Source organism: Pseudoxanthomonas sp. F11, assembly GCF_037046485.1.
Classification (GTDB): Bacteria; Pseudomonadota; Gammaproteobacteria; order Xanthomonadales; family Xanthomonadaceae; genus Pseudoxanthomonas_A.
Window position 1 is genome coordinate 112423 of record NZ_JBANLZ010000004.1, and the last position, 227422, is coordinate 339844.

211 protein-coding genes, 9 tRNA genes and 1 pseudogene (1 of these 221 cut by a window edge) are annotated in these 227422 nt (G+C 67.6%); 138 read left to right on the forward strand and 83 right to left on the reverse strand.

Going from position 1 to position 227422, the window contains the following annotated elements:
- Positions 1-21: 21 nt before the first annotated feature.
- Positions 22-639, forward strand: a complete 618-nt coding sequence (locus V8246_RS13335; RefSeq protein ID WP_336189635.1) for a response regulator transcription factor — start codon at positions 22-24, stop codon at positions 637-639.
- A gap of 159 nt (positions 640-798) precedes the next feature.
- On the opposite strand, the gene V8246_RS13340 is transcribed toward V8246_RS13335, so the two are convergent.
- Positions 799-873 (reverse strand) — tRNA-Glu (locus V8246_RS13340).
- Between the two features lie 85 nt (positions 874-958).
- Between V8246_RS13340 and pcnB the strand changes: the two genes are divergently transcribed.
- The 6 genes from pcnB to pgi all read left to right on the forward strand — a co-directional run bounded on the left by pcnB (position 959) and on the right by pgi (position 6492).
- Positions 959-2305: a polynucleotide adenylyltransferase PcnB gene (gene pcnB / locus V8246_RS13345; protein ID WP_336189866.1), complete on the forward strand. Its 1347-nt coding sequence runs from the start codon at positions 959-961 to the stop codon at positions 2303-2305.
- Complete coding sequence (gene folK, locus V8246_RS13350) at positions 2302-2793, forward strand: 2-amino-4-hydroxy-6-hydroxymethyldihydropteridine diphosphokinase (protein WP_336189636.1); 492 nt, start codon at positions 2302-2304, stop codon at positions 2791-2793. The genes pcnB and folK overlap by 4 nt, the downstream gene beginning before the upstream one ends.
- Before the next feature lie 17 nt (positions 2794-2810).
- Positions 2811-3623, forward strand: a complete 813-nt coding sequence (gene panB, locus V8246_RS13355) for a 3-methyl-2-oxobutanoate hydroxymethyltransferase (RefSeq protein ID WP_336189637.1) — start codon at positions 2811-2813, stop codon at positions 3621-3623.
- A 36-nt stretch (positions 3624-3659) separates the two neighbouring features.
- Positions 3660-4502: a pantoate--beta-alanine ligase gene (panC, locus tag V8246_RS13360; RefSeq protein ID WP_336189638.1), complete on the forward strand. Its 843-nt coding sequence runs from the start codon at positions 3660-3662 to the stop codon at positions 4500-4502.
- Positions 4503-4598: 96 nt separating this feature from the next.
- The gene (gene panD / locus V8246_RS13365) at positions 4599-4979 is read left to right on the forward strand and encodes an aspartate 1-decarboxylase (RefSeq protein ID WP_093299685.1); all 381 of its coding nucleotides are present in this window, start codon (positions 4599-4601) and stop codon (positions 4977-4979) included.
- A 1-nt stretch (position 4980) separates the two neighbouring features.
- Positions 4981-6492 carry a glucose-6-phosphate isomerase gene (gene pgi, locus V8246_RS13370; RefSeq protein ID WP_336189639.1) on the forward strand — a complete coding sequence of 504 codons (1512 nt, stop codon included), beginning with the start codon at positions 4981-4983 and terminating at the stop codon, positions 6490-6492.
- A 186-nt stretch (positions 6493-6678) separates the two neighbouring features.
- On the opposite strand, the gene queG is transcribed toward pgi, so the two are convergent.
- Positions 6679-7758, reverse strand: coding sequence for a tRNA epoxyqueuosine(34) reductase QueG (gene queG, locus V8246_RS13375; protein ID WP_336189640.1), 1080 nt, complete (start codon positions 7756-7758; stop codon positions 6679-6681).
- A 67-nt stretch (positions 7759-7825) separates the two neighbouring features.
- On the opposite strand from queG, the gene V8246_RS13380 reads away from it, so the two are divergent.
- The 6 genes from V8246_RS13380 (at position 7826) to V8246_RS13405 (ending at position 15229) form a co-directional block, all read left to right on the forward strand.
- Positions 7826-9298, forward strand: a complete 1473-nt coding sequence (locus V8246_RS13380; protein ID WP_336189641.1) for an NAD(P)H-hydrate dehydratase — start codon at positions 7826-7828, stop codon at positions 9296-9298.
- Between the two features lie 48 nt (positions 9299-9346).
- Positions 9347-9829 (forward strand): tRNA (adenosine(37)-N6)-threonylcarbamoyltransferase complex ATPase subunit type 1 TsaE, encoded by a 483-nt coding sequence (tsaE, locus tag V8246_RS13385; protein WP_336189642.1) that lies wholly within the window; start codon positions 9347-9349, stop codon positions 9827-9829.
- Between the two features lie 99 nt (positions 9830-9928).
- A complete protein-coding gene (locus tag V8246_RS13390) occupies positions 9929-11473 on the forward strand; it encodes an N-acetylmuramoyl-L-alanine amidase (protein WP_336189867.1) in 1545 nt (514 codons plus the stop codon).
- 64 nt (positions 11474-11537) lie between these two features.
- The gene (gene mutL, locus V8246_RS13395) at positions 11538-13343 is read left to right on the forward strand and encodes a DNA mismatch repair endonuclease MutL (RefSeq protein ID WP_336189643.1); all 1806 of its coding nucleotides are present in this window, start codon (positions 11538-11540) and stop codon (positions 13341-13343) included.
- 7 nt (positions 13344-13350) lie between these two features.
- On the forward strand, positions 13351-14283 hold the full coding sequence (locus V8246_RS13400) for a DUF1684 domain-containing protein (RefSeq protein WP_336189868.1): 933 nt from the start codon (positions 13351-13353) through the stop codon (positions 14281-14283).
- 10 nt (positions 14284-14293) lie between these two features.
- A complete protein-coding gene (locus V8246_RS13405; RefSeq protein ID WP_187573012.1) occupies positions 14294-15229 on the forward strand; it encodes a TraB/GumN family protein in 936 nt (311 codons plus the stop codon).
- A 7-nt stretch (positions 15230-15236) separates the two neighbouring features.
- On the opposite strand, the gene rnfB is transcribed toward V8246_RS13405, so the two are convergent.
- The 6 genes from rnfB to V8246_RS13435 all read right to left on the reverse strand — a co-directional run bounded on the left by rnfB (position 15237) and on the right by V8246_RS13435 (position 27227).
- On the reverse strand, positions 15237-15650 hold the full coding sequence (gene rnfB, locus V8246_RS13410) for an Rnf electron transport complex subunit RnfB (RefSeq protein WP_187573011.1): 414 nt from the start codon (positions 15648-15650) through the stop codon (positions 15237-15239).
- A 22-nt stretch (positions 15651-15672) separates the two neighbouring features.
- A complete protein-coding gene (gene metG, locus V8246_RS13415) occupies positions 15673-17736 on the reverse strand; it encodes a methionine--tRNA ligase (RefSeq protein ID WP_336189644.1) in 2064 nt (687 codons plus the stop codon).
- 119 nt (positions 17737-17855) lie between these two features.
- Entirely contained in the window at positions 17856-18296 is a 441-nt protein-coding gene (locus tag V8246_RS13420) for a DUF2147 domain-containing protein (RefSeq protein WP_162108567.1), read from the reverse strand.
- Positions 18297-18466: 170 nt separating this feature from the next.
- Complete coding sequence (locus V8246_RS13425) at positions 18467-21457, reverse strand: TonB-dependent receptor (protein WP_336189645.1); 2991 nt, start codon at positions 21455-21457, stop codon at positions 18467-18469.
- 647 nt (positions 21458-22104) lie between these two features.
- A complete protein-coding gene (locus tag V8246_RS13430) occupies positions 22105-25011 on the reverse strand; it encodes a TonB-dependent receptor (RefSeq protein WP_336189646.1) in 2907 nt (968 codons plus the stop codon).
- A gap of 236 nt (positions 25012-25247) precedes the next feature.
- Positions 25248-27227: a prolyl oligopeptidase family serine peptidase gene (locus tag V8246_RS13435; RefSeq protein ID WP_336189869.1), complete on the reverse strand. Its 1980-nt coding sequence runs from the start codon at positions 27225-27227 to the stop codon at positions 25248-25250.
- Positions 27228-27511: 284 nt separating this feature from the next.
- On the opposite strand from V8246_RS13435, the gene apbC reads away from it, so the two are divergent.
- Both apbC and dcd read left to right on the forward strand, forming a co-directional pair.
- Positions 27512-28351 carry an iron-sulfur cluster carrier protein ApbC gene (gene apbC, locus V8246_RS13440; protein WP_336189647.1) on the forward strand — a complete coding sequence of 280 codons (840 nt, stop codon included), beginning with the start codon at positions 27512-27514 and terminating at the stop codon, positions 28349-28351.
- Between the two features lie 97 nt (positions 28352-28448).
- The gene (gene dcd / locus V8246_RS13445) at positions 28449-29021 is read left to right on the forward strand and encodes a dCTP deaminase (RefSeq protein ID WP_336189648.1); all 573 of its coding nucleotides are present in this window, start codon (positions 28449-28451) and stop codon (positions 29019-29021) included.
- 12 nt (positions 29022-29033) lie between these two features.
- Here the strand turns inward: dcd and V8246_RS13450 are convergent, their stop codons facing one another.
- Both V8246_RS13450 and V8246_RS13455 read right to left on the reverse strand, forming a co-directional pair.
- A complete protein-coding gene (locus V8246_RS13450; protein ID WP_336189649.1) occupies positions 29034-29441 on the reverse strand; it encodes an HIT family protein in 408 nt (135 codons plus the stop codon).
- The gene (locus V8246_RS13455; protein WP_336189650.1) at positions 29438-30097 is read right to left on the reverse strand and encodes a dienelactone hydrolase family protein; all 660 of its coding nucleotides are present in this window, start codon (positions 30095-30097) and stop codon (positions 29438-29440) included. The genes V8246_RS13450 and V8246_RS13455 overlap by 4 nt, the downstream gene beginning before the upstream one ends.
- 145 nt (positions 30098-30242) lie before the next feature.
- On the opposite strand from V8246_RS13455, the gene rimO reads away from it, so the two are divergent.
- Both rimO and V8246_RS13465 read left to right on the forward strand, forming a co-directional pair.
- Positions 30243-31604 (forward strand): 30S ribosomal protein S12 methylthiotransferase RimO, encoded by a 1362-nt coding sequence (gene rimO / locus V8246_RS13460; RefSeq protein WP_336189652.1) that lies wholly within the window; start codon positions 30243-30245, stop codon positions 31602-31604.
- Positions 31601-32428, forward strand: coding sequence for a DUF3025 domain-containing protein (locus V8246_RS13465; RefSeq protein WP_336189653.1), 828 nt, complete (start codon positions 31601-31603; stop codon positions 32426-32428). Before rimO ends, V8246_RS13465 begins: the two co-directional genes overlap by 4 nt.
- Positions 32429-32431: 3 nt before the next feature.
- On the opposite strand, the gene greB is transcribed toward V8246_RS13465, so the two are convergent.
- The 3 genes from greB to V8246_RS13480 are packed head-to-tail and all read right to left on the reverse strand — an operon-like array spanning position 32432 to position 34844.
- Positions 32432-32935, reverse strand: a complete 504-nt coding sequence (gene greB, locus V8246_RS13470) for a transcription elongation factor GreB (RefSeq protein WP_336189654.1) — start codon at positions 32933-32935, stop codon at positions 32432-32434.
- A 1-nt stretch (position 32936) separates the two neighbouring features.
- Positions 32937-33335, reverse strand: coding sequence for a copper resistance protein NlpE N-terminal domain-containing protein (locus tag V8246_RS13475; RefSeq protein WP_336189656.1), 399 nt, complete (start codon positions 33333-33335; stop codon positions 32937-32939).
- A 6-nt stretch (positions 33336-33341) separates the two neighbouring features.
- A complete protein-coding gene (locus V8246_RS13480) occupies positions 33342-34844 on the reverse strand; it encodes a helicase HerA-like domain-containing protein (RefSeq protein WP_336189658.1) in 1503 nt (500 codons plus the stop codon).
- Positions 34845-34979: 135 nt separating this feature from the next.
- Here V8246_RS13480 and V8246_RS13485 point away from each other — a divergent pair, with 135 nt between their 5' ends.
- Both V8246_RS13485 and V8246_RS13490 read left to right on the forward strand, forming a co-directional pair.
- Positions 34980-36560, forward strand: coding sequence for a transglycosylase SLT domain-containing protein (locus tag V8246_RS13485; protein WP_336189660.1), 1581 nt, complete (start codon positions 34980-34982; stop codon positions 36558-36560).
- Between the two features lie 5 nt (positions 36561-36565).
- The gene (locus tag V8246_RS13490) at positions 36566-37261 is read left to right on the forward strand and encodes a lysoplasmalogenase (RefSeq protein WP_336189661.1); all 696 of its coding nucleotides are present in this window, start codon (positions 36566-36568) and stop codon (positions 37259-37261) included.
- Here V8246_RS13490 and asd read toward each other — a convergent pair.
- Positions 37231-38079 carry an archaetidylserine decarboxylase gene (gene asd / locus V8246_RS13495; protein WP_336189662.1) on the reverse strand — a complete coding sequence of 283 codons (849 nt, stop codon included), beginning with the start codon at positions 38077-38079 and terminating at the stop codon, positions 37231-37233. The two genes, V8246_RS13490 and asd, sit on opposite strands and share 31 nt — an antisense overlap.
- A complete protein-coding gene (locus V8246_RS13500) occupies positions 38076-38729 on the reverse strand; it encodes an SCO family protein (protein ID WP_312769359.1) in 654 nt (217 codons plus the stop codon). The genes asd and V8246_RS13500 overlap by 4 nt, the downstream gene beginning before the upstream one ends.
- A 136-nt stretch (positions 38730-38865) precedes the next feature.
- Between V8246_RS13500 and prmB the strand changes: the two genes are divergently transcribed.
- The 9 genes from prmB (at position 38866) to V8246_RS13545 (ending at position 47920) form a co-directional block, all read left to right on the forward strand.
- Positions 38866-39795: a 50S ribosomal protein L3 N(5)-glutamine methyltransferase gene (prmB, locus tag V8246_RS13505; protein WP_336189663.1), complete on the forward strand. Its 930-nt coding sequence runs from the start codon at positions 38866-38868 to the stop codon at positions 39793-39795.
- A 140-nt stretch (positions 39796-39935) separates the two neighbouring features.
- On the forward strand, positions 39936-41039 hold the full coding sequence (gene aroC, locus V8246_RS13510) for a chorismate synthase (RefSeq protein ID WP_271249523.1): 1104 nt from the start codon (positions 39936-39938) through the stop codon (positions 41037-41039).
- Positions 41032-42072 (forward strand): D-glycerate dehydrogenase, encoded by a 1041-nt coding sequence (locus V8246_RS13515; RefSeq protein ID WP_336189666.1) that lies wholly within the window; start codon positions 41032-41034, stop codon positions 42070-42072. The genes aroC and V8246_RS13515 overlap by 8 nt, the downstream gene beginning before the upstream one ends.
- A 75-nt stretch (positions 42073-42147) precedes the next feature.
- On the forward strand, positions 42148-43173 hold the full coding sequence (locus V8246_RS13520; protein ID WP_336189667.1) for an aspartate-semialdehyde dehydrogenase: 1026 nt from the start codon (positions 42148-42150) through the stop codon (positions 43171-43173).
- Between the two features lie 133 nt (positions 43174-43306).
- Positions 43307-44044 (forward strand): hypothetical protein, encoded by a 738-nt coding sequence (locus V8246_RS13525; RefSeq protein ID WP_336189668.1) that lies wholly within the window; start codon positions 43307-43309, stop codon positions 44042-44044.
- 8 nt (positions 44045-44052) lie between these two features.
- Positions 44053-44622 carry a hypothetical protein gene (locus V8246_RS13530; protein ID WP_336189670.1) on the forward strand — a complete coding sequence of 190 codons (570 nt, stop codon included), beginning with the start codon at positions 44053-44055 and terminating at the stop codon, positions 44620-44622.
- Between the two features lie 105 nt (positions 44623-44727).
- Positions 44728-46443, forward strand: coding sequence for a FimV/HubP family polar landmark protein (locus V8246_RS13535; RefSeq protein WP_336189671.1), 1716 nt, complete (start codon positions 44728-44730; stop codon positions 46441-46443).
- 18 nt (positions 46444-46461) lie between these two features.
- The gene (gene truA / locus V8246_RS13540) at positions 46462-47265 is read left to right on the forward strand and encodes a tRNA pseudouridine(38-40) synthase TruA (protein ID WP_336189672.1); all 804 of its coding nucleotides are present in this window, start codon (positions 46462-46464) and stop codon (positions 47263-47265) included.
- A gap of 22 nt (positions 47266-47287) precedes the next feature.
- Positions 47288-47920, forward strand: a complete 633-nt coding sequence (locus V8246_RS13545; RefSeq protein ID WP_336189673.1) for a phosphoribosylanthranilate isomerase — start codon at positions 47288-47290, stop codon at positions 47918-47920.
- Here V8246_RS13545 and V8246_RS13550 read toward each other — a convergent pair.
- Positions 47917-48807, reverse strand: coding sequence for a LysR family transcriptional regulator (locus tag V8246_RS13550; RefSeq protein ID WP_336189674.1), 891 nt, complete (start codon positions 48805-48807; stop codon positions 47917-47919). The genes V8246_RS13545 and V8246_RS13550 overlap by 4 nt on opposite strands.
- A gap of 95 nt (positions 48808-48902) precedes the next feature.
- Here V8246_RS13550 and trpB point away from each other — a divergent pair, with 95 nt between their 5' ends.
- From trpB to V8246_RS13575, 5 genes are all read left to right on the forward strand, one after another.
- Positions 48903-50114, forward strand: a complete 1212-nt coding sequence (gene trpB / locus V8246_RS13555; RefSeq protein ID WP_336189675.1) for a tryptophan synthase subunit beta — start codon at positions 48903-48905, stop codon at positions 50112-50114.
- Positions 50115-50256: 142 nt separating this feature from the next.
- Positions 50257-51054: a tryptophan synthase subunit alpha gene (gene trpA / locus V8246_RS13560; RefSeq protein WP_336189676.1), complete on the forward strand. Its 798-nt coding sequence runs from the start codon at positions 50257-50259 to the stop codon at positions 51052-51054.
- A gap of 87 nt (positions 51055-51141) precedes the next feature.
- Positions 51142-52035, forward strand: coding sequence for an acetyl-CoA carboxylase, carboxyltransferase subunit beta (gene accD / locus V8246_RS13565; protein WP_162108542.1), 894 nt, complete (start codon positions 51142-51144; stop codon positions 52033-52035).
- Entirely contained in the window at positions 52032-53381 is a 1350-nt protein-coding gene (gene glmM, locus V8246_RS13570) for a phosphoglucosamine mutase (protein WP_336189677.1), read from the forward strand. The genes accD and glmM overlap by 4 nt, the downstream gene beginning before the upstream one ends.
- 74 nt (positions 53382-53455) lie before the next feature.
- Entirely contained in the window at positions 53456-54394 is a 939-nt protein-coding gene (locus V8246_RS13575) for a 2-oxoglutarate and iron-dependent oxygenase domain-containing protein (protein WP_336189679.1), read from the forward strand.
- 115 nt (positions 54395-54509) lie between these two features.
- Here the strand turns inward: V8246_RS13575 and V8246_RS13580 are convergent, their stop codons facing one another.
- The gene (locus tag V8246_RS13580) at positions 54510-55319 is read right to left on the reverse strand and encodes an SDR family NAD(P)-dependent oxidoreductase (RefSeq protein WP_336189680.1); all 810 of its coding nucleotides are present in this window, start codon (positions 55317-55319) and stop codon (positions 54510-54512) included.
- Between the two features lie 107 nt (positions 55320-55426).
- Here V8246_RS13580 and tpiA point away from each other — a divergent pair, with 107 nt between their 5' ends.
- From tpiA to V8246_RS13715, 27 genes are all read left to right on the forward strand, one after another.
- Complete coding sequence (gene tpiA / locus V8246_RS13585) at positions 55427-56185, forward strand: triose-phosphate isomerase (protein ID WP_336189681.1); 759 nt, start codon at positions 55427-55429, stop codon at positions 56183-56185.
- Positions 56186-56243: 58 nt separating this feature from the next.
- Positions 56244-56690, forward strand: a complete 447-nt coding sequence (secG, locus tag V8246_RS13590) for a preprotein translocase subunit SecG (protein ID WP_187572980.1) — start codon at positions 56244-56246, stop codon at positions 56688-56690.
- Positions 56691-56737: 47 nt separating this feature from the next.
- Positions 56738-56822: transfer RNA gene (locus V8246_RS13595), tRNA-Leu, on the forward strand.
- Positions 56823-57131: 309 nt separating this feature from the next.
- Positions 57132-57488, forward strand: coding sequence for an NADH-quinone oxidoreductase subunit A (locus tag V8246_RS13600; protein WP_162108536.1), 357 nt, complete (start codon positions 57132-57134; stop codon positions 57486-57488).
- Positions 57479-58033 carry an NADH-quinone oxidoreductase subunit B gene (locus V8246_RS13605; RefSeq protein WP_162108535.1) on the forward strand — a complete coding sequence of 185 codons (555 nt, stop codon included), beginning with the start codon at positions 57479-57481 and terminating at the stop codon, positions 58031-58033. Before V8246_RS13600 ends, V8246_RS13605 begins: the two co-directional genes overlap by 10 nt.
- Positions 58034-58076: 43 nt before the next feature.
- On the forward strand, positions 58077-58802 hold the full coding sequence (locus V8246_RS13610) for an NADH-quinone oxidoreductase subunit C (RefSeq protein ID WP_336189682.1): 726 nt from the start codon (positions 58077-58079) through the stop codon (positions 58800-58802).
- The gene (locus V8246_RS13615) at positions 58799-60103 is read left to right on the forward strand and encodes an NADH-quinone oxidoreductase subunit D (protein ID WP_336189683.1); all 1305 of its coding nucleotides are present in this window, start codon (positions 58799-58801) and stop codon (positions 60101-60103) included. Before V8246_RS13610 ends, V8246_RS13615 begins: the two co-directional genes overlap by 4 nt.
- Complete coding sequence (gene nuoE / locus V8246_RS13620) at positions 60100-60627, forward strand: NADH-quinone oxidoreductase subunit NuoE (protein ID WP_162108532.1); 528 nt, start codon at positions 60100-60102, stop codon at positions 60625-60627. Before V8246_RS13615 ends, nuoE begins: the two co-directional genes overlap by 4 nt.
- A gap of 4 nt (positions 60628-60631) precedes the next feature.
- Positions 60632-61996 carry an NADH-quinone oxidoreductase subunit NuoF gene (gene nuoF / locus V8246_RS13625; RefSeq protein WP_187572978.1) on the forward strand — a complete coding sequence of 455 codons (1365 nt, stop codon included), beginning with the start codon at positions 60632-60634 and terminating at the stop codon, positions 61994-61996.
- Entirely contained in the window at positions 61993-64227 is a 2235-nt protein-coding gene (gene nuoG, locus V8246_RS13630) for an NADH-quinone oxidoreductase subunit NuoG (protein WP_336189684.1), read from the forward strand. The genes nuoF and nuoG overlap by 4 nt, the downstream gene beginning before the upstream one ends.
- Positions 64224-65315, forward strand: coding sequence for an NADH-quinone oxidoreductase subunit NuoH (gene nuoH, locus V8246_RS13635; protein ID WP_162108529.1), 1092 nt, complete (start codon positions 64224-64226; stop codon positions 65313-65315). The genes nuoG and nuoH overlap by 4 nt, the downstream gene beginning before the upstream one ends.
- A gap of 3 nt (positions 65316-65318) precedes the next feature.
- Positions 65319-65807 (forward strand): NADH-quinone oxidoreductase subunit NuoI, encoded by a 489-nt coding sequence (gene nuoI, locus V8246_RS13640; protein ID WP_162108528.1) that lies wholly within the window; start codon positions 65319-65321, stop codon positions 65805-65807.
- Positions 65808-65817: 10 nt separating this feature from the next.
- Positions 65818-66471: an NADH-quinone oxidoreductase subunit J gene (locus tag V8246_RS13645; protein WP_336189685.1), complete on the forward strand. Its 654-nt coding sequence runs from the start codon at positions 65818-65820 to the stop codon at positions 66469-66471.
- Positions 66468-66773, forward strand: a complete 306-nt coding sequence (nuoK, locus tag V8246_RS13650) for an NADH-quinone oxidoreductase subunit NuoK (protein ID WP_056881218.1) — start codon at positions 66468-66470, stop codon at positions 66771-66773. Before V8246_RS13645 ends, nuoK begins: the two co-directional genes overlap by 4 nt.
- 16 nt (positions 66774-66789) lie before the next feature.
- Positions 66790-69000, forward strand: a complete 2211-nt coding sequence (gene nuoL, locus V8246_RS13655; RefSeq protein WP_336189686.1) for an NADH-quinone oxidoreductase subunit L — start codon at positions 66790-66792, stop codon at positions 68998-69000.
- Positions 69001-69061: 61 nt separating this feature from the next.
- A complete protein-coding gene (locus V8246_RS13660) occupies positions 69062-70573 on the forward strand; it encodes an NADH-quinone oxidoreductase subunit M (protein ID WP_336189687.1) in 1512 nt (503 codons plus the stop codon).
- Between the two features lie 9 nt (positions 70574-70582).
- Entirely contained in the window at positions 70583-72046 is a 1464-nt protein-coding gene (gene nuoN, locus V8246_RS13665; protein WP_336189688.1) for an NADH-quinone oxidoreductase subunit NuoN, read from the forward strand.
- Between the two features lie 123 nt (positions 72047-72169).
- Positions 72170-72246 (forward strand) — tRNA-Met (locus tag V8246_RS13670).
- A 170-nt stretch (positions 72247-72416) separates the two neighbouring features.
- Positions 72417-73034, forward strand: coding sequence for a ribosome maturation factor RimP (rimP, locus tag V8246_RS13675; RefSeq protein WP_336189689.1), 618 nt, complete (start codon positions 72417-72419; stop codon positions 73032-73034).
- A gap of 3 nt (positions 73035-73037) precedes the next feature.
- Positions 73038-74549, forward strand: coding sequence for a transcription termination factor NusA (nusA, locus tag V8246_RS13680; protein WP_336189690.1), 1512 nt, complete (start codon positions 73038-73040; stop codon positions 74547-74549).
- Positions 74550-74691: 142 nt separating this feature from the next.
- Positions 74692-77337 carry a translation initiation factor IF-2 gene (gene infB / locus V8246_RS13685; RefSeq protein ID WP_336189691.1) on the forward strand — a complete coding sequence of 882 codons (2646 nt, stop codon included), beginning with the start codon at positions 74692-74694 and terminating at the stop codon, positions 77335-77337.
- A gap of 119 nt (positions 77338-77456) precedes the next feature.
- Positions 77457-77834 (forward strand): 30S ribosome-binding factor RbfA, encoded by a 378-nt coding sequence (rbfA, locus tag V8246_RS13690; RefSeq protein WP_336189692.1) that lies wholly within the window; start codon positions 77457-77459, stop codon positions 77832-77834.
- 201 nt (positions 77835-78035) lie between these two features.
- A complete protein-coding gene (gene truB / locus V8246_RS13695; RefSeq protein WP_336189693.1) occupies positions 78036-78986 on the forward strand; it encodes a tRNA pseudouridine(55) synthase TruB in 951 nt (316 codons plus the stop codon).
- Positions 78987-79139: 153 nt separating this feature from the next.
- On the forward strand, positions 79140-79400 hold the full coding sequence (gene rpsO, locus V8246_RS13700) for a 30S ribosomal protein S15 (protein ID WP_162108519.1): 261 nt from the start codon (positions 79140-79142) through the stop codon (positions 79398-79400).
- Positions 79401-79583: 183 nt separating this feature from the next.
- Positions 79584-81692 (forward strand): polyribonucleotide nucleotidyltransferase, encoded by a 2109-nt coding sequence (gene pnp, locus V8246_RS13705; RefSeq protein ID WP_336189694.1) that lies wholly within the window; start codon positions 79584-79586, stop codon positions 81690-81692.
- Between the two features lie 403 nt (positions 81693-82095).
- On the forward strand, positions 82096-83361 hold the full coding sequence (locus tag V8246_RS13710) for an MFS transporter (protein WP_336189695.1): 1266 nt from the start codon (positions 82096-82098) through the stop codon (positions 83359-83361).
- Between the two features lie 229 nt (positions 83362-83590).
- Complete coding sequence (locus V8246_RS13715; RefSeq protein WP_336189696.1) at positions 83591-84733, forward strand: NAD-dependent epimerase/dehydratase family protein; 1143 nt, start codon at positions 83591-83593, stop codon at positions 84731-84733.
- 6 nt (positions 84734-84739) lie between these two features.
- Here the strand turns inward: V8246_RS13715 and V8246_RS13720 are convergent, their stop codons facing one another.
- The 4 genes from V8246_RS13720 to V8246_RS13735 form a co-directional block, all read right to left on the reverse strand.
- Complete coding sequence (locus V8246_RS13720) at positions 84740-85768, reverse strand: hypothetical protein (protein WP_336189697.1); 1029 nt, start codon at positions 85766-85768, stop codon at positions 84740-84742.
- Positions 85769-85870: 102 nt separating this feature from the next.
- Positions 85871-87346 (reverse strand): DUF1501 domain-containing protein, encoded by a 1476-nt coding sequence (locus V8246_RS13725; RefSeq protein ID WP_336189698.1) that lies wholly within the window; start codon positions 87344-87346, stop codon positions 85871-85873.
- Positions 87347-87355: 9 nt separating this feature from the next.
- The gene (locus tag V8246_RS13730; RefSeq protein ID WP_336189699.1) at positions 87356-89254 is read right to left on the reverse strand and encodes a DUF1800 domain-containing protein; all 1899 of its coding nucleotides are present in this window, start codon (positions 89252-89254) and stop codon (positions 87356-87358) included.
- Between the two features lie 99 nt (positions 89255-89353).
- Complete coding sequence (locus V8246_RS13735; protein WP_187572968.1) at positions 89354-90757, reverse strand: GntP family permease; 1404 nt, start codon at positions 90755-90757, stop codon at positions 89354-89356.
- Between the two features lie 173 nt (positions 90758-90930).
- Between V8246_RS13735 and V8246_RS13740 the strand changes: the two genes are divergently transcribed.
- Positions 90931-93150, forward strand: coding sequence for a TonB-dependent receptor (locus V8246_RS13740; protein WP_253458954.1), 2220 nt, complete (start codon positions 90931-90933; stop codon positions 93148-93150).
- A gap of 82 nt (positions 93151-93232) precedes the next feature.
- Here V8246_RS13740 and V8246_RS13745 read toward each other — a convergent pair whose 3' ends face one another.
- Positions 93233-93577: a hypothetical protein gene (locus tag V8246_RS13745; RefSeq protein WP_185896515.1), complete on the reverse strand. Its 345-nt coding sequence runs from the start codon at positions 93575-93577 to the stop codon at positions 93233-93235.
- Between the two features lie 219 nt (positions 93578-93796).
- Between V8246_RS13745 and V8246_RS13750 the strand changes: the two genes are divergently transcribed.
- Together V8246_RS13750 and V8246_RS13755 are read left to right on the forward strand one after the other, a co-directional pair.
- Positions 93797-97123, forward strand: coding sequence for a PAS-domain containing protein (locus V8246_RS13750; protein ID WP_336189700.1), 3327 nt, complete (start codon positions 93797-93799; stop codon positions 97121-97123).
- Positions 97124-97291: 168 nt separating this feature from the next.
- Entirely contained in the window at positions 97292-97780 is a 489-nt protein-coding gene (locus V8246_RS13755) for an 8-oxo-dGTP diphosphatase (RefSeq protein ID WP_336189701.1), read from the forward strand.
- A 634-nt stretch (positions 97781-98414) separates the two neighbouring features.
- Here the strand turns inward: V8246_RS13755 and V8246_RS13760 are convergent.
- Both V8246_RS13760 and V8246_RS13765 read right to left on the reverse strand, forming a co-directional pair.
- A complete protein-coding gene (locus V8246_RS13760) occupies positions 98415-99077 on the reverse strand; it encodes a response regulator transcription factor (RefSeq protein WP_284448980.1) in 663 nt (220 codons plus the stop codon).
- Between the two features lie 79 nt (positions 99078-99156).
- Positions 99157-99924, reverse strand: a complete 768-nt coding sequence (locus V8246_RS13765) for a 3-hydroxybutyrate dehydrogenase (RefSeq protein ID WP_336189703.1) — start codon at positions 99922-99924, stop codon at positions 99157-99159.
- 143 nt (positions 99925-100067) lie between these two features.
- On the opposite strand from V8246_RS13765, the gene V8246_RS13770 reads away from it, so the two are divergent.
- From V8246_RS13770 to V8246_RS13800, 7 genes are all read left to right on the forward strand, one after another.
- The gene (locus tag V8246_RS13770) at positions 100068-101891 is read left to right on the forward strand and encodes a 3-hydroxybutyrate oligomer hydrolase family protein (protein ID WP_336189704.1); all 1824 of its coding nucleotides are present in this window, start codon (positions 100068-100070) and stop codon (positions 101889-101891) included.
- 197 nt (positions 101892-102088) lie between these two features.
- Positions 102089-102703, forward strand: a complete 615-nt coding sequence (locus V8246_RS13775) for a CDP-alcohol phosphatidyltransferase family protein (RefSeq protein WP_187572962.1) — start codon at positions 102089-102091, stop codon at positions 102701-102703.
- 70 nt (positions 102704-102773) lie between these two features.
- Positions 102774-104165, forward strand: coding sequence for a class III poly(R)-hydroxyalkanoic acid synthase subunit PhaE (gene phaE, locus V8246_RS13780; RefSeq protein WP_336189705.1), 1392 nt, complete (start codon positions 102774-102776; stop codon positions 104163-104165).
- Positions 104162-105232, forward strand: coding sequence for a class III poly(R)-hydroxyalkanoic acid synthase subunit PhaC (locus tag V8246_RS13785; protein WP_336189706.1), 1071 nt, complete (start codon positions 104162-104164; stop codon positions 105230-105232). Before phaE ends, V8246_RS13785 begins: the two co-directional genes overlap by 4 nt.
- 190 nt (positions 105233-105422) lie before the next feature.
- Complete coding sequence (locus V8246_RS13790; protein ID WP_336189707.1) at positions 105423-105800, forward strand: DUF5329 domain-containing protein; 378 nt, start codon at positions 105423-105425, stop codon at positions 105798-105800.
- Between the two features lie 42 nt (positions 105801-105842).
- On the forward strand, positions 105843-106046 hold the full coding sequence (locus V8246_RS13795) for a PspC domain-containing protein (protein ID WP_162108503.1): 204 nt from the start codon (positions 105843-105845) through the stop codon (positions 106044-106046).
- Between the two features lie 3 nt (positions 106047-106049).
- Entirely contained in the window at positions 106050-106505 is a 456-nt protein-coding gene (locus V8246_RS13800) for a hypothetical protein (protein ID WP_187572958.1), read from the forward strand.
- Between the two features lie 14 nt (positions 106506-106519).
- Here V8246_RS13800 and V8246_RS13805 read toward each other — a convergent pair.
- From V8246_RS13805 to V8246_RS13815, 3 genes and pseudogenes are all read right to left on the reverse strand, one after another.
- Positions 106520-106681 (reverse strand): annotated as a pseudogene (locus V8246_RS13805) (HupB); the annotation flags it as partial.
- Between the two features lie 99 nt (positions 106682-106780).
- Positions 106781-107995: an FAD-dependent oxidoreductase gene (locus tag V8246_RS13810; RefSeq protein ID WP_336189708.1), complete on the reverse strand. Its 1215-nt coding sequence runs from the start codon at positions 107993-107995 to the stop codon at positions 106781-106783.
- 74 nt (positions 107996-108069) lie between these two features.
- Positions 108070-108756: a TetR/AcrR family transcriptional regulator gene (locus V8246_RS13815; protein ID WP_336189709.1), complete on the reverse strand. Its 687-nt coding sequence runs from the start codon at positions 108754-108756 to the stop codon at positions 108070-108072.
- A gap of 171 nt (positions 108757-108927) precedes the next feature.
- On the opposite strand from V8246_RS13815, the gene V8246_RS13820 reads away from it, so the two are divergent.
- On the forward strand, positions 108928-110205 hold the full coding sequence (locus V8246_RS13820; RefSeq protein WP_336189710.1) for an amidohydrolase family protein: 1278 nt from the start codon (positions 108928-108930) through the stop codon (positions 110203-110205).
- Here the strand turns inward: V8246_RS13820 and V8246_RS13825 are convergent.
- Positions 110196-110600, reverse strand: coding sequence for a GFA family protein (locus tag V8246_RS13825; RefSeq protein ID WP_336189711.1), 405 nt, complete (start codon positions 110598-110600; stop codon positions 110196-110198). The genes V8246_RS13820 and V8246_RS13825 overlap by 10 nt on opposite strands.
- 95 nt (positions 110601-110695) lie before the next feature.
- On the opposite strand from V8246_RS13825, the gene V8246_RS13830 reads away from it, so the two are divergent.
- The 4 genes from V8246_RS13830 to V8246_RS13845 all read left to right on the forward strand — a co-directional run bounded on the left by V8246_RS13830 (position 110696) and on the right by V8246_RS13845 (position 113324).
- On the forward strand, positions 110696-111928 hold the full coding sequence (locus tag V8246_RS13830) for an HD-GYP domain-containing protein (RefSeq protein ID WP_336189712.1): 1233 nt from the start codon (positions 110696-110698) through the stop codon (positions 111926-111928).
- Between the two features lie 70 nt (positions 111929-111998).
- The gene (locus V8246_RS13835; protein ID WP_336189713.1) at positions 111999-112370 is read left to right on the forward strand and encodes a YciI family protein; all 372 of its coding nucleotides are present in this window, start codon (positions 111999-112001) and stop codon (positions 112368-112370) included.
- Positions 112371-112384: 14 nt separating this feature from the next.
- A complete protein-coding gene (locus V8246_RS13840) occupies positions 112385-112816 on the forward strand; it encodes a GFA family protein (RefSeq protein WP_185896500.1) in 432 nt (143 codons plus the stop codon).
- A gap of 76 nt (positions 112817-112892) precedes the next feature.
- Positions 112893-113324, forward strand: coding sequence for a nuclear transport factor 2 family protein (locus V8246_RS13845; RefSeq protein ID WP_336189714.1), 432 nt, complete (start codon positions 112893-112895; stop codon positions 113322-113324).
- Here V8246_RS13845 and V8246_RS13850 read toward each other — a convergent pair.
- The 6 genes from V8246_RS13850 to V8246_RS13875 all read right to left on the reverse strand — a co-directional run bounded on the left by V8246_RS13850 (position 113293) and on the right by V8246_RS13875 (position 116817).
- Positions 113293-113724 carry a hypothetical protein gene (locus V8246_RS13850; protein WP_336189715.1) on the reverse strand — a complete coding sequence of 144 codons (432 nt, stop codon included), beginning with the start codon at positions 113722-113724 and terminating at the stop codon, positions 113293-113295. The two genes, V8246_RS13845 and V8246_RS13850, sit on opposite strands and share 32 nt — an antisense overlap.
- 26 nt (positions 113725-113750) lie before the next feature.
- Positions 113751-114215: a hypothetical protein gene (locus V8246_RS13855; RefSeq protein WP_336189716.1), complete on the reverse strand. Its 465-nt coding sequence runs from the start codon at positions 114213-114215 to the stop codon at positions 113751-113753.
- Between the two features lie 23 nt (positions 114216-114238).
- Positions 114239-114811, reverse strand: coding sequence for a hypothetical protein (locus V8246_RS13860; protein ID WP_336189717.1), 573 nt, complete (start codon positions 114809-114811; stop codon positions 114239-114241).
- A gap of 98 nt (positions 114812-114909) precedes the next feature.
- Positions 114910-115416 (reverse strand): nuclear transport factor 2 family protein, encoded by a 507-nt coding sequence (locus V8246_RS13865; protein WP_336189718.1) that lies wholly within the window; start codon positions 115414-115416, stop codon positions 114910-114912.
- Positions 115413-115637, reverse strand: a complete 225-nt coding sequence (locus V8246_RS13870) for a hypothetical protein (protein ID WP_162108492.1) — start codon at positions 115635-115637, stop codon at positions 115413-115415. Before V8246_RS13870 ends, V8246_RS13865 begins: the two co-directional genes overlap by 4 nt.
- A gap of 145 nt (positions 115638-115782) precedes the next feature.
- The gene (locus V8246_RS13875) at positions 115783-116817 is read right to left on the reverse strand and encodes a nitronate monooxygenase (protein WP_336189720.1); all 1035 of its coding nucleotides are present in this window, start codon (positions 116815-116817) and stop codon (positions 115783-115785) included.
- On the opposite strand from V8246_RS13875, the gene V8246_RS13880 reads away from it, so the two are divergent.
- Positions 116816-117430, forward strand: coding sequence for a hypothetical protein (locus V8246_RS13880; protein ID WP_336189721.1), 615 nt, complete (start codon positions 116816-116818; stop codon positions 117428-117430). The genes V8246_RS13875 and V8246_RS13880 overlap by 2 nt on opposite strands.
- 74 nt (positions 117431-117504) lie before the next feature.
- Positions 117505-117843, forward strand: a complete 339-nt coding sequence (locus V8246_RS13885; protein ID WP_336189722.1) for a YciI family protein — start codon at positions 117505-117507, stop codon at positions 117841-117843.
- 128 nt (positions 117844-117971) lie between these two features.
- Here the strand turns inward: V8246_RS13885 and arr are convergent, their stop codons facing one another.
- Both arr and V8246_RS13895 read right to left on the reverse strand, forming a co-directional pair.
- Positions 117972-118373, reverse strand: a complete 402-nt coding sequence (gene arr / locus V8246_RS13890) for an NAD(+)--rifampin ADP-ribosyltransferase (protein WP_336189723.1) — start codon at positions 118371-118373, stop codon at positions 117972-117974.
- Between the two features lie 294 nt (positions 118374-118667).
- On the reverse strand, positions 118668-119114 hold the full coding sequence (locus tag V8246_RS13895; protein ID WP_336189724.1) for a fasciclin domain-containing protein: 447 nt from the start codon (positions 119112-119114) through the stop codon (positions 118668-118670).
- 314 nt (positions 119115-119428) lie between these two features.
- Between V8246_RS13895 and V8246_RS13900 the strand changes: the two genes are divergently transcribed.
- From V8246_RS13900 to V8246_RS13930, 7 genes are all read left to right on the forward strand, one after another.
- Positions 119429-119740 (forward strand): hypothetical protein, encoded by a 312-nt coding sequence (locus V8246_RS13900; protein ID WP_336189726.1) that lies wholly within the window; start codon positions 119429-119431, stop codon positions 119738-119740.
- Entirely contained in the window at positions 119737-119982 is a 246-nt protein-coding gene (locus V8246_RS13905; protein WP_336189727.1) for a hypothetical protein, read from the forward strand. The genes V8246_RS13900 and V8246_RS13905 overlap by 4 nt, the downstream gene beginning before the upstream one ends.
- A gap of 262 nt (positions 119983-120244) precedes the next feature.
- Positions 120245-120622 (forward strand): hypothetical protein, encoded by a 378-nt coding sequence (locus tag V8246_RS13910; RefSeq protein ID WP_336189728.1) that lies wholly within the window; start codon positions 120245-120247, stop codon positions 120620-120622.
- Between the two features lie 83 nt (positions 120623-120705).
- Positions 120706-120927: a hypothetical protein gene (locus V8246_RS13915; RefSeq protein ID WP_336189729.1), complete on the forward strand. Its 222-nt coding sequence runs from the start codon at positions 120706-120708 to the stop codon at positions 120925-120927.
- Positions 120928-121001: 74 nt separating this feature from the next.
- Positions 121002-121649 carry a DUF2026 family protein gene (locus V8246_RS13920; protein ID WP_336189730.1) on the forward strand — a complete coding sequence of 216 codons (648 nt, stop codon included), beginning with the start codon at positions 121002-121004 and terminating at the stop codon, positions 121647-121649.
- A gap of 3 nt (positions 121650-121652) precedes the next feature.
- Positions 121653-122576: a hypothetical protein gene (locus V8246_RS13925; protein ID WP_336189731.1), complete on the forward strand. Its 924-nt coding sequence runs from the start codon at positions 121653-121655 to the stop codon at positions 122574-122576.
- A 4-nt stretch (positions 122577-122580) separates the two neighbouring features.
- Positions 122581-123348 carry an abortive infection family protein gene (locus V8246_RS13930; protein ID WP_336189733.1) on the forward strand — a complete coding sequence of 256 codons (768 nt, stop codon included), beginning with the start codon at positions 122581-122583 and terminating at the stop codon, positions 123346-123348.
- A gap of 350 nt (positions 123349-123698) precedes the next feature.
- On the opposite strand, the gene V8246_RS13935 is transcribed toward V8246_RS13930, so the two are convergent.
- From V8246_RS13935 to V8246_RS13995, 13 genes are all read right to left on the reverse strand, one after another.
- Positions 123699-123784: transfer RNA gene (locus tag V8246_RS13935), tRNA-Leu, on the reverse strand.
- Between the two features lie 59 nt (positions 123785-123843).
- Positions 123844-124431 carry a cysteine dioxygenase family protein gene (locus V8246_RS13940; RefSeq protein ID WP_162108477.1) on the reverse strand — a complete coding sequence of 196 codons (588 nt, stop codon included), beginning with the start codon at positions 124429-124431 and terminating at the stop codon, positions 123844-123846.
- Between the two features lie 395 nt (positions 124432-124826).
- The gene (locus tag V8246_RS13945) at positions 124827-125939 is read right to left on the reverse strand and encodes a homoserine O-acetyltransferase (RefSeq protein ID WP_336189734.1); all 1113 of its coding nucleotides are present in this window, start codon (positions 125937-125939) and stop codon (positions 124827-124829) included.
- 205 nt (positions 125940-126144) lie between these two features.
- Positions 126145-127155, reverse strand: a complete 1011-nt coding sequence (locus V8246_RS13950; protein ID WP_336189735.1) for a tetratricopeptide repeat protein — start codon at positions 127153-127155, stop codon at positions 126145-126147.
- Positions 127155-127613, reverse strand: coding sequence for a cytochrome c-type biogenesis protein (locus V8246_RS13955; RefSeq protein WP_185896482.1), 459 nt, complete (start codon positions 127611-127613; stop codon positions 127155-127157). The genes V8246_RS13950 and V8246_RS13955 overlap by 1 nt, the downstream gene beginning before the upstream one ends.
- Positions 127610-128206, reverse strand: a complete 597-nt coding sequence (locus V8246_RS13960) for a DsbE family thiol:disulfide interchange protein (RefSeq protein ID WP_336189737.1) — start codon at positions 128204-128206, stop codon at positions 127610-127612. Before V8246_RS13960 ends, V8246_RS13955 begins: the two co-directional genes overlap by 4 nt.
- Positions 128203-130143 carry a heme lyase CcmF/NrfE family subunit gene (locus V8246_RS13965; RefSeq protein ID WP_336189738.1) on the reverse strand — a complete coding sequence of 647 codons (1941 nt, stop codon included), beginning with the start codon at positions 130141-130143 and terminating at the stop codon, positions 128203-128205. Before V8246_RS13965 ends, V8246_RS13960 begins: the two co-directional genes overlap by 4 nt.
- A gap of 285 nt (positions 130144-130428) precedes the next feature.
- Positions 130429-130893, reverse strand: coding sequence for a cytochrome c maturation protein CcmE (gene ccmE / locus V8246_RS13970; RefSeq protein ID WP_298153876.1), 465 nt, complete (start codon positions 130891-130893; stop codon positions 130429-130431).
- A 4-nt stretch (positions 130894-130897) separates the two neighbouring features.
- Positions 130898-131065 carry a heme exporter protein CcmD gene (gene ccmD, locus V8246_RS13975; RefSeq protein WP_162108470.1) on the reverse strand — a complete coding sequence of 56 codons (168 nt, stop codon included), beginning with the start codon at positions 131063-131065 and terminating at the stop codon, positions 130898-130900.
- Positions 131062-131820, reverse strand: a complete 759-nt coding sequence (ccmC, locus tag V8246_RS13980; RefSeq protein WP_336189740.1) for a heme ABC transporter permease CcmC — start codon at positions 131818-131820, stop codon at positions 131062-131064. Before ccmC ends, ccmD begins: the two co-directional genes overlap by 4 nt.
- A gap of 15 nt (positions 131821-131835) precedes the next feature.
- Complete coding sequence (gene ccmB, locus V8246_RS13985) at positions 131836-132522, reverse strand: heme exporter protein CcmB (RefSeq protein ID WP_162108468.1); 687 nt, start codon at positions 132520-132522, stop codon at positions 131836-131838.
- Positions 132519-133163 (reverse strand): heme ABC exporter ATP-binding protein CcmA, encoded by a 645-nt coding sequence (ccmA, locus tag V8246_RS13990; protein ID WP_336189741.1) that lies wholly within the window; start codon positions 133161-133163, stop codon positions 132519-132521. The genes ccmB and ccmA overlap by 4 nt, the downstream gene beginning before the upstream one ends.
- Before the next feature lie 121 nt (positions 133164-133284).
- Entirely contained in the window at positions 133285-133791 is a 507-nt protein-coding gene (locus V8246_RS13995; protein WP_336189742.1) for a DUF3293 domain-containing protein, read from the reverse strand.
- Positions 133792-133861: 70 nt separating this feature from the next.
- Between V8246_RS13995 and V8246_RS14000 the strand changes: the two genes are divergently transcribed.
- The gene (locus V8246_RS14000; RefSeq protein ID WP_336189743.1) at positions 133862-135013 is read left to right on the forward strand and encodes a pyridoxal phosphate-dependent aminotransferase; all 1152 of its coding nucleotides are present in this window, start codon (positions 133862-133864) and stop codon (positions 135011-135013) included.
- Between the two features lie 150 nt (positions 135014-135163).
- Positions 135164-135961 carry an amidohydrolase gene (locus V8246_RS14005; protein ID WP_336189745.1) on the forward strand — a complete coding sequence of 266 codons (798 nt, stop codon included), beginning with the start codon at positions 135164-135166 and terminating at the stop codon, positions 135959-135961.
- Between the two features lie 881 nt (positions 135962-136842).
- Here V8246_RS14005 and V8246_RS14010 read toward each other — a convergent pair.
- From V8246_RS14010 to V8246_RS14060, 11 genes are all read right to left on the reverse strand, one after another.
- Positions 136843-137289 (reverse strand): PaaI family thioesterase, encoded by a 447-nt coding sequence (locus tag V8246_RS14010; RefSeq protein WP_336189746.1) that lies wholly within the window; start codon positions 137287-137289, stop codon positions 136843-136845.
- Entirely contained in the window at positions 137286-137684 is a 399-nt protein-coding gene (locus V8246_RS14015; RefSeq protein WP_336189748.1) for a hypothetical protein, read from the reverse strand. The genes V8246_RS14010 and V8246_RS14015 overlap by 4 nt, the downstream gene beginning before the upstream one ends.
- The gene (locus V8246_RS14020; protein ID WP_336189749.1) at positions 137681-138886 is read right to left on the reverse strand and encodes a PQQ-dependent sugar dehydrogenase; all 1206 of its coding nucleotides are present in this window, start codon (positions 138884-138886) and stop codon (positions 137681-137683) included. Before V8246_RS14020 ends, V8246_RS14015 begins: the two co-directional genes overlap by 4 nt.
- A gap of 24 nt (positions 138887-138910) precedes the next feature.
- Positions 138911-140785 (reverse strand): ABC transporter ATP-binding protein, encoded by a 1875-nt coding sequence (locus tag V8246_RS14025; protein ID WP_336189750.1) that lies wholly within the window; start codon positions 140783-140785, stop codon positions 138911-138913.
- 87 nt (positions 140786-140872) lie between these two features.
- Positions 140873-141964 (reverse strand): efflux RND transporter periplasmic adaptor subunit, encoded by a 1092-nt coding sequence (locus V8246_RS14030; RefSeq protein WP_336189751.1) that lies wholly within the window; start codon positions 141962-141964, stop codon positions 140873-140875.
- Between the two features lie 20 nt (positions 141965-141984).
- Positions 141985-145077 (reverse strand): efflux RND transporter permease subunit, encoded by a 3093-nt coding sequence (locus tag V8246_RS14035; protein WP_336189752.1) that lies wholly within the window; start codon positions 145075-145077, stop codon positions 141985-141987.
- Between the two features lie 325 nt (positions 145078-145402).
- The gene (locus V8246_RS14040; RefSeq protein WP_336189753.1) at positions 145403-146239 is read right to left on the reverse strand and encodes a LytTR family DNA-binding domain-containing protein; all 837 of its coding nucleotides are present in this window, start codon (positions 146237-146239) and stop codon (positions 145403-145405) included.
- 3 nt (positions 146240-146242) lie between these two features.
- Positions 146243-147328: a histidine kinase gene (locus tag V8246_RS14045; protein ID WP_336189754.1), complete on the reverse strand. Its 1086-nt coding sequence runs from the start codon at positions 147326-147328 to the stop codon at positions 146243-146245.
- A 106-nt stretch (positions 147329-147434) separates the two neighbouring features.
- A complete protein-coding gene (locus V8246_RS14050) occupies positions 147435-148079 on the reverse strand; it encodes a trimeric intracellular cation channel family protein (RefSeq protein ID WP_336189755.1) in 645 nt (214 codons plus the stop codon).
- Positions 148080-148112: 33 nt separating this feature from the next.
- Positions 148113-148559, reverse strand: a complete 447-nt coding sequence (locus V8246_RS14055) for a carboxymuconolactone decarboxylase family protein (protein ID WP_336189756.1) — start codon at positions 148557-148559, stop codon at positions 148113-148115.
- Between the two features lie 37 nt (positions 148560-148596).
- Complete coding sequence (locus V8246_RS14060) at positions 148597-149484, reverse strand: RNA polymerase sigma-70 factor (protein ID WP_336189757.1); 888 nt, start codon at positions 149482-149484, stop codon at positions 148597-148599.
- A gap of 110 nt (positions 149485-149594) precedes the next feature.
- Between V8246_RS14060 and V8246_RS14065 the strand changes: the two genes are divergently transcribed.
- Positions 149595-151112, forward strand: coding sequence for a fumarate hydratase (locus V8246_RS14065; protein ID WP_336189758.1), 1518 nt, complete (start codon positions 149595-149597; stop codon positions 151110-151112).
- A 263-nt stretch (positions 151113-151375) separates the two neighbouring features.
- On the forward strand, positions 151376-152011 hold the full coding sequence (locus V8246_RS14070; RefSeq protein WP_336189759.1) for a glutathione S-transferase family protein: 636 nt from the start codon (positions 151376-151378) through the stop codon (positions 152009-152011).
- Between the two features lie 175 nt (positions 152012-152186).
- On the opposite strand, the gene V8246_RS14075 is transcribed toward V8246_RS14070, so the two are convergent.
- From V8246_RS14075 to V8246_RS14090, 4 genes are read right to left on the reverse strand one after another with little or no spacing between them, the layout of a single operon-like run.
- Positions 152187-153296: a sterol desaturase family protein gene (locus V8246_RS14075; protein WP_336189760.1), complete on the reverse strand. Its 1110-nt coding sequence runs from the start codon at positions 153294-153296 to the stop codon at positions 152187-152189.
- A gap of 47 nt (positions 153297-153343) precedes the next feature.
- Positions 153344-153763, reverse strand: a complete 420-nt coding sequence (gene arsC, locus V8246_RS14080; RefSeq protein WP_336189761.1) for an arsenate reductase (glutaredoxin) — start codon at positions 153761-153763, stop codon at positions 153344-153346.
- Entirely contained in the window at positions 153763-154947 is a 1185-nt protein-coding gene (locus V8246_RS14085; protein WP_336189763.1) for a phospholipase A, read from the reverse strand. Before V8246_RS14085 ends, arsC begins: the two co-directional genes overlap by 1 nt.
- Before the next feature lie 52 nt (positions 154948-154999).
- Positions 155000-155485, reverse strand: a complete 486-nt coding sequence (locus V8246_RS14090; protein ID WP_336189764.1) for a DUF456 domain-containing protein — start codon at positions 155483-155485, stop codon at positions 155000-155002.
- Positions 155486-155714: 229 nt separating this feature from the next.
- Between V8246_RS14090 and V8246_RS14095 the strand changes: the two genes are divergently transcribed.
- Positions 155715-155924 (forward strand): cold-shock protein, encoded by a 210-nt coding sequence (locus V8246_RS14095; protein WP_108765608.1) that lies wholly within the window; start codon positions 155715-155717, stop codon positions 155922-155924.
- An 86-nt stretch (positions 155925-156010) separates the two neighbouring features.
- On the opposite strand, the gene V8246_RS14100 is transcribed toward V8246_RS14095, so the two are convergent.
- Both V8246_RS14100 and V8246_RS14105 read right to left on the reverse strand, forming a co-directional pair.
- Complete coding sequence (locus V8246_RS14100; protein ID WP_336189765.1) at positions 156011-156484, reverse strand: glycine zipper 2TM domain-containing protein; 474 nt, start codon at positions 156482-156484, stop codon at positions 156011-156013.
- Positions 156485-156622: 138 nt separating this feature from the next.
- Positions 156623-157063 carry a cytochrome c gene (locus V8246_RS14105; RefSeq protein WP_336189767.1) on the reverse strand — a complete coding sequence of 147 codons (441 nt, stop codon included), beginning with the start codon at positions 157061-157063 and terminating at the stop codon, positions 156623-156625.
- Between the two features lie 76 nt (positions 157064-157139).
- Here V8246_RS14105 and V8246_RS14110 point away from each other — a divergent pair, with 76 nt between their 5' ends.
- On the forward strand, positions 157140-157955 hold the full coding sequence (locus tag V8246_RS14110) for a tRNA threonylcarbamoyladenosine dehydratase (protein WP_336189768.1): 816 nt from the start codon (positions 157140-157142) through the stop codon (positions 157953-157955).
- Here V8246_RS14110 and V8246_RS14115 read toward each other — a convergent pair.
- Both V8246_RS14115 and V8246_RS14120 read right to left on the reverse strand, forming a co-directional pair.
- The gene (locus tag V8246_RS14115) at positions 157936-158703 is read right to left on the reverse strand and encodes a TatD family hydrolase (protein ID WP_336189769.1); all 768 of its coding nucleotides are present in this window, start codon (positions 158701-158703) and stop codon (positions 157936-157938) included. The two genes, V8246_RS14110 and V8246_RS14115, sit on opposite strands and share 20 nt — an antisense overlap.
- A 4-nt stretch (positions 158704-158707) precedes the next feature.
- Entirely contained in the window at positions 158708-158932 is a 225-nt protein-coding gene (locus tag V8246_RS14120) for a DUF6116 family protein (RefSeq protein WP_185896455.1), read from the reverse strand.
- Positions 158933-159104: 172 nt separating this feature from the next.
- On the opposite strand from V8246_RS14120, the gene V8246_RS14125 reads away from it, so the two are divergent.
- The 7 genes from V8246_RS14125 to V8246_RS14155 all read left to right on the forward strand — a co-directional run bounded on the left by V8246_RS14125 (position 159105) and on the right by V8246_RS14155 (position 165848).
- Positions 159105-159920: a glycine zipper 2TM domain-containing protein gene (locus V8246_RS14125; protein WP_162109218.1), complete on the forward strand. Its 816-nt coding sequence runs from the start codon at positions 159105-159107 to the stop codon at positions 159918-159920.
- Positions 159921-160068: 148 nt separating this feature from the next.
- Positions 160069-161232: an acyl-CoA dehydrogenase family protein gene (locus tag V8246_RS14130; RefSeq protein ID WP_245124111.1), complete on the forward strand. Its 1164-nt coding sequence runs from the start codon at positions 160069-160071 to the stop codon at positions 161230-161232.
- A 92-nt stretch (positions 161233-161324) separates the two neighbouring features.
- Positions 161325-161876 carry a GNAT family N-acetyltransferase gene (locus V8246_RS14135; RefSeq protein ID WP_336189770.1) on the forward strand — a complete coding sequence of 184 codons (552 nt, stop codon included), beginning with the start codon at positions 161325-161327 and terminating at the stop codon, positions 161874-161876.
- Positions 161873-162358: a hypothetical protein gene (locus V8246_RS14140; protein WP_336189771.1), complete on the forward strand. Its 486-nt coding sequence runs from the start codon at positions 161873-161875 to the stop codon at positions 162356-162358. The genes V8246_RS14135 and V8246_RS14140 overlap by 4 nt, the downstream gene beginning before the upstream one ends.
- Positions 162348-162998 (forward strand): glutathione S-transferase family protein, encoded by a 651-nt coding sequence (locus tag V8246_RS14145; RefSeq protein WP_336189772.1) that lies wholly within the window; start codon positions 162348-162350, stop codon positions 162996-162998. Before V8246_RS14140 ends, V8246_RS14145 begins: the two co-directional genes overlap by 11 nt.
- Positions 162999-163011: 13 nt before the next feature.
- Positions 163012-165273 carry a thiamine pyrophosphate-dependent enzyme gene (locus V8246_RS14150; protein ID WP_336189774.1) on the forward strand — a complete coding sequence of 754 codons (2262 nt, stop codon included), beginning with the start codon at positions 163012-163014 and terminating at the stop codon, positions 165271-165273.
- Positions 165274-165302: 29 nt separating this feature from the next.
- Positions 165303-165848: an NADPH-dependent FMN reductase gene (locus V8246_RS14155; RefSeq protein WP_336189775.1), complete on the forward strand. Its 546-nt coding sequence runs from the start codon at positions 165303-165305 to the stop codon at positions 165846-165848.
- Positions 165849-165896: 48 nt separating this feature from the next.
- Here V8246_RS14155 and ubiM read toward each other — a convergent pair whose 3' ends face one another.
- Positions 165897-167126, reverse strand: coding sequence for a 5-demethoxyubiquinol-8 5-hydroxylase UbiM (gene ubiM / locus V8246_RS14160; protein WP_336189776.1), 1230 nt, complete (start codon positions 167124-167126; stop codon positions 165897-165899).
- Positions 167127-167216: 90 nt separating this feature from the next.
- Positions 167217-168080: a folate-binding protein gene (locus V8246_RS14165; protein WP_336189777.1), complete on the reverse strand. Its 864-nt coding sequence runs from the start codon at positions 168078-168080 to the stop codon at positions 167217-167219.
- Between the two features lie 39 nt (positions 168081-168119).
- Between V8246_RS14165 and V8246_RS14170 the strand changes: the two genes are divergently transcribed.
- From V8246_RS14170 to lolD, 10 genes are read left to right on the forward strand one after another with little or no spacing between them, the layout of a single operon-like run.
- Positions 168120-168305, forward strand: coding sequence for a DUF1674 domain-containing protein (locus V8246_RS14170; protein ID WP_162109210.1), 186 nt, complete (start codon positions 168120-168122; stop codon positions 168303-168305).
- A 59-nt stretch (positions 168306-168364) separates the two neighbouring features.
- Positions 168365-168757, forward strand: a complete 393-nt coding sequence (gene sdhC, locus V8246_RS14175; protein WP_187572910.1) for a succinate dehydrogenase, cytochrome b556 subunit — start codon at positions 168365-168367, stop codon at positions 168755-168757.
- A complete protein-coding gene (gene sdhD, locus V8246_RS14180) occupies positions 168754-169137 on the forward strand; it encodes a succinate dehydrogenase, hydrophobic membrane anchor protein (RefSeq protein WP_142124151.1) in 384 nt (127 codons plus the stop codon). The genes sdhC and sdhD overlap by 4 nt, the downstream gene beginning before the upstream one ends.
- A 5-nt stretch (positions 169138-169142) precedes the next feature.
- Entirely contained in the window at positions 169143-170933 is a 1791-nt protein-coding gene (sdhA, locus tag V8246_RS14185) for a succinate dehydrogenase flavoprotein subunit (protein WP_185896445.1), read from the forward strand.
- Between the two features lie 17 nt (positions 170934-170950).
- Positions 170951-171733, forward strand: a complete 783-nt coding sequence (locus tag V8246_RS14190) for a succinate dehydrogenase iron-sulfur subunit (protein WP_162109202.1) — start codon at positions 170951-170953, stop codon at positions 171731-171733.
- A gap of 4 nt (positions 171734-171737) precedes the next feature.
- Positions 171738-172169: an MAPEG family protein gene (locus V8246_RS14195; RefSeq protein ID WP_336189778.1), complete on the forward strand. Its 432-nt coding sequence runs from the start codon at positions 171738-171740 to the stop codon at positions 172167-172169.
- Complete coding sequence (locus V8246_RS14200; RefSeq protein WP_162109200.1) at positions 172166-172414, forward strand: succinate dehydrogenase assembly factor 2; 249 nt, start codon at positions 172166-172168, stop codon at positions 172412-172414. Before V8246_RS14195 ends, V8246_RS14200 begins: the two co-directional genes overlap by 4 nt.
- Positions 172365-172820: a hypothetical protein gene (locus tag V8246_RS14205; protein WP_336189779.1), complete on the forward strand. Its 456-nt coding sequence runs from the start codon at positions 172365-172367 to the stop codon at positions 172818-172820. Before V8246_RS14200 ends, V8246_RS14205 begins: the two co-directional genes overlap by 50 nt.
- A gap of 4 nt (positions 172821-172824) precedes the next feature.
- On the forward strand, positions 172825-174072 hold the full coding sequence (locus tag V8246_RS14210; RefSeq protein WP_284449509.1) for a lipoprotein-releasing ABC transporter permease subunit: 1248 nt from the start codon (positions 172825-172827) through the stop codon (positions 174070-174072).
- Entirely contained in the window at positions 174065-174772 is a 708-nt protein-coding gene (gene lolD / locus V8246_RS14215) for a lipoprotein-releasing ABC transporter ATP-binding protein LolD (protein ID WP_284449510.1), read from the forward strand. The genes V8246_RS14210 and lolD overlap by 8 nt, the downstream gene beginning before the upstream one ends.
- Positions 174773-174887: 115 nt before the next feature.
- On the opposite strand, the gene V8246_RS14220 is transcribed toward lolD, so the two are convergent.
- The 3 genes from V8246_RS14220 to V8246_RS14230 form a co-directional block, all read right to left on the reverse strand.
- Complete coding sequence (locus tag V8246_RS14220) at positions 174888-175265, reverse strand: hypothetical protein (protein ID WP_336189780.1); 378 nt, start codon at positions 175263-175265, stop codon at positions 174888-174890.
- Positions 175266-175832: 567 nt separating this feature from the next.
- Complete coding sequence (locus tag V8246_RS14225) at positions 175833-176678, reverse strand: IS3 family transposase (protein ID WP_336189870.1); 846 nt, start codon at positions 176676-176678, stop codon at positions 175833-175835.
- Complete coding sequence (locus V8246_RS14230) at positions 176636-176992, reverse strand: transposase (RefSeq protein ID WP_336189781.1); 357 nt, start codon at positions 176990-176992, stop codon at positions 176636-176638. The genes V8246_RS14225 and V8246_RS14230 overlap by 43 nt, the downstream gene beginning before the upstream one ends.
- A gap of 988 nt (positions 176993-177980) precedes the next feature.
- Here V8246_RS14230 and V8246_RS14235 point away from each other — a divergent pair.
- The 15 genes from V8246_RS14235 to V8246_RS14305 all read left to right on the forward strand — a co-directional run bounded on the left by V8246_RS14235 (position 177981) and on the right by V8246_RS14305 (position 191003).
- The gene (locus V8246_RS14235) at positions 177981-178988 is read left to right on the forward strand and encodes an integron integrase (RefSeq protein WP_336189871.1); all 1008 of its coding nucleotides are present in this window, start codon (positions 177981-177983) and stop codon (positions 178986-178988) included.
- Between the two features lies 1 nt (position 178989).
- Positions 178990-181386, forward strand: a complete 2397-nt coding sequence (locus V8246_RS14240) for a DNA internalization-related competence protein ComEC/Rec2 (RefSeq protein WP_336189782.1) — start codon at positions 178990-178992, stop codon at positions 181384-181386.
- A 2-nt stretch (positions 181387-181388) separates the two neighbouring features.
- Positions 181389-182054, forward strand: coding sequence for a MotA/TolQ/ExbB proton channel family protein (locus V8246_RS14245; RefSeq protein ID WP_336189783.1), 666 nt, complete (start codon positions 181389-181391; stop codon positions 182052-182054).
- A gap of 9 nt (positions 182055-182063) precedes the next feature.
- Positions 182064-182486, forward strand: a complete 423-nt coding sequence (locus V8246_RS14250) for a biopolymer transporter ExbD (RefSeq protein ID WP_187572897.1) — start codon at positions 182064-182066, stop codon at positions 182484-182486.
- Entirely contained in the window at positions 182483-184237 is a 1755-nt protein-coding gene (msbA, locus tag V8246_RS14255; RefSeq protein WP_336189784.1) for a lipid A export permease/ATP-binding protein MsbA, read from the forward strand. Before V8246_RS14250 ends, msbA begins: the two co-directional genes overlap by 4 nt.
- Positions 184234-185256: a tetraacyldisaccharide 4'-kinase gene (gene lpxK, locus V8246_RS14260; protein ID WP_336189785.1), complete on the forward strand. Its 1023-nt coding sequence runs from the start codon at positions 184234-184236 to the stop codon at positions 185254-185256. Before msbA ends, lpxK begins: the two co-directional genes overlap by 4 nt.
- A 27-nt stretch (positions 185257-185283) precedes the next feature.
- Positions 185284-186045, forward strand: coding sequence for a 3-deoxy-manno-octulosonate cytidylyltransferase (gene kdsB / locus V8246_RS14265; protein ID WP_336189786.1), 762 nt, complete (start codon positions 185284-185286; stop codon positions 186043-186045).
- The gene (locus tag V8246_RS14270; RefSeq protein WP_336189787.1) at positions 186042-186506 is read left to right on the forward strand and encodes a low molecular weight protein-tyrosine-phosphatase; all 465 of its coding nucleotides are present in this window, start codon (positions 186042-186044) and stop codon (positions 186504-186506) included. Before kdsB ends, V8246_RS14270 begins: the two co-directional genes overlap by 4 nt.
- A 31-nt stretch (positions 186507-186537) precedes the next feature.
- Complete coding sequence (locus V8246_RS14275; RefSeq protein WP_336189788.1) at positions 186538-187953, forward strand: hypothetical protein; 1416 nt, start codon at positions 186538-186540, stop codon at positions 187951-187953.
- Entirely contained in the window at positions 187950-189797 is a 1848-nt protein-coding gene (gene uvrC / locus V8246_RS14280; protein ID WP_336189789.1) for an excinuclease ABC subunit UvrC, read from the forward strand. Before V8246_RS14275 ends, uvrC begins: the two co-directional genes overlap by 4 nt.
- Positions 189798-189804: 7 nt before the next feature.
- Complete coding sequence (gene pgsA, locus V8246_RS14285) at positions 189805-190452, forward strand: CDP-diacylglycerol--glycerol-3-phosphate 3-phosphatidyltransferase (protein ID WP_336189790.1); 648 nt, start codon at positions 189805-189807, stop codon at positions 190450-190452.
- Positions 190443-190518 (forward strand) — tRNA-Gly (locus V8246_RS14290). Before pgsA ends, V8246_RS14290 begins: the two co-directional genes overlap by 10 nt.
- Before the next feature lie 105 nt (positions 190519-190623).
- Positions 190624-190697, forward strand: a tRNA-Cys gene (locus V8246_RS14295).
- Between the two features lie 30 nt (positions 190698-190727).
- A tRNA-Gly gene (locus V8246_RS14300) sits at positions 190728-190803 on the forward strand.
- 113 nt (positions 190804-190916) lie between these two features.
- Positions 190917-191003: transfer RNA gene (locus V8246_RS14305), tRNA-Leu, on the forward strand.
- Positions 191004-191017: 14 nt separating this feature from the next.
- Here the strand turns inward: V8246_RS14305 and V8246_RS14310 are convergent.
- Complete coding sequence (locus tag V8246_RS14310; protein ID WP_162109167.1) at positions 191018-191164, reverse strand: hypothetical protein; 147 nt, start codon at positions 191162-191164, stop codon at positions 191018-191020.
- Between the two features lie 155 nt (positions 191165-191319).
- Between V8246_RS14310 and V8246_RS14315 the strand changes: the two genes are divergently transcribed.
- The 5 genes from V8246_RS14315 (at position 191320) to pbpC (ending at position 203694) form a co-directional block, all read left to right on the forward strand.
- The gene (locus V8246_RS14315) at positions 191320-192942 is read left to right on the forward strand and encodes an FMN-binding glutamate synthase family protein (RefSeq protein ID WP_336189791.1); all 1623 of its coding nucleotides are present in this window, start codon (positions 191320-191322) and stop codon (positions 192940-192942) included.
- Positions 192943-193003: 61 nt separating this feature from the next.
- Positions 193004-193078 (forward strand) — tRNA-Val (locus tag V8246_RS14320).
- A 284-nt stretch (positions 193079-193362) separates the two neighbouring features.
- Positions 193363-196053, forward strand: coding sequence for a DNA gyrase subunit A (gyrA, locus tag V8246_RS14325; RefSeq protein ID WP_336189792.1), 2691 nt, complete (start codon positions 193363-193365; stop codon positions 196051-196053).
- A gap of 138 nt (positions 196054-196191) precedes the next feature.
- Positions 196192-201090, forward strand: a complete 4899-nt coding sequence (locus V8246_RS14330; RefSeq protein WP_336189793.1) for an alpha-2-macroglobulin — start codon at positions 196192-196194, stop codon at positions 201088-201090.
- Between the two features lie 231 nt (positions 201091-201321).
- Positions 201322-203694: a penicillin-binding protein 1C gene (gene pbpC / locus V8246_RS14335; protein ID WP_336189794.1), complete on the forward strand. Its 2373-nt coding sequence runs from the start codon at positions 201322-201324 to the stop codon at positions 203692-203694.
- Positions 203695-203816: 122 nt separating this feature from the next.
- Here the strand turns inward: pbpC and V8246_RS14340 are convergent, their stop codons facing one another.
- A complete protein-coding gene (locus V8246_RS14340) occupies positions 203817-204296 on the reverse strand; it encodes a peroxiredoxin (RefSeq protein WP_162109136.1) in 480 nt (159 codons plus the stop codon).
- A gap of 148 nt (positions 204297-204444) precedes the next feature.
- Here V8246_RS14340 and V8246_RS14345 point away from each other — a divergent pair, with 148 nt between their 5' ends.
- Together V8246_RS14345 and V8246_RS14350 are read left to right on the forward strand one after the other, a co-directional pair.
- On the forward strand, positions 204445-204888 hold the full coding sequence (locus V8246_RS14345; RefSeq protein WP_185896423.1) for an Hsp20/alpha crystallin family protein: 444 nt from the start codon (positions 204445-204447) through the stop codon (positions 204886-204888).
- Positions 204889-205021: 133 nt separating this feature from the next.
- A complete protein-coding gene (locus V8246_RS14350) occupies positions 205022-205909 on the forward strand; it encodes a DnaJ C-terminal domain-containing protein (protein WP_312771277.1) in 888 nt (295 codons plus the stop codon).
- A gap of 320 nt (positions 205910-206229) precedes the next feature.
- On the opposite strand, the gene V8246_RS14355 is transcribed toward V8246_RS14350, so the two are convergent.
- The gene (locus tag V8246_RS14355) at positions 206230-208416 is read right to left on the reverse strand and encodes a M3 family metallopeptidase (RefSeq protein ID WP_336189795.1); all 2187 of its coding nucleotides are present in this window, start codon (positions 208414-208416) and stop codon (positions 206230-206232) included.
- A gap of 140 nt (positions 208417-208556) precedes the next feature.
- On the opposite strand from V8246_RS14355, the gene V8246_RS14360 reads away from it, so the two are divergent.
- The 3 genes from V8246_RS14360 (at position 208557) to V8246_RS14370 (ending at position 211582) form a co-directional block, all read left to right on the forward strand.
- Entirely contained in the window at positions 208557-210590 is a 2034-nt protein-coding gene (locus V8246_RS14360; protein ID WP_336189796.1) for an amidohydrolase family protein, read from the forward strand.
- A gap of 105 nt (positions 210591-210695) precedes the next feature.
- Positions 210696-211178: a glutathione peroxidase gene (locus V8246_RS14365; protein WP_336189797.1), complete on the forward strand. Its 483-nt coding sequence runs from the start codon at positions 210696-210698 to the stop codon at positions 211176-211178.
- A complete protein-coding gene (locus tag V8246_RS14370; protein WP_336189798.1) occupies positions 211175-211582 on the forward strand; it encodes a hypothetical protein in 408 nt (135 codons plus the stop codon). The genes V8246_RS14365 and V8246_RS14370 overlap by 4 nt, the downstream gene beginning before the upstream one ends.
- Here the strand turns inward: V8246_RS14370 and V8246_RS14375 are convergent.
- The 7 genes from V8246_RS14375 to V8246_RS14405 form a co-directional block, all read right to left on the reverse strand.
- Positions 211567-212349, reverse strand: a complete 783-nt coding sequence (locus V8246_RS14375; protein WP_336189799.1) for an alpha/beta hydrolase — start codon at positions 212347-212349, stop codon at positions 211567-211569. The two genes, V8246_RS14370 and V8246_RS14375, sit on opposite strands and share 16 nt — an antisense overlap.
- A complete protein-coding gene (locus V8246_RS14380) occupies positions 212346-212882 on the reverse strand; it encodes a TlpA disulfide reductase family protein (protein WP_336189800.1) in 537 nt (178 codons plus the stop codon). Before V8246_RS14380 ends, V8246_RS14375 begins: the two co-directional genes overlap by 4 nt.
- A 90-nt stretch (positions 212883-212972) precedes the next feature.
- On the reverse strand, positions 212973-213752 hold the full coding sequence (locus V8246_RS14385) for a ferredoxin--NADP reductase (RefSeq protein ID WP_336189801.1): 780 nt from the start codon (positions 213750-213752) through the stop codon (positions 212973-212975).
- Between the two features lie 69 nt (positions 213753-213821).
- Entirely contained in the window at positions 213822-214934 is a 1113-nt protein-coding gene (locus V8246_RS14390) for an NAD(P)/FAD-dependent oxidoreductase (protein WP_336189802.1), read from the reverse strand.
- 138 nt (positions 214935-215072) lie between these two features.
- On the reverse strand, positions 215073-216719 hold the full coding sequence (locus tag V8246_RS14395) for a pseudouridine synthase (protein WP_336189803.1): 1647 nt from the start codon (positions 216717-216719) through the stop codon (positions 215073-215075).
- Positions 216716-217543 (reverse strand): SMC-Scp complex subunit ScpB, encoded by an 828-nt coding sequence (gene scpB, locus V8246_RS14400; RefSeq protein WP_336189804.1) that lies wholly within the window; start codon positions 217541-217543, stop codon positions 216716-216718. The genes V8246_RS14395 and scpB overlap by 4 nt, the downstream gene beginning before the upstream one ends.
- Before the next feature lie 46 nt (positions 217544-217589).
- Positions 217590-218495 carry a ScpA family protein gene (locus tag V8246_RS14405; RefSeq protein WP_336189805.1) on the reverse strand — a complete coding sequence of 302 codons (906 nt, stop codon included), beginning with the start codon at positions 218493-218495 and terminating at the stop codon, positions 217590-217592.
- Positions 218496-218871: 376 nt separating this feature from the next.
- Here V8246_RS14405 and V8246_RS14410 point away from each other — a divergent pair, with 376 nt between their 5' ends.
- The 6 genes from V8246_RS14410 to V8246_RS14435 all read left to right on the forward strand — a co-directional run.
- Positions 218872-219171: a YciI family protein gene (locus tag V8246_RS14410; RefSeq protein WP_162110633.1), complete on the forward strand. Its 300-nt coding sequence runs from the start codon at positions 218872-218874 to the stop codon at positions 219169-219171.
- Positions 219168-219434, forward strand: coding sequence for a BolA family protein (locus V8246_RS14415; protein ID WP_185896411.1), 267 nt, complete (start codon positions 219168-219170; stop codon positions 219432-219434). Before V8246_RS14410 ends, V8246_RS14415 begins: the two co-directional genes overlap by 4 nt.
- An 87-nt stretch (positions 219435-219521) precedes the next feature.
- Positions 219522-221786, forward strand: a complete 2265-nt coding sequence (gene bglX, locus V8246_RS14420; protein ID WP_336189806.1) for a beta-glucosidase BglX — start codon at positions 219522-219524, stop codon at positions 221784-221786.
- 184 nt (positions 221787-221970) lie between these two features.
- Entirely contained in the window at positions 221971-222999 is a 1029-nt protein-coding gene (locus tag V8246_RS14425; RefSeq protein WP_336189807.1) for a LacI family DNA-binding transcriptional regulator, read from the forward strand.
- Between the two features lie 96 nt (positions 223000-223095).
- Positions 223096-226116 (forward strand): TonB-dependent receptor, encoded by a 3021-nt coding sequence (locus V8246_RS14430; protein ID WP_336189808.1) that lies wholly within the window; start codon positions 223096-223098, stop codon positions 226114-226116.
- 102 nt (positions 226117-226218) lie between these two features.
- A protein-coding gene (locus tag V8246_RS14435) for a glucoamylase family protein (protein ID WP_336189872.1) crosses the window boundary here: on the forward strand, positions 226219-227422 show its 5' portion. It continues 422 nt past the right edge of the window; 1204 of the gene's 1626 nt are visible here — the first part of the coding sequence; the start codon lies at positions 226219-226221; its stop codon lies beyond the right edge, outside the window.

Sequence of the window (227422 nt, forward strand, 5' to 3'; positions counted from 1 at the left end):
CCGCGCCTCCTACCGCTTCCCATGCCGATCCGCATCCTGACCGTCGATGACCATCCCCTGCTGCGCGAAGGCATCGCGGCGGTGATCGAAGGCCAGCCGGACATGCAGCTGGTCGGCGAGGCCGCCAGCGGCCTGGAAGCCCTGCAGGTGTTCCGGGACTGCCGCCCCGATGTGACGCTGATGGACCTGCAGATGCCCGGCATGAACGGCGTCGAGGCCATCGGCGCCATCCATCGCGAGTTCCCGGAGGCCAGGGTGGTGGTGTTGACCACCTACCAGGGCGATGCGCAGGCGCTGCGCGCGTTCAAGGCCGGAGCGGCAGGCTACCTGCTCAAGAGCATGCTGCGCCGCGAGCTGGTGGACACCATCCGCAGCGTGCATGCCGGCCGGCGTCGCATGCCGCCGGAGATCGCGGCGGGCATCGCCGAACATGCTTCAGGGGACGCGCTGAGCCAGCGCGAGATCGAGGTACTGCGGCAGGTGGCCGACGGCAACGGCAACAAGCGCATCGCCCAGTTGCTCGGCATCTCCGAGGAGACGGTGAAGGCGCACATGAAGAATATCCTGTCCAAGTTGGACGCCAACGACCGCACCCACGCAGTGACGATCGCGGTCAGGCGCGGCATCTTCGATCTCTGAGGCGCGAGCGCCCAGCGGCCCGGGGCGCGCGATGGCGCAGGGGAAGGCGGCCGAAGCCGGGTCTGGCGGGGGGGGGCGCCAGAAAGACAAGACCCCGCCGTAGCGGGGTCTGGTTTCGATGCACGGGCTGCGGCTCTCAATCCGCGGCACCTGGCCGGATGGCGCTCCCTAGGGGACTCGAACCCCTGTTTTAGCCTTGAGAGGGCCACGTCCTAACCACTAGACGAAGGGAGCGTTTTTTGGTGAAACCGGCGTAGCGGATTAGTATATGCAACGGCCTGGCCCAGGGCAATCCGTCCGGGCCGCCGTGTGACCCCTTCTGCATGGAACCGCCGCTATTACGCCGTCCACCGCTCTGCGAACCATCCCGCGCGACCAGCACACCATCTCGCGCAAGGACATCAGCCCGAACGCGCTGCGCGTGCTCTACCGCCTGCGGGACGCCGGTTTCCAGGCCTATCTGGTCGGTGGCGCCGTGCGAGACCTGCTGGTCGGCGGCCACCCCAAGGATTTCGACGTGGCCACCGACGCCACCCCCGAGCAGGTACGCCAGCAGTTCCGCAACTGCCGCCTGATAGGGCGTCGCTTCCGTCTGGCGCATGTGGTGTTCGGGCGCGAGATCATCGAGGTCGCCACCTTCCGCGCCAACGTCGACGACGGCAGCGGCGACCGCGAGATGGACAACGGCCGGCTGGTGCGCGACAACGTCTACGGTACGGTGGAGGACGATGCGGTGCGCCGCGACTTCACCGTCAACGCGCTGTACTACGCCATCGACGATTTCTCCGTGCGCGACTACGTCGGCGGCTTCGAGGACACGATGGCGCGGCGGCTCAAGCTGATCGGCGACCCCGAGCAGCGCTATCGCGAGGATCCGGTGCGGATGCTGCGCGCCGTGCGGCTGGCCGCGAAGCTGGACTTCGAGATCGACGCCGATACTGCAGCACCGATCGCGCCGCTGGCGCCGCTGCTGGCCGAAGCCGCGCCGGCCCGCCTGTTCGAAGAGATCCTGAAACTGTTCCTGTCCGGGCACGGCGTGGCCAGCTTCGAAGGGCTTGAGCGCTTCGGTCTGCTGAAGGTGCTGTTCCCCGAGACGGCGGCGGCGCTGGCCTCCAACCGCAGTGGCGCATTGCGCCGGATGGTGCTGGCGGGGCTGGCCGGCACCGATCAGCGCGTGGCCAACGACGAGCCGGTGTCGCCTGCGTTCCTGTTCGCCCTGCTGCTTTGGCCGGCCTACTGCCGCGCGCTGATGGGCCTGCAGGCGCAGGGCGTGCACGCCGAGGAGGCGCAGCGCCGCGCGGCCGACCGCGTCACCCTTCATCAGTTGAACACGGTGGCGCTGCCGCGCCGCTTCTCGCTGCCGATGCAGGAGATCTGGCTGCTGCAGACCCGCTTCGGCAACCGCCAGCGCAAGCGCGTCATGCGCCTGCTGTCGCATCCGCGCTTCCGTGCCGCCTTCGACTTTCTGGTGCTGCGGCTCGCGGCTTCGCCCGAGCACGCCGAGGACGTGGCGTTCTGGCGCGAGGCGCAGACCCAGTCAGGCGAGGAACTGGCGGCCACGCTCGGCGTCGCCCCGGCAACCGATGCGATCGTCGACGAGGACGCGCCGCCTTCCAAGCGTCGCCGCCGCCGCCGTCGCCGCAGCACGGCCGCGTCGCCGGAATGACGCCCGCCATCCGGGCCGCCATTGGCCTGGGCGCCAATCTGGGCGATGCCGTCGGCACCTTGCGAGGGGCTGTGGAGGTGCTGGCCGCGCGCGATGGCGTGACGCTGCGCGCGGTGTCGCGCTTCTACCGCACGCCGGCGTGGGGCCGACAGGACCAGCCCGACTTTGTCAACGCCGTGGCGCTCGTGGACACGGTGCTCGCGCCGCGCGCGTTGCTGGACCTGCTGCTGGCGGTGGAAGCCGAGTTCGGCCGTCATCGCATCGCGGGCGAGCGCTGGGGCCCGCGTTCGCTGGACCTGGACCTGCTGCTGTACGCCGATGCGGTGATCGACATGCCCGGTCTGCGCGTGCCCCACCCGCACCTGCACGAACGCGCTTTCGCGCTGGTGCCGTTGCTGGACGTGTGGCCGGACGCCCGTATCCCGGGTTACGGCGATGCGCGGGATGCTGTGTCCGCGCTGGAAATGTCCAACATCCATCCGCTATGAGTGGATAATACGGCGCTATGAGCACGCACGCCGACAGCAAGCCCTGGACCGTCCCCGCACTCGCCGATGCCAAGCGCGAGGGCCGCAGGCTGGTGATGCTGACGGCATACGACAACAGTTTCGCCCGCGTGCTGGATGCCAACGGCGTGGACCTGGTGCTGATCGGCGATTCGCTGGGCATGGTGGTGCAGGGACACGATTCCACGCTGCCGGTGACGGTGGACGACATCGTCTACCACACGCGCGCCGTCGCCCGCGGCCTCAACCGTGCGCTGCTGGTGTCCGACCTGCCGTTCCAGTCCGACGCCACGCCCGAGCGGGCGCTGGACGCCGCCATCGCGTTGCTGCAGGCCGGTGCGGAGATGGTCAAGCTGGAAGGCGCAGGCCACAAGCTGGAGGTCATCCGCTTCCTGGCCGAGCGCGACATCCCGGTGTGCGCGCACCTGGGCCTGACCCCGCAGTCGGTGCTGAAATTCGGCGGTTACCGCGTGCAGGGCCGCGACCAGGCCGCGGCCGCGCGCCTGCGCGAAGAGGCCCGCGCGGTTGCGGAGGCAGGCGCGCAGCTGCTGGTGCTGGAATGCGTGCCGTCGTCGCTGGCGGCCGCCATCACCGCCGATCTCGCCATTCCCACCATCGGCATCGGTGCCGGTCCCGGCTGCGACGGGCAGGTGCTGGTGCTGCACGATTTCCTCGGCCTGGATACGGGCCACCGGCGCCCGAAGTTCGTCAAGGACTTCCTCGCCGAAGGGGGGTCCGTGGCGGGCGCGGTGCGCGCCTATGCCGATGCGGTGCGCAGCGGGGCCTTTCCCGACGACGCCCATTCCTACTGACCGCGCCGCGCGCGACCACACGCCACAGGGGCCACGATGATCGAGACCATCACCGAGCTGGAGGCGCTGCGTGCCCGCGTCAGGGAGTGGAAGCAGCAGGGCCTGCGGGTCGGTTTCGTGCCCACGATGGGCAACCTGCATGCCGGGCACTATTCGCTGGTGATGCTGGCGCGCCAGTACGCCGACCGCGTGGTGTCCAGCGTGTTCGTCAATCCGACCCAGTTCGGTCCCAACGAGGACTTCACCCGTTACCCGCGTACGCCGGAAGCGGACATGAGCGGGCTTGAAGGCGCCGGCTGCGATGTCCTGTGGCTGCCGACGGTGGAATCGATGTATCCGTTCGGGGTCGAACTGGCGGCCAATGTGCACGTGCCCGGCGTGAGCGGGGTGCTGGAAGGCGCGCATCGCCCCGGTCACTTCGACGGCGTGTGCACGGTGGTCAGCCGGCTGTTCAACCAGGTGCAGCCCGACGTGGCGGCCTTCGGCAAGAAGGACTACCAGCAGCTCGCGGTGATCCGGCAGCTGGTCACCGACCTGGCGTTCCCGGTGCAGATCCTGGCGGGCAGCATCGTGCGCGAGGCCGACGGACTGGCGATGAGTTCGCGCAACCAGTACCTGTCCGCCGACGAGCGTCCGCGTGCGGCCGAGATCCGCAAGGCGCTGGTCGCCATGCGCGACGGCCTGATCGCCGGTCTTTCGCGTGTGCAGGTGGAAGCCGACGCGGCACGGCGGCTCGCCGAGGTGGGGTTCGCGGTGGACTACACCGTGGTCCGTCGCCCCGACCTGAGCGAGCCGGTCGACGGCGAAGCCGGCGCGCGGGTCGCATTGATCGCCGCCAGGCTGGGGCGCACGCGGCTGATCGACAACCTGGAGTTCTGAAGGCGCCGGCGGCGGACGCGGTGTTGCACGGGCATGCGCGCCGCTCCAGGCGCAAGGGGCTAAACTTCGCCTCCCCCGATCCAGATTCCGCCCGCCATGCACCTCAGCCTGCTCAAGACCAAGATCCACCGCGCCACCGTCACCCATTCGGAGCTGAACTACGAAGGCTCCATCGCCATCGACGGCCTGCTGCTGGACGCCACCGGCATCCGCGAATTCGAACAGGTGCACATCTGGGACGTCACCAACGGTGCGCGCTTCTCCACCTATGCGATCCGCGCGGATGAGGGCAGCGGTATCGTTTCGCTCAACGGCGGCGCCGCGCGCCACGTGCAGGTGGGCGACCTGATCATCATCGCGGCGTTCGCGTCGATGAGCGAGCAGGAGGCCGACCAGTTCCAGCCCACGCTGGTGTACGTGGACGGCCAGAACCGCATCACCCACACCAACCGCAGCATCCCCAAGCAGGCCGCCTGACATGAGCCAGGGTTTCGACGCGCTGCAGTCCCACGCCTCGCGCCTGCGTGGCACCTCCTTGAGCGATCTGCTGGCGCGCGAGCCCGACCGCGGGGATGCGCACGCCGTACGCAGCGGACCCCTGTACTTCAACTTCGCGCGCCAGTCCTACGACGCGTCCGCGTGGCAGGCCCTGGTGGAGCATGCGCGGCAGGCGGATCTGTCCTCCGCTTTCCGCCGGCTGTTCGATGGTGAGAAGGTCAACGTCACCGAAGACCGTGCCGCACTGCATACCGCGCTGCGCGGGCGGCATTCCGACGCCGCCGTCGCGCGCGAGGCGCACGAAAGCGCGTTGCAGGTGCGGGGGCGGATGGCGGACCTGATCGCACAGCTCGAGGCGAGCGACATCACCGACATCGTGAGCGTCGGCATCGGCGGTTCCGACCTGGGGCCGCGGCTGGTGGCCGACGCGCTTCGCGATCCTCTGCCGGGACGCTTCCGGGTGCATTTCCTGTCCAACGTCGATGGCGCCGCCGCGCAGCGGACGCTGGCGCCGCTGGACCCCGCGCGTACCGCGGCGATCCTGATCTCGAAGACGTTCAGCACCCAGGAGACCCTGCTCAATGGCCGCATCCTGCGCGACTGGCTGGGTGGCAGCGAGCGGCTGTATGCCGTCAGCGCGAATCCCGAGCGCGCCGCCGCGGCCTTCGACATCGCCCCCGGGCGCGTGTTGCCGATGTGGGACTGGGTAGGCGGCCGCTATTCGCTGTGGTCCGCGGTCGGCCTGCCGATCGCGCTGGCGATCGGCTTCGACCGTTTCGAGCGTCTGTTGGCCGGTGCTTCGGTTTTCGATGCGCATGCCGTGAACACGCCGCTGGCCGACAACATTGCCGTGCGCCACGCGCTCACGGCGGTGTGGAACCGGAATGTGCTGGGCCATGCGGCGCAGGGTGTGATGACCTACGACCAGCGCCTTGCTCTGCTGCCGGCCTATCTGCAGCAGCTGGTCATGGAAAGCCTGGGCAAGTCGGTGAAGCTGGATGGCACCCCGGTCGGCGTCGATACCGTGCCGGTATGGTGGGGCGGGGCAGGCACGGATGTGCAGCACAGCTTTTTCCAGGCGCTGCATCAGGGTACTGGCATCGTGCCGCTGGATTTCGTGGGTACCGTCAGCAGCGACGCGCCGTATGGCGAAAACCACCAGGCCCTGCTGTCCAACCTGCTTGCCCAGAGCGAGGCGCTCGCGAACGGGCAGCGCAGCGACGATCCGCACCGCAGTTACGCTGGTGGCCGACCCAGCACGCTGATCCTGCTGGATGCGCTGACACCGGAAGCGCTGGGCGGCCTGATCGCGATGTACGAGCACAGCGTCTACGCGCAGTCCGTGCTGTGGGGCATCAACGCGTTCGACCAGTTCGGCGTGGAGCTCGGCAAGCAGCTGGCCAATGGCCTGCTGCCGGCGCTGAAGGGCCAAACCGAGGCGAAGGATCCGGTGACCCGGGCGCTGCTGGCCGAGATCGCCGCGCGCGGGTGAGTTGCCGCCTACCAACACTGCTTTCCTGTAGGAGCGACGTCAGTCGCGACAGGGGAGGTGAAGCGTCATTGGTCTCGCATCATGCGGATTGCTGTCCTGGTGGCCTGCGCGGGGTTTCTTGACGTTGACCCGCATGATGCGGGGTCTGCGTTGGTTCTGTCCGTGCGCTCGCGACTGACGTCGCTCCTACAGAGGTGGGTGCCTGCGCAGGGCCCAGGCCACATGCTCGCGCACGACGGCTGATGGATCGTCCCAGCGGCTCGCCAGCGCGGTGAGCACATCAGGCGTCGACGGCGCATTGCCCAGCGCGACGGCGATGTTGCGCAGCCAGCGTTCGTGACCGCTGCGACGGATCGCGGAGCCTTCGGTGCGGCGCAGGAATTCGTCCTCGTTCCACGCGAACAGCTGCGGCAGTGTGGCCACGTCCAGGTCGTTGCGTGCACGGAAGTCGGGTTCGTCGGTGCGCCTGGCGAACTTGTTCCAGGGACAGACCAGCTGGCAATCGTCGCAGCCGAAGATGCGGTTGCCGATGGCCGGCCGCAGGTCTTCCGGAATCGCGCCCTCGTGCTCGATGGTCAGATAGGAGATGCAGCGGCGCGCGTCCAGCCGGTACGGCGCGGTGATCGCCTGGGTGGGGCAGACCTCGATGCAGCGGGTACAGGTACCGCAATGCGCGGTGGCCGGTGCGTCTATCGGCAGCGGCAGGTCGACGTAGATCTCGCCCAGGAAGAACCACGAGCCGCCATCCTTGTCGATCAGGCAGGTGTGCTTGCCGATCCATCCCAGGCCCGCATTGCGCGCCAGCGCGCGTTCCAGCACCGGCGCCGAATCCACGAACACACGGTGTCCGAAGGCGCCGAACTCATCCTGTAATCGCCCGGCCAGCTTCTGTAGCCGGTTGCGCATGAGCTTGTGGTAATCGCGGCCCAGTGCATAGCGCGCCACGTAGGCGCGCGTACCGTCCTGCAGCGTGTTCCAGGCGTCGTCGCTGTCGTTGCGGCCGTAGTCCAGGCCCACGGAGATCACCCGCAGCGTGCCGGGAATCAGTTCCTGCGGGCGCGACCGCTTGTCGCCATGCTGGGCCATCCAGTCCATCGAACCGTAAAGGCCCTGCGCCAGCCAGTCGCGCAGATGCTGTTCGTCCTCGCCCAGTTCGATGCCGGCGATGCCGCATCGCTGGAAGCCGAACTCCCGCGCAAGCGCGCGGACCCGTTGCGCGAGCAGCGACGGATCGGGCAGGACGGTAGTGGAGCCGGGAACGGGCATGCGCGGGATTATAGGAGGCCGGCCGGCTTCACTTCCCCGCAACCTTGCGCGGACCTAGAATCCGGCCATGTCCGGCACCTGGCCCCTGTATTCCACGCAAGCCGCGCGGGCGCTGGACCAGCGCGCCACGCGCGCGCTCGGCGGTGATCCCTATGTGCTGATGCAGCGCGCGGGACAGGTGGCGTGGCAGCACGTGCTGCAGCACTGGCCCGACGCACAGCGCATCGTCGTGGTGTGCGGGCCGGGCAGCAATGGCGGTGACGGCTACGTGCTGGCGCGGCATGCGCACCGCGCCGGACGCAGCGTGGACGTGGTGCACCTGCATTCGCACGTGCCGGGCAATCCCGTCGCGCAGCGCGCATGCACCGAGTACGTGGCCGCCGGCGGACGGGTCGTGCTGTTCGAGGCCGTGCTGCCGCACGCCGACCTGGTGGTGGATGCGCTGTTCGGCATCGGCCTGTCGCGTGCGCCGGAGGGCGAGGCCAGGACCCTGATCGAGGCGATCAACGCGCAGGCTGCGCCGGTGTTCGCACTGGATGTCCCCAGCGGCGTGGATGCCGACCGCGGCAGCGCACCGGGCGCCGCCGTGCTGGCGACGCGCACGCTGCAGTTCATCGTGCGGCATATCGGATTGCACACCGGTGATGCGCTGGAATACACCGGCCAGCTTGCGCTGGAGGAACTGGATGTTCCGCTGGAGAGCGTCGAAGGCGTGGCCGCCGACGCCTCGCTGCTCGACCACGATGCGCTGTTGCCCTGGTTGTTGCCGCGGCGACGCAATACGCACAAGGGCGAGTCCGGCCACGTGCTGTGCATTGGGGGCGACGAGGGCAGCGGCGGCGCCATCGCGCTGTGCGCCGAAGCCGCATTGCGCGCAGGAGCCGGCCTGGTGAGCGTGGCCACGCGGCCGGCCCACGTGCCCGCACTGCTCGCGCGCAGGCCCGAAGCGATGGTGCGCGCGGTCGAAGCCACGGACGATCTGATTCCCATGGTCGCGCGCGCCCGCGTGGTGGCCGTCGGCCCCGGCCTGGGCCAGGGCGAATGGGGGCAGGCGCTGTTCCACCATGCACTGCGCAGCGGCCTGCCGCTGGTGGTGGACGCGGATGCGCTGAACCTGCTGTCCGCGGCAGCGCATCCGCTGGGGGATGCGGTCCTTACCCCGCACCCGGGCGAAGCCGCGCGCCTGCTCGCCTGCACCGCTGCAGACGTCCAGCGCGACCGCGTCGGTGCCGCACAGACCATCGCACAGCGATACGCGGCCGTCGTGGTGCTGAAAGGAGCGGGCACTGTCGTCGCTGCAGACGGGCAGGCGACACGCATCGTGGGTGCGGGCAACCCCGGCATGGCGGTGGGCGGCATGGGCGATCTGCTGACCGGGATCATCGCCTCACTGCGCGCGCAGGGGCTGTCGGCCTTCGATGCGGCGAGTGCGGGCGCGCTGCTGCATGGGCTGGCGGGTGATGCGGCCGCCTGGGACGGTGAGCGTGGGCTGCTGCCGTCGGACCTCATGGCGCACGTGCGCCGCCTGGCCAATCCCTGAGTCGTGCAATCACTGATCGTGCGCACTTGGAGCGCATAGAATCGTTATATGCACCTATTCCTTCCCGACACCGACGCCACCGAGGCGCTGGGCCAGGCCTTGGCACGCACGCGTCCTGCGGTCGCCGTCGTGCACCTGCGCGGCGACCTGGGCGCCGGCAAGTCCACCCTTGCCCGGGCCCTGCTGCGCGCACTGGGCGTTGCGGGCGCCATCCGCAGCCCTACCTACACGCTGGTGGAACGCTATCCCGTGGAAGGCGGAGAGGCCTGGCATCTGGACCTCTACCGCATCGGTGACGCCGGGGAGCTGGAATTCCTCGGGTTGGACGAGGGGGCGGCCGTGCTTTGGCTGGTGGAGTGGCCCGAGCGCGGCGGGGCGGCGTTGCCACGGGCCGATCTGCAGGTGGACCTTGCGGTGGAGGGTGGTGGTCGGGCGGTGCGCCTGAAGGCGGTCTCGCCCCAGGGGCAGCAGTGGCTGGAGCGTGTGGCGACGGAAGGTGAGTTAACGGCGTCATCTCTCCAGTCCGATTAGGAACATCCGGCAGGTCACGGATTATTAAGGGAAAATGCCTTGCATTTGTGAGGCGATGGTGCTTGAATCCGCGGCATGAGTCCGGGGACCTCCACCACCATGCTGCGCCTGGCCCTTGCGGGCCTGCTCACTTCGGCGCCAAGCGCCCTGTGGGCAGGTGAGGTCACCGGCATTTCGGTGAACCAGGGCAGCACCGGGACGCGCGCGGAGATCCAGCTGGCGGGCGCCGGGCAATACAAGACGCTCAGCCTGCAAGGCCCCGACCGGCTGGTTGTCGACCTGCCCGCCTCGAAGGCGAAGGCCGGCCTGCGACTGCCATCGCCCACGGGCATCGTGCGCGCCGTGCGCACCGGGCAGCCGGACGCTGACACCCTGCGCATCGTCTTCGACCTGGCATCGCCCGTCGCCGCGCTGAAGCCCCGCATGGAACAGGTGGCGGGCGTATCGCGCCTGGTGATCGAGTGGCCGGGCGACGGCCCGGCCGCACCCGCATCGACCCCCGCCACGCCAGCGCAGGCCACGCCTGCGCAGGCGGTAGTCGCGACGGCTGCACCCTCCGCGTCGCCGACCGCGGCCGCAGGGTCGACTCAGACCGACGCGGCCCGCGCTACGGCGCTGCTGACCGCGCAGGTGGTGCAGGCGGGGAAGGTGCCCGCGCCGTCGGCGCCCGCGCCGACGCAGGGGGCCACCTCGCCCTCGCCGCAGGCCATCCTCAATGGCCAGAGCGCGTCCATCCCGGCACACGCCAGCTCGGGCGAGCGCCCCGCCTACACCATCGCCACCGGTCAGCCCGCCCCTGTCGCGACGGGGGCATCAGCCCAGGCGCCTTCTGCGGCAGTCGCCGAATCGCCGAAACCGTCCGCCATGGTCGCCACCGGCACGCGCCCGCTGGTCATCGCGATCGATCCGGGCCATGGTGGCCAGGATCCAGGCGCCATCGGCCCCAGCGGCCGTTACGAAAAGCACGCCGTGCTGGCCATTTCCAAGGAACTGGCGCGCCAGATCAACGCCACGCCCGGCATGAAGGCCTACCTGGTCCGCGACAGCGATGTATACGTCGAGCGTCCCCAGCGCGCCCGCAAGGCGCGCGCGGCGAAGGCGGACATGTTCGTTTCCATCCATGCCGACGCGGCCGAGAACCGCAGCGCCTGGGGCTCGTCGGTCTACGTGCTGTCGTTGCGGGGCGCCTCCTCGCAGCACGCGCGCTGGCTGGCCGACAAGGAAAACGCCTCCGACCTGGTCGGCGGCGTGCGCCTGACCCGGGACACCCTGTCCAACGTGCTGCTGGACCTGGCCCAGAGCGGCCACATGAAGGCGTCGCAGGAAGCGGCCGGGCATGTGCTGACCTCGCTGAAGGGGCTGGGCAAGACCCACAAGCCGCAGATCGAGTTCGCCAACTTCGAAGTCCTGCGCAATTCGGACATGCCGGCCATGCTGGTGGAGACGGGTTTCATCTCCAACCCCGACGAGGAAAAGCGCCTGTTCGACCCCGCGCATCAGCGCAAGGTCGCCAGCGCGGTGCTGGACGGCATCCAGTCGTACTTCACCCGCCAGCCGCCGCCCGGCACGCTGTTCGCCGCGCGCGCACAGGCCGAGGCCGAAGCGCGCTCGGTTGCGGCGGGTGGGGCCGCCGGCGCGCCCTGATCGCGCGTTCGCTCGGCTATCATCACGGCTGATTCCCCAGACGGCGCGCAAGCGTCGCCAGCACGTGCCGATTCGCCAGCTTCCCGACACACTCATCAACCAGATCGCCGCCGGCGAAGTCGTCGAACGGCCCGCTTCCGTGGTCAAGGAGCTGGTGGAGAACGCGCTGGACGCCGGTGCGCGGCGCGTCGACATCGATCTGGAGGAGGGCGGCGTGCGCCTGATCCGTATCCGCGACGATGGCGGCGGCATCGCGCCGGAAGAGCTGCCGTTGGCGGTGTCGCGTCACGCGACCAGCAAGATCGCCTCGCTCGACGATCTGGAAGCGGTGGCCACGCTGGGCTTCCGTGGCGAGGCGCTGCCGTCGATCGCCTCGGTCAGCCGCTTCTCGCTGACCTCGCGACGCCTCCAGGACGAGCACGGTGCCTCGCTGCAGGTGGAAGGCGGCAAGGTGGGGGCGGTGGTCCCCAAGCCGCACGGGATCGGCACTACGGTGGAGGTGCGCGAACTGTTCTACAACGTGCCGGCGCGGCGCAAGTTCCTGCGCGCCGAGCGCACCGAGCTGGGCCACATCGAGGAATGGCTGCGCTCGCTGGCGCTGGCGCGGCCCGACATCGAACTGCGCGTGTCGCACAACGGGCGCCCGTCCCGGCGCTACAAGCCGGACGAACTGGAATCCCTGGTGCGCCTGGACGAAACGCTGGGCGAGGACTTCTCGCGCAGTGCCTTGCGTGTCGATCACGCGGCGGCCGGGCTGCGCCTGCACGGGTGGATCGCGCAACCCAGCTACTCGCGTGCCAGTGCCGACCAGCAGTATGTCTACGTCAACGGGCGTTCGGTACGCGATCGCAACATCGCGCACGCAGTGAAGATGGCCTACCAGGACGTGCTGTTCCATGGGCGCCAGCCGGCCTACGTGCTGTTCCTGGAACTCGACCCCACCCGTGTCGACGTGAACGTGCACCCGGCCAAGCATGAGGTGCGCTTCCGCGATACGCGGCTGGTGCACGACTTCGTCTACCGCACGCTGCACGAGGCGCTTGCGGAAACACGCGCAGGCATCGTGCCGCAGGATGTTGCGGCCGCTCCGTTCGCACCGCGTGCGATGGGGGCGGTGCCGTCCGCATGGATGCCGACGCAGCAGTCGCCGCTCGGCCTGTCGGTGGCCGAAGCTCCCGCTGCGTACGCGGCGCTCTACGCGCCGGCGCCCGGTGCGTCGTCGGCGCGCATGTCGGATCAAGATGCGCGCTCCATGCCGGCGATGCCGGCCAACGACCCGGACGGCGTTCCGCCGCTGGGTTTCGCCATCGCCCAGCTGCACGGCATCTACATCCTGGCGGAGAACGCGGACGGCCTGATCGTGGTCGACATGCATGCCGCGCACGAGCGCATCGGCTACGAAAAGTTGAAGCAGGCGCACGACGGCATCGGCCTGCGGACGCAGCCGCTGCTGGTGCCCCTGTCGCTGGCCGTTGCCGAACGCGAGGCCGACGTGGCCGAGCGCGAGGCGGTCACGCTGGCCGCGCTGGGCTTCGACATCACCCGCAGCGGCCCGCAATCCCTCAGCGTGCGCAGCATTCCCGCGCTGCTGTCCAACGCCGACCCCGAGGCGCTGCTGCGCGACGTGCTGGCCGACCTGCGCGAGCACGGCGAGAGCCGTCGCGTGGCGGCCGCGCGCGATGAGCTGCTGGCCACCATGGCCTGCCACGGCGCGGTACGCGCCAACCGGCGCCTGACGCTGCCCGAAATGAATGCCCTGCTGCGCGAGATGGAGATCACCGAGCGCTCGGGCCAATGCAACCACGGCCGCCCGACCTGGGCGCGCTTTTCCTTGAACGAGATCGACCGCTGGTTCCTGCGAGGACGTTGACATGGGGATGAAGACAGGATGGCTGGGGATGGCCATGCTGCTGGGGGTGCTGGCAGGGTGCGGCGATGGCGACACGAGCGGCGATGCCGCCGGCAAGGTCGTCGATGCCCGCTTCCTCGCCGACAACGCAGCCTGGCGCGAAGAGCGCCAAAGCCAGCTCCTGGCGCCGGATGGCTGGACCAGCCTGGTGGGCCTGCACTGGATCGAACTGAAGTCGCACTTCATCGGCAGCGGGCCTGCCAGCGGGATCAAGCTGGTCGTGGGTCCGCCGAAGATGGGCATGGTGGCCCAGCAGGAGGGCCGCATCTTCTTCACTCCCGAACGCGGCGTGGAGCTGACGCTCAACGGCGAGCCGCTGAAGGGCCGTATCGAACTGCAGAGCGACCGCGATGCAACGCCGGGGGTGATCGGTTTCGACGAAGGCAAGGGCGCGCTGTCGGTGATCGAACGCGGCGGTCGCCACGCGCTGCGCGTCAAGCATGCCGATGCCGAATCGCGCACTCGCTTCGTCGGCCTGGACTACTGGCCCCTGCAGGAAGCGTGGCGCGTCGAAGGCCGCTACGTTCCGCATCCTCCCGGCAAGACGCTCACCATCGTCGACGTGATCGGCGTGGCCAACGAGTCGCCCAATCCGGGCGCGGTGGAGTTCGAGCGCGAGGGCAAGATGTTCAGGCTCGAAGCGCTGGGTTCGCCGGAAGGTCCGCTGTTCTTTGTCTTTGCCGACCGCACCAGCGGACACGGCAGCTATCCGGCGGGCCGCTTCCTCGATGCGGAGCCGCCGCGCGATGGCAAGGTGGTGCTGGACTTCAATCGCGCCTACAACCCGCCGTGCGCATTCACCCCATATGCGACCTGTCCGCTGCCGCCTGCCGAGAACCGGCTCGACCTGTTGGTCGACGCGGGCGAGAAAGCGTATGCCAAACCCATCAAAGTGCTCTGAAGGAAGACCGATGCTGCTGCGCCGTTCGCTGAAAGCCCTCGTCGTGACCGCGCTGCTGGGCAGCGCATCCGTCCTTGCCGCAGATGCGCCGAAGGCGACTGGGGCGCCTGTGCCATTGCTGTGGAAAGTGTCGGACAAGGACAACGCCGTCTATCTGTTGGGGTCGTTCCACCTGCTGCGTCCGGGCGACTATCCGCTGTCGCCGGAGGTGGAGGCGGCGTTCGCCGATGCCGAGCGCCTGATGTTCGAGTTGGCGCCCGAGGAAATGCAGTCGCCTGCCATGCCCCAGATGATGCTGCAGGCAGCATTGCGCACCGACGGCAGTACGCTGCAGCAGGAACTGGATGCCGCCACCTGGCGTCGGCTCGAAGGATGGGCCGGCAAGAACGGCATGCCGGTGGCGTCCTTCAACAGTTTCGAACCGTGGTTCGTCGGCCTGACCATCAGCATCGTCGAGATGACGCGACAGGGCCTGGATCCCAAGCTTGGCCTGGACAACCATTTCATGGACAAGGCGAAGGCGGCCGGCAAGCCCGCCGCGGGCCTCGAACGCGCGCAGGAGCAGATCGGCGTGCTAGACGGCATGGAGGCCACCGAGCAGCGCCAGTTCATCGTCGAGGCACTGGACCAGGCGGAGAAGGGCTCGGCCGAAACCGAGCGTCTGCACCAGGCTTGGCGCCGCGGCGATGCCGAAGGACTCTGGAGCGGCATGGCCGCGGACATGAAGCGCCAATACCCGCGTCTCTACCGGCGCATCAACGTCGAGCGCAATGACGCATGGGTGCCCAGGATCCAGCAGATCCTCACCCAGCCGGGCGACGACGACGCGCTGGTGGTCGTCGGCGCACTGCACCTGCTGGGCGACGACGGGGTGGTCGAAAAGCTGCGCGCCCGCGGCTACCAGGTGGAACGCATCTGTTCCGCCTGCAAGGCCGGCACGCGCTGACGCTGCATCAGGGCGCTGCGGGCACCATCATGATGCAGTCCACCGGGCATGCGGGCACGCACAGCTCGCACCCGGTACACAGCGGTTCGATGACCACGTGCATGTGCTTGGCACCGCCGATGATGGCGTCCACGGGGCAGGCCTGGATGCACTTGGTGCAGCCGATGCAGTCGGCTTCCACCACCACCGCCACGAGGGGTGGCTTGTGGGTGCCACGGCTGCGGTCGTAGGGAAGCACCGGTACTTGCAGCAGCCTCGCCAGCGCGCGCGCGCCGGCATCGCCGCCGGGCGGGCAGTGGTCGATGCCGGCCTCGCCACGCGCCATGGCTTCGGCATACGGACGACAGCCATCGAAGCCGCATTGACCGCATTGGGTCTGCGGCAGCAGGCGATCGAGGCGTTCGATGAGATCGGCGTTCATCGCCGCAACGACGGTCCGCGCGTCAGCGCACGGGCATGCCGGGCAGGGCGCCGGCATCGGCATCGAGCAGCGCCAGCGCGCCGCCGTCGAAGCCGGCCGACAGGATCATGCCCTCGCTCACCCCGAACCGCATCTTGCGCGGCGCGAGGTTGGCGATGAACACCACTTTGCGGCCAACCAGTGCTTCCGGTTCGCCGTAACTGGCGCGGATGCCGGAGAAGATCTGCCGCTGGCCCAGGTCGCCGGCATCCAGCAGGAAGCGCAGCAGCTTGTCGGAACCTTCCACGAAACCGCATTCCAGCACCTGGCCGATGCGCAGGTCGAGCCTGGCGAAATCCTCGATGCCGATCGTGCCCGTCGCATCCTTCGGCTCAGTCGGTGCGGCGGGCTTGGTCTCGGCCTTCTTCACGGGGGCAGCAGGTGCGGGCGCGGCGGCCAGCGTGTCCTTGGAGGCGTCGGTCATGGCGTCGATCAGTTTCGGGTCGATACGGGTGAACAGGGGCGAGTAAGGCTGGATGGTGTGCGCCTGCAGGGGCGCGGCGATATCCGTCCAGGATTCGACCGGCGCGCCGAGGAAGGCCTCGGCTTCCGCGCTGGTCCGCGGCAGTACCGGCTTGAGCGCGGCAGCGAGGACGCGGAACAGGTTCAGGCCCTGCGTGCATACCGCCTGCAGTTCGGCATCGGCGCCTTCCTGCTTGGCGATCACCCAGGGCTTGGTCTCGTCGATGTACTTGTTGGCCTCGTCAGCCAGCGCCATGGTCAGGCGCAGCGCCGTGGCGGGCTCGTTGCGCTCGTAGGCCTCGGCGATCGGGCCCAGGGCGTCCACGAAGCGCTGGTACATGGCCGGGTCGGGCAGGGCATCGGCCAGCCGGCCGGCGAAGCGCTTGTCGATGAAGCCGGCGCAGCGGCTGGCCAGGTTGACGAACTTGCCCACGAGGTCCGCGTTGACGCGCGCGACGAAGTCGCCCAGGTTGAGGTCGAGATCGTCCACGCCACCGGACGACTTGGCCGCGTAGTAGTAACGCAGCGCTTCCGGCTCCAGGCCCACGTCCAGATACGTGCGCGCCATGATGAAGGTGCCGCGTGACTTCGACATCTTGGCGCCGTCCACGGTCAGGTAGCCGTTGACGTGCAGGCGCGTGGGCGCGCGGTGGCCGGTGCCATGCAGCACGGCCGGCCAGAACAGGCCATGGAAATTGACGATGTCCTTGCCGATGAAGTGGTGCAGCTCCATATCGGTACCGGCATCGAGATGCGACGCGAAATCGAGGCCGCGCTGCGCGCACAGAGTGCGGAAGCTGCTCAGGTAGCCGATCGGTGCATCCAGCCAGACATAGAAATACTTGCCGGGCGCGCCCGGAATTTCGAAGCCGAAGTAGGGCGCATCGCGCGAGATGTCCCACGCGCGCAGGCCACCTTCGGCATCCAGCCACTCGCGCAGCTTGGCCTTCACTCCCGGCAGGGCCACATCGCCGGCCAGCCATTCGCGCAGGAAGGCCTCGAAGCGGCCGACTTCGAAGAAATAGTGTTCCGAATCGCGGATCTCCGGCGTGCTGCCCGACAGGATGGACTTCGGCTCTTTCAGGTCGGTGGGCGCATACGTGGCGCCACAGACTTCGCAGTTGTCGCCGTACTGATCGGCCGATCCGCAGTTGGGGCAGATGCCCTTGATGTAGCGGTCCGGCAGGAACATGCCCTTGGCCGGATCGTAGAACTGCGCCACCGTGCGGCGGCTGATGTGTCCGCCGGCATCGAGGCGCTGGTAGAACAGTTCCGTCAGTTCACGGTTGGCGGCGGAGTTGGTCGAGTCGTAGTGGTCGAACGCAACGCCGAACGCCGCGAAGTCGCGCTCGTGGCTGGCCTGGATACCGGCGATGAAGGCCTCTGGCGTGACGCCGGCCTTCTCCGCGGCCAGCATGATGGGCGTGCCATGGGTGTCGTCGGCGCAGACGAAGTGCACCGTGTCCCCCCGCATCCGCCGCGCGCGCACCCAGATGTCGCCCTGGATGTAGCCCACCAGGTGGCCCAGATGGAGGGGGCCGTTGGCGTAGGGCAGGGCGTTGGTGACGAGGGCGGTGCGGCTCATGACGGGCATCGTGACGGGGGATGGCGATTATCGCATGGACCGGTGAGGGCCTTTCCCGTGCCGGAAACGCAGCGGGCCCGGCGTGACCGGGCCCGCGATAAAAAAAGGAAGCGCGACGCTTACTGGCGGATCCAGGTCTGCGATTTGCAGATGAAGGCGATGCAGCCGGACACCTCCAGCTTCTTGCCGCCGTCGACCAGCTCCATCTTCGACTTGTACACCTTGCCTTCGTCGGGCTTGAGGATGGTGCCGCCGGCGTACTCGCCGCCGCCTTCGGCCTTCATGCCGCGGATGATCTCCATGCCGGTGATCGGCTTGTTGCGACGGTCGTCCTTGCACTTGTCGCAGGTCGGGTTCGGCTTGCTCGGGTTGATCAGTTCGACGATGCGGCCGCTGATCGTGCCGTTGGCGGCCTGGGTGATCTCGACGAAGGACTTGGGCTTGCCGGTCTCGCTGTCGATGGTCTTCCAGCGGCCGACCACCGGGTCGGCGGCGGAGGCCACCAGCGACAGGGCCATCAACGGAGCGGCCAGGCAGGCGGCCATCAGGGTCTTGCGCATATTCCCCTCCCAGGGATTCAGGTCAGGCCCGACGGCGACGCCGCCGGGATGCCGCAGTTATACCGCATCCGGTGGGGTATGGAAGCCCGGGCTCCGGCGGTGCCGGCAAAAAAAAAAGGACCCGGCGTGTCCGCCGGGTCCAGAGTCATCCAAGCCCAGTTCTAGGGAGCTCAGAACTTGTACGTCACGCCCATGTACATGAAGCGACCGATGTTGTCGTACAAGGCGCTGCCGATGTCGTTGCCGAAGTAGTTCAGCGGCGGATCCTTGTCGAACACATTGTCGACGCCCACGTACAGGTCAAGGCCCGTGCCGGGGAACTTATAGCCAGCCTGCAGGTTATGGTAAGTCCACGAACCATTGCGGATCGGCGACTGCGAGCCCGGGTTGCTGTTGTAGCTGGCCGGAGTCACGCGCAGGTTGCCGTCCACGTAGTTCAGGTCCCACGAACCGCGCCAATTGCCATGGCGGTAGGTGGCATTGAGCTGGGCGCGCCAGCGCGGATCGGTCACATAGGTGACGTACTCGTTGAACTCGTCCGGGAAGTCCTGGAACGGCCACTCGCGCGACTGCAGCAGGCGCGTACCCACGAACCGCAGGGTGCTGTCGCCACCCAGGAAGTTGAAGCGGTAGTCCACTTCGACGTCCACGCCGACCCGGCGCGACTTCGCCAGATTCTCGTTCAGCGCCAGCCAGTTGGTGATGCTGTAGGCCGGGAAGATACGGCCCTGGGCATCGGTATAACCGCCGACCGGCGCACGCGTGATGAAGCTGCAGAACGGGTTGTTGATGCCGCCGGGAGAATCCACGCAGCGCGTCGCATTGGTCTGTGCCGTGACCGCGCCGATGGCATCGTGCAGGGTGACGCGCCAGTAGTCCACGGAGACGCCCAGCCCTTCGACGAATTCGGGCTGCCAGACGAAGCCGAACGACACCGAATCGGCTTCCTCCTCGCTCAGGTCCGGATTGCCGCCGCTGACGCCGGGACGGTTTGCCGAGAAGGTATCCACCCAGCCCACGGGGATGCCGAGCGCGCTGCAGTTAGCCTGCCGCAGAGTCGGATCCTTCGCGGTCGCCGGCCGGTTGGAATTCGTGGTCTGGTAGTTACAGGGATCCGCGATCGTTGCGAAGTTCTGGGACTGCGGATTGAACAGTTCACCGATACTGGGTGCGCGTACGGCCTTGGCCACCGTGCCGCGGAAGCGCAGCGAAGGGATGATGGTCCAGTCCAGGCCCACGTTCCACGTCGCCGCCGTGCCAATAGTGCTGTAATCGGAGTAGCGGCCAGCCAGATCCAGTGCCAGTCGTTCCACGCCGGGCAGATCCGCCAGCAGCGGAATGGTGGTTTCGGCGAAGACTTCCGTGACGTCGTATTCACCACCGCGACTGGGGATGGCGTTGAGGAAGGTCAAGCCAAGCGCCGCCAACGGATCGGTGTTCTCCTGGCTCTTCTCCTTGCGGTACTCGATGCCGCCTGCGAAGCCCACCTCGCCCGCGGGAAGCGAGAACAGCGTGCTGTTCGCGACCGACGCGCTGATGACCTGCTGCTCTAGCTTGGAGGTGTTAAGCGAGTTGGTGTTGAACCATGCGGCCGCCTCCCGGCTCACCGCGCCATTGCCGAAAATGCTGAACGGCACGCAGCCCGTGCGGGCAAACGAAGAGTACACGGTGTTCGTGTGCGGGTTGACAGCATTCGGATCGATCGTCGTGCGGCACACCAGATTGCCGTTGGCATCGCGGGCCACGTCGAGGCCTGCGTGCCAGCGCTCGTTGATGCGATTGTTCAGGTTGAGACGATCGATGGTGGTCTGCCCATAGTTGGCCGACGCCTCGTAGCTCCACTCTTCGCCGAAGTAGCCCTCGATGCCCAACACCGCGCGCGTGGTCTGCCGCTCGACATTCTCGCCACGACGCCCGGCATCGACATTGAAACGGGAGACCTGCAACTGCGTCAAACCGGCAGCATCCATCAATGCGCCCAGCTGCGGCGTCACGTATGGGTTCTGGCGACGGATGCGGATGGGCTGATCGAAGGTGGGTTGGCCGAAGAACTGCGATTCGGTCTTGCTGTACTTGCCTTCGAAGAACAGGCGGTGGTTGTCGTTCAGATCGAAGTTGACCACCGTGTTGAAACTGAAGCGATCGAAGGCCGGCTGAAGGTCCGCGACGGCATTCAGGTCGGCGAAATCGCAGTCTACGCAACTGGTGGCACTGACCACCACGCCATCATATCGATTGCGACGGAACGTGCCATCGGGATTGAACACGTAGCGGTTGCCCCACGTTGCTGGATTGGCGGCATTGAACGTGCCGACAGTGAACGTGCCACCGTACGAGATGGAGTGGTTGCCGCCGGGGCCGCTGATGATCGTCTGCGGGTTGCTCTGGCTGGGTGGCTGAGTGGGATCGTAGTTCGGGTTCGGTACGCTCACCAGGAACTCGCGTCCGATCTTGCGATCACCGCGACCGAAGCGATCCTGCTTGCTGTACTCCAAGGAGATCGCTGCAGAGCCGCGGCCTTCGGCGAAGTCGCTGCCGCCGGAGAAGCTGACGAAGGATCGATCGAACCCGCCCTCATCGGCTTTGCCGGTCTGGCCGCGCAATTCGAAGCCCTCGAACGACTTCTTCATGATGAAGTTGACCACGCCCGCCACCGCGTCGGCGCCATACACGGCCGACGCGCCACCGGTGATCACTTCGACACGCTCGATCCACTCGGTGGGGATCGTATTGACGTCCACCGCCGTCGAGCCCGGGCTGGAGCCCACATGCCGGCGACCATTGACGAGGACCAGCGTGCGGGCCGTACCCATGCCGCGCAGATCAAGCAGACCCAGGCCGGCCGTACCGATGAAGCGCGTGGAGTTGCCCAGCGTGTAGTTCGGCGAAAGCGCCGGCAGCTTGGTCATCAAGTCGCCGATGTTGACCGCGCCGGTGGCACGGATTTCTTCGGCGGTGATCGCAGTGACGGGCGAGGGCGTGACGAAGCCGGTCCGCGCGATGCGGGAGCCCGTGACGGTCACTTTGTCGAGATTGGTGGTTCCGCTGCTGGCAGGCTGCTCGGCTTCTTGCGCCAACGCGACACCTGGCAACACCATGGCGGTGAACAATGCCGCACTCAGGCGGCTGCGCTGATACGCGCTCCTTTGACGAACTGACATGCTGTGAATCCCCTAGAAAAGCGAAAGGAGTGGCCTCAACGGTGCGTTCCATCGAACCTTAGCCACAAGTGAACGTCCTCGTCACCCGACGTTAACATGAGATTAATGTTCGCGCTCATAGCACAAAAGAATGTTACTGGTGTTACTGCGAAAATAGTGATGTTGGTCACAAAATGAATGGCGCTAGCACCCTTGAGCGAACCCATCTTTTCTCCATTCCAACTGAAGACTTGGAAGCTAGGCCATCGCGTTGTCGAGGGAGTGCCTGCGGTCCCTTAAGGAACGACAGCCGATGGGTGCTGGTGTAGAGCCAGCACTGTTCGGATTGGATTCTCGCACCGGAGACGGGATTGCGTGGCCCCGCAGCCAGCCACCGTGGCCTTGAGGGCAAGATCGCCGGCTCGCTGAGCCTGGTCCCGCCTGGCGGGACTTTGGTGCCTGGTGCGGGTCCGTTGGCCTAGTCGCTCGTACCGCATTGTCGCGCGTTGGAATACCCTCTGCTTGCGCCGCCAGGCATTCGTCCAATACAGCGGCCACGCCTCATTCGTCAGCGTGATTAAGAGAGCCTTCGTGAATGATGGCGAAGACGAAAAAAAGCAGGGGCGGCTTGCGCCGCCCCTGCTGTCGATCGCACTGCGAGCAGGCCGTCAGAACTTGTAGTTCAGGCGTGCGAACAGCGAAACACCGAGGTAGTCGTACTGCGTCGCACTAACCGGTACGTTGCCGTAGCGGTTGTAGCCAGCAGCGGCCGAGATGGTGTCCGGTTCTTTGTTGAACAGGTTCCGGATGCCCATCAGGAACGACCACTTCGGCTGATCATATTCCACGGAGACAGTGTGATAGATACGGCTGTCTGCCTTGGTATCGACAACGGCGTTGGGATAACCGAAGTAGGTGTAGCTCCCCGTCGAGGTCAACGGCGTCAGGCGACGCGTGCTGTCGACGAAGTCGATGCCCCAGTTGTAGGTCCAGTCGCCGCGGTTCAGCGACGCCACTAGATTGCCGACCGTCTTCGGACGACCGATGCCGCCGACGTAGTCCGAAATCGTGGAGCCACCCGCCAGCGGACTGTCGAACAACTGCACGACGTCCTCCTTCATGTAAGTGACCTGAGATTCCAGGGTCAGCTTGCCGAAGGAGAAGTCGTCCTCATAGCGGACGAGCAGATCGTAGCCACGGACCTTCTGCTTGTTGATGTTGATGTAGGTGGCGTACACCTCCTGGATGCCGTTGGGTTCGACCGCAGCATTGGGGGCGTTACGCGTGAACAGCGAGCAGAAATTGTTCGGATAGATATCGGAGCCATAACAGCTGGCCACGATCGTCTGGGCCTCCAGTTCGCCGATCTGGTCCCGCACTTCGATTTCGAAATAGTCCAGTGCAACGCTGATGGGCGCGAATTCCGGCGTCCAGATGATGCCGCCGGTGAAGGCGTTGGAATGTTCAGGCGTCAGGAAGCCTGCGCCGCCGCCCTGGAAGATCGTGGCCGAACTGGGCGCGCCGTTGTAGTTGTCCGGGATGCCGGCGGCGCCGCAATTCGCGCGAATGTTCGCATTCGAGCTCTCGCCCCAGTTGATGCACGGGTCGATCGCCGTTTGCCCGAGGAAGGACGACTGGTTGCCCAGATACAGCTCATACAGGCCCGGCGCACGGTATGAGGTGCCCTTGGTGGCACGCAAACGCAGGGACGGTACGACCTGCCAGCCCAGACCGATCTTCCATACATCGTCGCTGTCGCCCACCGAGTCGTAATCGAACCAGCGGGTGGAGGCATTGAAGGTCAGCGATTCGACGCCCGGAAGGCCTTTGAGCAGCGGCACTTCCACTTCCGCGAAGACTTCCTTCACCGAGTCATCGCCCTTGGTTTGCTGGGCGGAGGACGAACCCCACAGCAGACCGTTGCGCGACAGGTAGCCCGGCTGATCGTCGATGCTGAACTCGCGATACTCCGCGCCGACGGCCGCACCCACGGCACCGGCAGGGAGATTGAACAGTTCGCCCGTCAGCACGCCGGTGACGACCGTCTGGTCGTAGATGGTTTTGCCGGTATCCCAGGCTCCGATCAGGCCGACCAGTTCGTCCATGCGGGCACCACTGAGGAAGCCCGGGTCGAAGTAGTTGATGGTCGGTGCATCCTCACCGTAGTTCCAGTCGCCGGTCTTCGAGGCGTCAATGGCCAGATCGTTGTACGTGCCGCTGGATCGAGAGTAGGAGGCATTGATGTCCCACGACCACGTATCGGCAAACAAACCATTGAAGTTGGTATTGAGGTAGTAGTAGTCGACCTTCTGGCTGCTGTTGGACCGGAAGGGCATCACGGGCTGCGATACGCCCGACGGCGTCGCTGTATTACGGAAACCGGGGTCGTTGGCGTAGAAATAGCCCGAGCCGCCCACGATGACCGGGAAGAATTGGCGGAAACCCTTGTATTCGCTCTCGCGCCGGTTGACCAGAAGCTCGGTCTTCCAGTTGACCTCGCCCAACGAGAAGTCGGCCGAAACATAGCCGCTGAAACGTTCGAGGTCCTGAATGACATACTGTTCACCAAAGAATGGGAAGTTCAGTACGTCGGTGTAGCTGGCCTGAGGTGAGTTGGCGTAGGTAGTGCTGACTCGCGGACGGTAACCCGGGATGTTTCCGATCGTTTGTCCGGTCCACGAAGGCACGTAGCGGGCGCCTGTGAGCAGATCCACGACGGTGTTCGCGTACAGATTTCCGCTCGTGCAGCCTCCCAGACGGGTGCCCGCGAGGATGGAGCGGTCTTCACGGTCGATACGGTTGCCGTCCTGGTCCCACACAAGGTCTTCGGCGCACTTGAAGAAGTCGCGGTCACCGACCCTGAGTGGAGACTGCTTGTAGTACTCGCCCGCCAGCGTGATGCTGCCGTTATCGAAATTCCAGCCCGTCGCACCGGAGAAGTTGATCACCTCGCCGCCGCCGTAGAACGGCGCGCGGAAACTCACCGAGATTTCCGGAGAGGTGATGTTCTTGCGAGTGATCACGTTCGCCACGCCCGCGACGGCGTCCGAACCGTAGATCGAGGAGGAGCCATCTTTAAGCAGTTCGATGCGCTGGACGATCGAGGACGGCAGCACGTTCAGGTCGAACGCGCCGACCTGGCCGCGGGTACCGGCCGGACCGGGGCGGTGGCCATTCAGCAGCACCAGGCTGCGATTGGGGCCGAGGCCACGCAGCGAGAGCGTCTGCGCACCCACGCCGCCTTCAGTGACGAACGCGCCGAACTGGTGGCTGATCTGAGTGGCGCCAGCGGCGATGCTGGACTTCTGCAGGAACTCGGAGGTTTCTACCTGACCGAGCGCGACATTGGTGTCGGCGGTGATGACCTGCACGGGCGACACGGAATCGTACTCCACGCGCTTGATCAGCGAGCCCGTAACCGTGATTTTGTCGAGTTCGACAGCTTCCGTCTTCTTCGTCGGTTCACTCTCCGTAGTCTCCGACTGCGCCATTGCGTTGCCGCCGTACAGGCAGCCGAGCACAGCGACGAACAAAGGTAGCTTCTTGAAGGCAATGCCCTTCTTTGCTTGCTGCATGACTTGAATCCCCTAAGAGTCCCGCCAGATGGTTGCCCCTGCGCGTTACGCCGGGGTTAAGCGAGTATATGCAGCGTTCATTGTCGATAGCAACCAATTGTTAGAAACGTGTGACACACGCTCAGTTCGCGAGCTCAGTCTGTGTTAAACACAGCGGGAGACCCACAACCTGAACAGGTCATCCGCGGTGCCGCCGCACTAAGAAAAAACCCCGCCATAGGCGGGGTCTTGTAGGCTCAAAGTCCACCTGGGCCGCAGTCCTTGGTGAGAAAATCTTCCATCAGCCCGAGCGCTTGCTGCTGATGGCGGTAATACCAAGGCATGCTGTGGGGCATGTCGGCGATCAGCTCGAACTTGGCCGGCACCTTACCCTTTACCGCATCGTAAAAGCCGCGGGCGTGGAAAGAGGGCGTACGCACGTCGCGGTCGCCGACATAAAGGAGGACCGGGATGTTGGCCTTATCAGTGTTCAGCATCGGATCCATACCCTTGACCGTACGGCCCTGAAGGATGCGCTGCAGACGGTTTTCGCTCCAAGACCAGCCCAGCTTGGTTAGGTCGGTCACAGGCGCGCCGGAAATCGCGCACTGGTAAGGGCTGTTTGGGCGCACGACTGCCGCGGCTGCGGCAAACCCGCCGTAGGAATAGCCGAAGATCGCCAGGCGCTCGGGGTCGGCGATGCCCTGCTTGACCAGCCAAGCGGCGCCGTCGTCCTTGTCGTCTTGCATTTTCTGGCCCCATTCAGCATCGCCGGCCAACCAGAGCTTGCGGCCCAAGCCGCTCGAGCCCCGGTACTGCGGGCGCAGTACGGCGTAGCCGCGGGAGGTCAGGAACGGCACCCAACCGGAGGCATCCCAGCCGCCGTAGTCGCGCGCCCAAGGGCCGCCGTGCGGATGGATGATCGTGGGCAGCGGGCCGTCACTCTCCTTCCAGCCTACGGGCAGATCCAGCAGTGCCGGAATGTTCAGGCCATCGCGTGCCGGGTAAGTGATCCAGCGCTGCTCGCCGATCTGCTTGGGATTGATCCACGGGCGTTCATCGCCCAAGTCCACGACGTTCTTGCGGTCGGTGAGCAGGTGATAGCTTGTCGCCCGCTGTGCACTTTCCGTCGTGAACAGCACCCGGGAAAAGTCGTTGTTGTAGCCCGTAATGGCGACGGTCTGGCCCGGATAGGCCTTCTTGAGGCCGGCATGGATGCCGCCCAGATCGGGGTCGACGTACGTCGCCTGAGGCTCCGGACCATCCACGACGAAACCGAGCACGCGGTTGAAATTGCTGGGCTGAGAGCCGAGGATCAACCGGCTGATCGAGAACTGCGGATGCGCAAGCAGGGGTTCGCTGTCGAACTCGCGTGAGGCAGGGTCGTACATCCACGCCTGGATTTGGTCGGAAAACAGGTCAGTGAGGACATAGAACTTGCCCGTCTGCTCATCAATGCCAACGATCTCAACGGCATGGCGTTCGCTGAGCTTGGTGGTCAGTGGCGCATGGGCCTCGAATTCACCTGCCTTGTTGCGGATCAACACACGTTGCTCATACTCGCCGGGCGAGATGGGCTCCAGCTGCGTACGCGTCAGCAGTTCGCCATTGCGGGGATTGAAAAGACCCGGGCTGGTGCGGCTGTTGGAGCGGAACAAAAGCTTGGTGTCGCCCGTGCGCAGGTTGTAGAGGTAGTAAGCGCCGCTAAGGGATAGTCCGCTCATCTGCGAGATGATGACGTTGTCGGGATCCAGCGGCAGCGTGTGTACGAGGTTGGCGGTGCCCGCGATTTCCAGACAGCGTTCCAGTTCCTCGCTCACGCCCAGTCGGCGGGTCTTGTCGGCAAAAGCCTCTTCGAACTTCTGCTGCTTCACGTCGGTAAGATAGGGCTTTACGACGAATGTCTTGGTCGCCCCGACGTTTCCGCCCTCGCCGCAGCCGCCCAGTTGTCCGGTCCATTCCTGTCGGCCCAGCACAAGGACACGATTGGCTTTCATGGCATTGGCGGCAATAAATTTCATGCGGTCGCCCGAGGGCGTGATGACCGAGCCAGCCTTCAGGTCGTCCAAATTCCAGGTCGCCAGTCCGGTCTCCTGGTTCTTGGAATCGGGCATGGAAACGATGGCGACGAGATTCTTTCCGTCGGTGCTCATCGAGACCGACTGGATGTTCGGCAGGCGAGCGAACGATTCGATCGGGATCGCATCGCGTGCGGTGGCGGTCCCGGTCAGCAGCATCAACGACGCGGCGATTGAACGTATTTTCCCGATTCTCATGGTTGGCTCGTACCCCTGTTTCGTGCTCTTAGTGAAGGCGCCAAGCGCGTATCGCAGCGTATTGCCGATCCCCGATGCTGAACGCGTTGTTCATCCTTTGGCGTGCCAGCCAGAGTAGTGCAGCTAGGTCGAGCAGGAAAGCCCCCTGCTGGCAGGTATGAGAAGATGCCGCGTCACCGCACAAGGTCCGACGGATAAGGCGATGCCATGGGCCGCAGCGATTGCTCACTTACTGGATAACGTTGATGTCTGTTCGATCCCACGCCGTCCAAGCCAACCTCACCCCCCACCCCCGGGTCCGCAACGTCATCGCGGTCGGTTCCGGCAAGGGCGGGGTGGGGAAGTCGACCACGACGGTGAACCTGGCCCTGGCGCTGGCGGCCGACGGGGCGCGGGTCGGGGTGCTGGACGCCGATGTCTACGGCCCCAGCATTCCGGCCATGCTGGGCCTGTCGGGGCGACCGGACAGCCCGGACAACAAGTCGATCGAGCCGATGCGGGCCTTCGGGGTGGAGGCCATGTCCATCGGCCTGCTGGTCGACCAGGACACGCCGATGATCTGGCGCGGGCCGATGGCCACCTCGGCGCTGATGCAGCTGTTCAACGACACGCTGTGGGGCGAGCTGGACTACCTGCTGGTCGACCTGCCGCCGGGCACGGGCGACATCCAGCTGACCCTGGCGCAGAAGATCCCGGTGGCGGGCGCCGTCATCGTCACCACGCCCCAGGACATTGCCACGCTGGATGCGAAGAAGGCGCTGAAGATGTTCGAGAAGGTGGAGGTGCCGGTGCTGGGTATCGTCGAGAACATGGCCGTTCACACCTGTTCGAACTGCGGCCACGTGGAGCACCTGTTCGGCCGGGGCGGGGGGGAGCGGATGGCGGCGCAGTACGGCGTGCCGCTGTTGGGCTCGCTGCCGCTGGACATCGCCATTCGCGAGCAGGGCGACGCGGGTCAGCCGGTCGTGATCGCCGCGCCCGATTCGGCGGTCGCGCAGGCCTACCGGCAGACGGCACGGGTCATGGCGGCGACGCTGGCCCAGCGGCCGCGGGCGTCGGTGCCCATCGCGTCGTCGCTGGTCTAGGCGCCTGGGCGCAGACGCCAGGGCGGGGCCCGCCCTACAATTCCCCGTCCGCCGCGCGCTGACCGCGCGGCCTTCGGCCCACCAGACCAGGATTTGCATGAGCATCAAGAGCGACCGTTGGATCCGCCGCATGGCCGAACAGCACGGCATGATCGAGCCGTTCGAGCCGGGGCAGGTGAAGCAGGCCAACGGCCAGCGCATCGTCAGCTACGGTACGTCCAGCTACGGTTACGACGTGCGCTGCTCGCGCGAGTTCAAGGTGTTCACCAACATCAATTCCACCATCGTGGACCCGAAGCACTTCGATCCGAAGAGTTTCGTGGACATCGAGGCGGACGAATGCATCATCCCGCCCAACAGCTTCGCCTTGGCGCGCACGGTGGAATTCTTCCGCATTCCGCGCGACACGCTGGTGGTGTGCCTGGGCAAGAGCACCTACGCGCGCTGCGGCATCATCGTCAACGTCACCCCGCTGGAGCCGGAGTGGGAAGGCCACGTGACGCTGGAATTCAGCAACACCACGCCGCTGCCGGCGCGCATCTACGCCAACGAAGGCGTGGCGCAGATGCTGTTCTTCCAGTCCGATGCCGACGACGTGTGCGAGACCAGCTACAAGGACCGCGGCGGCAAGTACCAGGGTCAGACGGGCGTCACCCTGCCGCGCACCTGACCCGGAACGGGCTCAGCGCAAGCGCCTGCGCCAGGCGTCGATCTGTGCGGCCAGCGCGGCCGGCGCGTGCTTCACGGCGGCCCCGTGGCCCCACACGGGGCCTGGCCACGCCGGGTCGCCGTCGTGCCGACCGATAAGGTGGACATGCAACTGGCGCACGATGTTGCCCAGGGCGCCGATATTGAGCTTCTCCACGCCGGGTTGCGCACGGATCAGTTGCCCGGCCTGGTTGATTTCCGCAAGCAGCAGGCGCTGCTGGCCGCCATCCAGTTCCAGCCATTCGCTGATGCCGTTCACGCGGGGCACCAGCACCAGCCACGGAAAGCGTGTGTCGTCCATCAGGCGCACCTGCGACAGCGGGCCGTCGGCGATGAAGGCGCTGTCGGCGGCCAGGCGGGGGTCCAGGACGAAGTCGGTCATGCGAGGTTCCGTGCGAAGAAATCCAGCGTGCGTTCGCGGGCAAGGCGTGCGCTGGCGGGATCGTAGTCGGCCCGCAGGTCGCAGTTGAAGCCATGGCCTGCCGGATAGGTGAAGACCTCCATCTGCGGCAGCGCATCGCGGTGGGCCTGCACCATCGCCGGCGGGATGGTGGCATCGCGCTCGCCGAAATGGAACATCACCGGCGCTCTCGGCCTCTCATCGAGGAAGGGCAGGTTGCGCGCGCCGTAGTAGCTCACGGACGGCAGCCCCAGCCGCAGCGCGGCCAGCAGGGCGACCGTGCCGCCCCAGCAATAGCCCACGGTACCGACCCGGCCGTGGCCGGCCAGCGCATCGGCCGCCGCGCGGGTGATGTCCACGGCGCGCTCCAGGCCCAGGGCGGTGATCAGCGCCTTCCCGCGTGCGATGCCGTCGGCGTCGTAGTCCAGTTCCACGCCGGTCTGCACCGGGTCGAAGTAGGCCGGCGCCAGCACCACGTAGCCCTCGCGCGCGAAGCCTTCCGCCACGGTGCGGATGTGCGGATTGACACCGAAGATCTCCTGCACCACGACCAGCGCGCCACGCGGCGTTCCGGCGGGATCGGCCTGCCAGGCATGGATGCGGCCATGAGGGGACTCGAAGGGCAGCCAGTGGCCCATGGAGGCGCTCCTGTCGTGAGGGCCGATAGTGTAGGCGGACCGGCAGCAGGGCAGCGTGCGGACCGCTGCGCCCGAACGGCCCGGCGGGGGGCCGACCCACGGGGGCTATAATCCGCGGCCCCGCACACGCCGCCGCCGTACCCCCATGTCCCTGCAGAACCCCAAAGTGGGCTTCGTCAGCCTCGGCTGCCCGAAGGCTCTGGTCGACTCCGAACGCATCCTCACCCAGCTCCGCGTGGAGGGATACGACATCGTGCCGACCTACGATGCGGCGGACGTGGTGGTGGTGAACACCTGCGGCTTCATCGACTCCGCGGTGGCCGAGTCGCTGGACGCCATCGGCGAGGCGATGAACGCGAACGGCAAGGTCATCGTCACCGGCTGCCTGGGCAAGCGCCCGGAGCAGATCCGCGAGCAGTACCCGGATGTGCTGGCGATCAGTGGTCCGCAGGACTATCAGAGCGTGATGGAGGCGCTGCACGAAGCGCTGCCGCCGAAGCACGATCCGTTCGTGGACCTGGTGCCGGACTACGGCATCAAGCTGACGCCGCGCCATTATGCTTACCTCAAGATCTCCGAGGGCTGCAATCACCGCTGCAGCTTCTGCATCATCCCGTCGATGCGCGGCGACCTGGTGTCGCGTCCGGTCGATGACGTGCTGCGCGAAGCCGAGCGTCTGGTGCGCGGTGGCGTGAAGGAGCTGCTGGTGGTTTCGCAGGACACCTCCGCCTACGGCGTGGATGTGAAGTACGCCGAGCGCGAATGGCGCGGCAAGGCGTACCAGACGCGGATGAAGGCCTTGTGCGAAGGCCTGGGCGAACTCGACGCCTGGGTGCGCATGCACTACGTCTATCCGTATCCGCACGTCGACGATGTGGTCCCGCTGATGGCCGAAGGCAAGGTGCTGCCTTACCTGGACATCCCGTTCCAGCACGCCAGCCCGCGCATCCTCAAGCTGATGAAGCGCCCCGGCGCCGTCGACAAGACGCTTGAGCGGGTGAAGCGCTGGCGTTCGATCTGCCCGGACATCACCCTGCGTTCTACCTTCATCGTCGGCTTCCCCGGCGAGACGGATCAGGAGTTCGAGGAGCTGCTGCAGTTCCTCGACGAAGCGCAGCTGGACCGCGTGGGCGCGTTCGCCTATTCGCCGGTCGAGGGCGCGGCCGCGAACCTGCTGCCGGATCCGGTACCGGAAGAGGTGAAGCAGGAACGCCTGGCGCGCTTCATGGAAAAGCAGGCGGAAATCTCCGCTGCGCGTCTCGAAGCCAAGATCGGCACCGTGCAGCAGTGCCTCGTCGATCTGATCGAGGACGACATTGCCGTGGCGCGTTCCAAGGCCGATGCGCCGGAGATCGACGGCCTGGTGCACATCCAGAACGGCGGCGAAGCGGGCCTTCGCGTCGGCCAGTTCGTCGACGTGAAGATCACCGAGAGCGACGAGCACGACCTGTTCGGCGACGCCATCGTCGCCGCGACAGGCAGGCCGCTCGACGTCAAGGTGCTGTGACCGCGCCCGCGACGGACGACCACGCCGGCGGTGGCCGGCGTCGCTTCGTCGCTCCCCTGCGTGGGCAGGTGGATGCCGGGTGTTTCCGGCATCCCCTGTTGGACGGATACGGTGAGTATCAGGACCTGCTGATGGCCCCGCACTGGCCCGACATCGAAGCCCTCAATGCGCGCATGCCGGCATCCGGGCCTCGCTTCGTAAGGCAGGATGCGGCCCTGCTCGCTGACGGACTGCATTACGAAGAGCGTATCGCACACGGGCGCATCGCCACGCGGCCGGAAAACTGGCACGACCTGTTCAATGCGATGGTCTGGATGCGCCACCCGGCCCTCAAGCACGCCCTCAACCAGCAGCAATGCCGACACATGGCACGGATGGGGACGAGCGAGCGCAGTCCGGCCCAGCAGGCCCTGACCCAGTTCGATGAAAGCGGCGTCATCGTGCAGGTATCCGACCCGTCGCTGCTGGATCTCTGGGGCCGGCACGACTGGACGACGCTGTTCCATGCGAACGCAAAGCGCTGGCACGATGGCGGCATCGCCGTTGTGGCGGTAGTGGGGCATGCGCTGATGGAACAGGTGCTGGTGCCGGGGCGCCTGCTGGTCGGCAAGTGTCTGGTAGTGCTGGGCGATCCGGCCGGTGCTGTCGCGCGCGTGGCCGCATCGATTGCGACGGGTGGGATCCTTGCCGCGCCGTCGGAACTGCGCCCGCTGCCGCTGGCAGGCATTCCCGGCTGGTACGCGGGGCAGGGCGAGGCGTTCTATGCGCAGGAGGGCTACTTCCGGCCGCTGCGGGAAGGGCGCGTTTACCCGCCGCCCCTGTAGAGATCAGCTGGCGTAGCTGACGTCCACCAATACGAAGCGGGTGATGCCGCCAGGCAGCTCCACGGAAAACTCGTCGTCGATGCGCTTCTTGAGCAGCGCGCGCGCCATCGGCGAGTCGATGCTGATCCAGCCGCGGGCCGCGTCGGTCTCATCGGGGCCCACGATCCGGTAGCGCGAGGCTTCGCCGCTGGCTACGTTCTCCAGCTCGACGGTGGCGCCGAAGAACACGGCCTCCGGATCGCTGGGCGCGGTGTCGACCACGCGCAGCACTTCCAGGCGCTTGCTCAGATAGCGCACGCGGCGATCGATCTCGCCCAGTTGTTTCTTGCGATAGGTGTATTCCGCGTTCTCGGAGCGGTCGCCCTCCGCGGCGGCGGCGGCCAGCGCTTTCACCACCTCCGGACGCCTGACGCGCCACAGATCGTCCAGTTCCGCCTTGAGGCGGTCGTGACCCGCACGGGTGATCAGGGCGGTGCTTTTCTCGCCCGGCGGTCGCCAGCGCGACACCTCAGCGCTCCATGGCGCTTTCCGCGCGTCGCAGCGTGCGTCCGCGCGGATCCTCGACCGGCTCGATGCAGCTGCCTGAAGTCAGCACCAGCAGATCGTCATCATGGATGGCGAACTCCTGCGCAAGCCTGTCGTCGTCCGGCGTGAGCTGCACGCAGGTACCGTTCCACGTCACCGACCAGCGGCCGGCGCGCTTGGGTAGCGCCTGCAGGTCGTCCTGGCAGTGCGCTTCCAGCGCGTAGCGGCCGTCGGCTCCCAGGTCGAGCAGCACGTCCTGCGATGCGCAGGACCCCGCCGGCAGGCTGCCGAAGAAGGTGCCTGCGAAGGTTGAGGGCGTCGGATTGGCGGCGGATACCGCCAGCGGCAACAGGCAAGCCAGGGGTGCGGAGCGCCACTTCATGCGCGATCAGCGGCGCCCGCCGAAAATGCTGCCCAGGATGCCGCGCACGATCTGGTTGCCCAGTTTGGTGCCGATGGTGCGCGTGGTCTGCTTGGCCATCGTCTCGATCATGCCCTGGCGGCGCTTGGTGCCAAACACCGCGTCCTTGACCGTCTGGCCGAACCCGCCCGCGTCCGGATCGTCCTGCTCGGTCTTGGCTGCGGGTGCGTTGGCGGCCTGGGCCGCGGTTTCCGCGCGCTTGGCGAGCATTTCCGCAGCGGATTCGCGGTCCACGCGGGTATCGTACTTGCCGCCGACGGGACTGCCGTTGCGTACCTGCTGGCGTTCGGTTTCGTTGATCGCGCCCATGCGGCAGCGTGGCGGCGACACCAGCGTCTGTTGCACGGGCGATGGAATGCCCTTGTCCTGCAGTGTCGAAACCAGCGCCTCGCCGGTGCCGAGCTTGGAAATCGCCTGGGCCACGTCGAGCTTGGGATTCGGCACGAAGGTTTCGGCCGCGGTCTTGACCGCTTTCTGGTCGCGCGGGGTGAAAGCGCGCAGGGCGTGCTGCACGCGGTTGCCCAACTGGCCGAGGATGTTGTCCGGCACGTCGTCGGGGAACTGCGAGCAGAAGTAGACGCCCACGCCCTTGGAGCGGATCAGGCGCACGACCTGCTCGATGCGCTGTTGCAGGGCCGGCGGGGCATCGTCGAACAGCAGGTGCGCTTCGTCGAAGACGAACACGAGCTTGGGCTTGTCCAGGTCGCCGACTTCCGGCAGCGTCTCGAACAGCTCGGACAGCAGCCACAACAGGAAGCTGGAGTACAGGCGCGGCTTCAGGATCAGCTGGTCCGCCGCGAGGATGCCGATCACGCCGCGGCCGTCGGTGTTCGTGCGCATCAGGTCGGCCAGCTCCAGCGCCGGCTCACCGAAGAACATCTCGCCGCCTTCCTGTTCCAGCCGCAGCAGCGCGCGCTGGATCGCGCCCACCGACTGCGTGCTGACCAGTCCGTAGCTGGTGGAAATGTCCTTGCGCTCGGCGGCGACCAGGCCCAGCAGGGCGCGCAGGTCTTCCAGGTCGAGCAGCAGCAGGCCCCGGTCGTCGGCCAGCTTGAACACGATGTCGAGCACGCCGCTCTGGGTGTCGTTGAGTTCGAGGATGCGCGAGAGCAGGGTGGGGCCCATCTCGCTGACGGTCGTGCGGACCGGATGGCCCAGCTTGCCGTAGAGATCCCAGAAGATCACCGGATTCGCCCCCGGCGCGTAGTCGGCGATGCCGATGTCCTTCGCGCGCTGCAGCACCCTCTCGCTGCCGTCGCCCGCCGCCGCCAGGCCGGCCACGTCGCCCTTCACGTCGGCCATGAACACGGGCACGCCCATGCGCGAGAAGCCCTCGGCCAGCGTCATCAGCGTCACCGTCTTGCCGGTGCCGGTCGCGCCGGCGACCAGGCCATGGCGGTTGCCGAACTTCGGCTGCAGCGTGACCGGGATGTCGTCCGTGATGCCCTTGCCCAGCAGGATCGGATCCATGTGCAACCTCGCGTGGTGATGCGGGAATTCTAGCCGCTGGCAACCGCCTGCGGGATAAAGGAATGCGACGTCCTGCCTTGCCCGCGGTACGCGGCGGGGGCTACCCTCCCGTCTCACACTTTGGATGCATGCCTGATGTCGTTTGCGGTTCCTGCTTGCCTGCGCTACTGGCCCGTCGTGGCCGCCCTGTCCCTGCTGCTGGTATCGCCCGTCTCGCTGGCGCAGCGCGTCTCGGCGCGCGATCGCGCCGCCGCCGAGGCGCTGGAGCAGCGCATGGCGGCGGCGGAGAAGCGCTATCGCGACGGCTTGGTGCTGGTGGCCAACAACGATCCGCGCGGTGCGACGGAGAGCGATGCCGCGCTGGAGGACATGGAAGACGTGCTGGCGGCGTGCGTGCAGCAGCGCGGCTGCCAGGTGCCGACGCTGCTGGCCACCTACAAGCGCCTGCTGAAGGGCAATACCGATGCGCAAGGGGAGGGTGGCGAAGGCGAGGGCGATGCCATCGATGCGCTGGATGACGGTACCGACCATGCGGTGCCGACGGGCACGGGGCTGCCGGAGACGGCACGCACCGCGGCGCTGCTCAACGACCAGCGGCATGCATTCGATCGCATGGTGGAGTACAACCCGGCCGTGCAGGCCGGCATACGTCGCTGGCTGACCGACATGCGGCCGGCGTTGATCGACAGCTACGAGAACTACCAGAACATGCGGGCCGAACTGTACCCGGCATGGGAGCGCAGCGGGCTGCCGGAGGCGTTGCTGTTCGGCATCATGGCCAAGGAGTCCAACGGTCGCGTGCATTCCACCTCGCGCGCCGGCGCGGCGGGGCCCATGCAGTTCATGTTCCATACCGGCGCGCGCTTCGGGCTGGGGCGCGATGCCAGCGGCTTCGACACTCGGTACGACCCCTACGCATCGGGCCAGGCAAGCGCGGCCTACATGAACGAACGCATGCGCAGCCTCAACAACAACATCGAGCTGGCGCTGGCCGCCTACAACGGAGGCGAGGGCCGCGCGGCGCGCGTGTATCGCGAGAACAGCGGCCTGGGCTTCTGGGACGAGGTGGTCTACAGCCAGTTCCCAGGCGAAACGCGCGACTACGTGCCGATGGTGATCGCGGCGGCATGGCTGTTCCTGCACCCGCGCCAGTACGGGCTGGAGTTCCCGAAGGTCGCTGCGCAGCCGGCGCCGCTGAAGCTGGCGCGCGACGCGTCCATCTACGAGCTGACCATCTGCCTGGGCAACGGCGGCACGCGCGAGGGCTACATGCGCACGCTGCGCAACCTCAATCCCCGTTACCAGCCGGAAGCGTGGATCCCGGCCGGCACCACGCTGAAGGCCAACGCGCGCATCGTCGGCCTTTACACCCGGCACTGCGTGAACGGGCCACGCGCGGAGCTGGCCAGGACGTTGGTGAGCGCCGATCCGGCTGCCGCGATCCGGCGGGGCGCACGGGCCGGCAACGTGGCCGTCGGCGACGTCATGCCGGTGGCCGGCGTTCCGACCACGGTGGCGACCGGCGAGCCGAAGCCGGCCGAGCCGAAGGCGAAACAGGTGCGCGAATACCGGGTGACGAAGGGTGACACGCTGGGACGCATCTCACAAAGGTTCCAGTGCGACCTGAAGAAGCTGGCGCGCGCGAACAACCTGAGGGCGCCTGCGTACGCGGTGCGGCCGGGGCAGGAACTGAAGCTGGAAAGCTGCAGGAAATAAGACGAATGATGGCCACGGAAGGCAGTCGACTCCCTTGGATCACCGCGATTGTCGCCAGCGCGACACTGGCGATCGTCGGCGCGGAGATCGCCGGCCTGCGCGGCTCGCACTACGTCTTCAAGCCGCTGACCACGCTGCTTATCCTGGCGATGGTCCTGCGGCTCCCGCGCACCGGGTTCGCAGGCTATCGCCGCCTGGTCGTGGTCGGATTGTTGCTGTCCACACTGGGCGATGTCTTCCTGATGCTGCCGTTCGATGGCTTCGTGTTCGGTCTGGGCAGCTTCCTGCTGGCGCATATCGCTTACCTGGCCGCGTTGAGGAAGCGTGGTGGTTGGTGGCGCGTGCGCTGGCCGTTACTCGCTTACGCGGTGATGGCATCGCTGGTGTTCGCGCAGTTGTGGCCAGGGTTGCCGCGCGAGTTGAAGGCGCCGGTGATCGTCTACGTCATCGCGTTGGCCGGCATGGCGGCACAGGCGGCCAGCGTGTGGCGGGAACATCCGGGTCGCGCGACGCGCGCCGCCGCGATCGGCGGCGCGTTCTTTGTGGCGTCGGATGCGTTGCTGGCGTTGGATCGTTTCAGTACGCCGATCCCCATTGCGAGCGTCTGGGTACTGGCGACCTACTGGATCGCGCAGTGGTTCATCGCGCGATCAGTGCGGTTTGCCGGGGATCAGGATCGGGCCAGGGTCGCCAGCCGCTGACCCAAACGCACCGGCGATTCCGCCTTCAACTCGGGCGACAGCGTCGCCACGCCCGGCGGCAGCAGCACGATCACTGTCGAGCCGTAGTTGAACCTCGCCATCTCCGCGAACCGCTCCAGCGTGATGCCCTTGCCACGGTAATCCTTGCGCGTGATCGCGGTGCCGTAGGCGGGAATCTCCTCGCCGCTCCACACCGTTTCCACGCCGGACACCAGCAGTGCGCCCACCATCACCGACACCATCGGGCCGAAATCGGTGTCGAAGTGGCAGACCAGCCGCTCGTTGCGGGCGAACAGGCGCGGCACGTTCGCCACCGCATCGGTGCCCACGCTGAACAGGCGGCCGGGCACATGCACGGTTTCGCGCAACGTGCCGGTCCACGGCATGTGCACGCGGTGGTAGTCGCGCGGCGACAGGTAGACGGTGGCGAACAGGCCGTTGCGGAACGGTTCCGCGGCTGCGGCGTCGCCCAGCAGTTCGGCAGCGGTGAACGACTGCCCCTTGGCCTGGAAGATGCGGCCGTCCTCGACGGCGCCGCACTGGCTGATGTGTCCGTCGGCGGGCATCAGCAGGGCGCGCGGATCGGGATCGGCCACGCGGGCGCCGGGCTTCAGGGCACGGGTGAAGAAGGCATTGAAGCTGGGGTAAGCGCGCGGATCGGGCTCCGCCGCTTCGGCCAGATCGACGTTGAACTTCTTCGTCACCGTGTCGATCAGCCACTGCTTGGTGCCCGGCGACGTGGAGTACGCCAGCCGGCGTGCCAGCGAGGACAGCAAGCGGTGAGGCAGGACATAGGTCAGCGACGTCAGCAGGCTCATTTGGACGAGGCCTCGGTCAGCGCGCGCAGGTCGGAGGCGATGGCCTTGGGCTGGAACGGCGGCCGGATCAGGCCGGCGAGCTGGCCCTGGGGGTCCAGAACGGCGATCGCCGAGGAGTGATCCATGCTGTAGTCGTTCGGATTCTGGTCGTAGCCCTGGCCGGGCACCTTCATGAACACGAAGCCCAGCGACTTGGCGAAGTTCTCCAGCGTCGGGACATCGGCCGTGGCCGCCAGCGTGTCGGGATGGAAGGCATGCGCGTACTCGCCGATGCGGGTGGGCGTGTCGCGCTCCGGGTCCACCGACACGAACAGCACGCGCGGACGCGTGGAGTCGGGCAGGTCCTTCCACTGCGCTTGCGCCTGGGCCAGCTCGGCCAGGGTGGTGGGACAGATGTCCGGGCAGAAGGTGAAGCCGATGAACACCAGCGTCCAGTGGCCTTTCAATTCGCCATTGGCCAGTTGGGTGCCGTCGGACTGGCGCAGCGAGAACGGCGGCAGGGGGCGCGCCTGCGGGAACAGGGTGACCGTCTGGGTGGCGGGCCACCGGGTCGCGGGCGTGACCGGGCCGAAGAACTTCTGTGCGGCCAGCAGGCCCAGGCCGGCGGCCAGCGCCAGGACGAGGATGAGGCCGATCTTCTTGTTGAACATGTGCGTGGAAGTCCCGCGATGAAGGGGCGTGGCCGTTGGACCGTGGCCGGCATGGACGGCAGGAGGAGGCCATGATACCGGGGCAGCCTCTATAATCGGCGGCCCTCGCCGTTCCGGCGTCTTCCCCAGCCTTGCCATGACCGCCGACGTCGCCGCCGAACTGCACACCATCATCGACCTGATCCGCTATGGCGCCAGCCGCTTCAACGCGGCCGGGCTGACCTTCGGCCACAGCTACGACAACGCCCTGGACGAGGCCTCGCACCTGGTGCTGCATACGCTGCACCTGCCGCCGGACCTGGGCCCCGCCTATGGCCAGGCGCGCGTCACCGCACCGGAAAAGGCGCAGGTGCTGGCACTGTTCGAGCGTCGGGTGAACGAGCGCATTCCGGTGGCCTATCTGACCGGTGAGGCCTGGTTCGCCGGCCTGAGCTTCAAGAGCGATGCGCGAGCGCTGGTGCCGCGCTCGCCGATCGCAGAGCTGATCGAAGCGGGCTTCGAGCCCTGGCTGGGCGGCCGCGAGGTGAACCGTGCGCTCGACCTGTGCACCGGCTCGGGTTGCATCGCCATCGCCATGGGCCATTACCATCCGGACTGGCAGGTCGACGGCGTCGACATCAGCGACGATGCGCTGGCGCTGGCGGCCGAGAACAAGGCGCGCCTGCATGCGGACAACGTGCAACTGGTCAAATCCGACCTGTTCGCCGGCCTGACCGGGCGCCACTACGACCTGATCGTCACCAATCCGCCCTACGTCACCAACGACGAGACCGACGCACTGCCGAAGGAATACTCCTTCGAGCCGGAGCTGGGCCTGCGCGCCGGCGACGATGGCCTGGACCTGGTGCTTAAGATCCTGCGCGATGCGCCGCTGCACCTCAGCCAGGACGGCCTGCTGATCTGCGAAGTGGGCGAGTCCGAGCATGCGCTGGTGAAACTGCTGCCCGACGTCGACTTCGCCTGGATCGAGTTCAAGGTCGGCCAGATGGGCATCTTCGCGGTCGAATGCGCCGAGCTGATCCGCCACAACGCACGCATCGCCGCGTTGGCCGCCGCTCGCAAATAGAGCGCCGGAACCGCCCTGCCACGCCCGCAGCGGTTGCGCCTGCAACCGTCGCGGCTTGCGTTGGCGCACTGCACAATAGGGTGGCCGGTATGCGATGCTTGATGGCCCGGCACCGGTAGTTCCCATCCGCGGAGCGGCGCTTGAGCAGCAACAGTTTCGGAAAACTCCTCACGGTCACCACGTTCGGCGAATCGCACGGGCCGGCGATCGGCTGCGTGGTCGACGGCTGCCCGCCCGGGCTGGAGATCGCGCCTGAGGAATTCCGCCACGACCTGGAGCGCCGGGCCACCGGCAAGTCGCGGCACACGTCCGCGCGGCGCGAGGCCGACGAGGTGGAGATCCTCAGCGGCGTGTACGAGGGCCGCACCACCGGCACGCCCATCGCGCTGCTGATCCGCAATACCGACCAGCGCAGCAAGGACTACGCCGACATCGCGCGGCAGTTCCGCCCCGGCCACGCCGATTACACCTACTGGCAGAAGTACGGCATCCGCGACCCGCGCGGCGGCGGCCGCTCGTCCGCGCGCGAGACCACGATGCGCGTCGCGGCGGGCGTGATCGCCAAGAAGTGGCTGCGGCAGCGGTTCGGCGTGACGGTGCGCGGTTACCTGTCGCAGCTCGGGCCGATCACGCCCGACGGCTTCGACTGGAACGCGGTGGAGGACAACCCGTTCTTCTGGCCGCATGCGGCGCAGGTGCCGGCACTGGAAACCTACATGGATGCGCTGCGCAAGTCGGGCGATTCCATCGGCGCGCGCGTCAATGTCGTCGCCGACGGTGTGCCGGCGGGCTGGGGCGAGCCGATCTACGGCAAGCTGGACGGCGACCTCGCCGCCGCGCTGATGAGCATCAACGCGGTGAAGGGGGTGGAGATCGGCGACGGTTTCGCCGCGGTGACGCAGAAGGGCACCGAGCATCGGGACCTGATGACGCCGGCCGGGTTCCTGTCCAACCATGCCGGCGGCATTCTCGGCGGCATTTCCACCGGCCAGCATGTCACCGCCTCCATCGTCCTGAAGCCGACCTCCAGCCTGCGCCTGCCGGGCGCAACAGTGGACGTGGACGGCCATACCGTGGACGTCATCACCACCGGCCGGCACGACCCCTGCGTGGGCATCCGCGCCACGCCCATCGCCGAGGCGATGATGGCGCTGGTGCTGATGGACCAGGCGTTGCGCCATCGCGCGCAGTGCGGTGATGTCGGCGACGTGCCGCCCTACGTGCCCGGCAGCGTCGATGGCTGAGCTGCGGCCGCGCGTCTGGGTGTCGCAGCCGCTGTTCGACGACATCGTCGGGCGGCTGGCGGCGCATTTCGATGTGCAGGCGACGGCCGGCGTTACCGAACACGGTCCCGAGGCCATCGCCGACGCATTGCGCGACAGCGTCGGCGCGCTGGTGACCTTGAACGAACGCATCGGCCCCCGGGAAATCGCCGGTGCAGAGCGGCTGCGCGCCATCGCCAACGTGGGCGTGGGCTACAACAACCTGGATATCGCGGCGCTGACGCAGGCCGGTATCGTCGCGACCAACACGCCGGACGTGCTGACCGAGACCACCGCCGATTTCGGTTTCGCACTGCTGATGGCGACCGCGCGCCGCATCACCGAAGCCGAACGCTGGCTACGCGACGGCCAGTGGCAGCAGTGGTCGTTCAGTACGCTGCTGGGCGCGGACCTGCACGGCAGCACGCTGGGCATCGTCGGCATGGGCCGGATCGGGCAGGGGATCGCCCGCCGTGCACGCGGCTTCGGTATGCGCGTGCTGTACCACAACCGCAGCCGCCTGCCAGAGCTCGTCGAGCGTGAGTGCGGCGCGACCTATGCCGGCTTCGACGATCTGCTGGTCCAGGCCGACCACATGATCCTGGTGCTGCCTTACTCGGCACAGGTCCACCACCTGGTCGATGCCGCGGCGCTGGCGAAGATGAAGCCCACTGCGACGCTGGTGAACATCGCGCGGGGCGGCATCGTCGATGAAGTCGCGCTCGCCGATGCACTGTCGAACGGCCGCCTGGCTGCCGCCGGCCTGGACGTGTACGAGGGCGAGCCCGCTGTGCGTCCGGAACTGCTGGCCCTGCGCAACGTGGTGCTGACCCCGCACATCGCCAGTGCCAGCCTCGCCACGCGTCGCGCCATGGTGTCGCTGGCGGTGGACAACCTGATCGCCGCGCTGGGCGAAGGGCCGGACGCGGGCCATCCGCCGTCGCCGGTCAATCCGGATGCGCTGGCTACCGCCTCGACCATCAACACCATCATCGCCAAACGACAGGGAGCCTGAGGCACGCCCGCAGGTTCCCCGAACACAGCCTTCCTGTCCGCTGTCTTCACTCCCTCTTCGCGAAAACCATCTTCCATGAGCAACCAGAACCGTAGCTTCACCGTCGCCATCGTGGGCGCCACCGGCGCCGTCGGCGAAACCATGCTGTCCATCCTGGCCGAACGCGACTTTCCGGTCGGCAAGCTCGTCCTGCTGGCCTCGGCGCGTTCGGCCGGCACCCAGGTCGATTTCAAGGGCCAGAAGGTCGACGTGCTCGACCTGGAAACCTTCGACCCCGCCGGCGTGGACATCGCCCTGTTCTCGGCCGGCGGCGGCGTGTCGAAGGAATACGCACCGAAGTTCGCCGCCGCGGGCGCCGTGGTGATCGACAACTCCTCGACCTTCCGCTACGACGCCGACGTGCCGCTGGTGGTGTCGGAGGTCAACCCGCATGCGGCCAAGAACCGTCCGCGCGGCATCATCGCCAACCCCAACTGCTCAACCATGCAGCTGATGCCGGTGCTGGCGCCGATCCATCGCGAATACGGCATCGAACGCATCAACGTGGCCACCTACCAGTCGGTGTCCGGCGCCGGTCGCTCCGGCCTGGAGGAACTCGGCCGCCAGACCGCGCAGCTGCTGGCCTTCCAGGACATCGAGCCGAAGAAGTTCCAGGCGCAGATCGCCTTCAACCTCATCCCGCACATCGACGAGTTCCTGCCCAATGGCTATACCAAGGAAGAGATGAAGCTGGTCTGGGAGACGCGCAAGATCCTTGAGGACGACAGCATCCAGGTGAATCCCACCGCCGTGCGCGTGCCGGTGTTCTATGGCCACTCCGAAGCGGTCAACATCGAGACGAAGAAGAAGATTTCACCGGAACAGGCCCGCGAGCTGTTGCGCGCCGCCCCCGGCGTGGAAGTGGTGGACGAGCACAAGGCAGGTGGCTATCCGACGCCGGTCACCCACGCGTCCGGCCGCGACCCGGTGTTCGTCGGCCGCATCCGCGAAGACTTCTCGCATCCGCGCGGCCTCAACCTGTGGGTGGTGGCCGACAACATCCGCAAGGGCGCGGCCCTGAATGCCGTGCAATTGGCCGAACTGGTGGCGAACGGCGGCTGAGCGTTTGCGTCTCTGTATCCGCGCAAAGCAACGTGAACCGATATCGTTCATGCACGTAACAATAGTTGGCAGTTGACGCGTCAGCGGGTTCCTGAGAGCCTGCTGACGTACTTGGCGCAATGGAGTGTGCAGCATGGGAAGCGCATCGCGTTTTCTTTCGTCCGGTATCTGGTCCATCCTCGTCGTCGTGGGCGCCGTGTTATGGGTGCATGACCACGCAGCAGCGCAGGTGCGCTCTGCTTCCAGGCACGAAGCCCAGGACAGGGCGGATGAGCGGGGCGCGATTCAGGACAGGATCGCAGCGCTCTACGATCCGACAGAAATGGCGCGGGCGATGGAGTTGGGAACAGGCACCCTGCGCGGAACAATGGCAGTGCGCGACAAACAGGGTGTAGGGGGGCTGCTGCCGCGCCTGCTGAGAGGCAAGAGCGTTGCAACGGCGGATCGCGAATGGGTGATCCTGCTGCCCATGACGCCACATGTGACGGCGTGGTTCGAAGCCCACAGTGCGGATGACGTCCGTTGGGGCGAGCGCGAGATCGGCGGCCTGAACCCTGAGGTCTGGCAGTACGCCGGACGTGTCAGGACCGACTCGCAGGGCAACTTCCAGTTCGATGGGCTGATGCCGGGTCGCTATCTCGTGCTCGCCCATTTTCCTGTCGAGTACACAGCGCGCAGGACGTATGCGACAGGTGAATACTCCGTTGAGTATTCCTACTCGCCGATGTTCGGTTCCGGAAGCGGTGCCATCAAGCCGATCACGCGCACAGAACGTTACCAGAGCCAAATGTATGTGTGGATCAGCGAGGTCGTGGACGTGAAGCCAGGTGTGTCTACGATCTTCACGCCCCCGGTGAGGGATCTGATATGAATCCGGGAATGCGCATGGATCACATCCGGTGGATGTCGGGGCGTGTGTCGGCCTGGGCGATATCGACGGGCCTTGCAGCGTGTGCCCTGGTCTGGGCGCACACAGTCGAGGCGCAAGAGGCCGAATGCCGGAACGGTCAGGGATTGAAGTGCTGGTTCATCATTGGCGAGGCCTACAAGGCGCCAAAGCGCGTGGCTTTCATCGCGCGGCACGCTGATCGGGGAGCGGTCGACGGAAAGCGTGCGCTCGAGGTGGTGCAGGTCATCGAATCGGCGGATATTCCGGACCGTTACGCCATTTGGGATATGGAAGTTGATTGTGGCCGACGCACCTTCCGCATCCTGCGTGACAGGGCTGCGGACAAGAGTGGATCGATCAGGCAGGAGCCTTCCCATGCTCCGGATTGGAAGTCGCTGGAAGCGGCCCAGTACGGGGAGTCGATCGCGTTTCCATTTGCCTGCGATCCGGAGGTCATCAAGGACCGGTCGAGCTACCTGGCCGCTTTTGCTGGTAACGCGTACCGGGTGCCGGACATGGTGTCCCAGTTCCGGCGGGTCATGTGGAGCGAAGGACGCTAAATCGCAGTCGGCGCGGTGTGGGGCACCTTGACGGGTACCGTCAGTAACAATAAGTTGCGCGCAGTTCCGCTCGATTTGGGCGCGTCAAGCCGATAGGGGCCCCTCTTGAAACAGTTGGTTCGCCGGCTCGTTGCGCTGCTGCTCACGCTGCAGTGTTTCTCTGCTCTCGCGCTCGGCCTGGGGGAGATCAAGGTCAAATCGCAACCCGGCCAGCCGCTGCTGGCCGAGATTCCGATCATTTCCAGCGAGCCGGGCGAGCTGGAGCAGCTGCGTGCGCGTCTGGCGTCGCCCACGACGTTCGAGCGCGTCGGCCTGCCGCGCCCGCAAGGGCTGGTCAACGAACTGGACTTCAGCGTCGCGCTGGATGAAGCCGGCCGTCCGGTCGTACGCGTCACCAGCCGCACGCCGGTGGACGTGCCGGCGGTCAATTTCCTGATCGAAGTCGACTGGGGTCAGGGCCGGCTGGTGCGCGAGTACTCCGCGCTGGTCAGCGCGCCGGGCACGCTGGCGGCGGCCGGTCAGCCGGTGATCGATGCGCCGGTCGCCGCGCCCACGGATACCATTGCCCGGCCTGCCCAGCCTGTCGTGGCCACCCCGCCGGAATCCGTCCCGGCCGAACGGGCACCGCTGACCGCGCCACCTCGCGCGCCCGCGCCCGCACCTGTTGCCGCTGTGCCGGCCGCGCAGATCGCGCCGGGCGATGCGCTGGCGCCCGTGCGGCGTGGACAATCGCTGTCGCAGGTGGCCGCGCCGCTGGCGCGCGCGCAGGGCTACACCATGGACCAGGCCATGGTCGCACTGCTGCGCGCCAACCCCGAGGCCTTCATCAACGGCAACATCAACCTGCTCAAGCAGGGCGCGGTGCTGCGCGTGCCGGAGTCGGCCGAGGCGCAGACCATCCTCGAGGACGAGGCCGCCGCCCTGGTACGCAGCCAGATCGCCGAGTGGCGACGCGCGCGCGCGCCGATCCCGCAGCCGGCCGCGGTGGTCGAGCCCGCGCCTGCGGCGACGACCGCGCCGCAGGCACCGCGCACTGCGCCTGTGGCCGACGCGCGCCTGGAAATCGCTCCCGCGGCCGCTGGCACGTCGGGTTCTGGAACGCAGTCCGGCGTGAGTGCCGGCGGTGAGGGCGAGATGTTGGCGAACGAACAGCTGCAGCAATCGAAGGAAGACCTGGCCGCGCGGGAAGCCGAGGTGCAGGAACTGCGCTCGCAGGTGGCGGAACTGGAAAAGCTCAAGGCTCAGCAGGAGAAGCTGCTGGCCATGAAGGACAGCGACCTCGCCGCCGCGCAGCAGCGCCTGGCGCAGGGCAATGGCAGCGAGGGCGGCATCCCGGTCTGGGCGTGGGCGGGCTTCGGCCTGCTGTTCGTCGGGGCGCTGGCGTGGGGTTTCGCGCAGCGCCGCCAGCGCATTGCGCCAGCACCGGTGCCGCGCAACCCCGTGTTCGGCCATGCGCCGGCGGACAGCCGTGCCGCGGAACTGGCCGCCGCGATGCCGCAGGCGGCCACGCCGGAAGCGGAGCCCGCGCCCAGTCCGGTGCTCGAGCCGGCGGTCAGCGTGCCGGTCGCCGCAGCGCCCAAGACCGCGCCGAAACCCGCGCCCGCGACGGGTCCCACCTGGCATGCCGGCGGCGACACGGCGCCTGCTGCTCCGATGACATCGCCGCAGGCGCCTGCCGGTCGTGATCGACTGGAACTGGCGGTGGCCTATCTGGACCTGGGCGACGTGGCGACCGCGCGCGATCTGCTGAACGAGGTCGCCGCCGGCCACGACGCGACGGCACGCGACGAGGCGTTGCAACTGCTGCGCGAGCTCGGATGACGGGCGCGGAGTGATGTCGTGACGCGCTATGCGCTGGGCGTCGAGTACGACGGCGGCGGCTTCCTGGGATGGCAACGGCTGAGCAAGTCCGGCACGCCTGACGACACCAGCACGGTGCAGGCGGCGCTGGAAGGCGCACTGTCGTCGGTGGCCGACGCCCAGGTAGACACGATCTGCGCCGGCCGCACCGATGCCGGGGTGCATGCGCAATGCCAGGTCGTCCACTTCGACAGCGATGCCGCGCGCACGCCGCGCGGCTGGTTGCTGGGCGCCACGGCGCGCCTGCCGCCGGCGGTCTGCGTACGCTGGTGCCAGCCCGTGGCCGACGATTTCCATGCGCGGTTCTCCGCGCGCGCACGGCGCTATCGCTACACGCTGGTGAACCGGCTGGCGCGCCCGGCGCTGGAGCGCCAGTACCTGAGCTGGGAAAGGATGCCGCTGGACGCCGACGCCATGCACCGCGCCGCGCAGGTGCTGGTGGGCGAGAACGATTTCAGCGCGTTCCGCACCGTGCACTGCCAGTCGCCGCACGCGATGCGCAACCTGCACGCGATCTCCGTGGTACGCCAGGGCGAGCGCGTGATCGTCGAGGTACAGGCGAATGCGTTCCTGCACCACATGGTGCGCAATATCGTGGGTTCGCTGCTGGTGGTGGGGCGGGGCGAACAGCCGGAAGGCTGGATCGGTGAGCTGTTGGCCGGCCGCGACCGCACCGTTGCCGGGCCGACCGCGCCGCCGGACGGCCTGGTGTTCGTCAGTCCGCTGTATCCGGGCGAATGGGGCCTGCCGTCGGAAGTGACCCTGCCTGCCGCCATCGGCTGAGCTGCCGGGTTACCCTTCCGCCATGCATACGCGCATCAAGTTCTGCGGGCTGACCCGCGCCGAGGATGTCCGCCTGGCCGTGGAACTGGGTGCGGACTATATCGGCCTGGTGTTCGCACCGCGCAGCCCGCGCCGGCTGCTGCTGGGGCAGGCGCGCATGCTGCGCGACCTGGTGCCGGAGGAAATCGGCGTGGTGGCGCTGGTGATGGACAACCCGCGGAACGAGATCGAGCAGATCATCGAATCCCTGCGGCCGGACCTGCTGCAGTTCCACGGTGGCGAGGACGATGCCTTCGCCGGTTCTTTCCATCGGCCATTCTGGAAGTCGATCGCGATGGGCGGGCAGGAGGGTGGCGCCTTCGCCAGCCTGGCGGCCTATCCGAACGCGAGCGGCTTTCTTTTCGACGGCCACGGGGCGGGCGAACAGGGGGGCAGCGGACAGCGATTCGACTGGCGGCAGATGCCGGCCGTCACCGACCGCCCGTGCCTGCTGGCCGGTGGCCTGTCGGCCGACAACGTCGGGATGGCCCTGCGCACGGCGCACCCTTGGGGCGTGGACGTGTCCAGCGGCATCGAGACCGCACCCGGCGAGAAGGATCCGGAGAAGATGCGGCGCTTCGTCGAGGCGGTCCGCATCGCCGATACCCGCGGCTAGCCTGCGGACAGCAGGTCGCGGCGCAGCCAGTCGGCCAGCTGGGGAATGCGTGCATCGGGATTGCCGCGCGCCGCGCACAGCGCCCAGGTTCCGCCGGTGTCGGCGAATCCCCACGGCGCGACCAGACGTCCGCTGTCCAGATCGGCCTGCACCAGTTCGCGCGGCGCGATGGCGACACCCAGCCCCGCGACCGCCGCCTCCAGCAGATAGGTCAGGTGATCGAAACCGGTGCCGAGGCGCGGCGCGTCCGTCAGCTGGTGCGACGCCAGCCAGCGCGGCCAGGCCTGCGGCCGCGAGGCGGTGTGCAGCAGCGGTTCGTCCAGCAGCGCGCGCGGCGGCCCATCGCGCAAGACGTCGAACCGTGCGTGGCGAGGGCTGAGTACCGGGCCGATCCGCTCAGGCGCCAGCGGCCAGACCTGCCATCCTGGCGGCCAGGGCGCTTCGCCCAGGAGCAGGGCGGCATCCAGCCCTGCGGCCGTCAGGTCGATACCGCCTTCCTGCGCGGACAGATGGAGGGTCAGATCGGGCAGGTCCGCCGCCAGGCGTTCCAGGCGGGGGATCACCCAGCGCGCCAGCAGGCTGCCCGGGCAGCCCAACACCAGCGCCGCCGCGCGCGGACCGCGCTGCAGCGCGGCCCAGCCAGCCTGCAGTACACCGAACGCTTCGCCCGCACTGTCGCGCAGGCGATGGCCGTCGCTGGTCAGGGCCAGGCCCCGTCCATCACGGACGAACAGCGGACGGCCCAGCGCATCTTCGAGCGCGCGGATATGGCGGCTGACCGCGCCGTGGGTGACGTGCAGTTCCCCGGCCGCCTGGCTGACGCTGCCCAAGCGGGCGGCGGCCTCGAAGGCGCGCAGGGCATTCAGGGACGGCAGCGGTCGGGTCATCGCGTGAGTTTAACTCACGAATCGGGCCCGAATAGTCGATGTTCCCGAAGGTCGTTGTGCGATAACGTGAAGCATCGCTCGCCGGAACACCGATCATGCCGTCTGCCACCGATTTCCACGCCTATCCGGATGCCCGTGGCCATTTCGGCCGCCACGGCGGACGTTTCGTCGCCGAAACGCTGATCGGGCCCCTGCAGGAGCTCGCCACCGCCTACGACGCCGCCCGCGTCGATCCGGCCTTCGTCGCCGCCTTCGACAAGGACCTCAAGCATTACGTCGGCCGGCCCAGCCCGATCTACCACGCCGAACGCCTGAGCCGAGAGGTCGGCGGCGCGCAGATCCTGCTCAAGCGCGAGGACCTGAACCACACCGGCGCGCACAAGATCAACAACACCATTGGGCAGGCGCTCCTGGCCAGCCGGATGGGCAAGAAGCGGATCATCGCCGAGACCGGCGCGGGCCAGCACGGGGTGGCCAGCGCCACCGTCGCCACCCGGCTGGGGCTGGAATGCGTGGTCTACATGGGCGCCACGGACATCGAGCGGCAGAAGATCAATGTCTACCGGATGAAGCTGCTCGGCGCGACCGTGGTGCCGGTGACCAGCGGCTCAGCGACGCTGAAGGACGCGCTGAACGAAGCCATGCGCGACTGGGTGACCAACGTGCACGACACCTTCTACATCATCGGCACCGTCGCCGGTCCGGACCCGTATCCGCGCATGGTCCGCGACTTCAACGCCGTGGTCGGCCGCGAGGCGAGGGCGCAGATGCTGGCCGACTACGGCCGCCTGCCCGATGCCATCACCGCCTGCGTCGGCGGCGGCAGCAACGCGATCGGCCTGTTCCACGCCTTCCTCAATGATGCGGGCGTGCGCATCGTCGGCGCCGAGGCGGCCGGCGACGGCATCGAGACCGGTCGCCATGCATCGTCGCTGTCGGCGGGCCGCATCGGCGTGCTGCACGGCAACCGCACCTATGTCATCTGCGACGACGATGGGCAGATCATCGAAACCCATTCGATCTCCGCCGGCCTGGATTACCCGGGCGTCGGACCCGAGCACGCTTTTCTGAAGGACAGCGGACGCGCGGAGTACGTCGGCGTCACCGACGAGGAAGCACTCGCCGCCTTCCACCGCCTGACCCGCACCGAGGGCATCCTGCCCGCGCTGGAGTCCAGCCACGCCGTCGCCCAGGCGATCAAGCTGGCGCGCGAGCTGCCCAAGGACCAGTTGGTGCTGTGCAACCTGTCCGGCCGTGGCGACAAGGACGTGCACACCATCGCCGCGCGTGAAGGCATTTCCCTCTGACGCCTTGCTCCCTTCCCTTCAAGGGGAGGGCCGGGGAGGGGATGGTGTGTCTTTCCATGAACAGGCAGGCCAATACCCCATCCCCACCCAACCCTCCCCTTGAAGGGGAGGGCTTACAAGCCCGACCTGCTGGATATTTCCGATGACCCGTTTCGAACAGAAATTCGCCACCCTCAAGGCCGCCGGCCGCAAGGCGCTGGTGCCGTTCATCACCGCCGGCGATCCCTCGCTGGAAAGCACGGTCCCGGTGCTGCATGCGCTGGTCGATGCCGGTGCGGATGTCATCGAACTGGGCGTGCCGTTCTCCGACCCGATGGCCGACGGACCCGTCATCCAGCGCAGCTCCGAGCGCGCGCTGGCCCGCGGCGCAGGGCTGCGCTACGTACTGGAAGCGGTGGAGGTGTTCCGCCAGCAGGACGACACCACGCCCATCGTGCTGATGGGCTACCTGAACCCGGTCGAGATCCATGGGGCCGAGCGTTTCGCCCGTGAAGCGGTCGCGGCCGGCGTCGACGGCGTGCTACTGGTCGACCTGCCGCCGGAAGAGGCCGAGGAGACCCGTACGGTGTTCAATCGCGAAGGGCTCGCCCTGATCGCGCTGGCCTCGCCGACCACCTCGCCCGAGCGCCTGCGGATGCTGTGCGACACCGCGCAGGGCTACCTGTACTACGTCAGTTTCGCGGGCGTGACGGGCGCGTCCGATCGCCTGGACACGGCCGCGGCGGGCGAGCGCCTGAAGCAGTTGCGGGCAGGCTCCCGCGCGCCGGTAGTGGCGGGATTCGGCATCCGGGATGCCGACAGCGCCCGCGCGATGGCGACCGATGCCGATGGCGTGGTGGTGGGCAGCGCGCTGGTGGCGGCCTTGGCCGAGGCCGGTGCCGACGCCCCCGCGCGCGCCTCGGCCTTCCTGGCGCCGCTGCGGGCGGCGCTGGACGCCTGAACCACCGTACGGCTGTGCATGGACGACTGAGCTAAACTGCCGCGCTCATCCATTGGGCCCCTCCCGGGGCAGGCAGCAAGACCACGCATGAGCTGGCTCAGCAAACTGATGCCGTCGGGCATCCGCACCGAAGGCAACGCGGGCAAGAGCAAACGCAGCGTCCCCGAGGGGCTGTGGGAAAAATGCGACCGCTGCGGCGCGGTGCTGTACCGGCCGGAGCTGGAGGAAAACCTGGAGGTCTGCCCGAAGTGCAGCTTCCACATGCCGATCCGCGCCCGTGCGCGCATGGCCGCGCTGTTCGATCCTGGCAGCACCCGCGAGATCGGCGCCGCGCTGGGCCCGACCGACGTGCTGAAGTTCAAGGACCAGAAGAAGTACGCCGACCGCATCAAGGCCGCGCAGAAGAGCACCGGCGAGCGCGATGCGCTGATCACCCTGCAGGGCACGCTGAAGGGGCGCGACCTGGTCGCCAGCGCCTTCGACTTCGCCTACATGGGCGGTTCGATGGGGTCGGTGGTGGGCGAACGCTTCTCGCTGGGCGCCGAGCGCGCGCTGGAGATCGGTTCGCCGTTCGTGTGCTTCTCCGCCAGCGGCGGCGCGCGCATGCAGGAAAGCCTGTTCTCGCTGATGCAGATGGCCAAGACCTCGGCCGCGCTGGGCAGGCTGCGCGAGGCCGGCCTGCCGTACATCTCGGTGATGACGCACCCCACCACCGGCGGCGTGTCGGCCAGCTTCGCGATGCTGGGCGACATCAACCTGGCCGAGCCGGAAGCGCTGATCGGCTTCGCCGGCCCGCGCGTGATCGAGCAGACCGTCCGCGAGACCCTGCCGGAAGGCTTCCAGCGTTCCGAGTTCCTGCTGTCGCACGGAGCGATCGACCAGATCTGCGACCGCCGCGAGATGCGTGACCGCCTGGCCGACCTGCTGGCGTTGCTGATGAGACAGCCCAAGCCGCAGGACAGCGAACTGGTGACCGCATGAGCCGAAAGTACTTCGGGACCGATGGCATCCGTGGCCGCGTCGGCACCAGCCCGATCTCCGCCGATTTCGTGCTGCGCCTGGGCAACGCCCTGGGCCGCGTGCTGTGCGAGAAGGCGGGCGATGCGCGTCCGGTCGTGGTGATCGGCAAAGACACCCGCATCTCCGGCTACATGTTCGAAGCCGCGCTCGAGGCCGGCCTGGTGGCCGCAGGCGCCGACGTGCAGCTGATGGGGCCGATGCCCACGCCGGCGGTCGCGTTCCTGACGCGTACGCTGGGCGCCGATGCCGGCATCGTCATCAGCGCCTCGCACAACCCGCACCACGACAACGGCATCAAGTTCTTTTCCGCCGAGGGCGAGAAGCTGGATGATGCGACGGAGCTGGCCATCGAGGCCGCGCTCGATGCGCCGTTCTTCACCGCCGAATCCGAGAAGCTGGGCAAGGCGATCCGCACGCGCGACGCGGTCGGTCGCTACATGGAATTCTGCAAGGCCAGCGTACCGCGCCGCTTCGACCTGAAGGGGCTGAAGGTGGTGCTGGACTGCGCGCACGGCGCTACGTACCACATCGCGCCGCTGCTGTTCCGCGAACTGGGCGCCGACGTGATCACCATCGGTGCCGAGCCCAACGGCGTCAACATCAACGACGGGGTGGGCTCCATGCACGTGGAGAGCCTCGCCGCCAAGGTGCGTGAGACCGGTGCCCACCTCGGCATCGCTTTCGATGGCGACGGCGACCGCGTGCTGATGGCTGACGGCCAGGGCACGCCGGTGGATGGCGACCAGCTGATCTACCTGCTGGCGCGCGACTGGCAGGCCAGCGGCCGCCTGCGTGGCCCTGTCGTCGGCACGCTGATGACCAACTACGGCCTGGAACGCGCACTGGCCAAGCTGGAAATCCCGTTCGTCCGCACCAAGGTGGGCGACCGCTACGTGCATCAGGCGCTGGTCGAAGGGAATGCGGTGCTGGGCGGCGAAGCCTCCGGACACCTGCTGTGCCTGGATCGCACCACCACCGGCGATGCCATCATCGCCGCGCTGCAGGTGCTGGAAGCCCTGCGCCGCCGCCGGCAGACGCTGCGCGACGCCCTGGACGGGCTGACCATGTTGCCCCAGAAGACCATCAACGTGAAGCTGGCCAACGGCGCCAAGCCGACCGAAGCCCCCAGCGTGCAGGCCGCGCTGATGCAGGCGCAGGCGGCGGTGTCCGGGCGCGGTCGCGCGTTCCTGCGTCCCTCCGGCACCGAGCCGGTCGTGCGTGTCACGGTCGAAGCCGACGACGACGCGCTGGTGAAAAGCACGCTGGAAACGCTTGCCGACGCCGTGCGCGCCGCCGCCGCGGCTTGAGCCGGATCAATGAACCTCCGGCGCGGCGATGGTCCCATGGCCTCCCGCGCCTTTTCCCTGTTGGAGCAGATTGCATGAGCGCCCGAATCCCCACGCTGGACATCACCCGTTTCGATACCGACCGCGATGCGTTCGTCGCAGAACTCGGTGCGGCCTATCGCGAATGGGGTTTTGCCGGCATCCGCAACCACGGTATCCCGCAGGCGCGGATCGATGCCGCGTACGACGTGTTCAAGCGTTTCTTCGCGCTGCCGGAAGAAACGAAGAAGCAGTACCACGTGCCCGGCGGCGGCGGCGCACGCGGCTACACGCCGTTCGGCGTGGAGACCGCGAAGGACTCCAAGCACTTCGACCTGAAAGAGTTCTGGCATATCGGTCGCGAGATTCCCGACGATTCGAAGTACCGCGACGTCATGCCGCCCAACCTGTGGCCGGTGGAAGTGCCCGGATTCAAGGAGCATGGTTACGGCCTGTACCAGGCGCTGGACCAGCTGGGCTCGCGCGTGCTCTCGGCGCTGGCGCTGCACATCGGTCTGCCCCAGGACTATTTCGCCGACAAGACCGACGCCGGCAACTCGATCCTGCGACCGATCCATTACCCGCCGATCACCGCCGATAACATCCCCAACGTGCGTGCCGGCGCACACGAGGACATCAACCTCATCACGCTGCTGGTGGGCGCCAGCGCCGCAGGCCTGGAGGTGCTGTCGAAGAAGGGCGAGTGGGTGCCGTTCACGTCCGATGCCGACACCATCGTGGTCAACATCGGCGACATGCTGCAGCGCCTGACCAACCACGTGTACCCGTCCACGACCCACCGCGTGACCAATCCGCCTGGGGAGCAGGCGCGTCAGCCGCGTTACTCGGTGCCCTTCTTCCTGCACCCGAATCCGGATTTCCTGATCGACGTACTGCCGTCCACGATCACGCCCGACAACCCGAAGCGCTACCCGGAGCCGATCACCGCGCAGGGCTATCTGGAAGAGCGCCTGCGCGAGATCAAGCTGAAGTAAGCCGGGATTCGGCATTCGGGAGTGGGGATTCGCAAGAGCAGGCAGAGACCGCGCGTCTTTGCCCTGGCGAATCCCGAATCGCCACTCTCCCATCACGTCACGGCGGGTACGGCCGCTACAGCGGCCGTACCCGCCGTGAATTCCTGGCCATCATCCCCATCGCCACGCGGTGCGGCAGCAGTTTCACGATGGCGTGCAGCACCCGGTAACGCCATCCGGGCACTACCAGCACCTGGCCGCGCTCGTTGCCGTCGATGCCGGCGCGCGCCACGTCCTCGGCCTGCAGCCACATCGCTGGCGACACCCGCATGCGGGTGCGCGTGCCGGTGACATCGTGGAATTCGGAATAGGTGAAACCCGGGCACAGCGCGGTGACGTGGACGCCGCGGTCGGCGTTCTCCAGTGCCAGTGCTTCGCTGAACTTCAGCAGGAAGCTTTTGGCCGGTGCATACAGGGTCTGCCCGTCGGCGGCCGGCATCAGGGCGGCGAACGACGCGACGTTGAGGATCCGTCCCCGTCCGTCGGCGCGGATGGCGGGCAGCAGCCGCCAGGTGAGCTCGCATACGGTGGTCGTCATCACCTGCATGAACGCGGCGTGGTCGGCCCAGTCGCTGCTGCGGTAGCGTCCCGGCATGCCGTAGCCGGCGTTGTTGACCAGGATGCGGATCCGCACCCCGCGCCGATCCAGTTCCTCCACCAGGGCGGCCGGCGCGGCGGGATCGGCCAGGTCGGCGGCCACCACTTCCACCGCCACGTGTGCCCGCAGCTCCTCCGCCAGGGCGTGCAGCCGATCCGTGCGCCGCGCGGTCAGCACCAATGGCACGCCCCGTCGCGCATACTCGCGCGCGATCCGTTCACCGATGCCGCTGGAGGCGCCGGTTACCAGCGCGTAGCCGGGGATCGGGGCAGGGGAGGCAGAGGGCATGGACAACGCCTGTGCGGACATGGGACGGGAAAGATAGCGCGGCCGGTAGGTGCCTCGCCCAACATCGGCTAGACTGCGCGGCCCCGAACTGGACAGGAATTGGTCTTATGCGTCGCAAGCTCGTGGCCGGCAACTGGAAGCTCCATGGCACCCGTCAATTCGCCACGGCGCTGATGGACGAACTGGTCGCAGGCCTGCCGCTGGAGGGGGTGGACGTGCTGGTCCTGCCGCCGCTGCCCTATCTGGGCGAACTGATCGAGGATTACGGCGACCGTGGCGTGGCCTTCGGCGCGCAGGACGTCAGCAGCAACGAGAAGGGCGCCTATACCGGCGAAGTTTCGGCCTCGATGCTGGTCGACGTGGGCGCCCGCTACGGCCTGGTCGGCCATTCCGAGCGCCGGCAATACCACAATGAGAGCAGCGAGTTCGTGGCCCGCAAGTTCGTCGCGGCCAAGCACGCAGGCCTGATCCCGGTGCTCTGCGTGGGCGAGACCGAGCAGCAGCGCAGGGACGGCCAGACGGAATTCCGCATCCTCAAGCAACTGGAAGCCGTGTTCGACCTGGCCGGCCCGCAGGCCTTCGATGGTGCCGTCATCGCCTACGAGCCGGTCTGGGCCATCGGCAGCGGGCTGACCGCCACCCCGGCCCAGGCGCAGGCCGTGCATGCCTTTATCCGTGGCGAAGTGGCCGCGCGCGATGCTAGAATCGCCGATTCGTTGCCCCTCCTGTACGGGGGCAGCGTCAAGCCCGACAACGCCGCGGAACTGTTCTCGCAGCCCGATGTCGATGGAGGGCTGGTGGGCGGTGCTTCGCTGGTCGCCCGGGATTTCCTGGCCATCGCGCGAGCGGCGGCCGGCCGGGGCTGACCCGGCAAGACCGGCTCCGCAGGGGGCCGACGACTCAACCGGTTGAGACTGATTCCAAATGTGGATGTTGATCCTGAATGTGGTGTACGTGCTGGTGGCCATCGCCATCATCGCGCTGGTGCTGATGCAGCGCGGTTCCGGCGCACAGGCCGGCTCCGGCTTCGGTGCGGGCGCCTCCGGCACGGTGTTCGGTGCGCGGGGCGCGTCCAACTTCCTCTCCAAGAGCACCAAGTGGCTGGCCATCGCGTTCTTCGGCATCAGCCTGTTCATGGCCTGGTATGCCACGCACAGCGCTCGTCCGGCCGCCCAGCAGAACCTTGGCGTGATGTCGCAGCTGCCTGCAGCGGCCGAAGCGCCGGTGGGTGAACTGCCCAAGCCGTCGACCGTGCCGAGCACGCCGATCCAGCAGGCGCCTGCCGCGCCGGCCGGCGATGCGCCCGCCGCGCCGCAACAGGCCGCGCCTGCGTCCGAGCAGCCGCCGGTAACCCCGCCGCAAGGCGGCTGAGCCCGGATACAATGGCGGGACGCGACAGGCGTCGCGCAGGTTTCAATGCCCAGGTGGCGGAATTGGTAGACGCACTACCTTGAGGTGGTAGCGACGAAAGTCGTAGGGGTTCGAGTCCCCTCTTGGGCACCAACACCGGCGGGTCGGCGGCAACGTCGTTCCCGCCACAAAAAACCCGCCTTACGGCGGGTTTTTTCTTTTGCCGCCAAGCTTAAAAAGCGCGGGTAATCGTTTACTAGCTAGTTCACAAACCGTTACAATCCCGCCGATTCATCGGGTGCCCGGTACGTGTTGCGGAAGGGCGCCCGCCGAAGGTGGGCCCGGGCGGTTTCGCCGCGGGCCGGTCGCGACACGCGACGCGGCCAGGCGGGCGATGCGAGCCCGATGCATGCCGGACCGCGCCCCCGCGCGTCGGCGGATAGGACAAGAAGAGACAAGCGAGTGCTGGCCAATTACCTGCCCACCCTGTTGTTCCTGATCGTCGCCACCGGCATCGGCATCGCGCTGATGGTGGCCGGACGCTTCCTGGGTCCGCGTCGCCCCGACGCGCAGAAGCTGTCCCCGTACGAATGCGGCTTCGAGGCCTTCGAAGACGCGCGCATGAAGTTCGACGTGCGCTATTACCTGATCGCCATCCAGTTCATCGTGTTCGATCTGGAAATCATCTTCATTGTTCCGTGGACGCTGGTGTTCCAGGAGCTGGGTCCGCGTGCGCTGGTCACGATGGGCCTGTTCGTGGGCATGCTGTTCCTCGGCTTCGTTTACGTTTGGAAGAAGGGAGCGCTCGAATGGGAGTGATCCAGACCGTCGACCGTCTGATGAACAACCCGATCCCGGAAGGGCGGGTGGACGACATCCTGCGCCCCGAAGGCGACAACCCGCTGCTGGAAAAGGGCTACGTGACCACCAGCGTGGACGCGCTGATGAACTGGGCGCGTACGGGGTCGATGTGGCCGATGACGTTCGGCCTGGCCTGCTGTGCGGTGGAGATGATGCACGCCGGCACCTCGCGCCTGGACCTGGACCGTTACGGCGTGGTGTTCCGCCCGTCGCCGCGCCAGTCCGACGTGATGATCGTGGCCGGCACGCTGGTCAACAAGATGGCCCCGGCGCTGCGCAAGGTCTACGACCAGATGCCCGACCCCAAATGGGTCATCTCGATGGGCAGCTGCGCCAACGGCGGCGGCTACTACCACTACTCGTACTCGGTCGTGCGCGGCTGCGACCGCGTGGTGCCGGTGGACGTATACGTGCCCGGTTGCCCGCCCACGGCCGAAGCGCTGGTGTACGGCATCCTGCAGTTGCAGAAGAAGATCTGGCGCACGCAGACCATCGCACGCTGATCCGTTTCTCTCCCGATCCCTTATCTAGAGCACGCCACGCCCCATGGCTGAGCAAGCTGCAAACTTCACCGACCGGTTGCGCGCGCGTTTCGCCGACGCGACGGTCAGCGTCGCCGAGCCGCGCGGCGAGATCACCCTGGAAGTGCCGTCCGCGTCCTGGCACGCCGTGGCGCTGGCCCTGCGCGACGAATTCGGCTTCGAGCAGGCCGTCGACATCAGCGGCGTGGACTACCTGGGCTACGGCAGCGCCGAGTGGGATACCGCCGACGTGTCGTCCGAGGGCTTCAGCCGTGGCGTCGAGGGCTTCGGTCCGGGCCGCTTCAACTGGGAACAGCGTCCGCGCGACGCCGCCCGCCCCAACCGCTTCGCCGTGGTCCTGCACCTGTTGTCCTACCAGCACAACCGCCGGGTGCGCGTGCGCTGCTTCGCGCCGGACGACGGCCTGCCGGTCGTCGCCTCGCTCTGCGACGTATGGCCGGGCCTGAACTGGTTCGAGCGCGAGGCCTTCGATCTGTACGGCATCATCTTCGAGGGACACCCGGATCTGCGCCGCATCCTGACCGACTATGGTTTCGTCGGCCATCCGTTCCGCAAGGACTTCCCGCTGATCGGCAACGTCGAAGTCCGGTACGACGAGGAGAAGAAGCGCGTGGTGTACGAGCCGGTCACTTCGGTGGAGCCGCGCGTCGGCGTGCCGCGCGTGATCCGCGACGATGCGCGCTACCAGACCGCCGCCGGCGAAGCCGCGACGCGTGAGGGCAAGGCATGAGCAATCCGCAATCCGGCATCGCGTTCGCCAGCAACCCTGCCGAAGCCAAGCAGGAAATCCGCAACTACACGCTGAATTTCGGCCCGCAGCACCCGGCCGCGCATGGCGTGCTGCGCCTGATCCTGGAGATGGACGGCGAAACCATCGTCCGTGCCGATCCGCACGTGGGCCTGCTGCACCGGGGCACCGAGAAGCTGGCCGAGTCCAAACCGTTCAACCAGTCGATCGGCTACATGGATCGCCTGGATTACGTGTCCATGATGTGCAACGAGCACGCCTACGTGCGCGCCATCGAGACTCTGCTGGGCATCGAGGCGCCGGAGCGGGCGCAGTACATCCGTACGATGTTCGACGAGATCACCCGCATCCTGAACCACCTGATGTGGGTCGGTTCCAACGCGCTCGACCTCGGTGCCATGGCGGTCATGCTGTACGCCTTCCGCGAGCGTGAAGAACTGATGGACTGCTACGAAGCGGTCAGCGGCGCGCGCATGCATGCGGCGTATTACCGGCCGGGCGGCGTCTACCGCGATCTGCCGGACCGGATGCCGAAGTACAAGGAATCGCCCTGGCGCAAGGGCAAGGCGCTCAAACAGTTCAATCAGGCGCGCGAAGGCTCGCTGCTGGACTTCCTGGAAGACTTCACCAACGAGTTCCCGAAGCGCGTCGACGAGTACGAGACGCTGCTGACCGACAACCGCATCTGGAAGCAGCGCACAGTCGGCATCGGTGTGGTCACGCCCGAGCAGGCGCGCGCCTGGGGCATGACCGGCGCCATGCTGCGCGGCTCGGGCATCGCCTGGGACCTGCGCAAGAAGCAGCCGTATGCGAAGTACGACGCGGTGGATTTCGATATCCCCGTGGGCGTGAACGGCGACTGCTACGACCGTTATCTGGTGCGCGTGGCCGAGATGCGCCAGTCCAACCGCATCATCAAGCAGTGCGTGCAGTGGCTGAAGGCCAATCCCGGCCCGGTCATGGTGCAGAACTTCAAGGTCGCTCCTCCCAAGCGCGAGGAGATGAAGGACGACATGGAAGCGCTGATCCATCACTTCAAGCTCTTCAGCGAGGGCTACTGCGTGCCGGCGGGCGAAACCTATGCCGCAGTCGAGGCGCCGAAGGGCGAGTTCGGCTGCTACCTGGTGTCCGACGGCGCCAACAAGCCTTTCCGCGTGAAGCTGCGCGCGCCGGGCTTCGCGCACCTGTCCTCGATGGACGAGATCGTGCGCGGCCACATGCTCCCCGACGTCGTCGCGATGATCGGTACTTATGATCTTGTCTTTGGTGAGGTGGACCGATGAGGGCCACGGGTAATTTCGAAGCGGCGCAGAACGTCGATCCGCTGGTGGCGCTGAGCGACAAGACGCGCGCGCACATCGACCATTGGCTGACCAAGTTTCCGCCGGACCGCAAGCGGTCGGCGGTGCTGCAGGGCCTGCATGCCGCGCAGGAGCAGAACAACGGCTGGTTGACCGACGAACTGATCGCCGCGGTCGCCAAATACCTGGATCTGCCGCCGGTGTGGGCCTACGAGGTCGCCAGCTTCTACTCGATGTTCGAGACCGAGAAGGTGGGCCGCAACAACGTCGCCTTCTGCACCAACATCAGCTGCTGGCTCAACGGCGCCCAGGACCTGGTCGCGCACGCGGAGAAGAAGCTGGGCTGCAAGCTGGGCGAATCCACCGCCGACGGCCGCGTGTACCTGAAGCGCGAAGAAGAGTGCGTGGCCGCGTGCTGCGGTGCGCCGGTCGTGGTCATCAACGGCCATTACCACGAGAAGCTGACGCCGGCGAAGGTCGACGAGCTGCTGGACGGGCTGGAGTAAGCACATGGCAGGCCATTCCCACTATTCCGAAGGCTACGGCCCGGTCGGCCCGGCTCCCAAGGAGCACCAGGCCGTCTACACCACGCTGCATTTCGACAAGCCGTGGTCGTACGAGAACTACCTGAAGACCGGCGGCTACGCCGCGCTGCGCAAGATCATCGAAGAGAAGATCCCGCCGGCCGACGTCGTCGAGATGGTCAAGCAGTCCGGCCTGCGCGGCCGCGGCGGCGCGGGCTTCCCGACCGGCCTGAAGTGGAGCTTCATGCCCAAGGGCGACATGCAGAAGTACATCCTCTGCAACTCGGACGAATCCGAACCGGGCACCGCCAAGGACCGCGACATCCTGCGCTACAACCCGCACGCCGTGATCGAGGGCATGGCGATCGCCTGCTACGCCACCGGTTCGACCGTGGGCTACAACTACCTGCGCGGCGAGTTCCACCACGAGCCCTTCGAGCACCTGGAAGAAGCCACCGCCGAGGCCTACAAGCACGGCTGGCTGGGCAAGAACATCCTTGGTTCGGGCGTGGACATCGACCTGTACAACGCCCTCGGTGCGGGCGCCTACATCTGCGGCGAAGAAACCGCGCTGATGGAGTCGCTGGAAGGCAAGAAGGGCCAGCCGCGCTTCAAGCCGCCGTTCCCGGCCAACTTCGGCCTGTACGGCAAGCCGACCACGATCAACAACACCGAAACCTATGCATCGGTGCCCGCCATCGTGCGCAACGGCGCCGAGTGGTTCATGAACCTGGGCAAGCCGAACAACGGCGGCTGCAAGATCTTCTCGGTATCCGGCCACGTCGCGCGACCGGGCAACCACGAGATCCGCCTGGGCACGCCGTTCGCGGACCTGCTTGAGCTGTGCGGCGGCATGCGCGAGGGGCGCAAGCTCAAGGCGGTCATCCCGGGTGGCTCCTCGATGCCGGTGCTGCCGGGCGAGGTGATGATGGGCCTGACGATGGACTACGACGCCATCCAGAAGGCCGGTTCCGGCCTGGGTTCGGGCGCCGTCATCGTGATGGACGACACCACCTGCATGGTGCGTGCCTGCCAGCGCATCGCGCGCTTCTACTACAAGGAAAGCTGCGGCCAGTGCACGCCGTGCCGCGAGGGTACGGGTTGGATGTACCGCATGCTGACCCGCATCGCCGAACAGAAGGCGACGCTGGACGACCTGCACATGCTGAAGGCCGCTGCCGGCCAGATCGAAGGCCATACCATCTGCGCCTTCGGCGAGGCCGCCGCATGGCCGGTGCAGGGCTTCCTGCGCCACTTCTGGAACGAATTCGAATACGCGATCGTCAACAAGCGCTTCCTGGTCGACGACCAGCGCGCCGGTACGGTCATTGAGAGCAAGGTGGCCGCATGAGTGCGCAGCCCGTCAACCCGAACCTGCCGCCGGACCACGTCACCGTCTTCATCGACGGCGTGGAGCTGGCCGCACCGAAGGGTTCGATGATCATCCAGGCGGCCGACAAGGCCGGCATCCCGATCCCACGCTTCTGTTACCACGAGAAGCTGCCGATCGCGGCCAACTGCCGCATGTGCCTGGTGGAAGTGGAGAAGATGCCGAAGCCAGCGCCGGCCTGCGCCACGCCGGTGATGGACGGCATGAAGATCGCCACGCGCAGCGACAAGGCGCTGAAGTCGCAGCGCAACGTGATGGAATTCCTGCTGATCAACCATCCGCTGGACTGCCCGATCTGCGACCAGGGCGGCGAGTGCGAACTGCAGGACCTGTCGCTGGGCTACGGCCGTTCGGTCAGCCGCTTCCAGGAACGCAAGCGCGTGGTGCCGGACGAGGATATCGGTCCGCTGGTCGCCACCGAGATGACCCGCTGCATCCAGTGCACGCGCTGCGTGCGCTTCACTGCGGACGTCGCCGGCACGTACGAGCTGGGTGGCATGTACCGCGGCGAGAACCTGCAGATCGGCACCTACGACGGCAAGCCGCTGACCACCGAGCTCTCCGGCAATGTCATCGACGTGTGCCCGGTGGGTGCGCTGACCAACAAGGTGTTCCAGTTCCGCGCCCGTCCGTGGGAACTGATCGCGCGCGAATCCGTGGGCTTCCACGATGCGATGGGTTCCAACCTGTTCCATCACGCGCGTCGCGGCCAGGTGCTGCGTACCGTCCCGCGCGAGAACGAGGCGGTCAACGAGTGCTGGCTGTCCGACCGCGATCGCTACTCGCACCAGGGCCTGTACGCCGACGACCGTGCAGTGAAGCCGCTGCAGAAGGTCAACGGCGAGTGGCGCGAAGTCTCGTGGGCGGAAGGCCTGTCTGCCGCGGCCGAGATCCTGCGCGCGCACCGTGGCGACAGCCTCGGCGTGCTGGTGCATCCGGCCGTGTCGAACGAGGAGGGCGGCCTGCTGGCCAAGCTGGCCGAAGGCCTGGGCACCGGCAACCTGGATCACCGCATCCACAATCGCGACTTCTCCGACGGCGCCGTCGCCGAGCCGTTCGCGCTGCCGCTGGCGGAGATCGAGCAGGCCGATGTCATCGTGCTGTTCGGCACCCATATCCGCCATGAGTTGCCGCTGCTGCACCAGCGCATCCGCAAGGCCGTCCGCAAGGGCGCCAAGGTGCATGTGGTCAATCCGGTCGATTTCGACTTCGCCTTCAGCATCGCCGGCAAGCGCATCGTCGCGCCGTCGCAGCTGGCCGGCGCCCTCAATGACGCCGCGTTGCGCGATGTCGCCAACGCCGCCAATCGTGCCGTGGTGATCGTCGGCGGCATTGCCGAGAACCATCCGCAGGCTGCCGCCCTGCGTGCCGCTGCGGGTGACTTCGCCGCCGCGACGGGCGCCTCGCTGTGCCGCATTCCGCAGGGCGCCAATGCCGTGGGCCTGGCGCGCCATGGCGTGCTGCCGAGCGCGCGCGACGTGGCCGGCATGTTCGCCGAGCCGCGCAGCGCTTACGTCATCTACGGCGTCGAGCCGGGCCTGGATTTCGCCGACACGCCGGCGGCCACCAAGGCATTGGCATCGGCGAAGGTGGTGGCCTTCAGTCACTTCGCCTGCACGTCCACGCGCGATGTCGCCGACGTGATCCTGCCGATCGGCGCGCTGCCCGAGATCGAGGCCACGCTGACCAATCTGGACGGGCGTGAACAGCACACGCAGGCCGCCGGCAAGCTGCCAGGTGAGGCCCGCGAGGGCTGGAAGGTGTTGCGCGCCCTGGGGGGCGAACTGCAGCTGGCCGGCTTCGAGTTCACCGATGCGGCAGGGATGCGCGAAGCAATCCGCAACACGAAGCCCGTCGCCATCGCGAAATCCGCAGCACCTGCGGCCAGTGGCCAAGGCCTGGAGCTGGCCGTCAGCGCGGCGATCTACCGCACCGATGGCACGGTGCGCCGGGCGGAAGCGCTGCAGGCGCATCCGCTGAATGTCGGTGCCCGCATCGTGCTGAACCCGGCCGACGCCCAGGCTGCCGGCGTGGCCGATGGCCAGGTCGCCAAAGTCGGCAACGGTATCGGCACTGCCGCGTTGCCGGTGGCGGTGGACGCCCGCGTCGCCGCGGGTGCCGCCTGGATCGAAAGCGGTTACGGTGCCACGGCGCCGCTGGGTGCCGGACGCGTGACGGTGGTGAGCGCATGAACGAACTCCTGATCAATGCTGTCGGTCCCCTGCGCGAGTGGTTCTTCGGGCTGGGCGACATCGGCATGGTGCTGTGGATCGTGCTGAAGATCCTGGCGATCGCCATGCCGGTGATCATCTCGGTCGCGTTCTACGTGGTGTGGGAGCGCAAGCTGATCGGCTGGATGCACGTGCGTCACGGGCCGATGTACGTGGGCATGGGCATCTTCCAGGCCTTCGCCGACGTGTTCAAACTGCTGTTCAAGGAAATCATCCAGCCCAGCAGCGCGCAGAAGGCGATGTACGTGATCGCGCCGCTGATCGTGCTGGCCCCGGCGTTCGCCGCGTGGGCGGTGGTGCCGTTCGACTACCAGCTAGTGCTGTCCAACGCCAACGCCGGCCTGCTGTACCTGCTGGCGATGACCTCGCTGGGCGTGTACGGCATCATCATCGCCGGCTGGGCGTCGAACTCGAAGTATGCGTTCCTGGGCGCCATGCGTTCCGCGGCGCAGGTCGTCAGTTACGAGATCGCCATGGGCTTCGCGCTGGTGGGCGTGCTGATCGCCGCCGGCAGCCTGAACCTGACCGACATCGTGATGGCGCAGTCCGGCAACGCCGGTTTCTTCGAGTGGTTCTGGCTGCCGCTGTTCCCGCTGTTCATCGTGTACTGGGTGTCCGGCGTCGCCGAGACCAACCGCTCGCCGTTCGACGTGGTGGAAGGCGAATCGGAGATCGTGGCCGGCCACATGGTGGAGTATTCGGGTGCGGCGTTCGCGCTGTTCTTCCTGGCCGAATACGCCAACATGATCCTGGTCAGCTTCCTGGTGTCGCTGTTCTTCCTGGGTGGCTGGCTCAGCCCGCTGCAGGGCTGGATTACGGCCGACGTGTCGCCCTGGATCGACTGGATCTGGACCGGCGGCTGGCCGTGGCTGCTGCTGAAAGTGCTGTTCTTCGCCAGCGCCTACATCTGGTTCCGTGCCAGCTTCCCGCGCTACCGCTACGACCAGATCATGCGCCTGGGCTGGAAGGTGTTCATCCCGCTCACGATCTTCTGGATCGCGGTGACGGCGTTGCTGGTGTTCTTCGGCGTGTTCGAGAAGGGTGTGTAAGACATGAGCAAGGTTGTGCACTACTTCAAGAGCCTGATGCTGCTGGAGCTGCTCCAGGGCCTGTGGCTGACGCTGAAGTACACCTTCAAGCCGAAGTACACGCTGATGTATCCGATGGAGAAGTTCCCGCAGTCGCCGCGATTCCGCGGCCTGCACGCGCTGCGCCGGTACCCGAACGGCGAGGAGCGCTGCATCGCCTGCAAGCTGTGCGAGGCCGTGTGCCCCGCGCTAGCGATCACCATCGACTCGGCCCCGCGCGAGGACGGCACCCGCCGTACCACGCGCTACGACATCGACCTGTTCAAGTGCATCTACTGCGGCTTCTGCGAGGAGAGCTGCCCGGTGGACTCGATCGTGGAAACGCACGTGCTGGAGTACCACTTCGACAAGCGCGGGCAGAACATCGTCACCAAGCCGCAGCTGCTGGCGATCGGCGACCGGCTGGAAGCCGAGATCGCCGAGCGCCGCGCCGCCGACGCCGCCTTCCGTTGAGGTCCGAAGCATGGATTGGGTCCTGATCAGTTTCTACGCATTCGCCACCGTCGCGGTCGTCGCCGCCGGCGCGGTGATCAGCGTGCGCAACCCGGTGCATGCCGTGCTGTGCCTCATCCTGACGTTCTTCTCGGTGGCCTGCACCTGGCTGCTGGTGGGCGCCGAATTCCTGGGCGTAGCCCTGATCCTCGTCTATGTGGGCGCGGTGATGGTGCTGTTCCTGTTCGTGGTGATGATGCTGGACATCGACATCGTGAAGATCCGCGAGGGCTGGGTGAAGTTCCTGCCGATCGGCCTGCTGGTGGCCGTGGTGATGCTGGGCCAGATGCTGGTGCTGATCGGCATCAAGGCGCGCACGGCCACGCCGTTCCCGGACAATGCCGCATCGGCGGCCGCGGAGGTGTCCAACACCGCCTGGCTGGCGCGCACGCTGTTCACCGAGTTCCTGCTGCCGTTCGAGTTCGCCGCCGTCATCCTGACCGTGGCCGTCGTGGCCGCGGTGATGCTGACGCTGCGCAAGCGCACCGGCACCAAGGCGCAGAACCCGGCCGAGCAGTCGCGCGTGAAGGCGAGCGACCGCATCCGCATGGTGTCCATGCCGGCCGAGAAGCCGGTGCGTGACGTGCCGGCCAGTGCGCCGGCGGAAGGGGAGGGCAAAGCATGATTTCCGTAGGCCATCTGCTGGCGCTCGGCGCGGTGCTGTTCTGCATCAGCCTGGCCGGCATCTTCCTGAACCGGAAGAACGTCATCGTCCTGCTGATGTCGATCGAACTGATGCTGCTGTCGGTCAACATCAACTTCGTCGCGTTCTCGCGCGAACTGGGCGACGCCGCCGGTCAGATCTTCGTGTTCTTCATCCTCACCGTGGCCGCGGCCGAGGCCGCCATCGGCCTGGCGATCCTGGTCACCCTGTTCCGCACCCGGCGCACGATCAACGTGGCCGAAGTCGATACGCTCAAAGGCTGATGCACCGATGACCGGTATGGAAGTCCTCCTCTCCAAGAACGTGCTGCTGGCCATCGTGCTGGCGCCGCTGCTGGGCTCGATCATCGCCGGCCTGTTCGGTCGCCTGGTTGGCCGCGCGGGCGCGCACACGGCCACCATCCTGGGCGTGGCGGTCAGCTGCGCGCTGTCCTGCTGGGTGCTGTACCAGCTGGTGGTGCAGGGCGCTTCGCCGTTCAACGAGAACCTGTACACGTTCTTCGAGGTCGGCAACTACTCCGGCCACGTCGGCTTCATGATCGACAAGCTGACGGCGATGATGATGGTCGTGGTGACCTTCGTGTCGCTGCTGGTCCATCTGTACACGATCGGCTATATGGCCGAGGACCCGGGCTACCAGCGCTTCTTCAGCTACATCTCGCTGTTCACCTTCAGCATGCTGATGCTGGTGATGAGCAACAACTTCCTGCAGCTGTTCTTCGGCTGGGAAGCGGTCGGCCTGGTGTCGTACCTGCTGATCGGTTTCTGGTTCAAGCGTCCCACGGCGATCTTCGCCAACATGAAGGCCTTCCTGGTCAACCGCGTGGGCGACTTCGGTTTCCTGCTGGGCATCGGCTGCGTGCTGCTGATGTTCGGCACCCTGGACTACGCCACCGTGTTCGCCAACGCCACGCTGCTGGCCGGCAAGGCCGTGCCGGTATGGAGCGGGGCGGTATCCGTGTTCGGCCAGACCTGGCAGGTGCTCGACCAGCCGGTGATCTGGTCGATGGCCACCCTGACCTGCATCTGCCTGTTCATCGGCGCGATGGGCAAGTCGGCCCAGGTACCGTTGCACGTGTGGCTGCCGGATTCGATGGAAGGCCCCACCCCGATCTCGGCGCTGATCCACGCGGCGACGATGGTGACGGCCGGAATCTTCATGGTGGCGCGCATGTCGCCGCTGTTCGAGCTGTCGCAGACGGCCTTGGACTTCGTGCTGTTCATCGGCGCTACCACCGCTCTGTTCACCGGCCTGATCGGCATCGTGCAGAACGACATCAAGCGCGTGGTGGCGTATTCCACGCTGTCGCAGCTGGGCTACATGACGGTGGCGCTGGGCGTGTCGGCCTACTCGGCCGCCGTGTTCCACCTGATGACGCATGCGTTCTTCAAGGCACTGCTGTTCCTGGCGGCCGGCTCGGTGATCATCGGCATGCACCACGAGCAGGACATGCGGAAGATGGGTGGCCTGCGCAAGTACATGCCCATCACCTGGATCACCAGCCTGATCGGTACGCTGGCATTGGTCGGAACGCCGTTCTTCTCCGGTTTCTACTCGAAGGACACCATCATCGAGGCCGCCAAGCACCACCAGCACGTCGCGCACGAGGTGGGCGACAAGGTGGCCGAGATGGGCGTGATGGCTGCTCAGGGTTACCAGGGGCCGAGCGAATGGATCGCCACCTACGGTTATTGGGCGGTGCTGCTGGGGGTGTTCGTCACCAGCTTCTACAGCTTCCGACTGCTGTACCTGACGTTCCATGGCAAGGAGCGCTTCCGCGATGCGCACGACGACCATGCCCACGGGCATGACGCGCACGACGACCACGGTCATGGGCACCACGGTGCGCACGAGCCGCACGAGTCCCCGTGGGTGGTGACGGTGCCGCTGGTGCTGCTGGCGATTCCCTCCATCTTCATCGGCTTCTTCACCATCGGCCCCATGTTGTTCGGCACGGACTGGACCGGGCACCACGAGGCCACGCCGTTCTTCCTGGGCGCGATCGACTTCCTGCGCCTGGATCCGACCACGGCCATCTCCGCGCGCGACACCGTGATGTCGTTGAAGGAAGAGTTCTGGCACGGGCCCGTCGGCTACGCGATCCACGGCATGCAGATGCCGCCGTTCTGGCTGGCGCTGGGCGGCTTCCTGTTGGCCACCTTCCTGTACCTCTTCAAACCCGAACTCCCGGGCAGGATCCGCCACAGCACGGTGGGCGCTTTCCTGACCAACATCCTGGACAAGAAGTACTGGGCCGACCACCTGTGGATCAACGGCTTCGCGGGCGGCGGCGTCAAGCTGGGCAAGGTGTCGCGCGCGATCGACAGCCACGTGATCGACGGCGCCGCGGTCAACGGCACGGCGAAGCTGGTCGACCTGGGTGCGCAGCTGCTGCGCAAGACCCAGTCCGGCTACCTGTACCACTACGCGTTCGCGATGATCGTCGGCCTGATCCTGCTGCTGGGCGCGGTCATCAAGTTTTGGCAGTAACGACCTGACGTGACCGCACCCCGCGGGACGTCCTGGCGAAGAACTCAACGGATACCACAACGTGTCGAACTGGCCCCTGCTTAGTGTTCTGATCTGGCTGCCCATCCTGGGTGGCGCGCTGGTGCTCGCCGTAGGCAATGCCCGCGCCGGCGTGGCCCGCTGGCTGGGCTTCGCCGTGGCGGTGCTGACCTTCGTCTTCAGCCTGGGGCTGCTGAGCGGTTTCGACTACGCCAATCCGGGCCTGCAGTTCATCGAGAGCCACGCCTGGATCCCGAGCTTCGACATCCACTACAACCTGGGCGCCGACGGTATCGCCGTCGCGCTGCTGCTGCTCAATACGCTGATCACGGTGCTGACGCTGGCCGGCGCATGGGGGTCGGTGAACAAGCGCGTGGCCCAGTACGTGGCCGCGTTCCTGATCCTGGAAGGCCTGACCAACGGCATCTTCGCGGCCAGCGATGCGGTGCTGTTCTACGTGTTCTTCGAGGCGATGCTGATCCCGATGTTCCTGATCATCGGCGTCTGGGGCGGTCCGCGCCGCATCTATGCGTCGCTGAAGTTCTTCCTGTACACGTTCCTGGGCTCGGTGCTGATGCTGGTCGGCTTGGTGTACCTGTACATCAAGGGCGGCAGTTTCCAGCTGGCCGACCTGTACGCGATGCCGCTGACCGCGAAGGAACAGACGTGGCTGTTCTTCGCCTTCCTGATTGCGTTCGCGGTGAAGATCCCGATGTTCCCGGTGCACACCTGGCTGCCGGATGCGCACGTTGAAGCCCCGACCGCGGGCTCGGTGATCCTGGCGGCGATCGCGCTGAAGATCGGCGGTTACGGCCTGCTGCGCTTCAGCCTGCCGATCGTGCCGGACGCCGGCCACGAATGGGCCATGTTCGTCATCGTGCTGTCGCTGATCGCGGTGGTGTACGTGGGCCTGGTGGCGCTGGTGCAGGACGACATGAAGAAGCTGATCGCTTATTCGTCGGTCTCGCACATGGGCTTCGTGACGCTGGGCATCTTCATCGCCTTCAGCCTGGTGCGCGACTACGGCAACCTGGACGGCGCGCGCCTGGGCCTGCAGGGCGCGATGGTGCAGATGATCAGCCACGGTTTCATCTCCGGCGCCATGTTCACCTGCGTCGGCGTGCTCTACGACCGCATGCACACCCGCATGATCAAGGACTACGGTGGTGTCATCAACACGATGCCTTGGTTCGGTGCGTTCTTCATCCTGTTCGGCATGGCCAATTCCGGTCTGCCGGGCACCAGCGGTTTCGTCGGCGAGTTCATGGTGATCCTGGCCAGCTTCCAGCAGCATCCGCTGATCGCTTTCTTTGCCGCCACCACGCTGGTGATCGGTGCGGCCTACACGCTGTGGCTGGTGAAGCGGGTCATCCTGGGCGACGTGGCCAATGCGCATGTCGCCGAACTCAAGGACGTGTCCCTGCGCGAGGCGCTGGTGCTCGGCGGCTTCGCCGCCTGCGTGCTGGCGCTGGGCGTGTATCCCAAGCCGCTGACGGACCTGATGGAGCCGTCGATCGCGCAACTGGCGATGCAGCTCGCCAACAGCAAGCTGTAAGGAAGAACCATGACGACGCCGATGCCCATCTCCGCCGCCGACCTGCAGCCGCTGCTGCCCGAGTTGACCCTGATCGCGGGCGCATTCGCCCTGCTGATGCTCGACCTGTTCCTGGACAACGCGCGCCGCTTCATCACCCATGGGCTGGCACTGGTCATCATGGCCGCCGTAGTCTGGATGCTGGCCACGGGCGTGGGCGGGCAGGGCGCCGTGTTCAGCGGCATGTTCGTGCGCGACACCCTGGCCGATGTCAGCAAGGTGGTGATCGTCGCAGTCAGTGCGCTGTCGCTGGTCTATGGCTGGCCGTACCTGCGCGAGCGCAACCTGTATCCGGGCGAGGCGCCGGTGCTGGTGATGTTCGCCACTGCGGGCATGATGATGATGGTGTCGGCCGGCAGCCTGGTGATGGTCTACCTGGGCCTGGAACTGCTGGCACTGTGCTCTTACGCGCTGGTCGCGCTGAACCGCGACGACGGGCTGGCCACCGAGGCGGCGATGAAGTACATCGTGCTGGGCTCGCTGGCCTCCGGTCTGCTGCTGTACGGCATGTCGCTGGTGTACGGCGCGACTGGTTCGCTGCAGCTGCCGGCGATCTTCGAGGCCACGGGGGCCGCGCTGGGTGGTGGCGGCGACCAGCGCCTGCTGCTGCTCACGGGCGTGGTGTTCATGGTGGCGGGCGTGGCGTTCAAGCTGGGGGCGGCGCCGTTCCACATGTGGCTGCCGGACGTGTATCAGGGCGCACCGACGCCGGTGACGCTGTTCATCAGTGCGGCACCGAAGCTGGCCGCCTTCGGCATGGCGTTCCGCCTGCTGCAGGACGGTGTGGGCCCGGCCGCGGCGCAGTGGCAGTGGCTGCTGGCCGGGCTGGCCGCCGCCTCGCTGGTGATCGGCAACGTCATCGCGATCGCGCAGACCAACCTCAAGCGCATGCTGGCGTACTCCACGGTGTCGCATGTCGGCTTCCTGCTGGTGGGCTTCGCCGGCGGCGGCGAGGTGGGCTACTCCGCCGCGCTGTTTTACGCGATCAGCTACGCCATCATGTCGGCGGCGGCGTTCGGCGCGATCATCGTGCTGTCGCGTCAAGGTTTCGAGGCCGACAAGATCGACGACTTCAAGGGCCTGAACGCACGCAACCCGTGGCAGGCCGGTCTGGTGCTGTGCGTGATGGCCTCGCTGGCCGGCGTACCGCCGTTCCTCGGCTTCTGGGCCAAGCTGGTGGTGCTGGGTGCGGCCGTCAACGGCGGCTTCCTGTGGCTGACTATCGTCGGCGTACTGTGCGCGGTGATCGGCGCGTTCTACTACCTGCGCGTGATCAAGGTGATGTACTTCGACGAGCCTGTCGGCGAAATCCCGCCTGCGCGCAAGGATCGCGTGGTGCCGCTGGTGTTCGGCGTCAACGCGCTGGCGCTGCTGGCGCTGGGCATCGCCTGGAACCCGATCATGGCGTGGTGCAAGCTGGCATTCGCCGGCTGATCCCGTCGCCGGGGGGCTGCCGGCCCGTCATGGGCTGGCAACGCGCGATGAACGCGATGCCCCACGCCGATAGCCGATAAGGCTTGCATTGGATCGGCGCATTCATCATAATCTCGCTTCTGCTGCGGGGTGGAGCAGTCTGGCAGCTCGTCGGGCTCATAACCCGAAGGTCGCAGGTTCAAATCCTGCCCCCGCTACCATGTTTGTCCGAGGCCGCCTTCATAAGGCGGCCGACGAAAAACCTGGGCACGCAACGACGCATGTTCCCGTCGTTGCACCGACATCCAGCGTATCGGACAAGGGGCCCATCGGGCCCCTTGTTTGTTTTAGCGACCCGTATCGCACCATTTCCGACAACGGCATCGAATCCGTGAGCGAGAAGGCCAACGACATCGCCAACCTGCTGGCACCGACTGTCCAGTCCCTGGGCGTGGAGCTGCTCGGCATCGAGTATCTGCCGGCGCCCGGCGGCGCCACGCTGCGCCTGTACATCGACGTGCAGGAAGCCGAGCGCGACACGCGCCACGTCAACATCGAGGACTGCGAGGCGGTCAGCCGCGAGGTGTCCGCGCAGCTCGACGTGGAGGATCCGATTTCCGGCAATTACACGCTGGAAGTCTCTTCGCCCGGCGTGGACAGGCCGCTGTTCCGGCTGGAGCACTACGCCCGCTTCGTCGGCGAGTCGGCGAAGGTGGTGATGAAGCTGCCGCAGGACGGCCGCCGCCGCCTGCAGGGCACCATCGGCCGCATCGAGGGCGACCGTATCGTGTTCATCGTGGACGGCGCCGAACTGCCGGTGGCGTTCGATAATATCGACAAGGCGCGCCTGGTCCCCGACTGGGCGGCGCTGGGCCTGGCGCCCGAGAAACCCGGATCCGGTGCCGGCCGCAAGGCCGGTGCCAAGGCTGGCGGCGGCAAGCGTGCGCCGGCCGGCAAAGCCAAGAAGAAACCCAACCAACCGGCGGCCCGCAAGCCGCGCGCGGAGTGATCAATGAGTAAGGAATTGTTGCTGGTCGTGGATGCGGTGGCCAACGAGAAGGGCGTGCCGCGCGAAGTCATCTTCGAGGCCATCGAAGCCGCCCTGGCGTCCGCCGCCAAGAAGCGGTACCTGGACCAGGACGTGCAGGTGCGCGTCACCATCGACCCGAAGGACGGCAGTTACGAGACGTTCCGCCGCTGGGAAGTGGTGGCCGACGACGTGGTGATGGAGTCGCCGGACCGACAGATCCGCCTGATGGACGCCGAGGACGAAGCCGAAGGCGCGGAAGTGGGCGACTGGATCGAAGAGAAGATCGAGAACCCGGACTTCGGCCGCATTGCCGCCCAGGCCGCCAAGCAGGTCATCGTGCAGCGCGTCCGCGAGGCGGAGCGCGCGCAGGTGGTCGATGCCTGGAAGGACCGTGTGGGTGAACTGGTCACCGGCGTGGTCAAGCGCGCCGAGCGCGGCAACATTTATGTGGACCTGGGCGGCAACGCCGAGGCCTTCATCCCGAAGGACAAGGGCATCCCGCGCGACGTGCTGCGCGCCGGCGACCGCGTGCGCGGTTACCTGTACGACGTTCGCTACGAACCGCGCGGCCCGCAGCTGTTCATCAGCCGCGCCGCTCCCGAATTCATGATCGAGCTGTTCAAGCTGGAAGTGCCGGAAGTGGGCCAGGGCCTGGTCGAGATCAAGGCCTGCGCGCGCGACCCGGGCGACCGCGCCAAGATCGCCGTGCTCGCCCACGACACCCGCACCGATCCCATCGGCGCCTGCATCGGCATGCGCGGCTCGCGCGTGCAGGCCGTGAGCAACGAGCTCAACGGCGAGCGCGTGGACATCGTGCTGTGGAACGACAACCCGGCCACCTTCGTCATCAACGCGATGGCCCCGGCCGAAGTGCAGTCGATCATCGTCGATGAAGAGAAGCATTCGATGGACCTGGCCGTGGCGGAAGACCGCCTGGCGCAGGCCATCGGCAAGGGCGGACAGAACGTCCGCCTGGCCAGCCGCCTGACCGGCTGGCAGCTCAACGTCATGACCGCCGACCAGGTGCAGGCCAAGAGCGAGGCCGAACAGGCCGTCGCGCGCCAACTGTTCATGGACAAGCTGGAAGTGGACGAGGAAATCGCCGCCATCCTGGTCGCCGAGGGCTTCAGCACGGTCGAGGAAATCGCCTACGTGCCGGTCGGCGAACTGCTGGCCGTGGAAGGCTTCGACGAGGACATCGTCGAGGAGCTCCGTTCGCGTGCCCGCGATGCCCTGCTCAACGAGGCGCTGGCCGAGGAAGAGGGCCTGGAGGAGAACCACCCGTCGGAGGACCTGCTGGCGCTGGAAGGCATGGACGAGGAGACCGCGTTCGCACTGGCCTCGCATGGCGTCCGTACCAGCGAGGACCTGTCCGACCTGGCCGCCGACGAAGTGGTCGAGTTCGGTATCGAGGGCCTGGACGAGGCGCGCGCCGCCGCGCTGATCCTGGCCGCTCGCGCCGAGGAGATCGCCCGCCTGGAGCGCGGCGCATGAGCGCCGCCCGGGCCCGCCCGGGACGCGGCGCATGAGCCATCCATGAACACCGCCCTGGCACCCGCAGGGCTTAGAATCCCCCCTCTCGAAAAGGGTTGCCCCTCCACCGCCAGGGGGGCGCAACAAGAAACCTAGGATCCGAATGTCGCAGCAAACCACCATCCGCAAGCTCGCTGAACTGGTCAACACGCCGGTCGAGAAACTCCTGGAGCAACTGGCCGAGGCCGGCATGAGCTTCAGCGGTCCCGACCAGGTCGTGACCAGCATGGAAAAAGTGAAGCTGCTCGGCTTCCTCAAGCGCTCGCACGGCAAGAGCGATGCCGCGACGGATGAGGCTGCGCCCAAGAAGATCACCCTGAACCGACGCAAGGTGCAGGAGGTGACGGTCGCCGCCGGCCGCACCAAGACCACGGTGAACGTGGAAGTGCGCCAGAAGCGCACCTACGTGAAGCCGACCGACGCCGAGTCCGTCGCTACGAACTGGCAGAGCGAAGCCGATCCCGAACGCGCCGAGATCCTGCGCAAGCTGGAGGAATCCCGCCAGCGCAACCTCGAGGAACAGCAGCGCCTGGCCCAGGAAGACGCCAAGCGCGCCGAGGAGCTGGAGCGCCGCCGTCAGGAAGAGGCCAAGGCCCGTGCCGAGGCCGAAGCCGCACGTGCGCAGGCCGAGGCCGAGGCCGCCGCCCTGGCGGCTGGCGCCACCGCCGTGGACGGTGACGAGTCGCCCCGGCCGGCCCGCGCCGCCACGCCGGGCCACCACGTGCCCAAGCAGGTGGTGCGCAAGGAGCCGCCGCGTGCCGACGACCGCAACGCCGCCGCCGCCAAGCACAAGACCCGCGGTTCGCACGTGATGGTGGCCGGCGTCGAGGACGACGACAGCACCAGCCGCTTCGCCGGCCAGTTGCACCTGTCGGCCGCCGATCGCGCGCGCCGTGGCGCGTCGCGTGGCAAGCCCAAGCCCCCGCGTCGTCACGAGCAGAGCCGTGGCGGTGGCGGTGCGCACGGATTCGAGCGCCCGACCGCGCCGGTCGTGCGCGAAGTGGCCATCGGCGACACCATCACCGTGGCCGACCTGGCCCAGAAGCTCGCACTGAAGGGCGGCGACGTGGTGAAGGCGCTGTTCAAGATGGGCGTGATGGCCACCATCACCCAGACCATCGACCACGACACCGCCGTCCTGGTGACCGAGGAACTCGGCCACAAGGCGACCCGCGCCGACGCCAACGACGTGGAAAGCGAACTGCTTGCGCATGCCGAGGAGCAACAGGGCGAGAAGGTCGCGCGTCCCCCGGTGGTCACCATCATGGGCCACGTCGACCACGGCAAGACCTCGCTGCTGGACTACATCCGCCGCACCAAGATCGCCAGCGGCGAAGCCGGCGGCATCACCCAGCACATCGGCGCCTACCACGTGGAAACGCCGAAGGGCGTGATCAGCTTCCTGGATACCCCGGGCCATGCCGCGTTCACCGCGATGCGCGCCCGCGGCGCCAAGCTGACCGACATCGTGGTGCTGGTGGTGGCGGCCGACGACGGCGTCATGCCGCAGACGCGCGAGGCCATCCAGCACGCCAAGGCGGCCAAGGTGCCGCTGATCGTGGCGGTCAACAAGATCGACAAGTCCGATGCCGACCCGCTGCGCGTGAAGAACGAACTGTTGGGCGAGGAAGTGGTCGCCGAAGAGTTCGGCGGCGACACCCAGATGGTCGAAATCTCGGCCAAGACCGGCCAGGGCGTGGACAACCTGCTGGACGCCATCTCCATCCAGGCCGAACTGCTGGAGCTGAGGGCCGTGGAAGAAGGCCGCGCCAGCGGCGTGGTCATCGAATCCTCGCTGGACAAGGGCCGCGGTCCGGTCGCCACGGTGCTGGTGCAGCAGGGCACGCTCAAGAAGGGCGATTACCTGGTGTGCGGCATCCAGTACGGCCGCGTGCGTGCGCTGTTCGACGAAACCGGCGGCCAGCCGCCGTCGGCCGGCCCGTCCATCCCCGTGCAGGTGCTCGGCCTGTCGGGCGTGCCCGAAGCCGGTGACGACTTCGTGGTGGTCGAGGACGAGCGCCTGGCCAAGGACGTGGCGCAGCAGCGCGACGCCAAGCGCCGCGAGTCGCGCCTGGTGCAGTCCGCCGGCAGCCGCATGGAAGACATCATGGCGCAGCTGGGCAAGGGCGAAGGCCAGCTCAGCCTCAACCTGATCATCAAGGCCGACGTGCAGGGCTCGGTGGAGGCGCTGCGTCATTCGCTGACGGCGCTGTCCAACGAATCGATCCGCATCAACATCATCAGCTCGGGCGTGGGCGGCATCACCGAGTCCGACGCCAACTCGGCGGTCACCTCCAAGGCCACCGTCATCGGCTTCAACGTGCGTGCCGACGCCTCCGCGCGTCGCATCATCGAAGCCAACGGCGTGGACCTGCGCTACTTCTCGATCATCTACGACGTGATCGACCAGGTGAAGCAGGTGGCCTCCGGCCTGCTGGGCGTTGAGATCCGCGAGGAGATCATCGGCATCGCCGAGGTGCGCGACGTGTTCCGCAGCTCCAAGTTCGGCGCGGTCGCAGGCTGCATGGTGGTGGAGGGCGTGGTCAAGCGGAACAAGCCGATCCGCGTGCTGCGCGCCAGCACGGTGGTGTTCGAGGGCGAACTGGAGTCGCTGCGCCGTTTCAAGGAGAACGTCGACGAAGTGCGCAACGGCACCGAGTGCGGCATCGGCGTGAAGGCCTACAACGACGTCCAGCCGGGCGACCAGATCGAGTGCTTCGAGCGCATCGAAGTGCAGCGCACGCTGTGAGGCGAGGAGTGAGTGGAGAGGCGTGAGGAGTGAGCGAAAGCTATCCGACGATGCTCCACTCACTGCCAACACCGTTGCCTTCCCTCACTTCTCACTCCTCTTCGCTCATTTCCCACCCCATGCCTACGAAATCGTTCCACCGCACCGATCGCGTGTCCGCCCAGCTCCGCCGCGAGCTGGGCACGCTGGTGCACGAGGCCGTGCGCGAGCACGGCCTGCCGTCGGTCAGCGTGTCCGACGTGGAAGTCACCCGCGACATGGCGCATGCCAAGGTGTTCGTCACCGCGCTCATGCCCGAACGTTCGGTGGAAGCGGTCAAGGGCCTGAAGGAACTGGCCTGGGGCCTGCGCATGGAGCTGGCGCGCCGCGTGAAGATGCGGCACGTGCCGGAGCTGCACTTCCACTACGACGACTCCGTCGACCGCGGCGAGCGCATTGAGAACCTGTTGCGCGACCTGCCGCCACCGCCGGCCGACGACGAACCGCGGGATCCGTAAGCGGGGCGGCGCCTGGCCTGCGCGCGGTCGAGCCCGCCGACGTTCCGTTACGCCGGACGGTCCACGCGCCGGCGTAGTGCCCGGCCCGCGAGTGGTGGTTGTAGGGGGCGCGCCAAGCGCGCGATGCTCCTGTTCTCCCCATGCATGCGAAGAGCATCGCGGGCATGGCCCGCTCCTACAGTAAGGAATGCGTTCCTCCCGATGGCGTCGCCCAAGCCCACGTTCCGCTCCCTTGACGGCATCCTGCTGCTGGACAAGCCGCAGGGCATGAGCTCGAACGCCGCCCTGCAGGCGGCCCGGCGGCTGTTCCGTGCGGAGAAGGGCGGCCATACCGGCAGCCTCGATCCGCTCGCCACCGGCCTGCTGCCGCTGTGCTTCGGTGAAGCGACCAAGATCGCCGGCCTGTTGTTGGGTTCGCGCAAGGCCTACGACACCGTCGCCGTGCTAGGGACCACCACCGATACAGACGATGCCGACGGCATGCCGCTGCGGGAGCGTCCCGTGCCGCCGCTGGACAGGGCGACCGTGCAGGCAGCGCTGGCGCCGCTGCTGGGCCGCATCCGCCAGCGTGCGCCCATCTATTCGGCCCTCAAGCAGGGGGGCGAGCCGCTGTACGCCAAGGCGCGCCGGGGCGAAGCCATCGAAGCGCCCGAGCGCGAGGTCGAGGTCCACGCGATCGACCTCCTCGACATCGCGTCCGGTCGCATCGCGCTGCGTGTGGAGTGCGGCTCCGGCACCTACGTGCGCAGCCTGGTCCGTGACCTGGGCGAAGCCCTGGGCTGCGGTGCCCATGTCGGGGTGCTGCGCCGGCGCTGGGTGGACCCGTTCAGGGAGCCGCGGATGTACACCCTGGACGCTCTGCAGGCTTTGGCCGAGGAAGGCGGGGAGGCGGCCCTGGACGCCTGCCTGCTGCCCATCGAGGCGGGCCTGGCGGGGTTCCCCCGGGTGGACGTGGATGCCGAAGATGCCCGCCGGCTCGGCCAGGGTCAGCGTCTGCGCGGGCAGCCGCCCAGCGACGGACCCGTGGCCGTGCATGGCCCGGATGGCCGCGTGCTGGGGCTGGCGACGGTCGACCCGACGGGCGTGCTGGCGCCGCAGCGCCTGTTCACCTGGACCGCGCAGGCGGCCATCCCGGCGGCCGGCGGCCAATAAAACCTTGTTTCAAAAGGGGCTGGCGGCTACACTACGCCGCCGGTTTCGTGCCGGCCTCTGCACCATTCCCCAGCTTCATCAACGGCGAACCAGGCGGTGCGCGCGGAGGACAGCCCGCGTTCCTGCAGGTCACGCATCCAACGAGAGAACACCATGTCCGTCGATACCCAGAAAGTGATTGCCGACAACGCCCGCGGCGCCAACGACACCGGCTCCCCGGAAGTCCAGGTCGCTCTGCTGACCGCCCGCATCGAGCACCTGAGCGGCCACTTCAAGACCCACAAGAAGGACCACCACAGCCGTCGTGGCCTGCTGCAGCTGGTCAACCGCCGCCGCAGCCTGCTGGACTATCTGAAGCGCAAAGACAACGAGCGCTACAAGGCCCTGATCGAAAAGCTCGGTCTGCGCCGCTGATGCAAGACCCCGCCGCGGCGCAGAGATGCGCCGCGGTTTGCATTTCAGGGAACGGAATGCGCTGTACCCGCGGACCGCGCAGGGCCCGCACACGCTGAAGCACCGGCCGGCATCCCCGGCCACCCGCGCGCGGCAAGGGTCGCGCCCGGTCCAACCCGAACAAGGCATCCCCAAGGAAACCACGTGGCAAAGATCACCAAAACCTTCCAGTACGGCAAGCACACCGTCACCCTGGAGACCGGCGAAATCGCACGCCAGGCCAGCGGCGCCGTCATCGTCAACGTCGACGACACCGTACTGCTGGTCACCGCCGTCGCCGCCAAGAGCGCGCGCGAAGGGCAGGACTTCTTCCCGCTGACCGTCGATTACGTCGAGAAGTTCTATGCCGGCGGCCGCATCCCCGGCGGCTTCTTCAAGCGCGAAGGCCGTCCGACCGAGAAGGAAACGCTGATCTCGCGCCTGATCGACCGGCCGATCCGCCCGCTGTTCCCCGAGGACTACAAGAACGAAGTGCAGATCATCGCCCAGGTGATCTCGCTGAACCCGGAAGTGGACGGCGACATCCCGGCCCTGATCGGCGCGTCCGCTGCGCTGTCGTTGGCCGGCACCCCGTTCCAGGGGCCGATCGGCGCCGCCAAGGTCGGCTACAAGGACGGCCAGTACATCCTCAACCCGACCGCCACCGAGCTGAAGGAATCGCAGCTTGAGCTCGTGGTCGCCGGCACCAGCGGCGCCGTGCTGATGGTCGAATCCGAAGCCGCGCTGCTGTCGGAAGACGTGATGCTGGGCGCCGTGACCTTCGGTCACCGCGAGATGCAGAAGGTCATCAACGCCATCAACGAGCTGACCGTCGAAGCCGGCACCAAGCCGTCCGACTGGGTCGCCCCGGCCAAGAACACCGCCCTGATCGCCGCGCTGAAGGAAGCCGTCGGTGGCCAGCTGGTGGAAGCCTTCAAGATCCACGACAAGCTGCAGCGCCGCGACGCCATCGCCGCCATCAAGAAGGACGTGACCGAGCAGCTGGCCGGCCGCATGGAATCCGAAGGCTGGGACAAGGCCGAACTGTCGAAGGAGTTCGGCGAACTGGAATACCGCACGATGCGCGATTCCGTGCTGGACACCAAGGTCCGCATCGACGGCCGCGCGCTGGACACCGTGCGCCCGATCGCCGTGAAGGCCGGCGTGCTGCCGCGTACCCACGGCTCGGCGCTGTTCACCCGCGGCGAGACGCAGGCCATCGTGGTCACCACGCTGGGCACCGCGCGCGACGGCCAGATCATCGACGCCGTCAGCGGCGAGTACAAGGAACACTTCCTGTTCCATTACAACTTCCCTCCGTTCTCGGTGGGCGAGTGCGGCCGTTTCGGCGCGCCCAAGCGCCGCGAGATCGGCCACGGCCGCCTGGCCAAGCGCGGCGTGCTGGCGGTGATGCCGTCGATGGAAGAATTCCCGTACACCATCCGCGTGGTCTCGGAAATCACCGAGTCCAACGGTTCCTCCTCGATGGCTTCGGTCTGCGGCAGCTCGCTGGCGCTGATGGATGCCGGCGTGCCGGTCAAGGCGCCGGTCGCGGGCATCGCGATGGGCCTGGTGAAGGAAGGCGACCGTTACGTCGTGCTGAGCGACATCCTGGGTGACGAAGATCACCTGGGCGACATGGACTTCAAGGTGGCCGGTTCCGCCGAGGGCATCTCCGCCCTGCAGATGGACATCAAGATCGACGGCATCACCGAGGAGATCATGCGGGCCGCGCTGGCGCAGGCCAAGCAGGGCCGCCTGCATATCCTGGGCGAGATGTCGAAGGCGCTCACCACGCCGCGCGCCGAGCTGTCCGAGTTCGCGCCGCGCCTGATCACCATGAAGATCCACCCCGACAAGATCCGCGAAGTGATCGGCAAGGGCGGTTCGGTGATCCAGGCCATCACCAAGGAAACCGGCACGCAGATCGACATCCAGGACGACGGCACCATCACCATCGCCTCGGTCAACGGCGCCGCCGGCCAGGCCGCCAAGGCCCGCATCGAGCAGATCACGTCCGACGTGGAGCCGGGCCGCATCTATGAAGGCAAGGTCGCCAAGATCATGGACTTCGGTGCGTTCGTCACCATCCTGCCGGGCAAGGACGGCCTGGTGCACGTGTCGCAGATCTCCAACGACCGCGTCGAGAAGGTCAGCGACGCGCTGAAGGAAGGCGACGTGGTCAAGGTCAAGGTGCTGGAAGTCGACAAGCAGGGCCGCATCCGCCTGTCGATCAAGGCCGTGGAAGAAGGCGAGGGCGTGTCGGCCGAGTAAGCCGCACGACATCGCGATGCGATACGGAAAGGCGGGCTTCGGCCCGCTTTTTCTTTGGATGGGGCCAATCACTTCCAGTGAGCGATGTTGCTGATTCTTCCCCTCTCCCCGCGTGCGGGGAGAGGGTGCCAGAAGCCTGCCGCGTACCTGATACGGGGGCGGGTGAGGGGCAATGCCGGAGCCGTGATGTTTCATCGCGCGTGATGCATCGCGTGATGGTCTCCCCTCAGCCGGTTCGGCTGCCGTGCCGTTGAGTGCCTTGGCTTCGTCGCCCCTCATCCGGCGTTGGGCCACCTTCTCCCCGCAGGCGGGGAGAAGGATTCACGCCATCGACGATCACGCAGGACACAGCGTCTTCGTGCATGCGAAGAATGCCGACGTGCCGTCGACGATAATGGCGTCCATGAATTCGTCGAATACACATGCGGCTGCGCCAGTCTCTCTCTGGTCCGGCCGCGGGCTGGTGCTGCTCGGCATTGTGCTGTCCGCATTCAACCTGCGCACGGCGGTGACCTCGCTCACACCGCTGCTCGATACGCTGGGCGATACATTCGGTTTCGGCGCGACCATGACGGGCGTGTTCGGCATGCTGCCGACCGCGGCGTTCGCGCTGTTCGGGGTGGTGACGCCGGCGTTGGCGCACCGCATGGGCCTGGAACGGACCGCGCTGCTGGCGATGTTGCTGGCCATGCTGGGCCTGCTGCTGCGCAGTGCGGCGGGCGACACGACGGCGCTGGTGGCGGCCTCGCTCACCGCGCTGGCGGGCATGGGTATCGGCAACATCGTGCTGCCGCCGCTGGTGAAGCGCTACTTCGCCGACCGCGTGGGCACGGTCAGTACGCTGTACATCACCGTGCTGCAGGCGGGCACCATCCTGCCGGCGCTGGTCGCGGTGCCGGTGATGGAAGCCGCGGGCTGGCGGATCTCGCTGGGGCTGTGGGCCGTGTTCGCCGCGGCATCGGCAGTGCCGTGGTGCCTGGTGCTGTGGCAGGAACGCAGCAAGGCCTCGCCTTTGGCGCGCGTGCACGATGCCGCCGTCACCGTCGACGACGAAGCGCCCGAACTGGCCGCGGTTCGTCCCACCGGCCGTGCGTGGCGCTCCCCGGTGGCCTGGGGCATGGCGCTGATGTTCGGCATGACCTCGCTGGTGACGTACTCGATGTTCACCTGGTTGCCGAAGCTGCTGGTCGAAGCCGGCGGTACGCCCGCTCTGGGCGGCACGATGGTGGCGCTGTTCTCCACGCTGGGGCTGGTGGCTTCGCTCACGATGCCGCTGATCGCCGTGCGCATGCGCAATCCCTTCATCGTGGTGGTCGTCTGCGCCGGCTTCTACGCCATCGCGTTCGCGGGCCTGCTGCTGGCGCCGATGGCGGCGCCCGCGCTGTGGGTGGCCTTGCTGGGCATGGGACCCAGCACGTTCCCCTTGGCGCTGACCCTGATCAACCTGCGCACGCGCACGCCGGAAGGTTCCGCCGCGCTGTCGGGTTTCATGCAAGGCGTGGGCTACACGCTGTCCTGCGCAGGGCCGCTGGCGTTCGGTCTGCTGCACGAACACACGCATGGCTGGACCCTGCCGATGGCGTTCCTGGCGGCATGCGTCGGTGTGCTGCTGGTCGGTGGCTACCTGGCGTGCCGGCCGCGGTATCTGGAAGACACCTGGCATGCGTAGGTAGGATGGGTTAAGCCGAAGGCGATACCCATCATCGTGGCCTCAAAGTGATCCTTGATGGGTATCGCTGCGCTCCACCCATCCTACGCGCTGCGGTCTGCAGAGCTGGCTCGCCCCCCGCGGCTCCACATCGCTGGTTCACAAGAAGTCATAACGACTTCCGGCAGGGGCTTGCCGGTCGGGGCGGTGCTATCTAGTCGGTTTCCTGACACCGCTGGGGAGCATCCGCATGACCACCCGTCGTGACCTGTTCAAGCTGGGCGCACTGGCCGCCGCTGCGGCCGCGCTGCCGTCGTTCGCCACCGCTGCTGGCGAAGCCAAGCCCGTGGGCAAGGCGGCCAGGCCGCTGAATATCCTTATCCTCGGCGGCACCGGCTTCACCGGCCCGTTCCAGGTCGAGTACGCGCTCAAGCGCGGGCACAAGGTCACCCTGTTCAACCGTGGCAAGCGCCCGTCGCCGGAGTGGCCGGCCGCGGTCGAGCAACTGCACGGCGACCGCAACACCGGCGATCTGGCCGCGCTGAAAGGCCGCAAGTGGGACGTCTGCATCGACAACCCCACCAGCCTGCCGTTCTGGGTGCGCGATGCCGGCCAGGTGCTGAAGGGCAATGTGGGCCATTACCTCTTCATCTCCACCATCTCGGTGTATGCCGACGGCAGCAAGCCGGGCATCAACGAGAACTCGCCCCTGGCGCAGTACAAAGGCAAGGATGCGATGGCCGAAACGCAGCAGACCCTGCGTGCCGACATCGAGAACCTCTACGGTCCGCTGAAGGCACTGAGCGAAGCCGAAGCGCACAAGCAGTTCGGCAAGAACGTCACCATCGTGCGCCCGGGCTACATCGTCGGCCCGCGCGACGAGACCGACCGCTTCACCTACTGGCCGCACCGGGTGGCGCAGGGCGGCGAGATCCTGGTGCCGGGCGATGGCCACGATCCCATCCAGATCATCGATGGCCGCGACCTGGGCGAATGGATGATCCGCCTGGCCGAGGCCGGCACCACCGGCACCTTCAACGCCTGTGGCCCGGATTACCCCCTGTCGATGGATGCCATGCTGTACGGCTGCCAGGCGGTCACCGGCGGCGGCATGACGCTGACGCACGTGTCGCCGGCGTTCCTGGACGAGCAACAGGTCGGCCTGCCGATCTGGGTGCCGTCCAAGGACAACCCGTATGCCGGCTACGGCGCAGTCAGCAACGAACGCGCGATCGCGGCCGGACTGACCTTCCGCCCGCTGGCGACCACCGTGCAGGACCTGCTGGCGTGGTTCCGCAGCCTGCCCGCCGAACGCCAGGCCAAGCTGGGTGCCGGCATTACCCGCGAGAAGGAAGCCGAGCTGCTGAAGGCGTGGCACGCACGGAAGGGCTGAGCGCCTTCAGCGCGTGGGGGCGCACTCCTCCCGAGTGATGCCGGGAGTGGCGCCACTATTGGCGACGCGAAGCAGCATGCCGTGCTCGCGCGTCGAAGAATGGGCGACCGCGGGGTAACGGGCTGCCTCTGCGCGGGCTTGGCTGAGCGCAGCTGGCGGCAGCTCCGCTTGCAGTGTCTGGATGATGCTGGCCAGCCGCCTCCGCACCGGTTCCGGTGCCGCCTTGTCGGCTTGGATCCGCTGTTGCACGTGCAGGTACAGCGCGAGCGCACGAACGGCATCCGGCTGCACGGATTGGGCGAGCAGATAGCGGCGGTTCCCGCGCCGCAGGGGTGAATAGGCCGAAGCCAGTGCCATGGCGGTGACCAGATCGCCCGCGTCCACCGCGCGTTGCGCGAGCGTTTCAGCTTCGCCGCGATACGCGCGCAAGGCGTCCAGGTTGTCCAGGGTGTCGTTCATGCGGAATGCGTTGCCGACCGCGTAGTGCCGCATGGCCGCGACGTTGCCTCCCAGCGCGGCGTTGCGCCAGTAGCGCACGCGATCCTGCGGAGAAAACACAGGCACACCCTCGCATTGTCGACTCTGCTCCAGCAAGCGTTCGCTGCCGGCGGTGAGCGCACGCCGTCGTTCGTTGACAAGGGCGACGGCCTCGGCCGAGTCGCCGGAAGGGGCCGTCATGACATCCCGGTCGGCCAGCATCGCAGACGCCGCATCCAGACCTTGGCGGATGCCATCGCAGAACTCCAGTTCGGCTGTCAGTCGGCAGGCCGCGCCCGCGTCGCCTGCGTCAGCGCGCTGCTGCAGGCCCTGCCAGCTATCGCGCAGGGGCGTCGCCAGGTCCGGCAGCGGTGTGGAGAGTGCGCGCTGACGCGCCGAGCCACGGTCCGGTGAGAGCGGCGTGGGCGCCTGGCTGGATGGGGTGGACGCTTTGCCATCCGGTCCTGCATCGGTCGTCTCGTCGGGCAGGGAAAGGCTGGTACGACCACCCCACCAGCCGAGGATCGCGACGCCAGACAGCACAAGCAACGCAGCCAACCACCATGTCCGAGAGCGTCGATGTCCTTCCATTCCCTGATTCCCAGACTTCCGTGATGCCGATAGCTCATCACAAGTCTTCGCGGATCTTCAAGGCGTGCCTCAGCGCTCCCGTCGCACCAGCATGCGGTCCACCGGGCCGCGGCGTTGCCAGTCGGGCACGACGCGTTCGGTGGCTGCGTTGTCGGCGGCGGCTGCGGTGCCGGTACCGGGTGCCACCAACGAGGGGATCGACGCCGCGATGGGGGCCCCCTCCAGCTTCGGCGCCAGGTCGGTGCCCTGCACGATGCCCAGCGGCGCATAGCCGGTGTAGCCGGGGAAGACCTGGCTGAGGTTGGCGTTGCCCATGCGGCGAATCAGGATTTCCGACATCACCCGGCGATAGTCGGTGGTCACGGGCACGTCGCCGAAGGTGGGCGAGAGCGTTTCCGGATTCAGGCCCGGCCAGCTGCCGTAGAAGCGGCGCCCGTTGACTGCGCCGCCCAGCACAAGCAAGGGATTGCCATACCCGTGGTCGGTGCCGCCATTGGCGTTGGCGCGGACGCGGCGGCCGAACTCGGACTGCACCACCACCGTCACCCGCGCCATCTCGCCGGTGCCGGCGAGTTCGGCATAGAACGCGGCCAGCGCGGCGGAAAGCTCGTTGATCTTGTTCTGGTAGTAGTGGTAGCCGCTGCCCGCGGTGCCCTGGCCCTCATGCGTGTCCCAGCCGCCCAGGTCGAGCGTGGCATAGCGCAGGCCCAGGTCGAAGCGGATGGTCTGCGCGATGGTCCACAGCTGCTGGGCGAAGGTGCCGGTCGGCCAACTGGCCGGCAGGCCGGCGTAGCCCTGCTGGCCGATCAGGCGCAGCGCGCCATCGGCGCGGCGGCCCGTGATTTCCATGCCGGTCTGGCCATTCCACAGCGAGGCCACCGTCTCGGCCACGCCGCGCAGGCCAGGATCCGATCGCGTGCGCTGCCAGTTCCACCCTGTGGTGTTGAGCGAGAAGTCCGACGGGCTGCTCAGCGTCAGCGCGTCCACGGCGCCCATCAGGCCGGCCGGTTGCGTGCCGCTCACGCCGAGTGCGGGCAGGGTGGCGGTGCCGCCCGGGCGCGTTTCCCACGCGCGCGTCATCCAACCCGTGGGCGAGCCATACTTCCCTGGCGTGCCCAGATCGATGTACAGCTGCGCGTCGAAGTGACTGCGCGTCACCGTAGTGGCCATGCCGCAGGCGTGCACGATGGCCAGCTTGCCGTCGTTCCACAGGTCGCGCAGGCCACCGGCAGAGGGATGCAGTCCGAAGCCCGTGTCCGCACCGTTCGCCAACAGCAGCGGCAGTGCCCCGTAGGCACCGCTGGTGGCGATCTGCAGGCTGGGTCGCGCCTCCTCGTAGAAGCCACGGTCCGCGCCGCCGGTGGGCACCACCAGGTTCAGTCCATCCAGGCCACCGCGCAGGAACAGGTGCACGACCGTGTCGTAGCTGTTCACTGCCGCATCGACAGGGTCGGCGAACATCAGTGTGCCGCCGGCAGCGCCGACGATGGCGGCGCTGCCGCAGCCTTTGACGAATTCGCGTCGGGTCAGTCGTAGATCGCGCATGGCGGGCCCTCAGCGGCTCATGAATTCGGGAGTCATCAGGATCAGCGCCACCAGACCGCGCAGGCGCTCGTGGTTGTAGTGTCGCTTCAGGTCGCTGCCCTGCCACGTATTGGTGTCGGTGATGACATAGGTGTGGGGGTCGCCGTTCTGGGCCATGAACGCCATCAGCGCCTGCTTGCGTGCGGCCTCCGGCTGGTAGCCCAGCAGGCGGGTGCACCACCAGGTGACCAGGTTGTTGGCTGTCCAGTTGGCGACCGGCACGTTGGCACGCGTGGTGTCGACGATCGGATGCAGCGGTACATCGCTGTCCCTGGTCTCGGTCAGCCAGCCCAGCACGCGCCAGGTCATCGCGAAGGAGTTCGAGCCCGACCATGCCAGACCCGTGTCCGGGTACCCATTCGGTGCCGGCCAGTTGTAAGGCGCGTGGCCGGTGAACCCGTACAGCCACATGAACTCGTCGCTCCTGCCGTGGTCCGGGCGCAATGTCCAGTCGCCCCCCAGCGTGCGCATCGCGGCCACCGCGGCATCGAACGGGCGGCGGTTCTTCTGGCCGAAGCTGTTGATGAAGTCATCGGAGTTCAGGATGTGGCGCATCACCCGTTCGATCTGGTCCGGCGCCTGCCAGTTCGCGCGGAAGATCGCGGCGGCGCTGTCGATCAGCCCCTGCTTCGGCGTATCGCTGATGAAGCGGCGGATCAGCTTCTTGCAGATGAACTTGGCCACGCGCGGATGGCTGGCCAACCGGTCCAGCACGTCGCGGCCGTCCTTCAGCGCCGGCTGTTCGGGATAGATCAGCATGCCGAGCAGGAATTTCGGGCCGGCGTCATGCCACGACTGCCGGTAGACGAAGGTGCCGTCGTTCTCGCTGGGGAACTGCCAGTGCCCGTTCTTCGCCGACCAGCCGGTGAAGGCGGCCGAGGTCTCGTACACATCGATGTCGGTGTAGCCGATGGGGTAGGCCGGATCCTCGGGGCAGGGCGGCACCTGGAACGGGTCCATGAAGCCCAGGTAGTTCTCCGCGCCCAGGGTGTGCAGCTCCAGCAGCTCGCGTGCGAAGTTCTCGTTCGGGCCCGAGCGCGAATTGTTGATGTTGTCCAGGTAGTAGAGCATCGCCGTGCTCTGTGCCACGCCTTCCAGCATCGTGCGGAAGTTGCCCTTGGCGTTGGCGCGGATCACGTCGCGGTCGTAGTGCACGAACACCGGACCGACGCTGAAGTCGGTACCCAGCACGTTGAAGTGGTCGTGCCAGAAGTTCACCAGCACTTCGCGCAGCTGCCGGCGCGAATACACCGCACGCACGAACGCCGCACGCTGCACCTCGTTGGCCGGGCGCATGCGTACGCTGTACTCCGGGTCCGGCACCACATGGTCGGCCCACAGTTGCGTCAGCGACTTGTTGAGCGTGGTGTAGCCGGCAGCGTTGAGGCGGTTGGTGACCGCGCTGTCGTCGATGGCGTTCCAGTCGAGCTGCCAGTCGACCCAGTTGGCCAGACGCTGGCGGTCGGTGCTGCCCAGCGCGTTGAACTCGGCGACGCTGGCGGCGGTGGCGCCGTAGCTGAGGTTGTTCAGGGCCTGCACCGCGAAAGGTGGTCGCGCCATCGTCAGCAGGCGCGGATGGGACTGGCCCATCATCACGCGGCCACCGCCGGCGGCGGCGACGGTTTCAGGCGCGGGGGTGGTGTCCTTGGGGCTGGCCCGTTCGCCGCCTTTCCAGCCGTACAGGCGGTTCAGTCGCTGGCGGACCTGGGCGGTGAGGTCGGCCTTGCGCCGCAGCACCGGTGCGTCGGTCTCCGCGCCGGTGCGGAGGGCCGGGCCGGCCGCGGTGCGGCGGAGGGCCGGGCCGGCCGCGGTGCGGCGGACGGGCCCGCGCGCAGCGAACCGGCGCCACGGAAGGGTATAGCGCGCCATGCGGTGTTTCCCACGTTCCCCAGGATGGCGGAAGTATTGGCCAGGACCCTGCGCGGCGTTTGCGACCGCGCGCACAGCCCGGCCATGCCGGGTATCGCGTCAGACCAGGCCGGTGGCGTAGAACACGCCGATCACGACGAAGACGGCCGTCGTCTTGATCAGGGTGATCGCGAAGATGTCCTTGTAGGACTGCCGGTGGCTCAGGCCGGTGACGGCCAGCAGGGTGATCACCGCACCATTGTGGGGCAGCGTGTCCATGCCGCCGGAGGCCATCGAGGCCACGCGGTGCAGCACCTCCATCGGGATGCCCGCCGCGTTCGCGTTGGCGATGAAACTGTCGGCCATCGCCGCCAGCGCGATGCTCATGCCGCCGGAGGCGGAACCGGTGATGCCCGCCAGCGCGGTGACGGAAATCGCTTCGTTGACCAGCGGGTTCGGAATGGCCTGCAGCGCATTGGCCACGACCAGGAAGCCGGGCAGGGCGGCGATGACGGCGCCGAATCCGTATTCCGACGCCGTGTTCATCGAGGCCAGCAACGCGCCGCCGATGGCGCTCTTGGTGCCTTCGGCGAAGCTGGCGAACACCGGCTTCCACGCGAACGCGATCACCGACACGATGCCCACCAGCAGCGCGCCCTGCACGGCCCAGATGGCGGCGACCTTGGAGACCTCCTGCACCACCGGCGCGGGATTGCCGATGACGGCCGGCACGAAGGACTGGCTTTCGCCGTAGAAGCCGGGAATCCAGCGGGTGAACAGGAAGTTGGCCACGCCCACCAGCAGCAGCGGCAGGATCGCGATCAGCGGATGCGCCAGGCGATCGCCCTTGAAGGGTTCGGGTTCGTTGCGCAGCTCCTCGCTGCCGGCATAGCCCTCGCCGTTGCGCGCGGCCACCCGACGCCGCCATTCCAGGTAGCTCATGCCGACGATCAGGATGAACACGCCGCCGATCGTGCCCAGCACCGGCGCGGCCCAGCCGGTGGTGCCGAAGAACGAGGTGGGGATGATGTTCTGGATCTGCGGCGTGCCCGGCAGCGCGTCCATGGTGAAGGTGAAGGCGCCCAGCGCGATGGTGCCCGGCACCAGCCGCTTGGGGATGTCGCTCTGGCGGAACAGTTCCGCCGCGAACGGATACACCGCGAACACCACCACGAACAGCGACACGCCGCCGTAGGTCAGGAGCGCGCACACCAGCACGATGGACAGCATCGCGCGCTGCGCGCCGACCACCTTGATGGTGGCCGCGACAATGGCCTTGGAGAAGCCCGAGATCTCGATCAGCTTGCCGAACACCGCGCCCAGCAGGAAGACCGGGAAGTACAGCTTCAGGAAGCCGACCATCTTGTCCATGAACAGGCCGGTGAACATGGGCGCCACCAGCGAGGGATCGGTCAGCAGCACCGCGCCCAGCGCCGCGATGGGCGCGAACAGGATGACGCTATAGCCGCGGTAGGCCACGAACATCAGGAAGCACAGCGCGGCCAGCACGATCAGGAACGACATCCACGACTCCTCGGCCAGCGCCGGTTGCAGGTGCGGCGAGTATCCGCAGGGCCGTGCCGACCGTCCCACTGTACGAAGGTACGATGCCCTCCGCACGGGCCACCCCCTAGTGTTCGCTTCAATCGGCGGCATCCGTCCGCCGCCAACGTCATACCCGGGAGGAGGGGAGACCCATGAAGCGCAAGCATCTGAGCCTGGCCATCGGCTGCGTCCTGTTGTCGTCCGTGCCGGTGGCATGGGCGCAGGACGCCGCGCCGGCCGGCGACACGCCGGCCACCAATGCCACCACACTGGATTCGGTCAAGGTCACCGCGCGCAAGCGCGAAGAGACCCTGCAGGACGTGCCGGTGGCCGTCACTGCGTTTACGCCGGAAACGCTGGACAAGCTGAACATCAAGGACCTGGGCGATCTGGACGCGCAGGTGCCGAACCTGACCGTGTACGCGGCGCGCGGCTCCACCAGCACCGTCACAGCCTACATCCGCGGCGTGGGCCAGGCCGATCCGCTGTGGGGCGTGGATCCGGGCGTGGGCATCTATCTGGACGACGTCTACATCGCCCGTCCGCAGGGCGCGCTGCTGGACGTGTTCGACGTGGAGCGTATCGAGGTGCTGCGCGGCCCGCAGGGCACGCTGTACGGCAAGAACACCATCGGCGGCGCCATCAAGTACATCTCGCGCGGCCTGCCGCAGGAGACCACGGGCTTCGCCTCGGTCACCGTGGGCAACTACAACCAGCTGGACGTGAAGGCGGCGCTGGGCGGCGAGATCGGCGGCAAGGACAGCGGCCTGCGCGGCCGCGTGTCGGTGGCCAGCATGAATCGCGACGGCTTCGGCACCAACACCTATACGGGGCAGGAGGTCAGCGACAAGGAGATCAACGCGGTCCGCATGCAACTGGGGGCGTACTCGCAGGACGACTTCGACGTGCAGTTCGCCTTCGACTACATGGACGACCAGTCCGGCGTGCGCGGTGCGAAGATGCTGGCGCCGAATCCGCTGGCTCCGGCCTATCCGCCGACCGGCGACCGCTACGACATCCGCAGCGGCATGAAGAACATCAATGACACCGAGATGAAGGGCGCCTCGGTCACCGTCAACTGGCGTCCGAGCGACGACTGGGCGTTCAAGTACGTCGCCGCCAAGCGCGAGTCCGACACCGAGACCAATATCGACTTCGACACCACGCCGTTGCCGCTGGTGGACGTGCGTGCGTTCTACAGCGACAGCCAGGTGAGCCAGGAACTGCAGGCCAACTACGACGGCGGCGGCCGTGCGCGCGGCGTGATGGGCCTGTACTGGTTCAACGGCGACGCCGGCGGCCAGGTGCTGAACTACTTCTGGAACCCGCTGCTGGCCACCGGCCTGACCAATCCGCTGTTCGGCGACACCCAGGGCGTGGTGAACACCAAGAGCATCGCGCTGTACGCCGACTGGACCTTCGACCTGACCGACCGCCTGAAGCTGGATGTGGGCGCCCGCTACACGGACGAAGACAAGCATGCCATCGCGCTGAACCGTTTCTACACCAACAACCAGTACGAAACGTCGTGGGGCACGGCGGCGAACTTCAACAAGACGGTCAACTTCAAGAACGTCTCGCCGAAGGTGTCGCTGGACTACCAGATCACCCCGGACATCATGGTCTACGGCCTGGCCTCGCGCGGCTTCAAGTCCGGCGGCTACAACATCCGCGCCAACACCACCGCGGTGCCGCGCTCGGGCGAGCCGTTCGACGACGAGCAGGTCGACAGCTTCGAGATCGGCAGCAAGATGTCGTTCCTCGACCAGCGCCTGTTCCTGAACCTGTCGGCGTTCCACAACAAGTACGAGGACATCCAGCTGTCGGTGTTCACTTCGTACACGCTGCCCAACGGTTCGCAGAGCTTCTTCGGCGACTTCACCAACGCGGGCAAGGGCACGGTGAATGGCGTGGAAGTCGAGTACCAGTTCCTGCCGACGGCCAACTGGCTGATCAGCGGCAACCTGGCCTGGCTGGACGCGAAGTACGACGAGTTCATCAGCGGCGGCGTCAACATCGCCGACACCCAGTACTTCACCAATGCGCCGGAGTTCTCGGGCGCGCTGAACGTGGAGTACCGCACGGACCTGGCCAATGGGGGCAACCTGTCCGCACGCGTGGGGTATTCGTACCAGTCGGAAGTCTGGCCGACCACCGACCTGAGCCGGGCGATCAGGCAGGACGGCTATGGCCTGGTCAGCGCTGGCGTGATCTGGAAGATCGACGACGCGTGGAGCCTGTCCCTCCAGGGCACCAACTTGGCGGACGAGGAATATCGCACCACCGGCTATAACATCGCCGCCTACGGCGTGCTGACCGGCTTCTACGGTCCGCCGCGCCAGTACAGCCTCACCGCGCGCTACGACTTCTGACGCATGGCCCCAGGCGACGCGGCGCTGTGCATGCAGCGCCGCGCCGTCGTTCGTTCGCGGGTGCGCGGAAAGCCGGCGCGCCTCAGGGTTTGCGGACGGGACGTTCGGGCTTGCGCGGCGAAGCCGGGTACTCTTCCGCCAGCAGGCCGGCCACGCCGGTGGTCGGGGCGGGGGTGCCCTTGTCGGTCCTGGCGACGGAGCACTCCTGCTTGTCCTGGGCCAGGTTGGGACAGCTGACGCACTGCCTGCCGTCGGTGTTGTTGACGCAGATCTCGTAGTTGTCGCCCTTGTTGACGATGCTGCAGTCCGGGCCACGCGATATGCAGATGCCGAGCGCGGTGCTGGTGCGCGTTGCCCAGGCGGGCGCGGATGCGGCAAGCAGCACGAGGGACAGCGCGGAAGCGCGCAGGAACAGGTGGTTGTGCATGACGATCTCCTTGTTCGACTCCGTGTGGGCACCCCCTTGGGCCCGGCGATGACGGAACCGCATGGCGGCAATCCCTTCGGTAGGAGCGTTCCGCACCGGCTTCGTCATGAGGAAGAACGAGGCCTTGCGGAGGCGTCGGCCACGGGAATGGACGGGGGACAGTGCCGATCGTCGGCGCGGTAAGATCGTGGCTGGGCAGACAGGACCATTCGAGGAAGCATGCTGAGCATCGGTATCGTGGTGCTGGCGGGGCTGCTCTGGCTGGGCGTGCTGTTCGGCTCGGCGCTGTATGCCGAGCGTCATCCGCGCGTGCTCGCGGTGCAGTGGCCATACGTCTACGCGCTGTCGCTGGCGGTGTACTGCACGTCGTGGACCTTCTTCGGCACCGTGACCCAGGCCGCGCGCTACGGGTGGCCGCTGCCGCCCACCTTCGTCGGCACCATCCTGCTGTACGTGTTCGGCGCGTTCCTGCTGGTGCGGCTGGTGCGGATGGCGCGCGAGTCGAATGCCACCTCGCTGGCCGACCTGATCGCCACGCGGCTGGGCAAGGACGGATGGCTGGCGGCCACCGTCACCCTGGTCGCCGCCCTGGGCCTGATCCCCTACATCGCGCTGCAGTTGAAGGCGGTGGCGATGAGCTTCGCCCTGCTCACGCGGTCGCCGGGCAACGATGCGCTGCCGGCCTGGCAGGACAGCGCGCTGTACGTGGCGCTGGCGATGGCGGTGTTCGCGATGCTGTTCGGCACGCGCCGCGCGAGCGCGGCCGAGCACAACCGCGGCCTGATCCTGGCGATGGCGTTCGAGTCGCTGTTCAAGCTGGCGGCGATGCTGGCGCTGGGCGTGTTCGTCTGGTGGGGCCTGCCTGAACTCCCCGAAGTCCCGCCCGTGCAGGCGCCGCCGTCCACCACCTACGGCTTCCTGCCGCTGGTGGCGCTGGGCGTGCTGGCCATGTTCACCCTGCCGCACCAGGTGCACGTGGGCGTGGTGGAATGCCGCGACGAGCGCCATGTGCGCACGGCGCGCTGGCTGTTCCCGCTGTACATGGTGCTGATGGCCGCACCGCTGCTGCCGCTGGCGCGCGCGGGCGGCGCGATGTTCGGCGACGCGGTGCCGTCCGACCTTTACGTGCTGGCGCTGCCGTTGTCCCAGGGGCAGCAGGGCCTGGCGCTGCTGGCCTTCCTGGGCGGACTGAGCGCGGCCACCGGCATGGTGGTGGTCAGTACGCTGACGCTCAGCCTGATGATCGGCAACCACTGGCTGGCGCCGGGCCTGTTGCGGGGCGGCTGGCTTCGCGGCACGGGCGGCGACCTGCGCGGCGCGGTGCTGGCGCAGCGGCGCATCGGCATCGTCGCGGTGATGCTGCTGGCGTGGGCGTACAGTCGCCTGATCGCGGGCAACGATGCGCTGGCCGACGTGGGCGCGGTGTCGTTCTCGGCGCTGGCCACCCTGGCGCCTGCGCTGGGTTTTGCCATCTGGCGTCCGCAGACGCCGCCGCGCGCGGTGATCGCCGGCATCGTCGCCGGTTTTGCGGTCTGGGTATGGCTGTTGCTGCTGCCGGTGACGATGGATGCGCGCGGCGTGGCGCCGGCCTGGCTGCAGGCAGGCCCGTTCGGCATCGCCGGTCTCTCGCCTGATGGTTTCTTCGGCTTGACCGGATGGAGCCGGTTGGGCCGCGCGGTCGGCGTGAGCCTGTTCCTGGGCACGGCGGTGACGCTGCTGGTGATGGGCTGGCGCGGCGCGACGCCGCGGCGCCTCGACCGCCGCGGCTTCGATGCCAAGACCCTGCGCGATGCCGGCCGCCGCTTCCTGCCGCGCGAGCGCGTGGAGGAACTGCTGGCCGATGCGCCGCGCAACGGTCCGGTGCCCGGCGTGATCGAGGCGCGTCTGGAGCGCGAACTGTCGGCCGTGCTGGGATCGGCCTCGGCGCGCCTGCTGCTGGATGCGGCGCGTCGCGAGAGCGGGGACCTGGACACGGTGGCGGCCATCGTCGGCGAAGTCTCGCAGGACCTGCGCTTCAACCAGCAGGTACTGGAAGCCGCGCTGCAGAACATGAGCCAGGGCATCAGCGTGATCGATCGCGAGCAGCGGCTGGTGGCATGGAACCGCCGCTATGCGCAGATGTTCGGTTTCCCCCCCGAGCTGCTGCAGGTCGGACGCCCGATCGCCGACCTCACGCGCTGGGCCCTGCAGCGCATGCCGCAGCGCGGGCAGGACGAACGGGCGCTGGACCGGCGGCTGGCCTTCATGCGCGCCGGTACGCCGCACCTGACCGAACGCGTGTTCCCGGACGGCAGCATCGTGGAGATCCGCGGCAATCCGATGCCGGGCGGCGGCTTCGTGGCGACGTATACCGACGTGACCGCCTCGCGCCAGGCGGAGCGGGAACTCAAGCAGGCCAACGAGACCCTGGAGCAGCGCGTCGCCGAGCGCACCGCGCTGCTGGAAACGGCCAAGCGCGAGGCCGAGCATGCGAACGATGCCAAAAGCCGCTTCCTGACGGCGATCGGCCACGACCTGCTGCAGCCCTTGCACGCCGCGCAGCTGTTCACCGACGCGCTGTCGCAGCAGCTGCCGGAACAGCGCCAGCGCGATACCGCGCTGCAGGTGCGTGGGGCGCTGGATTCCACCACCGACCTGTTGACCGGCCTGCTGGACATGTCGCGGCTGGAGGCCGGCGGACTGGTCCCCGAGCCGCGCGACCTGCCGTTGATGGAAGTACTGGAGCCGCTGGCGTCGGAATTCCGCGTGCTGGCACGCGAGCGCGGCCTGTCGTTCGCGATGGTGCCCACGCGTGCCTGGGTGCACACCGATCCACAACTGCTGCGCCGCATCCTGCAGAACTTCCTGGCCAATGCCGTGCGCTACACCGCACGCGGTGGCGTACTGCTGGGCGTGCGCCGCCGTGGCGAGCGTGTGCGCGTGGAGGTGTGGGATACCGGGCCCGGCATCGTCGAAGCCGAGCAGCAGCGGATCTTCGAGGAATTCCGGCGCGGCGACGATGTGCCGGGGCAGGGCCTGGGACTGGGCCTGTCGATCGCCGACCGCATCGCCGCGCTGCTGGACGCGCCCCTGTCGCTGCGCAGCCGGGTCGGGCACGGCGCCGTCTTCGCGGTCGACCTGGTGCGGGTGGCGGCACCTGCGGCGGTGCCTGCGCTGGCCGGCAAGCCTGGCCTGGCCGGCCGCCATGTTCTGGCCGTGGACAACGATCCCGACGCGCTGGCGGCGCTGCGCCAGGTGCTCATGGGATGGGGATGCAGCGTGGCGGTTGCCGCCGATGACCCATCCGCACACGCCGCATTGCGCGAGCGTGCTGCCGACCTGTGGCTGTTCGACTATCACCTGGATGCCGGCGACACCGGCGTCGCGCTGGCCGCTCGGCTGCGTGACACGCATGGACAGCGCCCGTGCCTGATCCTGAGCGCCGACCAGACTGAGGCGGTACGGCGCGCGGTGCGCGACGCCGACCTGCCGCTGCTGGTCAAGCCGGTGCGGCCGCTGGCGTTGAAGTCGGTGCTGGACCGTTTATTGGCGGCGCGGGCGATGTGAGGGCGCATCGTCGTCCCAGCGAACGCTGGGACCCATCTTGCTCCTGCGGTTCCGAGCAATGGACGGGGAACCCGCGGAGATCGACATCAGAATGGGTCCCAGCGTTCGCTGGGACGACGGTCGATGGTTCAAAGGTAGAATCACCACTCCGCTGCTCACCGATCTCCCATGCCCTACACCCCCATCGTCGCCACCCTCGGCTACGTGCTGTCGCCCGACCGCTCGCAGGTGCTGCTGATCCACCGCAACGCGCGCCCGGATGACCAGCACCTGGGCAAGTACAACGGCCTGGGTGGCAAGATCGAGCGCGACGAGGATGTGGTGGCCGGCATGCGCCGCGAGATCCATGAGGAGGCGGGTATCCACTGCGACGCGATGACGCTGCGCGGCACGATCAGCTGGCCCGGCTTCGGCAAGCGCGGCGAGGACTGGCTGGGCTTCCTGTTCCTGATCACGGCTTACAGCGGCATACCGTTCGAGCACAATCCGGAAGGCACGCTGGAATGGGTGCCGGTGGAGAAGATCATGACGTTGCCGCTTTGGGACGGCGACCGCCACTTCCTGCCGCTGGTGTTCGACAACGACCCGCGGGGTTTCCACGGCGTCATGCCGTACCGCGATGGCCGCATGGTGTCGTGGGACTACTCGCGCATCTGAGCGACCCCGCGTCCGTTTCCATTGTAGGAGCGACGTAAGTCGCGACCGGAATGCAACGGGGTCAATGCACTTTGGATGAGCGCTGATTCCGCGACGCATGCTTCTCCTCATCCGTGTCGTCCATGGAACAAAGGAGACCAAGGTCCATGGTCGCGACTCACGTCGCTCCTACAGGGAGCGGCCGCATGTTCCACGATCCCGCTTGTCCACACCACCTGTGGAATGACGTTGGGGAAACCGTGTGGATAACCGCGCCGGCGCCTTGCGCCGCAGGGCTGTCAAGATGGGTGGCGAAATTTTGACCAGGGCATGACGGTCGTGTGTCCGGGTTGTCCACACCGGGTGTGGATGGTCTGTCGACCAACATGTGGATAAGCGCTGGCACGCGTTGCGGTACAACGCTGTCAAGATGGGTGGCGAAAATTTGACCGGTGCGGATCCTGGCGGCGTCGAAGGCGAGGTTCCACGGATAGCCGGGTATCGTCGTCCCAGCGAACGCGGGGACCCATCTTGCTTCTTTTCAGAGCAGGTCAGATGCGGGTCAACAGCTGGAGCCAGATGGATCCCAGCTTGCGCTGGGATGACGGCATGGATCGCCACGACGTCTTGTCCCCGTTCGCGTGGGGATGGGGGGCTACTCGATCTGCCGCGCCGGATCCGCCAGCTCCAGTTCCCGCAGCACCACGCCGGCCTGTGTCCGGTTGCGCACGCCCAGACGGTCGAAGATGGCGGACAGGTGCGCCTTCACAGTGCGCTCCTGCACGTCCAGACGGTCGGCGATCTGCTTGTTCAACAGGCCCTGCGCCACCAAGGTCAGCACGCGGAACTGCTGCGGCGACAGGCTGGCCAGCCGCCCGGCCAGTTCGGTGTCGTGTTCGGAGGATTGCGCGCGCGCTACGGCACCGCGCAGCGAGGCGGGCAGCCACTGCTCGCAGGCCAGCACGCTGCGGATGGCGTCGCGCAGCTCGTCCAGGCCGGAGCTCTTCGGCAGGTAGCCGGCCGCCCCATGGTCCAGCGCACGGCGCACCACGCGCGGATCGTCGTTGGCCGACACCACCACCACCGCGACCGCGGGGAACTGCGCGCGGATCGCCGCCAGGCCGGCAAGCCCGTGGTTGCCGGGCATGTGCAGGTCCAGCAGCACCAGGTCGATGTCGTCGTGCGCCTCCAGCGTGGCGATCACGCCATCCAATGATTCCGCCTCGCGCACCGTCAGCTGGGCCACGGCATCGGCTGCCGCGCCGCGCAGGGCGGCCCGGAACAGCGGGTGGTCGTCGGCGATCAGGAGATTGGGCATGGGGACAGGAGTGAGCGGAGAGGAGTGGGTGGAGGCGAGCTTTGGCTCACTCCTCACTCCTCCCGGCTATCCACTCGCTTCATTGCACCGTCCACCCGCCGTCCACCACGATCGTCTGCCCGGTGATGTTGCGCGCGGCCGGCGAGGTGAGGAAGGCGGTGATGCCGGCCAGTTCGTCCAGGCCGATGAACACGCCCTTCGGCATCGGCTTCAGCATCACCTGGCTGACCACGTCGGCCTCGGAAATGCCGCGTGTGCGCGCCTGGTCGGCGATCTGCTTGTCCACCAGCGGCGTCTTCACGTAGCTGGGGCAGACGGTATTGATGGTGATGTCGGTGTCGGCGGTTTCCAGCGCCAGCACCTTGGAAAAGCCGACCAGCCCGTGCTTGGCCGCCACGTAGGCGCTCTTGTACGGGCTGGCCACCAGCGCATGGATGCTGCCGATGTTGACGATGCGGCCGAAGCCGCGTTCGCGCATGCCCGGCAGCACGGCGCGGGTCAGGCGGGCCACGCCGACCAGCATCACCTGCACCAGGAAATCCCACTTCTCGATGGGAAACTCCTCCAGCGGCGACACATGCTGCAGGCCGGCATTGTTGACCAGCACGTCGATGGGGCGCGAGATCGCCGCGAGTGCGGCATCGATGCTGTCCTGCGAGGTGACGTCCAGCGCGACCGCTTCGGCCGAACCGCCCTCTGCACGGATCTGCGCCGCCACGGATTCGGCGGCCTCCAGGTTGAGATCGCTGACGATGACGTGGCGGCCGGCTTCGGCCAGGTGGGAGGCGATGCCTGCGCCGATGCCGCTGGCCGCGCCGGTGATGAGGAGGGTGTGGGTCTTCTGCATGGGGGCTCCTGCGTGCTGGGGCTAGGGTAGCAGGCAGGCGTCCGCCGTTCGTGGTACCAAAGTACGATGACGGGACTTCCGCGGCGCGGTAGTTTCGTGGCATTGACCGGAACCATGGATGCAATCCAGGCATGAACGCGACGATGCGACTTTCCTGTGGCGTATGGCTGGCGGCGATGCTCGCCGGCTGCGCCAGCGCCCCCTCCAAGCCCGAGGCCGTGGCCCACATGATCCAGCCCCAGCGCGTCACCGAGCATCGCGGCCATGACGACCTGCTCACCGCGGGCCTGGGTCTGGACGGCCTGCGCGCGATGGCGGCGCCCGCGTTCGCCGACCCAGCCCATCCCACGGCCGCCGAGCTGCGCCGCCGGGCGATCTGGGGGAACTGGCGCGGCATCGCCGACCTGTCGCCGACCGGCGCCTACGGCCAGGCCTACGGCAGCGTGGCCAGCGTGCCGGGGCGCGAGTACTCGGCGCTGGCGAAGGTGCCCGGGGCGGCGCAGCCGCACCGCGTGCTGGTGCAGGTGCCGGACAGCTTCGATACGCGCAGGCGCTGCATCGTGGTCACCGCCTCGTCGGGTTCGCGCGGCATCTATGGCGCCATCGCGGTCGCCGCACCGTGGGGCCTGCCGAAGGGCTGCGCCATCGCCTATACCGACAAGGGCGCGGGCACGGACTACTTCGACCTCGACGAGCAGCAGGGTGCGCGCGAGGACGGCACGGTGGGTGCGTTGGGCACCGATGCGCTGGCCTTCGCGCCCGACGCGCCGGTGGGCGCCAGCGGCGTGGCGGTGAAGCACGCGCATTCCAAGGACAACCCGGAAGCGGACTGGGGCCGGCATGTGAAGCAGGCCGCCGAGTTCGCGCTGGCCGCGCTGGATCAGGCGTTCCCGCAGGCGGCGCCGTTCCGCTTCGACAATACGCGCGTCATCGCGGTCGGCATTTCCAATGGCGGGGGCGCGGTCCTGCGTGCCAGCGAAGAGGAGGGCGGCTGGCTGGATGCCGTCGTCGCCGGAGAGCCCAACATCTACGCCGCCGATGCGCCGGGCGCGCGCTCGCTGTACGACTACACGACCGAAGCCGCACTGCTGATGCCGTGCGCGCTGCTGGACCTGCCGGCGGAGACGTTGCCGCAGCCGCCGCTGCGTGCCCAGGTGGAACCGCTGTGGGCCGCGCGCTGCGCCACGCTCAAGGCGGCGGGCCTGGTCACCGGGGGTGATGCGAAGGCGCAGGCCGCCTCGGCCCGGGCGCAGCTGAAAGCGAACGGCTGGACCGAAGAGGCGCTGGTGGCCGGTGCGCTGAGCGTCGGCTTCGATCTGTGGCGCGCGGTGGCCGTCACCTACGCCTCGGCCTACGGCCGCTACGGCGTGGGCGAACATCCGTGCGGGTACGCGTTCTCTGCGCAGAACCCGGACTTCAGTGCACGCGCGGCAAGCGCGGCAGAACGCGCCGCCTGGTGGTCCGACGGCAGCGGCATTCCGCCGGGTGCGGGCGTGGGCATCGTGGACACGAAGCTGGCGCCGCCGGACTTCACCCTGCCGGGCCTGCAGTGCCTGCGTGCGTTGCAGACCGGTGACGGCGACGACGCGCGCCGCGTGCAGGCCGGCATCGCGCAGACGGCCGCGCGCTTTCCGAAGACGCGCCGCCCCGTGGTGGTGATCCACGGCCTGGACGACGGGCTGGTGCCGCCGGCGTTCTCCAGTGCGCCGTACGTGGAGGCCGCGCGCACCGCCAATCCGGATGTGCGCTACTGGCAGGTGCGGCATGCGCAGCACTTCGACGGCTTCCTGGCGCTACCGGCCTACGGGGCGCGCTATGTCCCCCTGCTGCCGTACGTCTACGCTGCCCTGGACCAGGTCGACGCCACCCTGGATGGCAGCAGGGAACTGCCGGCCAATGCGCTGATCAATGCCAATCCGCGCGGCGCGGGGAGCGTGGAAGCCAGCCAGTTCGCGATTCCGCGCTGAGCCTGCTGTTGTAGGAGCGACGTGAGTCGCGACCGTAGACGTGGCCAGTCCGGGTGGACTGGCTGTGCAAGGAATCTTGGCTGCTCCATTGCCGCCGTCGCGACTGACGTCGCTCCTACAGGGAGTCTGGCGCCCCCCACGACGGATTCACCCGGTTCGGCTTACCCTGTAGGCCGTTTCCGGCCAGCGACGCCCTCATGTCCCGACACTTCTCCATGATCCGCGACTTCCAGCTGGCCGACTGGTTCACGCTGGGCAACGCCTTCTGCGGCACCGGGGCCATCTTTGCGTCGATGCGCTTCTTGCAGGAAGGCATCCTGCGCGACCTGATGATCGGCATGGCGCTGATCCCGCTGGCCTTCATCTTCGATGCCCTGGACGGCCGCGTGGCGCGGTGGCGCAAGCAGGCCTCGGTGCTGGGGCGCGAACTGGATTCCCTGGCCGACGTGATCTCCTTCGGCGTTGCCCCGGCCGCGCTGGCCTATGCCTGCGGCATGCAGGGCGGCTGGGACTGGCTGGTGCTGTCGTACTTCGTCGCCTGCGGCGTCAGCCGGCTCGCGCGCTACAACGTCACCGCCGAGACGCTGGCCGAGGGTGGCGACAAGGTGAAGTTCTTCGAGGGCACGCCCATTCCCACCAGCCTGGTGCTGGTCATCGTGCTGGCCGTGGCGGCCTATCTTGGCCATGTGGGTCCGCACCTGTGGCTGGGATCATTGAAGCTGGGCCCGTGGCTGCTGCACCCGCTGGTGCTGCTGTACGCCATATCCGGCACGCTGATGATCAGCAAGACGCTGCGCATTCCCAAGCCCTGAGCCGTGAGGTGAGAGCGCGTCATGCACGCGTCGCCGGCCGCGGCTAGAATCGGTCGGGAAGGGAGGGCACATGGCAAATTCCGTTCCACCGTGGCCGGGCGATTTCGAATCGGTGGCCCAGCAGTACTGGAGCCTGTGGGGCGACGCCCTGCGACAGGTTGGCGCAGGGCCGGCGATGCCGATGCCGGGCGCAGCCCCGGGCTGGCAACAGACGGTCGATTGGTGGGCGAAGCTGGTGCCCGGTGGACAGGCGCAGGTGGACGAGGCCGTCGGCCGCTTCCAGCGGCAGGCTAGCCAGTGGTTCGGCCAGATGCAGCAGGTCGCGGCGCAGTTCACCGGCCGCGATCACGACGCCACCGACATCGGCCGCGCCTGGCGCTCTGCGCTGGGCATGGCCGATCCCACGCCCGCGCACAATCCCTTCGCCGACATCTTCCGCAGCATGCAGGGGGGCGCACACGGACTGGATGGCTGGATGCAGCAGCTGCGTCCTTGGCTGGAGAACCTGCAACGTGATGGCGACCGCTGGCGGCACATGCCGACCTTCGGCCTGACGCGCGAGCACCAGGAACGCTGGCAGCATCTGGCCCAGGCCTACCAGGACTACCAGCAGCGCGTCGCCGAATACGACCAGCTGATGCTGCAGGTGGCGCAGGACGCATTCGCCCGTTTCGAGCGCAAGCTGGAGGAGCACGCCGAACCGGGCCGCCAGCTGCAGAACGCGCGCGCGCTGTTCGACCTGTGGATCGACGCAGCCGAAGACGCCTACGCGCAGGTCGCCCTGTCCGAGGATTTCCGCCATGCCTTTGCCGGCCTCGCCAATGCGCAGGCGCGCCTGCGGCTGGGCGTGCAGCGTGAGGTGGAGCAGGTCTGCTCCCTGTTCGGCATGCCGACGCGCACCGAGGTGGATTCCGCGCATCGCAAGATCGTCGAGTTGGAGCGCGCCATGCGAAAGCTGACGCGTGTGCAGGCCGCACCCGCTCGTCGCGCCCCGACGCCACGCACCGCGGCGTCCACGGAAGCACCGGTCAGCACGCAGGCACCGCCTCCGCCCGCGCCTGCCGCAGCGAAACCGACAGCGGCGAAGAAGCGTGCGCCCGTCCGCCGCAAGGCAGCAGCGCCCAAAGCGGCGCCCAAGCCGCGTCCGGCGGCCAAGAAGAAGGCAGCGAAGAAGCCTGCACGGCGGACCATCGCGGCCGCTGCGCCTGTGGCAAGCAAGCGGGAACCCGTTGTCGCGGCGCCCCGGGGGGTTGCGAAAAAGCCTGCCAGGGTGAAGAAGTCCGTCGCCAAGGCCGTGCCGAAGGTGCGCGTCGCAAAGGCGCCGAAGAAAACGGCAGCGCCTGCCGCGAAGCCGGCGTCGGTCGTGTCGATGAAGGACTGGGTGGCGCGCAACGCCGCGCGCGCCGCGACCACCGAGGCGCCGAAAGCCGCCAGGAAGACGAAGCGGGGTAAAGGCAAGTGAACGGACCGCTCAACTTCACCGCCGAGGCGCTGGCCCAGGAGGCCACCACGCTGGTGCAGAAACTCTCCGCCGGCCTGCATACGCTACCGGAGGTGGACGACGTCCACTACGGCGCCACCCAGAAGCAGGAAGTCTGGCGCGACGGCAAGGTGGTGCTGTACCGCTTCGTCGGCGAGAAGGCGCCGACGGCGAAGGTGCCGCTGCTGATCGTCTACGCGCTAGTCAACCGTCCCTACATGGTGGACCTGCAGCACGACCGCTCCCTGGTGAAGGGCCTGCTGGCACAGGGCGAAGACGTCTACGTCATCGACTGGGGCTATCCGGACCGCTCGGACCGCTTCCTGGAACTGGACGACTACATCAACCGTTTCATTGATGGTGCGGTGGACCACCTGCGCGACAGCAGCGGCCGCGAGGCGGTCAACGTGCTGGGCATCTGCCAGGGTGGCGCGTTCTCCCTGTGTTATGCCTCGCTGCACCCGGAGAAGGTCAAGAACCTCATCACCATGGTCACGCCGGTGGACTTCCATACGCCGGACAACATGCTGTCGCACTGGACGCGCGAACTGGACGTGGACCTGTTCGTCGACGCGCTGGGCAACGTGCCCGCCGACATGATGAACGCCTGTTACCTGATGCTGAAGCCGTTCCGGCTGAACCTGCAGAAGTACGTGGGCCTGATGGATATCCTGGACGACAAGCGCGCCATCGAGGATTTCCTGCGCATGGAGAAGTGGATCTTCGACTCGCCCGACCTGGCGGGTGAAGCCTTCCGGCAGTTCATCACGCAGTTCTACCAGCGCAACGGCTTCATCAAGGGTGGCATCGAGATCGGCGGCGAGACGGTGGACCTGGGTTTCGTCGACATGCCGGTACTGAACATCTACGCCGAGCAGGACCATCTGGTGCCGCCGGATGCGTCACGGGCGTTGAAGGACGTGGTGGGCACGGCGGACTACACCGAGCTGAGTTTCAAGGGAGGCCACATCGGCATCTACGTCTCCAGCCGCGCCCAGCGCGAAGTCCCGTCGGCCATCCACCACTGGCTGGGACAGCGCGCTCGGTAAGCGTGCGCGGTGCCTTCTGTAGGAGCGACGTGAGTCGCGACCGCGATCCGACAGGGAATGAAGGTCGATGGAGCCAGATCTCTCTGTTCGACCGGCCTGCTGGTGTCGGCGCATCGGGCGGTGCGGTCGCGACTTACGTCGCTCCTACAGACGTTCGCTTCCTTCACCTCTGTTGCGATAGGGTAGTCCCATGCTGTCACGCCTCACGCTCGTCACCTGTCTGATCGCCTTTTCCGGGCTCGTGTCCGCCGCACCGTCGCCGACCGCCAAGCGCGAAATCCAGGGCCTGATGGACGCGCTGTCCGCCTCGTCGTGTGAGTTTCAGCGCAACGGCACGTGGCATGGTCGTGACGAGGCGCGCAAGCACCTGCAGCGCAAGTACGACTACCTGCTGAAGCGCGACCTGGTCGACACCGCCGAGCAGTTCATCGAGCGTGCCGCCAGCAAGAGCAGCATGAGCGGGCGGGCTTACCAGGTGTGGTGCCCGGGCCAGCCCGCGCAGCCGGCCGCCGCCTGGTTCAAGGCCCGGCTGGATGCGCTGCGCGGTTCAGGCGCGCCCGGTCGCTGACGCGCTAGACTGGCCGCGGACCACCGTGGGGAGTTGCTGGCGATGAGTACCGCATCCAAGCCGTTTGCCAGGTCGCTGAACGACCGCATGATCGCGGGCGTGATGGGCGGCATCGCGCATCGCTACGGCTGGAGTTCCACCCTGCTGCGCGTGATCTTCGTGATCGTTTCCATCGCCTCGGCGGCGTTCCCCGGCATCCTGGTCTATCTGATCCTCTGGCTGCTGATGCCGAACGAACAGGACTGATCCATGTCGGTCACCGGGCTGTGGGTCGCGCGGGCCTTCGGCATCGTGTGGGCCGTTCCCAATACCGCGGTCGGCGTGCTGGCCGGTGTCGTGGGCATGGCGTTCGGTGCGCGCGCGGAATGGAGCCGTCGCGATTTCGCACTCGTGTTCCATCGCTGGCCCTGGGGTCCGGGCGGCGCCATCACCTTCGGCAACAGCATCCTGCACACCGGCGACACGCTGGAGGCCGAGTGCATCACCTATGAGCATCGTGCCGGACATGCGCAGCATCCGCGCATCCGCCTGGGCGACCACGAGCGCGCACACGTCTACCAGTACATGGTGCTGGGCCCGCTGTTCCTGCCGCTTTACCTGCTGTGCGGGGGCGTCAGCGTGCGCAATCCCTTCGAACGCGCGGCGGACCGCTACGCACTGACGGGCGAGGGCTGGTGGCCCTGGGACAGTCGCGCCGGTCAGTGAGGCTTCGCGCGGCCCGAGCCGGACTTCTTGCCGCCGCCATCCTGCTTGTTGACGGTGGCCCAGGCGATGCGTTCGGCATCCTCCTTCGATCGTCCTTGCTCGCGCTCGGAGTCCTCGATGTGTTCGGCCTGGCGCTTCTGCTTGTCGGTATAGGCGGACTTTTCGCCACGGGGCATGACGGTGCTCCTGCGCAGGGGTGTGGGTCCAGCCTGCGCTTACATGCGTAAGCGCGGCATGACGGGGGCGTCAACGGCACGCAACGCACCCGTCGGGCCTCAGCGCTCCAGTCGCTGGAACGAGAACAGTGGCCACAACGGGTGCGGGCGCCGTTCGATCAGGGCGCGCAGCAATCCGGCGCCCAGCATGCTGTAGGTGATGCCATTGCCGCCGTACGCCATCGCAAAATGCACCCGCGGTCCCCACTGCGCATGCGGGCCGAAGAAGGGCAGCCCGTCTTCCGTTTCCGCGAACGTACCGGCCCAGGAGAACGCCGGCGTGATCTCCAGCGCGGGGAAAAGGGCGTGCAGCCGTTTCAGCAGGGTCCGCGCCTTCTTCTCGACCCGCGCGTCGCGCTTGGCGGGAATGTCGACAGCGTCGTCTTCGCCGCCTACCAACAGCCGGCGGTCGGATGTGCTGCGCGCATAGAGGTACGGGCGCGCGGTTTCCCACAACAGCGTGTCGGACAGGAAGCCGAGCGTTTCCTCGGGCATCGGGTCGCTGATGACGGCATAGCTGCTGCGATTGCGTGCCACCGATTTCTTCAGCCAGTGCTGGCTGGCGTATCCCGCTGCGACGACGAGATGCGCGGCGCGCACGGTGAACCCGGTGTCCGTGCGCAACGCGACGCCACGCGTCGTCGTCCTGATCTCGACGACGCGCGTCCGGTCGAACACCGAAGCCCCCTGCTTCTGCAGGCGCTGGAGCAGGCGATGGGTCAGGCGGTAAGGATCCACGCGCGCGCCTTGCCGGCTGAGCAGGGCCGCGGGCGCGTCGAAGCCATAGTCCTCGTGCACGCGTTCGGCATCGAGCAGCTCGACCTCCAGGCCATGTCGCCGCCGAGTGGCGTGTTCTTCCTCCAGTGCGCGCACGTCGCGGCGGCGGCTGGCGTAGTACAGGCTGGCGTTGCGCGCGAAGCCCACATCGCGCCACGCCGAGGCGACCGCATGCAGCTGGTCGATGGCGGCGGCGCAGGCGCGGTAGGCGAGGGCGGCATCGGCCTCGCCGTGTCGCTTGGCCAGGTCGACCAGATGGGTGTCGATCTCGTACTGCAGCAGCGCCGTGCTGGCGGCCGTGCTGCCCCAGCCTATGTCGCGCTGTTCGAGGATCGCCACGTCGAAGCCGTGGCCGGCCAGTTCATCCGCGATCAGTGCGCCGGTGATGCCGCCGCCGAGCACGGCCACGTCGCACCGATGGTCGGTTTCCAGGCGCGGGAAGGCTTGCATCAGGCCGTTGCTCACCGCCCAGAAGGGATACCCGCTCTTCAGGTCCATGCATGCCTCGCGTTCCGATGACGCGGAGATGCTGGCAGGTGCCGGTGCAGGGCCGGGTGAAGGCCCCGCGGTGGTCAGCGGGGCAGGGCGCCCTGCAGGAACAGTTCCACTGAAGCCAGCGCCTGCGCTTCCAGCGTGTCCACGTCGGGCAGGTGGTGGCTGCCCGCGGCCAGGCGGAAGATCTGGTCGCCGAACAGGCTCATGTAGAACTGCGCGGCGGCGGCCTTCGGCGAGGCCAGCTGCATGCGGCCCGCGGCCACCTGCTGCTCGAAGTACGCGGCCAGGGTAGCGCGGATGGAGGCGACCGCATGGTCCAGGAACCAGTCGCGCAGCGCGGGGAATGATTGCCCTTCGCCGATCACGATGCGGTACACCACCTGCGAATCGGTGCGCGCCATGACCTGCGCCATGCGGATCGCCACCCGGCGCAGTGCCTGCTCGGGCGGCAGTTCGGTCAGGTTGAGGTCGCTGAGCAGGTGGATGTGCATGTCCAGCCGGCGCTCGAGGATGGCGCTGGCCAGGCCTTCCTTGTCGCCGAAGATGCGGTACAGCGTGGCCAGCGATCCGCCGGCGCGCGCGACGATCTCGCTGAGCCGCGCGTGCTGGTAGCCCTTCTCGGCGAACACTTCGGTGGCCGCGTCGAGGAACTTCTCCGCGCGGATCTCGCCACGCCTGCACAGATCCACCTGCGGTCGCGGTCGCAGCGGCGAGCGTGACGTGTCGCTGAAAACGTTTTCCAGATGATCGGTCGTAGTGCTCACGGGAGTTCCTGCGCGCGGCCGTTGGGCGACGATTCCCGCAGCCTAGCAAAAGCTCGACGGACTGTGGCAAATGCATGACAGGGCGCGCGTTTTCTCACAGTCCGGGCGTAGTCGCACACGGTGCCCTAGACTGCCCCTCCCGGCCGTCCGGCCGCAGGGCGGAGACTAGTGATGCGACACGGATGGGCGTGGTGGCTAGGGTGCCTGGTGGCCGCGTGCACGATGGCCGGCGCCGTGCGCGCGCAGACCTGGGCCATCGAGCGGGCGACCGTCGTGGCCTCGCCCGAGGCCGTGCCGTTGGCCGATGCCGTGGTCGTGGTGCGTGACGGGCGCATCGTGTCGGTCGGTCGTGCAGGCGAGGTGCGGGTGCCGGCCGATGCGCGCCGGATCGATGCGGACGGCCGCGTGCTGGTGGCCGGCTTCTGGAACAGTCATATGCACTTCCTGCTGCCCGGCCTGACGGAAGTGGCCGACGCACCGGCCGCCGCGCTGGAACTCGAAGTCCGTTCGCTGCTGACGCGCTGGGGGTTCACCAGTGTGTTCGACCTGGGTGGACTGCCGGGCAATGCGCGCCGTCTGCGGGCCCGTATCGAGGCCGGCGACGTGCGTGGCCCGCGCATCCTGACCGTGGATGCGCCGTTCTATCCCGCCGACGGCACGCCGCACTACGTCCGTGATGTGATGAAGCAGCACGGCGCTCCCTCGGCCGAGGTCGCCACACCCGACGCCGCGCGTGCCCGTGTACGCACGCAACTGAATGATGGTGCCGACGGCGCCAAACTGTTCATCGGGGCGCTGGTCGGTGGTCCGCAGGGCGTGGTGCACATGTCGTCTGACGTAGCGCGTGCCGTGGTGGAAACGGCGCATGCCGCGCGCCGCCCGGTGTTCGCGCATCCCAGCACCACGCAGGGCATCGAGATCGCCCTGCAGGCGGGCGTGGACGTACTGGCGCACAGCACGCCCATCGATGGCCCATGGCCGGACGGCATGGCGCAGCGGCTGGTGGCCGCCGACATGGCGCTGGTGCCGTCGCTGAAACTGTTCGAAGTGGAACTGCGCAAGGAAAGCGTGCCACCTGCCGTCATCGAACGCTTCCTGGCGGTCGGGCAGGGACAGCTGCGCGCGTTCCGCCAGGCGGGCGGACAGGTGCTGTTCGGCACCGACGTGGGCTATATCCACGACAGCGACCCGCACCGCGAGTACGCCCTGATGGCCGGTGCCGGCATGGACTGGCGCGCCATCCTGGCCAGCCTGACCACCGAGCCGGCGCGCCGCTTCGGTCATGCTTCGCGCAGCGGACGCATCGCACCCGGCATGGACGCGGACCTGGTGCTGCTGGGTCGCGATCCGGCCGACGACGTGCTGGCGCTGTCCGATGTGGTGTGGGTGATGCGCGGTGGCCAGGTGCAGTACGAGGCCGCCGAACGGGGCGCGCCCGCTCAGAGGTAGCGGGTGATCGCCGGTGCGTGGTCCCAGCGGTCGTGCGCGCCATCCACGTAGGTGATCGGCGCGGCCTGCAGTTCCTCGGGCGTCACGTCCTCCAGGCATCCCAGGTTCACCCCGTAGATGCGCTGCCCGTCGGGCACGTCGTTGCCCACGCCGAACGGGCGCACGCCGCAGGTCCGGCAGAAGTAGTGCGCGTTGCGCCGCGTGTTGAAGCGGTACTCGGTCAGCGCGTCTTCGCCGGCCAGCAGGCGGAAGCGCTCCGGGGGCACGATGGCCGGCCAGAACCGGTTGCGCCGGCAGACCGAGCAGTTGCAGCGGTAGGTGGGCTGGGCCAGGTCGATGTCCGCCTGGAACCGCACGGCACCGCAATGGCAGCTGCCGGAATAGGTCTTCAGCATGTGGCCTCCCGTGCCGATATCGTCCCCGGGGCGGCCGGGCCAGTCCCGCCGGCATCGCCGGAGCCCGGAGGATAGCCCCGTCCGCGGAGTCGTGCATGTTGAAAACCTTCGATGTTGCGGAGCTCCGGCCCGGCATGCACGTGCAGCGGCTGCTGGGGCCCTGGATGCAGCATCCGTTCTGGCGCACCTCGTTCGTCCTGGACGAGGCCCGTCTGGCGCAGCTGCAGGACAGCGGCGTGCAGCAGGTCGTGGTGGACCTGGCGCGCAGCCAGCTGGATGACGGGCCCATCGCCGATGGCGTGCCGCCCGAAGCAGCGGCGTGGCCGCAGCAAGCCGACGCCGCCGCTGCCGCGGAGGGCGAGCGTCGCCGTGTCGTGGTCCCCGACGGTCGGCCCGACTTCGCCGCCGAACTGGCGCGCGCCCGTCGCATCTGCGACGAGGCCCGCGATGCCGTGGAGGCCATGTTCCGCGAGGTGAGGCTGGGGCGCGGCGTCGATGCCGGCCAGGCGATGCCCCTGATAGACGAGATCACCGGTTCGGTCGACCGCCATCCCACCGCGCTGGTCAGCGTGGCGCGCCTGAAGGACGCCGACAGCTACACCTACCTGCACTCGGTGGCGGTGAGCGCCCTGATGGTGATGCTGGGTCGCGAGATCGGCTTGAGCGACGCCCAACTGCGCGAGGCCGCACTGGGCGGCCTGCTGCACGACATGGGCAAGGCCGCCATGCCGCTGGACGTGCTGAACAAGCCCGGCAGGCTGACCGAGGAGGAATTCGACGTCATCCGCCAGCACCCCGTGCACGGCGAGCGCCTGCTGCGCGAGGGCGGCGTCACCCAGGAGGGCGTGCTGCACATCACCCGCCACCACCACGAGCGCGTGGACGGCACCGGCTATCCCGACCGTCTGCCGGGCAGCGCCCTGCCGGTGCTCACCCGCATGGGCGCGATCTGCGATGTCTACGACGCCATCACCTCCAACCGCCCGTACAAGGCCGGCTGGGATCCGGGCGAATCGCTACGCCGCATGGCCGGCTGGCAGGGCCATTTCGATGCCGACCTGCTGAAGGCCTTCGTGCGCAGCCTCGGCATCTATCCGGTGGGCACCCTGGTGCGCCTGTCCAGCGACCGTCTGGCCGTGGTGGTGGAACAGAATCCGGCCACCCTGCTGGCCCCGCGCGTGCGCGTGTTCTATTCGGCCAAGTCGCGCATCCAGCTGCTGCAGGTCGACATCGACCTGACCGCCAGCGAGGGCAGGGAGCGCATCCTCGGCATCGAGTCGCCGGAGAAGTGGGGCTTTCGCGAGCTGGAGAAACTCTGGCTGCCCTGAGTCGCCGGTCTGTCGAATCCGCGCATCCCCGTTCGTCGTCCTGACACATTCCGTGCCCAGGAGGCCATGCATGCGATTCCTTTCGATGATCCGGGTTGACGAAACCACCGGCCAGCAGCCCAGCCAGCGGCTGATGGACGAGATGATGGCGCTGGTCGGCGAGCTGTCCGCCGCGGGCGTACTGCTGGATACCGCCGGCCTGCTGCCGTCGTCGCACGGTGCGCGCGTGCGCTCCCAGCACGGCCGCATCACCGTGACCGACGGACCGTTCGCCGAGGCCCGGGAGGTGATCGGCGGCTATGCCATCCTCCAGGCGGACTCGCTGGACGAGGCCCTCGCCCTGACCCGCCGCTTCCTGCAGGTGCATGGCGACGAGTGGGACATCGAATGCGAAGTGCGGCCGATCGAGGAGTCGCCGTCCGGCGGCTGCGGTCGCGCCTGATCCGGGCCGCGATCATGGCCACGCACACCTACACCGGCAGCTGCCACTGCGGCGCCGTCCGCTATGAATGCGAGCTGGACCTTGCCGCGGGCACGCGCCGCTGCAACTGCCGCTTCTGCCTGAAGACCCGCATGTGGAAGGCGTTCGCACTGGGGGAGGGCAGCTTCCGACTGCTGCAGGGCGCCGACGTCCTGTCGGACTACCGGGCACGCGACTCGTCCTGGCCCGACGGCCACGTACACCACTACTTCTGCGGCCATTGCGGGGTGCGTGGCTTCAGCAAGGGCTACCTGGACATGGCGCCGTTCGATGGATGGTTCCATGCCGTCAACGTCGCCACGCTGGACGGCCTGGACGATGCGCAGCTGGCCGCCATTCCCGTTCAATACGAAAACGGCCGCCACGACGACTGGGACCATTCGCCGGTGAACCCCGGCTACCTGTAGCCCGGCAGACTTCCGGCACGTGTGGGCGCAGGGCGGGCCGGCGAGCATGGCCCGCCCCGCACCGAGAGGAATTTCCATGTCCCTGCTGTCCCTGGTCATGGCGGCCACCGCTGCCTCCGCCCCCGCCCCTGCGGCCGATGCCGCCACCCTGGCCGCCATCGAGGCGACCTGCCTGGACTACATCGACGGCCAGCTCGAAGCCGACCCGGCGCGCGTGGCGCGCGCGCTGCACCCGGACCTGGCCAAGCGCGCCGTCATCGGCGACACGCCCGACGAGCGCCTCGGCCTGCGCCGCATGTCGAAGGACGAACTGGTCTCGCTGACACAGCAGGGCGCGCTGAAGACACCTAAGGGCCAGTGGAACCGCAGCTGCCGCATCCTCGACGTCACCGCCGAGACGGCAGCCGTCCGCCTGGAGACGCCGTGGTTCGTCGATCACTTCCACATGGGCCGCTTCGGCGACCGCTGGATCATCGTCAACGCGCTCTGGCACCCGAAGCCGCGGTAACCGGCGCGTCGGGCAGGTCGGCGGCATGCGGGCAGAGGTCGTACGCCGCCGCTGCCACGAACACCCGGTCGACGTCGAAGCCGCGTTCGGTCGACAGGCCGACCCGGTAGCGGGCGTCGTGCAGTCGTTCGATCGCCAGGTGGACGCGCATCGGCGCGCCACGCGTCCACACGTGGACGATGCGTGGGCCAGGACGGGGGATGCGGTGGCGCGCCAGCGCATGGCGGCGCGCGAAGGCATCCACCTTGCGGACCAGCAGCGGCAGTCCCGTTGCCGTGACCGGACACACCTGCACGTACCCCAGTTCGAAGACGCGGGGCTTGCCGCCGTTCGCATCAGGGACGTACTCGATGGCGTCGTCGCCACAGCCCGCGGATGCGCCCAGCAGGCATGCCAGCACGCAGCAGGCGGACCTCCGTGTTCGCCTCAAGCCGCCTCCGTGCACGGGCCGGGCGCCGCCGGCAAGGGCAGCGACACCACGATGGCCAGCCACAGCATCGCCGTGCCCAGCGCCAGCGCCACGCCTGCGGCTACCCAGTGCGCCAGCGCGCCGATGCCGGCCGCCAGTCCCACCGGCAGCAGCGCGCACCACAGCCCACGCCGGCAGGTGGCGCGGTGTCGCGGCGACAGGCGTGCCATGCCTGCCTGTATGAGTGTGCGGGCGGCACACGCCCCCAGCAGCAGGCCCTGTCCCAGCGCGTAGAGCAGTACCACGGCGAAGAAGGCCGGTCCGTCGCCACCGGCGGCGCGATCCAGGTGGTCGAGGGCGATGAACATCAGGGCCGCCAGCGCCAGGCCGAGCAGCAGCGTGGCCACCAGCATGGCGCGCCATCGCGGCAGCAGCGACGGCCACAGGATCAGCAGCGTGGCCAGCGGCAGCACGGCGTCCATGGCGTCCCCGTAGACCGGGAAGGTCAGCGCTCGCCGCCCGCAGGTCGCGCCGCGGCCGCGTGGTACAGCCAGGCCGACAGCAGCCAGGCCGCCGAGCAGACGGCGGTCAGCGCCAGCAGGAACAACGGCGGTGTCTGCGTGTCCATCGACACGGCGATGGCTCCCGCCGCCATCTGCAGGCAAGCCATGAGCAGCAGCACATGCGCCATCCCGCGCGCATGCAGGCGCGCCATCGCGGCGCCCACCACCCCTGCCAGCAGCACCGCCGCGAACATCAGGTTCGCCGGATGGTCAGGTTCCTCGACGATGCCGACCGCCAGGTTCGCCCATACCAGCAGGAACGCCGTGCCGATCGCCAGCACGCTTGCCGCCAGGTGGCGCGGCACACGCGCCGTGCGCACCATGGCCTCGAACGCGAGGCAGGCGAACAGCAGCAGCGCGCCGAACACGGCGAAATCACCGCCGCTCCAGGCCACCTGGTCGGTGAACCGCATGGCCCCCCAGGGCGCTGCCAGCAGCACCAGTGCACCACCCCATGCCAGCGGACGCAGGACGCGCACCCAAGGTGCCACGGGAGGAAGGACGGCGTGGTTCATGGTCGGATCCGGAGGTCGGCGGGAGTGCCGGCATGCAGCATCCGACGCCGGCATGGCGCGGTGACGGGGCCTGTGTGAAGCGGGGGCGAAGTCCGGGCTCAGGGCGCCGGGCGGTGCGCAAAGCTCAGCACGCGCGTGACCTGCCACTGGCCGTCGCGCTCGCGCCACACCATCACGAAGTCCGCTTCGCCCGCACAGGCCGTCGACCCCATCGGGCAGAAACGGTGCGTGCCCTGCGCGATGGCGCCGAAATCCTTGATCGGGAAGACCTTCAGCGTGCCCGGCACGCGCTCGCGCCGGTAGTTCCCGCACACGTTGGCGCGCGTGCGCTCGATCATCTCATCGCGTGTCCAGGTGACGCCGCCGTTGTCGTGGTAGAACTCCACCGCCGGGTCGAAGTAGGCCGCGTGTTCCGCCAGTCGGGCAGGATCGGCACAGCTGTTGAACGCATCGAAGACCGCGGTGTCCAGCCCGTCGATCACCTGCGTGAGCTGCTCGGGCGAACGCTCGGCCGCGGCGGCGGATTCCACCGCGCCGAACAGCAGCACGCTGCCCATCAGGCCGGTCAGCGCGGCCGTCGCCAGGCGCGAACGGGCCCGGGTCATGCCGACACCAGCGGTGCCTGCGGACGCCCGCCCAGCAGGCGCGCCGGCAGCATCAGCAGCGCACGCAGGAACGCGAACAGCGCCGAGCAGGTGATGCCAACCAGCCGGAACGGCAGCGACAGCAGCCAGACCAGCGGCCAGGCCACCAGCGCCAGCAGGGCGAGCGGCCAGCACAGGACGAACAGCAGGCACCAGGCCAGCAACGCGATCAGGGTTTTCATGTTCCAGGTCCTCGGGCACGAGAGATCGAAGGGCGACAGCGTCGATCCTGCGCGCCTCCTCGGCAACGGACGTGCGACGAAACCCCGCTGGCGCGGATCCAACCCGCCGCAGCCCGCGCGAATCCCGCCGCCCCGGGTCGTGTACTCAGTCCACGCCCAGCAGGCGGCGTGTCACCTGCGCGGCATCCAGGCCGGCCAGCGTGCCGGGCCGGGCGCCGGACCACAGTGGCGAGAAGTCGTCGCGGCCGCGCGCCTCGGCGGCGGCGCGCAGCGGCGCCAGCGCCTGCGATGCCCAGGGGAAGGCGGGCGCCCGGTCCGACAGCGGACCCAGTTCGCGCATCAACCGGTTGACCAGACCGCGCGCGGGCCGGCCGCTGAACAGGTTGGTCAGCGCGGCCTCGCGCGCGGGCTGCACCAGCGCGGCGCGATGGACGGGCGAGGGGGTAGCCTCCGGGCACAGCAGATAGGCCGTGCCGGCCTGCACCGCACTGGCGCCTGCGTCCAGCAGCCTGCGCACGTCGCCGTGGTCGCCCACGCCGCCCGCGGCGATCACCGGCACGGTCAGCGTCCGCGCCAGCGCGGTCACCAGCGCGTGCGTGGTCGGCTGCCGCGACAGGTCGTCGGACAGGAAATGGCCACGGTGGCCGCCGGCTTCGATGCCCTGCGCGATCACCGCATCCACGCCATGGCGCTGCAGCCACAGGCCTTCCTCCACCGTCGTCGCCGAGGACAGCACCACCGCACCCCAGGCCTTGATGCGCGCCAGCAGCGCGGCATCGGGCAGGCCGAAGTGGAAGCTGACGATGCGCGGACGGAACGCTGCCAGCAGATCCACCGTCGCCGCATCCAGCGGACGGCGTGCGCCCGCGGTGGACGGCGCGGGCGGGGCGATGCCGTATTCGTCGTAGTACGGCGCCAGGACCTGCCGCCAGCGCTGTTCCGCGCCGGGATCGGGTTCGGCCAGGGTGTGGCAGAAGAAGTTGAGGTTGATCGGCTGCGGCAGCGCGGCGAAGGCCTGCAGCGCGGCTTCCAGCCGTGCGGGGTCCAGCAGCTCGCAGGGCAGCGATCCCAGGCCACCGGCGCGGGCCACGGCGATCGCCAGCGCTTCGTCCTGCGCGCCGGCCATGGGGGCCTGGATCAGCGGAAGGGCGGTGCCCAGCAGCGAGGCGAGCGTCGTCATGGCGACAGCTTACGCGGGTGGTGGCACGGCCTGGAACGTCGTGTGCACGGTCCACGCGTGCCTGCCGATATCATCGTGCGCGGCGGCGTCGGGGAGCATCATCGTGCAGGCGGAAGACCAGACAGGGGCGACGGACAGGATCGTGGCCTTTCTGCGCGGGATAGGCCTTCCGGTGACGGAGGGCAGCCTCCCGGACGATTGTTTCCTGCCGGGTGTCCGCATCCACCACGGCACGCTGGTGTTCGACCGTCAGCGTCTGCAATGGCCGGGTGACCTGCTGCACGAGGCGGGCCACATCGCGGTGACGCCCGTCGCCTCGCGTACCGCGCTGTCCGACGCGCTGGCCACGCAGGACGAGCCCGCCCACGGTGGCGAAGCCGAAGCGACCGCCTGGGCGTACGCCGCCTGCGTGAAGATCGGCCTGGACGCGGCGGTGCTGTTCCACCCCGGCGGTTACCACGGCCATGCGGAGGCGCTGATCGCCACGTTCTCGATGGGCGTGTATCCGGGCAGCGCGGGACTCGCGGGCTGTGGGATGACGGTGGCCGGCCCGCCCGCCGATGAGGATGCCGGCGGCCGCTATCCGGACATGCTGCACTGGCTCAGACCCTAGCGTCGCCGGCAGTCCGGGCTGCCACATGATGCCCCCGTACCGTCATCCTTCGATCCGCCAGCAGAGGACGCCGAATGAAATACCTGATCTCCTTTCCCAGTGCCGCGATGGTCGCCACCGGGGCCGAACTGGACGCGGCGGGCCGTGATTCGCACGCGGTCATCGAGCAGGCGAAGGCCGCGGGCGTCTACGTCTTCGGTGGCGGCATCGACGAACGCGAACCGCCGGTGCGCGTGTCGGCGGACGGTACGGTGGCGGAAGGCGGCTATCCGTGGGCGCCGCCGCTTACCGGCGGCTTCACCGTGCTGGAACTGCCCTCGCGCGAGGAGGCGATCGCCTGGGCGGCGCGGCTTGCCAAGGCCTGCCGCTGCGATCAGGAACTGCGCGTGTTCGGATTCGATCCGGCCTCGTAGGCCGGCGCACACGAGACGGATCACGCGCGAAGCCGGGGCCGGTGAAGCCCGACATCGGATGCCGGTGTCGGCGCCGATGTCGGGCTTCATTCCGTTCGCCAGTGGCGATGTGCGCAGGCGGCGGCGCCTCAGTCTTCGATGGCTTCCACGCCTTGGCGGTCCAGTTCCGCCAGGCGCGTGCGCATGGTGCTGAGCTGTTCGGGCGTGTGGCCGATCCAGCCCTTCACTTCGGCGACCACGCGCAGGGGGTCGCGCATGCGGTACGAGCGGGTGGGATTGCCGGGGAAGCGCTGGTTGGTGAGGTTGGGGTCGTCCTCGAACGGGCCGGTCGGTTCGACGATGTAGATGTGTCCACGGCCTTCGCCGACAGCCAGTTCCGCGCCCCAGGTGGCGGCTTCCAGCAGGGCGGTGAGGTAGACGTATCGGGCGACGCGGCGCTTGCCGAAGTTGGAGGTGTAGCCCGCGGCGATCAGGTCGCCGGGCGCCAGCCTGGCCTTGGTGCCGTGGTAGTAGATCTCGGTATCGCGCATGGGGGTGGTGTTCCGGTGGCCTGCCGCAGCGGCAGGCCGGCGATACTGCAACCCGAAGCGGGCCTTGCCGCAAGCCCCGGGGCGTTATATAAATTCGTGGTGGGAGGCGCGGCGCGCCTCCCTTTTTTTGTGCGCGGATTGCGATCTTGCATGCGAGATCCGGCCTGCGGCTCTCCCCATCCTGCGGCGCGGCCCGGCGATGCGTGAGCCGTGGGCGCCTTCCTCGGAAGCGTTGATGCATAAGAAAACGGCGGGGATTTCTCCCCGCCGCCGGCATTCCGTTGCAACCACCCCTCAGTGAGGTTTGGCTTCCGGAATGTTCACCTTGTCGATGCCGTGGATCACGCCATTGCGGGCCATGATGTCCGGACGGGTGACGCGAGCGCCACCTACGCTCAGTGTTCCTTCGGCGACCTTGATGGGGGCGGCCTGTCCCTGCACCGTGCGTGCCGACTGCCATTTGCCGACATCGGCCGTGGTCTTGCGACCGCTGACGAGGTGGTAGTTGACCAGTGACGCCAGTTCATCCTTGTTGGCGGGTTGCAGCAGGCGATCCAGCGTGCCGGCAGGCAGCGCGGAGAACGCCTCATCGGTCGGCGCGAACAGGGTGTACTGCTCGGTGCCATCCAATGACGCGGTCAGCCCTGCCTTGTCGATGGCGTTGATGAAGGTGGAGAAGGATGTGTTGCTCTTCAGCGTACCCACCAGGCTCTGTTGGGCGAGGCCTTCTTTCTGTTGCATTTGCATGGGAATTCCTGCGGAGTGGACCCAGTGCGGGTCGAGCGGACGGCCAGGGCCGTGGCCGGGCGAGATGCCAGGCGCAAGCTCAATGCGGAGAGTAGGAGGAGGTGTTGCGCGGCTGAGCAGCCGATACGGTATTGCACCGTAACGCCACTACCGTGCGCTTTCCGTTGTTACTGCCGTGTGAGCTCCGTTCGTCCGAATGTCTCCGGGGCCGCCCACGCACGTGCTAGCGTGCGGTTACGCGGAACTCCGATGCCGGTTACCTGCCGCGCCCGCAATGTGCCGGGTCGCACAAGGGTTGGAGCCGTCTCATGAACATCAAGCGACATCGCGTCGTCTCGAGCCAGTCCCCGTTTCCGGGAATCACCCAGGACCTGCAGAAGCAGGCGGTGCAATGCGCCGAGAACGAGGGTTGGCCCATTCCTGCCGATCTGCCTGAGCCGCTGCGGGTGGTCGCGCAGGCCTCCTTCGCGCACCGCATGGTCACGCACGTGAGCGAGCACGTCAGGGATGAGTATCACTTCTGGTCCGGGCGCCCCGGATCACGCAGGCAGGTGGCGCCGTCGCCGCGGCGTGTCGTGGCCGTGCAGTGGAAGGAGGGACTGCAGGCTGTGCGGCTATGAACAGCATTTCGCTGGTGATCTCGCCGCAGAGCGTGGAGTACGTCGGCGGCCGGCTGGACCCCGACACGGATTCGCGCCTCAATGCCTATCGTCTTGTGCACGAGCAGCAGGGCCGCGCCGGGGATGTGCGCTGGTTCTTCTTCGCCAAGGCCGATCTGAGCAAGCCCGAGGCGCTATCCAGAGCGCAGCAGTGGTATGCCTCCACCCATCATCCGGACTGGCCGGACATGTCGCGCGTATGAAGCCTCCAGGCTGGTAGCGCCTGGGATGGGTGGAGCGAAGCGGTTGTCAAAGGCGGAGCCGGTCTACCCTTCGTCGAGATTTCGGTGCGCCGCGATGTCAAAGCGGGCATCTTAGGCAACCGTGGCCCAGACGAAATCACAACGATGTTTCGAGGATGGCGCAGCCGGCCTCGTCACGACTTCGGTAAGAATGTCACTTCTGAGTTGTTGAGGTCAGATGATTACCAGGACCGCAAGCGTATATTTTTCAGGTGGACGATACATGTTCGCCGCTTCGACCAAGATGCCGGAGGGATTCTGGCAGGTCTGCCATGTTTCCGATGCCATCGAAACGGTGGAGACCAGAGAGATTGGAAAACTGGTGCTGGACGCTCTGTCGCGTTCGGGAGGAGCAGTGAAAGGGTTTTTCGCAAACTCCAAGGCGAGTGTCGCGGGGAAGATGCTTGGCTTCAAGAGCGAGAAGAGTTTCGTTGGTGCAACGCGGTCCGTCATGGTTGAGCTTGATGATGGCCGCGTCCGTGTCACCCGAATGGATTCGGATCTGAAGTACAAAGCGTTCATGTACACCGAGGATGTCGTCGTTGTTGATCCGGATCCCGATACGATTGGCGCCGCAGTGAAATCCTTAACTCATGTATGAAGCAGGGAATCCAAGCGCGATAGGTTGGGTCGAGCCCGCAAAGCCCAGCCTATTGGACTTATCTCGTGAGCGGGTGGAACCGGATGCGCCGCCTCCTGTCCCATGCCGGGAAGCCGGACCGCCCCGGCCTTTACATCGCCCGCCGTTGCCGGTACTTCTGGGGCACGGTGCCGGTGCTGGCCCGTGACGCCAAGCGCATTGAGGACGTGGACACGACCGGCCCGGACCACGGGGCGGACTTGATCCGCTATGGGTGTTTGCAGCAACAATGGGCGACTGCGCTCAAGTTCGTCTGGGAGGGGTGACTTGAGTCCGCCCCAGCACGCCCCAATACTTAATTGCTGCCGCAGGGGGCGGCACGACCAGGGGACAAGACGACATGGCCAAGGACAAGGCGACTTCGCCGAAGCTCCAGCTCACGCTGCCCGAATACAACCGCATCTACGAAATCATCTATTCCGTTCTTGAAGGAAGAGCAAACACGCCATTCGCGTGCATGTTTTTTTCTGCCGCCGGGGCGCTGATCCTTAGCAAGCACTACAAGATTCCAGCTCGCGCGGTAGCAGGTGCTTTCTTGCTGTGTACTGATCCGACGCCTTCGGTCATCAGCATTGCGAAGAACGAAGATGGCATGGTCACGTCTGATCGAGATGGGTTCCATATGTGGGTTCAGACAAAAACGCATGTGATTGACTTCATGGCACCTATCTTCAACGAATCCATTGCGGGCAAGGGCTATCCCAGCGCGGTGCCGCGCAAGATGTTTCAGCGCCCGTTGTCTGCCGAAGCAGAGTCAATCGAAAAACTGCACGTGCCCGGTGATTACTTCACGATGCCCAACATTGAGCTGACTGACGAGCTTGTTGATTCACTATTTGATCGAGATGGAAACGTAGATCTTTTGAAGGTGGTTGACCGTTGGTTCAAGAAATACCCAAAGAAGTTGGATGACCTGAGTCTTTTGAATGACCTCGGTGAAGTGCACAAGCTGACCTTGAGCGCGCCCCGGATTTCGGGATCTTGGTAAGTCATGATCACACTCAACAGCGAACGGGGGCTTGTCCGCATTGCTTCTTGGGATGACATCGAGTCTGTCCCAGGATTCACTGCGGACATAGACCCCAAGACGGTCAAGCTTAAAGAGATCATTGGCAGCTACACGTTCGGTGCCTTGATCCCATGTGGCCTTTCGACCTGTCATCAGCCCCACGGCAACGGATTCCTTGTTGCTGCTGCAGACGGCAGAGTGACAAATATCGGGCGCATCTGTGGCAAGAAGCACTTCGATGTAGAGTTCACTCAGATGAGCCGCGTCTTCCTTGCCGCTGTCAGGGCGCAGCAGAACCGCGAGTTCTTAGGCGAGCTGCGGAATCGGCTTCCCACCATCTCAACCGAAGTCGCCACCATCAAGACAGAACAGCACGGCGCAGCATGGATCAATACTCGCGTTAATCAGCTCATCGGCAAATCAACCGCTCTTCCGACGCCGATCATTAACGCGGTTCGGCAAGCAGTACGGCGCGGCGATGGCTCCCTCATAATTGAGCGCGCAGCGACCAAGAAAGAGCGCGAAGAACGATCCGCAGCGGTGGACGTCAAGGGTCTTGAGCACCTGCGTCGGAACGTCCCATTTGTTGTAGAGGATCGCGTGGGACAGCTTGATGGATTCCCCGCGCTTGCCCCTAGCAATGGGTTGCGGGAGATCATCGGGAGCATTGAGCCGCTTCTAGCAGCCCTTTCGGAAGCTGACATTGAGAGCCTGCCGGACAAACAGCTCCGGGAGCTGTCGAAGGTAGGTGGGGAGCTTGACGCGAACCTTGAGCACCTTCGCAATGTGGTTGCTGCCAGAAGGCGTTTGCTGACGCGGCAGAACATCCAGCAACTCACGAGGTTCGCCACTAGCAGCGCTGACAGCCGCTCGTTTGCGACGTTCCTGCGCGACCTTCCCAGTTGAGTACATGACCTTGAATATTCGCGACGCTTTGCGAGACCCAAACATATCCGGCAAGCTGATGCTCGCCTTGCAACGTGCGGTTTCAGACCAGTTTACTCAAACTGATTGGGAAGAATTGGGTTATGAAACCGGCGAGCACGACTACATTACCGGGCACCAGCGCCTCATGCGGAGCCTGTATTTCGGCGATGAAGATTATGGTGCTTGCGTCTTCCAAGCGCTCCGATACTTTGCAGATCACAACACGGCTGCCATTGAGGCGCTTCTCAAGCGGAAGAAGATTCGGTTTGCGCTGGAGAATGACGCTCCGGAATTGCTGCATGAGCTGGGACTGATCGAGTCGCATGTGCCGACAATGCCGTCCGGCAGCATCACGGCGTCGCAAGTCGTCGAGCGCGCACTGGCAGACGCGGACCATCTGCTAGCGAAGAGCGGCCCCATCAGCTGCATCGACCGCTTGCATACCGCGCTCCACGGGTATTTGAAGGACTTGGCTGTTCGCGCTGGGCTAGCCGTCGATGACCAAGCATCCCTCACTCAGCTATTCAAGCTGCTGCGCGCCAGCCACCCGAAGTTCCAGCACCTCGGCAGCCAAGACAAAGACATTGTGCGGGTGCTTAACTCGCTCTCCAACGTCGTTGATGCGCTCAACACGATCCGGAATCATGCGTCGGTCGCGCACCCCAACGACAATCTGCTGGATGAGGCGGAGGCAATGCTGATGGTGAACGTCACGCGGACGCTGCTCCACTACCTCAACGCGAAGGTTTAGCGGGCCGACGATCTGCCGCCCGCGCACTCGGGCCTCCGCCGACCCGTCCCGACGATCCGCTGGGCGCCGCCACGCGCGGAAGCAGGGAGAGTTACCGATCCGTTTCCGAAGTTCCAAAAACGGAAAGTCCGCTTGCGCGAAAGATTCCGTAACCCGCTGATTTAAAGGATGTTTTAGTTGGCGTCCCCGCAGGGCTTCGAACCCCGGTCGCTACCGGGAAAGGGTAGCTTCAGAAGAACTAGTCGGATCAAACCAATGGCCGGCTTCTGTTCATTAGGGAAGGTCAATGGCGTACTGACAACGCACGTTCCCCACAAACGAAAAAACCCTGGAGGTCCAGGGTCTGATCGTGGTGCCGGAGGTGGGACTCGAACCCACACGCTTTTAAGGGCGGCGGATTTTGAGTCCGCTGCGTCTACCGTTCCGCCACTCCGGCGCGGACGCGAAGTATAGCCGAGCCGGCCCCCCGCCGACAGGCCGGTGCCCCACAGCCCCTCAGTTGACCTGATCGGTGCCCAGCAGCCGCTCACCGCGCCGCTGCCAGCCCCCGCCACCGGCCTCGTCTTCCGGCGTGAAGATCCCGCAGCGGACCATCGTGCGCTGGTACACGTGCAGGCTCACCGCGATGGCCTTGTCGCTGGGATTGCGGATGGTGTGGTACTCGTGCGGCGGGATCAGACTGCCCGCCGACCCCGTGCCCGCCTCGATGGTGCCCGCCGGCACGAACCGATACCGCACGTCATCCCGCTCGGCCAGCTCGTACTGCGTGATCTCCAGCCGCCCCCGCCACACCCCCTCCACGCACCACATGCCCGAATGATCGTGGATCTTGGTGCCCTGGCCCGGGCCCCACGTCATCGCGATCACGCTGTAGCCATGCTCCGGACTGGTGTACAGCTCACGGCGCGCGTAATGGTCCGAGATCGGCTCCAGCACACAGGCCGGCAGGCTGACCTCCTCATCGCAGATCAGTTCGCACAGCGACTTGCGCAGCGCATCGGTGACGGCACGGTCGTCGCCCAGCGCGACGGCGGCATCCAGCGAGGCGACCAGCTTGTCGGCGCCCGGAAAATCGAGGGTCATGGGACGGCCCCGGTAAGAATGTGTGCCCAGTTTAGCCGGGTGGGCGCGGACGGGGTTTTGCGGTGCGGGAGGGTTGGCCGTTCCCTCGCCCCGCCAGCGGCGGGGAGAGGGTGCCCAACGGGCGGGTGAGGGGGGAACGGAGAGGGAACGCATCGGCACCGGGGCGATACCGGGCTCGCCCCTCATCCGCCCTCCGGGCACCTTCTCCCCGCCTCGCGGGGAGAAGGAACAGCGTCGAGGTCTCCCCACCCTCATCCGTCTTCGGCGCGTTCTCCGCCTCGCAGGGAGAAGGGAACAGCTTTATGGCTCGCACACCCTCATCCGGCACTGCGCGCCACCCCGTATCGAGTACGGGGCAGGCGCTTCTCCCGGAGGGAGAAGGGAACAGCGGAGACTCAGATGCCCGCCAGGAACCTCGCCACCGCCGGGCCGAAGCGGTCGTAGTCCACCAGGAACGCATCGTGGCCCTGCGGCGACTCCAGCGGCAGGAACTCCGCCTGCGCACCGCCCGCGGCCAGGCCCTCGGCGATCTGCTGCTGCTGCTGCAGCGGGAACAGGATGTCGGTGGCCGCCCCGATGGCCAGCGCCCGCTGCACGCGGATCTTCGCCAGCCCCTGCATGACATCCCCGTCCGCATACTCGGCCAGGTCGAACCAGTCCATCGACCGGCTGAGATAGAGATAGCAGTTGGGGTCGAAGCGGCGCACGAAGCGGCGCGCATGGCCTTCCAGATAACTCTCCACCTGGAACTCCAGGCCAAACGGCTCCTCGTCCGGGCGGTCGGACTCCAGCCGCACCCGGCCGAAGCGGCCATCCCATTCCAGCGCCGAGCGGTAGGTGATCACGCCCAGCTTGCGCGCCATGCGCATGCCCGATTCCGGATACGTCTCATCGTCGTACTGGCCCCCGTTCCATTGGGGGTCCAGCCGGATCGCCTCGCGCTGCAGCGAACGGATGGCGATGGAGAACGGCAGCGCCTGCGCACTGCCCGAGATGTTGATGTGCGTGCGCGCCGCGCCCGGATGCAGCAGCAGGTAGGCCAGCGCGGTCATGCCGCCCATCGAATTGCCGATGATGCAGGCCAACTGCTCGATGCCCAGCCCGCGCACCACGTCGAAAGCCGCGTTGGCGCCGTCTTCCACCGACAGCTCGGGGAAGTCCAGGCGATACAGCGCGCCGGTATCGGGATTCACCGAGGCCGGGCCGGTGGAACCCTTGCAGCTGCCCAGCGAGTTCACGCAGACCACGAACCAGCGGTCGGTGTCGATCGGCTTGCCCGGGCCCAGCATCGGCTCCCACCAGCCGTCGGCCGGATTGCCGGGCGTGCGCGCGGCATGCGCATCCGGCGACAGGCCGGTGACGATCAGCACCGCATTGTCGCGGCGTTCGTTCAACGTGCCCCAGGTTTCGTACGCCACCCGCGCCCCATGCAGCGCGCCACCACGCTTCATGCGGAACGGCGAGGGCAGGGGATGGAAGCGGGTGCCGGGAGGGATGAATTCGGTCATCGCGGCAGTGTAGGCAATGCGGCGGGGCGATGCCATTTCAGCAACGCCCACGTATAAAAATGCCCGTGTAGGAGCGCCCCATGGGCGCGATGCTTTTGAGCCGCACGGCAGCCGCCTTGAGAAGCATCGCGCCCATGGGGCGCTCCTACAGGAAATGCGGATGTGTACGACAGATGCGGATGTGTAACGTCCGCCGCGTCCGGCCTTACGGCACCACGCGATCGATCGTCAGCATGTAGCGATTGCCGGCCTTCACGTCGGCGGTGACCGCGGCGGCTTCTAGGTCGCCGGACTGCGCGGCGGGGCCGTTGCCCTTGGCGATGCGGGCGACCAGTTGCACCTGTGGCAGCTGCGAGAGCTTCAGCGTGGGCATGGGGCTGTCGCCGTCGCCCAGCGGCACGGTGACGGGGAACGCAGACACCGGCAGGCGCTTGGCCGCGACCGGCATGGGGGGACCCCCCACCTGGCGCGCGAACACGAACAGCGTGTCATCCGGCGCCAGCTTTTCCTTCAGCGCGGGAGCGAGGTCGACGGTAACCGTCAGCAGCGCGGGCGATGCGTCGGCGACGGGCGCGGCATTGGCCAGCGGCGGCAGGCCGGCTTCGGCGCGGGCTTCGTTGATCTGCGTGCGCAGGGTGGCGGCGGTGTTGGGATCGACCTTGGCCAACAGGGGCTCCCAGGTCTTCGCGGCCTCGGCGTGCCGGCCTTCCTGCCGCTGTGCCAGGCCCACGAACCAGCGCGCGCGTTGATGGTCGGGATTGATCGCGATGGCCTTGTCCAGCATCTCCCGGGCCTGCGCATCGAGCTTGCGCTCGGCGTTGTTGAACAGGCGCGCCTGCGCGGCTTCCACCAGCAGGTCGGCGTCGTCGGGCATCAGCTGCACGGCGCGCTCGAAGGCCTTCTGCGCATCGGCGTAGCGCTGCAGTGCGGCGTAGGACTTGCCCAGCAGGCGCCAGCCTTCGGGTTCGTTCGGCTTCTTCTTCAGCTCGGCTTCGAGCTGGCCGATGGCCTCTTCCAGCGTGGTCGGCATGGCCGCGGCGGCCTGCGGTTCCAGCGCGGCGGGCGTGCCGACCACGCGGTACAGCGCGAAGGTGGCCACGCCCAGCGTCGCCACGCCGGCCAGCACCAGCCCGCGCGCATCGCGCCACAGCGGCCACAGCACCGCCAGCAGCACGGCCACGGACAGCACGATGGCGAGGATCACGAAGGGGGTCATCACCACTCCTGGTCGTTGTCGTCGGTGGCGGGGCCCGGCTGTTTCGCGCGGCGCGCCACGATGCGCCCGACCCACACGCCGCCGGCCAGCAGCAGCAACAGCGGGCCGAACCAGAGGATGTAGGTGCCGGGCGCCACGTCGGGCTTGTACAGCACGAACTCGCCGTAACGGTCCACCAGGAACTGCTTCACCTGCGCGTCGTCCTTGCCCTGGCGCATCAGGTCCAGCACTTCGCGGCGCAGGTCGTGGGCGATCTGCGCGTTGGAATCGGCCAGCGACTGGTTCTGGCACATTACGCAGCGCAGTTCGGCGGTGAGCTTGTGGAAGCGGGCTTCTTCGGCCGCGTCGTTGAACTGCAGCGGGGTGGGGTCGCTGGCCTGGGCGAAGACGGGCGCGGCGACGGCAACCAGCAGGGCCAGCAGCAAGGCGCGCAGCAGCAGGACGGGAGAAGTACTCATCGGCCGGCTTCGATCTTCTCGAGCGTGGGAATCAACTGGTGGTCGATGATGGCCTGGTCGATGGCGCCGACGTGCTTCCAGCGGATCACGCCGTTGCCGTCGACGAGGAAGGTTTCCGGCGCGCCGTAGATGCCCCAGTCGATGGCGGTGCGGCCTTCCACGTCGGCGAGCACCATCATGTACGGATTGCCGAACTGCTCCAGCCAGCGCAGGGCATCAGGGCGTTCGTCCTTCAGGTTGTAGCCGATGAAGCGCACGCGCTTGGTCAGCGCGAACTGCGTGAGGACCGGATGTTCGACGCGGCATTCCGGGCACCAGCTGCCCCACACGTTCATCACGTAGGGCTGGCCGGCCAGGTCGGCGTTGGTCACGCGCTTGTTCGGCTCGTGCAGCAGCGGCAGGTCGAAGGCCGGAGCCGGCTTGCCGATCAGCGGCGAGGGCAGCGCGTCGCGGCCGGCGCGGTCGGATTGCTTCACGCCGTAGTACAGCAGGCCCATCAGGCCGATGAAGAACAGCCCGATGATGATCAGCGCGAAGGTCAGCGCGCCCCGCGAGCGCGGCGGTGATGGCGGGAGTTCGGACGCGTTGTTCATGCGGGGGTCGCCTCGGACTTGCGGTGATTGCGGAACCGGCGGTCGGCGGCGGTGACGAAGCCGCCCAGCGCCATCAGCGCGGCGCCCAGCCAGATCCAGCGGACGAAGGGTTTGATGTGCACGCGCAGCGCCCAGGCGCCATCGCCGAGCGGCTCGCCCAGCGCCACGTAGACATCGCCGAGCACGCCGGGCCGGATGCCGGCCTCGGTCATCACCTGGCCGCCGCTGGCGTAGGCGCGCTTCTCCGGATGCAGCAGCGTCACCGGCCGGCCGTCGCGCAGGACCTGCACGTGGCCGCGGTCGGACAGGTAGTTCGGGCCCTGCGTTTCATCCACGCCCTGGAAGTGGAATCCCCAGCGGCCGACCTCGACGGTCTGGCCCGGTTTCACCGCCAGTTCGCGCTGCACGTTCAGCGCTTCCACCAGCAGCGCACCGACCAGGAACACGGCGATGCCGGTGTGCGCCAGCGTCATGCCCACCATCTCGGGGGTGAAACGCCCTTTGGCGCGCAGGCGCGACCAGACGAAGCGCACGGTGCCCAGGCCGACCCACGCCGCGCCGAGGATGCCGGCCGCGGCCTTGAGCTTGCCCTGTGGCGCCATGAAGTAGGCGACGACGGCCAGCACGATCGACAGCAGCAGCCACGGCAGCAGCATCGCGCCCAGTCGTGAGGCCTTGTCGCGCTGCCACTTGGTGAGCGGCCCGAACGGCACCAGCGCCACCAGCGGCGCCATCAGCACGATGAACAGCAGGCTGAAATAGGGCGGACCGACCGAGATCTTGCCCAGGTCCAGCGCATCCGCGATCAACGGATACAGCGTACCCAGCAGCACCATCGCGCAGGCTGCGGCCAGCAGCAGGTTGTTGGCCAGCAGCAGCGTCTCGCGCGAGCTGGCGGCGAAGTACGATTTCTCCGAGGCGTCGTCGGCCAGCTGCGGCGCGCGCCAGGCATACAACAGCAGCGAGCTGCCGATCACGATGCCCAGGAAGACCAGGATGAAGACGCCGCGGCTGGGGTCGGCGGCGAAGGCGTGCACGCTGGTGATCACCCCCGAGCGCACCAGGAACGTGCCCAGCAGCGACAGCGAGAATGCCGCGATGGCCAGCAGCAGCGTCCAGCCGCGGAACGCGCCGCGCTTCTCGGTGACGGCCTGCGAGTGGATCAGCGCCGCGCCCACCAGCCAGGGCATGAAGCTGGCGTTCTCCACCGGGTCCCAGAACCACCAGCCGCCCCAGCCCAGTTCGTAGTACGCCCACCAGCTGCCCAACGCGATGCCCAGGGTCAGGAAGCCCCAGGCGATGTTGGTCCACGGCCGCGTCCAGCGCAGCCAGCGCGCATCCACGCGGCCATCGAGCAGGGCGGCGATGGCGAACGCGAACGGCACCACGAAGCCCACGTAGCCCACGTACAGCAGCGGCGGATGGATGATCATCCCCGGGTCCTGCAGCAGCGGGTTGAGATCGCGGCCTTCGCCCGGCGAGGGCAGCAGGCGGATGAAGGGATTGGAGGTGAAGATCAGGAAGGCGAGGAAGCCCACCGCCACCACGCCCATCACGCCCAGTACCCGCGCCATCACCACGTCCGGCAGCCCGCGCGAGAACAGCGCCACCGCGCCGGTCCAGATCGCCAGCACCAGCGCCCACAGCAGCAGCGAACCCTCGTGCGAGCCCCACACCGCGGTGTAGCGGTAGACCATCGGCAGCAGCGAGTTGGAATTGTCGGCGACGTACTTCACCGAGAAGTCCTGCTGCACGAACGCGACCGTCAGCGCGATGAAGGCCAGCATCACCAGCCACAGCTGCGCGTAGGCGGCCGGACGTGCGACGTCCATCCAGGTGGCCTTGTTGCGATGCGCCCCGGCCAGCGGCAGCAGCGCCTGCAGGGCGGCGACGAGCAGCGCGAGGATCAGCGCGATTTGTCCGAGTTCAGGGAGCATCAGTCATCCATTCCCTCGCCCTGCGGACGGGGGTGAGAACGATCTGCTTGCGCGGCATGCCGCGCAGATCGTTTGAACGCCGGGCGCGCTGCGCCCGGCCGGGGTGGGTGCCGAAGGCGGGTGAGGGGCGAGCGGAGTGGCGGGGTTCCGGACGGTCCGCGTACATCCGGATGCGCGGACGGGACGTCCGACGGTGGCGCCTGAAAGCAAAAGCGCCCCTCATCCGCCCTCCGGGCAACTTCCCCCCGCTCGCGGGGAGAAGGGAATGGCCGGCAGGTGCGAAGATCAATTCGGCGCCCCGGCAGGTGCGGCCTGCACGTCGTGCTTCTGGTGCGCCTTGCCCATCTTGTCGGCGACTTCCTTGGGCATGTAGGTCTCGTCGTGCTTGGCCAGCACGTCTTCGGCTACGAACACGCCGTCCTGCATGGCGCCGGTGGCGACCACGGCCTGGCCCTCGCGGAACAGGTCCGGCAGGATCTTGTCGTAGCGCACCGTCAGCTGCGCATCGCCGTCGGTGACGCGGAAGTGCGAGACCAGCGAGCCGTTCTCGCGCTTGAACGACCCTTTCTCGACCATGCCGCCCAGGCGGAAGCGGGCGCGCTCGCTGGCATCGCCGCGCAGCACTTCGGCCGGCGTGTAGAGGTAGGCCACGTTGCGCTGCAGGGCCATCGCGATCAGGGCGGTGGCGGCACCGGCGACCAGCAGGGCCAGCAGCACGAACAGCAGGCGGCGGCGACGGACGGGATTCATGCGGTCAGCGTTCCAGGTCGGCGGGGGCGGCGTGGCGGCGGGTCTCGCGCGCGGCGCGCAGGCGGGCGGCGCGCAGTTCGCGGCGCACCTGCAGGCGCGGGGCGAGGAAATCCCACGCCAGCACCAGGGCGAACACGGCGTAGGCGCCGATGACGTATTCCAGATAGGTCACGGTGCGGCTCCCTTGGCGGCGGCGAGCTTCGCCACCCAGTCCTTGCCGGCCTCGCGGCGCAGGTTGTCGGCGCGCGCACGCGCCAGCAGCGAGCCGGCGAACCAGAACTTCGTCGCGATCACCATCAGTACCAGCGGAAGCGTCATGCTGCTGTCCATGCTGGACTCGCCGAACACGCGGATGGTCTGGCCCTGGTGCAGCGAGTTCCACCACACCACCGAGTAGCGGATCACCGGCAGCAGCGCCACGCCGACGATGGCCAGCAGGCCGGCCGCGCGCGCGGCGTTGCGGCGGTCGTCGATGGCGCCGTACAGGCCCATCACGCCCAGGTACAGGAACAGCAGCAGCAACTCGGTGGTCAGGCGCGGGTCCCAGTCCCACCAGGTGCCCCACATGGGCTTGCCCCAGATGCTGCCGGTGGCCAGGGTGATGACGGTGAACGCGGCGCCGGTGGGCGCGCAGGCCATGGCCAGGATTTCGCACAGCTTGATCCGCCAGACCAGCGCGATGGCGGCGTAGAACGCCATCAGGCCGAACACGAACATGCTCATCCACGCGCTGGGCACGTGGATGTAGAGGATGCGGAAGCTGTCGCCCTGCTGGTAGTCGGCCGGGACCACGAACAGCGCCTGCCACAGGCCCGCGCCCAGCAGCACGATGGCGGCCAGATAGCACCACGGGGTCCAGCGCGCCGCGAAGCGGTCGAAGTAGGGGGGCGAACCGAGTTGGTGGAACCAGCGGACGAGGGGATTCATGCGCAGCGTCGGTCTTCAGGTCAGGGCGATGCGGATCGCCGCAGCGGCGGCCAGCGGGGCGAGCAGCAGCGACAGCAGCAGGCCGGCGGCCAGCCAGAGGAGGGCGCCGGAGGCATCCAGCCCTTGTGCGCTGGCGGCCACGGCGCCCGCGCCGAACACCAGCACGGGTACGTAAAGCGGCAGTGCCAGCAGGGCCACAAGGATACCAGAGCGCCTCATGCCGACCGTCAGGGCGGCCACGACCGCGCCCAGCAGACTCAGCAGCGGCGTGCCCAGCGCCAGCGTGGCCAGCAGCATCGGCAGCTCGCTGCGCGGCAAGTGCAGCATCTCGCCCAGCAGCGGCGCGGCCAGCACCAGCGGCAGGGCGGTGGTGGCCCAGTGGATCAGCACGCGCACCAGCACCAGCCAGGCCAGCGGCACCGGAGCCAGGATCCACTGCTCCAGCGAGCCGTCCTCGGCATCGCCGCGGAACAGGGTGTCCAGCGACAGCAGGCCGGCCAGCAGCACGGCGACCCACAGCACGGCGGGCGCGACCTTCGACAGCGCCTGCGGCGACGTGCCCAGGCCCAGCGCGAACAGGACCACCACCAGCAGCGCGAACAGCGCGGGCTGCAGCGCATCGCCGCGACGGCGCCACAGCAACTGCACGTCGCGCACGATCAGCGCACGGGCGGTCTGGAAGAGCGAAGGCGCCGGGTTCATGCGGGGCGCTCCAGCAGCAGCATCCGCGTCTGCACCGGCGGGGCCGCATACGCGCCATGGGTGGTGACCAGCGCGGCACCGCCCTCGCGCAGGTGCGCGGAAATCATCCGGTTCACCAGGGTGATGCCGTCCAGGTCCAGGTTGGCGTAGGGCTCGTCCAGCAGCCACAGCGGCGAAGGCGACAGCCACAGGCGGGCCAGCGAGAGGCGCTTCTTCTGCCCGGCGGAGAGCTGCCGCGCCAGCGCGTCCTCGTAGCCGGCCAGGCCGACCATGGCCAGCGCGTTGCCGGGCATCTGGCGGGCGCGGCGGCCATGCAGGCCGCACAGGAAATGGAGGTTCTCCAGCGCGCTCAGGTCGGCCTTCAGTGCGGGCAGGTGGCCCAGATAGGCCATCGCATGCGCCCGCCGGGACGGGCCGGCGGGTTGTCCGTCGATATCGATCTGGCCGGCATCGGCGCGCAGCAGCCCGGCCAGCACCCGCAGCAGCGTGGTCTTGCCCACGCCGTTGCCGCCCTGCACCAGCAGGGCCTCGCCCGCGTCCACGGCGAACTCCAGCGGCCCGAACACCGGCTCGTCGTTGCGCGAGAACGTCAGGCCACGGGCGGCCAGCAACGGCGGGTGGGGGGGAGCGGCGTCGGTCATCGGATCGGGCGTTCCCGGAGGGGAGGCTGGGGTGTCCTGAAGGCTCAGCCACCCATTCTAAACGGAGCCGCCGGCCCGGCTGCCTGCGACAGACGGTCGCGCCCCCGGCCATGTCGCCCCGTCAGCCCACCCAGTCGGTGTACGGGTCGTCGCCGGCCTCGGCCGGGCGGGGCCACATCATCCGCAGACGGACGGGTTGGCCCGTGCTCCAGCAGAGCGTGCCGCCCTGGCCGAACTCCCGTGCCAGGGCGTCGGCCTGCGCCAGCGTGGCGTCCAGGACCAGACAACCGTACTCGACCATGCCGCCGCGGTGGTCACAGCCCAGTGCCGGATGCAGCGCCAGTCCCAGCGCCCGCACGCGCGCCTCCAGCCGGGCCTGGGCGGCATCGTTGTCGGCGCGCGGGGTTTCGCCCGGCGGCGGATTCCAGGCGGTGATGAACAGATAGCGGTCTGCCATGACCTGGCGTTCGATGTCCGGTGCGGTCAGGCCCGTGCAGAACAGCCATTCCCTGCGGCCGAGGGTGACGAAGTAGTGCGCCGCGGCCCACGCGGCGGCCAGTCGTGCGCGCTCGGATTCGGGCGCGTCCCCGTTCGCGGCGCCGTCGGCAGGAACGCTGTGTTCGGCCATGGCCGCATCATCGCGCGTCACGCCGAGCGCGTACACTCCGTGCTCCCCTCCGCCGAGTACCTGAACCGGGATGTTCCAGCCGCAGACCAAGCTGCCCAAGGTGGGCACCACCATCTTCACCGTGATGTCGCAGCTCGCCGCCGAGCACGGCGCGGTCAACCTGGGGCAAGGCTTCCCGGATTTCGCGGTACCGCAGCGGCTGGTGGACGAACTGGATCGCGCGATGCGCGCCGGCCACAACCAGTACGCGCCGATGACGGGCGTGGCGCCGCTGCGCCAGGCCATCGCCGAGAAGGTGCTGCGCTGCTATGGACGCCCGGTAGACCCGGACACCGAGATCACCGTGACCAGCGGCGCCACCGAGGCGCTGTTCAACGCGATCCACGCGGTGGTGCGCCCGGGCGAAGAAGTCATCGTGCTGGACCCGGCCTACGACAGCTACGAGCCGGCCATCGACCTGGCCGGTGCGCGCGCCGTGCATGTGCCGCTGGATCCGCGGACCTTCGCGGTGGACTGGGACCGCGTGCGCGCGGCTGTCACGCCGAAGACGCGCCTGCTGATCGTCAACAGCCCGCACAACCCTTCCGGCGCGATGTTCGACGAGGCCGACATCCGCGCGCTGGCCGCGCTGCTGGAGGGCACCGGCATCTACCTGATTTCCGACGAGGTGTACGAGCACATCGTGTTCGACGGCCGTCGCCATGAATCGATCCTGCGTTATCCCGAACTGGCTGCGCGCGCCTTCGTGGTCTCCAGCTTCGGCAAGACCTACCACTGCACCGGCTGGAAGATCGGCTACGCCATCGCGCCGCCGGCACTGAGCGCGGAGTTCCGCAAGGTGCACCAGTACAACGTGTTCTGCACGTTCGCACCGGCGCAGCACGCGTTCGCCGCGATGATCCGGCAGGAGCCGGAACATTACGAACAGCTCGGCGCGTTCTACCAGGCCAAGCGCGACCGCTTCCGCGAACAGCTGCTGGGCACGAAGTTCAAGCCGCTGCCGGTGCCGGGCGGCTATTTCCAGCTGGTCGACTATTCCGCCGTCAGCGACCTGCCCGATGCCGAGTTCGTGAAGTGGCTGACCGTCGAGCACGGCGTCACCGCGATCCCGCTGTCGCCGTTCTACGAAACGCCGCCGGCCGGCCAGCGACTGGCACGGCTGTGTTTCGCCAAGAACGAGGCGACGCTGGATGCGGCGATCGCGCGGTTGAAGACACTCTGATCGTCGTCCCAGCGTAGGCTGGGACCCATGGGGCTTTTGCTTCGTTGTTCGTTGGAACGCGCAAAAGCACATGGATCCCGGCTTGCGCTGGGATGACGTTTGAACCATTGCCATCGTCGTCATGCTGATGGCGGCCTGGAGACAGAACCCATGCAAGACCTCCGCATTTCCCTCGTCCAGGGCGAAACCCGCTGGCACGACCCAGCCGGCAACCGTGACTACTACGGTGGCCTGATCGCGCCGCTGGCCGGGCAGACCGATCTGGTGATCCTGCCGGAGACGTTCACCAGCGGCTTCAGCAACGAGGCCATCGACCAGGCCGAGGGCATGGACGGTGCCACGATGGCATGGATCCGCGAACAGGCGGCAACGCTCGGCGCGGCGGTGACCGGCAGCGTGCAGCTGCGTACGGACGAAGGCGTGTTCAACCGCCTGCTGTTCGCCACGCCCGATGGCGGGCTGCAGCACTACGACAAGCGCCATCTGTTCCGTTACGCCAACGAGCACAAGCGCTATGCCGCGGGACGCAACCGGTTGACGCTGGAGTGGAGGGGATGGCGGATCAATCCGCTGGTCTGCTACGACCTGCGCTTCCCGGTGTTCGCGCGCAACCGCTACGACGTGGAGCGTGCGGGGCAACTCGATTTCGACCTGCAGCTGTTCGTCGCGAACTGGCCGGCGCCGCGCGCGTATGCATGGAAGACGCTGCTGCGGGCGCGGGCGATCGAGAACCTGTGCTACGTGGCGGCGGTGAATCGCGCGGGCACGGATGGCAATGGGCACGTCTACAGCGGCGACAGTGCGGTGATCGATTTCCTGGGGCAGCCGGTGGTGGAGTTGCCGGCGGGCGAGGGGGTGGCGACGTCGACGATCTCGGCGGCGGCGTTGGCGGCGCATCGGGAGAAGTTTCCGGCGATGCTGGATGCGGATCGGTTCGAGTTGCGCTGAGCGCAACGTCTCCGCGGGTCGAAGCCCCTCTCCCTGCGGCGACCGAAGGAAGTCCCTGTGGGAGAGAGGGGTTGGGGTGAGGGGCAACGAAGTCCGTATCCCTCTGGGCGTCTGCCTTGAGCCACATCCGCGATGGCACTGGTTTCGTGGCTTTGCGGGATGGCTTTTCTCTTCTCGCATAGATGGCGCGCTCGCCGCGAGGCGTCACTTTCTTTGCTTGTGCAAAGAAAGTAACCAAAGAAAGCACACCCCAGGCGGCACGCCCTGCGCTTCGCTCCGGGTCCGCGAGCGGGCCAGGAATTTTCGTAAGGCACATCCATGTGCCATACGAAAACGCCGCCCATCCAGGGCGGCGCCCTTCGGGTTTTACCTGGCCCGCTCGCCGTGCCTCATGGGGACCCGGGAGCGGGAGCAAAGGCAAAGTCAAAAGCTCGTCGCGAGTTTCGATCTGTCAGGCGCGGCTCTTGGGACCCCTTAGGTCCGGCAGTCCCGGTGGGTCAAACCCCGCAGGGGCGGCGCACAAGGATGTGCGTCGTTTTCGGCCGGGGCAGGATGCCCCGTCCGAAAATTCCCGCCGGGACTGCGCACCCGCCGCGCAGCGGCGGGCGGACCGTCGGGGTGTGTTTCTTTTGCCTACTTTTCTTTGCGCAAGCAAAGAAAGGAGACCCCTGCGGCGAGCGGCACCATGCCTAAACCCACGACTATTTCCCAGCAAACTCATGAGGCCAACAGGCTTATGGTCGCGCGTGCATATCGCGCTCGCGGCGATTGTTGTCGAATCGCGGGACATCAGGGGTATCGTCTTCGTTGCCCCTCACCCCAACCCCTCTCTCCCACAGGGACTTCCTTCGGTCGCCGCAGGGAGAGGGGCTCAGGAGTGCTCATCCCGCCTTCTGCGGCAGGATCTGGCACACCGCCTGGCACATCACCAGCACCCGACCGGCGTCGTCGCGGACCTCGCCGGCGAGGAACAACTGCGTGCGCGTGCGTTCGACCAAGCGCGCATGACAGATGATGTGCGGCATTTCCGGCGTCACCGGGCGCAGGTACTGCGTGTTGAGCGAGGTCGTCACGCTGGGCGGCGCGATCAGGTACGAGAACGGGCCCAGCGTATTGTCCAGCGCCGCCACGATGAAACCGCCCTGCATGTGCCCGATCGGGTTCTGGTAGCGCGCCAGCACCGGGAACCGCATCGCCAGCGATTCGCCTTCCACGTACGCGACCGGTTCGCCCTGCATGTCGGTCAGGCAGGGCGGCGGGATCTGCAGTGGTACACCCGCCGGCAGGCGCGCCCGCAGCAGGGCGTTGATATCGGTGCCGTCGCTCATGGCGTGAAGCTCAGTTCGAACGAGGTGAGAAACGGCGCACGCGGCGGGGCGGGCAGCGTCCTGCCGGCGATCTGCGCCTGTACGCAGGCGGCCAGCACCGTGCCACCTTCGCGCCACGTGCGCACCACCTGGCCGGCAGCATCCAGCTCCGCCACCACCACGAACGGCGAGGTGTCGGCGTCCGGCGCGGCGCAGCGGGCGATGGCGTCGTCCAGCACGCGAGCCTGGGCGTCGCGCATCGCCCGCGAGGTCAGGACATGCAGCGACGCTTCGTCCGCGTCGGCGCGCTGCTTGGCCTGTGCATAGTCCATCGTCGACTGCGCGTGGGCGGAAAGCGCGGTGGCCGTCGCGAGCATGAGCACGGTGAAGGTAGCGATGGGCAGGCGCATGGTCATGGCGCCTTCGGCGGTTCGATCCGCAGGAGCTTGCCGTCTTCCTCATCGGTGACCACGTAGACGTTGCCGTCCGGACCCACGCGCACGTCGCGGACGCGCTCGCCGATCTCGTTGAGCAGGCGCTCCTCGCCGAGCACGGTGTCGCCCTGCAGGGTCAGGCGGATCAGGTTGCGTTCGGCCAGCGAGCCCAGGAACAGGCTGTCGTTCCAGGGACTTTCGGGGCGTCCGGTGTAGAACGCCATGCCCGATACGCCCGGCGACTTCTCCCACACGTGGAAAGGCTGTTCCATGCCATCCTTCGCCTTGCCCTCGGCTTCGGGGATGGGCTGGCCGGAGTAGTTGATGCCGTGGGTGATGACGGGCCAGCCATAGTTCTTTCCGGCCTGGGGCAGGTTGATCTCGTCGCCGCCGCGCGGACCGTGCTCGCTCTGCCACAGCGTGCCGGTGCGCGGGTCCAGCGCCATGCCCTGCATGTTGCGGTGGCCGTAACTCCAGATCTCCGGACGCGCGCCGGCCTTGCCGACGAAGGGGTTGTCCTGCGGCACGCTGCCGTCGAGGTTCAGGCGCACCAGCTTGCCCTGCAGCTTGTCGAGTTCCTGCGACATCGCACGCTTGTTGCGCTCGCCCTGGCTGATGAACAGATGGCCCTTGCCGTCGAAGACCAGGCGCGAGCCGAAGTGGTTGGGGCCGTCGACCTTCGGTTCCTGGCGGTAGATGACCTTGACGTCGGTGAGCGCGTCGCCGGCCAGCGTGCCGTAGGCGACCGCGGTGCCGGCGGTGCCGTCCTCGCCAGGCTCGGCGTAGCTGAGGTAGATGCGCTGCGTGGTGGCGAAATCCGGGGCCAGGACCACGTCGAGCAGGCCGCCCTGGCCGGTGGCGAACACCTTCGGCACGCCGCGGATGGGTGCGGATACGGCGCCGTCGGTGCCGACACGACGCAGCGCGCCGCTGCGTTCGGTGACCAGCATGCTGCCGTCGGGCAGGAACGCCAGCGACCACGGATGAGCCAGGCCGCTGGCCACCTGGGTGACGCGGATCTGCCCCTTGGCGCTGGTCAGCGTCTGCGCCGGCTGGCTGGCGGGCGCGGCCTGTGCCGCCGCGGGCGCCTTGGCTTCGGCGTCGCTCTTGGCGGAAGAGTTGCACGCGGCCAGCGGCAGCGCGAGGAGGAGAGCGGTGGCGAATCGATGGGGAACGTGGCGCAACGTCGTGTCTCCTGTGGGGGAAAGTCAGCGGTAGCCGGCGGCCTGCAGTTCGAACAGTTCGGCATAACGGCCACCCTGGGCCATGAGCTGCTCGTGCGTGCCGCTCGCTTCCAGGCGGCCCTCGTCGAGCACCAGGATGCGGTCGGCCATGCGCACGCTCGAGAAGCGGTGCGAGATCAGCACGGCGGTCCGATTGTCCGACAATTCCTTGAAGCGTTGGAAGACCTCGAATTCCGCGCGCGCATCCAGCGCAGCGGTGGGTTCGTCCAGGATCATCACCTGGGCATCGCGCATGTAGGCGCGGGCGATGGCGATCTTCTGCCATTGGCCGCCGGAGAGGTCCACGCTGTCCTTGAAGCGGCGGCCGATCAGCTGGTCGTAGCCGCGCGGCAGGCTTTCGATGACCTCGTCGGCCATGGCGCGCGCGGCGGCGGCGCGGATGCGGTCCTGGTCGCGCATGGCCTCGATGCGGCCGACGCCGATGTTCTCGCCGGCGGTCAGGTGGTAGCGCACGAAGTCCTGGAAGATCACCCCGATGTTGGCGCGCAGGTCGTCGATGTCGTACTCGCGCAGGTCGCGGCCATCCAGCAGGATGCGGCCTTCGTCCGGGTCGTACAGGCGGGCCAGCAGCTTCACCAGCGTGGTCTTGCCGGCGCCGTTTTCGCCGACCAGCGCCAGCACCTCGCCGGCACGCAGTTCGAAGTCCAGGTGCCGCACGGCCCAGCGTTCGGCATCGGGATAGCGGAAGCCGACGTTCTCGAACACGAAGCCGCGGGTGATCGGTCGCGGGACGGCGATCGGATCGGCAGGCGAGGCGATCTCCGGTTCGATCTCGAAGAACGAGAACAGGTCGTCCAGGTACAGCGCCTGCCCGGCCACCTGGGAGAAGCCGATCAGCAGGCCTTCGAGCAACTGGCGCAGGCGCAGGAAGCTGCCGGCCAGGAAGGTCAGGTCGCCGATGCTGAAGTCGCCGCGTACGGTTCGCCAGGCGATGTAGCCGTACGCCACGTAGTAACCCAGCGTGCCCAGCGCCGCCAGCAGCGCGCCCCAGAAGGCGCGTCGCCGGGCCAGCGCGCGGTTGGCGAGGAAGAACTTCTCGGCCAGCGTGCGGTAGCGGTCGATCAGGAACCGGTGGAGGTTGAAGATCTTCACCTCCTTGGCCGTTTCCACGCTGGCGCCCATCTGGCGCAGGTACTCCAGCTGGCGGCGTTCGGGCGTCCACTGGAAATTCAGCGAATAGCCCAGCGCATTGAAATGGGCCTCGCCGATGAAGGCCGGCACCAGCGCCAGCGCCAGCAGCGCGATCAGCCAGGGCGCATACACCAGCAGGCCGGCAGCGAAGCTGACCACGGTGATGGCGTCCTGTACCTGGCCGAACAGCTGGCTCATCAGGTTCATGCGTCCCATCGTCTGCCGGCGCGCGCGGTCCAGCTTGTCCTGCAGGTCGGGGTCCTCGAAGTCCTCCAGGTCCAGCTGCGCCGCATGTTCCATCAGGCGGATGCTGGTGGCGTTGGTGAACAGCTCCGACAGCAGGGCATCGGCGTAGCTCACCAGCCGGCCGAGCAGGTCCGACACGATCGCCAGGGCGAACTCCAGCGCCAACAGGCCCAGCAGCGTGTCGAGCTGCCCGCTGCGCCAGGCATCGCCCAGCGAACCGAAGTCCAGCCCCAGGCCGACCAGGCGGATGGCTTCGTCGATGATCAGCTTGCCGATGTACAGCGTGGCCACCGGCATGAGCGCGCGCACCACGCGCAGGCCCAGGCTGGCGAGGGTCAACGTACGGCTGGTCTGCCAGATCTGGCGCAGGAACGGCGCCAGGTTGCGCATCGCATCGAAGCGCTCGCGCAGGTTGGGTTGGCCGGCGCGCCGGGGGGGCGCGTGCGAGGAAGGGGACGCCATGCGGGGATTGTGCCTGCTATCCCGGTTGTCGTCAGTGAACGCGTGCCGTCACCGATTCCCGGCCCGCCGCCACCGCGACGGCCGTCCTCAGCGCAGTGCGAGGCCCGCCAGCGCTTGCACGGACACAGCCTGCCCCGGCTCGACACGTTCGCCGCCGCGCACGATCAAGCGGTCGCCGGCGCGTACGTCGCCACTGACTTCGACCAGATCGTCCACAGTGGCGCCGGTCTTCACCGCCAGCCGTTCGGCCTTCCCGGCAGGGTCCACGCGCAACACGAAGTCGCCCTCGCGGCGCAGGATCACCGCATCGCGCGGTACGGCCACGACGCTGCGGGGCTCCGCGCTGGGCAGGCCCACATCCACGGCCGTGCCTACCGGTGCCTGCACGTCGTGCAGGGCGATGCGCAGTTCCAGCTGTCGTGAGGCTTCATCGCCCACGGGTACCAGCGCACTGACGGGGTAGTCGCGCTCGCCACCGGCGCTGCGTACGCGTACCGTCGTGCCCTGGTCCAAATGGCGCGCCAGTTCCACCGGCGCGCGCACGCGCACCTCGGGTGCTGCCGTGTCCACCAGCCGCGCCACCGATGCGCCGGTCACCAGGTACTCGCCTCGTTGGGTGTGGCGCTCGGCCACGATGCCGTCGAAGGGGGCGCGCACCACCATCTGCGTGCGCTGGTGCCGGATCTGGGCCAGCTGGGCCCGCGCGCGGGCCTGGTCCTGCGCCAGCATGTCGCGTTCGGCCCGCAGCTGCTCGTACTGGGAGCGCGCGATGTTCTGCTGGGCCGCCAGCTGTGCGTAGCGTTGTTCCTGCCGTACCGCGAGGTCCAGCTGGGCCTGGATGCGGGCCAGTTCCGCCTCGCTCTCGCGTTCGCGCAGGCGCAGCGCCGTGTCGTCCAGCACCGCCAGCGCCTGTCCGGCGCGTACGTGCTGACCGACTTCGGCGACCTGCAGCACGCGCCCTTCCAGTTCGCTGGCCACGCGCGCGTCCCGACGGCTGATGATGCTGCCGGGCGCCCAGTGGCGTGGCGCGAAGTCGGTACGCACCGCCGGGGCGACGCTGACCATGGCGGGCTGTGCCTCGGCGGCGGGTGCACTGGCATCGGCATCCAGGCGGAGCAGGGGCAGGGCGAGGATGCCGGCCAGCGCGAGGGCGATGAGGGATTTGTGCAGCAGGGGCATGTCGTTCTCCGGAGCAGTGGTCAGGCAACGTGGGGTGGCAGTGCGCGGTGCATCGACGAGGCGGCGACGTGGGGGACGCGGGGAGCCGCCAGGCGCAGCAACGCAGGCACCAGCACCACGGTGAACAGCAGGCTCAGCGCGACGCCGCCGACCGACACCGCGGCCAGCCCGCGGTAGATCACCGCGCCGGGGCCGGGATTGATCGCCATCGGCAGCGCGCCCAGCACGCCGGTGAGCGCGGCGATCAGGATCGGACGCAGGCGCTGTTCCAGGGCCTGCTTCAGCGCATGGTCGAGCGAGGCGCCTTCGGCCTGCGCTTCGCGCGTCTGCGCGACCAGCAGGATGGCGTTGTTGATCACCATGCCCAGCAGCATGATGAAGCCGATCATCGACAGCAGGTCCAGCGTCTGCCCGGCGGCGAGGTCGAGCACGCGCAGGCCCGCCACGCCGCCCAGCACCGCCATCGGCAGTGTGGCCATCACGAAGGCGCTGTCGCGCAGCGAGCGGAACATCGCGGCCATCAGCATGAACAGCACGACCAGCGCCATCACGAAATTGAGGCCCATGCTGCGCACCACTTCGCCCAGCCGGTCGGCGCTGCCGGAGATGCGGATCGCGGCGTCGGGCGGCAGCGCGTCGCGCAGGCCGGGCACGATCTCGTCGTTGACAATGTCGAGCGCTTCTTCCAGCGACATCGCCGCCGGCGGATCGACGGTGAGGGTGACGGTGCGGCGACGGTCGATGCGGCGCAGTTGGTTGGGCGCCAGCACCGTGTCCACCTGCGCCAGCTCGGCCAGGCTCAGTACGCCGCCCTGCGGCGTGGCCAGCGGCGCAGCGCCCAGGCGCGCGATGTCGTCCTCGCCGTTGCTGCGCAGGATGATCGGCAGGCGCCGATCGCCGTCGAAGTGTTCGCCCAGCCATTGGCCGTCGCCCAGCGTGCGGACCACGGTGCCCAGCTCGGGGCGCCGCCAGCCCGCCTCGGCCAGGCGGCGGTCGTCGGGATTGACGCGCAGCTCCGGCGTGCCCCCATCGGCACTGGGCCAGGCCTGCACGTTGGCGCCGGCGAAACGGTCCGACAGCGCCTTGCGTCCTGTCTCCGCCGCACGCGCCAGCGCATCGCCGTCGCTGTGCTGCAGGTGGATGGCGATGGCGCGTGCAGAGCCGCCGAAGCTGCCGAACAGCTCGCCCTCGCTGGCGAAGGCGCGCGTATCCGGGAAACCGACCACGATCTGGTCGCGGACGATGCGCTCGAGTTCGCCGATGTCGTCCGGGTCCACCACGCGCGCGCCCAGCGTGCCGCCGCCCGGCCACAGGTTGAGGTACCAGTTGCTCAGCTGCGGACCTTTCTCGCCGTCCATGTAGGGGCGCATGCGCTCCAGCAGGATCGGGGCGATCTCGCGGTTCACCCGCTCTGGGCTCATGCCGGGCGGGAAGTTGAAGAAGGCGTCGACGGCCGCGCGCTTCACCGGCGGCAGATAGTCGATCTGCGGCATCAGCACGGCCGCGAGCAGGACGGGTGCGAGGACAAGCGCGCCGACCCAGCCGAGCTGGCGCGTGCGGCCTTCGGTGGTCTTCAGTGCCCAGTCGCTGAGGCGCGACCAGAACCGGTACTGGCGCTCCTCGCAGGGGCGCGTGCGCAGCCAACTGCCGGCTGCCGCGGGCAACACGGTGACGGCGATCAGCAGCGAGATGCCCACCGCGATGGAAATGGTCAGGGCGAGATCGGCGAAGAGCTGGCCTTCGACGTCCTCCATGAAGATCACCGGCAGGAACACCGCCACCGTCGTCAGCGTGGAGGCGACCAGCGCGCCGCCGACCTGGCGCGTGCCCTCCAGCGCAGCGCGCGCCGCCGGCAGACCCTGTTCGCGCAGGCGCACGATGTTCTCGGCCACCACCACCGCGGCATCCATCACCATGCCCACCGCGAACGCGAGGCCGGCCAGCGAGATGACGTTGAGGCTGCGGCCGGTCAGCTGCAGCACGATGAAGGTGGCCAGCAGCGAGATGGGAATGGCGCAGGCGATCAGCGCGGTGGCGCGCACGTCGCGCAGGAACCACCACAGGCAGCCAACGGCGAGCAGCACGCCGACGGTGAGACTGCCGGACAACAGGCCGAGCGCACGGTTGATGAAGACCGAGGCGTCGAAACTCTGGGCGATGTCCAGGCCCAGCGGCTTCAGTTCCTGTTCGCGCACGTCGGCGACGACACGCTTGACCTCGTCCAGCGTGTCCAGCACGTTGGCGCCACTCTCGCGCAGGATGCGCAGGCCGATGGCGGGATTGCCGTTCTGGTAGGCGAAGAAGCGCTGTTCGGGCCGTTTGACCTGGACGGTGGCGACATCGGCCAGGCGCACCGGCCGGCCGTCGCGCCAGGCCAGGATCAGCTCGCCCAACGCTTCGGGTGAGTAGCGCCCTGCGAAGCGCAGCACGTACTCGCGGCGGCCGGCCTCGACCACGCCGCCGGACACGTCGGTGGCGCGCGCGGCCACGGCCGCGACTTCCGGGATCTGGATACCGAGCGCCGCCGCGCGCGCCAGGTCCAGGGTGATGGTCAGCTCCTCCGCTGCGCCACCATTGATGTCCACGCCGGCCACGCCGTCGACCGAGGTCAATCGCGGCACGATGCGGTCCTCGATGAACTGCCGGTAGTCGAGGATGTCGCCGCGCGTGCCGGGCAGCTTCTGCACGAAGAAGTAGGTCAGCGAGTTGTTGGCGTTGTCGGCGCCGGCCTGCACGACCGGCGGCGTGGCGTCGCGCGGCAGCGGCTGCAGGCGGTTCATCCGCGACAGCACTTCCACCAGCATCGCGTCCATGTCGCTGCCGACGGCGAAGGTCAGGTTGATGAAGCTGTTGCCGGCATTGACGTTGGAGGCCATCTCCTCCAGCCCGGGCAGGCCCTGCATCACGGTCTCGATCGGCTCGACGATCTCCGACTCCATCTCCTGCGGCGAGGCGGCGCGCCAGCCGGTCTGGATGGACATCTGCGGACGTTCGATGTCGGGGAACAGCTGCAGCGGCAGCTTGCCCAGGCTCATCAGGCCGAATGCGCAGACCATGGCCACGACGACCGCGACGGCGGCCGGATTGCGCAGGGAGGCCTCGGTGAGTTTCATCGTGCAGGTCCGCGTGGTGGTCGGCGGTGCGCACGATGCGCGCAGTAGCAAGCGGCGTTATGGCCCGGAAGTCATGCGGTGAGTCCCGTTGCGGCGAGTGGTGGATCAGGTGCGTTGAAGCGAAGGTGGGAAATGGATGTTGCCTGCAAGGAGCGTCCTTGTAGGAGCGACGTGAGTCGCGACCGTACGCGGTGAATATCAGGGGAAGGATGAAGCGCGCGACACGGGAGCAGACGTGGGCGCGAATCTGCCTTGGGCGTGAGGTTCGACGGAATGCGGGACGTGCGGTCGCGACTGACGTCGCTCCTACAACGGATGACCCCGCCTACAGCAACACCGCCAGCTTGTCGCGATGGCTGCGCGACAGCTTCAGTTCCTGGCCGCAGTCCAGGCGCAGGAAGCTCTCGCCGTTGGTGTGCGGTCGCATCTCCACCACGCGGCGCGCGTTGACGATGGTGGAGCGGTGGATACGCGGGAAGCGCTGCGGGTCCAGCTGCTTCTCGAGCTCGCGCATGGTGGCGCGCAGGACCAGGGTATTGCCATTCGGCCCGTCGCCGTCGGTGTGGATGCACATGTAGTCGCCGGCCGCGTCGATCCAGCGGATGCTGTGCAGGTCCACGCGCACGGTGCGACCACCGTCGCGCACGGCGAGCTTCTCCTCGCGGCGCAGCAGGTCGAGCGCATCGGGCTTCAGCGCTTCGTCCAGGTCCAGCGGTGGCCGACCGCTGAGTTCGCCCAGCAGGCCGAGCAGATGCGCGCAATGGCCGCTGGCCTCGCGCTGGGCGCGGGCCTGGCGCACCCGTGCCAGCGCCTGCGCCAGGCGGGAGTCCTCCACCGGTTTCAGCAGGTAATCGGTGGCCGAGGCTTCGAATGCGCGGATCGCGTAGTGGTCGTAGGCGGTGACGAACACCACCAGCGGCATCTCGTTGGCCGGAATCGCACGCAGCGTCTGGAAGCCGTCCATGCCCGGCATCTGCACGTCCAGGAACATCAGATCCGGGCGATGTGCGCGCAGCCCGCCGATGGCCGACGCGCCGTCGCCGTAGTAGCCCACGATCTGCACGTCGGCATGGGCGGCAAGCCGGATCTCCAGGCCGCGGCGGGCCAGCGGCTCATCGTCCACGACGATGGCGCGCAACGGTGCGGAAACGGCGGCATCCATGCGTCAGTCTCCCAGGGTCTGCGAGGTTTCGAACGGCAGTCGCAGCGTCACCTCGATGCCGCGCGCGCGGTTGCGCACGGAGAACCCGCCGGTGTCGCCGTACAGCACGTGCAGGCGTTCGCGCGTGTTGCGCAGGCCTACGCCCTTGCCGGGCGGCAGCTGGTCGCCTTCGATGGCGCTGCAGCCGGGGCCGTCGTCGATCACCCGCAGTACCAGCTGCTCGCCGTCGCGTTCGGCCTCGATGCGCAGCAGTCCGCCGGCGACCTGTTTGGCGACGGCGTACTTGATGGCGTTCTCGACCAGCGGCTGCAGCAGCAGGCTGGGCAACAGGGCGCGCCAGCAGTCCTCGTCGATGGCGGTCTCGATGCGCAGGCGTTCGGCGAAGCGGATCTTCTCGATGTCCAGGTACAGCGTCAGCGCATCCAGTTCCTGACGTAGGGTGACCCGCTGCATCGGGTCGTTGTCCAGCGAGTGGCGCAGGAACGAGGACAGGCCCTGCACCATGCGGTTGGCGGTGGCGTTGTCGCGGTCCAGGATCAGCGTGGAGATGGCGTTGAGCGTGTTGAACAGGAAATGCGGGTTTAGCTGGTAGCGCAGCATCTTCAGCTGCGCCTGGTGGGCCATGCTGCGCGCGGCGAGCGCGCGCTCGGTTTCGCCCTGCAGTTGGCGGTAGTACTTGATCCCCATGTAGGCGCCCACCCACGCCAGCACCACGTAGATGTAGCCCAGCGAGTAGGCGACGAACTCCAGTCGCGTGGTCGGCCTGCAGGTCTCGCAGAAGTCGACCAGCGCTTCGCGGGTGACGAAATCGATGACGGCCGAACTGACCAGGATCGCCGGCACCATCACGGCGAGCAGCCGGCGCGGCGGCAGGCCCCAGCAGGCGCGCAGCAGATAACGCAGCCCCAGCGTGACCACGGCACCGGTCGTCGCTGCGGTCAGCGGCACCACCCAGTAGCCCGACGGTTTGCCGTGCGCGACCGCGTACAGGCAACCCTGCGCGAAGTAGGCGCTCCAGCCGGCCAGGTGCAGCAGCCAGAAAGCCTGCTGGCGGGGCATGTCGAGCGGACGTGAGGCGGCGATGGCCATGGCGGACGTGGATGGGCGCAGGTGCCGCCATGCTAAGCCCATGCGCCGGCGCGTGCCGCACGGTTCGTCGGCCCCTGCGCACGCTTGGGCGCAGGCGGCCCGGGCGTCACTGCAACGGACCGGGCGGCTCGCCGTCGCCGCCGGACTGCAGGGCCACCGGCAAGTGCCAGCCGAAGGTGATCGCGGCCATGCGCAGGCCGAAGCAGACCAGGGCGCCCACCAGCGCGCAGGGCAACGGCGGCAGGTGCAGCCAGTGGCCCAGGGCGACGATCAGGGCACCGGCCAGCGCAGCGACGGCGTAGAGGTCGGCGCGCAGCACCAGCGGCACCTGCGCCAGCAGTACGTCGCGGGCGATGCCGCCGCCGATGCCCGTCAGCATGCCCATCGCGGCCGCCATGGGCGGCGCAATGCCGTACTCCAGGGCCTTCTGCGTGCCGGCGACCGCGAACAGGGCCAGGCCCATCGCGTCGAAGAGCCGCACCGGGTGGTGCAGCTTCTCGATCAGCGCAGCACGGAAGAAGGTCACCACGCCGGCGGCCAGCGAGGTGACCGGATAACGCCAGTCGCTGAGCGCCGCCGGCGGCGTGGCGCCGATCAGCAGGTCGCGGGTGATGCCGCCTGCCGTCGCCGCGGCGAACGACAGCACCAGTACGCCGAACAGGTCCAGTCGGCGCCGCACGCCCAGCATGGCGCCGCTGAGCGCGAACACGAACGTGCCGACCAGATCGAGGATGAGGACCAGGGTTTCCATGGCCCCCATTGTGCCGCCTGACGGCGTGCCGGGTCAGGGCAGGATGGGCTGCATGCCCACGCCCAGGCGGTTCCACGCGTTGATCGTGGCCACCGCCATGGTCAGTTCGGCGATGCCGGACTCATCGAAGTGTTCCTTCAGCGCCTCGTAGGTCGCATCGGCGGGCGCGCCCGAGGGCAGGGTGGTCAGCTGTTCCGCCCAGGCCAGCGCGGCCCCCTCGCGGGCGTCGAAGAAGCGGCTGTCGCGCCAGCCGGGCAGGGTGTCCAGCTTGCGCGGCTCGATGCCAGCCTTGCGCAGTGCCCCGCCGTGCATGTCCATGCAGAAGGCGCAGCCGTTGATCTGGGAGACGCGCAGGAAGACGAGTTCGAGGAATTCCTTGCCCAGCACGCCGTTGTGGACGGCGGTGCTGGCGGCATACAGGCCGCGGAAGGCTTCGGGAACATGCTTGGGGTAATCGACGCGATGGAACTTCTGGCTCATGGCAGTGCCTCAATGGCGGCCACGATGGCCACCTTCACTACCAGGACGCGCCACCGTCCTTCGCCGTGACACCCGTGCCCAACTTGTCCGGATTGGCGATGGTGAAGAGGTCGCTGATGCGCTCGCCGTCGCTCACCGCCACCATCACCGCGGTCAGCACGCCGTCGCGGTAGCGCAGGATCGCCGGCTCGCCGTTCACCGTGCCCATGCGCCAGTCGATGGCCGGATCCTGTCGTCGATAGGCGGCCCAGAACAGTCGTGCGATGCGGATCGCACCCAGCAGCGGGCGGATGACCGCGACGGCCTTGCCACCGCCGTCGGAGACCAGTTGCGCGTCTTCGCGCAGCAGGGCGGTGATCGCGGGCTGGTCGCCGCGCCGCGCGGCCTGCATGAAGCGCTCGAGCAGGCGGCGGTGATTTTCGCGGGGAACATCGAAGCGCGGCCTGCCGGCCTGCACGCGTTCGCGTGCGCGGTGGACCATCTGCCGGCAGTTCGCCTCGCTCTGGCCCAGCAGGGGCGCGATCTGCGCATAGTCGTAATCGAAGGCCTCCTTCAGCAGGAAGGCCGCGCGTTCCTCCGGACCCAGCCGCTCCAGCACGGCCAGGAAGGCCAGCGAGACCTGTTCGGCCACTTCGGCCGACTGCTCCGGCGAGGGCGATTCGTCGATCTCCGAGGGGGGCGGCAGCCACGGTCCGGTGTAGTGCTCGCGCTGCGTCCGTGCGGCGCGCAGGCGGTCGATCCCCAGCCGGGTGGCGGCGGTGACCAGCCAGGCTTCGGGGTCGCGGATGCCGGTCCTGTCGGCCTGCTGCCAGCGCAGCCAGGTGTCCTGGACCACATCCTCGGCGTCGCTGCGGCTGCCCAGCAGGCGGTAGGACAGCCCGAACAGGCGGGAACGATGGGCTTCGAAGGTGTTTTCGGCGTTCATGCGACCAAAGACGGGCGAGGGCGCCCGCCCGTGACACCCGGGCGGGCCGTCACTTTGGCCTAAAATGGGCGCTTCCGCCCGCTACCCCACCGGCAGCCGCCCGTCGCTCCATGACCTCGATCAAGCAAGAAGACCTCATCCAGTCCGTCGCCGACGCCCTGCAGTACATCAGCTACTACCACCCGGTGGACTACATCAAGAACCTCGCCGCCGCGTACGAGCGCGAGGAATCCCCGGCGGCGAAGGACGCCATCGCCCAGATCCTGATCAATTCGCGCATGTGCGCCGAAGGCCACCGTCCGATCTGTCAGGACACCGGCATCGTCACCGTGTTCCTCGAGATCGGCATGGACGTGCGCTGGGACGACGCCACGATGGGCGTGGAGGACATGGTCCACGAGGGCGTGCGCCGCGCCTACAACCATCCCGACAACAAGCTGCGCGCCAGCGTGCTGGCCGACCCGGCCGGCAAGCGCACCAATACGAAGGACAACACGCCGGGCGTGGTCAACGTGAAGGTGGTGCCGGGCAACACCGTCGACGTGATCGTCGCCGCGAAGGGCGGCGGTTCCGAAGCGAAGTCGAAGTTCGCGATGCTCAATCCGTCCGACTCCATCGTCGACTGGGTGCTTAAGACCGTGCCGACCATGGGCGCCGGCTGGTGTCCGCCGGGCATGCTCGGCATCGGCATCGGCGGCACCGCGGAGAAGGCGATGCTGCTGGCGAAGGAGTCGCTGATGGAGCCCATCGACATCACCGACCTGCAGGCCCGTGGCGCATCCAACCGCGCGGAGGAGCTGCGCCTGGAGCTGTACGAGAAGGTCAACGCGCTCGGCATCGGCGCGCAGGGTCTGGGTGGTCTGACCACCGTGCTCGACATCAAGGTCAAGGACTACCCCACCCACGCGGCCAACCTGCCGGTGGCGATGATCCCGAACTGCGCCGCCACCCGCCACGCGCACTTCACCCTCGACGGCAGCGGTCCGGTGATGCTGGATCCGCCGTCGCTGGAGGACTGGCCTGAGCTGACCTACGACGCCTCCAAGGGCCGTCGCGTCGATCTCGACACGCTGACCCGCGAAGAGGTGGCCAGCTGGAAGCCCGGCGAAGTGCTGCTGCTCAACGGCAAGCTGCTGACTGGACGCGATGCCGCGCACAAGCGCATGGTCGACATGCTCAACAAGGGCGAAGCGCTGCCGGTCGACCTGAAGGGCCGCTTCATCTACTACGTGGGCCCGGTCGATCCGGTGCGCGACGAGGTCGTCGGCCCGGCCGGCCCGACCACTGCCACCCGCATGGACAAGTTCACCGAGCAGGTGCTGGCGCAGACAGGCCTGCTGGGCATGGTCGGCAAGGCCGAGCGCGGCCCGGCGGCGATCGAGGCCATCAAGAAGCACCAGTCGGCCTACCTGATGGCGGTCGGCGGCGCGGCCTACCTGGTATCCAAGGCGATCAAGGCGGCGAAGGTCGTCGGCTTCGCCGACCTGGGCATGGAGGCGATCTACGAGTTCACCGTACAGGACATGCCGGTGACCGTGGCCGTCGACGCGCAGGGCACCTCGGTGCACCAGACCGGCCCGAAGGAATGGCAGGCGCGGATCGGGAAGATTCCGGTGGTGGTGGCGTAGTTGCCTTTCCCTTCTCCCGTCGGGAGAAGAGCTTGCCCCGTACTTGATACGGGGTGCCCGTAGGGCGGATGAGGGCTTGCCATGATGGCGCTTCCCCCACCGTGCTGCGGAACGAGCCACAGCGAGCGGGCGCATTGAACGGCCGATAGTTCGCCTTCGCGGCTCGCTGCGGCTCGTTCATTAGCATCGGCTCGGATGCGCTACGTTGGCGCCCCCAACCCCTCTCCCGTAGGGAGAGGGGCTCAAATCGCAGGGATCCATCTATGTCGACGACGCTCTACTACTCCCGCAGCACCGCCAGCCTGGTCGTCCACTGGCTGCTGATCGAACTGGGTATCCCGCACGCGTTGCATGAACTGGATTTCGACAAGCGCGACCAGAAGTCCGATGACTACCTGAAGCTCAATCCCGCCGGCGTGGTGCCCACGCTGGTGATGGACGGGCAGGTGATCACCGAGACCGCGGCCATCCTGATGCATCTGGCCGATACGCATCCCCGCGCGGAGCTGGCGCCGGCGGTGGCGACCACGCAGCGCGCGCAGTACTACCGCTGGATGCTGTTCTGCGCGAACACGCTGATGCCTGCTTACCGCGCGTGGTTCTATGCGGACGAGATCGCGGGCCCGGAGAACGCCGAGGCCAGTCGCCTGCATGCACGACTCAAGCTGGAACGCGCGTGGCAGCAGGTCGCCGACCATCTGGAGGCGCACGGGCCCTACCTGCTGGGCGCACAGCGCAGCGCGGCCGACTTCCTGCTGACCATGCTGATGCGCTGGTCGCGCAACATGCCCAGGCCGACTGACACCTGGCCGGTGCTGCATGCTCACGCGCAGCGCATGAAGGCATTGCCGAGCTTCAGGGACGTCTATGCCCGCGAGGGGCTGACGGACTGGACGTGACGATCGCCGGGCCCACTGTAGGAGCGACGTAAGTCGCGACCGCGGATCTTGAAATGGCGTGAAACCAAGGCCATGCGCATTTCGCCTGCAAATACATCGCCTGGAGCAGTGTTCCTGCCCGTCTTGGCATGCGGTCGCGACTTACGTCGCTCCTACAACAGCCAGTACGGGTCACTCAGTCCACGTATTCTTCGAACTTCCGCCCACCCTGGAACGGCATCAGGTGCTGGCGCACGATCCCGCGCGGCACTGTCTCCAACTTCATCACGCCGTACTCTCCGGGCCAGTCTTCCTGCTTCGGCGGCAGCTTGAAGGTACCCATCAGCATGTCCACCAGCGGCAGGTGGATGGCGTAGTTCACGTCCAGGTAGTCCTTGTGCCGCGCGTGGTGCCAGTGGTGGTAGCGCGGCAGCACCAGCAGGTACTCCAGCCAGCCGAAGCGGATGCCGAGATTGGCGTGCGCCAGCACGGCCTGCAGCCCGACCAGGATCACGTAGGCGTTCACGGCCGGCGTGGAGAAGCCCAGCACCAGCAGCGGCAGCAGCACGGCGCTGCGGGTCAGCACGATCTCGACGATATGGATGCGCGAACCCGCCAGCCAGTCCATCTCGCGGCTGGAGTGGTGCACGGCGTGGAAGCGCCACAGCCAGGGAACGTTGTGGTACGCGCGGTGCAGCAGCGCCTGCGCCAGGTCGGCCACGAACACGGCGATCAGGAACTGCGCCCAGACCGGCAGCGACTGGATCGCGTTCTTCAGGGCAGGAAAGGCGGCCAAGCCCGCGATGGTGGACGTGGATGCGGTCACCAGGATCAGGATGAACTGCACCAGCACATGGCTCATGAAGAAGTACGCCACGTCCGTGCGCCAGCCCGGCCGCAGCGGCGAGATCCGGCGCTTGCCCAGGTAGTGCTCCAGCGGCACGAATACCAGCGCCGAGAAGAACAGCGAGATCACGAACCAGTCCAGGCCCAGCGAGTACGGGGTCTTGCCGATGGCGTCGAACTGCACGTTGGTGCCGCCCAGCAGCACGGCCAGCGTCGCGCTGCCTACGCCGATCAGCGCGATGCGCTTGTTGCGGTCGCGCAGGATGGCCCACGTGCCCATGGCGAACGCCGACGCCAGTCCCACCAGCAGCAGATGGCGGGCGAACTGTTCGTTGTAGGCCGCGCGGAATTCCTTGCTGGTCAACAGTTCCGGGAAATGGAAACAGGCCACCGCCATCAGGCTCAGCAGGCCCAGCATGGCGGAGGCATAGGCGAAGAACGAACGGCGCGGGCGCGGCATGGGCGGCTTCCTTGGCAGGGGGTACGGATCCTGCGCCCGATCTTACGTCAGACGATGCGGTTTCCGGCCGCGTCCACCACCGGCTCGCCGTCTTCCTTGCTGAAGGCGCCGCGCTGCGGCTGCGGCAGGATGTCCAGCACCGCTTCCGAGGGCCGGCAGAGCTTCGTGCCCAGGGCCGTGACCACGATGGGACGGTTGATCAGCACCGGGTGGGCCAGCATGGCGTCGATGAGGGCCGCGTCGTCGGCGTCGGCCAGGCCGAGTTCCGCGTAAAGAGGTTCCTTGGCGCGCACCACGTCGCGCACGGACACGCCCATGGCCGCGATCAGCGACAGCAGCGTGGCGCGATCGGGGGGCGTGCGCAGGTATTCGACGACCTGCGGCTCGATGCCGGCATTGCGGATCAGTCCCAGCGTGTTGCGCGAGGTGCCGCAGGCGGGGTTGTGGTAGATCGTCACCTCGTCCATCAGTACCAGTCCAGCAGCGAGATGCCCAGGCCCACGTAGGTCGCCTTGTGGTTGTAGTCGATCAGGCTTTCGCCGTACCCATGGAAGACCTGTACATGGCCGCGGAACGTGCGGTTGATCGGGAAGCCGTAGTCCACCTGCAGCGCGCCGTGCGAGTCGTCGCCGCCGCGCAGCGAGTGGCGTCCCAGTACGGTGAGGACGTGGCCGTCTTTCGCATAGGTCAGCATGGCGTCGCCACGGCCGATGTAGTCCTCGATGTCCGGATTGTCGTCGTCGTTGCCGTCGGGCACGCGGTACCAGGGCCGCACCACGAAGGCCCAGTTCTCACGATCCAGGCCGATGGTGGCGATGACGCGGTTCCAGCTGCGCGAGAGCGGGTCGCCGCGGCCGTTGGACTGGTGGTTGATGCCGATGCCGGCCATGCGGCCTTTCCAGCCGGCGATGCTGTAGTTGTTGCGGAACACCAGCATCACTTCCGGTTCGTAGTTGGTCTCGCGGAACGGGCGCGACTCCTCGCCGTTGTAGACCTGCCAGCGCGAGCTCTGGGTATACGCGCCCCAGATGTCGCCGTTGTCGCCGAACACGTTTTCGGCGAACTTGGTCTTGAAGCTGAGCTGGAACTTGGCCTCGATGTCCTGCAACGCCTGCGGTTCGGTCACCGTGTTGTCGGGATTCGGGGAGGAGGGCGTTTCGTTGACCCGGCTGGTCCAGAAGGCCGGCAGCAGGTACAGCGGCTTGTAGCCGCGCAGCTGGAACACGCCCAGCTTGGAGTCCTTGGCCAGCTCCCAGCGGCTGTCCAGCAGGGAGCCGCGGCCGGCATTGGCGATCAGGTCGGCATCGCCCGGATCGTCGGCACGGAACCAGGCGCCCAGCCGCCGGCGGGTGCGCTCGGTCAGCGCCAGGTCCCGGTCCTGCGCCTCGGCGGCGGCGCGGGCGTCGGCCCGCGCCTTGGCGCGTGCGGCCGCTTCGGCTTCTTTCGCCGCCACGGCTTCCTCATCGGCTCGCCGGGTATCGGCGGCGGTGCGTCCCAGCGCAGCGTCGTAGCAGGCCAGGCGCGCGGCATCGTTCTCCAGGGAGAAGCAGGCTTCGGCAGGCGCGGGCGTCGGCCCCCCCTCCTGGGCGTGGGCGGCCAGTCCATACGTAACGCCAATTACCAGCGGAAGCAGTCGGATGCGATGCGTCATGCAGAGTCGCTCAGTGGGGGGCGCCGCCATTCTGCCAGCCCGCGCGCTAAGGTCAGAAGATCCAGGCGAAGACGAACAGCCCCAACATCGCGAAGGCCAGGCCCAGCTTCAGCACCACGCCCAGCACGATGCCCAGCCACGTGCCCAGCCCGACCTTGGTGGCCTGGCGGAATTCGCGGCCGTGCCACAGTTCGCCCAGCAGCGCGCCGACGAAGGGGCCTGCCAACAGGCCGATGGGCATGAAGAACAGGCCGGCGAACGTGCCGATCACCGTGCCCAGCAATGCCTTGCGGCTGGCGCCCACGCGTTGGGCACCGATGGCGGTCGACACGATGTCCACCACGAAGGAAAGCGCCGTCAGCACGCCCAGTACGACCAGGGGCACCCAGCCGATCTGCTGGAAGTCGCCCGCCCAGGCGGCCAGCAGCATGCCCGCGAACACCAGCGGCAGGCCGGGTAGGGCGGGCAGCAGCACGCCGGCGATGCCGACGAGGATCAGCACGATGGCCAAGGCGTAATACAGGAACTGGATGTCCAATCAATTCTCCTACGGAATCAAGGGGTTGCCAGGGGCTTGACTTTATCGTTCAGGCGTTTGCATTTTCACAAATGCCGGGTTACTGTGCGGCCGCTGCCGTTGCCAAGGTCACCGTGAATCGTGGCCTGATGGGGTAGATCCATGATCCGCTACATCCTTGTACCTCGCTTCCTCCTTGCAACCAGCCGCCCAGCAGGCGTATCCACCACCCGTTTCAAGGAGCAAGTAGATGTCTGATCGTGAAACCGGAACCGTGAAATGGTTCAACGATGCCAAGGGCTTCGGCTTCATCAGCCGTGAGAATGGTGAAGACGTGTTCGTGCATTTCCGCGCCATCCAGACCCAGGGGTTCAAGAGCCTCAAGGAAGGCCAGAAGGTCACCTTCACCGTCGTGCAGGGCCAGAAAGGCCTGCAGGCCGATGCGGTGCAGCCGGTCTGACCTGATCCATCGAATCGCGCATCCGCGCGTGCTCCACGAAAAAGCCCGGCATGCGCCGGGCTTTTTCTTTTTCAGCGGACCGGGCGTCAGCGGATGACCACGCGGCCGTTCTGGATGCGCACATAGGTGTTCTCGCGCACGCCCCCCAGATCGTGCTGGTTGATGGTCACGCGACGGCCGTCGTCCATGCGCACGGTGATGTTGTAGGTATCGCCGGTGGTCCGGTTCTGGATTGCGTTGCCGGCCGCCGCGCCGGCGACCGCGCCGGCCACGGTGGCGACGTTCTTGTTGCCCTCGCTGCCGCCGGTGCGATCGGAGATCTGGCGCCCGGCGACCGCGCCCACGATGCCGCCCAGCACGGCACCGGTGGCCGACGGCGCGCTGCGGCCCGAGGGGACCACGTCGATACGTTCGACAATGCCGCAGTCGGCGCAGTAGCGGTTGGCGGGGGCGCTGTTGTAGCCGCCGCCATAACCGCTGGAGTAGCCGGGCGAGGTACTGGCGCAGCCTGCGAGCGCGAAGGTGGCGGTCAGGCCGATGGCGATCAGACGCATGTTCATGGAGCCTCCTGGAGGGTGGGGTCGCCGACATGGCGCGGCCCCTTCACTTGCATGCTCCACACGGGCGCGTGAACACCATGACAATCGGGCCGCTTGCGCGGCCCGGATGTCAGGTGCGATTCAGACCTGCGCTACGCCTCAGCCGCGGAAGTCCTGATGGCAGGCCTTGCAGTCCGTGCCCAGCTTCTCCACCAGCGCCCCGGCGGCGGCGCAGTCGGTGGGCGGTGCGTTCAACGCGGCATCCAGATCGGCGCGGAACTGGCTGGTATGCGTCTTGAAGCGGCTGTCGTCGGCGATGCCGGGGAACGCCATCTCCAGATCGTTCGCCATCGCGCGCAGCGTGCGCACGTGCGGGATGGTGTCGGTGGCGGCGCAGCGGTTCTGCTTCACCTTGTCGCCCAGTTGGCCAGAATGCTTGGCCATCACCTGCATCACGCTGTCCGGGAACGGATCCTGCCGCGCCTGCAGTGCGCGCATCGCCATCACGGTGCAGATGGCGCCCACGACCAGGCCGATCAGGAACAGAAACAGGTAACGCGACGCGGCGGAAGGCTTCTTGGTCTCGGGCTGGCTGGCCATGCGGCGGGCTCCTTGTGGATGACGCGGCGATGGTACGACGGCCGTCACGGTTTGCGCCACGGCTTACACTGGTGGCATGAAGAAAGAACTCAGGGACCGGTTCGCCGGCATCGACAGGCTGTACGGCGTGGGTTCGGTGGAACGCCATGCGGCTGCGCGCGTGGCGGTGGTAGGCATGGGCGGCGTGGGCTCGTGGGTAGTGGAAGCCCTGGTGCGCTCGGGCGTGGGCCATCTCACCCTGATCGACGCCGACGACATCTGCGTATCCAACACCAACCGTCAGTTGCCCGCGCTGGATGGCCAGTACGGGCGCAACAAGGCCGAGGCGATGGCCGAGCGTTGCCGTGCGATCAATCCACTGGTCGAGGTGGACGTCGTCCCGCAGTTCCTGACGTCCTCCAACATGGCCGACCTGCTGGATCGCGGTTTCGACCTGGTGCTCGATGCCTGCGACAGCTTCCGGGTGAAGGTGGAGATGATCGCGTGGTGCCGGCGCCGCAAGCTGCCCATCGTGGTCTCCGGCTCGGCCGGCGGACGCACCGATCCCACCCAGATCCGGCTGCGCGATCTCTCCCGTACCGAGCACGACGCGCTGCTAGCCCTGGTCCGCAAGAAGCTGCGCGCGGAGTTCAATTTTCCGAAGAACAAGGACCGCTATTTCGGCGTGCAGGCCGTCTACTCGCTGGAGAACGTCAAGTATCCGCAGGCCGATGGCACCGTCTGCGGCCTGCGCCCGCAACTGGGCGCGGATGCGGCGCTGAAACTGGACTGCGGCGTAGGACTGGGGGCGGCCACCCACATCACCGGCGCGTTCGCGTTCGCCATGGTGGGCAAAGCGCTGGAGCTGCTGGCAAAACCGGCCAAGCGGGGCGTCACGTCAGCGGAAGATTGAACAGCCGTTCCGCGTTGCGCGTGGTCGCCGCCGCGATGTCCTCCGGTGCCACGCCGCGCAGGTCCGCGATGACGTCGCGGACCACCGGCAGCCGAGCGGGTTCGTTGCGCTGCCCGCGGATGCCGGCATCGGGCTGGTCGGGCGCGTCGGTTTCCAGCAGCAGGTAGTCCAGCGGCATCGTGCGGGCGAGGGTGCGCAGGCGGTTGGCGCGCTCGTAGGTCACCGGTCCTCCCAGCCCGATCAGGAATCCCAGCTGCCACAGCTGGCGCGCCTGCTCCGGGCTGCCGGAGAAACTGTGCACCACGCCGCGCAGGCCGCCGACCCGTTTTACCGACGCGATCACGGCGTCCACGGCGCGTCGCGCATGCACGATCAGCGGCAGGTCGAACTCGTGCGCCAGCCGCAGCTGTCCCTCGAAGTAGCGGCGTTGCTCGTCTTCATCCAGGCCTTCGACGAAGAAATCCAGTCCGCATTCACCGATCGCCAGTGGGTGCTCCCGCTCGATCCATGCGCGCAGCGCGTCCAGATGCGCGGGTCGGTGTTCGGCCAGGTACATCGGGTGCAGTCCATAGGCCGGGAACAGGCCCGCGTCCTGCGCGCAGACCTCGCGCAGTTTCGGCCAGCTCGAGGCGGCCACGGCCGGCACCACCTGCCGGGTCACGCCGGCGGCGCGTGCCCGCGCCAGCGCCGCATCGCGGTCGCCGTCGAACTCGGGCGCGTCGAAGTGACTGTGGCTGTCGACCAGCATCACGTCAGCGACGGGCGTCCGGGGCCTCGAGCGAGGACGGCGGATCCTTGCGACGTTTCCAGTTGGCCAGCAGCAGGGTGCCCAGGCCGAACAGGATCTCGTCCACGAACGGGACCGGATCGGGCAGGAACAGGGTCACCACGAACAGTGCGGCGGTGATCTTGAACAGGGTGGGATAGCGCAGCTTGCGCGCCCAGTCGAGGAGAGGCAGGAGAACGGGATTGGGCATGACGCAGGCACTCGACCACGATGGAGTGGACACCACGCTAACATGATCGTTGTTTGACGGAATCGTTCATTTTCCGTTGGTTTTCGTGGCCTCGTCCGGGTACTTGGTTCAGGTTCGCAGTGGTGCAATGATGGCCAATGTGAATCGGGGTCAGCCCGACTTGGAGGCAGCGATGAAGAGCAATACCACTACGATCCTGGTCGCCGTCGGCGCGCTGCTGGTGGGCGGTGTGGCCACCGCGGCTTTCCTCAAGGGCGGCGACAAGAGCCCCACGGCGCAGGACGGCCTGGTGACCGCCGCCGACGGCGCGCTGGTCGCCGATGATGCCGCGGCCACCGACAATCAGCTGCCGGTCGGCACCCTGCAGTACGCCGAGGTGGTGAAGGCCGAGCCGATCACCAGTTCGGAGAAGCTTTACGCGACCGTCATCGGTACCGAGCCGGTGCGCGAGACCACCACCACCAGCACCCCGCGCGAAGTCTGCGAAGACGTGGTCGTGCAGGAGCGTCTGCCCGAGCGCGACGGCAACGCCGGCGGCACGGTCGCAGGCGCGGTGATCGGCGGCCTGCTGGGCAACCAGGTGGGCGGCGGCAGCGGCAAGAAGGCGGCCACTGTGGCTGGTGCCGTGGCCGGCGGTGTGATCGGCAACCAGGTGGACAAGCGTCACGTGGGCGGCAAGGTCGTCAACCGCACCGAGCGCCAGTGCCATACCGAGAACGCGACCTCCGAGTCCTCGCGCGTGACCGGTTACAACGTCACCTACCGCAACCCGGATGGCACCACCGGCACCATGCGCATGGACAGCAAGCCGGGCACCCGCATCGCCATGGGTACCACGGACAAGGTGATCGGCTACGACGTGACCTACCGTTTCGAGGGTCAGGACAAGACCATCCGGATGGACCAGAAGCCGGGCGAGCGCCTGCCGGTCATCGATGGCCAGGTCGTAACCCAGACCGCCAGCGTGGACGCGCCCGGGCAGGGCTGAAGCCCGGGGTCCCGCCCGGACCTGCATTTCAACGTGGCACCCCTCGAAGGCCGGCGTTTCGCCGGCCTTCGCTTTGCGGACTGGCGCTTACCCACGCGGAAGCCACCGCATACAATCGCCGGATACCTCAAACGCCGGTTGAAGCACGATGGCTCTGAACCCGTACGACCTGTTCGATGTCCGTTCCCTGCTGAGCGAAGAGGAGCGCGCCGTCCAGGACGCCGTGGCCCGTTTCACCGACGAGCGCGTGCGGCCGATCATCGGCGACGCCTTCGACCAGGGGCGCTTCCCGAAGGAACTGGTGCCCGAGATCGCCGAACTGGGCCTGCTGGGCTCCTCCCTGCCGGAGAAGTACGGCTGCGCCGGCCTCAACGCCGTCAGCTACGGCCTGATCTGCCAGGAACTTGAGCGCGGCGACAGCGGCATCCGCAGCTTCGTCAGCGTGCAGTCCTCGCTGTGCATGTATCCCATCTACGCCTACGGCAGCGAGGAACAGCGCCAGCGCTGGCTGCCGGACATGGCCGCCGGCAAGGTGATCGGGTGCTTCGGCCTGACCGAGCCGCACGGCGGCTCCGACCCGGCCAACATGAAGACCCATGCGCGCCGCGATGGCGACGACTGGGTGATCAACGGCTCCAAGATGTGGATCACCAACGGCAACCTGGCCGACATCGCCATCGTGTGGGCGCAGACCGACGAGGGCATCCAGGGTTTCCTGCTCGAGAAGGGCATGGCCGGCTTCACCGCGCAGGAGATCAAGCACAAGATGAGCCTGCGTGCGTCGGTCACCAGCGCGCTGTTCTTCGACAACGTGCGCGTTCCCGACAGCAGCCGCCTGCCCAACGTGAAGGGTTTGAAGGGGCCACTGGGCTGCCTGACCCAGGCGCGCTACGGCATCACCTGGGGCCCGATCGGCGCGGCCATCGCGTGCCTGGACGAGGTGCTGGCCTATACCAAGGAACGCATCCTGTTCGACCGCCCCGTTGCGGCCACGCAGAGCGCGCAGATCAAGATGGCCGAGATGGCCCGCCGCATCACCCTGGCGCAGCTGCTCTCGCTGCAGCTGGGGCGGCTGAAGGACGCCGGCACCATGGCGCCGCAGCAGGTATCGCTGGCGAAGTGGAACAACTGCCGCATGGCCATCGACATCGCGCGCGAATGTCGCGACCTGCTGGGCGGCGCCGGCATCACCACCGAGCATGCCGCCATCCGCCATGCGCTCAACCTGGAATCGGTCATCACCTACGAGGGCACGGAAACCGTGCACCAGCTGGTGATCGGCCGCGAACTGACGGGCATCAACGCGTTCTGACGCCGTCCGCTCCCGCGCGTGGGCGCGGGTGCAGCGAAGTCGAGCGTCGCCGCTCGTCGTGTCCGGTTTTGTGGTGGGATGGTGTGGCGTCTATGGACCTTTCCGATCTCCAGCTTGAAACTCCACGCCTGTTGCTGAGGCTGCCGCGACGGGACGATTACGAAGCCTGGGCGGCGTTCGGTGCCGATGAGGAAGCCACGCGCTTCATCGGCGGCATGCAGGCCCGCTCGCCTGCGTGGCGGAGCCTCGCCGCGACGCTCGGCAGCTGGCACCTGCAGGGGTTCGGCATGTTCTCGGTGATCGAGAAGGCGACCAATCGCTGGGTTGGCCGGGTCGGGCCGTGGCAACCGGAAGGCTGGCCGGGGACCGAGGTGGGCTGGAGCATCGCGCGCGAAGCCTGGGGCAGGGGCTATGCACCCGAAGCCGCCGCGGCCAGTACCGACTGGGCGTTCGATCATCTGGGCTGGAGCGAGGTGATCCACACCATCGATCCGGACAACGCCAATTCCAAGACGGTGGCCGCCAAGCTGGGTTCGGCCTATCTGCGCATGGGCCGCCTGCCCGAACCGCACCATGAGAAGCCGGTGGAGGTCTGGGGCCAGACGCGCGCGCAGTGGCAAGCGCGAAAGGCCGTGCATCCGTGATCTCCACGTCCGCACTGCATGCAGGCCTGCACCATGCCCTGCCGCAGATGGCGCGGACCTTCCGCGATCCCTGGTGGATCATCGGCAGCGCCGCGATGGCACTGGCCGGAGTCCCCGGTATCGTGCCGCAGGACATCGACGTGCTCTGCAGCCGGCAGGACGCGCTGCGCTTGCGCCAGACATGGGCCGACCATGTCGATGCGGCTTACCGACCTGCGGACGAAGCCCGCTTCCGTTCCACCTTCGCGCGTTTCGCCCACCTGCCGATGCCGGTGGAAGTCATGGGTGGGCTGGAGTTGATGGCCGAGGCGGGATGGCAGCCCGTACGGGTGAACCATGACATGCGCATCGATGCCGCAGGGGTCGCCGTGCGCATCCCGACGCTGGAAGAGCAGCGCCGCATCCTGCGCGCATTCGGACGCGACAAGGACCTCGCCAAGGCCGCCCGCATCGCCCTTCCGGAGCATCCGCATGTCGCCTGATCCCGTCACCGTCCATGGCATGTCCACCTCGGGCAACTGCCACAAGGTGCGCCTGCTGCTCGAGCAGCTGGGCCGGCCCTACACCTGGATCGAGGTCGACAGCGCCCACGGCGGCACCCGCACGCCGGAATACCTGGCGAAGAACCCGAACGGCAAGGTGCCGATGCTGGAGCGCGCCGATGGCGCCATCCTGGTGGAGTCGAACGCCATCCTCTGCTGGCTGGCGGAGGGCAGCCCCTACCTGCCGGCCGATGCGTGGCAGCGTGCGCAGGCATTGAGCTGGCTGTTCTTCGAGCAGTACAGCCACGAGCCGTACATCGCCGTCGCGCGCTTCATCCGCGGCTGGACACCGCTGGATTCGCCGCGCCGTGCCGACCTGCCGCGCCTGCACGAACGGGGCATGCAGGCGCTGGCGGTGATGGAGAAGCACCTCGCGCAGGCAGCGTGGTTCACCGGTCCTGCGTACGGCGTGGCCGACATCGCACTGTTCGCCTACACCCACTGCGCGGGAGAGGGCGGTTTCGACCTGGCCGCGTTTCCCCATATCACCGACTGGCTGACGCGGGTGCGCGCGCAGCCGGGTTTTGTTCCCATGCCCGGCGTGAGCGACGAAGTCGCCGTGCGCCTGGCGTCCTCCTGATCCGAGCGAGCACATGACGTCGAAAGCGATCCCCGCACGCATGAAGGCCCTGAACCGGGCCGAGATCTGCGACCAGAATTTCATCGAATACGTGAAGGAGTGGGATGGCCCCGTGCGCAGCGCGCCGGCCGCCACCGATCCCGTGCTGCCCGGCAGTGCGCTGGATGCGCGCAGCTTCGTCGAACTGCTGGAGTCGCAGCTGATCAGCCGCCACCTGGACCTGATGGCGCGTGTGCTGCGCGTGCAGAACAAGGTCTTCTACACCATCGGCTCCAGTGGGCACGAAGGCAACGCGATGGTCGCGCGGCTGGCGCGCCACACCGATCCCGCTTTCCTGCATTACCGCAGCGGCGGTTTCATGGCCGAACGGTTCCGCAAGCTGCCCGGCATGGACCCGGTGATGGACTCGGCCCTCAGCTTCGCCGCGAGCGCCGAGGACCCCGCTTCCGGCGGCCGACACAAGGTGTGGGGCAGCAAGCCGTTGTGGGTGCTGCCGCAGACCTCGACCATCGCCTCGCACCTGCCCAAGGCGCTGGGTACCGCGGTGGCGATCGAACAGGCGCGCCGCATCGGCCATGCGCTCCCGATTCCCGAGGACAGCATCGCGATCTGCTCGTTCGGCGATGCCTCGAGCAACCACGCGACGGCGCAGACCGCCTTCAACGCCGCCGCGTGGACCGCGTACCAGAAGCTGCCGGCGCCGGTGCTGTTCGTCTGCGAGGACAACGGCATCGGCATTTCGGTGAAGACGCCCGACGGCTGGATCGGCCGCAACTTCCGCGATCGCGCGGACCTGGACTACTTCCACGCCGACGGCCTGGACCTGGCAGCCGGCTATGGCCAGGTGCAGGCGGCGGTCGAGCATTGCCGCTGTACGCGCCGGCCGACGTTCCTGCACCTGCGCACCACGCGGATCATGGGCCACGCGGGTACCGATTTCGAGATCGAGTGGCGTCCGCTGGAGGAGTTGTGCGCGGTCGAGGCGACCGATCCGCTGCTGCGCTCGGCGGCGATCGCGCTGGAATCGGGACTGCTGACGAAGGATGCGCTGCTCGGGCTGTACGAGGCCACGCGCGCGCGCTGTTTCGCCGCGGCCGAGGACGCCGACCGCCGGCCGCGCATCACCACGCTGGAACAGGTGATGGCGCCGCTGGCGCCGTATACGCCCGATGCAGTAGCGGCCGAGGCGGCACGCACGGCGCCGCACGACAGGCGCGTGGCCGCCTTCGGCAGCGAGGACAAACTGCCGGAGAAGCTGCCGCCCAGGCACCTCGCCATCCAGATCAACAACGCGCTGCACGACCTGTTCTGCAAGTACCCCGAAACGCTGCTGTTCGGCGAGGACGTGGCGCAGAAGGGCGGCGTGTACACGGTGACCAAGGGCCTGCAGAAGGCATTCAAGGGCAGCCGCGTGTTCAATACGCTGCTGGACGAGACCATGATCCTGGGCCTGGCCCAGGGTTACGCCAACATGGGCATGCTGCCGCTGCCTGAGATCCAGTACCTGGCGTACTTCCACAACGCCTGCGATCAGATCCGCGGCGAAGCCGCCAGCCTGCAGTTCTTCAGCAACGACCAGTACCGCAATCCGATGGTCGTGCGTATCGCCGGCCTGGGCTACCAGCGCGGCTTCGGTGGGCATTTCCACAACGACAACTCGATCACCGCCCTGCGCGACATCCCGGGCCTGGTCGTGGGCTGTCCCTCGCGCGGCGACGACGCGGCCACGATGCTGCGCACGCTGGCCGCGCTGGCGAAGGTGGACGGGCGCGTCACCGTGTTCCTGGAGCCGATCGCGCTGTACATGACCAAGGACCTGCACGAGGCCGGCGACGGCCAGTGGCTGTTCCCGTATCCGCCGCAGGACGAGGCGATGCCGCTCGGCGAAGGTCGCGTGTACGGCGAGGATGCGGACGACCTGGTCATCTTCACCTACGGCAACGGCGTGCCGATGAGCCTGCGCGCCGCGCGGGCCATCGAAAGCAAGCACGGCTGGAAGGTGCGCGTGGTCGACCTGCGCTGGCTGGTGCCGCTCAACGAGGGTTTCATCGCGGCGCAGGCGAAGACGGCCAAGCGCATCCTGGTAGTGGACGAAGGCCGGCACGCCGCAGGCGTCGGCGAGGGCGTCATCACGGCCATCGCCGAAGCGGGCCACCATGCGCGTCCGTTCCAGCGCGTGGTGGGTGCCGACACCTACACCCCGCTGGCGGGCGCGGCGTTCCTGGTGCTGCCCGGCGACGAGGACATCGTCGCGGCGGCGGACAGGCTGGCATGATCGCCCTTCCCCTTCACTGAGGAATGGATATGCCCACGCTCCGGATCGGCCTCGTCATCGGCAGCCTGCGCGCCGGTTCCTTCAACCGCCAGCTGGCCGATGCCGTGCGGACGCTGGCGGGCGACCGCTTCGTCTTCGAGGAGATCGGCATCGCCGACCTGCCGCTGTACGACCAGGACGACGACGCGGCGTTTCCCGCCGCGGGCCTGCGTTTCAAGCAACAGGTGGAGGCCTGCGACGCGCTGCTGTTCGTCACGCCGGAGTACAACCGTTCCATTCCCGGCGTCCTGAAGAACGCCATCGACATCGGGACGCGTCCCGGCAGCAGCAACTCCTTCGCGGGCAAACGCGCGGCGATCATCGGCACGTCGCCGGGTGCGCATGGCACGGTGTCGGCGCAGCAGCACCTTCGCAACGTGCTGTCCGCCGTGGACCTGGCGGTCCTTCCGCAGCCGGAAATCGCCATCCAATACAGGGAAGGCCAGATCGACGCCGATGGCAACGTCAGCGACGAACGCCTGCGCAAACGCCTGCAGCTGTTCCTCGACCGCTTCGAGGCCTGGCTGGCCGCGTAGCGGGGCAAGCGCCCCGTTCCGGGCGGGGGCCTCTGCGCACCCCGCGGCCTACGGACGCAGGAGCGCCAGCCCGTCGCGCAGCCGCTGCAGGGGAGGGCGGGTCGCCGGTGCGTCGTCGGCCAGGGTGCGGGCCAGGGCGCGCCGGAAGGGCGTCAGGTGCCGCCCCGCGCGCAGCACCGTTTCGCGCACGACGCGCGCGGGCGCACGATCGTTGGTGTAGAGCTCCACGATCGCCCGGGTGGCCAGGTACAGCGGACGCGTGCCCCGGCGGTGCCGCCGCTCGTAGCGGGCCAGGCCTTCGGCGCATCCCAGGTCGCCACCGCAACGCACGGCCTGGCGTGCCATGTCCGTCAGCCGTGCCACGCTGTCCAGGCCCAGGTTGAAACCATGCGCGGTGACCGGGTGCATGCCCACTGCCGCATCGCCGGCGAGGGCGAAGCGGCGTGCGACGAAACGTCGCGCGTACACACCGACCAATGGATACACGTGACGGCTGCTTTCCAGCCGCATGTGGCCCAGCCGATGGCCATAGCGCTGCTCCATTTCGTGGGCGAACGCGTCGACGTCCAGCGCGGCCAGGCGCCTGGCCGCGCTGTCCGGCAGAGTGACGACGACCGAGGCCTGGTGTTCCTGCAGCGGCAGCAGGGCCAGCGTCTGTCCGTGGCCGAACCATTCCCACGCCACGCCCTGGTGCGGCTGCTCGTGGTGCATGCGGCACACCAGCATGCTCTTGCCGAAATCGTACTGGTCCGCGCCGATGCCCATCGCACGGCGCGTCTCCGAGAATCGGCTGTCGGCGGCCACCAGCAGCGGCGCCTCCAGTCGCAGGCCGTCGCCCAGGGTCACGCAGGCGTGGTCGTCGGTGGTGCGGACCGCATGCACGCGTGCGCCATCGAAGAAATCCAGTCCGGGCAGGCCGCCCACCGCCTTCCACGCCGCCTCGCGAATACGCTGGTTGGGCACCAGCATGCCCAGCTCGGACTTGCCTGCCAGCGCGGCATCGATGCGCATGTCGTGCAGGCAATCGCCTTCCATCACCCGCGCCGCACGCAGGGGCGCAGCGGCGTCGTCGGGCAGGTGCTGCCAGATGCCGAGGTCGCGCAGTTGCCGGATCGAGGCGTGCGTGAGAGCGATCTCGCGCCCGTCGAAGGCGGGTTCGGCGATCGCGGCACGCGCCTGACGCTCCACCAGCGCCACCTTCAGATCGAGGTCGCACAGCGCCTTGGCCAGGCACAGGCCGGCCGGGCCGGCGCCGATGATGATGACGTCGTGATGCATGCGCATGCCTTCTGCTGCGGAGGTTGCGGGCAGTCTAGGCGGGCACGCGCGAACGGCATTGACGTGGATCAATCCCGGCGCGGTTGTCCCTCAGCGGCGCAGGCCGTCGTACAGGGGCAGCCGTTCCAGCGCGTGGCCCTCGGCGGATAGGCCGGTGCCCGCATGGTCCAACGGCATCACGGCCAGCAGCAGCGTGCGCGCGTCGTCGGGCGCCACGCACACCGCCTCGCCCACGTCCTGCGCCTCGTGGCGAACAGAGGCGCCGGCCACGACGGCGCCCGCGGCGGCGAAGCATTGCAGCGAGCGCTTCGCCTTGCCCAGGAAATGCGTGCGCGCCACGATTTCCTGCCCCGGGTAACAGCCTTTCTTCACGCTGTAGGCGGCCAGCCGGTCCAGCGCCAGCTGCTGCGGCGTCCACTGCTCGCGCTGGGAGGCCGGCAGGCGGGGCAGGCCGTGGCGCAGGTCCGACACCTGCCATGCGAGACGTGCAGCCTCGTCGTCCGGCGCCGCGGTGCCGATCCGCAACGTGCGCGGACCGCCATCGCCCCCCATGTCCAGTTCAACGGCGTCGCCCGCCGTACCCAGCAGGTTGCCTTGCGCGTGCGCGGGCGCGGCGTTGGCGCCACCGATGGCCCTGTCCGCGGGGACTTCGATCTTCAACTTTCGTCTAAACACGAAACGCCGCAGCGCTTCGGCGAACAGCTCGGCGGGGTGGTCGGGCAGCACCAGCCACACGCGGTCCTCGGCCAGCCTGGCCAGCGCGAACACCGCGATCACGCGCCCTTTGGGCGTCAACCACGCGTTCCACTGCCAGCATCCCGGCGCCAGCGCGGCGACATCGTTGGCGAACTGGGCGTGGGCGAAAGCCACGGCATCCGGGCCTTCCAGCGTCACCAGCGCATGGTCGGGCAGGCTGAAAACCGGCGGAGTGGTAGGGGAAAGGTTGTAAGCCAAGGGGGCGAGGATTAAAATTTTGTGCGTTGCGAGACCACCATGATAGGTCAAACACCCCCGACTCCCGACCCCGATCCCGGAACACAGCCGTCCGATACCTCACCGCCGACACCGGGCGAAGGGGCAGCAGACACGGCCGTGCAGAAGGAGATCGGCGGCCGCGACGGGCCCGAGCCCACGCGTTACGGGGATTGGGAAAAGAACGGGCGCTGCATCGATTTCTGAGCAGTGCGCGTAAAGCCAACGCGGTCCTGACCGCCCAGCCGAGACAACGAGCGCAACGCATGGCGACTCCACAACGTCCGCTTTCCCCCCATCTGCAGGTCTACCGTTGGCAGATCCAGATGGTGACTTCCATCCTGCATCGCGCCACCGGCATCGTCCTGGCCGCGGGCGCCCTGCTGATCACGGCAGGCCTGGTGGCGCTGATGATCGGCCCGGATGCCTGGAACTGCTTCACCGGACATGCGGGCGCCTGGTACGGCCAGTTGTTCCTGTTCGGCTGGACCTGGGCCTTCGCCTACCACCTGTGCAACGGCATCCGCCACATCGTGCAGGACTTCGCCATCGGCTACCGCATCGCCACGTTCGTGCGCAACAGCTGGCTGTCGGTGATCGGCAGCCTGGTCATCACCGCCCTGGTGTGGGGCTACGTACTGCTGGGAGGTGGCGCATGAGCGACTTCCGTACCCCCATCAAGAACGCGCGCGGCCTCGGCTCGGCGAAGACCGGTACCGAACATTTCGTCCACCAGCGCCTGACCGCCACCGCGCTGGTCGCGCTGACGATCTGGTTCCTGGTGTTCGTGCTGAGCCTGTCCGGCGCCGACTACGTCACCGCCACGGCGGCCATCGCCAAGCCCTGGAACGCCATGCTGCTGGTCGGCTTCCTGGTCGCCATGTTCTGGCACGCCCAGCTCGGCCTGCAGGTCGTACTGGAAGACTACGTGCACAACTCGCTGCTCGCCCTCGCGGTGCAGACCACCGTCAAATTCATCGCCGTGCTGGGCGCCATCGTGAGCGTCTTCGCCGTGGCCCGCATCGCGCTGGGGAACTGAGCCACATGTCCGCTTACAAGATCACCGAACACAAGTACGACATGGTCGTGGTGGGCGCCGGCGGCGCCGGCCTGCGCGCGACCTTCGGCCTGGCCGCCAAGGGCCTGCAGACCGTGTGCCTGACCAAGGTCTTCCCGACCCGCTCGCACACCGTGGCGGCGCAGGGCGGCATCTCCGCCGCGCTGGGCAACATGGGCGAGGACGACTGGCGCTACCACTTCTACGACACCATCAAGGGCTCGGACTGGCTGGGCGACCAGGACGCCATCGAGTACATGTGCCGCGAGGCCATCCCGGCCATCATCGAGCTGGAGCACTACGGCGTGCCGTTCTCCCGCACCGAGGACGGCAAGATCTACCAGCGTCCCTTCGGCGGCATGACCACCAGGTTCGGCGAAGGTCCGCCGGCGCAGCGGACCTGCGCCGCGGCCGACCGTACCGGCCACGCCATGCTGCACACGCTGTACCAGCAGTCGCTGGCGCACGATGCGCGCTTCATGGTCGAGTACTTCGCGCTGGACCTGATCTTCGACGAAGAGGGCGCCTGCCGCGGCGTGCTCGCCCTGGACATGGCCACCGGCACGCTGCACCTGTTCCGCGCCCACGGCGTGGTGCTGGCCACCGGCGGCTACGGCCGCGCCTACTTCTCGGCGACGTCCGCCCATACCTGTACCGGCGACGGTGGCGGCATGGTGATGCGCGCAGGCCTGCCGATGCAGGACATGGAGTTCGTGCAGTTCCACCCGACCGGCATCTACGGCGCGGGCTGCCTGATCACCGAGGGCGTGCGCGGCGAAGGCGGCATCCTGCGCAACAGCAACGGCGAGCGCTTCATGGAGCGCTATGCACCGCACTACAAGGACCTGGCCTCGCGCGACGTGGTCAGCCGCTCGATGACCATCGAGATCCGCGAAGGCCGCGGCGTCGGCGAGCACAAGGACCACATCCTGCTCGACCTGACCCACCTGGGCCCCGAAGTCATCAATGAGAAGCTGCCCGGCATCGCCGAGAGCGCCCACATCTTCGCCGGCGTGGACGTGACCAAGCAGCCCATCCCGGTCATCCCGACCGTGCACTACAACATGGGCGGCATCCCGACCAACTACCATGGTGAAGTGGTGCGCAAGGTCGGCGACAACCCGGACGCGGTCGTGCCTGGCCTGTACGCGATCGGCGAAGCCGCCTGCGTGTCCGTGCACGGCGCCAACCGCCTGGGTTCGAATTCGCTGCTGGACCTGGTGGTGTTCGGTCGCGCGGTGGCCAACCGCTGCGCCGAGACGATCAAGAGCGGTTCGTCGCACAAGCCCCTGGCGGGCGACGCCTGCGACAAGGCGCTGTCGCACCTGGACAAGCTGCGCAACGCCAACGGCGATACGCCCACGGCGGTCATCCGCGACAACATGCAGCGCACGATGCAGGCCGACGCCGCCGTGTTCCGCACCAGCAAGACGCTGAAGGAAGGCTGCGACAAGATGGCCGACATCTTCTCCAGCTTCCAGGACGTGAAGGTCAGCGACCGTTCGCTGGTCTGGAATTCGGACCTGATCGAAACCTACGAGTTGCACAACCTGCTGCTCAATGCCGTGGCCACGATCAATTCGGCCGAACAGCGCCACGAGAGCCGCGGCGCGCATGCGCACGAGGACTTCCCGGAGCGCGACGACGTCAACTGGCAGAAGCACACGCTGGTCAATGTGGCCGACGACGGCACCTGCAGCTTCGATTCCCGCCCCGTGCACATGTACACGCTCAGCAAGGACGTGGATGTGGTGCCGCCCAAGCCGCGCGTTTACTGAGCCGGGAGACCCGACACATGGCTGAATTTTCCCTCCCGAAGAACTCGCGCATCACCCAGGGCAAGCACTTCCCCGCGAAGGGCGCCAAGAACGTGCGCACCTTCAAGGTGTATCGCTGGAACCCGGACGACGGCGCCAATCCGCGCACCGACACCTACGAGATCGACCTCGACAAGTGCGGCCCGATGGTCCTGGACGCGCTGATCAAGATCAAGAACGAGATCGATCCCACGCTGACGTTTCGCCGTTCGTGCCGCGAGGGCATCTGCGGTTCGTGCGCGATGAACATCGACGGCACCAACACGCTGGCCTGCACCAAGGCCATCGGCGACTGCACCAAGGCGGAAGTGCCGATCTATCCGCTGCCGCACATGGACGTGGTGAAGGATCTGGTCCCCGACCTGACCCACTTCTACGCGCAGTACGCGTCGATCAAGCCGTGGATCCGCACGCAGACCCCGGCACCGCCGGACCGCGAGCGCCTGCAGTCGCCGGAAGACCGCAAGAAGCTGGACGGCCTGTACGAGTGCATCCTGTGCGCGTGCTGCTCGACCAGCTGCCCCAGCTATTGGTGGAACGGCGAGCGCTACCTGGGCCCGGCGATCCTGCTGCAGGCCTATCGCTGGATCATCGACTCGCGCGATGAGGACACCGGCGCACGCCTGGACGATCTGGAAGATCCGTTCAAGCTGTACCGCTGCCACACCATCATGAACTGCGCCCGGACCTGCCCGAAGGGTCTGAACCCGGCGCTGGCGATCGCCGAGATCAAGAAGCTGATGATGGCGCGTCGCGCCTGATCGCATGGGTGCCGCACCTGCCACGGCGATCCTCTGGCCCGCGGTGGCGATGGCTGGCCTGACCTTCTTGGTGTGGGTCAGGCTTTACCAGTTGCGCCTGGGTGAGATGGCCCGCAAGCGCATCCACGCGCAGGCCTTGGCGAGTGCGGCCGATTCGGTGCGCCTGCTGTCCGATACCCGCGCGTCGGACAACTTCCGCAACCTGTTCGAGCTGCCGGTGCTGTTCTACGCCGGTGTGCTGCTGGCGGCCCACATCGGCGTGTCGGACATGGTCTCGCTTGCCCTCGCGTGGGCCTTCGTCGGGTTGCGAGCCGTGCACAGTGCGGTCCACTGCACCTTCAACCACGTCATGACGCGCTTCGTCGCCTATGCGCTGGCGACACTGGTACTGATCGCCTTCTGGGCGCGCCTGGCCTTCGCACTGGCAGCGGCATGAGCGACGATCCCGAACTCAAGCGTATCCGCTGGCGCTGCCGGCGCGGCATGCGCGAACTGGACCAGTTGTTCGACCGTTACCTGGCGCGCTGCTGGGCGACCGAATCCGAACCGCAACGGGTGGTTTTCCTACGCCTGCTCGATTGCGAGGACGATAAGCTCTGGCGCTGGTTCATGGGCTACGAGCACTGTCCCGATGCGGAACTCGCCGCGCTGGTCGAAAGGATCCGTCAACTGCCGGCTTGAGTGGCGTCCCTCGCGCCTGCTGCAGGCGGTGCTGATCCTGCTGGGGGTGCTGGGTGCGGTCTCCGTCCTGGCGAGCGAAATGCCCCGTCCATGGGCCTGGCCTGTCGCGGTCGCGGCGCTGGCCTGGGGCGGATGGCAGGCACGCAGCGAAGGGAGGAGGCCTCGGCGCGCCTTCTGGTTTCCGGGAAACGACCGCCTGCCCACCGTCGACGGTACGCCGATGCAGGACGCGCACGTCCTCTGGCGTGGCCCGCTGGCGTTCCTGCGGTGGCGCGAGGGTGCGGGGCGGCGCTGGCGGCATGCCGCGTGGTGGCCCGATACGCTGCCGGCACAGCAGCGGCGTGAACTCCGGCTTGCTGCGGGCGCCGGGGCCGCTGGGCGGCACCGGGGGGATCGGGCACCATAGGCGCATGTTCAAGCCCATCCCCGTCGCCATCGGCCTGCGCTATCTCCGCGCCAAGCGCCGCAACGGTTTCATCTCCTTCATCTCGCTGGCCTCGGTCGTCGGCATCGCGCTGGGCGTGATGATCCTGATCACTACGTTGTCGGTGATGAGCGGCTTCCAGCGCGAGATCCGCGACCGCCTGTTGCAGGCCACCGCGCACGCCACCGTGATGGGGGCGGGCGAGGCCATGCAGGACTGGCCGCATGCCACCAAGATCGCGATGGATGATCCCCGCGTGTCCGGGGCGGCCCCCTTCATCCATGTGCAGGCCATGCTGACCGGCAACGCGGACCCGCAGGGCGCGCTGGTCACCGGCATCCTGCCGGGCGAGGAGCCCAAGGTCTCCGTCATCGGCGACAAGATGAAGGCGGGCACGCTGGATTCGCTGAAACCTGGCGAATTCCACATCCTGCTGGGACAGGAACTGGCGGCCTGGCTGCGGGTCGGTGTGGGCGACAGCGTGGTGGTCACCGCCGGCGACTTCCAGGGCACGCCCATGGGCGCGATGCCCAAGATAAAACGCTTCACCGTCACCGGCATCTTCGCGGTCGGCCACAACGATGTGGACCGCAACCTGGCGCTCGTGCACATGGGCGACCTGCAGCGCGTGCTGCGGATGGGCGAGGGCGTCACCGGCGTGCGCCTGAAGCTGCACGACATGTACCAGTCCTGGGACGTGGCGCGCGACCTCGCATTGCGTCTGCAGGGGCCGTACCGCATCAGCGACTGGACCAGCGAGAACGCCAACCTCTACCACTCGCTGAAGATGGAGAAGACGGTGATGGGCATCCTGTTGTCCTTCATCATCCTCATGGGCGCTTTTTCGTTGGTGAACTCGCAGGTGATGCTGGTCACCGACAAGCAGGCCGACATCGCCATCCTGCGTACGCTGGGCCTGACGCCGCGCGGGGTGATGCAGGTCTTCATGGTGCAGGGCGTGCTGATCGGCGTGATGGGCACGGTGCTGGGTGTGATCGGTGGCATCCTGCTGACGATCAATCTGGAGCACATCCTCGCGGCCATCGAAGCCGTGTTCAACGTCACCCTGCTGCCGTCGGATGTCTACTACATCACGGGCCTGCCCTACGAACTGGATGCGGGCGAAGTGGTGCTGATCGCAGCGGTCGCGCTGACGATGAGCTTCCTGGCTACGTTGTATCCCGCGTGGCGCGCCGCCCGCACACAGCCCGCGGAGGCGCTGCGCTATGAATGAGTCCATCCGTTCCGCGGTCATCCACGCCGAAGCGCTGGGCAAGACCTACGCCGAAGGCAAGCTGCGCACGCCCGTATTCGATGGCCTCGAACTGAACGTGCAGCCCGGCGAGACCGTGGCCATCGTCGGTGCTTCGGGCGCCGGCAAGAGCACGCTGCTGCATCTGCTGGGCGGCCTGGACACGCCCACGTCCGGCGAGGTCTACGTGGCCGGCAAGAAGATGTCGTCGCTGTCGGACGCCGCGCGCGGGCAGCTTCGCAATACGTCGCTCGGCTTCGTCTACCAGTTCCATCACCTGCTGCCCGAGTTCACCGCGCTGGAGAACGTGATGATGCCGGTGATGCTGGGCGGCGCCGCGACGGTCGATGCGGCGACCCGTGCGAAGGCGCTGCTGGAGTCCGTGGGCCTGGGGCATCGCCTCGAGCACAAGCCCGGCGAGCTGTCCGGCGGTGAAAGGCAGCGCGCCGCGGTCGCCCGTGCCCTGGTCAACCAGCCTGCCTGCGTGCTCGGCGACGAGCCGACCGGCAACCTGGACGAGAAGACGGCCGCAACGGTGTTCGACCTGATGCTGGAACTCAATCGCGCACAGAAGACCAGTCTGGTGTTGGTAACCCACGACCGGCGCCTGGCACGCCGGCTGGACCGGGTGCTTGAGCTGCACGAGGGCAAGTTGCGCGAGCTGGCGCCCGACGCGGTGTGAGCGGGCGCAGACTTGTCAGCCGTCCGATGCGTCAGTCGTCCGCACTCACCCCGGTGTGAACGGAGCTAAGCCGGCCCGGGAAGCGGATTCGGCTTGAAAGAAGTGCTAGGCGGCATTAGTAGGCGCCGCCGTCCTGTTTAAAGAAGACCAGGTCCTGGCGAATCTTGTCGTGCGTCACGTCCTGAGTACGGGCAAAGCCAATTCGCCCGTCATGCCGAATGGTTGTAGCCCGACGCAAGTAGCCTGCGAGAGCGTCACGCTCGGCAGCAGGGTTGAAGATGATCTGGTCGCCCTGCAGTTGCCAAGAGCCTGTCGCCTCTCCGTAGACACCCAAGCATCCCTGCCAGTCGCTAGCAAAGGTCCCATCGGGGCGAAGGGTGATGTATACCAAGCGGCCAAGGCCGTCACCGCTGTAGTAGGTGCCGGCCAATTCACTGACATGCGTGCGCACGGTTGCATCTGTGGCGCAGCCAGTGAGGAACGCAAAGAGCATCGCTACTACTGCGATTATCTTTGACATGTCGCCTGACGCGTGAATTAAGCCGCGCCGCGAAGCGGCGTCGGCTTGAATGAATTGTTAGGCGCTAAGCGACGCGCCAAGAAGAGTACCGCCAACCCAACAGCTGCGGACGCTCCTGCCCAAGCGGTGAACAAAGGAACGAATGGCTCGAACGGCCAATGCCCGGCAGTGAATAGCATGCCTAGGAGACAGGAAGCGAGAAAGAGAACCAAAAGCACAAGCCATCCTTTAGGCAACGTCCTTACGGTAGAACGGAACAGGGCTACAGGAAAAACCAGTCCGAGTGCGGAGAGAGTGAACGACATGGCAGCCAGTGCCGCCACAAGTTGAACGCCGCCAATGCAACCAAACTTCATGTCGCAGTTGCCAAGAGCAAACGATTGGAAGGCCGTGTACGAAATAAGACCAGCCCCGGCAATGAATCCCGGTCCTAGAGTCATTGCCAGAAGTCGACTGTATTGCTTCATAGCGCCTAACACCTGAGTTAAGCCGACCCGCGAAGCGGGTGGCAGTTCCTACGAAAAAGTGGACACCGATTCTTTAGCAGCACTGCTCGAACTCCACCGGTGATCGATAGCCCAACGCCGAGTGCAGGCGCTGGTGATTGTAGAACTGGATGTAGTCACTGATCGCCGAGCGAAGCGAGCTTTCACTATCGAAGCGGTGGCGATGATACATGTCCGACTTCATCGACTTGTTCCATGACTCCATGTGCGCGTTGTCGTTCATGCGGCGCGGCCGGTTGACCGACTGCACCAGCCCGGCGCGCGCCAATCCCTGCCTGAAGCCGTTGGCCATGAACTCGATGCCGCGGTCGCTGTGGAACAGCGTATCGCAGGCTGGCGCGCGTGTCCGCAAGGCCGCGGCCAGGGCGCGACGGGTCAGCGAGGCCGTGCGTTCGGGCCCCAGCGACCAGCCCAGCAGCCGGCGGGAGTAGCGATCCATCACAGTCGCCAGATAGCGCCACTGGCCGGCGACCTTGAGATAGGTGACATCGCCCACCCAGATCTGATCGGGCCGATGGCAAGGGTGTTCGTGCGCACGGCTGGGGACGCTGTCCAGGAACCGCGCCAGGCCGGGCCGTCGGCGATACAGGCGGGCCGAGCAGGCGCGCACGCCTTCCTGCCGCATCAGCCGCTCCACCCGGCGGCGTCCCACGGGCTCGCCCTGACGCCTGAGCGCGGCATGCACGCGTGGGCTGCCATAGGTGTGCCGGCTGGCCTCATGCACCCGGCGGATCTTCTCCACCAGGCAGGCATCCTCGATCTGGCGATCACTGCACGGTCGCCTTACCCATGCGTAGTAGCCGGCCGCGCTGACCCGGTAGAGACGGCACATCGTCCTCACCGGACAGGTTTCCTTGTGGTGCTCGATGAAGGCGAAGATCTCGCTTTTCGATCGGAAGTGAACGCGATCGCTTTTTTTAAAAGGTCATGCTCGAGCTTGAGTTGCTCATACTGCCGCTTGATCTTGCGCAACGCCTTCAGTTCGGCGGCCGTCGACGGATCCACCGGTGCACCCTTGGTCACGATAACGCCCTCTCGCGCGAGTCTTCGCCAACGAGACAGCATGTGGGGATGGATGTAAAGCGACTGGGCGACATCGCTGACCCGCACGCCGGGCTGCTGGCTCAAACGAACGGCAGAGGCCTTGAAGGCATCGCTGTAGCGATGGATGGTTCGGGGGCCTGGCTTTGGCATTGGGACACTCCTGAGGGTTAGGTCAGGGTGTCCACTAAACCGTAGGAACTACCGGTTCGGCTTGAATGAATTGTTAGGCCGCGGCGCTAAGTACAAGTGAAACCTCCCTTGCGGCAACCGTGACCACCCCGAACTCTCCAGCAATACGGTACTCGCCTAGTCGCACAAGCGAAAGCTCGTCAATGCAGCCGTAATCCATGCTGCCGTCAGCGTCATGAGTGGGTGGAACAGCGGCTTGTGGGAGCAGGCCGCTAACAGAAGAAACACTAGAAAACCGAATGAGGCCGGGGCGATAGCAAGCCCACTCACCACTCGCAGGTGGCGTTGCTTCTGGATGGCTTTGCAAGAGGCTCGCGAGAACGCTGAATGTGAGCGAGTCTGAAGCGTAGTGCCACGAGAGAACGAATGTGTCCTCCAGCAATATGTTGTCAAACGCATCAATGCTCATGAGCGGCCTAACACCTGAGTTAAGCCGACCCGCGAAGCGGGTTCGGCTTGGACGAACTGTTATGCGCGCCAAGGTAAACCCGAAGCCGGCCGCCCGCAACGGTGCGGGAAGAGTGGGGAGCACGGACAAAGCATCCAGATGCACGGAGCAGGTCGAGGCCAGCAAAGACCGAAGCCCACAGCGCCGCAAATCCGTAAGTCATGAAGCCATCCTTTGCCGAGCGGCGCGAATGCCATGCATCCGAAGCCGAGTGAAGCGAAGCCGGGAGGCGCGAGTGAACCGGACAGGTCAGCGACCGATCAACGCCGAAGCCTGCGATGCGGCGAGAGTCGCAGCATCACCGAAGCCGACAACACCAACACACCTACCCACGCATAACTACCTAGTAGACCCCAAAAAGGGGTGATAGCGCCGAGTATTCAGGTCGTGCCGGTGGGCGTCAATCGGGTTTTTCCTATGCGAGTTCAATGCCTTGCCTGATGGCGGGTGCTGCCGGCGGGTGCGAGGGTGGGCGCGTTATTCGCAGGGAATGCGGCGGTCATGGAATATCAGCCGAAGGTCGGGGCGGTATCGGATTCGGGCGAGGGCAAGGTAGGTGGACGCTTGTTGGAGGACGTTGTCCGGCGTTTGCGGGTCGGTCACTACAGCTTGCGTACCGAGCGGGCATATCTGGGATGGATACGACGGTTCATCCTGGCCAATGGCACACGTCATCCCCGTGAGTTGGGGGCGACGCACGTCGAGGCGTTCCTGACCGGTCTGGCGGTGGAGGGGCACGTGGCGGCCAGCACCCAGAACCAGGCCCTATCGGCCATCCTGTTCCTCTACCGCGACGTGCTGGGCATGAAGCTGGCCTGGATGGACGACGTGGTACGCGCCAAGCGGCCGCGGCGTGTCCCCACGGTCCTTTCGCAAACCGAAGTGCGGACCTTGCTGGCCAACATGGAGGGGCGCATGGCGGTGCTGGCGCGGCTGCTGTACGGCACCGGGATGCGGCTGATGGAAGGCGTCCGCCTGCGGGTGAAGGACGTGGATTTCGCCCGCAACGAGATCACGGTGCGGGAGGGCAAGGGCGGAAAGGATCGCCGGACGGTGTTGCCGGCGTCGCTGGTGCCGGCGTTGCAGGCGGAGGTGGAGCGCGTACACGTCCTGCACCAGTGCGATCTCGGGCGGGGCGCGGGCGAGGTGTGGCTGCCGCATGCGCTGTCGCGCAAGTATCCCAGGGCGGCAAGGGAGCTCGGATGGCAATACGTGTTCCCTGCGCGGACCCTGAGCCTGGACCCGCGCGATGGCCGGTGGCGGCGGCATCACCTGGACGAGGCCATGCTGTCACGGTCGCTGAAGCGCGCGCAGCTTGCCGCGGGCATCACCAAGCCGGTGACGGCGCATACGCTGCGCCATTCCTTCGCCACCCATCTCATCGAAGCGGGCTACGACATCCGCACCGTGCAGGAACTGCTGGGGCACAAGGACGTCGCCACCACCCAGATCTATACCCATGTCCTGAACCGCGGCGCGGGTGCGGTGCTCAGCCCGCTGGACCGCTGACATGGCGGCCGCCGCCCTTCCGGCACGATATCCGCTGCCGCCTTTCGGCCTGGCCTGCACCTCTGCGGTCTTGCTGGGCATGGTGGCCCTGCTGTGGTCGCCCGCGCTGCTTCCTGGTGCCGTCCTGTGGGTCGGTCTGGCCGCGGGATTGGGCGGCTGGTACGCGGGCAGGCATTGGCGTTGGGCGGGCGCGATGCTGGCGGGCGCGGCTTGGGCCGGCCTGCATGCCACGTGGAGCTTCGGTGCACAGTTGCCGCCGGCCTGGGAGGGGCGCGATGTCATCGTCAGTGGGCGCGTGGTGGGCTTGCCGGAACCGCAGGCCCGGCGCACGCGGTTCCTGCTGCGGGTGGACGATGCCGATGCACAGCCGGCGCCGCTACGCGGAAAGCTGGTCCGGCTGGCGTGGTACGACGACTTCGGTGCCGAGGTGGCCGGCCCCCGCACGCGGCTCGGGGCGGGTGAGCGCTGGCGGCTGCAGGTGCGCGTGCGTGCGCCGCGGGGACTGGCCAATCCGGGCGGGATGGATGCCGAACGCCATGCGGTGGCGCAGCGGATCGCAGCGACCGGCTACCTCCGCAATGCCGCGCTGGCGCGAGAGCTCGCGCCGCCACGCGGGATCGACGCCTGGCGCGATGCCATGTCGCAGCGCATCGCGCGGGAAGTACGCAGCGACGCGGCCCGCTTCGTGCGCGCCTTGGCGCTGGGCGACACGCGGGCGCTGGACGATGCGGACTGGCAGGTCCTGCGCGCCACGGGCCTGACACATCTCATCGCGATCTCCGGATTCCATGTGGGGCTGGTGGCAGGCGGCTGCGCCCTGATCGGGGCGGGACTGTGGCGGCTGTTGCCCGCGCTGGCGCGGTGGATACCCCGTCCGCAGGTGGCCGGTGCGATGGCGTTGGCAGGCGCCGTGGCCTATGCCGCCGTCGCCGGGTTCGCGCTGCCGACGGTGCGCACGGTGCTGATGATCGCCGTGGTGGTGTTGGCCCGTCTGGCGCGCCGCCATGTGCGCCTGGTGGACGTGCTGGCGCTGGCGATGCTGGCTGTACTGGTATTCGATCCGTTGTCGCTGTTGGCGGCGGGCTTCTGGCTCAGTTTCGGCGGTGTGGCCTGGCTTGCCTGGTGCCTGCCTGCGTCGATGCACTGGGCAAAGGCGTTCCTGCCCGCGCAGGCGGTGGCCACGATAGGCCTGCTGCCGTTCACGGCGGTGCTGTTCGGGCAGGCGTCGCTGGCGGGCCCGCTGGCGAATCTGTTGGCGATTCCGTGGTGGAGTCTGGTGGTTGTCCCGTTGGCCTTGCTGGGAACGGCGCTGGATACGGTTCATGCGGGGGCAGGCGTGGGGGCGTGGCAGGCCGCGGCCGCCTGTTTCGGGCCCACCTGGCGCCTCTTCGAGGTCGTGGCCACCCATCCCCAGGCCCTGCACTGGCTGCCCGAAAGTCCGGCCTGGACGCTGTGGCTGGCGCTGGCCGGTGGGTTCTGGCTGCTGATGCCGCGTGGCGTGCCGGGCAAGGCATTGGCGCTGCTGCTGTGGCTGCCGCTGGTGTGGCCAGACCGTGAGCGGCCACGCGCCGGCGAGGTGGAACTGGTGGTGATCGACGTGGGGCAGGGGTTGTCGGCGCTGGTGCGTACCTCGCGCCATGCGTTGCTGTTCGATGCCGGACCGGCGGTCGAGGACGGATTCGATGCCGGCGAACGGGCCGTGGTCCCGGCCTTGAGGGCGCTGGGCGTGACGCACCTGCACGCCCTGGTGGTCAGTCATGGCGACAACGATCATGCGGGTGGGGTGGATGCGGTGCGCGACAGCCTGTCGGTGCGTACCGTGCTGTCGCCGCTGGGCAGTGGGGTGCCGGCGCGGGCGCCCTGTGTGGCCGGCGCCGCCTGGACGTGGGACGGGGTGCGTTTCCGGTTCCTGCATCCAGGGCGCTACTTCCCCTACCTGGGCAACGAGGCCAGCTGCGTGCTGAAGGTGGAAACGGCGCACGGCAGCCTGCTGTTGCCCGGCGATATCGGCGCCATCGTCGAACGCGGGCTGGTGCATCGCGACGCGGCATCGCTGCGTGCGGACGTGGTGGTGCTGCCGCATCACGGCAGCGCCGGTTCGTCCGATCCGGCCTTCGTCGCCGCCACGTCTCCCCGCCTGGTGCTCAACTCCAGCGGCGCCGCCAACCGCTTCGGTCATCCGCGGGCGCCGGTGGTCGCACGCTGGCGCGCACGCGGCGGGGAACTGCTGGATACGCAGTCCAGCGGTGCGCTGCGGGTGTGGGTGGGTGCGGACGGGCTGCAGGTGCGTGAACGGCGTCACGACCGGCCACGCTGGTGGGACGCGGTGCGGCGCCAGCGGGCCGGTGGGCTATCCTATCGGCCGGAAGAGGAACGGCCCGATGCGCCGGAGGACTGAACGTGCTGGAACTGGTGAAGGCCGGCGGTTGGCCGATGATCCCGCTGCTGCTGCTCGGCGTGCTGGCCCTGGCCATCGTGGTGGAACGTTTCTGGTCGCTGCGTCGCAAGGAGATCCTGCCGCCGGGACTGGGCGAAGAGGTCCGCGCCTGGGCCGCCCGCGGCCAGCTGGAACCGGCCCATATCGAATCGCTGCGCCGTAATTCGCCGCTGGGTGAGCTGCTGGCGGCGGCGCTGGACGTGCGCAACAGGCCACGCGACCAGATCCGCGAGCGCATCGAGGACACCGGCCGCCACGTGGTCCACCGCATGGAGAAGTTCCTCAACGCCCTAGGCAGCATCGCTTCGGCGGGGCCGCTGCTGGGCCTGCTGGGCACGGTGGTCGGCATGATCCAGATGTTCCTGGGCATCCAGGACAGCGGCGTGGGCGACGTCAACGCCCTGGCGGGCGGCATCGGCAAGGCGCTGGTGTGCGCGGCGGCCGGCATGATCGTGGCCATCCCGGCGCTGCTGTTCCACCGCTACTTCCGTGGCCGGGTCACCGGTTACGTGATGGAGATGGAGAAGGAGGCCACGGCGCTGGTGGATGCGCTGGAGGCCCGCCATCCGCGCCTGGTGGTGCGCCCGTCCGGCGCGGCCGCCGCGGCGCCGGCGCCGACCAGCGCCTGAGGCCGCCGCATGCGCATCCGCGACGACCGCGCGCAGGAAGAACCCGAGATCAACCTGGTACCGTTGATCGACGTGATCCTGGTGCTGATCATCTTCTTCGTCATCACCACCACCTTCGACGCCCGCTCGATGCTGCAACTGCAGCTGCCCAGCGCCGCGGGCGAGCCGGTGGCCGCGCAGGTGAAGGCGCTCAGCGTGCTGGTCAATGCCGACGGGCGCTACTTCGTCGATGAACACGAAGTGCTGCGGCCCGATATCGATGCCCTCAAACAGACTCTGCAGCAGGTCGCCGGCAGCGACCGCAGCCGGCCCGTGCTGCTGCGCGCCGATGCGCGCACGCCGCACCAGGCCGTGGTGACCGCGCTGGATGCGCTGGGCCAGCTGGGCTTTCGCAAGGTCAACATCGCCACCGCGCCGGAGGCGCAGAAGTGAGCGGAACCGATTCGCCGTGGAAGGTGTATACCCGGCTGCTCGGGTTCGCCAGGCCCTATCGGGGCCTGCTGCTGCTGGCCGGGGTCGGCATGCTGCTGGAGGCGGGCGCAGGCGGTGCGTTCGCCAAGTTGATGGAAAGCGTGGTCGACGAGACCTTCATCAAGCGCGACGAAGCCAAGAGCCTGCTGCTGCCCGCCTACATCGTGGGCCTGTTCGTGATCCGTGGCGTCGCCGGTTACATCACCGACATGGGCATGGGCAAGGCCGCACGCAGCATCGCGCGTGATTTCCGTGTCGAGGTGCTGGGCAAGTACCTGCGGCTGCCCGGCCTGCGCTTCGACACCGAGCCTGTACCCTCGATGCTCGTGCGCCTGGGATCGGACAGCGACCAGGTGGCGCAGGCGGCCGTGGACGCGATGAAGGTGATGATCCAGCAGTCGCTGCAGGTCGTCGCCATGCTGGCCGTGATGCTCTACACCAGCTGGCAGGTGACCATCGCCATCCTGCTGATGGCGCCGCCGCTGGCATGGATGATGGACAGGGTGGCCAAGCGTTACCGCCGTATCAGCCACCGCATCCAGGAGAGCGGGGCGGAGATGATGCAGGCCGCCGACCAGACCCTGTCCAACCAGCAGGAAGTGAAGATCTACGGCGCCCAGCGGACAGAACTGAAGCGCTACGCCGGCCTGGCGGACACCAACCTGAAGCTGGCGATGAAGGTCGAGGCCACGCGCAGCATTTCCTCGGCCATGGTGCAGCTGATGGGCGCGGTGGGCCTGGCGCTGCTGCTGTTCTTCGCCGGTCGCGAGGCGATGGCCGGGCGCCTGACGGCAGGCGGGTTCGTATCGTTGATGGTGTCGATGATGGCCATCATCCCCGCGCTGAAGCAGCTGACCAACGTGCAGAACATGCTGCAGCGGGGCGTGGCGTCGGCGCAGCGCCTGTTCACGGTGCTGGACGCGGACGACGAGCAGGATCACGGCACCCGCCCGCTGGACCGCGCGAAAGGCGTGATCGAATTCCGCGATATCACCGCACGCTACCCGGGCCAGAGCCGTCCCGCGCTGGAGGGCATCAGCTTCACCGCGCGGCCGGGGACCGTCACCGCCATCGTCGGCCGTTCCGGCAGCGGCAAATCCACGCTGATCAAGCTGATACCGCGCTTCTACGAGGCCGAGTCGGGCCAGATCCTGCTCGACGGCCATCCCCTGCAGGACTACCGCCTGGCCGACGTGCGCCGGCAGATCGCGCTGGTGGGGCAGCAGGTGATGCTGTTCGACGGCACCGTCGCCGCGAATGTGGCGTACGGCGAGCTGCAGGGCGCGCAGGCCGGCGTCATGGAAGCGGCCGTGCGCGGTGCCAACGCGATGGAGTTCGTCAGCGAACTGCCAGAAGGTCTGCAAGCACCGATCGGCCACAAGGGCGGGCGCCTGTCCGGTGGCCAGCGGCAACGCCTGGCGATCGCGCGCGCGATGCTGAAGGACGCGCCCATCCTGATCCTGGACGAGGCCACCGCCGCACTCGACAACGAATCCGAACGGCTGGTGCAGAACGCGCTGCAGAAGCTGATGCCCGACCGCACCACGCTGGTCATCGCCCATCGCCTGTCCACCATCGAGCACGCCGACCAGGTGCTGGTGCTGGACCAGGGGCGCCTGGTCGAACAGGGTACCCATGATGAACTGCTTGCACGTGGCGGCCTCTACGCACACCTGTACCAGATGCAGTTCCGCGAGGGCGACGCGGGGTGAGCCGGCGCACGATGCCGCAACCTCCGGGCTACTGGTTCGGCCACGCGCCGGTGCCGGTCTGGGCACGCGCGCTGGCGGGGGTGTACGGTGCCGTCATCGCCCTGCGTCGCCGGCTCTACCGGATGGGCGTGCTGCGCCGCCACCGGGTGGGCGTCCCGGTCATCGTGGTGGGCAACATCATCGCCGGGGGGACCGGCAAGACGCCGCTGACCATCGCGTTGGTGGAGCGGCTGCGGGCCGCGGGGTTCCGCCCCGGGGTGGCCAGCCGCGGTTATGGGCGCGGCGACGAGACGCAGGCGCGCTGGGTGGACGCGGCCACGCCGCCCGCCGAGGGCGGCGACGAGCCCGTCCTGATCGCGCGCCATACCGGTACCCGGGTGCGCGTGGACCGCGATCGCGTGGCGGCGGCGAAGGCGCTGGTCGCGGCGGGGTGCGATGTCGTCATCTGCGATGATGGATTGCAGCACTACCGGCTGCGGCGCGACATCGAGATCGAGGTCATCGACGGCGCGCGCCGCTACGGCAACGGCCGCCTGATGCCGGCCGGCCCGCTGCGCGAGCCGGCCGCGCGCGCGGCGGAGTGCGACTTTCGCGTGGTCAACCTGCCGGATGCCGAAGACGCCGCAGGATTCGGCGAGTGGCCGATGCACCTGCAGGCCGACGATGCGCTGCCGTTGCGCGGCGGCCGTCCCAGGCCATTGTCCGCATTCGCGGGCCAGCGTGTGCATGCCGTCGCCGGCATCGGAAATCCGGCGCGCTTCTTCGCCATGCTGCGCCGCCACGGCCTGGGCGTGGTGCCGCACGCCTTCGCCGATCATCACGCCTATCGCGCCGAGGATTTCGCGTTCGGCAGCGAGTTGCCCGTCCTGATGACCGAAAAGGACGCGGTGAAATGCGCGACGTTCGCCAATGGGTGGTTCTACAGCGTGCCGGTGGTGGCCAAGCTACCGGAAGCCTTCTGGATCGCGTTGCTGGAACGGCTGGCGCAGGCCACGGCCGCCCCCGCCGGCAAGGCCTGAATCCCTTCTTTCCGTGAGTGCTTCCCGATGACCGATTTCATCGTCGCCATTCCCGCCCGGCATGCCGCCTCGCGCCTGCCCGGCAAACCGCTGCGCCTGCTCGGCGGCACCCCGCTGGTCGTGCACGTGGCCCGGCGTGCGCTGGCAGCCGGCGCGCGCGAGGTGTGGGTGGCCACCGACGACACGCGCATCCGCGACGCCCTGCGGGAAACCGGGGTGCGCGTGGCGATGACGTCCGAACGGCATGCCTCCGGCAGCGACCGGCTGGCCGAATGCGCCGACATCGCCGGGTGGGCCGACGACACCGTGGTGGTGAACCTGCAGGGCGATGAGCCCTTCGCGCCGCCGGCGGGTATCCGCGCCGTGGCCGACACGCTGGCGTCCAGCGGCGCCGACATGGCCACGCTGGCGGTGCCCGTCGAGGACGCGGCGACGCTGTTCGATCCGAATGCGGTCAAGCTGGTACGCGCCGCGAACGGCGACGCGCTGTACTTCAGCCGCGCGCCCATCCCCTGGCATCGCGACGCCTTCGCGCAGTCCCGCGATGCCTTGCCCGAAGGTCAGTGGCTGCGTCACATCGGCATCTACGCCTATCGCGCCGGTTTCCTGCGCCGGTTCGCGGCCATGCCGCCGGGCAGGCTGGAGCAGATGGAATCGCTCGAACAGCTGCGGGTGCTGGAAGCAGGGCATCGCATCGCGGTGTCGCTGACCCCGGCGCCGTTTCCGCCCGGTGTGGACACGCCGGAGGACCTGGCGCGTGCGGAAGCGATCCTGCAGGCGCAGGCGTGAAGCTGCTGGTCGTCTGCCTGGGCAACATCTGCCGGTCGCCGATGGCCGAGGGCGCGTTGCAGGCCCGTCTGGCGGCGTCCCCGCTGGCCGGCCGGGTGCAGGTGGATTCCGCCGGCACCGGCGGCTGGCATGCCGGCGAACCGCCGGACCGGCGCGCCATCGCCTGCGCGCGAGGTCATGGCGTGGACATCGCCGGGCAACGGGCGCGCCAGCTGCACCCCGCCGACTTCGAGGTATTCGACTGGATCCTGTGCGCCGACCGCGCCAATGTCCGTGATGTCCTGCGCTTGGCCCCCGCGGCACGCCGCGAGCGCGTCGCGCTGCTGCTGGAATGGGCCGGCATCCGGGCCGGAGGCGAGGTGCCCGATCCTTATACGGGTGGGCCGGAAGACTTCCAGCAGGTCTGGCGACTGGTCGATTCGGCCGCACAGGCGGTCGTGGCCCGGCTCGCTGCCGGTTGAGACTTGGGCATAATCAGGGACGATGACGGACATGACCCTGGCTCCTGAACTGCCGCGCAGCCTGCAATGGCTGAACGCGCCCGCGACCACGCTGCACGAGCAGCGGGGGCGCATCGTCGCCCTGGCCTTCGTCAATGGCGCCTCCGCCTGGTGTGCGCAACGGCTCAACGACCTGGCCGTGCTGCAGGCGCGTTACCTGGGCCGCCTGCAGGCGCTGGCCATCCACGTCCCGCGTTTCGACAGCGAGCGCGAGCCGCAGGCCGCGCTGAAGCGGCTCCGGCGGCATGGCAACGTGCTGCCGCTGGCGCACGATGCCGACTGGGTGGCCTGGCAGCGCTTCGGGGTTGACGCCTGGCCCACCGTATTGCTGATCGATGGCGAAGGCCACGTGCGCCATCGTGCGGTGGGGGCGGAAGGCCTCGCCGACCTGGAGCGGCAGATCGCCCGCCTGTGCGACGGCTTGCATGCGCCGCCGGACGACGATCTGCGGGCCTTCCGCGAGGCCCACCCGGAGCCGCGCATGCCCCTGTGCTTCCCCACGGGGCTGGTGGCCACGGCGGACCGCCTGTTCGTGGCCGACACCGGCCATCACCGCGTGCTGGAATGCAACCATCAGGGCCGGGTGATCCGCCAGTTCGGCATGGGTACGCCCGACCTGGCGGACGGCGAGCTCAACCACGCCGCATTCCGTCGGCCCCAGGGACTGGCGCTGGTACGCGAATCGCTGTACGTCGCCGACACCGGCAACCATGCTCTGCGCCGCATCAACCTGCCGACCAGCACGGTGGACACGCTGTGCGGCAACGGACGCGCAGGCGAGCCCGTCGAAGGCGTGGTGGTGGCGCCGCGCGATGTCGCGCTGAACCAGCCGCAGGCGCTGGTGGTCAACAACAACCAGGTGTTCCTGGCGATGGCGGGCGACAACCGCATCTGGAGCTACGACCTGGGCACCCGCGAAATCCGTGCCCGTGCCGGCTCGGGGCAACTGGACGTGCGCGACGGCAGCGGGCCGATGGCCGCTTTCGCGCAGCCCGCCAGCCTGGCGGCCGTGCTGCAGACGCTGTACGTGTGCGATGCGGCGGGGTCGGCGATCCGTTCGGTGCAGTTGCGCGGGGACGTCGTGCAGACGCTGATAGGGCAGGGCGCCTGGACCTTTGGCGCCGACGACGGCCCGCGCGACCGCGCGCGCCTGCAGCATCCGCAGGCCATCGCGCTGGGGCCCGATACGCCGGTCATGTGGATCGCCGACAGCGGCAACGGCAGCCTGCGCACGTTGCGGTTGGGCGGCGGCGAACTGGCGACGGTCGCGCTGCCGCGCGCGCTGCACGGGCCCGCGGGCCTGTCGGTGGCCGCGGGCGCGGTGTGGATCGCCGAAACCGACGCCCATGCGGTGCTGCGCTACGATATCGCCACCGGCGAACTGAGCCACGTGCCCATCGACGAATGAGCGGCAGTCCCCAGGCGGAATTCGACGGCAAGGCCTTCGCGGCCGCGCTGAGCACGGCACCCGGCGTGTACCGCATGTATGCGGCGGACGACACGCTGCTGTACGTGGGCAAGGCCGGCGCGCTGCGCAAGCGCGTCACCAGCTACTTCAACAACTCGCCCAAGTCGCCGCGCATCCAGTCGATGCTGTCCCAGGTGGCGCGCATGGACGTGACGGTCACCCGCACCGAGGCCGAAGCGCTGCTGCTGGAAAATCAGCTGATCAAGTCGCTGACGCCGCGCTACAACGTGCTGCTGCGCGACGACAAGAGCTATCCCTACGTGCTGCTCACCCGTGAGGAATGGCCGCGCATTGCGTTCCACCGCGGCGCGCGCGCCGTGCCCGGGCGCTACTTCGGCCCGTACCCCAGCGTCACCGCGGTGCGCGAGACGCTGAACTTGATGCAGAAGCTGTTCCGCATCCGCAACTGCGAGGACAGCGTGTTCCGCAACCGCTCGCGGCCGTGCCTGCAGTACCAGATCGGGCGCTGCAGCGGGCCGTGCGTGGGCCTGGTGGCCGAGGCCGACTATGCCGAATCGGTCCGCCAGGCCACGCTGTTCCTCGACGGCCGCAGCGACGAACTGACCCGCGAACTCGGCGCCGCCATGGAGCAGGCCAGTGTCAGGCTGGAATTCGAGCAGGCCGCGCGCCTGCGCGACCTGGTGGCGTCGATCCGCACGCTGCAGGCGCGCCAGTACGTGGACGGCCACGCCGCCGATCTCGACGTGCTGGCCTGCGCCATGCAGGGCAGCCAGGCCTGCGTGCTGCTGCTGGCGTTCCGCGACGGCCGCAACCTGGGCACGCGCACCTTCTTCCCGAAGACCAATGGCGAGGACTCGGCCGCGGAGGTGCTCGGCGCCTTCGTGTCGCAGTATTACGCCGAGCAGCCGGCGCCGCAGGAGATCGTCCTGGACCGGGAGATCCCGGAGGCGGAGCTGATCGAGCACGCACTGGCCGCGTCGGCCGGACGCAAGGTCCAGCTCAAGTGGAACGTGCGCAGCGAGCGCGCGGGCTACCTGGACCTGGCCCGACGCAACGCCGAGATCGCCTTGGCGACCGAACTGACCAGCCGCAACGCGCAGACCGCGCGCAGCGAAGCGCTCAAGGACCTGTTGGGCCTGTCCGAAGTGGCCAAGCGCATCGAGTGCTTCGACATCAGCCACACGATGGGCGAGGCGACGGTCGCCTCGTGCGTGGTGTTCGATGCCAACGGTGCCGTGCGCTCCCAGTACCGTCGCTACAACATCACCGGCATCACGCCGGGCGACGACTTCGCCGCCATGCACCAGGCCATCGAGCGCCGGTTCCGGCGCGCGGTGGAGGAGGGGGGCGTACTGCCCGACGTCCTGCTGATCGACGGCGGTGCGGGCCAGCTGGCGCAGGCGCAGGCCGCGCTGGCCGACCTCGGCGTGGCGGGCGTGACCCTGGTCGGCGTGGCCAAGGGGGTGGAGCGGCGTGCCGGCCACGAGGCGCTGGTGCTGCCCGACGGGCGCGAGCTCCGGCCCGGCGCGGCCTCACCCGCGTTGCAGCTGATCCAGCAGGTCCGCGACGAGGCGCACCGTTTCGCCATCACCGGTCACCGCGGCAAGCGGCAGAAGGCCCGCATGACCAGCAAGCTGGAGGACATTCCCGGCATCGGGCCACGCCGGCGCGCCAGCCTGCTCAAGCATTTCGGCGGCCTGGCCGGCCTGAAGGCCGCCGGTGCCGATGAGATCGCGCGGGTGGAGGGCGTGAACGCCGCACTCGCCGAGCGAATCTACGCTAACCTGCACGGACTGCCGTCCCCCGAGGCAGGAGCCGAGTAAGCCCGCGATGACGTTGACCGTTCCCACCTGGCTCACCCTGCTGAGGATCGTGCTGATCCCGGTGCTGGTGCTGGTGTTCTACCTGCCGTATTCGTGGACCAACTTCGCGGCGGCCTTCATCTTCGTGCTGGCGGCGGTCACCGACTGGCTGGATGGCTGGATCGCGCGCCGCTATCACCTGTATTCGGCGTTCGGCGCGTTCCTCGATCCGGTCGCGGACAAACTGATGGTGGCCGTCTCGCTGTTCCTGATCGTGCAGGACACCCCGACCATGTGGATGGCCATCTGGGCCGCGGTCATCGTGGGGCGCGAGATCGCCGTGTCCGCGCTGCGCGAATGGATGGCCGAACTGGGCCAGCGCGCCACGGTGAAGGTGGCGGCGCTGGGCAAGATCAAGACCATCGTGCAGATGGTGGCGCTGTCCTGCCTGCTGTATGCCTCCACCCCCGGCCGGCAGGCGCTGGAAGACATCTGGATGGGCCGCTGGGTCTTCCTGCTCGGCGACTGGCTGCTGGCGATCGCCGCCCTGCTGACCTTGTGGTCCGGCATCCAGTACCTGCTCGCGGCATGGCCGATCCTGCGCGAAGGCGAAAAAAAGACGGTTGACAGGTCCGAACAACACGCTACAATTTCATCTCTCTCGACGCGGGAATAGCTCAGTTGGTAGAGCACGACCTTGCCAAGGTCGGGGTCGCGAGTTCGAGTCTCGTTTCCCGCTCCAGATTCGCTTCGCAAGAAGCAACGACACAACCCCGCATGCGGGGTTTTGTTTTGCAGGCGCCTTGAAAAAGCGCCTGGATTGCGCCAGTCTGGCGCGGTCGCCATCGGCCTGGTGGCAGAGTGGTTATGCAGCGGACTGCAAATCCGCGTACGCCGGTTCAATTCCGACCCAGGCCTCCAGTACCAGGAAGACGCAACCGCGTCCTCCATGCGGGAATAGCTCAGTTGGTAGAGCACGACCTTGCCAAGGTCGGGGTCGCGAGTTCGAGTCTCGTTTCCCGCTCCATATCCGCTTCCCCGGGAAGCACGTCGAAGCCCCGCATGCGGGGCTTCGCTGTTTCCGGCGACCGCAAGGGTGCCGCTTTCCAATGCGGTGCGAGTGAGGCAGGCTATCCCCGTGCCCGGATGGCGAAACTGGTAGACGCATCGGACTTAAAATCCGCCGGCCGCAAGGCCATGCCGGTTCGATTCCGGCTCCGGGCACCAGTTCGCCGATGCGCTCAGCGCGGCGGCCGCTTCTCTTCCTCGCGCACCTTCTTGCGCACGAACATCGCCACCGCGAAGGCGATCCCCACCATCACGATGCTGCCGCCGATGGCCAGCCAGCCCACCGGTTCCATCAGGATTTCGCGCAGGACAGGATGCATGTCGGTGTCTCCCCGGTTGTGGTGGCGCCAACCTCGCACCCCGGGCGAGGCGGGGCATTGATCAGGATCAAACCCCGGCACCAGACCGTCCGCGCCTGCGGCGTGCGGTCGCAGGGCATCGCATAGAATCGGGAAAGGTCTACGGGAGACAGACGATGCAGCGATACCTCGCCTATGCCGCCACGCTGCTGCTCGCGGCGACGATGCTCGTACTGGCGGTGTCCTGGCCGGTCGCCTGGTGGGGTGTGGCGGTCTTCGGCGCCCTGGCGCTGCTGGGGACGTGGGACCTGCTGCAGACCCGCAGCACGCTGCGCCGCAACTACCCGGTACTGGCGCACTTCCGCTACGGGCTGGAGTCGGTCGGCCCGGAGATCCGCCAGTACTTCATCGAGGGCGATACGGCAGAAGTGCCGTTCTCGCGCCAGCAGCGTTCGCTGGTGTACCAGCGCGCCAAGGGCGTGATGGACGTGGTGCCGTTCGGCAGCCAGCAGGACGTGTATGGCGTGGACTACGAGTGGATCAACCACTCGATGGCGCCGACGCACGTGGATTCGCACGATTTCCGCGTGGTCATCGGTGCGGGCTCGGCGCAGCCGTATTCGGCCAGTGTGTTCAATATCTCGGCGATGAGTTTCGGCGCGCTGTCGGCGAACGCGGTGCGCGCGCTGAACGAGGGTGCGCGACGCGGCGGCTTCTACCACGACACCGGCGAGGGTTCGATTTCGCCCTATCACCGCGAAAAGGGAGGAGACCTGGTCTGGGAGATCGGCTCCGGCTACTTCGGCTGCCGGGACGACCAGGGCCGCTTCAGCGAGGAGCGCTTCGTCGACAATGCATGCTCGCCGCAGGTGAAGATGATCGAGCTGAAGCTGTCCCAGGGGGCCAAGCCCGGCCACGGCGGCGTGCTGCCGGCGGCGAAGGTCAGCGCCGAGATCGCGGCCACCCGCGGCGTACCCATGGGGCACGACTGCGTGTCGCCGGCTAAGCACTCGGCGTTCTCCACGCCGGTCGGGCTGCTGCAGTTCATCGCGCGCCTGCGCGAACTCTCCGGCGGCAAGCCGACCGGCTTCAAGCTGGCCATCGGTCATCCATGGGAGTGGTTCGGCATCGCCAAGGCCATGCACGAAACCGGCCTGCTGCCGGATTTCATCGTGGTCGACGGTGCGGAAGGCGGCACCGGCGCTGCGCCCGCCGAATTCATCGATCATGTGGGCGTGCCGATGCACGAGGCGCTGTTGCTGGTCCACAACACCCTGGTCGGGCTGAACCTGCGTGACCGCGTGCGCGTGGGGGCGGCCGGCAAGATCATCAGCGCCTTCGACATCGCCCGCACCCTGGCGATGGGGGCGGACTGGTGCAATGCCGGGCGCGGCTTCATGTTCGCGCTGGGCTGCATCCAGTCGCAGAGCTGTCACAACGACCGATGCCCCACCGGGGTCGCCACCCAGGATCCGGCACGCTGGAAGCATCTGGACGTGGCGGACAAGTCGGTGCGCGTGCAGCAGTTCCACGACAACACCCTGAAGGCGCTGCGCGACATGCTGTGTGCGGCGGGTCTGGAACATCCCCGGCAACTGGGGCCGGAACACATCCTGCGCCGCGTGTCGCCCATCGAGGTGCGATCACTGGCTTCCCTCTACCGGTTCCTCGAGCCGGGCGAACTGCTGGACCGGGTGCCCTCGCACGCGGTGTTCCGCGACTTCTGGGCCGAGGCCCGCAGCGACGCGTTCGCGCCGCCGCGTCGGGTCAGCGCCCTGTGCGATACCAAGGACCGCTGAGCCCGAGGGTGCGTTGACCGCATCCCCGGTCCCCGTTTATCATGCGCGCCCCGACGAATTCGGGCGGTTAGCTCAGCGGTAGAGCACTGCTTTCACACGGCAGGGGTCACAAGTTCGAAACTTGTACCGCCCACCAGTTCCAGCGAAAAGCCCGGCCTCGGCCGGGCTTTGTCGTGTCTGGCGTCCGCCGCCGGGGCCTGCCTGCGGCGGCGCAGTCCCGCGCGAACACGCGTTCCACGGCGCCATAAGTGCTTGTTTCCGCGACTGAAAAAGCCGGTCGGGCACGTCCGTTGTGATACACTCGGCAGGTTGCAGAACCCGCCGGAATCCCCGCCTGTCGCTGCCCCGCCGGCCCACGCTGGCTAGGCCCGTTTGGGCCCGGATTCAGGCCCGAGACAACCAAAGAAGCACGGAACCCGAATGGCCGATACCGCCAAGGAAATCATCCCCGTCAACCTCGAAGACGAGATGCGCCGCAGCTACCTGGATTACGCCATGAGCGTGATCGTGGGGCGCGCGCTCCCGGATGTCCGCGATGGCCTGAAGCCCGTCCACCGGCGCGTCCTGTTCGCGATGAACGAACTGGGCAACCACGCCAACAAGCCGCACGTGAAGTCCGCCCGCATCGTCGGCGACGTGATCGGTAAGTACCACCCGCACGGCGACCAGTCGGTGTACGACACGCTGGTGCGCATGGCGCAGCCGTTCTCGCTGCGCTACATGCTGGTCGATGGCCAGGGCAACTTCGGTTCGGTCGACGGCGACTCCGCCGCCGCGATGCGTTACACCGAAGCGCGCATGGCCAAGCTCACCCACGAGCTGCTGGCCGACATCGACAAGGAAACCGTCGATTTCCAGCCCAACTACGACGAAAAGGAACAGGAACCGACGGTCCTGCCGACGCGCTTCCCGAACCTGCTGGTCAACGGTTCGGCCGGCATCGCGGTGGGCATGGCCACCAACATCCCGCCGCACAACTTGTCGGAAGTGGTCAACGGCCTGATCGCGCTGATCGACAACCCCGAACTCGACGTCGACGGGTTGATGCAGTACATCCCTGGCCCGGATTTCCCCACCGGCGGCATCATCAACGGCACCGCCGGCATCATCGCCGGCTACCGCACCGGCCGCGGCCGCGTGCGCATGCGCGCCAAGGCCGACATCGAGGTCAACGACGACAACGGCCGCGAGTCGATCATCGTCACCGAGATCCCGTACCAGGTGAACAAGGCGCGGCTGATCGAGAAGATCGCCGAACTGGTGAAGGAAAAGAAGCTCGAGGGCATCAGCGAGCTGCGCGACGAGTCCGACAAGGACGGGATGCGCATCTACATCGAGGTCAAGCGCGGCGAGTCGGCCGAGGTCGTCCTCAACAACCTGTACCTGCAGACGCCGATGGAGTCGGTGTTCGGCATCAACATGGTGGCCCTGGTCGACGGCCGTCCGCAGCTGCTCAACCTGAAGCAGATGCTCGAAGCCTTCGTCCGTCATCGTCGCGAAGTGGTGACCCGCCGGACCATCTTCGAACTGCGCAAGGCGCGCAGCCGCGCCCACATCCTGGAAGGCCTGACGGTCGCGCTGGCCAACATCGACGAGATGATCGAGCTGATCAAGACGTCGGCCAACCCGCAGGAAGCGCGCGAGCGCATGCTGGCCAAGACCTGGGAGCCGGGCTTGGTGGGCGCGCTGCTGGCGGCCGCCGGTGCCGAGGCCTCGCGTCCGGAAGACCTGCCGGCCGCCATCGGGTTCGTCGATGGCCGCTACCAGCTCAGCGAGGCGCAGGCCACGCAGATCCTGGAAATGCGCCTGCATCGCCTGACCGGCCTGGAGCAGGAAAAGCTGACCGAGGAATACCGCCAGCTGCTGGAGACCATCGCCGGCCTGATCCGCATTCTCGAGAATCCGGACGTGCTGCTGCAGGTCATCCGCGACGAGCTGCTGAACGTCAAGGCCGAGTTCGGCGACGAACGCCGCAGCGAGATCCGGCACAGCGAGGAAGACCTCGACATCCTCGACCTGATCGCGCCGGAAGACATGGTGGTGACGCTGTCGCACGCTGGCTACGCCAAGCGCCAGCCCGCCAGCGCCTATCGCGCGCAGAAGCGCGGTGGCCGTGGCCGCAGCGCGGCGGCGACGAAGGAAGAGGATTTCATCGATCAGCTTTGGCTGGTCAACACCCACGACACGCTGCTCACCTTCACCAGCAGCGGCAAGGTGTTCTGGCTGCCGGTGTACCAGTTGCCGGAAGCAGGCTCCAACGCGCGTGGTCGCCCGATCATCAACTGGATTCCTCTGGAACCCGGCGAGAAGGTCCAGGCCGTGGTGCCGGTGCGCGACTACGAGGAAGGCAAGTTCGTCTTCTTCGCGACGAAGCACGGTACGGTCAAGAAGACCCCGCTCACCGAGTTCGCCTTCAAGCTGGCGCGCGGCAAGATCGCGATCAACCTGGACGAAGGCGATGCGCTGGTCGGCGTCGCCCTGACCGATGGCGAGCGCGACGTGATGCTGTTCGCGTCCAACGGCCGCGCGGTGCGCTTCTCCGAGTCGCTGGTCCGCGCGATGGGCCGCACCGCCACCGGCGTGCGTGGCATGCGCCTGGTGGCAGGCGCGGATGCGGATGCCGAGGGAGACCAGGACGACGGCGAGGCCGGCGATGCCGACGGCGTGCCCTCGATCCCCGAGGCGGGCTCCGAGGTCGTCAGCCTGGTCGTGGTGGATGGTGACGGCGACATCCTGACCGCCAGTGAGCGTGGCTATGGCAAGCGCACACCGGTGGCGGACTACCCACGCAAGGGGCGTGGTACGCGCGGCGTGATCGCGCTGAAGACCACCGAACGCAACGGCCGCCTGATCGGCGCCATCCAGCTGTCCGACCACCACGAGGTGCTGCTGATCTCCGACGGCGGCACCCTGGTGCGCACCCGCGCCGCGGAGATCTCGCAGGTCGGCCGCAACACCCAGGGTGTCACCCTGATCCGCCTGTCCGAGGGCGAAACGCTGCAGGCGGTCGAACGCCTGGATGCCTCGCTGGACGAGGACGAGGCGGGCGACGGCATGGTGGCGGCGGGTGCCGCTGCGCCGGAAGCGGTCGACACGCCGCCGGAGGCCTGATCGACAGATGGCATGAGAGTGCGCGGGCGTTGACCCCGCCACTGTCATTCCTGCGTTCTATACTGCCGGTACGACCACGGCAGGGAACGGCACATGGGATCGGCAACTCGCAACACCCGAAACGCGCGCACCCGCTGGATGCGCGCGTTTTTCATTGGCCTGATCGCAGCGGCCGCACTGGCCGGCTGCAAGCGCAACGAGTCCGGACAGTTGCCCGAAGCCAGCGGCGAGCCGATCAAGGCGCAGGCTGCCAAGGTGGAAGGTTTCGCCCTGGTCGGCGCCTATCCCGACCAGCATGACGGCGACCTCGCCATCGCACTGGAATTCAGCCGTCCCTTGGTCAGCTCGCAGGACTTCGATGCGTTGCTGGTGGTGAAGGACGCCAACGGTGCCGTGGTGAAGGGCAGCTGGGTGCTGGACGACAAGGGTCTGGTGCTGCGCTTCCCCTCGGTGGAGGCGGCAAAGGACTACGAAGTCACCCTGAAGGCCGGCCTGTCCGCCGCCGACGGCACGCGTCTGGGCAAGGACGACACCCGCAAGGTACACACCGGCGAACTCGATCCGGCCGTGGGCTTCGCCTCGCAAGGCAGCGTGCTGCCGGCGCGCGAAAGCCGGGGCCTGCCCGTGGTGTCGATCAATGTGCCGGAAGTGGACGTGGAATTCCTGCGCGTCAGCGAGAAGCAGCTGCCGAAGTTCTTTGCCGAGTACCAGCGCGGCGGCCGCCGAGGCAGCTGGGACCTGGATAGCGAGTACGGCGACAGCACGCCGCTGGGCAAGCTGGCCGAACCCGTCTACCTCAACCGCTTCGTCCTGGGCGGCAAGCCCAACGAGCGGGTGCTGACCTATCTGCCGATCCAGGACATCCGCGAACTGCAGGATCCGGGTCTGTACTTCGCGGTGATGAAGCGCACCGGCAAGTTCGCCGGCGAGTTCGAGACCGCCTTCTTCACCGTCAGCGACATCGGCCTGCACACGCGCGCCTACAAGGACAAGCTGTTCGTCCACACCGCGTCGCTGCAGGACGGCTCGGCCACCGGCAGCGTGGAACTGAAAGTGCTGGATGCACGGGGCGAAGCCGTCCTGGCCGGCAAGACCGACGGCAATGGCAACGCGTTGCTGAACTACACCCTGGATGCCGGTCATGTGCTGGTCGCCACGCGCGGCAAGGATGTGTCCATGCTGCCGTTCAACCAGCCGGCGCTCGACCTGTCCGAGTTCGCCGTGGCCGGTCGCGAGCAGGCGTGGTTCGACGTGTTCGCATGGTCCGGGCGCGACCTGTACCGCCCCGGCGAAACGGTGCGCATCTCCGCGCTGCTGCGCGACAACGACGGCAGGCCGGTACCGGCGCCGAAGCAGGGCGGCGGCCAGCCGGTGTTCCTGCGCCTGAAGCAGCCTGATGGAAAAGTGTTCCGCGAGACGCGCCTGCAGCCCGGCGCGCAGGGCTATTTCAGCTTCGAGCAGGCGATCCCGACGGAAGCGCCGACCGGGCGCTGGCAGGTGGAGTTCCGCACGGACCCGGCCAGCAAGGAAGCGGTGCAGGGCATGACGTTGCGCATCGAGGAGTTCCTGCCCGAGCGCATGAAGCTGGACCTGGACGCGGCGCAAGCCGTGCTGAAACCGGGCGAGGCGCTGAAGCTCAAGGCCACCGCAGCCTACCTGTACGGCGCGCCCGCCAGCGGCAACCGCTTCACCGCCAAACTCGCCGTCGCGATCGAGCAGCATCCGCTGGACCAGTTGCCCGGCTACTTCTTCGGCGACCCGACGATGGAGCTGCCGAAGGATGCGAAGGACATCATCGACACCACGCTGCCCGAGAACGGCGTGCTGCAGGAAGACATCGCGCTGCCCGCCGAGGCCAAACCGCGCAGTCCCATCGCCGCCATCGTGTCCGGCAGCGTCTACGAGACCGGCGGCCGCACGGTGAACCGCACGCTCAAGCGCGTGCTGTGGCCGGCCAATGCGCTGGTCGGCATCCGCCCGCTGTTCGACGACAAGGACGGCGCCGATGCCAACGCCAACGCCGGCTTCGAAGTGGTGCGCGTCGATGCGGGCGGCAAACCGCAGCCGGGCAAGGGGCTGAAGGCCACGCTGGTGCGCGAGCTGCGCGACTACCACTGGAACTACGACGAGGACGGTGGCTGGGATTACGACTTCACCCGCCGTTTCGAGAACAAGGATACGCGCACCCTGGACGTGGGTTCGGGTGCATCGAAGATCGACTTTCCGGTGGAGTGGGGCGAGTACCGGCTGGACGTGTTCGACCCGGCCACCGGCCTGACCACGCGCTACCCGTTCCGCGCCGGCTGGAGCTGGGACGACCAGAACCGCGGGCTGGATGCGCGCCCCGACAAGGTCAAGCTGGCGCTGGACAGGACCGGCTACAAGACGGGCGACACGTTGCAGGTGACCGTCACGCCGCCGCATGCGGGCAAGGGCCTGCTGATGGTCGAGAGCGACCGCATGCTGTACGTGCAGGCGATCGATGCCAAGCCGGGCAGCACGTTCTCCATCCCGGTGACCAAGGATTGGGAGCGACACGACGTCTATGTCACCGCACTGGTATTCCGTGGCGGTTCGGCGTCCAGCAAGATCACGCCTGCACGCGCCGTCGGCGTGGTGCATGTACCGATGGATCGTCGCGACCGCCGTGTCGCCGTCGGGCTGTCGGTACCGAAGCAAATGCGACCGGAGCAGAACCTGCCGGTCACCGTCAGCGTGCCCGCGCTGGCCGGCAAGCTGGCGCACGTCACCGTGTCCGCGGTGGACGTGGGTATCCTCAACATCACCCGCTTCCCGGTCCCGGACGCGAACGCACAGTTCTTCGCCCAGCGCCGGCTCGGCGTGGACGCCTACGACATCTACGGGCGCGTGATCGAGAGTTTCGAAGGCGGCAGCGCGAAGATCCGCTTCGGCGGCGACATGGCATTGTCGGCCTTGCCGCAGGCGAAGCGGCCGACCTCGCGCGTTCAGACCGTGGACCTGTTCTCCGGGCCGGTGAAGCTGGACGGCAAGGGCAATGCGCGCGTCGCGCTGAAGGTGCCGGACTTCAACGGCACGTTGCGCGTCTCGGCGCTGGTGTACTCGGACACGCGTTACGGCAACCGCGATCGCGAGACCGTGGTGCGCGCGCCCATCGTGGCCGAGGTCAGCCTGCCGCGCGTGCTGGCGCCGGGCGACAGGAGCACGGTGACGCTGGACGTGCAGAACTTCACCGGCAAGGCCGGCGTGTTCAACGTAATGTTGAACGGTGAGGGCCCACTCGACATCGGCGAAGGCAGCAGGACCACCGACCTGGCGATGGACGCCAAGCGCACGCTGACATTCCCGGTCACGGCGGACGAGGGCTACACCACGGCGAAGGTGCGCGTGCGCGTGGAAGGCAACGGCTTCAAGGTCGACCGCCGCTACGACGTGCCGGTACGCGCGGGCTGGCCGGCGGTGCTGCGCTCGCGCACGCAGGTGCTGGACAGCTTGACGCCTGTGGAGATGGGCGCGGGCTTCGCCGATGGGTTGATGCCGGGGTCGGTAACCGCGCGCATGACGGTCAGCGCGCTGCCGCCGATCCCGTTCGCCAGTGCCCTGAAGGGTGCGCTGGAATACCCGTACGGCTGCGCGGAACAGACGACCAGCAAGGGCTATGCGGCGCTGGAACTGGATGACGCCACGGCGAAGATGCTGGGCATCGACGGACTGGAGGCGAAGAAGCGTCGCGAGCGCATGGAGGGTGCGTTCGGACGGCTGGCGTCCATGCAGGTCGCCAACGGTCACTTCTCGATGTGGGGCGACGACGACTACGTCAACCCGGGCCTGACGCCGTACATTGCCGAGTTCCTGCTGGACGCGCGCGAAGGCGGCTTCGCCGTGCCGGACGCGGTGCTGCAGAAGGCACTCACGCGCCTCAACGAGGATTTGCTGGCCGGTGGCGCGCAGTTCTACGGTTACGACCGACGCGACCACCTCAAGTTCGCCAACCAGGCCTACGCAGGCTACGTGCTGGCACGCGTGAACCGGGCGCCGCTGGGTACGCTGCGTGCGTTGTACGACAACGAGCGCGGCAAGAGCTTGACCGGCCTGCCCCTGGTGCACCTGGGCATCGCGCTGACGCTGCAGGGCGACAAGACGCGGGGCGCCAAGGCGATCGCCGAAGGCTTCGCCAGGACCGGCGACCGTCCCGAGTACCTTGGCGATTACGGCACGAAGCTGCGCGACGATGCCCTGATGATCGCGCTGGTGCACGAGCGCAAGCTGGCCAAGCCGGAATACGACCGTCGTGCGATCTCGCTGGGCCGCGAGCTGGATGCGCGCCGCAACAGTGGCTGGCTGTGGCTGAGCACGCAGGAGCAGGTGGCGCTGGCGCGTCTGGGCAAGGCGCTGATGGTCGACCAGAAGAAGCTGGTGTCCGGCCAGTGGAGCATCGGTGGGGATACGGAAACCGTCGCGCCGGTCCGCCTGTTCGGCCGCAGCGTCGACCACGCCGCGCTGGCCCGCGGCCTGCGCTTCGTGCCGGAGGGTTCGCCGCCCCTGTACGCCTCGCTGGACGTGGCCGGCATCCCGCGCAGCGCACCGGCGCCGGACAACCGGCAGATCGGCATCGAGCGTCGCTACTACACGACGGATGGCAAGGAGTGGAAAGGCGGCACGCTGAAGGAAGGCGAGGCGCTGATCGTCCGCGTCGGCATCACCGCCAACGTCGCGATGCCGGATGCGCTGTTCACGGACCTGTTGCCGGCGGGGCTGGAGATCGAAAACTTCAACCTGGGCGACGCCAAGCAATGGGCGGAAGTCGTGGTGGACGGCATCGCCATCAGCGACCGTGGCAGCGCCGCGGACGTCAAGCATGAGGAGTTCCGCGACGACCGCTACGTGGCGGCGCTGAAACTGGATCGTGGGGACACCGCCAAAGTGTTCTACCTGGTGCGCGCGGTGACGCCCGGTACCTACACCGTGCCGCCGTCGCTGGTGGAGGACATGTACCGGCCGGACATCCGCGGCGTCGGCAGGGCCTCGCCGGCGACGATCACGGTGGTACAGCCATAACGCCCATATTCCTTATCGTCATCCCGGCGAACGCCGGGATCCATCTTGACCTTCTGTACCGTCTGCCATGAGGGGGTGGGGCAGGATCAAACAGGATTCGTGCATGCGCTGGAATGACGGGCGCGGAAGGGCGAAAGGTTTTTCGGCCACCATCGTCATCCCGGCGAAGGCCGGGATCCATGTTGATCCTCGGTGATTTAGGCCGTGATGGTGTATCGGAGAAAAGACAAGATGGGTTCCAGCGTGCGCTGGGATGACGAGCCGCAGCCGCGACGTTGGCCTTCCTGGCTGCGATGGTCGACGGTGGCCATACTTGTCAGCCTGCTGGTGCTGGACCTTGTATTCCCGCCACCACTCCCCAAGACACGCGACACCAGCACGCTGGTCGTCGCGCGCGACGGCACGCCGCTGCGGGCCTTCGCCGACCGTGATGGTGTTTGGCGCTATCCCGCGTCGCCGGACACGGTGTCGCCGCTCTACCTGCAGGCGCTGCTGAACTACGAAGACCGCTGGTTCTGGAAGCACCCCGGCATCAACCCCTGGGCGCTGATGCGCGCGGCCGGCCAGTTCGTCCGCCATGGACGGGTGGTGTCGGGCGGTTCGACGCTGACCATGCAGGTGGCGCGCATGCTGGACCGGCATTCGCGCACGCCCTGGGGCAAGGTCAAGCAGATGCTGCGCGCGATGCAGCTGGAAGTGCATCTGTCCAAGCGCGAGATCCTGACGCTCTATCTTGAGCGTGCCCCGTTCGGTGGCACCATCGAAGGCGTGGAGGCGGCCAGCTGGGCCTACCTGGGCAAACCTGCATCGCGCCTTTCCCACGCCGAGGCCGCCCTGCTGGCAGTCCTGCCGCAGTCACCCAGCCGGCTGCGGCCCGACCGCCACCCCGACGCGGCACGCAACGCGCGCGACAAGGTGCTGCAGCGCATGGCCGACCTTGGCAGCTGGTCGAAGACGCAGGTCGACGACGCCCGTATCGAGCCTGTCGTCGCCCGCCGCCTGCAGGCGCCCCTGAGCGCCGCGCTACTGGCTGAACGCCTGCGCCGCCAGCAGCCGCGCGCGCCCCGCATCACGTCCACCCTCGACGCGGGCCTGCAGCGCACGCTGGAGGAACGCGTGGAGGGCTATTTCTCCAGCTTGCCCGCACGCACGTCCGCGGCCCTGCTGGTGGTGGACAACGCCACGATGGAGGCGCGTGCGTACGTCGGCTCGGTGGCGTTCGCCGATCGCGAACGGCTGGGGCATGTGGACATGGTGCAGGCGTGGCGTTCGCCCGGCTCGACGCTGAAGCCGTTCCTGTACGGGCTGGCGCTGGACGATGGGCTGATCCATTCCGAAAGCCTCCTGGTCGATGCGCCGCAGTCGTTCGGCGGCTACCGACCGGGGAACTTCGACGCCGCCTTCAATGGCCCGGTCAGCGCGGCCGACGCGCTGCGGCTGTCGCTCAACGTGCCGGCGGTGGACCTGCTGGATCGCGTGGGTCCGGCGCGGTTCTCCGCGCGACTGGCGAACAACGGCCTGGCGCTACGCTATCCGCGCGGCGCGCAGCCCAACCTGTCGCTTATCCTCGGCGGTACCGGTGCGCGGCTGGAGGATCTGGTGGGCGCGTATGCGGCGCTCAATCGAGGTGGCCTGTCGGGCCGCGTCCGCTACACGGCGCAGGATCCTTCGTCCGATCGGCGCCTGCTGTCGCCCGGCGCTGCGTGGATCATCCGCGAAATACTGGAGGCGCACCCGCGCCCGGGTTACGGCGGTGGCGTGCTGGACACCGGCAGCCGGCCCCGTGTGGCGTGGAAGACCGGTACCAGCTACGGCTTCCGCGATGCCTGGGCTCTGGGCGCGACGCGGCGCTACACGGTAGGCGTGTGGGTGGGCAGGCCCGACGGTACGCCCCTGCCGGGGCAGTACGGCGCGGTGACGGCGCTGCCGTTGATGTTCGAAGTGATCGACAGCCTGCCGCGCGGGCCGGGCGACGCGGGTCCGACCCCTCCTCCCGCCGAGGTGGCAGAGCACGCCATCTGCTGGCCGCTGGGCACGCAGGTGGAGGCGGAAGCGCCGCAACTCTGCCAGCGCAGGCGCGATGCGTGGACACTGGGTGGCAATGTGCCGCCTACCCTCGCAGAACGCGATGCGCGCCTGTGGAACGCGGGCCGTGAGCGATTCGAAGTGGATGAGCGGACTGGCCTGCGGCTCTCCGGCGAGTGCGCACGCCCGCATGACGCGCGCAGTACGGAGATCGCGCGCTGGCCGGCATTGGCGTCGCCATGGCTGCCCGCGCATGAGCGGGCGGCGTCGCGGCTACCGCCCTTGTCGCCGGACTGCCAGCCCGATGGGCGCGATGCGGCCGAGGAACTGCGTATCGAGGGGCTCAACGATCTCGCCACGCTGGCCCGAGCGCCGGGCAGCGAACACGGTGTGCGCCTGCAGTTGCGCGCACTGGGCACCGACACGCGCGTTCAATGGCTGCTGGACGGTCGCTGGATCGCGGAGACGCGGGGCGCGCAGGCGTTCCAGCGGGATTTCACCGAGATGGGGGAGCACCAGCTGACCGCACTGGCCGACAGCGGCGCATGGACGCGGGTGCGGTTCAAGGTGCTGCGGTAGTCCGCAGAACGCAGGCAATCTTGTAGGCGCGGGCCATGCCCGCGATGCTTTTCCATCGCATTGGCGAAAGGCATGGCGCCCGAGGGCGCTCCTGCAGGACACGCAGTGACAGGCGCGTTGACTCAGCCGATCTGTTCCAGCACGTGCTCCGCGCCGGAGACCTTGTACTCGCCCGGCGCCTCGACGAACACGTTCTTCACCACGCCGTCCTCCACGTACAGCGCGAAGCGCTTGGCGCGGATGCCCATGCCGTAGGCGCTGGCATCCATTTCCAGACCGAGGGCCTTGGCCAGGTCGGCGTTGCCGTCGGCCAGCATCTGCAGGCCATCCGGAACGTGCTGGGTCTTGCCCCAGGCCTGCATGACGAACGGATCGTTGACCGACACGCAGAACACCTCGATGCCGCGGCTGCGGAAGTCGTCGAAGTGCTGCACGTAACTGGGCAGGTGCTTTTCCGAGCAGGTGGGGGTGAAGGCACCGGGGACGGCGAACAGCACCGCCTTGCGGCCATCGAACAGCGTGGTGGTGTCCACCGTCTCGACCCCCTCGCGGATGCGCTTGAGGGTCACCTCGGGAATGCGTTCGCCAACCTGGATGCTCATGGGGGTGCCTTGTGTGGACGGAAACTGAATGCAGTGTAGCGCGTCTCCGTGGCCGGCCCGTGACGATCTTGAAAGACGTGCGGGCGAGCCTATGTTCCGCTCATCGGCGACGGTACGCCCGGCGCCATTTCCAAGAGGAGATACCGACATGAGCATCGTGCAGTACAACCCGTGGGGTAACGCCCGTGGCCTGCAGGACGAGATCAAGCAGGTCTTCGACCGTTTCCTGGGCGAGGCCGACGCCGACCAGTCCAACGTGGTGACCAGCCAATGGGCGCCGCGCGTGGACATCCGCGAGGACAACGACCGTTTCGTGATCCTGGCCGACATTCCGGGCGTGGACCCGAAGGACATCGAGATCCACATGGACAAGGGCATCCTGACCCTGCGCGGCGAACGTGCGGCGGAGAAGAAGGACGAGGGAACCCGCTTCTCCCGCGTCGAGCGCGTCTATGGCACCTTCTACCGCCGCTTCTCGCTGCCCGACAGCGCCAATCCCGACGGCATCACCGCCACCGGCAGGCACGGCGTGCTGCAGATCGACATCCCCAAGAAGCCCGAGACGACGCCGCGCCGCATCCAGGTGCAGTGACTGCCGCGGCCCGTCGCCGACACGGCGGGCTGGCGGGCGGAGCGATAGAATCGGCCCGTGGCGCCCGCGTCGCGGGCCTTTTCTTTCCGGACGCCCTGCCTGCAGGGTGTCCGCGTGATCGTGCGGAGATCCCATGCAGTTCAAAGACTATTACGCGGTGCTGGGCGTGGAGCCTTCCGCGGGCGATGCCGAGATCAAGACGGCCTACCGTCGCCTGGCCCGCAAGTACCACCCGGATGTCAGCAAGGAGCCCGGCGCCGAAGAGCAGTTCAAGGCGGTCAACGAGGCCTACGAGGCCCTGCGCGACCCGCAGAAGCGCGCCGCCTACGATCAGCTGCGCGCCCGCGGTTACCGGCCTGGCGAAGAGTTCCGCCCACCGCCCGATTTCGGGCGCGGCGGCCCCGGCGCGCAGGAGTTCGATTTTGAGGAGATCTTCGGGGGAGCGGGTGGCGGTGGCGGCGGATTCAGCGACTTCTTCGAGGGCCTGTTCGGCCGGCGCGGCAGGGCGGAGGCGCCCGGGCAACGGGGACCGCAGGGCCCGCGCGACTCGCGCGCCAAGCTGGCGGTACCGCTGCAGGCGGTGCACGACGGCGGCAGCGTGCGCGTCAACGTCAACGGGCGCCAGCTCGACGTGCGGGTGCCGACCGGCGTCAAACCCGGGCAGGTGATCCGTCTGGCCGGGCAGGGCAGCCAGGGCGGCAACCTGCTGCTGGAGGTGGAGTACGCGCCGCATCCGCAGTTCGAAGTGGATGGCCGCAACATCATCCACGTACTGTCGCTGACGCCCTGGCAGGCGGCCCTGGGTGCCACGCTCAGCGTGCCCACGCTGGGCGGTGCGGTGGACCTGAAGATCCCGCCGGACTCGGATACCGGCCGCAAGCTCCGCCTGCGCGGACGCGGCCTGCCCGGCACGCCGCCCGGGGACCAGATCGTCGAGCTGGAAGTCATGGCGCCGCGCGCCGAAACCGAGGAGCAGCGCAAGGCCTACGCCGCGCTGGGCAAAGCGTTCGGGCACGTGTAAGGCAGTGCATGACCTGGGTGTAGGAGCGGGCCATGCCCGCGATGCTTTTCAGGCATCCCCTTCAAAGGCATCGCGGACATGGCCCGCTCCTACAGGTCGCGACGTTCGCCGCGAGCATGGCGAAAATTTCGCCATGGGTCTTGACAGGCCCGCCGTTCAAGGCGGTCACGCGGTTATCCACAGATTCGTGCACGCGTCATCCACATCCGCTGTGGAAAACCCGCTTCTCCGCGACGGCGCTGGCGCAATCCGATCCCTGAAAGCACCACGCCACCCGAAGGTGGCGTGGTGGGCAACCGGCAATGGCGTCTTCGTGGAACTCAGCGCGCCTGTCGGGGCGCGGTTGCCGCTTCCGGCGCGGTCAGGCCACGCTTCTCCAGCAGCGGCTCGATCTTCGGATCGTGGCCGGCGAAGTCGCGGAACAGCTTCATCGCATCCTGGCTGCCGCCCTGCGACAGCAGGGTCTTGCGGAAGTGGTCGCCATTCTCGCGCTTCAGGCCGCCGTTGTTCTTGAACCATTCCACGCTGTTGGCGTCCAGCACTTCCGACCAGATGTAGGCGTAGTAGCCGGCCGAATAGCCGCCCATGATGTGGCTGAAGTAGGGCGTCTTGTAGCGCGGCGGCACCGGCGTGTAGTTGATGCCGTCCGCGGCCAGCGCATCGGCTTCGAACTTCATCACGCCAGCCGCATCCGGTACCTGGTCGGCGGTGATCTGGTGCCAGCGCTGGTCCAGCATCGCGGCGCCCAGGTACTCGGTGGTGGCGAAGCCCTGGTTGAACTTGGATGCCGCGATCACCTTGTCCAGCAGCGCCTGCGGCATGGCTTCGTCGGTCTTGTAGTGCTTGGCGTAGTTGGCCAGGATCGACGGCCAGTCGGCCCACATCTCGTTGACCTGCGACGGATACTCGACGAAGTCGCGCGGCACGCTGGTGCCGCTGAAGTACGGGTACTTCACGTCGGAGAACATGCCATGCAGCGCATGGCCGAATTCGTGGAACGTGGTGGTCACTTCGTCCCACGTCATCAGCGTGGGTTCACCGGCCGGCGGCTTGGGCACGTTCAGGTGGTTGGCGACCACCGGCTTGTCGCCGGTCAGGCCCGATTGCGACACATACGAATTCATCCACGCACCGCCGCGCTTGGAGTCGCGCGCGTAGGGGTCGAAGATGAAGATCGCCAGCTGCGAACCGTCGGCGTTGAACACGTCGTAGGTCCACGTGTCGGGGTGGTACTTGGGCAGGTCGGTACGCTCCTTGAAGGTCAGGCCGTACAGCTGGTTGGCGGCGAAGAACACGCCGTTCTCCAGCACGTTCTTCATCTCGAAGTACGGCTTGAGCTGCGATTCGTCGAAATCGTACTTCGCGGCGCGGACCTTTTCGGTATAGAACGCCCAGTCCCACGGCTCAAGGGCGAAGGTCGGCTCGCCCTTGGCCTTCTGTTCCTGGTCGATCATCGCCTGCAGGTCGGCGGCTTCGCGCTTGGCGTTGGCCACGGCGGCCGGCGCCAGCTTGCCCAGCATCGCGTTGACGGCTTCCGGCGTGCGCGCGGTCTGGTCTTCCAGGCCGTACGCGGCATGGTTGGGATAGCCCAGCAGCTTCGCGCGATCGGAACGCAGCTTCATGATGCGCGAGACCAGCGCGGTGGTGTCGAACTCGCCGCCGCGGCTGCCGCGCGCGACCGAGGCCTCGTGCAGACGCTGGCGCAGGGCGCGGTTGGTCAGCTGCGACTCCGGCGGCTGGCCGGTGGTGTTGAGCAGGGTCAGCACGTACTTGCCTTCCAGGCCGCGCTTCTTCGCGACTTCGGCGGCGGTGGCGATCTGCGCTTCGGTCAGGCCGTCGAGCTGCTTCACGTCGTCGACGACCACGGCCGAGGCGTTCACTTCCTTCAGCACGTTGTCGCTGAAGGTGGTGCCCAGCGAGGCCAGTTCGGCGTTCATCTTCTTCAGCGTCGCCTTGTCGGCGTCGTTGAGCTTGGCGCCGGAGCGCACGAAGCTGGTGTGGTAGCGCTCGATCAGGCGCACGCCCTCCGCATCCAGGCCCAGGTCGTTGCGGCGGTCGTACAGCGCCTTGATGCGGGCGAACAGCTTGGGGTTCAGGCTGATGGCATCGCCGTGGGCGGCGAACTTGGCCGAGTAGTCGGCGCGCAGCTTGTTGCGCGCATCGTTGGTGTCGGTGCCCACCAGGTTGAAGAACACGGTGGTGGCGCGGTCCAGCACCTGGCCGCTCTTTTCCATCGCGATGATGGTGTTCTCGAACGTGGGCGCGGCCGGGTTGTTGGCGATGGCGTCCATCTCCTTCAGCTGCTCGGCCATGCCGGCGTCGAAGGCCGGCGCGAAGTCGCTGTCCTTGATCTTGTCGAACTGCGGGTAATGCAGCGGCAGCGGGCTTTCGGCGAAGAAGGGGTTGGCGGCCTGGGCGGCCTGGGTGGCCGGCGTGGCGGCCTGGCTGTAGGCGGGCATGGCAAGTCCGAGGGTCGCGGCGAGCGCGATGGCGAGACGGGTGGTCATGAAGCACGACATCCTGACGGGTAGATTCCCAAGGGTAACCCAGGGGGGAGGGCCGGACCCATGACGAAAGGCATGGGCGGCGGGGAGGGCAGGGCCTCAATCTGCGGCAGAATGCGCCGAGCGCCCTGCCGGAGACTCCTGTGAAGCCCGTCCTTGCCCTGTGCTGCGCGTTGTTGCTGGTGCCCTCGGCATTGGCCGCCGAAACCCTGAAGTACGTGGCCCTGGTGGACGGTGGCAAGAAGGCCGGAGAACAGACGGTCACCACCGGGGACGACGGCGTCACCCGGGTGGATTTCATCTTCAAGGACAACGGACGCGGTCCGGAGTTGAAGGAGGAGTATCAGCTGGCCGCGGACGGGACGTTCCAGCGCTATCAGGTGAAGGGGGTTTCCACCTTCGGCGCGCCGGTGGACGAGACCTTCACCCGCGACGGCGACACGGGACGCTGGAAGAGCACATCGGACGCCGGTACGCACACGTTCACGGACACCGCGTTGTACACGCCGCTGGGCGGCACGCCCGCGACCACGTCCGTGGCCCTGGCGGCCCTGGCCAGGCGTCCCGACGGCAAGCTGCCGCTGGTGCCGAGCGGCACGCTGACCCAGCGCAGGCTGGCATCGATGGACATCAGCAGCGGTTCGCAGTCGCGCACCGTCGACCTGCTGGCACTGACCGGCATCGGCTTCACCCCATCGTTCGTGTGGGTGACGCGCGAAGCGCAGCCACGCATGTTCGCGTACATCCATCCGGGCTTCCTGCAACTGATCGAGGACGGTTGGCAGGGCACGGCCAACACGCTGGAAGCGCGCCAGAAGGTCGCCGAGCGCGAGGCGCTGGTGGCGCTGCAGCAGCGCCTGGCGCATCCCTTGCCCGGCACCACGCTGATCCGCAATGCGCGGGTGTTCGACAGCGAGAAGGCCGTGCTGGGCGGGCCGTCCGACGTGGTCGTGCGCGATGGGAGGATCGTGTCGGTGTCGCCCGCAGGACAGGCGGAGATCGACGCGCAGCAGGTGGTGGACGCCGGCAACCGCGTGCTGCTGCCGGGCCTGTACGACATGCACGTGCACGCAAGCAGTTGGGAGGGCGGCCTGCACTTGGCGGCCGGCGTCACCAGCGCCCGCGACATGGGCAACGACAATGCCACCCTGCAGCAGCTGATGGCCGAGGAGAAGGCGGGCACGCTGATGCATCCGCGGGTGATCCCGGCCGGCTACATCGAGGGCCAGAGTCCGCACTCCTCGCAGGGCGGCTTCGTGGTGAAGGACCTGGCCGGCGCGAAGCAGGCCATCGACTGGTATGTCGACCACGGGTACCCACAGATCAAGATCTACAATTCGTTCCCGAAGGAGAACCTGCGCGACACGACGGCCTACGCCCACCAGCGCGGCATCCGCGTCAGCGGTCACGTGCCCGCCTTCATGCGGGCGCAGGACGTCGTGGAGCAGGGCTACGACGAAATCCAGCACATCAACCAGGTGATGCTGAACTTCTTCGTCACCCCGGAGACCGACACGCGCACGCTGGCGCGCTTCTACCTGGTGGCGGACAGGACGGACGGGCTGGACTTCGACAGCAAGCCGGTGCAGGACTTCATCGCCGAGCTGGCCAGGAAGCAGGTCGTCATCGACCCCACGCTGGCGACGTTCGAGTTCCTGCACCAGCGCGAAGGACAGCTGTCGCCGATCGTCGCCGACGTGGCCGACCACCTGCCGCCGGACGTGCAGCGCAGCCGTCGCGCCGCCGAACTGGATATCCCCGACGATGCCACCGGCGCACGCTACAAGCGCAGCTTCGACAAGCTGGTCGACTTCACCGGCCGCATGTACCGGGCCGGCGTACCGATCGTCGCCGGCACCGACGAACTGCCGGGCTTCACCTTGCAGCGGGAACTGGAACTCTACGTGCAGGCCGGCCTGACGCCGGCGCAGGTGCTCCAGGTGGCCACCTGGAACGGCGCCAAGTACAGCCGCACGCTGGACGAGGCCGGTTCCATCAGCCCCGGCAAACGCGCCGACCTCGTGCTGGTGGACGGCGATCCGACGTCGAACATCGCCGACGTACGCAAGCTGGCCCTGGTGATCAAGGGCGGCCAGGCCTACTACCCGGCCGAGATCCATGAAGCGCTGGGCATCGCACCCTTCGCTGTTCCGGTGAAGGCGCAGCCGGCGCGCTGAATCCGGCACGCCCACGCGGGTGTCCAGGGGCCGCCTGCAGGGTGCGCGGCCACTTGCCCGCACCGCGCGGCGGGTGTCTGATAGCGCCTTTCCAGGAGCGCGCGCATGACCACTGCCTACGACTTTTCCGCCCAGGACATCGACGGCCGGGAGCGGTCGCTTTCGGAGTACCAGGGCAAGGCGCTGCTGATCGTCAACGTGGCGTCCAAGTGCGGCTTCACGCCCCAGTACACCGGTCTGGAGGCGCTGTGGCGCGAATTCGGCCCGCAAGGCCTGGTGGTGCTGGGGTTCCCCTGCGACCAGTTCGGCCACCAGGAGCCGGGCGATGAAGCGGAGATCCGCAATTTCTGTTCGCTGAACTACGACGTGACGTTCCCGATGTTCGCCAAGGTGGACGTGAACGGCGATGGGGCGCATCCGCTGTGGAAATGGCTGAAGCAGGAGAAGAGCGGGTTGCTCGGCATCAGCGCCATCAAATGGAACTTCAGCAAGTTCCTGGTGGGGCGCGACGGCAAGGTGATCAAACGGTACGCCCCCACCGACACGCCGGAATCGATCGCCGGCGACATCGGTACTGCGCTTGCGTGAGCGACATGGCAGGCGCGGCCGACGGCCCGGTGTTCCACATCGAGTTCACGGGCACGGACTACGGCCTGCGCGCGTGGGTGACAGGCGTGAACGGGTCGCTGGAAACCACCCTGGCGTGCTGGCGCACGATCGCCGAAGAGGTGCGTCGCCAGCCGCCGCGTGGCCTGCTGGTCGTGGACGACATGGAAGGCGAACCGCCGCCGCCGGATCAACTGCTCGAATTCGTGCAGGCCATGCAGGGGCAGGGCATGGAAGCGGTGCGCATCGCGTACGTGGAGCGGCATGCCGAGCAGATACCGCAGGTGGAGTTCGCCGGGTTGCTGGCCAACGAGCATGGATTCGAGGCGCGCATCTTCGCCGATGAAACCGCCGCGGCGCTGTGGCTCCGCTACGGGGAGCGCTGAGGTTCCAGGCGCGCCGGGCCGGCGGCCGTCAGCAGCCGCTGCGTCAGCGGCGACCACACTTTCCACGCATGGCCGCCTTCGACCACCGCCACGTGGTCGGCCGGCAGCAACCCGGCCAGCGGCGGCATGGCGCCGGCCAGGCGGTCCTGCGCGCCGTAGCCCAGCCATACCGTCCGGGTGCGGTCGGGGTCGCGCTGCCAGGTCTGCAGATGGCGCCAGAGTTCGCGCTGGTAGTTGCCTGCATCCACAGCGGCAGGAATGGGTCCTGCCTCCCATGCACCCAGTCCCGTGCGGCGGATCTCGTCGATGAGCGGGCGCTTGCCCAGGTACGGCGCCAGCAGGACCAGGCCGTCGGCTTCGCCGGGGTAGGCGCGGTCGTACATCAGGCTGCCCATGCCGCCCATCGATGCGCCCAGCAGCCACACTTCGCGATATCCGCGTTGGCGGGCAGGGGACACCACTTCGGCATGCAGGCGTTGCGGGGCACGACCTTCCATGTAGTAGGCGAAGCCCAGCCCCGTCAGCAACACGTCCGCGTCCGGCCATGCCGACTGCACCGCCGCGACGATGCCGCTGGCGCGCAGGGCCGCGATGTCGTCGCCGCGTCCGGGCAGCACCACGACCAGTCGGGTGGCCGGCGCACCGGCCGGGATCAGCGCTTGCGGTATCGGCGCGCGCGCATGTCCCCCACCCGGCAGGCAGGCGCCCAGCAGCGCCGTAGTGGCGAACAGAACCAGCGACAGCAGGATCCTGCGCGCGATGCTCATGGGGCGTCGACCTTCCGCTGCAGCGCTTCTTCCGGCAGCAGTTCCAGCAGTTCCTGCATGAAGGACTGCAGGACGTCTTCCGAGTATCCGCGGTGCGTCTGCGCGATCAGGCCATCCTGGCCGATGATGAACATGTTGGGCAGCGCGGTGACGCCGTAGCGATCGCTGACGACGCCGCGCTCGTCGTGCACGTAGGTCAGGTCCAGATCCTTGTTGGCGCGGATCACGGCGTTGAAGTCCCGGCGAGGTTCCTTGAAGTTGACCGCGATGACTTCCAGATGCTCGCGTCCCACGACCTCCTGGACCTTGCCCAGCATGGGCAGTTCGCGGCGGCAGGGGCCGCACCACGACGCCCAGAACGTCACCACCACCACCTTGCCCTGCAGGGCCGCCAGGTCGATGACGTTGCCCCCGCGGTCCTTCAGGCCGATGGTCGGCGGAAGCTCCCCGATTCCGGGCTGCTGCGGCTGCTCGGCAGCCTGGACACAGCTACTCGCGGCCAACAGGACCGCCAGCCATAGGCAACGCATCATGCGCGGATCCTCCCCCAGGACGTAGCCGCGAGCGTAGCACCTGTGCGCCGGGTTTCGATGGCCGTGCGCGCCGCCCGCGCATCGCGGGGCCTACTTCTCCACGAAGGCGCGTTCGAACACGTACTGGCCCGGTGTGCCGATCCGAGGCGCGGCGGTGAACCCGCGGCTGTCCAGCAGCGCGCGGAAGTCGGTCAGCATCTGGGGGCTGCCGCAGATCATGGCCCGGTCGCGTTCGGCGTCCAGCGGTTCGATGCCCAGCGTCTGCATCATGGCGCCGCTGGCCATCAGATCCGTGAGGCGACCGTGGTTGGGGAAAGCCTCGCGGCTCACGGCCGGGTAGTACAGCAGCTTCTCGCGGATGGTCTCGCCGAGGAATTCGTGCTGCGGCAGTTCCTTCTCGAAATAGTCGCGGTAGGCCAGATCCTCGGCGTGGCGCACGCCATGGGTCAGGATGACCTTGTCGAAACGTTCGTAGGTTTCCGGGTCCTTGATCACCGACAACCACGGCGCCAGGCCGGTGCCGGTGCCCAGCAGGTACAGGTTGCGGCCGGGGTGCAGGTCGCTGATCAACAGCGTGCCGGTGGGCTTGCGCCCGATCAGCAGGGTGTCGCCGGGCTGGATGTGTTGCAGGCGCGAGGTCAGCGGGCCGTGGGCCACCTTGATGCTGAAGAACTCGAGCTGCTCTTCCCAGTTGGCGCTGGCGATCGAGTAGGCGCGCATCAGCGGCTTGCCGTCGACCTCCAGGCCGATCATCACGAACTGGCCGTTCTCGAAGCGGAAACCGTCGTCGCGGGTGGTGGTGAAGCTGAAGTAGGCGTCCGTCCAGTGACGGACGTCGAGCACCGTCTCGGTGCCGAACGCAGAGGACATGGGGGAAGTCTGGGCTGTCGGTTCAACGCGATATTGTAGCCGACCGGTCCGGTGCGGCTTTGATCGTACTCAATCCGCGCCCGCCGGATCCGGCGTCATGCTCCCGCGTCGATGGAAGCAGAGCTGCTCGACGGCACGCCGCAGGGGACGCGCGGTCAGCAGCAAGTCCATCGGGGCGTCGAACTGCCCGTGGTCGAACGCCCATCGCAACAGGCGCTTGAACGCGAAGCCCGGGACAGGCGGTGCACCGGGAGCGCCCGATGACGCTTCGCCGGCCAGGCGGCCGGCCAGCATGCGTCCGATGGTCGCGCCGTGGCGCAGGCCCGAATGGATGCCGCCAGCGGTCAGCGGCGAGACCATGCCGGCCGCATCGCCGACCAGCACCACGTCGTCCCCTCGCATCGGCCCGACCGGACCACCACAGGGAATCAGGCCGGCGCGGATGCTGTCCGGTGACCGCGTGACCGACAGCCCCATCATCGGCGCGACGTGGCGCAGGAAGCCGGCCATGTCCGGTGCCTGTGTGTTCCCTGGCCGATACCGCCGCGCCAGGCCGGCCTGCACGCCCGTCGGTGTCTGTGCCATCCAGCCAAGATAGCCCGGCGCAAAACGCTTGCTGATGAAGCAGTGCAGCGCGTCCGGTTCGCGCAGGGCCACGCCATCGAACTCGTACTCCACCCCGTGGAGGAACTGCGTCACCCGTCCCAGGCCAAGCCGTTGGGCGACCCGCGACCGCGCGCCATCCGCGCCCACCAGCACGCGTGCGCGACCCACGCCTTCCACCTGCCATCCGGTAGGCGTGCGCACGGCATTGCGGAACGGGCATCCCCGACGCAGCTCGACGCCGCAGGTTTCGGCGTGTTCGCCGAGCCAGCGCATGAGTGCCGGCGTGTCGGTGGTGTGGAAGCGGTATCCGTCCGCACCCAGTCGCACGCTGCGCAGGTTCGGCGCGTACAGGCGGACGTGCGGCACGGCACGCAGCAGCGCCGGCGGCATGCCGGCCAACAAGGGGGCATCGCAGGCCTCCTGCACCAGGATGCCGGTGGTGTGCACGCGTTCGCCCAGATCCTGTTTGCGGTCGATCACGCAGACCGCCAGGCCGTGCCGGGCCAGTTGGTGGGCGCAGGCCAGGCCGGCGAATCCTGCACCCACGACGATCACGTCATAGTGTTTGTCCTGCATGTCCGGGCACGGGCTCCATCGCGGAAGGCGAGGCAGGGTGCGGGCCATGCGGGGAGGGGCGATGAAGTCGCCATGAAGTCGCGGCGACCGATCCGCGGAAACGAAGAAGGCGCCGATGGGCGCCTTCTCTGTGTTACGTCAGCCGTGTCCGCCGCTGCGGGGACCACGCTGCCCACCGCCGCCAGGACGGCCGCCGGGGCCGCGTCCTCCCGCAGGTCGCCCACCCGGTCGCGGGCCGGCATGTTGCGGGCGATTGCCGCCGCCTCCCGGGCGGCCTTGCGGACGCGGACCGCGCGGCTGCTGACCGTAGGGGTTGAAACCGGGGTTGGCGTGATCGGACGGGAAGCTGGGGGCGCTGGCAGGGTGGCCGTAGGGACGCGCCGCGCGCTGCGGCTTGCCCGCGGCGCCCTGCGCGCCACGCGGCCCACGTTCGGCGCCGAAGCCCGCGCGGTCGCTGCCGAAGCGGTCGCCGCCGAAGCCGCCCTGTCCACCGCCTGGCCCCCGCTTGCCTGCACCGCCGCCGGGCTTGCCGCCGGCACCCGGACGCCCCCCCGGCTTGCCGCCGTAGGGCTTCTTCGGGCCGCCGGGGCCGGCGTTGCGATGGCCGGCCGGGCCGGTGTCCACGCCCTCCGGCACGTACCAGCTGCGGAACGCCGCCGGATTGCCCTCGGGCAACGGCTTTGGACCCTTGGGTGTGCGCTGCTTGAACGGACGCTGCGACTGCTTCGCCGCCTGCTCGCCGCTGACGGTCAGGCCGCCGTGCGGCTTCTTGCCGCGACCACCGCGGCCGCGGTCTTCGCGCACATGGTCGAAACGTCGCAGCTCGCGGCCTTCGTCGGCGCTGTTGTGGCCGTTGACGTAGGCGCTGCCGCTGCGGCCACCACCCACGTGCACGGTGCTCTTGGAGGCCTTGCGCTGGCCGATCACCGGTTGCAGCGTCAGCGCGGCGGGCGTGCCGTCCTCCAGGCCCAGGTCCTTGCGCAGCGCTTCGACCTGCGCATCGGGCAGTTCCTGCGACTGGCCGCGCAGCAGCGGCTGCGGCAGGCTGACCTTGCCGTAGCGCACGCGCTTCAGGCGGCTGACCTGGCAGCCCTGCGATTCCCACAGCCGGCGCACTTCGCGGTTGCGGCCTTCCTTGACCACCACGCGGAACCAGTCGTGCGAGTCGGTGCCGCCGATGCGCTCGATCTCGTCGAACTTGGCCGGGCCGTCGTCCAGCGCCACGCCGCGGCGCAGTCGGTCGACCACATTGTCCGGCACGCTTTCCTGGCCTTCCGGGGCGCGCACGCGCACCACGTACTCACGCTCGACTTCGTACGACGGATGCATCATCGCGTTGGCGAGTTCGCCGTCGGTGGTCAGCAGCAGCAGGCCGGTGGTGTTGATGTCCAGGCGGCCGATCGCGATCCAGCGCGCACCTTTGAGGGCAGGCAAGGCTTCGAAGATCGTCGGCCGGCCTTCGGGGTCTTCGCGGGTGGTGACTTCGCCTTCGGGCTTGTTGTAGATCAGCACGCGCGCCGGTTCGGTCAATGCGCTGGCCACGAACGTTTTGCCGTCCAGCTCGATCTTGTCGCCGGCCTTGACCGACATGCCGGTCTGCGCGGTTTCGCCATTGACCTTGACCAGGCCATCGGCGATGCGCTGCTCCAGCGCGCGGCGCGAGCCCAGTCCGGCCTGCGCCAACACCTTGTGCAGCCGCTCTTCCAGGCGTGGGGCTTCGGTCGGGGCGCTTTCGCGCTTCAGGGACAGCTTGCCCAGCGAGGGCTTCTTGGGGGTGTTGCTCATTGTTTCTGCTCCGACGGTGCCCGGTCTTCCTGGTCGGAAGCAGCGGCGTCGTCATCTTGGGGTTGAGGTTCGTCGGTGTCGCCGGCGTCGTCGCCTGCGTCATCCGAGGGGGTGTCTTCGCCGGCATCGTCCGATGCCGCGCTGTCGTGGTGCTGGTCGCCCGTGCCGCCATCGTCGTTCGCGATGGGCATGCCTTCTTCCGGCTTCGTTTCTTCCTGTCCCGCGTCGACGGCATCGCCGCTGGCGATGCTGACCGGCAGCGGGGCGCCGTCCAGCGGAAGCTGCGGTTCCAGTTCGCCGATGTCCTTGAGTTCGGACAGGGGCGGCAGTTCGTCCAGGCGCTTCAGGCCGAAATAGTCCAGAAAGGCCTTGGTGGTGCCGAACAGCGCAGGCTTGCCGGGCACGTCGCGATGGCCGACCACGCGGATCCATTCGCGCTCTTCCAGCGCCTGGATGATGTTGCTGCTGACCGCCACGCCGCGGACCTGTTCGATCTCGCCGCGGGTGATGGGCTGCCGGTAGGCGATCAGGGCCAGCGTTTCCAGGGTGGCGCGGGTGTACTTGGTCTTGCGCTCGGTCCACAGGCGCGCCACCCAGGCGTGCACGTCGGCCTTGACCTGGTAGCGGTAGCCGGAGGCGACTTCGACCAGTTCGACGCCGCGGTCGGCGCAGGCTTCGGTCAGCTGCTGCAGGGCCTGCTCGACACTGCCTTCCGGCGCGGGCTCGTCCTCGGGGAACAGGCCGTGCAGCTGGGCCAGCGTCAGCGGCTGGGTGGCGGCCAGCAGGGCGGCCTCCACGATGCGGTTGATGAGCGATTGATCCATGCGGTCCTGTCGTTCGGAAGTGCGGCGGGCGATGGCCCGGCCGCGGTCACGGGCTGTCGTTGGCGGCGTCGCTGTCGTCGAATTCGCTGGAGAACTGCAGCGGCTCGTTGGTGTTGTTCAGCGCCAGCGACTTGATGTAGATCGGGGCGAGTGGAGCTTCCTGCACGATGTCGAGCAGCTGTTCCTTGGCCAGTTCCAGCATGGCCAGAAAGGTCACCAGCACGCCCAGCTTGCCTTCCTCGGGGGTGAACATGCTTTCGAAGCGGTGGAACTTGCCGTCCTCCAGCCGCGTCAGCACGTCGCCCATGCGCTGGCGCACGCTGAGCGCCTCACGCTTGATGGCGTGGCCGCTGAACAGCTCGGCGCGCTTGAGCACGTCGTGCAGCGCCAGCAGCATTTCCTTCAGTTCCACCGGCGGCGGCAGCCTGACCGCGGCGCGGTCCGGAACGTGTGCGTGCACCGCCGTGGTGTCGCGGTCCTGGCGGGGCAGGGCATCGAGGTCCTCGGCGGCCTGCTTGAAGCGCTCGTACTCCTGCAGCCGGCGTACCAGCTCGGCGCGCGGGTCGCCCTCCTCGCCCTCCTCGGTGACCGGCCGGGGCAGCAGCATGCGCGACTTGATCTCGGCCAGGATGGCCGCCATCAGCAGGTACTCGGCGGCCAGTTCGAACCGCAGTTCCTGCATCACGTTGATGTAGTCCACGTACTGCCGGGTGATCTCGGCGACGGGGATGTCCAGGATGTCCAGGTTCTGCCGGCGGATCAGGTACAGCAGCAGGTCCAGTGGGCCTTCGAACGCATCGAGGATGACTTCCAGCGCGTCCGGCGGGATGTACAGGTCCTGGGGGATCTGCAGTACCGGCTGGCCATGCACCACCGCCAGCGGCATTTCCTGCTGCTGCGGATGGGCGGGCGGGTGTTGTGGGTTCGCGTCGGACGCGAGTTCTGGGCTCATCAAGAAACAGCCATCGTGCGGATCACCAAGCGGGCCTGCGCACGGCAGGACGGCGCGGCACCGGCAATGCACCAACCATCATCATCATGCGTCGCAGGGCGAACGCTTCCCTTACAGCAACCAGCAAAGCACACCGCGGAAGGCGGTGGCGGACAGCGAGAGGTCGTCGGGCGCGGGCGGGTGGGGGCAGCGAATCGAACGTCCCGGTGGTCCCTCGACGGGGCAGGGAGGCCGGCGCTGCCGGGTCTTCCCATGGACGGGCCGCTGCTTCCGGCCGTGCAATGGACGACAGGGTAAGCCCTGACCCGGACCGTGTCCAGCACCCGGCCACCGGTGCGCACGTACAATTCAGGCTTCGCCCCCGGAGTGAAACATGATGTGGTATGCCATTGAAGGCCACGACGCGGCCGATGCCCTGCCCAGGCGGCTGGAAGCCCGCCAGGCGCATCTGGCGCGGCTGACCGCGCTGCGCGACGAGGGGCGCCTGCTGCTGGCCGGACCGTGCCCTGCGATCGATGCCGAGGACCCGGGTCCGGCGGGCTTCAGCGGCAGCATCGTGATTGCCGAGTTCGATTCCCTGGAGGATGCGCGGGCCTGGGCCGAGGCCGATCCCTATGTCGCGGCCGGCGTGTACGCGCGCGTGGACGTGCGGCCGTTCCGCAAGGTGCTGCCATGACCAGGATCGAACGCATCCGCCAAGCGCTGGCGGCATTGCAGCCCGTGACGCTGGAGGTGGTGGACGACAGCCACAAGCACGCCGGGCACGAGGGCGCGCGTGACGGACGAGGGCATTTCACGGTACGGATCGTCAGCCCGGTGTTTGCCGGCAAGGCGCCGCTGGCCCGCCACCGCGCGGTCTACGCGGCCCTGGGCGAGATGATGCAGACCGACATCCATGCGCTGGCCATCGAGGCCAGGACGCCGGACGAGGCGGCCTGACGCCCGTCGCCTTTTCCGGCACTGCGACATGCAGGGGGTGATGAAAACGTTTACATTCGCCCCCTTTCGCATCGCCGGGAGGGCGCCATGACCCGTTACCAACATCCCCTTGCTCCCACGCCCCTGCGGGTCGGCCTGCTGGCCGCGCTGCTCGCCGCCCCTGTCGCGGCCAAGCCGCCGGTCTACGCCACCCCCGCCGAAACGGCCTTCGTCGACGCGCTGATGGCGAAGATGACGGTGGAGGAAAAGCTCGGCCAGCTGAACCAGCCGCCGGGCGTGGGCAACAACACCGGCCCGGCCGCGATGGCCGGCAACGAGGACCAGATCCGCCGGGGCGAGATCGGTTCCTACCTGGGTACCCAGGGCGCCGCGCTGACCTGCCGCCTGCAGAAGATCGCGGTGGAGGAATCCCGGCTGGGCATCCCGCTGCTGTTCGGTTACGACGTGATCCATGGCCACCGGACCGTCTTCCCGGTGCCGCTGGCCGAATCGTCCAGCTTCGATCCGGATGAAGTGCAGCACGCCGCGCGCGTCGCCGCGGTCGAGGCGGCCGCGCACGGCATCCACTGGACCTATGCGCCGATGGTCGACATCGCGCGCGATCCGCGCTGGGGCCGCGTCGTCGAGGGCGCAGGCGAGGATCCTTACCTGGGCTCCGTCCTGGCCGCTGCGCGCGTGCGCGGCTTCCAGGGTGACGACCTGCGCAAGCCGGATGCGGTGCTGGCCACGGCCAAGCACTTCGTGGCCTATGGCGCGGCCGAAGCCGGTCGCGACTACAACGTGGCCGACATCTCCGAGCGCACGCTGCACGAGGTCTACCTGCCGCCGTTCAAGGCCGCCATCGATGCCGGTGCGCAGTCGATCATGGCCTCGTTCAACGAGATCGCCGGAGTGCCGATGCATGCGCACCGGCCGCTGATCCAGGACCTGCTGCGCAAGGAGTGGGGCTGGGACGGCCTGCTGGTCAGCGACTACACCGGCGTGATGGAACTGATGCCGCACGGCGTGGCCGCCGACCGCGAGCAGGCCGGTGCGCTGGGCCTGCGTGCCGGCGTCGATGTCGACATGGTCAGCCAGATCTACGTGAAGGACCTGCCGGCCGCGGTCAAGGCGGGCCGCGTGCCGATGGCGGAAGTCGATGCGTCGGTGCGCCGCGTGCTCAATGCGAAGTACCGGCTGGGCCTGTTCGACGACCCGTACCGTTCCTGCACGCCGGATGGCGCGCGCGAGCGCGCGCTGACGCTGACGCCCGAACACCGCGCCGCTGCGCGCCGCATGGCGCAGAAGTCGATGGTGCTGCTGGAGAACGAAGGTAGCGTGCTGCCGTTGTCCAAGTCCGTGCGCACGCTGGCGGTGATCGGTCCGCTGGCCGACCATCGCCGCGCGATGCTCGGCAACTGGGCGGTGGCGGGGCGCGAGGAAGACGCGATCACGCCGCTGGAAGGCCTGAAGGCCGCGCTCGGCGACAAGACGCGGCTGATCGTCGCCAAGGGCGCCGACATCGACAGTCAGGACACGACAGGTTTCGCCGATGCCGTCGCCGCAGCGAAGCAGGCGGACGCGGTGGTGATGTTCCTTGGCGAACACCCGGACATGAGCGCGGAGGCGAACAACCGCACCTCGCTCGACCTGCCCGGCGTGCAGGAGCAACTGGCGCTGGCCGTGGCCGCGACCGGCAAGCCGGTCGCCCTGGTGCTGCTCAACGGCCGTCCGCTGTCCATTGGCCGACTGAAGGGCAAGGTGCCGGCGATCCTCGAAGCCTGGTTCCCCGGCGTGGAAGGCGGGCCGGCGATCGCCGACGTGCTGTTCGGCGACGTGAATCCGTCGGCCAAGCTGCCGGTGACCTTCCCGCACAACGTCGGCCAGGTGCCCATCTACTACGCGCACAAGAACACCGGCCGCCCACCGCGCGAGGAAGAGAAGTACACCAGCAAGTATCTCGACGTGCCGTGGACGCCGCTGTATGCATTTGGCCATGGTCTGAGCTACACGACGTTCCGCTACGACGCGCCGGTCGTGTCGAAGAAGACGCTGGTGCCGTCTGCTTTGCAGCAGCAGGTCAGCGTGCGCGTCACCAACACCGGCAAGCGGGCCGGCGAGGAAGTCGTGCAGCTGTACGTGCGCGACGATGTGGCCAGTGTCACGCGACCGGTGAAGCAGCTGCGCGGATTCCAGCGGGTCGCGCTGCAGCCCGGCGAGTCGAAGGTCGTCACCTTCACGCTGGGCTTCGATGATCTGGCGATGCTCGATGACCGCATGCAGCGCGTGGTCGAGCCGGGCACCTTCACCGTGTTTGTCGGTGGCAGTTCCGACCGCACGCGCGAGGTCGGATTCGAGGTCGCAGACCGCTGAATCCGAGGCGCTGCAGCACGGGTGAGTATGTTGCGGCGCAAAATACTTGCGGATACCTGGGTTGTCCGCAAGTACATGATCGTAAAGAGTTTTCGGCATTGAATAACGCGGGCTTTACACGTTTCCGTGAAAACGGTTACAGTCCGCGCCACTTGCAGCAGTCATCACCGCGGAGGGGCGGGGAATGGCGCGAACCTCGGTCACCATCAAGGATGTCGCACGTGAGGCACGGGTTTCCGTGGCGACCGTGTCGCGCGCCTTGAACGGACACGAGAACGTGGCCGAGTCCGTGCGCCAGCAGGTCCTGGCCACGGCCGACCGCCTGCGCTACCAGCCGCACGCCGCCGCCCGCAGCCTGAGCAGCCGGCGCACCCAGACCATCGGCGTGGTCCTGCCTGACCTGTATGGCGAATTCTTCTCCGAACTGATCCGCGGCATCGACCAGGTGGCCCGCGCGCGCCGCCAGCACCTGCTCGTATCCAGTTATCACGGTCTTCCGGAAGAACAGGGTGAGGCCCTGCGCGCCATGCGGGGCCGTGTGGACGGCCTGCTGGTGCTGTCCCCGTACACCGACCGGCCCGGCTTCCTGGTGGACAACCTGCCGTCGTCGCTGCCGGTCGTGCTGATCAACACCGATGTGCAGGAAGCGGCGTATCCGACGCTGACCATCGACAACTACAGCGCCGCCGTGGCGATGGTCGAGCACCTGGTGCAGGCCGGTCATCGCCGTGTCGCCTTCATCGGCGGGCCGGAAGGCAATTTCGATGCGCGCGAGCGCCTGCGCGGCTACCGCGATGCGCTCGCCCGCTTTGCGCCGGAGGCGACACCGCGGGAGTTCGCAGGCGACTTCAGCGAAACGGCGGGCTACGAGGCCGGAAAGCGCATCGCGCAGGCGGCGGACCGGCCGCAGGCGGTGTTCGCCGCCAACGACATGATGGCGCTGGGCTGCCTGTACGCCTTCAACGAAGCCGGTGTGCGCGTCCCGCAGGACATCGCCCTTGCCGGCTTCGACGACATTCCGCTGGCGCGCTTCGTTCACCCGACCTTGACCACGATGCGGGTCAGTATCGCGGAGCTGGGCGGGCAGGCGATGAGTCGGCTGCTGGACACGATCGACTCCGACGGCGAGCGCGTGGCGCCGTCGGCGATGCTGGTTCCCGAACTGATCATCAGGGCTTCGAGTGTGGGGGAGAGCCACCACGCAAAAAGTTAGGCACCGTTGGGCCGCTTTTTTTTGGGCGGAGATGTAATCGATTACAAGCGGACACCAAGCCGACAAGCAGTATTTCTATCTTTGGAGGGAGAGCCAATGAAACAGCGCAACCGCACCACGTTCCGACCCAATCGCAAGTTGTTGTCTTGCGCACTGGCCAGCTGCCTGGCCATGGCAGCGCCCCACGTAATGGCGCAGTCCACCTCGGCCACGCTGCGAGGCGCGGTGACCGCCGATTCCACGGTGACCGTCACCAATGTGGATACAGGCCTGACGCGCACGACGAAGGCGACCAACGGCAACTACAACATCGGCGGCCTGCCGCCGGGCACCTACCGCATCGAAGTCACCTCCGGCGGCCAGACCAGCAGCCGTGCCGTCACCTTGGCGGTGGGCCAGACCGCCACGCTGAACCTGCAGGATGCCCCCCCGGTGTCCGCGCCGGCCGGCGACGCGACCACGTTGGACACGGTGCGCGTGACCGCGCCGATGCTGGTGGAGACCAAGACCTCGGAGGTGGCCACCTACGTATCGAACAAGCAGATCGAGTTGCTGCCCCAGAATTCGCGCAACTTCCTTGCTTTCGCCGATATCGTGCCCGGCATGGCGGTTCAGAGTCCGGTGAACGGAGAGGAGACCCAGATTCGTAGTGGTGCACAGGGTGCGAACGCCATCAACGTCTATATCGACGGTGTCGGCCAGAAGAACTATGTAACGCCCGGTGGCGTCACCAGTCAGGATGACAGCGAAGGCAATCCGTTTCCGCAATCGGCGATCGGTGAGTACAAGGTCATCACCTCCAACTACAAGGCCGAGTACGACCAAATCAGCAGCGCCGCGATCACCGCGGTAACGAAGTCCGGTACCAATGAATTCCAGGGTAGCTTCTTCGTTGACCACACATCGGATGGATGGACCAAGTCCACGCCGCAAGAACTGCGCAGCGGCGAAAATGAAGAAAAGGTCGAACAGTACGGCGTCACGTTCGGCGGTCCCATCCTGCGCGACAAGCTGCATTTCTTCGTGTCGTATGAGGCGAAGGATATCGTGCGGCCGGCTCCGATCCTGCCGCCAACGGCGGTACTCAACAACAATGTCGTGCTGCCTCCCGAAATCACGCAGTACTACGGTCCTGCCAGCCGGCCGTTCAATCAGGATGTTTACTTCGGCAAGCTGAGCTTCCAGGCCAGCGACGCGCACCTGTTCGAGCTGATTGCGCGCGTCCGCGAGGAGACGGGTGTGCTCGGCATCGGTGGCGTCAACGTGCCGAGCGCAGGAACGGCGCTCAACAACGACGAGACGCGAGCGGACCTGCGCTGGCAGTACTCATCTCAGAACTGGCTGGCCGATAGTCATCTGACATTCGAGGAGGCGTCCTACAACCCCAGTCCGGTGACGCCGATAAACTCCGCCCGGTACACCATCGTCAATCCAGAAAATCCGAATCAGCGGGATCTTCAGGTCTTGAATCTTGGCGGCGGCCCGAACTTTCAGGATAAGGGCCAGAAGGGCGTCGGCATCCAGAGTGACGTCACATTCTTCGGTTGGGACAACCACACCATCAAGATGGGCGTGAAGTACAAGCAGGTGGATCTGAAGGCATTCCAGCAGTTCCCGCCGTTCCCCCGTTACTGGTATGACGTCAACGAAAGCCTGACTCAGCCATGGCGTATCGAGTTCACCGCGCCCCGCACCGGCCGTGACCCTTTCGTCAGCTCCGAGAACAAACAGTTCGGCATCTATATCCAGGACGACTGGCAGGTCAACGAGAAGCTGACGTTGAACCTGGGCGTCCGTTGGGATTACGAGCAGAATCCGGCATACACCGACAATCGCCTGGATCCCGCGATCGAAGCGGCGCTTCGTGGCTGGACGAACATCCAGAACACGGATTACAACATCGACAACTACATTCCCGGTCCGGGCAAGCGCGACAACTTCAAGGACGCCATCCAGCCGCGCCTCGGCTTCTCTTATGACCTCATGGGCGATCAGCGCCACGTGATCTTCGGCGGAGCCGGACGCGCCTACGATCGCACGCTGTTTGACTATCTGGCGCGGGAGTACTACGCGGGCGCTTTCACCACCTACACCATCAACTTCCCGACCCCGTTCCATCCCTGCTCGGGTACCAACTGCATACCGTTCAATCCGGCCCTGCTGACAGATGCGGGACTGGAGGCCTACCGGGCGGCGAATCCGGTGGCGGGCGGCGAGATTCAGCTGATCAACAACGACTTCAAGACCCCATACTCCGATCAGTTCAGCCTGGGTATGCGCAATGCGGTGACCCTGTGGGGACACGACTGGAACACTGCAGTCACCCTGCAACACATCCGCGCGCGTGACGGCTTCTACGCGCGTCTGGGTAGCCGTCGTCCCGATGGAACGTTCCATCAGTACCAAGCGCAGGGGCAGACTTGGGGCGGATCGCCGTTTATCGCTGTTCCTGGTTACGGCAATCTGATCCTGATGGATAACGGGTTCTCCTTTAACCAGAACTCCTTGCTGTTGTCCGCGGACAAGCCATACACCCAAGCGTCGCCATGGGGCGTCAGCATCGCCTACACCTACATGGATGCTGAAGAAAACCGTCCGAACGCATCGACTGGAGAGACGTATCTTTTCGACTACCCTTACGTGAGGGATGAGTACTACACCTCTACGGGCGTCGCGAAGCACAGGCTCGTCCTGTCCGGGATCTATTCGCCGGGCTGGGATCTGACCTTCAGCGGCAAACTGATCCTGGAAACTCCCAAGCCGCTTTCGTCTGTGAACCGGCTGAATTCGCCAGCCAACGGCACGTGCGCACCGATCACGGGCGCCGCAAACTGCGGCGATCTGAATGCCTACTACGCTCCGGTCACACCAGATGGCACGATTGGCTATAAGCGGTTCGACCTGGCTGTCCAGAAGCGCTGGAGTCCCAGCCAAGACCTTTCGGTCTGGGTGCGTGGCGACTTGATCAACGTCTTCAATTGGGAGAACTGGAGTCAGTTCAACACCAACTGGGGACCCGCAGGCGGCCCTCAGAACCCAACGCTGGGCTCCCGCAGCGGTATCGAAGTGTACGAGCCCATGCGTACCTTCAAGTTGTCCATGGGCTTCGACTGGTAATAATCACCCGCCCTCAGGCGGCGCCCTTGTGCGCCGCCTGACCGGCGGGTTTGTTTCATGCGCTCGTGTAAACGATTACAACGGAACGACGTCTTGAAGAAGATCACCCACGCCCCGCGATCGTCCTGGCTCGCCGGCATCGCGTTGACCCTGTTGATTGCCGGCTGTCAGAAGGCGCCGGAGGAAGCGACGGCGTCTGCCGCCAAACCCGCCGCGCCCACCGTGGCTGCCAAGCCCGAGCCGCCGGCCAAGCCGGAGTTGCCGCCGCTGTTCCGCGACATCGAGCGCCGCACGTTCCAGTTCTTCTGGGATACCACCAACGAAGTGAACGGTATGACGCCGGACCGCTACCCGTCGCGGCCGTTCGCCAGCATCGCGGCCATCGGCTACGCGCTGACCGCGTACCCCATCGGCATCGAGAACGGTTGGGTCAGCCGCACCCAGGCGGTGGATCGCACGCTGACCACGCTGAAGTTCCTGCGCGACCTGCCGCAGGGTCCGCAGAAGGAAGGCAAGGGCGGCCACAAGGGTTTCTACTACCATTTCCTGGACATGAACACCGGACACCGCTTCGACAGCTGGGTCGAACTGTCCAGCGTGGATACCTCGCTGCTGTTGATGGGCGTGCTGTTCGCGCAGTCGTACTACGATCGCGACGACCCGCGCGAGCGGGAGATCCGCTGGATCGCCGACACGATCTACAAGCGCGTGGACTGGTCCTTCCTGCAGAACAACAAGCCGCTGATCTCCATGGGCTGGTTCCCCGAGAGCGGCGTCATACCGCACGATTGGAAGGGCTACAACGAGGCCATGATGGTCTACGTTCTGGCGATGGCCTCGCCGACCCATCCGGTCGGTCCGGAAGCCTGGGAGGTGTGGACGCGCAGCTACAGCGAGCTGTGGGGCGTGTTCCAGGGGCAGGAGTACCTGACCTTCGCCCCGCACTTCGGCCACCAGTACACCCATGTCTGGATCGATTTCCGCGGCATCCAGGACGCCTACATGCGTGAGCGCGGCATGGACTACTTCGAGAACAGCCGCCGCGCCACGTACGCCCAGCGGGCGTATGCGATCGAGAACCCGATGAAGTGGAAGGACTACGGCGAGAACGTCTGGGGCCTCACCGCGTCGGACGGTCCGCAACAGACGTTGCAGGAGTATCGCGGCGAGCAACGCCCGTTCCGCCACTATTCCGCGCGCGGCGCCGGCTTCCGCGAGAACTTCGACGATGGCACCATCGCGCCCACGGCGGCGGTGGCGTCGCTGCCGTTCGCGCCGGAAATCGTCATCCCCGCGACGGAGGAGA

Coding starts and splice junctions, on each gene's coding strand:
- phaE (WP_336189705.1), top strand. CDS start 102,774: ATGGCAAATTCCGTTCCACCGTGGCCGGGCGATTTCGAATCGGTGGCC.
- V8246_RS14035 (WP_336189752.1), bottom strand. CDS start 145,077: ATGAAACTCACCGAGGCCTCCCTGCGCAATCCGGCCGCCGTCGCGGTC.
- V8246_RS14075 (WP_336189760.1), bottom strand. CDS start 153,296: ATGCCGCGCCCGCGCCGTTCGTTCTTCGCCTATGCCTCCGCCATGCTG.
- V8246_RS13575 (WP_336189679.1), top strand. CDS start 53,456: ATGAGCGCCCGAATCCCCACGCTGGACATCACCCGTTTCGATACCGAC.
- V8246_RS13910 (WP_336189728.1), top strand. CDS start 120,245: ATGTTCGCCGCTTCGACCAAGATGCCGGAGGGATTCTGGCAGGTCTGC.
- ccmA (WP_336189741.1), bottom strand. CDS start 133,163: ATGACCGACGCCGCTCCCCCCCACCCGCCGTTGCTGGCCGCCCGTGGC.
- V8246_RS14070 (WP_336189759.1), top strand. CDS start 151,376: ATGTCGACGACGCTCTACTACTCCCGCAGCACCGCCAGCCTGGTCGTC.
- infB (WP_336189691.1), top strand. CDS start 74,692: ATGTCGCAGCAAACCACCATCCGCAAGCTCGCTGAACTGGTCAACACG.
- V8246_RS14095 (WP_108765608.1), top strand. CDS start 155,715: ATGTCTGATCGTGAAACCGGAACCGTGAAATGGTTCAACGATGCCAAG.
- V8246_RS13830 (WP_336189712.1), top strand. CDS start 110,696: ATGTTGAAAACCTTCGATGTTGCGGAGCTCCGGCCCGGCATGCACGTG.
- sdhA (WP_185896445.1), top strand. CDS start 169,143: ATGTCCGCTTACAAGATCACCGAACACAAGTACGACATGGTCGTGGTG.
- V8246_RS13405 (WP_187573012.1), top strand. CDS start 14,294: ATGCTGCTGCGCCGTTCGCTGAAAGCCCTCGTCGTGACCGCGCTGCTG.
- metG (WP_336189644.1), bottom strand. CDS start 17,736: ATGAGCCGCACCGCCCTCGTCACCAACGCCCTGCCCTACGCCAACGGC.
- V8246_RS13900 (WP_336189726.1), top strand. CDS start 119,429: ATGAACATCAAGCGACATCGCGTCGTCTCGAGCCAGTCCCCGTTTCCG.
- V8246_RS14315 (WP_336189791.1), top strand. CDS start 191,320: ATGCAGCGATACCTCGCCTATGCCGCCACGCTGCTGCTCGCGGCGACG.
- V8246_RS13800 (WP_187572958.1), top strand. CDS start 106,050: ATGTCGGTCACCGGGCTGTGGGTCGCGCGGGCCTTCGGCATCGTGTGG.
- V8246_RS13965 (WP_336189738.1), bottom strand. CDS start 130,143: ATGCTCCCTGAACTCGGACAAATCGCGCTGATCCTCGCGCTGCTCGTC.
- V8246_RS14110 (WP_336189768.1), top strand. CDS start 157,140: ATGAAGAAAGAACTCAGGGACCGGTTCGCCGGCATCGACAGGCTGTAC.
- nuoE (WP_162108532.1), top strand. CDS start 60,100: ATGAGGGCCACGGGTAATTTCGAAGCGGCGCAGAACGTCGATCCGCTG.
- V8246_RS13855 (WP_336189716.1), bottom strand. CDS start 114,215: ATGGACGCCGTGCTGCCGCTGGCCACGCTGCTGATCCTGTGGCCGTCG.
- folK (WP_336189636.1), top strand. CDS start 2,302: ATGACGCCCGCCATCCGGGCCGCCATTGGCCTGGGCGCCAATCTGGGC.
- V8246_RS14200 (WP_162109200.1), top strand. CDS start 172,166: ATGAGCGACGATCCCGAACTCAAGCGTATCCGCTGGCGCTGCCGGCGC.
- V8246_RS13450 (WP_336189649.1), bottom strand. CDS start 29,441: ATGACCGACTTCGTCCTGGACCCCCGCCTGGCCGCCGACAGCGCCTTC.
- bglX (WP_336189806.1), top strand. CDS start 219,522: ATGACCCGTTACCAACATCCCCTTGCTCCCACGCCCCTGCGGGTCGGC.
- V8246_RS13870 (WP_162108492.1), bottom strand. CDS start 115,637: ATGAAAACCCTGATCGCGTTGCTGGCCTGGTGCCTGCTGTTCGTCCTG.
- lolD (WP_284449510.1), top strand. CDS start 174,065: ATGAATGAGTCCATCCGTTCCGCGGTCATCCACGCCGAAGCGCTGGGC.
- sdhC (WP_187572910.1), top strand. CDS start 168,365: ATGGCGACTCCACAACGTCCGCTTTCCCCCCATCTGCAGGTCTACCGT.
- V8246_RS14100 (WP_336189765.1), bottom strand. CDS start 156,484: ATGAACATGCGTCTGATCGCCATCGGCCTGACCGCCACCTTCGCGCTC.
- V8246_RS13730 (WP_336189699.1), bottom strand. CDS start 89,254: ATGGCGCGCTATACCCTTCCGTGGCGCCGGTTCGCTGCGCGCGGGCCC.
- V8246_RS14350 (WP_312771277.1), top strand. CDS start 205,022: ATGCAGTTCAAAGACTATTACGCGGTGCTGGGCGTGGAGCCTTCCGCG.
- V8246_RS13945 (WP_336189734.1), bottom strand. CDS start 125,939: ATGACCGAATTCATCCCTCCCGGCACCCGCTTCCATCCCCTGCCCTCG.
- V8246_RS13885 (WP_336189722.1), top strand. CDS start 117,505: ATGAAATACCTGATCTCCTTTCCCAGTGCCGCGATGGTCGCCACCGGG.
- V8246_RS14310 (WP_162109167.1), bottom strand. CDS start 191,164: ATGCATCCTGTCCTGCGCGAAATCCTGATGGAACCGGTGGGCTGGCTG.
- rbfA (WP_336189692.1), top strand. CDS start 77,457: ATGCCTACGAAATCGTTCCACCGCACCGATCGCGTGTCCGCCCAGCTC.
- V8246_RS14145 (WP_336189772.1), top strand. CDS start 162,348: ATGTCGCCTGATCCCGTCACCGTCCATGGCATGTCCACCTCGGGCAAC.
- V8246_RS13915 (WP_336189729.1), top strand. CDS start 120,706: ATGCGCCGCCTCCTGTCCCATGCCGGGAAGCCGGACCGCCCCGGCCTT.
- V8246_RS14405 (WP_336189805.1), bottom strand. CDS start 218,495: ATGAGCCCAGAACTCGCGTCCGACGCGAACCCACAACACCCGCCCGCC.
- panB (WP_336189637.1), top strand. CDS start 2,811: ATGAGCACGCACGCCGACAGCAAGCCCTGGACCGTCCCCGCACTCGCC.
- V8246_RS14365 (WP_336189797.1), top strand. CDS start 210,696: ATGACCACTGCCTACGACTTTTCCGCCCAGGACATCGACGGCCGGGAG.
- nuoF (WP_187572978.1), top strand. CDS start 60,632: ATGGCAGGCCATTCCCACTATTCCGAAGGCTACGGCCCGGTCGGCCCG.
- V8246_RS14010 (WP_336189746.1), bottom strand. CDS start 137,289: ATGAGCGACGGCACCGATATCAACGCCCTGCTGCGGGCGCGCCTGCCG.
- V8246_RS14415 (WP_185896411.1), top strand. CDS start 219,168: ATGACCAGGATCGAACGCATCCGCCAAGCGCTGGCGGCATTGCAGCCC.
- V8246_RS13770 (WP_336189704.1), top strand. CDS start 100,068: ATGCGACTTTCCTGTGGCGTATGGCTGGCGGCGATGCTCGCCGGCTGC.
- V8246_RS14040 (WP_336189753.1), bottom strand. CDS start 146,239: ATGGATGCCGCCGTTTCCGCACCGTTGCGCGCCATCGTCGTGGACGAT.
- V8246_RS14235 (WP_336189871.1), top strand. CDS start 177,981: ATGGAATATCAGCCGAAGGTCGGGGCGGTATCGGATTCGGGCGAGGGC.
- V8246_RS14015 (WP_336189748.1), bottom strand. CDS start 137,684: ATGACCATGCGCCTGCCCATCGCTACCTTCACCGTGCTCATGCTCGCG.
- V8246_RS13790 (WP_336189707.1), top strand. CDS start 105,423: ATGCTGTCACGCCTCACGCTCGTCACCTGTCTGATCGCCTTTTCCGGG.
- trpA (WP_336189676.1), top strand. CDS start 50,257: ATGACCCGTTTCGAACAGAAATTCGCCACCCTCAAGGCCGCCGGCCGC.
- ccmE (WP_298153876.1), bottom strand. CDS start 130,893: ATGAATCCCGTCCGTCGCCGCCGCCTGCTGTTCGTGCTGCTGGCCCTG.
- V8246_RS13750 (WP_336189700.1), top strand. CDS start 93,797: ATGCTGAGCATCGGTATCGTGGTGCTGGCGGGGCTGCTCTGGCTGGGC.
- rimO (WP_336189652.1), top strand. CDS start 30,243: ATGTCCCTGCAGAACCCCAAAGTGGGCTTCGTCAGCCTCGGCTGCCCG.
- V8246_RS13930 (WP_336189733.1), top strand. CDS start 122,581: ATGACCTTGAATATTCGCGACGCTTTGCGAGACCCAAACATATCCGGC.
- V8246_RS13835 (WP_336189713.1), top strand. CDS start 111,999: ATGCGATTCCTTTCGATGATCCGGGTTGACGAAACCACCGGCCAGCAG.
- V8246_RS14220 (WP_336189780.1), bottom strand. CDS start 175,265: ATGCTCTTTGCGTTCCTCACTGGCTGCGCCACAGATGCAACCGTGCGC.
- V8246_RS14425 (WP_336189807.1), top strand. CDS start 221,971: ATGGCGCGAACCTCGGTCACCATCAAGGATGTCGCACGTGAGGCACGG.
- V8246_RS13895 (WP_336189724.1), bottom strand. CDS start 119,114: ATGCAACAGAAAGAAGGCCTCGCCCAACAGAGCCTGGTGGGTACGCTG.
- V8246_RS13715 (WP_336189696.1), top strand. CDS start 83,591: ATGACCACCCGTCGTGACCTGTTCAAGCTGGGCGCACTGGCCGCCGCT.
- V8246_RS14065 (WP_336189758.1), top strand. CDS start 149,595: ATGACCTCGATCAAGCAAGAAGACCTCATCCAGTCCGTCGCCGACGCC.
- V8246_RS13860 (WP_336189717.1), bottom strand. CDS start 114,811: ATGAACCACGCCGTCCTTCCTCCCGTGGCACCTTGGGTGCGCGTCCTG.
- nuoG (WP_336189684.1), top strand. CDS start 61,993: ATGAGTGCGCAGCCCGTCAACCCGAACCTGCCGCCGGACCACGTCACC.
- V8246_RS13420 (WP_162108567.1), bottom strand. CDS start 18,296: ATGCGCAAGACCCTGATGGCCGCCTGCCTGGCCGCTCCGTTGATGGCC.
- V8246_RS13905 (WP_336189727.1), top strand. CDS start 119,737: ATGAACAGCATTTCGCTGGTGATCTCGCCGCAGAGCGTGGAGTACGTC.
- V8246_RS13525 (WP_336189668.1), top strand. CDS start 43,307: ATGGGAAGCGCATCGCGTTTTCTTTCGTCCGGTATCTGGTCCATCCTC.
- panD (WP_093299685.1), top strand. CDS start 4,599: ATGCACCTCAGCCTGCTCAAGACCAAGATCCACCGCGCCACCGTCACC.
- V8246_RS14060 (WP_336189757.1), bottom strand. CDS start 149,484: ATGAACGCCGAAAACACCTTCGAAGCCCATCGTTCCCGCCTGTTCGGG.
- V8246_RS13380 (WP_336189641.1), top strand. CDS start 7,826: ATGTCCGGCACCTGGCCCCTGTATTCCACGCAAGCCGCGCGGGCGCTG.
- V8246_RS13550 (WP_336189674.1), bottom strand. CDS start 48,807: ATGACCCGACCGCTGCCGTCCCTGAATGCCCTGCGCGCCTTCGAGGCC.
- nuoH (WP_162108529.1), top strand. CDS start 64,224: ATGAACGAACTCCTGATCAATGCTGTCGGTCCCCTGCGCGAGTGGTTC.
- V8246_RS14030 (WP_336189751.1), bottom strand. CDS start 141,964: ATGCCCCTGCTGCACAAATCCCTCATCGCCCTCGCGCTGGCCGGCATC.
- V8246_RS13920 (WP_336189730.1), top strand. CDS start 121,002: ATGGCCAAGGACAAGGCGACTTCGCCGAAGCTCCAGCTCACGCTGCCC.
- tpiA (WP_336189681.1), top strand. CDS start 55,427: ATGCGTCGCAAGCTCGTGGCCGGCAACTGGAAGCTCCATGGCACCCGT.
- truB (WP_336189693.1), top strand. CDS start 78,036: ATGGCGTCGCCCAAGCCCACGTTCCGCTCCCTTGACGGCATCCTGCTG.
- V8246_RS13940 (WP_162108477.1), bottom strand. CDS start 124,431: ATGACCCTCGATTTTCCGGGCGCCGACAAGCTGGTCGCCTCGCTGGAT.
- prmB (WP_336189663.1), top strand. CDS start 38,866: ATGACCGCCGACGTCGCCGCCGAACTGCACACCATCATCGACCTGATC.
- kdsB (WP_336189786.1), top strand. CDS start 185,284: ATGACCGATTTCATCGTCGCCATTCCCGCCCGGCATGCCGCCTCGCGC.
- V8246_RS14050 (WP_336189755.1), bottom strand. CDS start 148,079: ATGGAAACCCTGGTCCTCATCCTCGATCTGGTCGGCACGTTCGTGTTC.
- V8246_RS14055 (WP_336189756.1), bottom strand. CDS start 148,559: ATGAGCCAGAAGTTCCATCGCGTCGATTACCCCAAGCATGTTCCCGAA.
- ubiM (WP_336189776.1), bottom strand. CDS start 167,126: ATGCATCACGACGTCATCATCATCGGCGCCGGCCCGGCCGGCCTGTGC.
- V8246_RS13795 (WP_162108503.1), top strand. CDS start 105,843: ATGAGTACCGCATCCAAGCCGTTTGCCAGGTCGCTGAACGACCGCATG.
- panC (WP_336189638.1), top strand. CDS start 3,660: ATGATCGAGACCATCACCGAGCTGGAGGCGCTGCGTGCCCGCGTCAGG.
- V8246_RS14430 (WP_336189808.1), top strand. CDS start 223,096: ATGAAACAGCGCAACCGCACCACGTTCCGACCCAATCGCAAGTTGTTG.
- nuoN (WP_336189688.1), top strand. CDS start 70,583: ATGACGACGCCGATGCCCATCTCCGCCGCCGACCTGCAGCCGCTGCTG.
- V8246_RS14195 (WP_336189778.1), top strand. CDS start 171,738: ATGGGTGCCGCACCTGCCACGGCGATCCTCTGGCCCGCGGTGGCGATG.
- V8246_RS13950 (WP_336189735.1), bottom strand. CDS start 127,155: ATGACCCCCTTCGTGATCCTCGCCATCGTGCTGTCCGTGGCCGTGCTG.
- asd (WP_336189662.1), bottom strand. CDS start 38,079: ATGAGCCTGCTGACGTCGCTGACCTATGTCCTGCCTCACCGCTTGCTG.
- V8246_RS13615 (WP_336189683.1), top strand. CDS start 58,799: ATGAGCAATCCGCAATCCGGCATCGCGTTCGCCAGCAACCCTGCCGAA.
- V8246_RS13740 (WP_253458954.1), top strand. CDS start 90,931: ATGAAGCGCAAGCATCTGAGCCTGGCCATCGGCTGCGTCCTGTTGTCG.
- V8246_RS14005 (WP_336189745.1), top strand. CDS start 135,164: ATGCAAGACCTCCGCATTTCCCTCGTCCAGGGCGAAACCCGCTGGCAC.
- queG (WP_336189640.1), bottom strand. CDS start 7,758: ATGCCCGTTCCCGGCTCCACTACCGTCCTGCCCGATCCGTCGCTGCTC.
- V8246_RS14045 (WP_336189754.1), bottom strand. CDS start 147,328: ATGGCCATCGCCGCCTCACGTCCGCTCGACATGCCCCGCCAGCAGGCT.
- V8246_RS13455 (WP_336189650.1), bottom strand. CDS start 30,097: ATGGGCCACTGGCTGCCCTTCGAGTCCCCTCATGGCCGCATCCATGCC.
- V8246_RS13400 (WP_336189868.1), top strand. CDS start 13,351: ATGAAGACAGGATGGCTGGGGATGGCCATGCTGCTGGGGGTGCTGGCA.
- V8246_RS14025 (WP_336189750.1), bottom strand. CDS start 140,785: ATGGCGTCCCCTTCCTCGCACGCGCCCCCCCGGCGCGCCGGCCAACCC.
- V8246_RS13880 (WP_336189721.1), top strand. CDS start 116,816: ATGGCGACAGCTTACGCGGGTGGTGGCACGGCCTGGAACGTCGTGTGC.
- V8246_RS14205 (WP_336189779.1), top strand. CDS start 172,365: ATGCGGAACTCGCCGCGCTGGTCGAAAGGATCCGTCAACTGCCGGCTT.
- V8246_RS13490 (WP_336189661.1), top strand. CDS start 36,566: ATGATGGCCACGGAAGGCAGTCGACTCCCTTGGATCACCGCGATTGTC.
- V8246_RS14390 (WP_336189802.1), bottom strand. CDS start 214,934: ATGCAGGACAAACACTATGACGTGATCGTCGTGGGTGCAGGATTCGCC.
- V8246_RS13710 (WP_336189695.1), top strand. CDS start 82,096: ATGAATTCGTCGAATACACATGCGGCTGCGCCAGTCTCTCTCTGGTCC.
- V8246_RS13840 (WP_185896500.1), top strand. CDS start 112,385: ATGGCCACGCACACCTACACCGGCAGCTGCCACTGCGGCGCCGTCCGC.
- V8246_RS13335 (WP_336189635.1), top strand. CDS start 22: ATGCCGATCCGCATCCTGACCGTCGATGACCATCCCCTGCTGCGCGAA.
- V8246_RS14380 (WP_336189800.1), bottom strand. CDS start 212,882: ATGATGCGTTGCCTATGGCTGGCGGTCCTGTTGGCCGCGAGTAGCTGT.
- V8246_RS13760 (WP_284448980.1), bottom strand. CDS start 99,077: ATGCCCAATCTCCTGATCGCCGACGACCACCCGCTGTTCCGGGCCGCC.
- V8246_RS13475 (WP_336189656.1), bottom strand. CDS start 33,335: ATGAAGTGGCGCTCCGCACCCCTGGCTTGCCTGTTGCCGCTGGCGGTA.
- V8246_RS14240 (WP_336189782.1), top strand. CDS start 178,990: ATGGCGGCCGCCGCCCTTCCGGCACGATATCCGCTGCCGCCTTTCGGC.
- pgi (WP_336189639.1), top strand. CDS start 4,981: ATGAGCCAGGGTTTCGACGCGCTGCAGTCCCACGCCTCGCGCCTGCGT.
- V8246_RS13765 (WP_336189703.1), bottom strand. CDS start 99,924: ATGCAGAAGACCCACACCCTCCTCATCACCGGCGCGGCCAGCGGCATC.
- V8246_RS13435 (WP_336189869.1), bottom strand. CDS start 27,227: ATGCTGCTGACCGGGACCGCCACCGCACGCGATGCGATCCCGATCGAA.
- V8246_RS14170 (WP_162109210.1), top strand. CDS start 168,120: ATGATAGGTCAAACACCCCCGACTCCCGACCCCGATCCCGGAACACAG.
- ccmC (WP_336189740.1), bottom strand. CDS start 131,820: ATGAATCCCCTCGTCCGCTGGTTCCACCAACTCGGTTCGCCCCCCTAC.
- V8246_RS14330 (WP_336189793.1), top strand. CDS start 196,192: ATGCGCGCGTTTTTCATTGGCCTGATCGCAGCGGCCGCACTGGCCGGC.
- V8246_RS13390 (WP_336189867.1), top strand. CDS start 9,929: ATGCTGCGCCTGGCCCTTGCGGGCCTGCTCACTTCGGCGCCAAGCGCC.
- V8246_RS14210 (WP_284449509.1), top strand. CDS start 172,825: ATGTTCAAGCCCATCCCCGTCGCCATCGGCCTGCGCTATCTCCGCGCC.
- V8246_RS13480 (WP_336189658.1), bottom strand. CDS start 34,844: ATGGATCCGATCCTGCTGGGCAAGGGCATCACGGACGACATCCCGGTC.
- nuoK (WP_056881218.1), top strand. CDS start 66,468: ATGATTTCCGTAGGCCATCTGCTGGCGCTCGGCGCGGTGCTGTTCTGC.
- V8246_RS14340 (WP_162109136.1), bottom strand. CDS start 204,296: ATGAGCATCCAGGTTGGCGAACGCATTCCCGAGGTGACCCTCAAGCGC.
- uvrC (WP_336189789.1), top strand. CDS start 187,950: ATGAGCGGCAGTCCCCAGGCGGAATTCGACGGCAAGGCCTTCGCGGCC.
- V8246_RS14395 (WP_336189803.1), bottom strand. CDS start 216,719: ATGAGCAACACCCCCAAGAAGCCCTCGCTGGGCAAGCTGTCCCTGAAG.
- V8246_RS13500 (WP_312769359.1), bottom strand. CDS start 38,729: ATGTTCAACAAGAAGATCGGCCTCATCCTCGTCCTGGCGCTGGCCGCC.
- V8246_RS13605 (WP_162108535.1), top strand. CDS start 57,479: ATGGGAGTGATCCAGACCGTCGACCGTCTGATGAACAACCCGATCCCG.
- V8246_RS13875 (WP_336189720.1), bottom strand. CDS start 116,817: ATGACGACGCTCGCCTCGCTGCTGGGCACCGCCCTTCCGCTGATCCAG.
- V8246_RS13925 (WP_336189731.1), top strand. CDS start 121,653: ATGATCACACTCAACAGCGAACGGGGGCTTGTCCGCATTGCTTCTTGG.
- V8246_RS14385 (WP_336189801.1), bottom strand. CDS start 213,752: ATGTCCTCTGCGTTCGGCACCGAGACGGTGCTCGACGTCCGTCACTGG.
- rnfB (WP_187573011.1), bottom strand. CDS start 15,650: ATGAACGCCGATCTCATCGAACGCCTCGATCGCCTGCTGCCGCAGACC.
- V8246_RS14085 (WP_336189763.1), bottom strand. CDS start 154,947: ATGACGCATCGCATCCGACTGCTTCCGCTGGTAATTGGCGTTACGTAT.
- pbpC (WP_336189794.1), top strand. CDS start 201,322: ATGGGTTCCAGCGTGCGCTGGGATGACGAGCCGCAGCCGCGACGTTGG.
- dcd (WP_336189648.1), top strand. CDS start 28,449: ATGAGCATCAAGAGCGACCGTTGGATCCGCCGCATGGCCGAACAGCAC.
- V8246_RS13580 (WP_336189680.1), bottom strand. CDS start 55,319: ATGCCCTCTGCCTCCCCTGCCCCGATCCCCGGCTACGCGCTGGTAACC.
- accD (WP_162108542.1), top strand. CDS start 51,142: ATGAGCTGGCTCAGCAAACTGATGCCGTCGGGCATCCGCACCGAAGGC.
- apbC (WP_336189647.1), top strand. CDS start 27,512: ATGTCTGTTCGATCCCACGCCGTCCAAGCCAACCTCACCCCCCACCCC.
- gyrA (WP_336189792.1), top strand. CDS start 193,363: ATGGCCGATACCGCCAAGGAAATCATCCCCGTCAACCTCGAAGACGAG.
- nuoI (WP_162108528.1), top strand. CDS start 65,319: ATGAGCAAGGTTGTGCACTACTTCAAGAGCCTGATGCTGCTGGAGCTG.
- arsC (WP_336189761.1), bottom strand. CDS start 153,763: ATGGACGAGGTGACGATCTACCACAACCCCGCCTGCGGCACCTCGCGC.
- V8246_RS14155 (WP_336189775.1), top strand. CDS start 165,303: ATGCCCACGCTCCGGATCGGCCTCGTCATCGGCAGCCTGCGCGCCGGT.
- rpsO (WP_162108519.1), top strand. CDS start 79,140: ATGTCCGTCGATACCCAGAAAGTGATTGCCGACAACGCCCGCGGCGCC.
- V8246_RS14130 (WP_245124111.1), top strand. CDS start 160,069: ATGGCTCTGAACCCGTACGACCTGTTCGATGTCCGTTCCCTGCTGAGC.
- tsaE (WP_336189642.1), top strand. CDS start 9,347: ATGCACCTATTCCTTCCCGACACCGACGCCACCGAGGCGCTGGGCCAG.
- V8246_RS13865 (WP_336189718.1), bottom strand. CDS start 115,416: ATGACCCGGGCCCGTTCGCGCCTGGCGACGGCCGCGCTGACCGGCCTG.
- V8246_RS14250 (WP_187572897.1), top strand. CDS start 182,064: ATGCGCATCCGCGACGACCGCGCGCAGGAAGAACCCGAGATCAACCTG.
- glmM (WP_336189677.1), top strand. CDS start 52,032: ATGAGCCGAAAGTACTTCGGGACCGATGGCATCCGTGGCCGCGTCGGC.
- V8246_RS13755 (WP_336189701.1), top strand. CDS start 97,292: ATGCCCTACACCCCCATCGTCGCCACCCTCGGCTACGTGCTGTCGCCC.
- V8246_RS14150 (WP_336189774.1), top strand. CDS start 163,012: ATGACGTCGAAAGCGATCCCCGCACGCATGAAGGCCCTGAACCGGGCC.
- V8246_RS14000 (WP_336189743.1), top strand. CDS start 133,862: ATGTTCCAGCCGCAGACCAAGCTGCCCAAGGTGGGCACCACCATCTTC.
- nusA (WP_336189690.1), top strand. CDS start 73,038: ATGAGTAAGGAATTGTTGCTGGTCGTGGATGCGGTGGCCAACGAGAAG.
- ccmB (WP_162108468.1), bottom strand. CDS start 132,522: ATGAACCCGGCGCCTTCGCTCTTCCAGACCGCCCGTGCGCTGATCGTG.
- pgsA (WP_336189790.1), top strand. CDS start 189,805: ATGACGTTGACCGTTCCCACCTGGCTCACCCTGCTGAGGATCGTGCTG.
- V8246_RS13425 (WP_336189645.1), bottom strand. CDS start 21,457: ATGTCAGTTCGTCAAAGGAGCGCGTATCAGCGCAGCCGCCTGAGTGCG.
- V8246_RS13530 (WP_336189670.1), top strand. CDS start 44,053: ATGCGCATGGATCACATCCGGTGGATGTCGGGGCGTGTGTCGGCCTGG.
- V8246_RS14105 (WP_336189767.1), bottom strand. CDS start 157,063: ATGGCCAGCCAGCCCGAGACCAAGAAGCCTTCCGCCGCGTCGCGTTAC.
- V8246_RS14345 (WP_185896423.1), top strand. CDS start 204,445: ATGAGCATCGTGCAGTACAACCCGTGGGGTAACGCCCGTGGCCTGCAG.
- V8246_RS13725 (WP_336189698.1), bottom strand. CDS start 87,346: ATGCGCGATCTACGACTGACCCGACGCGAATTCGTCAAAGGCTGCGGC.
- V8246_RS14355 (WP_336189795.1), bottom strand. CDS start 208,416: ATGACCACCCGTCTCGCCATCGCGCTCGCCGCGACCCTCGGACTTGCC.
- V8246_RS13810 (WP_336189708.1), bottom strand. CDS start 107,995: ATGGACCTGAAGAGCGGGTATCCCTTCTGGGCGGTGAGCAACGGCCTG.
- V8246_RS14190 (WP_162109202.1), top strand. CDS start 170,951: ATGGCTGAATTTTCCCTCCCGAAGAACTCGCGCATCACCCAGGGCAAG.
- V8246_RS13520 (WP_336189667.1), top strand. CDS start 42,148: ATGAGCAACCAGAACCGTAGCTTCACCGTCGCCATCGTGGGCGCCACC.
- V8246_RS13995 (WP_336189742.1), bottom strand. CDS start 133,791: ATGGCCGAACACAGCGTTCCTGCCGACGGCGCCGCGAACGGGGACGCG.
- V8246_RS14230 (WP_336189781.1), bottom strand. CDS start 176,992: ATGCCAAAGCCAGGCCCCCGAACCATCCATCGCTACAGCGATGCCTTC.
- V8246_RS13735 (WP_187572968.1), bottom strand. CDS start 90,757: ATGTCGTTCCTGATCGTGCTGGCCGCGCTGTGCTTCCTGATGTTCGTG.
- secG (WP_187572980.1), top strand. CDS start 56,244: ATGTGGATGTTGATCCTGAATGTGGTGTACGTGCTGGTGGCCATCGCC.
- V8246_RS13745 (WP_185896515.1), bottom strand. CDS start 93,577: ATGCACAACCACCTGTTCCTGCGCGCTTCCGCGCTGTCCCTCGTGCTG.
- V8246_RS14135 (WP_336189770.1), top strand. CDS start 161,325: ATGGACCTTTCCGATCTCCAGCTTGAAACTCCACGCCTGTTGCTGAGG.
- V8246_RS13955 (WP_185896482.1), bottom strand. CDS start 127,613: ATGAGTACTTCTCCCGTCCTGCTGCTGCGCGCCTTGCTGCTGGCCCTG.
- trpB (WP_336189675.1), top strand. CDS start 48,903: ATGCCGTCTGCCACCGATTTCCACGCCTATCCGGATGCCCGTGGCCAT.
- V8246_RS14375 (WP_336189799.1), bottom strand. CDS start 212,349: ATGAGCATCGCGCGCAGGATCCTGCTGTCGCTGGTTCTGTTCGCCACT.
- V8246_RS13610 (WP_336189682.1), top strand. CDS start 58,077: ATGGCTGAGCAAGCTGCAAACTTCACCGACCGGTTGCGCGCGCGTTTC.
- V8246_RS14120 (WP_185896455.1), bottom strand. CDS start 158,932: ATGCCCAATCCCGTTCTCCTGCCTCTCCTCGACTGGGCGCGCAAGCTG.
- sdhD (WP_142124151.1), top strand. CDS start 168,754: ATGAGCGACTTCCGTACCCCCATCAAGAACGCGCGCGGCCTCGGCTCG.
- scpB (WP_336189804.1), bottom strand. CDS start 217,543: ATGGATCAATCGCTCATCAACCGCATCGTGGAGGCCGCCCTGCTGGCC.
- V8246_RS13775 (WP_187572962.1), top strand. CDS start 102,089: ATGTCCCGACACTTCTCCATGATCCGCGACTTCCAGCTGGCCGACTGG.
- V8246_RS13820 (WP_336189710.1), top strand. CDS start 108,928: ATGCGACACGGATGGGCGTGGTGGCTAGGGTGCCTGGTGGCCGCGTGC.
- V8246_RS13430 (WP_336189646.1), bottom strand. CDS start 25,011: ATGCAGCAAGCAAAGAAGGGCATTGCCTTCAAGAAGCTACCTTTGTTC.
- V8246_RS13485 (WP_336189660.1), top strand. CDS start 34,980: ATGTCGTTTGCGGTTCCTGCTTGCCTGCGCTACTGGCCCGTCGTGGCC.
- V8246_RS14275 (WP_336189788.1), top strand. CDS start 186,538: ATGACCCTGGCTCCTGAACTGCCGCGCAGCCTGCAATGGCTGAACGCG.
- V8246_RS14115 (WP_336189769.1), bottom strand. CDS start 158,703: ATGCTGGTCGACAGCCACAGTCACTTCGACGCGCCCGAGTTCGACGGC.
- V8246_RS14125 (WP_162109218.1), top strand. CDS start 159,105: ATGAAGAGCAATACCACTACGATCCTGGTCGCCGTCGGCGCGCTGCTG.
- nuoL (WP_336189686.1), top strand. CDS start 66,790: ATGGAAGTCCTCCTCTCCAAGAACGTGCTGCTGGCCATCGTGCTGGCG.
- V8246_RS14410 (WP_162110633.1), top strand. CDS start 218,872: ATGTGGTATGCCATTGAAGGCCACGACGCGGCCGATGCCCTGCCCAGG.
- V8246_RS13645 (WP_336189685.1), top strand. CDS start 65,818: ATGGATTGGGTCCTGATCAGTTTCTACGCATTCGCCACCGTCGCGGTC.
- arr (WP_336189723.1), bottom strand. CDS start 118,373: ATGCGCGATACCGAGATCTACTACCACGGCACCAAGGCCAGGCTGGCG.
- V8246_RS13545 (WP_336189673.1), top strand. CDS start 47,288: ATGCATACGCGCATCAAGTTCTGCGGGCTGACCCGCGCCGAGGATGTC.
- V8246_RS13515 (WP_336189666.1), top strand. CDS start 41,032: ATGGCTGAGCTGCGGCCGCGCGTCTGGGTGTCGCAGCCGCTGTTCGAC.
- V8246_RS13845 (WP_336189714.1), top strand. CDS start 112,893: ATGTCCCTGCTGTCCCTGGTCATGGCGGCCACCGCTGCCTCCGCCCCC.
- V8246_RS13825 (WP_336189711.1), bottom strand. CDS start 110,600: ATGCTGAAGACCTATTCCGGCAGCTGCCATTGCGGTGCCGTGCGGTTC.
- V8246_RS13960 (WP_336189737.1), bottom strand. CDS start 128,206: ATGAACAACGCGTCCGAACTCCCGCCATCACCGCCGCGCTCGCGGGGC.